Raw genomic sequence first — 165,864 nt, forward strand, 5'->3', positions numbered from 1 at the left:
TTTTTATTTTCTAACCTTAAACCACCTTCTTTAGAAGGTGGTGATCGTTCCTTTGGGCTATGCCCGAAGAACGCTCATGTTCAAGATGTCCTCGGTTGTAACCAGCAAATGAAGGAAATAAAGAACATGAGCAAATATGAATCCGCCTCACACGTATATTATAGGTGTCAGTACCACATAGTCTGGACGCCAAAATACCGCCTGAAAATCTTGAAAGGCAATTTGGGTAAGGAGCTTTACCGAAGTATCTATATCTACAGTAATATGAAGAACTGTAAGGTTGTAGAGCTGAATGTTCAAGTAGACCACGTGCATCTGGTCGTGAGATTGCCACCTAGCTTGAGTGTTTCGACATATATGGGTTTTGTAAAAGGACGAACCGCAATTCGCTTGTTCAACAAATTTCCGTATTTAAGAAAGAAGAAATTATGGGGTAACAAATTTTGGCAAAGAGGCTACTTCGTTGATTCAGTAGGGATGAATGAGGAAATTATACGTAGGTATGTCCGGCACCAAGATCGTGTTGGAAAGGAAGAAGAAGAGCGTCAGATGCGGTTGGGGTTAGAAAACTAACAGTGAGCCCCCTTTTAGGGGGCCTTTCAAAGCCACCTGCTATGCAGGTGGATTTTTACTTTTCATAGGGAGTATGCTGCTGTTATGCGATTTGCGTTTGTTGTTCTTCAACCTGCTCAGCGTTACTCATTGGGCTTTCTGCACCATGCATCCAACGAACCAGTGTGTTAGAGAACAAGAGTAGGATGACACCTGATACAGTTGCTGTCACAGCAATACCACTAAAGATAGCCATTGCACCTAGTTCACCAACGTGAGAACCCACGTAGCCAGCAACGTAGTTAGCAATCGCATTAGAGCCAAACCAAGCGCCCATCATCAGTGATGCTAGACGTAGTGGGGCTAGTTTTGTCACCATAGAAAGGCCAATTGGCGATAAGCAAAGTTCACCAAGAGTATGGAAGAAAAACGCGCCAACTAACCATAGCATTGATGTTTTCACTGTAGTATCGCCACCTTGCTCCATTACCGCGCCGACCATACATAAGAAGCCAAGTGCTAGGAAGAACATAGCCACTCCAAATTTCACTGGAGAGCTTGGCTCACGCTTGCCGAGCTTAACCCATAACATGGCTAAGATAGGCGCTAGGGTAATAATGAAAAACGGGTTCAAAGATTGGAACCAAGCCGCTGGAACTTCAAATCCACCAATCATGCGGTCGGTGTATTGCTGAGTGTAGATGTTCATCAGGCCGCCTGCTTGCTCGAAACCTGCCCAGAATACGATAGTGAACAAGCCCATCACTAGAATAACTTTGATACGGTCAAACTCTTCTTTAGTCAGCGGCTCTTTCTTAGATGATGCCTTGATTACTAGATCACGCTTAGCAGCTGGTTCGCGGCCAATGTCACCCAACCAAGATTGAGCTAGGGTCATTTGCATAACGAGGCTAATCAACATGCCCACACCAGCAGCAACAAAGCCCGCTTTCCAACCAAATGAGTTAGTCACAGAGCCAGACACAACGCCTGCGAATAGCGCACCAAGGTTGATACCCATGTAGAAAATGGTAAAGGCACCGTCACGGCGGTTGTCGCCCTTTTGGTAAAGATCGCCTACCATGGTTGAGATGTTTGGCTTAAATAGACCGTTACCCGAAATCAACAGAGCAAGACCAAGGTAGAAGGTATGTAATGAGCCAAGACCAAGAGCATCTGCTGGTAATGCGAGAGTGAACTGCCCTGCGGCCATCAGAACACCACCAATTAAGATTGAGCGACGTTGGCCTAGATAGTTATCGGCTAAGTAACCGCCAATTAGGGGGGTAATGTAGACAAGTCCAGTATAGATGCCGTATAGGTCAAGGGCATCTTTGGTCGACCAGCCCAAGCCGCCATTCATGGTTGCGTCTGTTAAATAAAGCACTAGGATGGCGCGCATCGCGTAGTAAGAGAATCGCTCCCAAAGTTCGGTACCGAACAGTAGGAATAGGCCACGTGGGTGGCCGAAAAATTGATGATGTTGGTTTGTCATAAGTTTTATTAATGTTAGATATTATCGTTTTTTATTGGCTCCTACATATACTCTTTGGGTGCTTATACTGCAATCGGTGATAATCATCTATATTGTGAGGTTTGATTTATAAGATTATGATTTTTATATAATTAATTGTTATATTGTTCATGTATTGTTCGTGCTACAAACTTAGTTTCCAAAATTGAGCTGATTTGCAAGAATGTTATTACCATTGGTGGGGTGAATTTATTATTGGTTGGTTGATAAAAAAGCACCACTTGGGTGCCTTTAGAATGGAAATTATTAGTAGTTAGTATGCGTCGTTGTGGACACTTTGTACTGCTCTACCTGATGGGTCTGCCATGTTCTTAAATGACTCATCCCATTCAATCGCTTTAGCTGATGAACATGCTACCGATGGACCACCAGGAACACACTCTGCAGCTGATGGTAGTGGGAACAACTCTTCAAAGATCTCACGGTATACGTAACCCTCTTTCGTTGTTGGAGTGTTGTATGGGAAGCGGAATGCCGCCGTTTCCATTTGCTGGTCAGTAATTTTAGCTTCAGCTACCTCTTTTAGAGTGTCAATCCAGCTGTAACCAACACCGTCAGAGAACTGTTCTTTCTGGCGCCATGCGATTGCTTCTGGCAGGTAGTGTTCGAAACACTCACGTAGGATATGTTTCTCCATCTTACCGTTACCACACATCTTGTCTTCTGGGTTTAGGCGCATCGCTACGTCTATAAACTCTTTATCGAGGAAAGGCACACGACCTTCAACACCCCATGCCGCAAGCGATTTGTTCGCGCGAGCACAGTCAAACATGTTTAGGGCAAGCAGTTTACGTACTGTTTCTTCGTGGAACTCTTTTGCGTTTGGCGCTTTGTGGAAGTATAAATAACCGCCAAAGATCTCGTCTGCTCCTTCGCCTGAAAGTACCATTTTGATTCCCATAGCTTTGATCTTACGACCCATTAGGAACATTGGGGTAGAGGCACGGATGGTTGTGACGTCATACGTTTCAATGTGGTAGATAACGTCACGAATCGCATCTAGACCTTCTTGAATGGTGTAAGTCATCTCGTGGTGAACCGTACCGATTTGGTCTGCGACTTCACGTGCAGCTTTAAGATCGGGAGCGCCTTCAAGACCAACCGCAAATGAGTGAAGTTGAGGCCACCATGCTTCTGACTTTTCATCATCTTCAATACGCATTGCAGCGAAGCGTTTAGCAACCGCAGAAGTAATCGATGAATCTAGACCGCCTGAAAGGAGCACACCATAAGGTACGTCAGTCATTAGCTGGCGCTTAACTGCAGCTTCTAGTGCTTCAGTCAGTTCTTTTTTGCTCGTGGAGTTACCTTGTACAGCAGCGTACTCATTCCAGTCACGGATGTAGTAACGCTGAGGCGCCGAATCGGTAGAGCTGAAGTAGCTGCCCGGTGCGAATTCGCTAACTGTTTTACATACAGGCACTAGCGCTTTCATTTCTGAAGCGACGTAGTAGTTACCGTGCTCATCATGTCCTTGGTAAAGTGGGATAATGCCGATATGGTCACGACCCACTAGGTACTGATCTTTCTCTTCATCGTAAAGAACAAATGCGAAGATGCCGTTAAGCTCTTCAAGCAGATCTGCGCCCATATCTTGGTATAGCGCTAAGATTACTTCACAGTCTGAGTCTGTTTGGAAGTCGTACTTATCTTCGTAGCGTGCACGGATCTCTTTGTGGTTGTAGATCTCGCCATTCACTGCAAGGATGTGTTTTTTGTCTGGGCTATAAAGAGGCTGAGCACCACTATTTAAACCAACAATCGCTAAACGCTCATGCGCAAGAATTGCTTTTTCTGAAGAATAAATTCCAGACCAGTCTGGACCGCGATGGCGCAGTTTTTTAGACATTTCTAGTGCAATTGGACGTAGCGTTTCTGCATCACTCTTGATGTCTAAAATACCAAAAATCGAACACATACAACTTCCCTTTAAATTCATATTAACTTTCTAACTTCAATTTGCCATTTTGATTAAAAAAATCAACCGTGTTTGATTAAAAAAATAATCATAACGACATAATGGTGAATGAAATCTAATTAAAGCGCACTTTTGGTATATAAAATCTAGGTTTTGTTGTTTATTTGAACAGATGATGAAAAAGCCGCTCGAAATGAGCGGCTTAGTGCTGGGCTATGGAAATTAGTTTACTCGGTTAAATTCGGGTTGTAGCTGATCACATACATGTCGCGCAAAACCACTACCAGCTTCACTATAGATGTTGAAAGCGGCATCGACACCACCGTCAATTAGAGCTTCAAGCTGGTCAGGGTATTCAGCAATCGCGGCAATTTGCCCTTTAAAGTTTCGACGCTGAAGCTGTTCCAGTGCAATTTGGTTACCTTGGTGGTGCGGCATTGCCAATAGAACCAGCTTTACATTGGCGGTATCTAAAATACGCTCCCAGAAATCTGGGTCGGTTGCATCGCCGGAAATGACATTTCGTCCGTGCGTTTTGTGCTGATGAGCGGCATCTTCACGAACTTCGATACCTAAGCTGATTTTACCGTAGCGATTTCTCAACTCATCATAAGCACCAGTGCCGATACGTCCCATGCCCAAGATCAGCACCTGAGCGTGGCCTGGGTTAATAAGTTGGTCGCGAGTATTGAGCTTTTCTGCTGCGTGCTCGCGTAGCCATCGGCCAGAACGTTGGTATAAAGCATGGCCATGGCGATTAATTGGTGCAGCGAGAACAAACGAAATAGACACTGCAATGGCAAGTGCGACGAGAATGTCGCCACTCATCCAACCCATTTTAAACGCTAATCCACCCACGATTAGACCAAACTCACTGAAGTTAAATAGGCTTAATGAGGCAAGTAGCGACGTACGCACACGAAACTTAAAGGTGTTGAGTACAAGGAAGTAGAGAATACCTTTCAGAGGTAATAGCAATAGGAACAAAATCGCTAAAGCAAAACCCGATAAGGTTGGGCTGGCTGAAAGGCCAATATTAAGAAAGAAGCAAACAAGGAACAGCTCTTTCAAATTGAATAACGACTTGGATAGCTCTGAGGCTTTCTTATGCGCGGCGAGTAGCATGCCGAGAATCAGAGCACCTAGATCTGGCTTCATACCGACAAGCTCAAATAGGCCTGCACCAGCGACTAGGGCAAAGAAAATACCGAGTAGCACCAGCATCTCACCGTGGCCAACCCAATCCAGCATTTTGAAAAAGAGCGGTCTTAGTAGCGGCAGAGCAAATAAGCCGATGGCATACCACTCTGGAATTTTACCCGTTGAGGCGGTTAAGAACACAACGGCAAAGATGTCCTGCATCACCAATATACCAATAGCAATGGTACCGTAAGTGGCGTTCATCTCACCTTTTTCCTGCAATGATTTCACCGCGAAAACGGTGCTAGAGAAAGAGAGCGCAAAGCCAAGCAGAAGGATTTGGTCAATAGACATCGCTGCTAATGAGCTGATGCCTAAGAACTTAAAACAGAATAGGGCGAGGCTGAAAATAGCCGTCGATAACAGGTTATGAATGGTGGCGCCAGCCCAGATCTCTTTAGATAGTAAGGTTTTAATGTCTAATTTCAGACCGATAGTGAACAGTAATAATGTCACACCAAGATCGGCTAAAGTCACGATGGTATCGTCACTCTGGTAGCCCATTGCATGTAAACCAAAACCGGCAAGCAAGAATCCGACTAACGGGGGAAGGTTGCATTTGAGTGCAATAAAACCAGCTAAAAAAGCCGCTGAAATTAAGATGAGTTCCATATGTGTATTATTTCGTCCTAAAAAAACGGGCTACATGTCGTAGCCCGCTATTCTAACTCAATTAGTTGCTTACAGGGGGAGAAGATTAATCTTCTAACAATTTTTGTAACAATACCCCGTTTAGCATTGCACGTTTAATCATCGCAAACGCACCAAGGGTAGGCTGTTTGTCGATTTTTGATGCAACAATTGGTAAATCACTGTGGAAAGTGGTTAAAGATTGATTTTCGACATTACGACGAATCGCAGGGAAGACAATATCTTTACATTGGGTAATGTCGCCAGCGATGATGACTTTTTGCGGGTTAAACAAGTTAATGGTAATTGCGATCGCTTTACCTAGCTTGTTGCCAACACGGACTAAGCTCTGTTTTGCAAGTTCATCGCCAAGATTAGCATGCTCACATACATCGGAAATGTTAATCGTATCAAGCGTAGCTAGGCTGGATTCATAGCCCTGCTTGATAAGTTTATTGACGCGTTCAACAATTGCAGGGTTTGCCGCCACTGTTTCTAGACAACCGAAGTTACCGCATTGGCACTGCTCGCCTAATGGGTCGATTTGAATGTGCCCGATTTCACCTACGTTGCGGTTAAAGCCTAAGAAAACTTGGCCATTAACGATAATACCCGCCCCCGTACCACGGTGGACACTGACTAAAATAGAGTCTTGACAGTCTTGGCTCGCGCCAAAGTAATGTTCAGCTAATGCCATACCACGGACATCGTTGCCCACGAAACACTGCACATGAAATGACTTATGGATGATTTCTGATAGTGCTAGGTTGTCGATCGGAATGTTTGGCATGTACTCAACCACACCAGATTCTGGGTTAACCAGACCTGGAAGGATCACACCGATAGCGATGAGCTGGTTGATAGAGCTTTGATGAGTCTGGATAAACTGCTTGAGCTGAGTGAGCAGGCCCTCAATCAATTCATCTTGAGTGGTGTAAAAGAACTCACAGTAGTCGGAAGTAAGTTCTTTTCCGCCTAGGTCATAAAGACTGAACTGAATGTAGTCTCTGCCTAGGCGAATTGCGACTGAGTGGAACGGCTCTACCTCTGTCGTCAGAGAAATTGCGCGGCGACCACCTGTAGATGCTTGCTGCGCGACCTCTTTAATTAGGCCGCGTTCTAAAAGTTGGCGGGTGATTTTTGTAACACTTGCGGGTGCCAGTTGACTGACGTCGGCAACTTGGATCCTAGAAATAGGGCCTTGCTGGTCGATGAGTCTGTAAACTGCTGCACTATTTAGTTGTTTTACTAAATCTACGTTACCTATTTGTCCGCCATTCATTCTTAATTTTGCTCGTATTGTCCGTTAACAACCGTCGCCTGAACATTGAAGTCACGATCAAATACAGTGAGGTTTGCAACCATGCCTTTCTTCACTCGGCCTAGCTGCTCTTCAACACCGATTGCTTTTGCTGGGTACAAAGTAGCCATGCGTAGTGCTTCGTCCAGAGCGATTCCGACGTGCTCAACAGTATTTTGAACTGCTTCGATCATTGTAAGTGCTGAGCCGCCGAGTGTGCCATTTTCATCAACACACTTACCATCACGGTAATATACTTTCTTACCAACAAAAATAAAGTAATCCATGTCAGCGCCTGCAGGAGCTGTGGCATCGGTCACTAATACTAATTTTTCGCCCTTAATTTTGTGAGCGATACGAATGTTTGCGTAGTCAACATGGAAACCGTCAGCAATGATGCCGGCGTATACGTCTGGCGTATCGTAGATCGCGCCGACAACACCTGGTTCACGACCAACCATAGGGGTCATTGCATTGAATAGATGAGTAGCGAAAGTAATGCCTGCATTAAAGCCGCGACGTGCTTCCGCGTAAGTTGCATTAGTATGACCAATAGACACAACGATACCAGCTTGCTTGAGGCGTTCAATGTGTGCAGCTTCGTTGTGCTCAGGTGCTAGTGTTACTTTTGCAATCACGTCAGCGTTTTCGCACATGAAGTCGATCATGCTGTCATCCGAAGGGCGGATGAAATCAACGCTGTGGATGCCTTTTTTCGCAACGTTAAGGTATGGACCTTCAAGGTGCAGACCTAACGATTGGTTTTGGTACTTCGTGTGGTAGTCACGTGCAGCAGCAACTGCTTGACGCATATCTTCATCAGATGAGGTGATCAGCGTTGGTAGGAAGCTTGTACAGCCCGATTTTAGGTTAGCTTCGTGCATTATCTGCATGGTTTCTGCTGTGATTTCATCGTTCAGCATTACGCCACCACAACCATTTAACTGTAAGTCGATGAAGCCTGGACTAAGGTTAGCGCCATTTAGATCACGAGTCTCAATGCCTTCAGGAAGCTGTGAAATTGGACACACAGCATCAATAAGGTTGTTGTTAATGATAACAGCATGTTCAACGAGGACGTCGCTGCCGGTAAATATTTTACAGTTAGTTAGCGCATACATGGTTAGCTAATCCTTATAGGTCAGATTCTTAATACTTTTTAGCCGATTAAATGAAGTAAGTTCAATGAAAAGTTTTACTTTATTTGTAGCCTTCAATTAGGTCGCAAAATATCGTTTAGCAAACGAAAAAAGAGTCGTCTAAAGTCGATGTTATCCTTCGTCATTACTGAGGTTGCAAGAGATTAAGGTCGATGCCTATACCTCACTTGATACTAGATATAGCAACACTCGAAGTCTATTTATATTGAATAAGAGTAACTCGATTTCACTCTAATGAATGCTATTTTTTTGGATTGTAAAATAAGTTTTATGATCTCGCTAGCAAAAACCTTGAATATTGCCATTTTCTGGTGATTAGGATCACAAATGATGAGGTTTTAATTTGCGGAGCAAAATTAATATCATAAACTGAGCAGGACTAAATTGAGCGGCTAAAAAAAGTAGCTCAACATTACAAAATCCTATAGGGGGAACTTAAGGTGAATATTCTTGGATATGCGCAAAAGTTAGGTAAAGCTCTTATGCTGCCTATCGCAACGCTTCCAGTTGCGGCGCTCTTACTACGTTTGGGTCAACCTGACCTTTTAGATATTGCATTTATGGCATCTGCTGGTAATGCGATCTTTAGCCAACTACCACTACTTTTTGGTCTAGGTATCGCGATTGGTCTATCTAAAGATGGTCAAGGTGCAGCCGGTCTAGCTGGTGTGGTTGCTTACTTTGTAATTACTGCTACAGCAGCAACGATCGATTCAAGCGTTAATATGTCATTCTTTGGTGGTATCATTGCTGGTATCATCGCAGGCCATTCTTACAACGCTTTCCATGCGACACGTCTTCCTGAGTGGTTAGCATTTTTCTCTGGCAAACGTTTAGTACCAATCATGGCTGGTCTTTTCTCGTTAGTGGCAGGTGCTGTTGCTGGGGTTGTATGGCCAACAATTCAAGGTGGTCTTGACGCTCTAGCACATGCTGTTTCTACTTCAGGTGCAGTTGGTCAGTTCGTTTACGGTACTCTTAACCGTGCACTTATCCCTGTGGGTCTACACCACGTATTAAACTCTTACTTCTGGTTCGGTATGGGAACATGTCAAGAGGTTCTAGTTACTGGTGCTCAATCAGCTGGTCAAGCTCTTCCTGCACTACAACAGTTGTGTGTCGATCCTGCTCTAGCTAAAACTCTTGTTGCAGGTCAATCTCACACATTTGAATTCGCTAATTCTGTTACTCCAGAAATCACTGCAACTGTTAAAGAAGTCACAGAGACAATTAAAACTGGTGACTTAAACCGTTACTTCGGTGGCGACAAGTCTGCTGGCGTATTCATGAACGGCTTCTTCCCAGTAATGATGTTCGGTCTACCAGGTGCTGCATTAGCAATGTACCTAGCCGCTCCAGTTGAAAAGCGTAGCCAAGTTGGTGGTGCACTATTCTCAGTAGCTTTCTGTTCATTCCTAACAGGTATTACTGAGCCACTAGAATTCATGTTCGTATTCCTAGCTCCTGCTCTATACGCAATGCACGCTGTATTCACCGGTCTATCTCTAGTTGTTGCGAATATGTTTGGTACGCTACACGGCTTTGGTTTCTCTGCTGGTCTAATCGACTTCGTACTGAACTGGGGTCTAGCAACTAAACCGTTTACTCTACTACTAATCGGTCTAGGCTTTGGTGCTCTATACTTCTTCACATTCTCATTCGCTATCCGCGCATTCAACCTGAAATCGCCAGGTCGTGAAGATGACGACGAACAGACTTCAGCGGCTCCTGCAGGCGATGCGAAAAAGGGTGACCTAGCGCGTCAATACCTAAAAGCTCTAGGTGGCCACGATAACCTAACGTCAATCGACGCTTGTATCACTCGTCTACGTCTTACTCTTAAAGACCGCTCTGTAGCTGACGAAGTAGTACTTAAGAAGCTTGGTGCGAAGGGTGTAGTTAAACTAGGTGAGAATAACCTTCAAGTTATCCTTGGTCCTCTAGCTGAAATCGTTGCTGGTGAAATGAAAGCAATCGGTGCTAATGAAGACCTTTCTGATGTAAAACTTCCTTAGTAACCACTGGTTAATAAGTAAGTGATAAAAGCCTCCTTCGGGAGGCTTTTTTGCGTTTGGCGCTTAAGGAGAGATGAACAATGCTAGCTTCTTAACCAGACAATGAAAAAAAAAGTGTTTTCAGTCGAGATATTGTTGTGTAATCCACCAGAATTGTGGATCATTAGACGTTATGTACTTGACGGCTATTGAAGTCGTCAAAGTAAAGAATTATCTGAACAATACTACAACAATTGAGGTGCTATAGATGAGTGAAGCTGAGGCTCGTCCATCGAATTTCATTCGCCAAATCATCGATAAAGATTTAGCGGATGGTACACACACAAGCGTGCATACTCGTTTCCCACCAGAGCCGAACGGTTATCTGCATATCGGTCACGCTAAGTCAATTTGCTTGAACTTCGGTATTGCTCAGGACTACCAGGGTCAGTGTAATCTACGTTTTGATGACACTAACCCAGAAAAAGAAGACGTTGAATACGTTGAGTCAATTAAGAATGATGTGAGTTGGTTGGGCTTTGAGTGGAGTGGTGATGTATGTTACTCATCAAACTACTTCGACAAGCTATACGGCTACGCAGTGGAATTAATTAACAAAGGCTTAGCGTACGTTGAAGAGCTAAGTCCTGAGCAGATCCGCGAGTACCGTGGCACACTTACTCAACCAGGTAAGCCAAGCCCATACCGTGATCGTACGCCAGAAGAAAACCTAGCGCTATTTGAAAAAATGCGTGACGGTGGCTTTGAAGAAGGCAAAGCATGTCTACGTGCGAAGATTGATCTAGCGTCTTCTTTCATCGTGCTACGCGATCCAGTTCTATACCGTGTTCGTTTTGCAGAGCATCACCAAACTGGTGATAAGTGGTGCATTTACCCAATGTACGATTTCACGCACTGTATTTCTGATGCGCTAGAGGGCATTACGCACTCTATCTGTACGCTTGAGTTCCAAGACAACCGTCGTCTATACGATTGGGTTCTAGACAACATCACGATTGATTGTCAGCCTCGTCAGTACGAGTTCAGCCGTCTAAACCTTGAATATACAGTAATGTCTAAGCGTAAGCTAAACCAACTAGTGACTGAGAAATTAGTTGATGGTTGGGATGACCCTCGTATGCCGACTATTTCAGGCCTACGTCGTCGTGGCTTTACCTCTGCGTCAATTCGTGAATTCTGTAAGCGTATTGGTGTAACTAAGCAAGACAACATGATTGAAATGAGCTCACTAGAGTCTTGTATTCGTGATGACTTGAATGAAAACGCACCACGTGCAATGGCGGTACTTGATCCAGTTAAGATCGTTATTGAAAACTTCGAAGAAGGTAAGGTTGAGTCACTAACAGTGGCAAACCACCCGAACAAACCAGAAATGGGTGAGCGTGAAGTTCCATTTACTCGTGAAGTGTGGATTGAGCGTGAAGACTTCCGTGAAGAAGCGAACAAGAAGTACAAGCGTCTTGTTCTAGGCAAAGAAGTTCGTCTACGTGGCGCTTACGTGATCAAAGCTGAACGCATTGAGAAAGATGCAGAAGGCAATATTACCACTATCTTCTGTAGCTACGATGCTGATACGCTAGGTAAGAACCCAGAAGATGGCCGTAAAGTAAAAGGTGTTATTCACTGGGTATCGGCGGACAAAGGCCTTCCAGCTGAAATTCGTCTATACGATCGTCTATTTACTGTGCCTAACCCGGCGGCAGCAGACAACTTTGCTGAGACAATTAACCCGGATTCACTAGTTAAGCTAAATGGTTTTGTTGAACCAAGCCTAGCGAGTGCAGAAGCAGAAGCTGGTTTCCAGTTCGAGCGTATGGGTTACTTCTGCGCGGATGCAAAAGAGTCTAAAGCGGATGCTTTGGTCTTTAACCGCACAGTAGGTTTGCGTGATACTTGGGCTAAAATCGAAGCTAAGTAAGCAACTGCTCTAAATAAAAATGCCAGTCAAACGACTGGCATTTTTGTATCTATACTCTGCAGATAAAAGAAAAGCGCTCATTGAGATTGAGCGCTTTTTAAGATTACTTCTTCGGCTTGTGAGCGTCAGGGTTATCTTTACAGCTTCCATCACCACACTTACCGTAGAGGTAAAGACTGTGGTTAGTTAGCGTCACATTGTATTTTTCAGCGATTTCTTTTTGACGCTCTTCAATGATGTCATCAGAAAACTCGATTACTTCACCACAATCTAAACAAACAAGGTGGTCGTGGTGGTGCTGAGTCGATAATTCAAACACTGACTTTCCACCTTCAAAGTGGTGGCGAGTCACGATACCTGCATCATCAAATTGGTTTAATACGCGATATACTGTCGCAAGGCCAATTTCTTCACCTAGGTCGATCAGTTTTTTGTACAGTTCTTCAGCACTGATATGTTGGCAGTCAGGTTGCTGTAATACTTCTAAAATCTTCAGTCTTGGAAGGGTAACTTTAAGACCAGCATCCTTTAGCGCTTGGTTATTGTCTGACATATACTTTCCTGTTGATGAGCTGCAGTAATTAACAGAATCCAATATTCCTATCATTATAGGGTACTACACAATAACAATAAACCACGAACTTCAAGGGGTTACTACTATTTTTTTATAAAGTGGTGTGATGTCACTGATATGTGACATCCGACCAGTTACAATTGATTAACAAATGAAAGGAGCTTGTACTTAAGGACTGAGAATGAATAAGTCATTAGCCAAAATATATAAGCCGAATGTGGTGAAGTTTGCACTCAATAGTTGGCCGCCTTTTTGGGGAGCCGGAATTAAAATACTATCGATCAGCGATGATTTCCGCGAGGTGAAGATGAGATTAAAGCTTCGCTGGTGGAATAAAAATGCCAATCGTACTCAGTATGGTGGCAGTATTTTTTCTCTCACCGATCCTGTCTATTCGTTGATGTTGATGGGGATTCTGGGTGAGCAATATTATGTGTGGGATAAAGAGGCGAGTATCAATTTTATCAAGCCTGGCCAGAGTGACCTTTTTGCTGACTTTTGTGTGAGTCAGGATCAACTGCAAGATATTCTCAACAAGACGGCTAACGGGGATAAGTGTTTTCCTGAATTTATCACCTACGTAAAGGATAAAAACGGCACTGTGGTGTCAGAAGTCCAGCGTAAACTCTATGTCCGCAAAAAGCCCAAATACCGAGAAGAGAGCGAAGAGCAGCTTGCTTAGCGGCAATAGGGTTAAAACCAGATACAAAAAAACCTCCCACTGGGAGGTTTTTAAATTGCCTTGGAAGAAGGTATTAGTCTTCTAGCTCAGCTAAGCACATCTCTTCGTGGATCTGCTTACACCAGTTGTTAACGCGCTCTTCAGTCAGTTCTGGTTGACGATCTTCATCAATACACAGACCAACAAATAGACTGTCGTCGCCTTCAACAAGACCTTTCGACGCTTCAAATTCGTAGCCGTCAGTTGAAGTGTGGCCAAGGATAGTGCCACCTTTCGCTTCAACGATGTCACGAACTGTGCCCATCGCATCACAGAAGTACTCTGCGTAATCTTCTTGGTCACCACAACCGAAGATAGCGACTAGCTTAGTTGAGAAATCGATCTGCTCAAGTTCTGGGAAGAAATCATCCCAGTCACATTGTGCTTCACCGTAGTACCACGTTGGGATACCTAGAAGCAGAAGATCGAAGTTGTCGATGTCTTCTTTGCTGCTTTTTGCGATGTCTTGAACGTGAACTAGTTGTTTACCTAGTTGCTTTTGAATCATCTTTGCAACAGCTTCAGTGTTACCTGTGTCGCTACCAAAGAAGATGCCTACACTTGCCATAGATTCGTTACCTTTACTATTTTCTGTTGTAGTGTCGACCAATTAGCCGAGACCACCACCTTCCCAGCTTAGCTGAATAATGCCTTTAGCAATAAAACCAGCACAGCCAAGGAATAGGACTAACCATACAATGCGACGACCGAAAGGGGGGACATTACCCGCTTTTAAGACATCTTTTATCGCCATACCAATTAAGAAAAAGATAGACGCAAAAAGTAGATCGAGACCAATTGACTCGAGCATGTTCATGTAGTCGTAAAGCATGGGTTCCCTTTATGCCAAATTACTTGCGCGGAACTATACCACTGTTAACAGATAAAGTTAACGGCCAGAGCGTAACAGATCTCTCATTCTGTTTTAGGCGATGAATTTACGAATCGCGCGTAGAACTTCAGCAGGCTTTTCTGCATGTAACCAGTGCCCAGTATTGGCGATAACATGGGCTTTGGCATTGTGGAACTGACTTTGAACGTCGGCTTGGTGTTCGGTGGTTAAATAGTCAGAATCGCCACCTTTTAGAAACAACGTTGGAGTGTCAATTGGGGCAATTGGCTCCCAGCCTAAAATATCCCAGTAGTTGTTCCAAAGGCTAGTGACGTTAAAGCGCCAAGCTAGGTGTTCGCCATTGTTAAACAATGATTTACCAAGAAACTGTCTTACTCCTTCAAGCTCAATATGTTCGGCAAGGATGTCGAGTGCTTGCTTTCTGTTTGCTGGTTGCTGCGCTTCGACCGCTTTCAGGCCATTAAACACATTGTCATGACGACTTTCGCGGTATTTTACTGGCGCCATATCAAGCACCAATAGCTTGGCAATATTGCCTCTATCTATGTCAGCGAGCTTCATTGCCACTTTACCACCCATTGAGTGACCAACGACAATGTAGTTAGACAGCGCCAAGTGCTTCACAACATCAAGCACATCTTGAGCCATTAGCGCGTAGTTGTGGGCTTCGGTGTGCAGAGATAAGCCATGGTTGCGCAGGTCGATGCTAACCACCTGATGATCTTGTCTTAGATCCCGTGCAAGTAGACCTAGGTTATCTAAGTTTCCAAACAATCCGTGGATCAGAACAATGGTGTGACCCTCACCTTCGACTTTGTAGTTGAGCAGATGTGACATTTTATTTTATTCGTTACAGGTAAACCGTAGAGTCTCTTTAAAGATCTCGCTATAATCCCCCAGAGTTTAAACATAGAGATTGTGAAAAGCGAATGAAAACAATTGAGGTTGATGAGGATCTATACCGTTACATCGCAAGTCAGACCCAGGACATCGGTGAAAGTGCTTCGGACATTTTGCGTCGTCTTTTAATGACAGATGCGAAAGATCCTGCTCCAGCAGCACAACAGCCGCAGGTTATGGCGCAACCAAAAGGTGTTGTGGTTAGTAAAGATGCAATTAAAGAAGAGTCTGTAGATAGTGTGAAAGAGATGCGCTCACTGCTCATTTCTGACGAATTTGCGGGCCTTAAGAAAGCGATCGATCGTTTTATGTTGGTTCTATCAACACTGCATCACATTAACCCGAGTGATTTCTCTGAAGCAACAAAAGTAAAAGGTCGCAAGCGCGTTTACTTTGCTGATAATGAGCAGACACTTCTGGCTAACGGTAATACGACTAAGCCAAAAGCTATTCCGGGTTCTCCATTTTGGGTGATTACCAATAACAACACTAGCCGAAAAAGGCAGATGGTTGACCAACTGATGACGCGAATGAATTTCCCATCAGATCTGATTGAGAAGGTCACTAACTCAATTTAAATAATTCTGATTAGAACCTCATAATGCGCGGCTTAGTTAACGTATTATGAGGTTTTTTATTTCTCATTATTTTAAGAAAGGATGTCAAAATGGCTATGCACCCACGAGCGGGACAAAAAGCTCAACAGCAAGATCTGCATAATATTCCAGCCCTCGTCGCGAACTACTTCCTCCTTCAGCCAGACCCAAAAAATCCAGAGCACAAAGTTGAATTCGGTACATCTGGTCACCGCGGTACGGCGGATAAATCAACATTTAATGAACACCATATTTTGGCTATCGCTCAAGCGGTCGCTGAAGTTCGTGCGCAGAAGGGGACAACAGGTCCACTTTTTGTTGGGAAAGATACCCATGCGTTGTCTGAGCCTGCATTCTCGACCGTTGTTGAAGTCCTCATTGCTAACGGTGTAGAAGTGATTGTTCAGCAAGACAATGGCTATACTCCGACTCCGGGTGTTTCTCACGCTATTTTGACGCATAACCTTAAGCACGATGACAAAGCCGATGGCATCGTTATCACGCCATCACACAACCCACCACAAGACGGCGGTATTAAATACAACCCGACACACGGTGGTCCTGCGGAAGGTGAACTCACTCAAGCAATTCAAGATCGTGCTAACGTTCTTATCGCTGAAGGTCTTCAGGGCGTAAGACGTATGCCTCTGGATCAGGCGAAAGCATCAGAGCTATTCAAGCAGATTGATCTTGTAAAGCCATACATTGATGACCTAGTAAATGTGATCGATATGGAAGCGATCCAAAAAGCCAACCTTAAACTGGGCGTGGATCCACTCGGAGGTAGCGGTATCGACTACTGGCGTCAAATTGGCCAAACGTACAATCTGAATCTTACGCTAGTGAGCGAAGCGATCGACCCATCATTCCAGTTTATGTCACTGGATAAAGATGGCGTGGTTCGTATGGACTGTTCATCTCCTTATGCGATGGCAGGTTTACTCGCACTAAAAGATGAGTATGACCTAGCGTTTGGTAATGACCCAGATTACGACCGTCATGGTATCGTGACGCCAAAAGGTCTGATGAACCCTAACCATTTCTTAGCAGTATGTATTGATTACTTATACCGTCACCGCGAAGGTTGGGGTAAAGACGTCGCTGTTGGTAAGACCTTGGTATCAAGTGCGCTAATTGACCGTGTTGTTGCAGACCTTGGTCGCGAACTGTGTGAAGTGCCAGTTGGTTTCAAATGGTTTGTTGATGGTCTTTATCAAGGTAAATTCGGCTTTGGTGGTGAAGAGTCTGCGGGCGCTTCATTGCTACGTAAAGACGGTACGCCGTGGTCTACAGATAAAGATGGTATCATTCTGTGTCTGCTAGCCGCTGAGATTACTGCAGTGACGGGTAAGAACCCGCAAGAGTACTACGAAGAGCTTGCGGCGAAACATGGTGCGTCTGAATACAACCGCATTCAAGCTGTGGCAAATGGCCCGCAAAAAGCCGTGCTATCTAAGCTTTCTGCTGAAATGGTAACGGCAGAGACGCTAGCAGGTGAGGCAATTACGGCTCGTCTAACTCATGCGCCGGGTAATGGCGCTGCGATTGGTGGTCTTAAAGTGACCACTGAAAATGGCTGGTTTGCGGCGCGTCCATCGGGCACTGAAGATATTTACAAAATCTACTGCGAGAGCTTTAAAGGTGCCGAGCACTTAAAGCAGATCGAAGCAGAAGCGCAAGAGATCGTAAATCAGGTATTTGCTAACGCAGGCCTGTAATTTAGGCTATTAACTGTTGTATTAAGGGCTGACAAATTGTCAGCCCTTTTTTATTGGAAGTTAGGTCATTCCATAGACCGAAGAATGAGGGAGTAGGGAATCTCATATAATTGCCGACATACTTAAAGAGATCTCCAACTCGTTCGTGCCTCACTCTCGAGGATGACGATAGTTGCAATGCAGGTAGCTCTTATCGTGTATTTATTAACTCGGCCAACTATCGGGCACAACAAACCAAAATTGGCCACCTTTGGTTTGCGCATGAACAAATCGTCCATTGGGTTTGTCGATTGGGCTATTGAATTCTTCCAAACCAATAGCCCACAGTGGCTTTTCGAGTTCATAGAGCGGCTCATTAATTTGTGCCCACTGACTCTGATAACACCAATAGCCAGTGATTTGGCTAGGGTTTATCGTAAACCCTAGGCACTCTTTTGGAATCCTCTCTGGTGAAAAAGGATTGATATAAAGACGCCCTTGGATTAACAGATGCTCGGTGAGATCAGAGTAGTGAGGGTACTGTTCAAGGAATTCCGGAGATGCACTCATTTTTAATTGATGAGAGAGCATTCTAGCGAGCTTTTTATCTAGCTGATCGTGGGCGTTCGGTCCATACCAAATGCCTTGATGTAATAGATAGAATTTAATCGCGACTTCCCAGTGTTCTTTCTGCTGTGACTCAAGGTTATCCAGAATGAGATCAATTGCGCCTAGGGTCTGGCCTGACGCTTTGTTGATTTGAATCTCTTCTTCGAGCAGCGAATACTTTTCACTATTACTAATGAGCTCTGTGCATAGGTGTTGGTAGATGAAGCCTAGTCGAGGATTCCCTTCATAATATTCTTGTTTTAAAGGAGTGATCGTCAGCGCTTTGACATCGACAAATGGCGGTGTCCGTTTAAATAGCGATGGCGTTTCATGGACCCAGTGATAAAAACGTTGTAAAGCGTTCATCCTTAAACCTATATCTGCTCAAACGTCACTATTGTAGCTAGGTGCTGGTAAGGTTGCTATGGTTCGAATACACTTTGCTGACAAAGATAAAGCGCAATGTTAGCAATTAGATGGAAGCTGTCATGAACAACTTACAATTAGAAAAAATCCTCAACGAAAAGCTCTCTCCGCAGCTAATTAAAGACTATGCACCTAACGGCTTGCAGGTTGAAGGTAAAGAGCAGATTAAAAAGGTCGTAACGGGCGTGACGGCTTCACAGGCATTAATTGATAAAGCGATAGAGCTCAATGCTGACGCACTTTTAGTTCATCATGGCTATTTTTGGAAAGGTGAACCTGAGCCGATTCGCGGCATGAAAGGTAAGCGTATCCGCACATTGATTAAGAACGATGTCAACTTATTGGGTTACCACCTTCCACTGGATATCCACCCTGAACTTGGCAACAACGCTGAACTGGCACGTTTGTTAGATATAGAAGTGGAAGGCGGCCTTGAAGGTCACCCACAATCTGTGGCGATGTTTGGTCGACTAAAAACGCCGATGACAGGTGCTGAATTCGCCAGCAAGATTAACCAAGTTCTTAAGCGTGAGCCTTTGCATATTGCGCCAGATAACGCTGATAAGATGATTGAAACGGTTGGTTGGTGTACTGGTGGCGGTCAAGACTATATCGAGCTCGCGGTGCAAAATGGCCTAGATGCTTTTGTATCTGGTGAGATCTCTGAGCGTACGACTTACTCGGCGCGTGAGCAAGGTATCCATTACTTTGCAGCAGGCCACCACGCGACTGAGCGTTACGGAATTAAAGCGTTAGGTGAATGGTTGGCAAAAGAACACGGTTTGGATGTCGAGTTTATCGATATTGATAATCCGGTTTAACACCGTTCTTGAGGATGGCAACTAATCTAGTAAAAAAGGGTTGATGTTCGCACATCAGCCCTTTAATTTTGCTAGTCAGCTATTATTCACGCTCATGTAGAGGTGAGAATTCACGCTGTACTTCACCAGTGTATAGCTGGCGAGGACGACCGATACGGTTTAGTGGATCGCTGTGCATTTCGTTCCAGTGTGCAATCCAACCGATAGTACGAGAGATTGCAAAGATAACGGTGAACATCGATACAGGAATACCGATCGCTTTCAGAATGATACCTGAGTAGAAGTCTACGTTCGGGTATAGCTTCTTCGATACAAAGTATTCGTCAGATAGAGCGATACGCTCAAGTTCCATTGCCACATCAAGCAGTGGATCTTTGATGTTAAGCTCTTTAAGAACTTCGTGACACGTTTCACGCATAACCGTAGCACGTGGGTCGTAGTTCTTGTAAACGCGGTGACCGAAGCCCATTAGGCGGAACGGATCATCTTTATCCTTCGCACGCGCAACGTACTCTGGAATGTTTTCTACACTGCCGATCTCTTCAAGCATCTTCAGACATGCTTCGTTCGCGCCGCCGTGAGCTGGACCCCATAGAGATGCGATACCTGCTGCGATACATGCGAACGGGTTTGCACCCGATGAACCAGATAGACGTACTGTAGACGTTGAAGCGTTTTGCTCGTGGTCTGCGTGTAGTGTGAAGATTTTATCCATTGCGCGAGCAACAACAGGGTTAACTTCGTACTCTTCACATGGGTTAGCGAACATCATGTGTAGGTAGTTCTCAGCGTAGCTTAGGTCATTACGTGGGTAAATGAACGGCTGACCGATTGAGTACTTGTAACACATAGCCGCAAGTGTTGGCATTTTCGACAGTAGTCGGTATGCCGCGATTTCGCGGTGTTCGTCGTTGTTAATATCTAATGAATCGTGGTAGAACGCAGCAAGTGCACCAACCACACCACACATGACCGCCATTGGGTGAGCGTCACGACGGAAGCCGTGGAAGAAGCTCGCAATTTGCTCATGTACCATAGTGTGACGAGTAACAGTTGTCTTGAATTGCTCGTATTGTTCACGTGTTGGGGCTTCACCATAAAGAAGGATGTAACATACTTCTAAGTAATCAGCATTATTTGCTAACTGATCAATTGGGTAACCGCGGTGCAAAAGAATCCCTTTGCCGCCGTCGATATAGGTGATTTGAGATTCACAAGATGCAGTGGCAAGAAAACCTGGGTCAAAAGTGAAAAATCCATTTGCTCCCAGTTTACGAACATCAATTACAGGTGTGCCTAGGGCACCTTCCATAATTGGCAGTTCGATAGGCGCTTGACCTTCAACATGAAGGGTAGCTTTCTTATCCGCCATAACAATCTCCTTTGTTTATTATTTTATCCGTCCAGGATGTTTGTGTGACATTTTTGTACGTGTCTTCGTTATCAAAGTCAATTTTTCTCCTCTGATGTGTGCACTTGTTAGGATTTTTTGAATGCAAAACGTTAAAAATCTGGGCTGTGTAGCAAAAATTGTTACATCAATTGTATTAGAATGTTGCCAGCCGTATAGTGGCGCTGTCAATTTTGGTGGAAACCTTATAAATTCAAGGCTTGAAACAAATGTGAGGTGAAGTTTTAAGTCTTGTTGTTAACAAAATTTTTACAAAATACTCGGTCGTTTGGTGGGGTCGATTGTTAAATAAGTGTTAACTTTTGCAGGTTTGCAACCAAAATTCGTTCATAACTATAAATGCTCAATGGAGCTGAGTGAGCAAGCCCGTGAAAGAAAGAAAGTCAAGACCTGTTAATTTAGATTTACAGACCATTCGCTTTCCGATCACTGCAATCGCATCTATTTTACACCGTGTTTCCGGTGTAATTACGTTTGTCGCGGTCGGGATCCTACTATGGTTACTATCCATTTCCTTATCCTCTCCTGTAGGTTACGCACAAGCAGTCGACATTGTTGATGGCTTCTTTGTGAAGTTTATCTTGTGGGGAATTCTAACGGCATTGGCCTACCACATTGCTGGTGGTATCCGTCACCTTCTGATGGACTTAGGTCATTTTGAAGAGCTGGAATCTGGTGCAATGAGCGCTAAGGTTGCATTCGCAGCGACAGCCGTCCTGTCACTACTAGCGGGGATCATGGTGTGGTAAAACATATTTCATCTTTTGGTCGTAATGGTGTACACGATTTCCTATTGATTCGTGCTACTGCGATCATCATGACACTTTATACTATCTATCTGGTTAGCTTCTGTGCTTTCACAGATATCTCTTACGTATCTTGGACTCAGTTCTTTGGTGGCACGTTCACTAAAGTGTTCACGATGCTAGCGTTGGTTTCGGTTCTAATCCATGCGTGGATTGGCTTGTGGCAGGTTCTTACTGACTACATCAAATGCGCTAAGCTTCGTGGCGGCCTACAGTTAGCGGTTATTGCTGTGCTGTTTGGTTACTTCTTCTCTGGTCTATTTATTCTGTGGGGTGCGTAAGTGTCTATTCCAGTTCGCGAATTTGATGCCGTAGTAATCGGCGCTGGTGGTGCAGGCATGCGTGCTGCGCTACAAATCTCTGAGCAAGGCCTATCATGTGCTTTGCTTTCAAAAGTATTTCCTACCCGTTCTCACACTGTATCAGCACAGGGTGGTATCACTGTTGCGTTAGGTAACGCGCACGAAGACCACTGGGAACAGCACATGTACGATACTGTTAAAGGTTCTGATTACATCGGTGACCAAGACGCTATCGAATACATGTGTAAAAATGGCCCTGAGTCAGTAATCGAACTAGAGAAAATGGGTTTACCTTTCTCACGTTTCGACAACGGTACTATCTACCAACGTCCATTTGGCGGTCAGTCAAAGAACTTTGGTGGTGAACAGGCGGCGCGTACGGCAGCGGCTGCAGACCGTACTGGTCACGCACTTCTGCACACGCTTTACCAACAAAACATCAAGCATAAAACAACTGTTTTCTCAGAGTGGTACGCACTTGATCTTGTGAAGAACGAAGATGGTGTTGTTCTAGGTTGTACTGCGCTTTGTATGGAAACAGGCGAAGTTTGTTACTTCAAATCAAAAGCAACCATCCTAGCTACGGGTGGTGCAGGTCGTATCTACGCATCGACAACCAATGCTCACATCAACACCGGTGATGGTGTTGGTATGGCACTACGTGCAGGCGTTCCAATGCAAGACATGGAAATGTGGCAGTTCCACCCAACGGGTATTGCTGGCGCAGGTGTTCTTGTAACAGAAGGCTGTCGTGGTGAAGGTGGTTACCTTCTTAACAAAGATGGCGAGCGCTTCATGGAGCGTTACGCACCTAACGCGAAAGACCTTGCTGGTCGTGACGTTGTTGCTCGTTCAATGATGATCGAAATTCGTGAAGGTCGTGGTTGCGATGGCCCTTGGGGTCCACATATTAAACTGAAACTGGACCACCTAGGTAAAGAGACTCTTGAGTCACGTCTACCTGGCGTTTGTGAACTGTCTCGTACGTTTGCTCACGTTGACCCAGTGAAAGAGCCAATTCCAGTAATCCCAACCTGTCACTACATGATGGGTGGTGTCCCAACTCAGGTTTCTGGTCAGGCAATCAAGCAAGACGAAAACGGCGCTGATGTTGAAGTTCAAGGCCTATTCGCTTGTGGTGAAATTGCATCTGTATCAGTACACGGCGCTAACCGTCTTGGTGGTAACTCACTATTAGACTTGGTGGTATTTGGCCGTGCAACAGGTCTGCATCTAGGTGAAACTTTAGCGAAGCAAGCTGACGCTACACCTGCAACTGAAGCGGATATTGAGCGTTCTCTAGAGCGTTACAACCGTTGGGAAAACAGCACTGAAGGTGAAGACCCAGCTCAGATTCGTAAAGACCTACAACAATGTATGCAAAACAACTTCTCGGTATTCCGTGAAGGTGATGCAATGGCTAAAGGTCTTGAAGAGCTTAAAGTTATCCGTGAGCGTCTGAAGAACGCACACCTTGCTGATAAATCAACAGAGTTCAACACCCAGCGTATTGAGTGTCTAGAACTAGAAAACTTGATGGAAACAGCATACGCAACAGCTGTAGCGGCAAACTACCGTACAGAAAGTCGTGGCGCACATGCTCGTTTTGACTTCCCTGACCGTGATGATGCGCAGTGGCTATGTCACTCAGTCTACAACCCAGAAACGGAAGCGATGGCGAAGCGTGATGTAAACATGGAACCAATTCACCGTGATGCGTTCCCACCGAAAGCACGTACGTACTAAGGAAAGGAGGACAATATTATGAAACTGAATTTCTCTTTGTACCGCTACAATCCGGATGTCGATCAAAAGCCTTACATGAAAGACTACACGCTTGAAGTGGAAGAAGGCTCCGACATGATGTTGCTTGATGCACTGATTTTGCTAAAAGAGCAAGATCCAAGCATCTCGTTCCGTCGCTCTTGCCGTGAAGGTGTATGTGGTTCAGATGGTCTGAACATGAATGGTAAAAATGGTCTAGCGTGTATCACGCCACTTTCTGCACTAAAAGCAGACAAGATTGTGATTCGTCCATTACCAGGTTTGCCTGTTGTTCGAGATCTTATTGTTGACATGACACAGTTCTACGATAACTATTCGAAAGTTAAGCCTTTCTTGATTGATGACGGCGCTCTGCCGCCATCACGTGAGAACCTGCAAACGCCAGATGAGCGTGCTCATCTTGATGGGCTGTACGAATGTATCATGTGTGCATGTTGTACAACTTCATGTCCATCTTTCTGGTGGAACCCAGATAAGTTTATTGGTCCTGCAGGTCTATTGGCCGCTTACCGTTGGTTAATTGATAGCCGAGATACGGCAACAGATGAACGTCTATCAAATCTTGATGATGCATTTAGCGTTTTCCGTTGCCATGGCATCATGAATTGTGTAAGTGTTTGTCCTAAGGGATTAAATCCGACGAAAGCGATTGGTCACATCAAGACGATGTTGGTTAACCGCTCTGTCTAATGAAACAAAAATTGCCGGCCTAATTTGGGTCGGCTCTTAATAGCTCGGCGTAAGACCGAAGCAAACGTGAAAACTACTGGTTAAGGGAAAATATGCACAACGGCGTGATGAAGGCGTGGCTCGAGTCTTCACACTTGGCTGGCGCCAATGCAACGTATGTAGAGGACCTCTACGAACTGTATCTAAGTGATCCCGATCTGGTAAGTGAGGAGTGGAAACGCGTATTTGAAGGCTTGCCTAAGCCGACAGAAGAAGTGGTAGAACAACCACATTCGCGTGTCCGTGACTACTTCCGACGACTCGCTCAAGAAACAAAGCATTATAGTGTCCAGGTTAGTGATCCAGATGTCGACGCTAAACAAGTTAAAGTACTCCAATTAATCAATGCTTACCGATTCCGTGGACACGAAGCGGCACAGCTTGACCCTCTTGGTTTATGGCAACGTCCACCTGTAGCGGAGCTAGAACCCGCATTCCACAATCTTACCGAAGATGACCTAGAAGAGACCTTCAACGTTGGTTCTTTTGCCATTGGCCAAGAGACGATGCAGTTGAAAGATATCTACTCCGCTCTTAAGAAAACGTACTGTGGTTCTATCGGTGCAGAATACATGCACATGACAGACACAGAACAAAAACGTTGGATCCAGCAACGTTTAGAGTCAGTCATTGGTCAACCTTCTTTCTCTAATGAAGAAAAGCATATGTTCCTAGACGAGCTGACAGCAGCTGAAGGTCTAGAACGTTACCTAGGTGCAAAATTCCCAGGTGCTAAGCGATTCTCACTAGAAGGTGGTGATGCACTGATCCCAATGACGAAAGAATTGATTCGTCATGCGGGTGCAAGTGGCATGCGTGAAGTGGTTATCGGGATGGCTCACCGTGGTCGTCTAAACATGTTGGTAAACGTGTTAGGTAAGAAACCACAAGACCTATTTGATGAATTTGCTGGTAAGCATGACGAGACGTGGGGCACGGGTGACGTTAAGTATCACCAAGGTTTCTCTGCAGATTTCGCAACGCCAGGTGGTGATGTCCACCTAGCGCTAGCATTTAACCCATCTCACCTTGAGATTGTAAACCCAGTAGTTATTGGTTCAGTACGTGCGCGTCAAGACCGCTTAGGCGATAAGACAGGCAGCACGGTTCTTCCTATTACTATTCACGGTGACTCTGCAATTGCAGGTCAAGGTGTGGTTGCTGAGACGTTTAACATGTCTCAGGCGCGTGGTTTCCAAGTTGGTGGTACGGTTCGAATTGTTGTGAATAACCAAGTTGGTTTCACTACCTCTAACCCTACCGATACGCGTTCAACTATGTACTGTACTGATATCGCTAAGATGGTACAGGCACCAATCTTCCACGTGAATGCGGATGACCCTGAAGCGGTTGCGTTCGTTACTCGTATCGCACTTGATTACCGTAATGAGTTTAAACGCGACGTAGTGATCGACTTGGTTTGTTACCGTCGTCATGGTCACAACGAAGCCGATGAGCCGAACGCAACTCAACCGTTGATGTATCAGAAAATCAAGAAGCACCCAACACCTCGTAAGCTGTACGCTGACGTGTTGATGGAGAAAGACGTGCTTGGTATTGATACTGCGACGCAAATGGTCAACGAATATCGTGATGCTCTAGACCACGGTGAAGTTGTCGTTAAAGAGTGGCGTCCAATGGCTCTACACTCAGTAGACTGGTCTCCATACCTAGGTCATGACTGGGATGTTGAGTGGGACAATAAATTTGATACTGAGCGCTTAGTTGAGCTTGGTCAGCGCCTATGTACTTACCCTGATAGCCACAAGCTACAAAGCCGAGTGAACAAGCTTTACAACGATCGTAAAGCGATGATCACTGGCGAGAAAGCGGTTGACTGGGGTATGGCAGAAACGTTGGCGTATGCCACGCTTGTTGATGATGGTAAGCGTATTCGTATCTCTGGTCAGGATTCTGGTCGTGGTACTTTCTTCCACCGTCACTCAGTTCTGCATAACCAGACCGACGCAAGCACGTATGTTCCTCTAGCAAATATCCATGATAAACAAGGCCCGTTCCAAGTCTTTGACTCGGTGCTTTCTGAAGAAGCGGTATTGGCCTTTGAATACGGATACGCAACTGCTGAGCCTAGCGGCTTGACCCTTTGGGAAGCGCAGTTTGGTGACTTTGCTAACGGTGCACAAGTTGTTATTGACCAATTCATCTCGTCAGGTGAACAGAAATGGGCTCGTCTATGTGGCCTAACGATGTTGCTACCTCACGGTTATGAAGGTCAAGGTCCTGAGCACTCTTCAGCTCGTCTAGAGCGTTACCTACAGCTTTGCGCTGAGCAAAACATGCAGGTTGTTGTGCCATCAACTCCGGCGCAGGTTTACCACATGATTCGCCGCCAAGTTGTTCGCCCAATGCGTCGACCTCTGATTGTTATGTCACCGAAATCGCTACTTCGTCATCCGTTATGTACTTCTACGTTAGAAGAACTGTCGGAAGGGACATTCCAACCAGCGATTCCAGAGATCGACAGCTTAGATGCAGCGAAGGTGAAACGTGTCGTCTTCTGTTCGGGTAAAGTTTACTTCGACTTGCTAGAGCAGCGTCGTAATAACGAACAAGATGACGTGGCTATTGTTCGTATTGAACAGCTATACCCATTCCCACAGGATGAAGTGAAAGCGGCAATCGAACAATACACTAACGTTGAAGACTTTGTTTGGTGTCAAGAAGAGCCTCAAAACCAAGGTGCTTGGTACTGTAGCCAACACAACTTCCGTGCTGCAATCCCAGCGGGTGCTGATCTTAAATATGCTGGCCGCCCAGCATCAGCATCACCAGCTGTCGGTTATATGTCAGTACACTTGAAACAACAAAAAGCGCTGGTTGAAGACGCGCTTAACGTGAATACAAAAACTTCGGATTAAGAACTAGAAGTTAAAGGAAGAAACAGATATGACAATTGAAATTCTGGTTCCAGATTTACCTGAATCTGTTGCAGACGCTACAGTAGCAACTTGGCACAAACAACCTGGTGACGCTGTTGAGCGTGACGAAGTACTGGTTGATATCGAAACTGACAAAGTCGTTTTAGAAGTACCAGCTCCAGAAGCGGGTGTTCTAGAAGCAATCATTGAAGAAGAAGGTGCGACGGTACTTTCTAAGCAGCTTATCGCTAAGCTTAAGCCAGGCGCAGTCGCGGGTGAGCCAACGACTGACACTACGGAAGCATCAGAAGCTTCACCTGATAAGCGTCATAAAGCTGCGCTAACAGAAGAGAGCAACGATGCACTAAGTCCGGCAGTTCGTCGTTTACTTGCAGAGCACGGTCTAGAGCCATCTCAAGTGAAAGGTACGGGCGTTGGCGGCCGTATTACTCGAGAAGACATCGATGCGCACCTAGCTAATGCGAAAGCAGCACCGAAAGCTGAGGCTCCAGCAGCAGCTGAAGCACCAGCAGCGGCTCGTAGCCAGAAGCGTGTACCAATGACTCGCCTACGTAAGACAGTTGCAAACCGTCTTCTTGAAGCGAAGAACAACACGGCAATGCTAACAACGTTTAACGAAGTGAACATGAAGCCAATCATGGATCTTCGTAAGCAGTACAAAGACCAGTTCGAAGAGCGTCACGGTATCCGTCTAGGCTTTATGTCTTTCTACGTGAAAGCGGTAACAGAAGCACTAAAACGCTACCCAGAAGTGAATGCATCGATTGACGGTGATGACATTGTTTACCACAACTACTTTGACATCAGCATGGCAGTATCTACGCCTCGTGGTCTAGTCACTCCAGTACTGAAAGACTGCGATACACTAGGTTTTGCTGATGTAGAAAAGGGCATCAAAGAGCTAGCAATCAAAGGCCGTGATGGCAAGCTAACTGTTGATGAACTAATGGGTGGTAATTTCACTATCACTAACGGTGGTGTATTCGGCTCACTGATGTCTACGCCAATCATCAACCCGCCACAATCTGCGATTCTTGGTATGCACAAGATCCAAGAACGTCCGATGGCTGTTGATGGCAAAGTAGAAATCCTGCCAATGATGTACCTAGCGCTATCTTACGACCACCGCCTAATCGATGGTCGTGAGTCAGTGGGCTTCCTAGTCACAATCAAAGAGTTGCTAGAAGATCCAGCACGTCTGCTATTAGACGTTTAATATCGCTAAAACGTCTAGTTGGCTGTGCTGGCTAGACGTTCGATAGTTTCAAAGGCTAGACTCGCTCAACTGTCTGGCCTTCATTTGAATCGCTAAGCTATTAAAAAATAGATCGCGATTGACTTGAGAAGACCCTACAGACGTGCGCAACCAAGCGCCGTTATGGAAATAATAATCCCCTAAGGGAAAATAAACGGAATATCAAAATGAATTTGCATGAATACCAAGCCAAACAGCTGTTTGCAGAATTCGGTTTGCCTGTACCGGAAGGCTTCGCTTGTGATACACCACAAGAAGCTTTTGAAGCTGCAGGTCGCATTACAACTGAGAAGAAAGTTGTAAAGTGTCAGGTTCACGCTGGTGGACGTGGTAAAGCGGGTGGCGTTGAGCTACACGACACGAAAGATGGCGTTAAAGAGTTTGCTCAAAAGTGGCTAGGTAAAAACCTAGTAACGTACCAAACAGATGCAAATGGTCAGCCTGTAACAAAAATCCTAGTTGAAGAAGCGTCAAACATCGCTAATGAACTTTACCTAGGTGCTGTTGTAGACCGCGCTAGTCGTAAAATTGTATTCATGGCTTCTACTGAAGGCGGCGTGGATATCGAAAAAATCGCAGAAGAAACTCCAGAGTTGATTCACAAAGCGGCAATCGATCCATTAGTTGGCCCTCAAGCTTATCAAGGTCGCGAGCTAGCGTTTAAGCTAGGCCTTGAAGGTGACCAAATCAAACAATTCGTTAAGATCTTCATGGGTCTTGGCGAGATGTTCGCTCAGTACGACTTAGCTCTACTAGAGATCAACCCTCTTGTTATTACTGGCGAAGGCAATCTGCTTTGTCTAGACGGTAAGATCAACATCGACTCAAACGCACTTTACCGTCAGCCTAAGCTTCGTGAAATGCACGATCCTTCACAGGAAGATGAGCGTGAAGCGCACGCAGCTCAGTGGGAACTGAACTACGTAGCACTAGACGGCAATGTTGGCTGTATGGTTAACGGTGCAGGCCTAGCAATGGGTACGATGGATATCGTTAACCTACATGGTGGCAAACCTGCCAACTTCCTAGATGTTGGTGGCGGCGCGACTAAAGAGCGTGTTGCTGAAGCATTCAAGATCATCCTTTCTGATGACAATGTAAAAGCAGTACTAGTAAACATCTTCGGTGGTATCGTTCGCTGTGACATGATCGCAGAAGGTATTATCGGTGCGGTTAAAGAAGTTGGCGTAACGGTTCCTGTAGTTGTTCGTCTTGAAGGTACTAACGCTGACCTAGGTCGCGAAGTTCTTGCTAATTCTGATGTTGATATCATTGCTGCTGAGTCGCTAACAGATGCTGCTCAGAAAGTTGTTGCTGCTGCGGAGGCTAAATAATGTCTGTACTAATTAACAAAGACACTAAAGTAATCTGTCAGGGCTTCACTGGTGGTCAAGGTACTTTTCACTCAGAGCAAGCTATCGCGTACGGTACGCAGATGGTTGGTGGTGTTTCTCCTGGTAAAGGTGGTCAAACTCACCTAGGTCAACCTGTATTCAACACAGTGCGTGAAGCAGTTGAAGCGACGGGCGCAACGGCGACTGTTATCTACGTACCAGCTCCGTTCTGTAAAGATGCAATCCTTGAAGCGATTGATGCAGGTATCGAGCTTATCGTGACTATCACGGAAGGCATCCCAACAACAGATATGATCGATGTAAAAGTAAAGCTAGAAGAAACTGGCGTTCGTATGATCGGTCCTAACTGTCCAGGTGTTATCACTCCTGATGAGTGTAAGATTGGCATCATGCCAGGTCACATTCATAAGAAAGGTAAAGTGGGCATCGTTTCACGCTCAGGTACACTAACGTACGAAGCGGTTAAGCAAACAACTGACGAAGGTTTTGGCCAATCTACTTGTGTAGGTATCGGTGGTGACCCAATCCCTGGTTCAAACTTTATCGATATTCTAAAGTTGTTCCAAGAGGACCCTGAAACAGAAGCAATCGTAATGATTGGTGAAATCGGTGGTACTGCGGAAGAAGAAGCAGCAGCGTTCATTAAAGAGAACGTCACTAAGCCAGTCGTTTCTTACATTGCAGGTGTTACTGCTCCTCCAGGTAAGCGTATGGGTCACGCAGGTGCAATCATCTCAGGTGGTAAAGGCACAGCGGAAGACAAGTTTGCGGCTCTAGAAGCGGCAGGCGTTAAGACTGTGAAGTCTCTAGCAGACATCGGTAAAGGTCTACGTGAAGTCACAGGTTGGTAATCTAACCACTTCAAATAAAAAAGGCTTGGCACATCGCCAAGCCTTTTTGTTTTCTACTCTTGAAATATTTGTCATTCCATAGAGCGACGAAGGACAGAGTAGGGAAACTCTATTTCTCTAACTTTTTCTCTATTTCAACCAATCTTGCCGTCAGATCCATCACTTGTTTTTCTAGCTGTTCAATTCGGTCGGCATCCGCGACTTCTTGTTTTGCTGCAACTTCAATTTTAGGCACTCGACTCGAGCTTTTCCAACTTTTCAAGGTTGTAATCAAAGCTGGCATAGGCACTGATGTACTCAAACGTGCTTTGACTAGTGCCACCGTTGGCTCTTTTCCTTCTGCGTGTAACTGTTCAAGGACATCTTTTAGCTCTTGGCTAACATCTTGAGTAAGCATAAAACCTCCATTGCGCTTATGTATTTCATCATACCCAGTCAGTTTGAAATTGGCGAATAGAAAATAGTGAAAGAGTCTGTGCGAGATCTCTCACACCTGTTGTGAGACAAATAGTGTTTTAAACACAAGATAAGTACCTGGATGTACTATAAAGTAATGATTTTTAGAATTAATTTGTTTTGTTTCAATGTTGTTGCGCATTTTTGATTTGCTACAGGTATTGTCTCTGGCGGCAATTCGGATAAATTAGAACTTGTCGGAAGGATACCGACATGGAACAGGAAAGACCAAGGATTGGGAATCTTCAGGAAGAAGATTGGTTGACTAGGATAGTTAATCAAGCACGGAGCGAAAGGACATTGTAGGGATGCCGCCACTGACAGGATGTGAGTGACATGGACGGCAATGGACACCTCTAGGAAGAGGCTAGGACAGGTATCAGGAAGATACACAGGACACCACTTAAGGATAGAGTGATGTGCGCTAACTAGGATATGTTAGCTATCAGGATGATGAGGACACCGCTAGGAAGGCGACGGTTGGATAATACTGAAGGATTCAGTAGCTATTAAGGAAGATGCATGGAGCACCTTTTGTAGCCAGATTGCTGCGAGTAAGACTTATAACCCCGATACTGATGTATCGGGGTTTTTCTTAGATCCCACCTTTACTAATGACTCTAATAACAATGTGCTAAAAACAACCTAGATCAATAAAGGTTGCTATCAGTTGGTATAAATTTTCGGCTTTGTTTTATAAGACAAGAACTGCTGCTTACAAGGATGTGTCATGACTATTGTGACTCGCCGATCGTTATTAGTACCTTATAACGACTCTTTACAATCTGAGTTTCTTATTCTCAACTGCTGTGCGATCAATCGTGCGCAGATGAATGGGGCGCACACGGTGTCGTCTGCTAAGAGACTGTTCGAACAGGTACTGACAGACCCAAATATTTATGCCAGAGCGGTACTAGATAGCAATACTCGTGAATATATCGGTCATGTGTTTGTTTGCGATCTAGACGGCGAACCTGAGTTGGGATATATCTTTGATAAAAATTACTGGGGAAGAGGGCTCGCGAGCGAAGTGCTGCAGGCCTTTTTTCCAAACGCATTGCGCGATTTAAACATCAGTAAAGTCATTGCGACAGCCAATGTAGGCCATGAGCCTTCAATTCGAATTCTAAATAAATTGGGTTTTATACTTAATGCTCATAAAGCCGATACATTCGGCCCCTATGATGAGTATCTATTTACATCCGATGTGGCGGTAGAGCCACCTTTGCTAGTCGGAAGCCTTGCATAATAATCTCACCTTGGTAGCAGTCGTCACCCAGTGATGAAAATTCAAATTGATAGATAGAATGCCAACGCCAGACACCGTCTGGCGTTTTTAGTTTGTGGCGTTTGAGCGCGACGCTCACTAATTGTAGGTCAAGCTCTTTGCACTTTCGCAATGCGATACTTTTAGCGGTTTCCGCCTGTCGTCTTTGCTGCCAAAACAGAAGACAGACAATGGCAAGGGCCAAAATGGCAAAGAGGTCATGAATCATAGCTACGCCTTAGTTGCTTGCTGCAGTCGAATGAGTGAATGTGCAAGCTCTTCAGAAGGGCTTGAATGCAGCAGAGGCAGTAGAACCATCCTAAGTTCAGGTAGCATAACAAGATCAGCAAATAGTTGATTAAACAGGGTTTGGTTGCCAGTTTGTGCTAAGCGTAATAGGAATTGCTCAGCGGTCTTAACATCACTCAGCCAATGCCAGCTGCGACCTGCAATACCGATTAGTACTTCTTGATGGCTTAAACGAGGGCTAGCCAGAATCGAATCAATAATAGGTTGAGCGATGGATGTCTTAGCACCCGAAAGCGCACGTGTTAGCGCAGAAAGCAGGAACAGGTCTGGTTGTTCGCTTTCAATCTGCAGCTTGGCCATTTCGGCAATTCGCTCAGCAAGTTTATCCGAAAGCTCGGTATGTTCTAGTGCCCCAAGCAACGCATAAAGTGGTTCATTTGGCAGGTGTTGCAGTGCTTTACGTACATTAACGCCATTTTGCTCCTGGCCAAGACGCGCACAAATATCAGTCACACCTTGTAGGCCAACCGTGTGCCATTTATCCCACTCTAATTCACCAGAAAAGTAGTGTTGAGCGTGCTCATAATATTGGCTACAAGGCAGATCGAGCGAGGCACGAACTTGGCTATGAAATACAGCCATTTTATCTTCAGCAGGCTTGAAGGTATAAGGGTTGTTAGACAGCTTCTCTTGTTGCTCTTCAGTCATATCTTGACTGATACGAGTGCCCATCGCTTCAATCACATACTTTAAGAAGTTACCAATGTCTGACTGCTTAAGTAAGCCGCGCTCATCGAGTTCAAACTTTAGAAACCAAATCCATGGCTGTTGCTCCTGGTTCCAATAAGCGATCGCAATATGGGCTTTACGTTGCATCGGGTAAGGGTATGGCAGCTGACCTTTCTCTGCATCAGCAAATGTTTTTGCGTCGATGGTTTTGATACGACGTCCAAGATCAAACACTTGATACTGGCAGTTACTGTCATTGAGCAATTGGGTAAGGGTATGAATCGTTTCCATTGGAGAATTGTCCTAACTTTCTTTCCTCTATAAATGGTACTCTTAGGCCAATTTTCAAGGTCCAATATAAAGTTTAATGACGAAAGAAAAACAATTAGTCGAGTTAGTCGACGCTTTAGAAGGTGAGATGAGAAAACTAGGGAAGTGGCAACAAGATTCTCCTAGTGTTGAAGCATTAAGCAGTCAGGAGCCTTTTGCTATCGATAGCCTCACTCCTTTAGAGTGGTTGCAATGGATATTTGTCGCGCGCATACGTCTATTATTGAAACAAAACCAGCCGTTACCAACGGGGTTTGCGATGGCTGCTTACTTTGAAGAGTGCTGGAAAGAAGAGCAGATGATGAACCCGCTGATCACTATTATCCAACAGATTGATAAGGTATGTAGCCATGCTTGAGATTGTTTTCCAAGATGAGTATTTCGTCGCCGTAAATAAGCCAGCGGGGATGCTGGTTCACCGCAGTTGGTTAGATAAGCACGAAACACAGTTTGTGATGCAAACTTTGCGTGACCAAATTGGTCAACATGTGTTTCCTCTTCACCGCCTTGACCGCCCGACATCGGGTGTGCTGATTTTTGCGCTGTCCAGTGAAGTGGCTTCGCAGGTGATGCCGATGTTCGCCAACCACGAGATGGAAAAAACCTATCACGCTATCGTACGTGGTTGGATTGAAGAGTCTGGCCGCCTTGATTACGCCTTGAAGGTTGAGTTGGATAAGATTGCCGATAAGCACGCCAGCCAAGAGAAAGAAGCACAAGAAGCCATTACTGACTATTGGCCGCTAGCGAAAGTGGAAGTGCCGCATTCTACGGGCAAGTTTCCAAGCACCCGTTACTGTTTGATGGAAATGAAGCCATTAACAGGGCGCAAGCATCAGCTCAGGCGTCATATGGCTCACCTAAGGCATCCTATTGTCGGAGATACGACTCATGGTGACGGTAAGCACAATAAACTGTATAGAGAGGTCTACGACTCGCACAGACTGCTTCTGCATGCATCGAGTTTAGAGTTTATTCATCCCTTTACGAAAGAGAGCTTAGTCATTAGTGCGAGCTTCGATGAAACTTGGCTAAAGCTGAGTGCGGAATTTGGCTGGCAACTTCCCAGTTAAACATGTACACCAAATACAAAAAAGCCCTCAACCGAGGGCTTTTGCTAACTTAAATCAGAGATTATTTACTTAGGTAATCGCGGATCGATTGCTCAATCCCTTTACCATCTAAACCAAGCTCTTGGTGCAGTTCATCTTGTGTACCTTGATGGATAAACTTATCTGGTAAACCAAGGTTAAGAACTGGTTTGAGAATCTTCTCTTTCATCATAAATTCGATCACACCAGCGCCCGCACCGCCCGCAATCGCGTTTTCTTCCAGTGTTACCAGAATGTCGTGCTCGGCAGCGAGTTGCTTGGTCAGTGCTTCATCAAGTGGCTTAACAAAGCGCATATCAGCAACCGTGGCATTTAAATTCTTTGCCGCTTCCAGTGCATTTCCAAGGAAAGTACCAAAGCTTAAAATAGCAACCTTTTCACCTTGACGAACAAGGCGGCCTTTGCCGATCTCAAGAGCGGTAAACTCTTGCTCAATCTCAGTGCCCATGCCAGTGCCACGTGGGTAACGAACGGCACTTGGACCTGTATGCTTATGGCCAGTGTAGAGCATTTGACGACATTCATTTTCGTCGCTCGGTGCCATGATCACCATATTTGGGATACAACGCATAAAGCTTAGGTCAAATGCACCTTGGTGAGTCTGGCCATCTGCGCCAACTAAACCTGCACGGTCAATAGCAAACATCACAGGCAAGTCCATGATTGCTACATCATGAATTAGCTGATCGTAACCACGCTGTAAGAAGGTCGAGTAGATAGCAACGATTGGATTGTCACCAGCAATCGCCATACCTGTCGCTAGCGTCACCGCGTGCTGCTCTGCAATCGCGACGTCGAAGTATTGGTCTGGGTACTCTTTAGAGAAACGAACCATACCTGAACCTTCACGCATTGCTGGCGTAATCGCCATTAGCTTAGGATCTTGCTCGGCCATATCACACAGGAAGTCACCGAAGATCTTCGAGAAACTTGGTTTTCCGCCACTGCTCTTAGGCAGAGAGGTATGGCTAGGATCGAACTTAGGTACACCGTGATAGCCGATAGGATCTTTTTCAGCTGGCTCGTAGCCTTTGCCTTTCTTAGTCATGATGTGCAGGAACTGTGGGCCTTTTAGCTCACGCATGTTCTTCAGTGTTTTAACTAGCTCATTCACATCATGGCCATCGACAGGGCCAATGTAGTTAAAGCCTAGCTCTTCAAATAGAGTGCCAGGGACAACCATGCCTTTTAGGTGTTCTTCAGTACGACGAACCAGTTCTTTGATTGGTGGAACGCCAGAGAGAACCTTTTTGCCGCCTTCACGAATTGAGGTATATAGGTTACCAGAGAGCACTTGCGCCAAATGGTTATTCAGTGCGCCAACGTTTTCTGAAATCGACATCTCGTTGTCATTAAGAATAACCAGCATGTCAGGGTGAACGTCGCCAGCATGGTTCATTGCTTCAAATGCCATACCTGCGGTAATCGCCCCGTCACCAATTACGCTAACAATTTTACGGTTTTTGTCTTCTTTACCCGCACTGATCGCCATACCTAATGCTGCACTGATCGACGTTGATGAGTGACCTACAGACAGTGTGTCGTATTCACTTTCTTCACGCCAAGGGAATGGGTGCAAGCCGTCTTTCTGGCGAATTGTCGACAGTTGATCGCGGCGGCCAGTTAAGATTTTATGTGGGTAAGCCTGATGGCCCACATCCCACACCAACTGGTCGAAAGGCGTGTTGTATACGTAATGAAGCGCGACGGTGAGTTCTACTGTACCTAAGCCAGAAGCTAAGTGGCCACTAGATTGGCTCACTGAATTTAATAAATAGGTACGTAATTCATCACATAGCGTCGGCAGCACTTCTTTAGGAAGGCTACGTAGCTCATCTGGCGTATCTGCTAGAGCAAGTGTTGGATATTTTGAAATATCAAGAGTCATATAAATGCGCGCTTATTGTGTTAGTTCTTGCGCTCGATGACATATCGGGCGAACTCTTCGAGTAACTCTGTATTGTATGGGATTGCTTCCAAAGCTTGAAGTGCTTCATTTAACAGAGTGTGAGCTTTGTTAATAGCTCCATCCAATCCAAGTAAGGCTGGATAAGTGCTTTTGTTTAATTCTTGATCAGAACCTTGAGGCTTACCCAAAGTCTCTGTATCACTAATAATATCTAAAATGTCGTCTTGAACCTGAAACGCTAGGCCAACTGCATCGGCGTATTTGTCGAGTTGGGGCATCACCTCAAGACCTTTTTCACCCGCAGCGAGTGCGCCTAAGCGGATGGCAGACTTCATCAATGCACCGGTTTTATTGCGGTGAATCTCTTCTAATTCTTCTAGCGACACTGAGCGGTTTTCAGCGGCAAGGTCCAATGCTTGTCCAAGACACATACCATTAGCGCCAGACGCGTCAGCCAAAATTTTTATCATCTTTATACGGTTAATTTCCGCATTTGGATTTAAATCACCGTCAGCTAAAATGGTGAACGCTAACGTTTGTAGCGCGTCACCAGTGAGGATCGCGGTAGCTTCATCAAATTTGATATGACAGGTTGTTTGACCACGACGAAGTTCATCGTCATCCATTGCAGGTAGGTCATCATGGATCAGTGAGTAGGCGTGAATACACTCAACCGCAGAAGCAGGAGTATCGAGGTCATTGTTATCACAGCCTAGCATTTGACCGGTAATGTAGACCAAAAATGGCCGTGCACGTTTGCCACCAAGTAACAGCCCATAGCGCATAGCTTCAATTAACGGCTGATTTTGGTGAGGCAGTGCTTGCAGCCAAAGATTTAGCTGATCATTATTGCGTTGTTGAAATGAGGTTAATGCCTCTTGCATAACAGACATATTTCTATCAATTACTCAGGCTGGCCGTCAAAGTCACTTAAAGGGGATGCGTCATCGTTTTGCAGCAAAATACTCACACGCTGCTCGGCATCGCTAAGCTTAGTTTGGCCTGCACGAGCAAGCGTAATGCCACGCTCAAATTTTTTAAGCGCATCTTCCAATGCTAAATCACCATTCTCAAGGTTTTCTACGATAACATCTAGCTCGTCGATCGTCGCCTCGAAGGTCATGTTTTCTGGTTTCTTGCTCGCCATAATGTTTCTACTTTGACAAAGATGCACGAAAGTTACCTTAGCCGATAATGATGGTCAAATTTAACCGAGTAAAATTGTTGAAAAACTGAGTTTTGGCAACAATAACTTCGTTCAATATTACTCAACGTACGGTTTTTCTTGTATCAACAAAGTAAGCGACTACATTTATGTGAATAGAGTAGCAATAAAAAACTAAAGATTTGAACACGTTGCCGATATACTTTGTTACAAGATCAAAGATTGCATGAGGAGTGCTTTGTGGATTTAGCAACGCTGGTGGGACTGTTAGGCGGCTTTGCTTTCGTTATCATGGCAATGATACTTGGCGGAAGCATTATGATGTTTATCGATGTCACGTCGATTTTGATCGTAGTGGGTGGCTCTACCTTTGTCGTTTTAATGAAGTTTACCATGGGCCAATTTTTTGGAGCGGCGAAGATTGCCGGAAAAGCTTTCATGTTCAAAGCGGATGAGCCAGAAGATCTGATCGCTAAAGTTGTTGAGATGGCAGACGCTGCTCGTAAAGGCGGTTTCCTAGCGCTAGAAGAGATGGAGATCACCAACGGCTTTATGCAAAAAGGTATCGATCTATTGGTTGATGGTCATGATGCTGACGTTGTTCGTGCTGCTTTGCAAAAAGACATTGTGCTTACCGATGAGCGCCATGAGTTTGGTGGCAGTGTATTTAGAGCCTTCGGTGACGTAGCGCCTGCGATGGGGATGATCGGAACATTGGTTGGTCTGGTTGCGATGCTTTCTAATATGGATGACCCTAAAGCGATCGGTCCTGCGATGGCGGTAGCACTCTTAACCACTCTGTACGGTGCGATCTTATCAAACATGGTGTTCTTCCCAATTGCCGATAAGCTGTCTTTACGCCGTGAGCAAGAGAAACTGAACCGCCGTCTAGTGATGGATGGTGTGTTAGCGATTCAAGATGGTCAGAACCCTCGTGTCATCGACAGTTACCTGAAGAATTACCTCAATGAAGGTAAGCGTTCTCTTGACGTAGATAACGAGTAAGGTCAAAGGTATGGAAGAAGAACAACCCAAATGTCCGCCGCCCGGCCTACCGTTGTGGATGGGGACCTTTGCCGACTTAATGTCACTGCTGATGTGTTTCTTCGTACTTTTGCTCTCGTTTTCCGAGATGGATGTACTCAAATTTAAACAAATCGCAGGCTCTATGAAATTTGCTTTTGGTGTGCAGAACCGATTGGAGGTCAAAGACATTCCAAAAGGAACCAGCATTATTGCCCAAGAGTTCCGCCCTGGGCGTCCAGAGCCGACTCCGATTGATGTTATCATGCAGCAAACCATCGATATCACTCAGCAAACTCTTGAGTTCCATGAAGGGGAGTCAGACAGGGCGGGGGGTACTCAGCGTGATCAAGGTAAGTTAACTGGTGGTCAATCTGCTGAGACTTCAACTCAGAATCACCAGAATACGGAGTCTGTTAGTGAGCAGCAACAATCCGCTCAAACGTCTGAAGAGTTAGAGACATTAGTAGAGAGCATTAAGAAGGCTCTAGAGCGAGAGATCGAACAAGGGGCAATTGAAGTAGAAAACCTTGGCCAGCAGATTGATATTCGTATCCGTGAGAAAGGCGCATTCCCTGAAGGCTCAGCTTTCTTACAGCCGAAGTTTAGGCCGTTAGTGAGGCAGATTGCTGACTTAGTCAAAGATATACCAGGTGTTATTCGCGTATCGGGTCATACAGACAACCAACGTATTGATTCTGAACTGTATCGTTCTAATTGGGATTTATCGGCGCAACGCGCTGTATCTGTAGCGCAAGAGATGGAAAAAGTGCGTGGCTTTAATCATCAACGATTGCGTGTCAGAGGTATGGCGGATACCGAACCACTTGGGCCGAATGATACTGAAGCACAGCGTTCGCGAAACCGCCGAGTTGAAATCAGTATCATGCAGGGTGAAGCGCTGTTAAGTGATGAAATACCGGTGAATCAGTAAAAGAAAAGAGACGAGCAAAAGGCTCGTCTTTTTTATGGCCATTCATTCAGGTATAATCTTGCGCCCTTAGAGGTCAACTCTTATTTTGAATGAGCGGTGAGTACGTCGTTACTCTGCTTATTCTGCGAATTTATTAAACTTGTTGTGAAGTGAATTATGAAATTTATCGTCAAGCCCCATCCAGAAATTTTTGTAAAAAGTGAGTCGGTGCGTAAGCGCTTCACAAAGATTCTTGAGTGCAATATTCGCAACATTATTAAGAGCCGTTCAGAGTCTGTTGCGGTATTTAACCGTCGTGACCATATCGAAGTAACGTCTGAGTCGGAACTCTACCATGCAGAAGTGATCGAGGTACTGACGCAAACCCCAGGTATCCACCACGTACTTGAAGTTCAGCAGTCAGACTTTACCGATCTGCACAACATCTTCGAGCAGGTGCTAGAGCTAAATCGTCCTAACCTTGAAGGTAAGACGTTTGTTGTTCGTGCTAAGCGCCGTGGTAAGCATGATTTTACCTCTATTGAACTTGAGCGTTACGTTGGTGGCGGTCTTAACCAAGCGATTGAAAGTGCGAGCGTTAAGCTAAAGAACCCTGATGTGACAGTCAAAGTTGAAGTTGCGAACGAGAAGCTGAACCAAGTCATCGCACGTTACAAAGGTCTCGGTGGCTTCCCACTTGGAACACAAGAAGATGTGCTGAGCCTGATTTCAGGTGGCTTCGATTCAGGTGTATCAAGTTACCTACACATTAAACGTGGCTCTAAAGTGCATTACTGTTTCTTTAACCTAGGTGGTCCAGCACACGAGATCGGTGTTAAGCAGGTTTCTCACTACCTATGGAATAAGTACGGCTCTTCGGCAAAAGTACGTTTCATCTCAGTTGATTTCGAGCCAGTAGTGGCAGAAATCCTAGAGAAAGTCGATGACGGTCAAATGGGGGTTATTCTTAAGCGTATGTTTATGCGTGCTGCAGGCATGGTCGCTGAGAAATTCAAGATTGAAGCACTTGTTACAGGTGAGGCTCTAGGTCAGGTATCTAGCCAAACGCTGACGAACCTTCGTCATATCGACAACGTAACAGATACGCTGATTCTTCGTCCGTTAATCAACTGGGACAAAGAAGATATCATCAACCTAGCGCGAGATATCGGCACTGAAGACTTTGCTAAGACCATGCCTGAGTACTGTGGCGTGATTTCTAAGAAGCCGACAGTGAAAGCGGTGAAAAGCAAGCTAGAAGCGGAAGAAGGCAAGTTCGACTTTGGTATTCTAGAGCAAGTGGTTCGTGATGCTCGCGTGATGGACATCCGCGATATTGCTAAAGAAACTGAACAAGCTGCACCTGAAGTTGAGCAAGTTCAAGCGGTTGAAGAACATGCCATCGTTGTTGATATCCGTAGTCCGGAAGAAGAAGACGATAACCCACTAGAGATTGAAGGTGTAGAAGTAAAACACATACCATTTTTCAAGCTAGGTACTCAGTTTGGTGACTTAGACCAGTCTAAAACTTATCTGTTGTACTGTGACCGCGGTGTCATGAGCCGCTTACAAGCTCTGTACTTACAAGAGCAAGGCTTCAACAACGTGAAGGTTTACCGTCCGTAGTTTTTGGCTAATACAGTTTGATAGAAAAGCGCAACCCTATTGTTAGGCTTGCGCTTTTTTGTTGATTGCACTTGGTCATTTTCTTGAGACATAAAAAAACACCGCCATATAGGCGGTGCTAAAAAATTTGACAGACAGGTCAAAATAAATACAGGAAGTATATGTTTCGTCTCACTGAGAAACAAAACTGGTAGAAACCTACCGAACTCGAAATACGAGTTTGCAAACACAACATCGCAACAAGAAGTCAATTGATTCAATAGGGAATCAAGCCGTTCTGACTCCGTGCTGCGATGTGAAATATAGAATTTCTCTGGTCGTCAGGCAACGGACATTTTATAATGTTTCAGATAAAAAAAACTAATCTATTTACGGAAGGCTATTATGTCCAGAAGATTGCCTCCTTTGAACTCTTTAAAAGTGTTTGAAGCTGCCGCCCGACATTTGAGTTTTACTCGTGCTGCAGAAGAGCTGTTTGTTACCCAAGCAGCCGTCAGTCACCAGATCAAAGCGCTAGAAGAATTCCTTGGCTTAAAATTATTTCGTCGTCGAAATCGCTCACTTCTGCTCACCGAAGAGGGGCAGAGTTATTTTCTCGATATCAAAGATATTTTCACCTCACTAGCAGAAGCGACTGATAAAGTCCTAGAGCGTAGTGAAAAAGGTGCGTTAACCATCAGCTTACCGCCAAGCTTTGCTATTCAATGGCTTGTTCCTCGCTTAGCGGATTTTAACCAACAAGAACCGGATATTGATGTTCGTATTAAAGCGGTTGATATGGAGGAAGGCTCCCTAACTGATGATGTGGATGTCGCCATTTATTACGGCCGTGGTAATTGGTCTGGTTTGCGTGCTGATAAGTTGTATCAAGAGTTCTTGATCCCGCTTTGTTCACCTTCATTACTTTTAGGTAATAAGCCATTAGAAACTCTAAGTGATTTAAAACAGCATACGTTACTGCATGATACCTCTCGTAAAGACTGGAAACAGTTTGCCAAGTTGAATGGCATCGAAGGGGTAAATGTTAATCACGGACCGATCTTCAGTCACTCGACTATGGTTCTGCAAGCGGCAGCGCATGGCCAAGGGGTTGCACTTGGAAATAACGTTCTGGCTCAACCTGAGCTCGAAGCGGGTCGACTTATCGCACCGTTTGATGAAGTGCTGCTTTCGAAGAATGCGTTTTACGTGGTGTGCCATGATAAACAGGCCGATATGGGGCGTATCGCGACATTCCGTGATTGGATGCTAGCCAAAGCGCAAAGTGAGCAAGAGGAGTTACTGGATGAGTCATTACCTGATTGATGGTGAACAGGGTAACCCTCTGTTTCTCTTTGCTCATGGCGCAGGTGCGGGTATGGACCATGCTTTTATGGAGTCCGTGGCGAAAGGGTTGGCGAAGAGAGGCATTCAAGTGGTGCGCTTTAATTTCCCCTATATGGTCAAACGAGCTGAAGATGGTAAGAAACGTCCACCGGATAGAGCGCCTAAGTTGCTTGAAGCCTATCAGGCTGTGATCGCAGAGTTTGCTGACAATGGACCGATTGTTATTGGCGGCAAATCAATGGGTGGACGTATGTCGAGCTTACTGACTGAAGAAGCGAATGTGGCGGGTGTTGCTTGTCTTGGTTTCCCGTTCCATCCTCCGGGTAAACCAGAAAAGTTCAAAGGCGAGCACTTAGCGACGTTGGCAAAGCCGACCCTTATCCTCCAAGGGGAGCGTGATACCTTCGGAAAGAAAGAAGAGTTTGATGTTTTTGAGCTCTCTTCATCAGTCCAGGTATGCTTCATTGCTGATGGTGATCATAGTTTTAAACCGCGTAAGAGCTCTGGACATACTGAGTTAGGCAATATTCAACTGGCAGTAAAACATCTGGCTGAGTTTATTTTTGAGGTGTACGGTGAAAAGTAAATATCTGCTTGCTGTCGGTGGGCTTCTAAGCGGAGTCGGGGTAGCCTTGGGTGCCTTTGCTGCGCATGGTTTAAAGAAGTCGCTATCACCTTACTTACTCGACGTATTTCAAACGGGCGTGCAGTACCAATTTATTCATGCAATGGCTATTTTGCTCTGTGCTGCCCTGCTAAAGTTAAAATTGCCTTCTAAGTCACAAAAATATTTCGCCCTAGCCGCAATTTGCTTTATCATCGGCATCTTTTGTTTTAGCGGCAGTCTTTACGCACTCGCATTAACGGGCATTAAATGGTTCGGACCGATTACCCCATTTGGTGGTATGACGTTTATGCTTGGCTGGGGCTTGTTCGTTTATGCAGCGCTACAGATTACAGAGGTGAAACAGTGAAACAATTAATGCTCTACTGCCGCAGTGGCTTTGAGAAAGAGTGTGCCGGTGAAATTCAAGATCGCGCGACTCAGCTAGAAGTGTTTGGTTTCCCTCGTGTGAAAAAGAACAGCGGTTACGTAATTTTTGAATGTTACCAAGATGGTGATGCGCAAAAGTTAGTGAAAGAGCTTGATTTCAAATCACTTATTTTCGCTCGTCAAATTTTCGCTGTAGCCGCTGAGATTCAAGAACTGCCTCGTGAAGACCGTATTTCGCCAATTCTTCATGATTTAAGCTTTGTAGAGACCATGCCTCGTTGTGGTGATATTCGCATCGAAACGCCGGATACGAACGAAGCCAAAGAGCTATTGAAGTTCTGCCGTAAGTTTACGGTTCCAATGCGCCAAGCATTGCGTGGTAAAGAAATCCTTTTCCCGAAAGACAGCCCGAAGAAACCAGTACTGCATATTTGCTTTGTTGGCCCGACTCACTGTTTCATCGGTTATTCGCTGCCAGACAACAACTCCCAGTTCTTTATGGGTATTCCACGTCTGAAATTCCCAGCAGATGCGCCAAGTCGTTCGACACTAAAACTTGAAGAAGCTTTCCATGTGTTTATTCCTCGCGATGAGTGGGATGAGCGTTTAGCTGCAGGTATGTGGGGCGTTGACTTAGGTGCTTGTCCTGGCGGTTGGACTTACCAGCTTGTTAAGCGTTCGATGTTCGTTCACTCGGTAGATAACGGCATGATGGCGGACAGCTTGATGGATACTGGCCAGGTGAAACACCACCAAGAAGATGGCTTTAAGTTTGAGCCAGCACGTAAGAACGTGACTTGGTTAGTGTGTGACATGATTGAGAAGCCATCACGTGTCGCACAGCTCATGGGTGAGTGGATCATCAGTGGTTGGGCAAAAGAAGCGATCTTTAACCTTAAGCTGCCAATGAAAGGCCGCTATGATGAGGTTCTTGAAGATATTGAAAACTTGAAGCTATTCCTGATTGAAAATAAGGTTAAGTTTAAGCTGCAAGCAAAACACCTATACCATGACCGTGAAGAGATCACGGTGCATGTTCAGTGTTTATCTAACATCTCACCGCACTAGAGCCTGTCAAACTGTAAGTATCACCAAAAACGCTCCTAAATGAGGAGCGTTTTTTGCTTTTCCAACTCTAACCAATAGGCTATGTAGAGCTAAGGGCAAGGTGATATATGAGTTGGGAATGGTATTAATTTGATACGCACACTAAGCCCCGATTAGTTCCCAGCGGATCTTTCATTGATGTCCATTTACTGTCCATATTGTCGTGGTTAAAATCTAGTTGCCAAATTACATAGCCGACCGGTTCGTCACTACTTAAAAAGTGGGTATGGGTTAGTTCGTTAAGTTTATCGTTCTGACGAAGATAATCCCAAAATTCTAGGTATTCGGCTTTGGTTGCTAGTTTAGAACCATAATCACTACATAGCTTGCGAATCTCCCAGCCGTTTGCACCAGATTTTAAAACTTCATTGTCGAGAACAGTAAACGTTTTACCATTGGTCGAATATTGTGGCGATGTGACAAAGTCTTGCGTAGTGATGGCAATCGTTGCCATATAGTCTTCACCTTTAGCACGAGCCATAATGTACAACGGGGCATCTAACTTTTTAGCAAACTTAAGTGTGACGCTGTTGTCGTTTGTGGAGTGAGTGGTTGTCACTTCTGCTGTTCGGTGGGATAAGAAATCAATGATAATTCCATCCGGTGGAGAGATTGTGTCTGGATACTCAAAATGCAGCGTCAGGGTATTATCTTGTCGCGTTTCTTTGGTTATTACCAGTGAAGGAATTTTCAACTCACTTATATTACGGCGTTCGCTATCACTAAAATGTGTATCTAAGTAGGATTCTGCTAATCCCCCCCATTCATCACCGTTGGCAGGAGAAAACGCCCAAGCCGATTGAGAACCATAGGTCCAGCCAGTGTTATGGGCAAAGCCATAAGCATGGGCGACTTCATGCCAAACGACATTATATAGGCCATTTCCGTAATCTTTATAATGCAGAGAGTCGTTTGGATCAAGGTACTCATGCCAATAAGAGGCCATTCCTCCTTGGTCAGAGAAAAGGTCGTCTAAGTTCGGTGTGTTACCACCGCCCATTCCTTCTGCAGCATAGTGGCTGTTCATCACTTTCATACGCAGTTGATGGTTTTTCATACTGTATTTTAGGTAACCAAGGTCTGCATAGCTAATGCCTTTATTTGTATACTGGCTGCAGACGTATTTATGACACTCATCCGCGTCACTAAAGTAACGGTTTAGCTGTGTGCGCAAGCTACGTCTGTTAAATGCATTATGCATATTACTTAGCACAACCTCATAGATCTCACGTTCATTTGAGTTTGGTGCAGAATAACAGGCTTTGTCAGCAGATTTAGGACAAACGACTTTATCAGGGTCTGTCATATCAACTTGGGGCGTAAACATACGTAGTTGGTTAACAACCTTAATGCCTGTGAGTGTTGCGGTATTAGAGGTGTATGTTGCTTGTTTGTAAGCCGGAAGCGTATCAGGAAGCTTGAATAATGCTATTTTTGTTGTTCCGCCTATTGTAGCGGTAAAGGAGTTAATTGTTTGTGGGGTTTTGTTGGTAATAGTGATGGAGTTATTATTGGACTCGGTCACTTCAATATCTCCAAACTTAAACTGATCGGGTTTTGTTATATCTGTTATCGGGGTATCGCGTTGTAGTTCTACGCTTTCCATAGGATCAGGTGAAATAGAAAAGCTTTGACTAAAGCTAGTTCCTTGATTAACTGGGGGAGTAGAGTGTTTCGAGTCACCGTTGCACCCTGCTAATATGATAGGGCATAGGCAAAGAAGAAGCGTTTTTGGTGAGAACATATTACCTCGGTGTTTTTATTGCAGATTAGCTCGGAGTATAACGTAAGTCTTGTAAATTGAACCCAAGCTCTATATCTGTTTTAAGCGCTGCGATCTGTTTGCATTTTCGCGCAGATTCTATGTGTTGGTCTAGCTTTATACGATATTTGGATGGTAGCTCTTTGCTAGCATAAGCTTGTTCAATATCGGTGAATTGAGTTAGGATCTCTTTGGCTGCTTTTGGCCCTATACCCGGTACGCCAGGCACTTGGCTTGAGCTAATTCCAGTTAATCCCCAGTAATCTGAAAGCTGACTTGGCTTAACACCAAACTCTTTCTCAATGAAGGGTTGATCTAACCAACGATGCTGGAAGTAATCTCGGATCTGCAGGGTAGGCGACAGCAACTGACAGTAGCCTTTGTCAGTCGAAATGATCGTGACCTTCTCATTATGGCTAGCCACTTTGATCGCCAGTGTTGCGACTAGATCGTCCGCCTCGTCGCCATCAGACAGCAACGAATCTATGCCCAGTTGCCACCACGCATCTTGGATCGCTTCCAAGCCATTCATTAATGGCTCTGGCATTGGTTTACGATTCTGTTTGTACTCAGGCCAGATTTCTGCACGCCAACCTCGCTCTTGCAGGTGGTGGTCAAACACTGCAATGATATGGGTCGGCTGAGACTCAGATAAGATTCGATTCAGAGTACGAGAGGTAGTCGTAATGGTTCTTGCTATATCGGTAGGATCTGGCTGTGCAGAGTGAACTCGGCGAATAAGATTTAACGCATCGATGATAACAAGATGAATAGACATACAAATCAAAAAAATAAGGGCATGAAGCCCTTATTGTATCGGATAGTGTTTAGATTACCAGTCAGTCACTGGCTGGTGGTCTTGATTTGGTAACAAGGTTCGTAAGCTGTGCCACCTGGTAGCTTCATGCGGTCTTGCTCAACAAAGTCTTTCAGTAGCTTGTCCATCTTCTTCATCAGATCAACGTCGCCATCGAGAATAAATGGACCATGGCGTTCGATTTCTCGAATTCCTTCCGCTTTAACGTTACCTGCAACAATGCCAGAGAATGCTTGGCGTAGTGCTGCCGCGAGGTTTTCAGGGCGTTGATTAAGGTGTAAATCTAAGCTCGCCATGTTGTCATGGGTTGGGTCAAATGGCAGTTGGAACTCAGGCTCAATTTTTAGTGACCAGTTGAAGCTGTATGCGTCACCAGTATCTTTACGGTGTTGGCGCACATCGCCCATACGTTGCTTCATGATTTGCGCGACTTTCGCAGGGTCATCAACCACAATCTGGTAGTGTTTCTGCGCCGCTTCACCTAAGGTATCGCCAATAAAGCGGTCGATAGAACGGAAGTATTGCTCACTCTCTTTTGGACCCGTTAGCACAATTGGTAAAGGTTGATCAGCATTATCTGGATGCATCATGATACCAAGGATGTAGAGTAGCTCCTCGGCAGTACCAGCGCCACCGGGGAAGATGACGATACCATGGCCCATACGAACAAACGCTTCGAGACGTTTTTCAATATCGGGCATGATGACTAGCTCATTGACGATAGGATTTGGCGGCTCTGCGGCAATGATTGATGGCTCGGTCAAGCCAAGATAGCGCTGCTCATAGTAACGCTGTTTAGCGTGGCCAATCGCTGCGCCTTTCATTGGGCCTTCCATTGCGCCTGGGCCACAACCCGTACAGATGTTCATTTCACGTAGGCCAAGCTCGTTACCCACTTCACGTGTGTATTGGTACTCGATAGCGTTGATGGAGTGACCACCCCAGCAGACCACAAGGTTAGGTTCGATGCCCGGAGTTAGCGCGCCAGCATTACGCAAAATACCAAACACTAGGTTGGTGATATGCGAAGCATTAGTGAGGTTTAGACGTTGGTTATCCGCTAGGTGCATGTTGACATAGACAATGTCGCGCAGCACAGAAAACAGGTGTTCTTGGATCCCTTTAATGATTTCACCATCAACAAATGCGTGTTCAGGAGCATTGCTTAGTTCAAGCTTGATCCCACGCTCACGGCGTACCACGTTGACGTCAAAAGATTTGTATTTATCCAACAGCTCTTTGGAGTTGTCGGTATGGCTACCTGAATTGAGCACCGCGAGCGTACAGTTGCGGTATAGCTGGTATAGATCACTAGCAGCGGTCTTCTTAAGGCGCTCAACTTCAAGTTGAGAGAGTAGGTCCATACTACCTGCTGGACTAATATGCGTGATCATAGTGACCTCCTTGACTAGCAACTCACAAGTCGTGAGTAAAAGCGTTGTTGTTATTATTGTCCTTATGCGTCGCTGTTATATCTGCGTTTTTGCGACGGGTTTCTTAAGCTTAGCAGGTTTTTGCTGATAGTGAAGCTAACTAACTGATATATAAAGGTGAGTCACAAAATGAAGTGGAGGGAACTAGATTTTTGGAGCGTGAATATTAATAGGCTTAGCGCCATACGAGTTGGTTTTTACCCAGAGATTTCGCTTCATTGAGGCATAAGTTGAGGCGCTCTAGGAGCTCTTCAGGGGTGTCTGAATCTTTAAATGCGGTACTGGCTGCCGAAAGCGTAATCATCAAATTGCGGTCACGGAACTTAAATGGCAGTTTCGAGACTTGGCTCTGAATGGTCTGAATTAAGCTAAATGCATCGCTATCTGTGACTTCTGGAAGTAACAGGATGAACTCTTCCCCAGAGAAACGTGCAACAGTATCCGTGTCTTGTAGCTCTTTTTTGATCGTGCGAGCAATGATTTTCAGTGCCTTGTCACCCGCGCTATAGCCAAAGCTATCATTGATTGCTTTAAAGCAATCAATATCAAGAATGACGACACGTAGCGTATGCTGCGCGCGAATCCAGCGGCGGTATTCGAGCTCAAGTCGATCGCCAAAAGCGGCGCGATTGTACACTTTGGTCAGTGGGTCGAGAAGCATACGCTGGGCTTGGTCTTCTAAACGGCGGCGGTAATCTTGGGTCACTTCAAACAGAGCTTCCAGTTGATTCTTGCCGTAATTCATTCTTTCTAAAAGCGCTTGTTCGCGTTGTTCTGCATGTTTCAAACGCTCGGTCAAAGAGTTGAGCTGATCAAGCAGCGGATTGACTTGTGTCTTTAATCCGGCCAAATCTTCTGCGTTGGTGACTTTTTCTTGAGTGACACTAATTAACTCACCCAGCTCTGTGCTCATCTCTTGGCGAGTATCAAAATAACTTTGAGATTGCTGAACGTTTTGTGCTGAGCTCTTTAGTGAAGAGGCAAGAGATGAGTTCACTTGCTCAAGGAATTGCTCTGACGTTTTACGCTCATAGCGCGTGCCTTCTATGACCAGCTTTAATGTCTGCAGGGTGAGTTCAAGTAGCGTATGACTATTGACTCCCGTCAGCAATTTAGCACGAATATCCGCCAGAAGATCGCCAGATTCACCTTCGAAATCAAGTTCCGTAATTAGGTGTTGTAGCTCTTCTGATAGACGTAGCTGCAGTTCACGATCGGCGCTGTTGGATACTTGGTTGATGCTGTAATCAGGATTAGAAGTGATGATCTTAACAGAACGTTCGTAAAGGCTTAGTAGTCGCATTGCTTGTTCTGATTTTGGGTGCGACAGTCCGTTGGAGTAGCTGAGTAAATCGCGCAGATCACGTTTAATCTTAGCGGGCAGGCCCGTTAAGCGTAGCAGCGTTTCTCCGCTGTTTTTGATCTGCGTATCTAGGTGTTCACTCTGGGTGTCCATAGCCAAGCCTTGTTGTTTTAGCAGACGTTCTAATACCGCAAGTTTCGGTATAAGAGTACTGACGTCCTGCTGTTGTTCGATAGCTTGAGTGAGTTCCATTAGACCCGCTTGAAGACGCGGATTCTCACTTTTATAGGCGTTACTTAGCGACGCAATGATGCGCTGAAGTACCTTCTGTTCTCTTTTAAATTTGAACGAAGTGTCCCTTTGTGTCAATCGAACTTGTTCCAATTGAGATTTCAGGTTGTGCAGCTGTGACTGAAGATCTTGTTCGAGAGCGCCCATGAAATATAAACTTAAAGATATAATCTACTTCTATTTATTAATCTGTAGATAATATCAAATAAATCACGGGCGTCACGACTTACTACGTTTGTTTGATGAGCTTTTATTCATCTTTTAATAGTTTTTTGATGCTGTCCTCATTCTTGAACGAAGAGTGTACTTTTATTAACCCTTGGTTTATCGAATGCTTGCAGGCCTTGCGAATATTACCTGTTGCTAAACTAGCCGCAGGCGCGTTATCGATCGCTCTTAGGTAGACCCACTGACTGCAGTGTTCCTTCATGCTTAGTGTACGCGCAGTACTGGTAGACATCAGTAGCACATCAATTAGTTCCTTATCATTAACGGCAGTATAAGCCCTAGGTAGGAACGGATAATCAGCCATACCAATACGAATGATGCGATTTAAAATACGCTCTGGTTCGAACTCCATTATCCACTGTTGAATTTTTTCAAACAGTTGTTCTGGGTCGGTATTACGTTCGCTATTTGGCTCGATATAAAGCAAGTTGGCGTCTGAAAAGTGGTAAATACGAGCAGGATGCTCAATGCGTTGTTGCAGGAATTCACCGAACGCACGCTCCAGTTTAAGACCGTCTTGGTAGCCGTGTTGCAGATACATATTACGTAGGAAAGGCACGTCAATCATTACAAAACGTAGTCGGTCATTAAGCGGCTCATGGATTAACTCACCCACATGCCACTTTTCAAATTTATGGCTACTCTCTTCCAAAGAAGCTGGCAACTTAGCATTGAGCATGCGTAGATTCTTCAGCCCAGAACGAGAGTGGGTATAAAGGTCTTCGTTTAGCGTATCAAGCTCGTCTTTTTGGACATTGATGACATGACCACGACGTAACAAGAACATGAACAGCAGTGCTGAGAGCACAAACAGAGTTAAGGTGATCTTCTTGAACTTAAGATATTCCGCGTGGGTTTGTTCAAGCTCTTCTTTTTGACCACTTAAGTGCAAGCTTTGCTCGACAAAGTCTTTTTGCTGGCGGAAGGCATCTTCACTTATCATATCCAGCTCTTGCTGTTCAATCGTGGCTAACGAGTTGTAGGACAGCAGGTATTCAAGCGCCATCTTATATTGACCACTTTGTTCATTGCCTAAGTAGAGCAATTGATAAGCGGCTTTTTGAGTACTAATGTCCTGCTCTTTCTGCGCAATCTCTAACGCTTTCTGTGCGTTTTCTAAGACTTTATCCGACTCACGCTTATGTCGAGCCAGCCCTGCCTCCAGTAAGTATGCATAGGCTTCTAAGCGAGGGATGCTAGCATATTCTAGTAGCTCTTCTGCTCGGTTTAGATATTGCTCGGCCAAAGTGTAGTTAACCAGTTGCAAATAAGTGGCAGCTAAAGAGATGCGGATTTCAATCACGCTCTCAATGTTGTTTTGCATGCGCTCATGATCCATTGCATTAAAATAATGAACCAGCGCGAGGTTATATTTGTTTTGGTGGTAATAGATATCGCCCATGCGCTTTAAGATAGGCGCAATCATAGGGGAGCTCTGGTAGTTGTCGTAAAAATCAGCCGCCTGAGAAAAGTGGTCATTGGCTTTATCCAGTACGCGGCGTTCGTAAAATAGTTGACCCAAAATACGGTTTACTTGAGCCAGTTGCAGGGCAGAGTCCGTTTCAATCGCTTTCCAGTAACTGATTAACAGTTCTGATAGAGCGCGGTTGTATTTTTTGTTCTGCAGTAAGTGCTTACCGACGGTGGCGTGGTACTCAATTAGAGTGCGGGTTGACTTGGAGTTATCAACGTAAGGCTTTGCTTCTAGGTACAGCTTGTTGGCCACATCGACTTCACCTTCCGCAGAGGCAATATCCGCTTTTAACATGGTCATCTTGTATCTAAGGCCACGGGCGACAAGCTGAGTATTATTAATTTTTGAGTAGCTCTGTTCGAGCTTTTCGATTTTCTTGCGCGCCGCAATCGCATCTTTATCGATGCTCCAAGTCAGACGAGTTTCAAGTAAGTCGATATCGATCTGCAGGTATGGCAGTTTATAGTTAGTGGCAATGTCTTTGGCTTCCGCTAAATGCCTTAACGCACTTTCTTGACTGCCAAGGTTAAACTCAGCGCGTGCGAGAATACGCAAGGCATCAATAGTGCCACCTGGGGTGCGTGTACGGCTATCGGTTTCATCGCGAGAGATAGCCGACGGGCTTTTTTCAGTTGTGTCAGAAAGCGTACGCTGAGCTAGGTAGTTTGCTGCTAGTTTTTTTGCTTGCTTTGGCACCACTTCAACTAAGGTGTTTGCCTCATTCAGCACTGTTGATGAGTAGATTGTACTGGTGGCTAATAATGGTGATGACACAATCAGCAATAGCATGCCTATAATTCGTTCCCAGCGTACATTTAACATCCTGAGTAAATCCCTATTGACGCGCCATGCGTTGGTTGTGGTTTGGTTGAGTGCGAACGTTAGAGCGGTATGGGTTAATGTCTAAACCACCGCGACGAGTATAGCGTGCATACACGGTTAACTCGCGTGGCTGACAAAATTCCATAATGTCAGTGAAGATGCGCTCAACACATTGCTCGTGGAACTCGTTATGTTCACGGAAAGAGACAAGATAGCGAAGTAATGCCTCTCGGTCGATCTGTTTACCTGTATAACTGATCTCAACGCTGCCCCAGTCAGGCTGGTTGGTGATCAGACAGTTGGATTTGAGTAAGTGACTGTGAACACTTTCTTCTACATTGTCACCTGTTGCTGCTCCTGTCAGTAACGCGCGGTCGAAATCATAGCTAGTGATCTCGATCTCTTGGTTATCAATGCACTCTCCATCCATAGTGACAATCACAGAATCTGTGTAATCGACCACAGAGCGAACCGTCACACTCACTTCTTCACCGGCGCAGTGAGACAAATCTTTGATCAGCGTTTTTTCAACGTCATCCCAAGTAGAGAAGCGTGTCTGATTAAAACTGTTGAGGTAGAGCTTGAATGACTTCGACTCGATAAGGTTTGCGCTGGTGGCGGGAATCGAGACTTCACCGACCGCTACTTGAGGCAAGCCGTTATCATTAAGCCATGACAACTCGTACAGCGTCCAAATATCGCAGCCTTGGAACGGTAGAGTATCGCCGAGATTAAGGTCATCACGGTTCAAACTACGCGGTACAGGTTGGAGTAGGCTAGGGTCATATTGGTTCGCGTATTCAGTCTTTTGACCCAAGGTTAGGCCAGCAAGCTCTTTTGCATCAGAATATTTGCTCATACTTTTGTTCATTTTCTATTAGAATGACGAGAATTTTACGCAATCCCGCTGTTAAAAGCGAATATTCATGTTGGAGAATCTAATGGCTGATAATGCCTTGCAAGCGTTGCTCTCATTCAGTGAAAAATACCGTCAGGCGCACCTTGATGCTTCGGGTCATTTACCAAAAAGCGAAGAGTTGGTCGACCTTGTGTCACCTTGTGTCGAAAGTAAAACTGAACAGGCGGTAGAGTGGCAAGCTTGTCAGCGTGATGAGCCAGCCGATTTTACCAATGTAGAAAACGGTATCGAGCTTACCCTGCATGAAGACATTAAAACTTTCTACGGATCTCAATACAGCGCCGATATGGAGGCAACGTGGCAGGACAATGAGTTAACGCTACTGCAAGTATGGAGCGACGAAGACTTTGTTCGCTTACAAGAAAATATTCTAGGTCATCTTGTTACTCAACGCCGCTTAAAGCTTAAACCAACAGTATTTATTGCTGCGACAGATGCAGAGTTAGACGTTATTTCTATCTGTAATATCACTGGTAACGTTATTTTAGAGCGTCTGGGTACCGACAAGCGTGATGTACTGGCTCAGGATGTTGCGGAATTCTTAGCCAACCTTGAAGCTGTGGTGTTGTAATCATGTACGTTGTAGAGCTTCAGTTTGAGTGTTTTGACAACACCACCGTGTCGGCCGTTGATAAAGCGATTAATGGTTTGATGGATGCGCTTCGATACAATGGTCAAGTGCTTGGCCGTGAATTTCCAATCGTGATGGGCGATGGTGAGTTTTTTGTTCGTGTGGTTTGCCCGGAGCAAGATAGCTTACATCCTAAATACCATTCTGATTTCGTTAAAGTGTGTCTCAATCGTTTATCGGAGGCGAGTCTATTAGCCCCCAAAATGCGTATGCTAGGCCGAGATCTTAACTCAGAGGAAGCCGCTGAAGATGAGTCGCCAAGTTGGCAAGTGCTGTACACAACGTATGTCCATACGTGTTCTCCTTTGCGTTGTGGTGAAACCTTACTGCCAATCCCACTTTACCGAAATGGCGCTACCTTAAACGGCGATCATAAGGCTGTCGTTAAATGGCAGACCGAGTGGCAGGCTTGTGATGAGATCCAAATGGCGGGAGGGTGTCGCGCGGAACATGCGGCACTGCATGAGATTTGTGATGCAGACAGTGTGTTGTTCAAGCGCGGTTGGGATTTACGCGGCCGTATTGAATACATCACGAAAATTCCGACGTTCTACTACCAGTATCGCGTTGGTGGCAAGAGCCTTGCGGATGAAAAGGCACGTAAATGTCCGAAGTGTGGTGGTGAGTGGTTGCTAGATGAGCCACTGCACGACATCTTCTACTTCAAATGCGATGACTGCCGAATTGTATCGAATATGTCGTGGGATCATATTAAGTAGTGATACCAGATTTGACGCAATAAAAAAGACGCTCTATGGAGCATCTTTTTTTGATTCTTCAGACTCGTCAATATGGTCATCTGAGTCACTTTTCTTTTTTTTTGCACTCTGGCCAAATTTCATGGTGGCGGTATATTTAAGTGCGGCAATATTACCGATCACAACGCTCAATACGATAACAATGATAACCCAAGGGTTGAAAAGTAAATCCATTTCGCTACCTATTGATGTATGTTGCTAATAAACTGATTGTAGATCGTTTCCAGTTGGCCTAACACTACTTGTTTACCCAAAATGGGAGCAGACGCGAGTTGCTCGGTAAGAAGAGTTGGTGTTAGCTGTTGCAAGCACTGCTTGGTCGTGGCTCTATGGCTAATATGCCAAGGCTCGGGAGCGACGCCGCCTTTATCATGTGCATAGGGGAAGAAGAAGCCATGTTGCTGAATATTTTCCCTTAGCCACAGATAGAAGCTTTGTTGGTGGCCTGTCAGGTATTCCCAAGGCTCTAGTTGAAGCTGGGTATCTTTTGGTAGACTGCCACGATCGAAAATATCGAAATCGGTTCCCCAATGATGACGACTGCCACCTGGCAGCGCCGACCAACGTAAAATCGCCATCACCTTCTGCTGCTCCGTTAAAGTGTCAGTATTCAGTGGTTGGCTGTCACTATCTAAAATGGCCGTTTTGCCTGCCATTTTATTATTCCAAATTGTCATCTGACGCTCGAAATTGCGAAAGCCGCTGGCGATATTGAGGTTGAATCCCGCCCGAGTTGCTGACTGTTTCAGTGCGAGTATATCTTGACTCACTTTAGCGTGAACCAAGAACGCTTTTTGTCCGACAACAGTTTCAACCAAGTGAGTTTGTGTCTGACCAGTCAGTTGTTCGGGCGTCATCATTAGGCTAATAAGTTTTCTAGTGTTTTCTGGTACATGTCGGTTAGCTTCTCTAAGTCATCAACCTTCACGCATTCGTTCACTTTGTGAATAGTGGCGTTAACAGGACCAAGCTCTACAACCTGACCACCCATGCGGGCAATGAAGCGGCCATCTGATGTTCCACCTGTTGTCAGCAATGCTGGTTTTGTTTGGTTTACCGCATCGACGGCATCGACGACAGCATCCAGCAGTGCGCCTGTGTCGGTAAGGAATGGGTCGCCGTTGAATGACCACTTCAAGTCGTAATCGAGATCATGCTTATCTAGCGTTTCAGTCACACGTGATACGATGGCATCGTTATTTAACTCAGTGCTAAAGCGCAGGTTGAATTGAACGTTGAATTCACCTGGAATCACGTTTGAGGCACCCGTTCCGGCGTGAACATTTGGGATCTGAAAACTGGTTGGTGGGAAGTATGCATTACCTTGGTCCCATTCCGTTGTCGCCAGTTCATGAATCGCCATCAGTGATTGGTGAACAGGGTTTTTCGCCAAATGCGGGTAGGCAACGTGGCCTTGAATCCCTTTCACGGTTAAATCACCGGTAATAGAGCCGCGGCGGCCGTTTTTAACTACATCGCCAACAATCTCAGTACTTGAAGGTTCACCTACAATACACATGTCGATGTTTTCACCACGCGCCATCAGCGCTTCTACAACGCGAACCGTACCATTGATGAAAGGGCCCTCTTCATCAGAGGTAATCAAGAAACCAATCGAACCTTTATGATTTGGGTTGGCGGCAATGAACTGCTCAACGGCAACAATCATACTGGCTAGCGAGCCTTTCATATCCGCCGCGCCGCGACCGTGTAAGAAGCCATCTTTAATAGTGGGCTCAAAAGGAGGGGTATCCCAAAGCTCAAGTTTACCGGCTGGCACAACATCCGTATGGCCAGCGAAAGCAAACAGGGGCGCTTCACTGCCACGGCGAGCCCAGAAGTTCGTCGTATCTTCAAAGACCATTACTTCAATTTCAAAACCAAGCGCCTTTAAACGCTCAATCATTACATCTTGGCAGCCTGCATCTTCTGGTGTGACTGATTGGCGGCTAATTAAATCTTTTGCGAGAGCCAGAGTTGGGCTGTCTGTCATCCTTGAAATCCTTTCAAAAAAATTATGAGAATATTGCTGTGTACTGGTCAGCTTTAAAACCTAAGTGGTAGCTATCACCAGTGACAAGAATAGGGCGCTTAATCATTGCAGGTTGCTCAACAAGAAGCTCAATCGCATTGGCTTCATTTAGCGAGTCTTTTTGCTCTTGGGTCAGCTGACGGTAGGTTGTGCCGCGCTTGTTGAGTACATTCTCCCAGCCTAGTTGCTGACAAAATGTTTCAACCATTGCTTTATCAACACCTTGTTTGCGGTAGTCGTGAAAGCTGTATTCGACACCTTCTGCTTCTAACCATTTCTTGGCCTTTTTTATCGTGTCGCAGTTAGGAATGCCATACATAGTGATTGTCATTGTAAAACCTTTAGAAGTACTTTTTTATTATTCAAGCATCCTATCAGGAAGTGAATAGAGAGACAAAAGTGTGATGGATATATTTCATTGGGCAAAAAAAATGTGTTTCAAGCAATGACGATCGTAGAGTTTTTGATCAAACTCAACACATGACAAAGCAAAACAGAAATAATGACTCTAGAAACTTATAGGAGGTATCAATGGAGTTGAGTCCTGTTTTTGCGAGGCGCTTGTATCTTGCATTATTGGTTGAAAACTTAGAGCGCCCAAATGTCCCGAAACTCATAGAGCAAACAGGCTGGCCACGTCGAACCATTCAAGACGTAATTAAAGCGCTACCTGGAATCGGCATTGAGCTGATGTTTGTACAAGACGGTCGACGTCATAATGATGGCTATTACCAACTATCCGATTGGGGACCATTTGATAGTCAATGGGTTACTGAGCGAGAATCAGATATAGCCGCAAGCTTAGGCTTTAAAGCCTGATAAATAAAAACCTAGTGTGTCGCACTAGGTTTTTTTGGTTTTGAGGTTAGCTAAGGGCAGGTATAGGCGTTGCCCATGACGGTAAATGAGGTGGCAAAATCTTGTGGGTTGGTCAGGTAAACCGTGTTGCCACCAAGCAGGCTAGCTTGATTCTTCATATCGTTTAACGCCCCACGTATGAGCACATCGTTAGGGAAAAAGAGATAGCTATACCAATGTCCCTCACTGCCAGTGACTTCACCGAGCCACTGGCAATCTTCGGCATTAAACTGAGAGTCTAACCTTAGATGCACTGGCTGCGCGCTTGGCTTTAAGGTGTTCATTGGCGTAGTGCAACCACTGATGAGTAGCAGTGCTGAAAAAAGTAGACTAGTTCTGGCTAACATAAACAATAAATCCTATCCAACTTATCGCTAATAGTGCCCAAGGAAGTAAGGCGTTTTTGTTGCCCGTTTCTTGTGCGTAAACTTCTTCCGTTACGATCTCTTGATTGGATTGTTGAGACTGTTGTTTCGATTTCTGGGCTTTCTTTTTCGCTTTATCTGCTTGTCGAGCGCGTTCTTTTTGCTGTTTTTTGTATTGGGCGATACCTTTTTCAATACCTTGAGCAACCAATTTCGTTTGCTCTTTGGTTTGTCCTGGCTTTTGAGTCGCTTTAGCTATTTTCATCGCTTCTGTTTGCGTTTCTTGTGAGGGAACGACTTTGTTTTTCATAGTGATAGGTCTTGCGAGATCAAAGATAGTTTTATCCTATCACGATATAATTCCAACATACTGTACAAAATCATGAGTCTTTGAATGAAACGTATTTTGCTCGCCAGTTTTTCCTTGTCTGTTCCTTGCTCTTTCGATTATACGGTGCATCAAAGGATAGCCTTCAATTCCTTTGCTCTTACCATTTACTGATAGAAAATTGCGTCAAATGGTATAGAGTAAAGCTAATTTCAAATCAGTAGTTACCGATCAGTGCGTTACGCAATAGAACAATATGATAAGCATGGCTTTTTAAAAGCCCCGAAGCTGCTTTGGTTTAGCTGGTTGTTTTTAGCTAAAGCTTGGATAGTCTTTGTCGTGGCTGGTGCAAGTCGAGAAAGTGGCAGTAAGATTCTTTCAATTGTCTACCCAGACAACACCATGCTCTATTTGGGTCTTGCGATGGGGGGCCCTAGCATCGCTCTGATGTGGCTTGTCAACCTGCGCAGTCCTGAACGTCATTGGGTGAATCGATTTGTTGCTTGGGGGCGAAGCATCACGCTTGTGACCGCTGCTTTGCAGTTGTCCCAGACCATGTATCATGTGTATTTGGTACACGGCGCATTCAGTTGGGCAAATGGGGCGGTAATGTTACTGCTGCTATGGTTAATTATTTATATCGCAAGAAGCCGCAGTGTGAGAGACAGTTTTCATAACCCTCCAATGCAGTGATCGAAGCAAGCGATGATCGCTATCAATACTTTGAAATCAAAACGAAATACACTGAGCAAAAAAATTAAGTGAGGAACTCATAATGTCATACCCTCAAAGCGCAATTCTTCCTGAAGCAGGACCATTTGCACAATACACTTTGTTGAAAGTGAACCAAGATGTTCAAGGCGTGTTAGCTCAGCTGCAAGCACTACCGGCACTGGTTGAAGAACTTAATGCTAAACAGCCTGGTGCAGAGCTGACATTGTCAATTGCATTTACTAAAGCCTTTTGGGGCAAGTTTGATGTCTCGGTTCCTAGTGAGTTGATTGACTTCCCGCAATTAGGTGAAGGTGAAACAATCGCACCTAGCTCAGATGTCGATGTTTTGATTCACTGCCACTCTAATCGTCATGATTTGCACTTCTACCTACTGCGTAAGTTTTTCGCTCAGGTTTCTGAGAATGTGTCAGTGGTTGATGAAACTTACGGTTACCGCTACCTAGATTCGCGTGATATGACCGATTTCGTTGACGGTACAGAGAACCCGAAAGATGCTCAACGTGAAGAAGTGGCGATTGTTCCACAAGGCGAGTTTGCTGGTGGTAGCTATGTGATGGTGCAGCGTTTTATTCACAATCTTCCATCATGGAATCGTTTGAATGTATCAGCACAAGAGAAAGTGATTGGCCGTACTAAGCCTGACTCTATCGAGTTAGATGACGTACCTGCTGCGTCACACGTTGGTCGTGTTGATATTAAAGAAGAAGGCAAAGGCCTTAAGATTGTTCGCCATAGCTTGCCATACGGCAGTGTATCAGGTGAGCATGGTCTGCTGTTCATTGCTTACTGTAATACACTACATAACTTCAAAGCGATGCTAGAGAGCATGTATGGCGTAACGGATGGTAAAACTGACCAACTGCTGCGCTTTACAACCGCTGTGACAGGGGCTTACTTCTTTGCTCCTTCGGCACCGATGCTACAGAGCTTAAACGTTAAGTAGTACCACACTGAATTTTAAAAAAAACCGAGGCCAAGTGCTTCGGTTTTTTTATGCAAATTCCCTTAAAGAATAGTCCAGTTGGCCGATACAAAGAGTAACTGAAAGAAGGAGATCGCTTAATCATGGCCATCACTGTTAATACCAATGTCTCTGCAATGACGGCGCAGCGTCACCTGACGAATGCGACGGACTTGCTCAACCAGTCGTTAGAAAGGTTGGCATCGGGCAATCGTATTAATAGTGCCAAAGATGATGCTGCGGGTTTGCAAATATCCAATCGCCTTGAATCTCAAATGCGCGGGCTTGATGTTGCAATGCGTAATGCCAACGATGGTATTTCAATCATGCAAACCGCAGAAGGGGCGATGAACGAAACCACCAACTTATTGCAGCGTATGCGAGATCTATCATTGCAATCTGCTAATGGCTCAAACAGTCGCGCTGAGCGAGATGCGTTACAAGAAGAAATGGGCGCTTTAAATGATGAATTGAATAGAATCGCAGAAACCACCTCTTTTGGTGGTCGAAAATTGCTCAATGGCTCATTTTCCTCTTCTTCTTTTCAGATTGGTGCAAGTTCTGGTGAAGCGGTACAAGTCTCATTAAAAAACATGCGCTCAGACAGTTTAGAGATGGGCGGGTTTAGCTATATTGCCGCAGGTAAAGCGGACAGTTCCTGGCAAGTTCCTCAGGGAGGCCAGAAGCTAATCATGCAATACACCAATGCTAAAGGTCAGCAAGAGAGCATCAATATAACCGCTAAATCAGGCGACGATATTGAAGAGTTAGCGACTTATATCAATGGTCAAACGGACAAAGTATCAGCCTCTGTTAATGAAGAAGGGCAACTGCAAATCTTTATGGCAGGTAAGGAAACTGCAGGAACGATTTCCTTTTCTGGTGGGTTGGCGAATAAGCTTAATATGAACCTGGCTGGTTATGAAGCGGTTGATAACATAGATATTTCTGATGTTGGGGGGGCACAAAGGGCTGTCTCCGTTCTCGATACCGCACTCAATTATGTTGATAGCCATCGAGCTGAACTTGGTGCAATGCAAAATCGCTTTAATCACGCCATCAACAATTTGAGCAATGTGAACGAAAACCTGTCAGCGTCCAATAGCCGAATTAAAGATACCGATTTCGCGAAAGAAACCACCCAAATGGTTAAGCAGCAAATTCTGCAGCAAGTGAGTACATCTATCTTGGCGCAAGCTAAGCAACAACCAAATCTAGCGATAACGCTGCTCGGTTAATTTAAGGCAAGAGAGCATTATCGACAGCCGAAGCGAAAGCTTTAGCGAAAAAATGACTTTATTAACGTTTAATCACGCTTTTCTCATCAATAGAACTTTTTTCGAAAAAAACTTAAAAAAAACCTCAAGGTTTTGGAAATAGCGCCGTTAATAAATGTAACTTTTGAGAGAACTACTTTGGTTTTCCGAGACGTCGGAAACCGGAAACATCGGAAAATCAAACGGAGAAATCACCATGGCAGTGAATGTAAATACAAACGTAGCAGCAATGACAGCTCAGCGTTACCTAAATAGCGCGAACAACGCTCAACAAACTTCAATGGAGCGTTTGTCATCTGGTTCTAAGATCAACAGTGCTAAAGACGATGCAGCGGGTCTACAAATCTCTAACCGCTTAAACGTACAAAGCCGTGGTCTAGACGTGGCTGTGCGTAACGCGAACGACGGTATCTCTATCGCGCAGACTGCTGAAGGTGCGATGAATGAGACAACAAACATCCTGCAACGTATGCGTGACCTATCGCTACAGTCTGCTAACGGTTCAAACTCTAAATCTGAGCGTGTTGCTATCCAAGAAGAAGTAACAGCACTTAACGACGAGCTAAACCGTATCGCTGAAACAACATCTTTCGGTGGTAACAAGCTACTTAACGGTACGTTCGGTACTAAATCAATGCAGATCGGTGCGGACAACGGTGAAGCAGTAATGCTTTCACTAAACAACATGCGCTCTGATGACTCTAAAATGGGTGGTCAAAGCTACCAAGCTGCGACAGCTAAAGATTCAAACTGGACTGTAGCTGCGGGTGCAAACGACCTAACACTTAACCTAACTGACACTGACGGTGTTGCTCAAACTATCACTATCAACGCGAAAGAAGGCGACGATATTGAAGAACTAGCGACATACATCAACGGTCAAACTGACATGGTTAAAGCGTCTGTAAACGAAGATGGTCAACTACAAGTATTCGCAGGTGCGGATAAAGTAGACGGCGCTGTATCATTCTCTGGTGGTCTTGCTGGTGAGCTTTCAATGGGTGCAGCGAAAAACGTAACAGTAGATACGATTGATGTAACTTCTGTAGGTGGCGCGCAAGAATCTGTTGGTATCATCGATGCTGCACTTAAGAACGTAGATAGCCACCGTGCTGAACTGGGTGCTTTCCAGAACCGCTTCAACCACGCTATCAACAACTTAGATAACATCAACGAAAACGTGAATGCATCTAAGAGCCGTATCAAAGACACTGACTTCGCGAAAGAAACAACGGCACTAACTAAGTCGCAAATTCTTTCTCAAGCTTCGAGCTCTATCCTTGCTCAAGCGAAGCAGGCACCAAACTCGGCACTAAGCCTACTAGGCTAATCAAACCTAGACATGAAAAATCCAGCTTCGGCTGGATTTTTTTTTGCCTGAGATAAACTAATGATCTCCATCACATTTCATATGCTCAACGATAAAAAAAGAAAATTAATTGAATTTTTTTCTAAAGGTATTTTATTGCTCGCCGTTAAAGGACTGAGAGAAATGAGATGTGCCAAAGTGAGGTGAGAGACGCTGCGGCACATCGCCCTAATGCCGAAGGAGATCAAATATGGCAATTAATGTAAACACGAACGTGTCTGCAATGACCGCACAGCGTTACCTAAATGGTGCCGCTGACGGGATGCAGAAATCGATGGAGCGCTTATCTTCAGGTTATAAAATCAACAGTGCACGAGATGATGCTGCTGGTTTGCAAATTTCCAACCGCTTAAACTCACAAAGCCGTGGCTTAGACATGGCTGTAAAAAATGCCAATGATGGTATCTCAATTGCTCAAACCGCTGAAGGTGCGATGAATGAGACCACCAACATACTTCAACGTATGCGTGATTTGGCACTTCAATCTTCAAACGGCTCTAACTCTCGTGGCGAGCGTATCGCGATTCAAGAAGAAGTAACGGCGCTTAACGACGAGCTAAACCGTATCGCAGAAACTACCTCTTTTGGTGGTAATAAACTGCTAAACGGCACATTTGGCGACAAGTCTTTCCAAATCGGAGCAAGTTCTGGTGAAGCTGTACAGCTAGGCATCGGCAACATGCGTTCTGATACTATGGGTATGGGTGGTAAAGCATACATTGCAACCGCTGGTAAAGACGCTGATTGGACTGTTGCAGCAGGAGCGACCGACCTTACACTGGGCTATACTGATGTACATGGTGAAGCGAAAAACATCACCATAAATGCTAAAGTTGGCGACGATGTCGAGCAGCTTGCAACGTACATTAATGGTCAAAGTGAAGATGTGAAAGCATCTGTTGGTGAAGAAGGTAAATTACAGCTTTTTGCAGCATCTAATAAAGTTGCTACAGACGTCACTATTGGTGGTGGACTAGGTGGTGAAATTGGTTTCGGTGCTGCAGAAGATCGTACTGTTGCTGATGTAGATGTAACGACAGTTGCAGGCTCTCAGCTAGCGGTATCAGTGATCGACGGCGCATTGAAAACTGTAGATAGCCAACGTGCTGAACTGGGTGCATTCCAAAACCGTTTTGGTCACGCGATCACCAACTTAGACAACATCAACGAGAATGTGAATGCATCTCGTAGTCGAATTGTTGATACTGACTACGCGAAGGAAACCACTGCGATGACGAAATCTCAGATCCTTCAACAAGCGAGTACCTCTATTCTGGCACAGGCGAAGCAGTCTCCGTCGGCAGCTCTTAGCTTACTTGGTTAACCGATGGGTTCGATAGGAGCTTATTGGCACAACATTATGTTGTGACCTGCTAAGGTGGAAGGGAGATCGTTATGGAAATACCATCCTACACATCGAACGTCCAGCCTTATGGCTCAGAAAGTGGCACTAAAATTGCTTCCAAGTATGATGGTGTACAGCAAGTTTCCTCGCGAAAGGAGCAAGTTTCTACCGCGGAGATAAGTGAAAAAGCGACTCAAAATGTTGAAAGGGCTATCGAAGCTTCAAAAGAGCGAGAAAAGCTGAATCGAGCAGAACGAGAACGCATTGTGGAAGAGATGAATGATTTCATTTCCTCTATCAATAAAGGCTTATCTTTTCGCGTGGATGAAGAATCCGGTAGAGATGTTGTAACGATATACGAAGCGGATACTGGTGATATTATTCGTCAGATTCCAGATGAGGAAATGTTGGAAATCTTACGTCGACTGAGAGAGCAGACGGCCCGTTATTCATCAGGGCTTTTCAACCAGGCGGTGTAACCATACTTGAGGTGAGTGAATGAGTTTTGGCCCAATAGGCATGAATTCTGGCATGGATATCAATTCTATGGTCAGCAAAATTGTAGATGCGGAGCGCGTACCTAAGCAGCAACGCATCAACAATGAGCAGACCAAGATTGATTCTAGTATCAGTGCCTATGGTCGACTCAGAGAGTCGCTGGATACGATGAAAAACTTGATGGCGAGCTTTCGTCAGGAGAAAGCTTTCGCCGCAAGAACAGTGGAATCGACTGATGACACTGTTGTATCCGCAACAGCAACCACTGAAGCTATCGCTGGTCGCTATGCGATTGATGTGTTGCAGCTTGCCCAAAGCCACAAAATTGCATCTGATGTACTTCCTGAAGATGCGAAATTTGGTCCGGGTAAGCTGCAGGTTTCATTGGGGGACAAAAAGTTCTCCATTGACGTGCAGCAAAATTCCAAATTGATTGATATCGTCCGTGGTATCAATGGCAGTAAATCCAATCCCGGTGTTCGAGCCGCTGTAATCAATGATACGGCAGGGCCTCGTTTAATCGTTGCTTCCAATAAATCTGGTCAAGACAACGACATTTCGATGACGGTTGACGCTCAACCAGGTGATACTCTTAAACAACTCGAATACAAAACACTAGAACAACGTGTAAAAGATCTGGAGCGCGCGCGTGCGGCAGCTCAAGAATTGCTTTCCCCGCTCAATCCCGCTGAACAATTGATTGCCGACAAAATTGCGCAAAGAAACATCGAAGCGGCAAAAATTGTAGACCAAGAAATTGCCGATGCCTCTAAACAAGCGGCAATAAGTGCCGATCCAAATGCAGCGAAAGAAGCAACTCCGGGCAATGAAATGTCCAGTGGTGCCACATCGGCAGCTGCTCAAGCGGGCATTGAAGCGAATAAATACCTAAAACCTGAAGAACGTATTCCAGGCTGGACACCAACAGCGTCCGGTACCTTATTAGATTCATACTGGGAACCTGAGCCACAACTCGATGCGAAAGCCAAAGAAAAAATGGGCGATGTTCCGGGCTGGTCAAACAGTGCTTCAGGTACGCTTACCGATTCTTATGTCACACCCAAAGAGGCACAAGCCAAACTGGATTTTGAAAAAGCACGTATTGAACAAGGTTTTGTGGATCAAAGAGCGTCCTTGAAACTACGTGTTGCATCCGGTGAGTTAACGCCTGAACAGGCTAAAGAGCTAGAACGAGCAAACCTACCGAAAGAAGAGCGCGAGTACCTTGAGCGTATTGATAAAGCTCAAGCTGATTTAAATGCCGCGCAGCAATCTTTTGATACCTACCGCGGCATGACAGAAGTGCAATCCGCGCAGGATGCTAAAGTGATGCTCGATGGTGTTGCCCAGTTATCCAGTGATAACAACATTATCGAAGATGCGATCGATGGCGTAGATTTAACGCTAAAAGGGCGCACTGAGAAAGGTAAGCCTGCGTCTGAAATTGATATTGAATATGACCGACAGGGTGTGCGTGAAGACATCGAACAGTTTGTCGCAGCCTACAATCAGTTTTATCAAGTATCAAAAGAGCTTGGCGGTGTTGATCCAACAACCGGTATGGCAGGTCCCTTATCAGGGGACAGTATAGTGCGCAGTGCGGATTCAAGGCTAAAGGCGGTGTTTTCATCTCGAGTGGAACCTGCACCTGACGATCTTAAAACCTTGACCGAATTCGGTATTACGACCACTCGTCAGGGTAATCTTGAGATCAACTATGAGATGCTCGATCGTCAGCTCAATAATAACTTTAATAAATTGGAAGATTTCTTTGGTGGTAACCAAGGTTTTGCGAAAAAGGTTGAAGATGCGATTCAAGGCTTAACTGGGGTTACTGGCTCCATACGCAGTCGTGAGCGCAGCTTAGTTGAGCGCAATTATCGTATGCAGGATGATCAAGCGGCACTGGATCGCCGTATGGAAAATTTAGAGAAGCGCACCCACGCCAAGTTTTCGGCGATGCAAGATGCAACGAGTAAAATGCAGTCTCAGTTAGCAGGTATGATGAATGCCCTTGGATAGTGACTTTGATGCAAATATTGCGCTATTGAGAGATCTGGATCACAAAATCCATGAAACTCTTGCAGTTGTAGAAATCAATGCTGAAGAAATCGTTCAGCTAGTCGATACAAGGGAACAGATTTTGCAAAAGTTACTGGAAGCGATACAAGCTCGTCCAGAACTCAAGCACAAACAGCAGTGGCAAGAAGCGGTTAAGACCACTCAAACTGTTGTAGAATTGATGCAGAGCAAGACCGACGAATTGGCATTGGCGTTAAAGAAATATCGTCATGGCAAGCGTTCTGTTCAGCAGTATCAAAAGTTTTTATAGATTAAGAGGGTTATCATGCGTGGTTCATTACAGGCTTACAAGAAGGTATCAGTTGATAGCCAACTAAGTGCAGCCTCCCCACATAAGATCGTCCAGATGTTGATGGCAGGTGCTATTGAGCGATTAATTCAGGGGAAAGCGGCAATGCAGGCTGGCAATATCCCGATGAAGGGTGAGCGCCTTGGTAAAGCGTTAGACATTATCATCAGTCTACGCAGCTGTCTTTCAATGGATGATGGCGGTGATATTGCTCAAAATCTAGACCAGTTATATGAGTTCATGATTACTCAGATCACTGAAGCAAATCACCAAAACAATCCGCAGCCAATCGACGATGTTATCGACATTATTCGCGAAATTAAGTCAGCTTGGGATCAAATTCCAAACGAATACCATAATCTGACCGCTAATGATGTAGGTATATAAAATTATCAACAAGCGTTTAACTGATTGTACTAAATGTAAGCTTTTTCTGAAAAATAACAGAAAGCTGATTTTGGCTTAACATCACATCAGTTAATTGCTTGGTTGCCTTTATTTTTTTTAAAATAGAATAGAAAGCCACATATAGCCTAGTGGCTTTTTTTGTTGCTGAAATTTATATATTGTCTAGCGGTTTAACTGAACTATAGTTATTCGTAACGTTAGCAACTTTATCCAGCCACACCGTTTTAAAAAGAAAAGGCAAACAATCTCACCTATGCAGGGTTTAGCAAAGCTACTTGTGATTGAAGACGACGCTCAAGCGCGTATCAATCTTAGTAATATTTTAGAATTTGTTGGGGAACAATGTGAGGCGATCAGCTCTGATCAACTTGATGATCTCGATTGGTCACAAGTTTGGGCTGGCTGTATTTTGGGTTCTCTGAGCAGCGATAGGCTGCCGACCAAGCTGAGTGAAAAGTTATCCCAAGCCAATCATATCCCGCTTCTTATTGCCGGAAAGCAATCATATCCAGTAGAAGAACTGACAAACTATGTTGGTGAACTGGAGTACCCGTTAAATTACCCTCAGCTTAGTGAAGCACTGCGCCACTGCAAAGATTTCCTTGGGCGTAAAGGGGTAAACGTTCCTTCTTCTTCTCGTAAAAACACCTTGTTCCGTAGTTTGGTTGGCCAAAGTATGGGCATTAAAGAGGTGCGCCACCTAATTGAACAGGTTTCAGGTACCGAAGCGAACGTATTAATTTTGGGGGAGTCTGGCACGGGTAAAGAAGTGGTTGCTCGTAATATCCACTACCATTCAGCCCGTCGCAATGGTCCATTTGTACCTATCAACTGTGGCGCTATTCCGCCAGACTTGTTAGAAAGCGAACTGTTCGGTCACGAAAAAGGCGCGTTTACCGGTGCGATTACTGCCCGTAAAGGTCGATTTGAACTGGCTGAAGGCGGCACACTATTTCTTGATGAAATTGGTGATATGCCAATGCCGATGCAAGTTAAGCTGCTACGTGTTCTTCAAGAGCGATGCTTTGAACGTGTCGGTGGTAATGCGACGATTCGAGTTAATGTTCGCGTCATTGCGGCGACTCACCGTAATCTAGAAAGCATGATTGGTGATGAATCATTCCGTGAAGACTTGTACTACCGTCTGAATGTGTTCCCAATCGAGATGCCAGCTCTCCGTGATCGCATTGAAGATATTCCATTATTGCTGCAAGAGTTAATGACTCGCATGGAGGCGGAAGGCGCTCAACCAATCTGCTTTACGCCTCGCTCTATTAACTCGTTAACCGAGCACGATTGGCCTGGTAACGTGCGCGAGTTAGCGAACTTGGTAGAACGCATGATCATTTTGTATCCAAACAGCTTGGTTGATGTGAATCATCTTCCGACTAAGTACCGATACAGTGATATTCCTGAGTTTCAGCCAGAGTACAACAATGTTGAGTCGGTTGAAGAACAGGAGCGTGATGCACTACAAAATATATTTTCTGAAGATTTCAATCTTGAATCGATTGACTTGTTCCAAGAGCACGACAATGCACCACAAAGCTTACCGCCGGAAGGCGTTAACTTGAAAGAGATGCTGGCTGAGCTGGAAGTGAATATGATCAATCAGGCACTGGAAGCGCAAGGTGGTGTGGTAGCAAGAGCGGCAGACATGCTAGGTATGCGTCGTACCACCTTGGTTGAGAAAATGAGAAAGTACAACTTACAGCGCTAAATTGATTGAATTGCTGACTGTCAAATTTTCGACTTGATGCTAAGTCATTGAAAATATTAAAAAATAGCCTGGCTTGCTTATTGCATGTCAGGCTATTGTAGTTTTTAAGGTAGAAAATACGTCATGCATTCAACATCACAGGCTGATAACCCAATGCCGCTAGGTACTTTAGAACAACAAGTCGAACGTTATCAGCAAGTGCTCGATGTTATGCCAGCTGGTGTCATTCTGCTTGATACGCAAGGCGTGGTTCAAGAAGCCAACCCAGAAGCACAGCGCTTATTGGAAATCCCGTTAGTGGGCGAAAAGTGGTTTGAAGTGATTCAACAAGCCTTTTCGCCTCGTGAAGATGATGGTCACGAAATTTCATTGAGAAATGGCCGTAAAGTCCGTTTAGCGATTTCAGCGTCAACCACGGGTCAGTTGATTTTGATAACTGATTTGACGGAAACGCGTTTGCTTCAGTCACGAATCAGTGACTTACAGCGCCTTTCTTCATTAGGCAGAATGGTTGCATCGCTCGCGCACCAGGTTCGAACGCCTCTGTCGAGCGCTATGTTGTATGCATCGAATTTAGCAGCGCCTAATCTACCGCCGGCGACCAAAGATCGCTTCCAAAGTAAGCTGATGGACCGTCTGCATGATTTGGAGAAGCAAGTGAACGACATGCTGTTGTTCGCCAAAGGTGGTGATAACAAAGTCGTTAAGCCGTTCACTATCTCTGACTTAGTGGCTGAGTATTCACCGATGGTCGAAACCGGCCTTAAGAACAATAACATCGACTACTTTATCGAAGTCGAACAAGAGCAGACAAAGCTGCTTGGTAACGCCAATGCAATCGCTTCAGCGTTAAGCAATTTAGTAATGAATGCAATCCAAATAGCTGGCAAGGAATCACAAGTAGATGTGTTCTTTAGACCAGTAAATGGTGAGCTCAAAATTTCGGTTCAAGACAGTGGTCCTGGTGTGCCGAAAGAGCTGAAAAACAAGATTATGGAACCTTTCTTCACAACACGCTCTCAAGGGACAGGGCTTGGCTTGGCCGTAGTGCAAATGGTCTGCCGAGCGCATGACGGAAGATTGGAACTTATTTCAGAAGAGGGTGATGGCGCATGCTTTACCATGTGTATTCCACTGGAACGCGTCCCTCATACTGACCAAGAAGCTATGACTGGAGAATGATGATGGCTCAAAGTAAGGTATTAATCGTAGAAGATGATGAAGGTCTACGCGAGGCATTGGTTGATACTCTCGCTCTAGCTGGCTATGAATGGCTTGAAGCGGACAGCGCGGAAGATGCCTTGGTCAAACTGAAATCAAATAACGTTGATATTGTGGTTTCTGACGTGCAGATGGCTGGAATGGGCGGTCTTGCGTTGCTAAGAAACATCAAACAGCATTGGCCAAACCTTCCTGTGCTGCTAATGACAGCCTATGCCAATATCGAAGACGCCGTGTCTGCGATGAAAGATGGTGCCATTGATTATATGGCTAAGCCGTTTGCTCCAGAAGTGTTATTGAACATGGTAAGTCGTTACGCCCCAGTTAAGTCAGACGACAATGGCGATGCGGTGGTAGCAGATGAGAAAAGTATTAAGCTTCTTGCTCTGGCGGATAAGGTAGCCAAAACCGATGCCAGCGTGATGGTGCTTGGGCCAAGTGGTTCAGGTAAAGAGGTGATGTCTCGTTATATCCACAATGCCTCTAATCGCAAAAATGGCCCATTTGTGGCGATTAACTGTGCGGCAATTCCTGACAATATGCTCGAAGCGACCCTATTCGGTTATGAAAAAGGGGCGTTTACTGGTGCTGTTCAAGCGTGTCCAGGTAAGTTTGAGCAAGCGCAAGGCGGCACTATTTTGCTGGATGAAATCAGCGAAATGGACCTCAGCCTTCAAGCTAAATTACTGCGTGTGTTGCAAGAGCGCGAAGTGGAGCGTTTGGGCAGCCGTAAGAGCATCAAACTTGATGTGCGTGTTCTGGCGACAAGTAACCGAGATCTCAAGCAATACGTTAAAGAAGGTAACTTCCGCGAAGATTTATATTACCGCCTGAATGTATTCCCAATTACATGGCCAGCGCTGTGTGAGCGTCAAGGAGATATCGCGCCACTGGCTAAGCACTTGGTTGAACGACATTGTCAAAAACTCGGTATGCCAGTTCCAAACGTATCACAACAAGCGATTGCAAAACTGCTCGCTTATCCTTGGCCGGGAAATGTGCGTGAGTTGGATAACGTTGTACAACGCGCGCTGATCTTGAGTGAAAATGGCAACATTGGCTCAGAACACATTTTGCTCGAAGGTTTGGATTGGCAAGATGCGTCAAGCTTACAAGTCGCTGTCGAAAGTGGTGATGTGATTGTGCCTGATGTTAAGCCTGTCGCGGATATGAGCAAAAATCTAACTTCGGGGACTGGGCTAGGTGGTGAGTTACGTGACCAAGAATATGCCATCATTCTTGAAACTCTCGAAGAGTGTAATGGGCGCAGAAAGGAAATGGCTGAAAAATTAGGCATTAGTCCACGAACTTTGCGCTACAAGTTAGCAAAAATGCGCGATGCTGGGATTGATATTCCTAACTAACGTGTTATTTTTCCACTCTCTTAATGACGTGGCATGAGGATTGCAGCGTCATTAATCTAGCACTTATTTAAGTCAAAGAGTTGACTACTGAGGTTTTGATGAGAATTGACGGATTTCAAAGCGAAATGCAAGCCATGATGTTTGAAGCGGGTGGGACTAAACCTGCTGCAACAGGTCAAACGGTTGGTGCTGATTTTGGTCAGTTACTCAATAACGCGATTAATAACGTTAACACCCTGTCTAAAGCATCAAGCAACATGCAAATGCGCTTTGACCGTGGTGACGCTGACGTTTCTCTTTCCGACGTGATGATCGCTAGAAACAAATCTAGTGTCGCTTTTGAAGCAACAATTCAAGTACGTAATAAGCTCGTTGAGTCGTACAAAGAATTGATGAACATGCCAGTTTAAGTTTAGGTAAAGTCTGTGGCAGAACAAAATCAATCAACGGATCTGACAGTTTCTGATAGTGGTCCAGATAGCACTATGCTATCGACTACTGATTTAGATACAGATGTACAAAACCCAGATTTGGATGAAAAAAGCAGTTCAAAATTCGACATGGCTGTCGGAGATCTCGATCTGTTACGCCAAGTCGTACTCGTCCTCTCTATTTCGATCTGTGTTGCCCTCATTGTCATGTTGTTCTTCTGGGTCAAAGAGCCTGAAATGCGTCCGCTTGGCGTGTATGAAACAGAAGAACTTATCCCTATCCTTGATTACTTAGATCAGCAAAAACTGGATTATAAGCTCGAAGGTAATACCATTTTGGTGCCAGCGAGTGATTTCAATACCCTTAAGCTCGATATGGTTCGTGCTGGGCTAAACAACGAAAAGCAGGCTGGTGATGACATTCTGCTGCAAGATATGGGCTTTGGTGTTTCTCAACGCTTAGAGCAAGAGCGTCTTAAACTGAGCCGTGAACGTCAGCTATCTAAAGCCATCGAAGAGATGAAGCAAGTGCGTAAAGCGCGTGTTCTTCTAGCACTACCGAAACAAAGCGTGTTTGTTCGTCATAACCAAGAGGCCTCTGCTTCGGTTTTCTTAACGCTTAAAACCGGTACCAACTTAAAGCAAGCAGAAGTCGATTCAGTGGTCGATATGGTGTCGAGTGCGGTGCCAGGGATGAAACCTAACCGTATTACCGTCACCGACCAACATGGCCGTCTACTAAGCTCAGGCACACAAGATGCGGCTTCATCAGCTCGTCGCAAAGAATATGAACTTGAACGCAAGCAAGAAGAAGCATTGCGTGAAAAGATTGACTCAGTACTGATCCCAATACTAGGTTTTGGTAACTATACTGCTCAAGTGGATATTCAACTCGACTTTAGTGCGGTTGAGCAGACACGTAAGAGCTTCGACCCGAATACTCCGTCGACGCGAAGTGAGTACACTCTTGAAGATTATAATAACGGCAGTGTGGTTGCTGGCGTTCCAGGGGCACTAAGTAACCAGCCTCCAGCAGATGCGTCAATTCCACAAGATGTCGCCCAAATGAAAGATGGTTCGCTCCTTGGACAAGGCTCAGTACACAAAGAAGCAACGCGTAACTTCGAGTTAGATACCACCATCAGTCATGAGCGTCGTCAAACTGGTGTTGTTAACCGTCAGACTGTCGCCGTCGCCGTAAAGAATCGCGCCATCGTAAACCCTGATACCGGTGAGACGACCTACCAGCCACTTTCAGATACTGAGCTAAACTCTATTAAGCAGCTATTGATGGGTACTATTGGTTTTAGTGAAGCGCGTGGCGACTTACTGAACGTTCTAAGTATGCAGTTTGCGGTTCCTGAAACCGAAGTGATTGCTGATGTGCCTATTTGGGAGCATCCAAACTTCAATGATTGGATCCGTTGGTTTGCGAGTGCACTAGTGATTATTGTTGTCGTGCTAGTTCTAGTTCGACCTGCAATGAAAAAACTACTCAACCCTGCTTCTGACGAAGATGATGACCAACTATATGGCCCAGATGGCCTACCAATTGGGGCGAATGGTGAAACCAGCCTAATTGGCGGCGATTTGGATGGTGGTGAGTTATTTGAGTTTGGATCAAGTATTGACTTACCTAATTTACATAAAGATGAAGATGTGCTGAAAGCGGTACGAGCTCTTGTAGCGAACGAACCAGAGCTAGCGGCACAAGTTGTTAAGAATTGGATGCAGGATGCCTAACGAAATAGTTCCACAGGAAGAGGGCGGTGAGGTAGCAGAAAACACCGTGGATATAGCAAGTATTCCGGGCGAAGAGCGCGCGGCGATCCTTCTACTCAGTCTTAATGAGGAAGACGCAGCGGGCATAATTCGCCATCTAGAACCAAAACAAGTTCAACGAGTTGGTAGTGCCATGGCGCGTGCTGCTGACTTAAGCCAAGACAAAGTCGGTGCGGTTCACCGCGCTTTCTTGGAAGACATTCAGAAATACACCAATATTGGTATGGGCAGCGAAGACTTTATGCGTAACGCTCTGGTTGCTGCACTTGGAGAAGATAAAGCCAACAACCTTGTTGACCAAATTCTACTGGGTACAGGCTCGAAAGGCCTAGACTCGTTGAAGTGGATGGACCCTCGTCAGGTGGCGAGCATCATCATTAACGAACACCCTCAGATTCAGACCATCGTTCTTTCCTATTTGGAACCGGATCAATCTGCAGAAATTCTATCTCAGTTTGCAGAACGTGACCGTCTCGACTTGATGATGCGAATCGCTAACCTTGAAGAAGTTCAACCATCTGCACTCGCAGAGCTGAATGAGATCATGGAGAAACAGTTTGCTGGCCAAGCGGGTGCACAAGCAGCCAAGATTGGCGGCCTGAAGGCAGCGGCAGAGATCATGAACTATATGGACAACAACGTCGAGGGCGTGTTGATGGAGCAAATCCGCGACCAAGACGAAGATATGGCGACGCAAATCCAAGATCTTATGTTCGTGTTCGAGAACCTTATCGAGGTCGACGACCAAGGTATTCAGAAATTGCTGCGCGACGTTCCTCAAGATGCACTACAGCGTGCACTTAAAGGTGCGGATGATTCTCTACGTGAGAAGATCTTCAAGAACATGTCTAAACGTGCTGCTGAGATGATGCGAGACGATCTGGAAGCGATGCCTCCAATCAAAGTATCTGATGTGGAAGCGGCACAGAAAGAAGTTCTGGCAGTTGCACGACGTATGGCTGACTCCGGTGAGTTAATGTTAGGCGGCGGTGCGGACGAATTCTTATAACCGTAATAAAGTGAGATAAAGGTATCTATGTCTGGGGAACGAAAGCGTGGTTTTTTACGTTTAGATAGTGACGAAATGGTTGAAAAACCAGAGCGCTGGGGCATGCCTGATTATACAGCACAGACCCATAAAAAAGCGCGCGATACTGCGATGAACTATGACCCTAGCTGGATGCCAATTGCTGAGCCTGCCAAAGAAGAAGCGCCAACCGAACTCACTGAAGAAGAGATCCAACTGATTAAGCAGCAGGCTTATCAGGAAGGTTTACACCAAGGCCAAGAAGCGGGTTTTAAGCAAGGCTACGAAAAAGGCAAAGAGCAAGGACTTGAAGAAGGTCATCAAGAAGGCGTCGAGTCTGGCAAAATTGAAGGCGTAGCGGCTGGGCAAGAGTTTATTCAGCAGCAAGTGCAAACCTTTATCGGCCTTGCTAACCAATTCGCACAGCCTCTTGAGTTGATGAATGCTCAAGTGGAAAAACAGCTGGTGGATATGGTGCTTGCATTGGTCAAAGAAGTGGTTCACGTTGAAGTGCAAACCAACCCTCAAGTTATCTTAGACACGATCAAACAATCGGTAGAATCACTGCCTATTTCAGGTCACGCTATTACTCTAAAGCTGCATCCAGATGATGTTGAAATCATTCGCTCGTCATACGGGCAAGAAGAGTTAGAGTTCAGAAACTGGACCCTACACTCAGAGCCAGCACTTAACCGCGGAGACGTACAAATTGAAGCGGGTGAGTCAAGCGTGAACTACCGTATGGAAGAGCGCATTCGTAGCGTTATTCAAAGCTTCTGTGGAGTGAATCGCCACCAAGGTGGTGACTGATGCTCGCGTTAGCTGACCGTCTCTCTCAATACCAATCTCAAGGGCTGACTTGTCGACCAGTTGCATCTGGCAAACTGGTGCGGGTGGTTGGCCTTACTCTCGAAGCGACTGGCTGTAGAGCGCCAATTGGTAGCTTGTGCAAAGTGGAAACAATGCAAGGCGAAATGGAAGCAGAAGTAGTCGGTTTCTCGGGAGAAAGCCTATTCCTTATGCCGAGTGAACAAATCACAGGCATCCTACCCGGTGCTAAAGTGACGCCCATGACGGGTGAAGTAGGGCTGCCTGTCGGAATGGAGCTGCTTGGCCGAGTGATTGATGGCGTCGGTAACCCGCTTGATGGCCTCGGCCCTATCTATACCGAAAAACGCGCATCTTTTAACGCCGACCCCATTAACCCGCTAGCGAGAAAGCCAATCTCGGAACCACTTGATGTGGGCATTAAAGCGATCAACGGCTTACTGACTGTTGGTAAAGGTCAGCGTATCGGCCTATTTGCTGGCTCTGGTGTTGGTAAATCGGTCACGCTGGGTATGATGACCCGAGGCACGACGGCGCAAGTGGTCGTAGTCGGTCTGATTGGTGAGCGTGGTCGAGAAGTAAAAGAGTTTATCGAAGAGATCTTAGGTGTTGATGGACGTCAGCGTTCTGTTGTTGTTGCCGCTCCTGCCGATTCTTCACCGCTAATGCGATTAAAAGGCTGTCAAACCGCTCTGACCATTGCTGAGTACTTCCGTGATCAAGGGTTAGACGTACTATTGCTGATGGATTCGCTTACCCGCTTTGCTCAAGCTCAGCGTGAAATAGCTCTATCGGTGGGTGAACCACCAGCAACTAAAGGTTACCCACCATCAGTATTTGCTAAGTTGCCTGCTTTGGTTGAACGAGCAGGTAACGGTAGCCCTGACCAAGGCTCGATTACCGCTTTTTTCACAGTGCTAACTGAAGGTGACGATCTACAAGATCCGATTGCGGATGCGTCACGTGCGATTCTTGATGGCCATGTGGTGCTTTCTCGTGAAATGGCCGACGCTGGTCATTACCCTGCGATTGATGTTGAGAAGTCAGTCAGTCGTGTGATGCCGCAGATCACCACCGAAGAACATGTGTTGATGTCGAAGGCGGTTCGCCAAGTGCTGTCGATTTGCCGTAAGAACCAAGATCTGGTGTCGATTGGTGCCTATAAACCGGGAACTGATCCTGCGATTGATGGGGCGTTCACCATCAAACCGAAACTTGATGCTTACTTGCAGCAGACGATGAAAGAAACGGTGCCGTATGACATGTGTGTCAATATGTTAAGCCGCTTATTGCACGGGGAGTAATCGCTAATGGAAAACGCATTAGAGTTTTTGTTAGAACAGGTTAAGGAACGTGAAAACCAAGCTGTGATGGCGCTGAATCAAGCTCGCGTTGAACTTGACGGTTATTACCAACAGCTAGAACAGATAGAAAAGTATCGCTTAGATTACTGTCAGCAGCTTGTTGACCGTGGTCAGCAGGGGTTAAGTGCGAGTCAGTACTCTCACCTTAATCGTTTCTTAACGACGTTAGATGAAACGCTAGCAAAACAGAAACAAGCAGAAGCCCATTTTAAGAGTCAAGTAGAAGGCTGTGAGCAAAATTGGCTGGAAAGTCGCAAGCAGCGTCGTTCATATGAATGGCTGATTGGAAAAAAACAGACAGAGAAACAGCGACTAGAGCAGCAGCGAGAACAAAAACAAATGGATGAGTTCTCGACACTTCAATTCTCACGACGTCTATCGAATTAACCCTGACTGCTATTCTTAACCCGCATCTTAACTTGGCTCACTTTTTGCAGTGCAATAATTAGTTTGTATGCAATCAATATCGGCATTTTTGCTCTTGAGGGTATCCCCTTAAGCGACAGTGAGTGAGTCATTCTATGAATATCAATCTATCATCGGTATCAGAAAGCCCAAAAGTGGGCAAAAGTGTTGCCTCTGGAGAAGAGGGCGCATCAGAAGCATCTGAATCAGGCGGCTTCTTTTCCAAACTTGCTGCTTTGATAAAAGGTGAAGGAAAAGCTGAAGGCGATACAGAAAGCGTAAAGTCTGTACAAAATGAAGGTGATAGCGAAGTTTTAGCTGATGTTGAAGTCAGTGAAACGAAAGTCGCCAAGACAGAATCACAAAGTACTGATGAGTTACTCGCCACTGATGATGATTCGACGCAGCAAGCTTCAATCAAAAGTGAAGATGATTCTATGGTGACGGCTGCGACGCAGAAAACAGCCGAGCAAGAGTCGAAAGCAGTACCTGCCGAATCTGCCAGTAAGATCGTCTCTGAAAATGATGAAGTATTGCAGCGACTAAACGAGTCAAACAATGCCTTAAAGTCAAAAGACGGCAAAGAGTTGCCTCAAGAAAATCAACAAGTGACAGTTGAAAGCGCAGCAGATAAAAGCGCGAAGCCAGCCGCTAAAGTGGTTGCAACGGAAGGTGTTGATGTCAAAGATATGAAGGCAACCGAAAAAGCGCAACTAGACAGTGGGCATCAGCCTGTTACGGCTGAAAAAATAGAGAACGTCACTCAAACAGTGGTCAATACTGATGGTGAAGAAGTTGCAGTACCTGCTGCTGTTGCTCCTTTTATTCAGCAGCAAGCGCCAAAGGCTGATGAGCTTAAAGACTCAGAGTCTCAAACATCACTGCCTAGTTCAGTCGCGGCAGCTGTCGAGGTGAACCAAGCGAATACTGAGCAGTCAGTTAAGAATGTTGACGCGGACATGCTAAAGCTTGATAGTGCCGCCGTTAATCAGGCGACACTTGAAGATGTTGCTGAGCCAGTGGTCGCTGCTGGGGTGACGGCGGCGGTTGTGGCAAGTGCAACTCAAACAACAAAGGCGCCAGTGCAAACCAAAGCGAACCTTGATGACTCGGCTAAGCTTAATCAAACTCAAATCTCATCGATTACTACCGTCGATGGTGAAGCGGATCCAACGCTGGCATCAGCGGCCCCAGTTGCCGCGGCAGCCGCGATTCCTTGGACGACATCCTCTGACGCACCAGTGAGCGATGAAGTCGCACTGAAGCATCATGATGTTGTTCCTAAAGCTCAACAAGCCGCTGTGGCTCAGTCAGTGCAGCAAGCGCTGACTCAGCAGCAGGCACAAGCAGCTCACGCGGCCTTGCAATCACAATCGGTACAGCAGACTGCAGCAGCAATGCCTGCTGACTTAGCCGCGATGCAAATGCAGCAGTTAGCGGCGGCGCCAAACGTTGCCATTAACCAAGACCAAGCGTTGCTTAAAGCGGCAATGGGGGCCAAAGCCGCAGGTACTATTGGCCAATTGGCGAAAAATGGTGAAGGTAAGCAAGCTAGTCAAGAAAGCGGTTTCGCTCAGCAGCTATCTCAGGCTGCAGGTGCACAAAGTACGCAACCCTTAGGTCAAGCTCGAGCGGAACAAATTGCAGCGCAAGCGCCGCTGCAGCTTAGTCGTGAGATGGCAAGTGAACAGGTTGCCGAGCGCGTTCAAATGATGATGTCGAAGAACCTTAAAAACATCGATATCCGTTTGGATCCACCAGAGTTAGGTCGAATGCATATTCGCATGAATATGAATGGCGATGCGGCAACGGTCCACTTTACCGTCGCAAATCCGCAAGCTCGTGACGTAATTGAGCAGTCGATGCCAAGATTACGCGAAATGTTGGCTCAGCAAGGTGTACAATTGAATGATAGTTCTGTTCAGCAGCAAGCAGGACAGCAACAAAGAGGTTACGCAAATGCCGGACAGGGACAAAATGGTCAAGGTAACAGCAATCAGGGTGTTTTTGGTGAAGAAAACCTTGAAGCAGACATCAATCTTGATTTGAATGTCGCTGCAAAGCGTGATGGAATTAGCTATTACGCTTAAACTGTAAAAAACAAATAAATAGAGAACGTTAAGTTATGGCTGTCGAAGAAATCGAACCAGAAGCGCCGAAAGGGAAGAGCAAGTTACTGATCATCATTATTGCCGTTGTTGTCTTGTTAGTTGGCGGTGGTGGTGCAGCCTTTTTCTTGATGGGCTCTGACGACGCTGCTGAAACACAACAAGCAGCGCAGCAAGAAGTGATAACTCCGGCCGATCCGGTAGCCTATGTTAATATCGCTCAACCGTTTTTGTTTAATGTCACTGGCGATAAGAAAGATCGCTTGGTGCAGATCAAAGTACAGCTCATGGTTCGTGGTACGGAAAATGAAAACCTTGCCCGTTACCATTCTCCATTGATTGAAAGTTCGCTGCTTAGTACGTTCGCTTCAGCGACGGTTGATCAGCTAAGAACTGTCAATGGGCGCGTTGAATTACGTGATAAAGCGACCGATGACATTAAAGCGAGTTTAAATCGCGCAGTAGGTCAGCCTGTCATTGAACGTGTGCTGTTTACCGATTTTGTAATGCAATAGGTGTCAAGTGACCGATTTATTAAGCCAAGATGAAATCGATGCACTCTTACATGGTGTCGACGATGTCGATGAGGTGGAAGAGGACGTAACTCCCAGCGATGCTAGCGCCGTCGAGTTTGATTTTTCATCACAAGATCGAATTGTCCGTGGTCGAATGCCGACCTTGGAGCTTATTAACGAGCGCTTTGCCCGCCATATGCGGATCAGCTTGTTTAATATGCTGCGTAAAACAGCAGAGGTATCGATCAACGGCGTACAAATGATGAAGTTTGGTGAATACCAAAATACTTTGTACGTTCCAACCAGTTTGAACATGGTGCGTTTTCGTCCGCTGAAAGGTACCGCGTTGATCACGATGGAAGCACGATTGGTCTTCATTTTGGTAGAGAACTTCTTTGGTGGTGATGGCCGATTCCATGCACGTATCGAAGGGCGTGAATTTACCCCAACGGAGCGTCGAATTGTTCAGTTGCTACTGAAGATCGTATTTGAAGATTATAAAGAAGCTTGGTCTCCGGTGATGGGAGTTGAGTTTGAGTACTTAGACTCTGAAGTTAACCCAAGTATGGCCAACATTGTCAGCCCTACTGAGGTGATTGTTGTCAGTTCGTTCCATATAGAAGTGGATGGTGGTGGCGGTGACTTCCACGTTGTTATGCCATATTCAATGGTTGAACCGATTCGAGAACTGCTCGATGCTGGTGTTCAGTCAGATAAGATGGAAACGGATGTTCGTTGGAGTACGGCACTTCGTGAAGAGATCATGGATGTGCCAGTGAACTTCCGCGTACAGTTGCTAGAGCAAGATATCTCGCTACGCGACTTAATGGAGTTGCAAACGGGTGACATTATCCCAATCAACATGCCAGAGCATGCCACCATGTTTGTTGAAGAACTGCCAACATTTAGAACCAAAATGGGTCGTTCCGGCGAGATGCTCGCGGTACAAGTTTCAGAAAAAATTAAACGCCCTGATGTGGTGAAAACTGATATTGCTTTCCTCGGTAAGGATGTTATTTCCGAGCTCGAAGAAGACGATAGCGAAATTGAAGATTAAAGAGAATAACAGGTAACAGGTATGGAACCGAGTGACGACCAAAAGCTGGCGGACGAATGGGCTGCCGCATTAGGTGAAGATCCAAGTGCACCAAGTATTGATGTCGATGAAGTGATGAATGCTCAGCTTGATGAGTTAGAAGATACCTCGTCTCCAATTTCGGAAGATGAGCGCCGTAAGCTTGATACAATTTTAGATATTCCGGTCACGATTTCGATGGAAGTTGGCCGCTCGCAAATCAGCATTCGTAACCTACTGCAACTAAACCAAGGTTCCGTCGTTGAGCTAGAGCGTTTGGCCGGCGAATCTCTCGATGTCTTGGTTAACGGTACCTTGATTGCGCACGGAGAAGTGGTTGTTGTCAACGATAAGTTTGGTATTCGTCTCACTGATGTAATTAGTCAAACAGAGCGTATTAAAAAGCTTCGATAAAGTAAGGTACAGTATGACGCTTAAAGTTAAGGAGTACTTACTTTTTCCTTTAGCTCTGATATCACCATCCGTAATGGCTGCTGCTCCTGGCAGTCAATTAGACTGGGCGACCACTTTTGGGTCGCTCTTGTTCGTTATTGCCTTTATCTTATTTTTGGCTTGGCTACTTAAGAGAATGCGTGTGCCTGCAATGGTTAATCAGAAGGGGTTAAGCATTGTAAGACAGATAGCATTGGGCAACCGTGAGCGAATTATGATTGTACAGGCCGGAGAAGAACAATTTTTGGTTGGAGTGACCGCTCAATCCATCCAACTGATCTCAAAACTGGATAAACCTTTATCTCAGGAGGAGATGGCTGCAAGTCCGTTTGCCAATCAATTGACTCAGCTATTAAAAAAGAATGATAAAAACCAATAAGATAGTGTCACTTTGTCTGACGCTTTTTATCCTGATGTTCTCAGCGACCTCTGTTGCACAAGAAGAGCTCGCGACGCCAGTACCTGACAATTCAGCACCGGGTAGCTCGGTTACTGTGTCGGCAATGGAGAGTGAACAAGGCGCAACTAAAACTATTTCTACCAGCAGTTTAGTTGGCGGTGGTGGTGGAGGCGTTCCTGCTTTTACCATGACGACCAACCCTGATGGCAGTGAAGATTATTCAATAAACCTGCAAATCTTGGCGTTAATGACCATGCTCGGCTTCTTGCCTGCAATGGTTATCTTGATGACGTCATTTACCCGTATTGTAGTAGTGATGTCGATCCTTCGGCAGGCAATGGGTCTACAACAAACGCCTTCTAATCAGGTGATTATTGGTATCGCAATCTTCTTGACCTTCTTCATCATGTCTCCGGTGTTAAACAAGATTAATGATGATGCGATTCAGCCATACATTAATGAGCAGATCTCTGCGCGCCAAGCGTTTGACCTCGCGCAGATTCCAATGAAAGACTTTATGCTCAAGCAAACGCGAGTCAAAGATTTAGAAACCTTCGTTAATATTTCAGGCTCGACCGCAACGGCGCCTGAAGACGTATCAATGGCTGTGCTTATTCCTGCTTTCATCACTTCAGAACTCAAAACAGCCTTCCAGATTGGCTTTATGCTGTTCTTGCCTTTCTTAGTTATCGACTTGGTGGTGGCATCGGTATTGATGGCAATGGGTATGATGATGCTTTCACCAATGATCGTATCGCTACCGTTTAAACTGATGTTGTTTGTGCTAGTGGATGGTTGGAATCTCATACTGTCGACATTGGCCGGCAGCTTCGCCTTGTGACGGGAGAGAATCTATGACTCCTGAGATGTTTGTGGAGCTGTTTCGAGATGCACTGTGGATGGTACTCATCATGGTGTGTGCGATCATTATCCCAAGCTTACTTATCGGTTTAGTGGTTGCTATCTTCCAAGCGGCGACCTCTATCAACGAACAAACGCTGAGTTTCTTGCCACGTTTAATCGTGACACTACTTGCTCTGATGCTTTTCGCTCACTGGATGACGCAAATCTTGATGGAGTTTTTCTTTAGCATGATTGAGCGTCTGCCTCAGGTCCTTTACTAGGTTTCGTTATGGAATACCCGGCAACGCTGATACTGGACTGGATAGCCAACTATTTTTGGCCCTACACCCGTATTGCGGCAATGCTCATGGTGATGTCGGTAACAGGGGCGCGATTTGTCTCTACTCGTATTCGACTTTATTTGGGCTTGGCGATTACCTTTGCTGTGATGCCTGCGATTCCAGCGGTTCCTGATTCGATTGAACTGCTCTCTTTTGCCGGCTTTATGACTTTACTTGAGCAAATCATCATCGGCGTCGCGATGGGCACTGTAACTCAATTTATGATCCAAACCTTTGTTATCTTGGGTCAAATTCTTGGTATGCAGTCAAGCTTAGGTTTTGCCTCTATGGTTGACCCGGCGAATGGGCAGAATACGCCATTGCTTGGTCAGCTATTTATGTTCCTTTCAACGCTGTTCTTTTTGACCACCGATGGTCATTTGAAAATGATCATGCTGGTGGTTATGAGTTTTAAATCGCTGCCAATTGGCACAGGTTCGCTCACGACGGTTGATTTTAGAGAATTGGCTTCGTGGCTCGGCATCATGTTTAAAGTCGCGCTGAGTATGTCGTTATCAGGCATTATCGCACTACTAACCATCAACCTTTCCTTTGGTGTTATGACCCGTGCTGCGCCGCAGCTAAACATTTTCTCACTGGGTTTCGCTTTTGCCTTGATGGTTGGTCTATTGATCTGTTGGTACCTTGTCGCCGGTTTATACAATCACTATGAACTATTCTGGATACAGGGCGAGCAGCAGATTTGCCAATTTATTAGGCTAGATTGTTAGGAGGCTGAATGGCAGAGTCAGACGGTCAAGAACGTACAGAAGACGCCACGCCCAGACGCTTGCAACAGGCCCGAGAAAAGGGGCAGGTTGCAAGGTCAAAAGAGTTAGCGTCGGTTTCTGTATTGGTGGTAGGCTCAATCGCACTGATGTGGTTCGGTGATAGTCTTGCACGCGCGTTATTTACCGTTATGGAGCGGCTATTCACTCTGTCTCGTGAAGAGATCTTCGATCACGTTAAGCTATTCGATATTGTCGTCGGATCCGTAGGAAGCTTGATTCTTCCTCTCTTGCTGATTTTGGTCACACTGTTTGTTGCTGCCGTCGTCGGTGCCGCAGGGGTTGGTGGTGTTAGCTTCTCGGTAGAAGCGGCGATGCCGAAAGCTTCAAAGATGAACCCTCTTAGCGGTTTAAAACGTATGGTCGGGATGCAGAGCTGGGTAGAGCTAATCAAATCCATTTTGAAAGTGGCTTTGGTCTCTGGCATGGCCTTTTATCTGATCAGTGCTGCGCGAGAAGACTTGTTTCAGCTCAGTATGGATGTCTACCCACAGAACATTTTCCATGCGCTTGATATTCTGCTCAACTTCATTCTGTTGATCAGCTGTACGCTGTTGATCGTGGCTGCGATTGATATCCCTTTCCAAATCTGGCAACACGCTGACCAATTGAAAATGACCAAACAAGAGGTCAAAGACGAATACAAAGAAACAGAAGGCAAGCCGGAAGTGAAAGGTCGTATTCGTATGCTTCAGCGTGAAGCAGCCCAGCGTCGAATGATGGCAGAAGTGCCACAAGCTGACGTTATTGTTACCAACCCAGAGCACTTTTCTGTCGCGCTACGCTATAAGCAAGATACTGATAAAGCGCCGATCGTAGTGGCCAAAGGTACTGACCATATGGCGCTGAAAATTAGGGAAGTGGCTCGCGAGCACGATATTTACGTCATCCCCGCGCCACCTTTGGCTCGCGCTTTGTATCACTCAACCGAGCTTGAGCAAGAGATCCCTGACGGTCTGTTTACTGCCGTGGCACAAATTCTTGCTTACGTATTCCAGCTTAAGCAATACCGTAAGAAAGGCGGTCAGCGCCCGAACTTGAAGACGTCTGAGTTGCCAATTCCGCCTGAGTTAAGGAAGTAGAAATACTTTTGCCACTGCATAGAGTAGCGAAGGAGCGAGTAGGAATCTTTAAAGGTTTTTGACTGGCTGTGAGAGATCCCCAACTTATTCGTACCTCACTCTTGAGGATGACGATGCTTTGATAGCTGTCATTCCATAGAACGACGAAGGAGTGAGTAGGGAATCTCTTGAAGATGATTAGCTTACTTTTCTGGAATTGAGAGCAACACTAACAGGGCACCATCACCACCAAACTCAAGTGGCGCTTGGTGAAAAGCCATCACATCGGGGTGCTGAGCCAACCACAACGGCGCTTTTTGCTTAAGGATATGCTTACCAATCCCGTGCTGAACGCAGGCACAAGAAATTTCATTCTTAATACAGTAAGCGATCATCGAGCCTAACTCTCGTTTGGCCTCTTGCTGGGTCATACCGTGCATATCTAAGAATACATCCGGAACATAGACGCCACGACGCAGACGCTTCACTTCGTAAGTAGAGACATCATCTCGTGCATAGCGAGTAGGACCTTCCTCATTGAGAAGAGGCACAAACTCATCAGAGAAATAAAACTCCGTATCGCTTGCTTCACGGGCAGTACGGGTAATTTCTTTTTGCTTACTGTTTTTTTTTGGTTGCTGGACTATGGTATCCTGTGACAACTTTTTTACGCCTTGTACTGCATCCCTAAAAAGGGCGAAGTCATCATCCATATCGGTGTCTTTTTTGCTCATGGGACTAAATTTAATATTGTATAAATGCAATTAGCAGTATTGTAGCGCTTTTCGGAGGCAATTTTGGATAAGATTTTTGTAGAAGAAGCAGTATCAGAACTTCACTCGCTTCAAGATATGATTCGTTGGACGGTAAGTCGTTTCAATGCCGCGAACCTTTTTTATGGTCACGGCACTGATAACGCTTGGGATGAAGCGGTTCAGCTAATCCTGCCGACGCTATACCTACCAATCGATGTGCCTCCACATGTATTGAACTCACGTTTAACTACGAGTGAACGTATGCGTATCGTAGAGCGCGTTGTAAAGCGTATTAACGAGCGCACGCCAACGGCATACCTAACGAACAAAGCATGGTTCTGTGGCCTTGAGTTCTTTGTTGATGAACGTGTTCTTGTGCCTCGTTCGCCAATTGGTGAATTGATTCAAGCGGAATTCCAACCTTGGTTAGTGGAAGAACCAACACGTATCATGGACCTTTGTACTGGTAGTGGCTGTATTGCGATTGCTTGTGCACACGCTTTCCCAGAAGCAGAAGTCGACGCCATTGATATTTCAACTGATGCGCTGCAAGTCGCTGAGCAAAATGTTCAAGACCACGGTATGGAACAACAAGTTTTCCCTATCCGTTCTGATCTATTCCGTGATCTGCCAAAAGAAAAGTACAACATCATCGTTTCCAATCCACCGTACGTGGACGAGGAAGATATGAACAGCTTACCTGATGAGTTCACCCATGAACCTGAACTAGGTTTAGCTGCAGGTACAGATGGCCTTAAGCTGGTTCGTCGTATTCTGGCAAATGCACCAGATTACTTGACTGACAGCGGTATTCTTATCTGTGAAGTGGGCAACTCTATGGTTCATATGATGGAGCAATACCCGCACATTCCATTCACTTGGATTGAGTTCGAGAACGGTGGTCACGGCGTATTTATGCTGACTCGTGAGCAAATGCTGGAACACGCCGCAGAGTTTTCTATTTATAAAGACTAAGCTCTAATACGTAATTCTGTTTTCGAGCGCCAAGCCTTGATTTAGCGATAAATCGGCTTGGCGTTTTTTATGCGGGTCAAAAAGCAAAATAGTTGGTGATTAGGGGTTTACATCAAACCGCAATAAGGCGACTATGAATTTACGAACAATTAAAGTGTAAAGCGCAATGTACACATGAAATGGTGTGCTTAAGCGATAAAAGTTTGAGGAAGTAATGGCAGGAAACAGTATCGGACAACATTTCCGAGTGACGACATTCGGGGAAAGTCATGGTATCGCACTAGGATGTATTATCGACGGATGTCCTCCGGGTCTTGAAATCACAGAAGCGGATATTCAAATTGATCTGGATCGCCGTCGCCCAGGCACCTCTCGTTATACCACCGCTCGCCGTGAACCAGATGAAGTAAAAATTCTTTCTGGTGTGTTTGAAGGTAAAACCACAGGTACTTCAATCGGCCTATTGATCGAAAACACCGATCAGCGTTCAAAAGATTATTCTGAAATCAAAGATAAATTCCGTCCGGGTCATGCCGATTACACTTATCACCAGAAATATGGTGTGCGTGATTATCGCGGCGGCGGTCGTTCTTCAGCGCGTGAAACGGCAATGCGTGTTGCGGCAGGCTCTGTGGCTAAGAAATACCTTAAGCAAGAGTTTGGTGTTGAGATTCGTGCCTACTTATCTCAAATGGGTGATGTTGCGATTGATAAAGTGGATTGGGATGAGATCGAAAACAACCCGTTCTTCTGTCCTGATGTCGATAAAGTCGATGCATTCGACCAGCTAATTCGTGATCTTAAGAAGCAAGGCGATTCGATTGGTGCGAAGCTACAAGTTGTTGCTACCAATGTCCCTGTTGGTTTAGGTGAGCCTGTATTTGATCGTCTTGATGCTGATATTGCCCACGCGTTGATGAGCATCAATGCGGTGAAAGGTGTTGAGATTGGTGATGGCTTTGATGTCGTTAGCCAGAAAGGCAGCCAACACCGTGATGAGTTGACTCCTGATGGCTTTGCGACCAACCATGCTGGTGGCATCTTAGGTGGTATTTCTACAGGTCAAGATATCGTCGCGAATATCGCACTGAAGCCAACATCGAGCATTACGGTTCCGGGTGAGACCATCACCAAACAAGGTGAGCCAACTCAGTTAATTACTAAAGGTCGTCATGATCCATGTGTGGGTATTCGAGCAGTGCCAATTGCAGAAGCGATGTTAGCGATTGTTGTGCTTGACCACTTATTGCGTCATCGTGGCCAAAATCACGGCGTGACAACAGAAACCCCGCAGATTTAATGCAAATGTGATTCAAAAACGGCTTCCAAATAGGAAGCCGTTTTTATTGGCCTGCTGCATTCGGCTCAGTGTAAAGAGCCTTCGCTTTCTAAGTGGAATGAAGGTAGACGCCACTTAAATTGCACTGCGGCCAAACGGAGTAAGTAGCCAACAATTAAAGTAGAAATCGTTGCGGTTACATCATTCACGCCAAGCTCTACCAGCCCTAAGTATAGGCCAGAGGCAACCAATGCTACAGAAGCATAAAGCTCTTCATGCAGAACTAGCGGAGTTTGGCGACAAATTAGGTCACGCAGTAGACCACCAAATACACCTGTAACTAACGCTGATACCATACAGATCAGCGCATGGTGACCCATACCCATGGCGACTTTGGTACCAATGATGCTGAATACGATCAGGCCTAGGGCATCAAGTCGAATGAATAGGCCTTTAAGCTTAATCACCCACTTTGCGAGACCAGTAGTCAGTACACCAGCAATACAAGTAATGGCTAGAAACTCAGGGTTCTTCACCCAACCCAATGGGTAGTGACCAAGTAAAATATCTCGGACAGTACCACCACCAATTGCAGTTGCACTCGCTACCAACATCACACCAAACCAATCCATTTTTCTTCGGCCTGCACTTAAGGCTCCGGTCATTGCTTCCGCTGTAATACCAATAATATACAAAACACTTAGCAGCATAGTGAGTTCTCGAAAAGGGCCGTGAAACGGCTGATTGATGTTATAAATTTAAGGCGTGAGTGTAGTGGGAAATGTGATCTGTGACGAATGAGATTTTATGAAGACGAAAACGTTTTTCACATAACTTAATCTAATAGCAATGTTTTTTGTGTGGATTTGCAATTTAGCCGAAAAATGCGAGAATGCGGCAGCGAAGAATATCAACAACCCATTTAAGCCATGAGCCACGAATACCAAGACTTAATCAAGATCTTCAATGATACGTTTTTTGACCAATTCAACACCAGATTAGAGTTAGGTGGGGATGAGCCAATTTATTTACCGGCTGACGATTCGATTCCATACCATCGGATTATTTTTGCTCGTGGTTTTTACGCATCTGGTATGCATGAAATTGCCCACTGGTGTGTGGCTGGGCCTGAGCGAAGACTACTAGAAGATTTTGGCTATTGGTATGAACCAGATGGTCGCACCGAGCAAGTTCAAGCTGAGTTCGAAAAAGTAGAGATTCGTCCGCAGGCCTATGAGTGGATCCTAGCGAAGAGTGCGGGTTTTCCATTTACGGTTAGTTGCGACAATCTAAATGGAGACTTTGAGCCTGACAGGCTCCAGTTTATGGCTAAGGTTCATCAAGAAGTCGGCAAGATTTTTGAGCAAGGGATCCCTGAGCGAGTACGCATGTTATCGGATGCACTCAGAGCCTTCTATCAAGTCCCTGAACTGACGTTTGAACAGTTCGAAGTGAAGTAAAAACAAGCTGTGAGAGACAGCTTGTTTTCGTTTTGGCTACTGAATCAACCAAGTGGTTTGCTTCTCGTTATTATGGTTGAGTGTATAGACTAAGGGAATAGCATCAGGCTCCATTATTGAAATAACTGCAATGAGGGATTCGCAATGGTTTGGTATTTTCAGCTCATATTGCCCATATCCGGAATTGAGTGAGGACTTGAGCATACATTTCTCGTAGTCAATGTTCTCAATGCCATCACCAGCATTGTCACAAATCGAGATATAGACCTGTGATGCCGCTAAATGTGGCAGAGTGACATCCACATCGACTTCATAAATTGAAGTAAGGTCATTGTCATGTTCGATGATTAAGTCCGTTATATTCAATGTTTGTTCTGAGGGTGTGCTTACCGAGTCTGAACCCGATGGGGTAGAGGCGTTACTACCTCCGCCACTATTCCCGCCTCCACCGTCATCACCACCCCCGCCACCACATGCGACCAATAGTAAAGAAGAGATAAGCGTAATGGGCAGTTGTTTGTTTAAATTCCACATGGTGTTATCTCCTAGTCGATGTAAATGATTGCGTTATTACCTGATACATACCAGATCGGTTGGCTCTGACCTGTCGCATCTTGGGAGAAAGCAGCGAAGTTTTCGTAAGCATCAAGAATGTTTTCCTGCTCTTTAGGGTGTTTCCAAGTGGTAGGGATCTCTATACCCCAAGGCAGTCCGTTTGCGTTGTGAAAGTGAGTACTACCGGATGATGCATCGACACCATAGTTTTTATAGCGGCTGTCAAATTTAATGGTCGGTGCTTGGTTTTTTAAATGTATCTCTAAGCTTCGACCTGGGTAGCCGCCACTAACCTCATAACCGATATCGCCATAGTAATGTCCAGGTGCAGCGAAGATAAATGGGTCATACGGAAAATCAGGCATATTTGAAGTATCGACGGCATTTTGCAAAGAAAAGGTGAGTGACCAGATAGGTCGGTAGCTTGTGCCGCAGTTATCTTGAGTGCGGAACATGGTACAACCTTCAGCTTCACCAGGCTCTGTGATATCCCAAAGATCTTCATGAACGATAAAGACAGCATCCGTCGTATCGGTCTCTAATATGGTGCCTGAGAATGCTTGACCGTTGATAGAAAGTTCGACTGAGTCTGATTTGATATCTTCTTTGACTATGTTAGGTAACCGAATCGCAAATCCAGAGCGGTTATCACCACCAAGTGCAGCAATTTTGCCTTCAATCTTCATTCGAATAACTTGATTATTCAGCTGGTATTCGGTGAATTTTACGTTCATGAGAACATCATTCATGTCATAGTCGCCGACCAACGGATATTGGTCTTCGTACGCAAACGTCGTGTAACCGCCACCGCTTGGATATACCTCTGTGGTGACACCACTTTCAGTGATCTCGACAGGGTAATCTTCGACCTCCCCAGCGGGTACACCACCACTAGGTCCAATACCTGCCGTATTTGAAATTCTAAATCTTGCCCAGCTATCTCCGGCTACCGCCCATGTAGGCACGGTGAAAAAAACATCTCTGGTTTCATCTGTGACAGACAAATCGCGGATGATGATTTCGCTTGCTTCGAACTCCCCATCTCGATCAAAGTCAATCCATGCATTGAGCACAGAATCTGATGATGTCCCAGTTGAGGTGGCGATAATTTTACTGGTTTGCCCAACTTGAATAGGTACTGGGAACTGGATGCCGTCGTCGTCGTCCACGCCATCTGAGACGTCATCACTGTCTGGATAAACGCTGCCGTCTGTTTCACCATCAACGAGGGAGCCTAACTTGAGGTCAGAGAGCCCATGACGAGCACCAGAAGAAGCAAACAGGGTTTTATAGCTATCAGGGGCATCACCAAACTCGGTGTATTCGCTTGGTTCGACAGGCGCAAGTGCGCATCGAGCACCATCATTTGAATTACTTGAAGGTCCATAAGCAAAGAAATCGGCACTTGACTGCATACCATTGATGTTCACTTTGTAGACATAGCCATCTCTGTTGTTACTGGCATAGAAGTTACCATCCACATCAAAATAGACGGCGCCAAAGGTGAGGCGGTAGCCAAGTGCGTCAGTATCGAGTAGTCGATTTAGGCGAGAACTCGTACCTGAAGAAACGTCAATCTCCCATAAATAACCGGTCGAGTCGATCGAGTAGGCTAAGCTGTTGTCAGGGTGAAAAGCGAGGTCATAAATCGCAGGATTACCAAATTGACTTGCGGGAGAAGAAAGCTCCATCACTAACGTATCGAGGTCTATTCGATATAAGCCATAGTTTGGGCGATACCCATACCAAGCATTTTCGTTGAGTGAAACATCCCCGACATAGATAGACGTTGGTGCTCCGTCAGGCATGTCGATAGATAGCAGCGTTTTGGTAAAAGTGGAATCGATACGAGACAGCGATTGTGCACCATAGTCCCAACCATAGATGAAATCATCATGTTTGCTGTAGCCAACAGCATTGAGCTTAGCAGTCCCCAAGTTAGAGCTTAAAGTTACGTAGCTGCCGACATCAATATTCACGCCGTATGAAACGGGAGCTCCTGATGGATTTTGAATCAGAAATGCTTGCGTTGGGCAGCTAGAAAAAGGTGTTTCAGCGAATACAGAATAGCTACACAATGACGTCATAATTAGGCAAACCGTGGGTGTTCTGAGTGGGTGAAATTTCATTTATATTCCTCGCTCGACTGAGTCCATATATGAGCGATTGCACACTGCGTGCCATGCTGTCAGCCCTTGTATGACGGAGGGTTTGCGTTGAGATTGTCAATGTGAGAAGCTTGGCGCTCTTTTTGAGAATCAAACTGAATTAGGCGATAAAGCAAAATGATTATTGAATTTGAAGAGCAGCTGCTAGAACTAATAGATGCACGTATTGAAACGGCATCTGATGACGAACTGTTTGCTGGTGGCTATCTACGTGGTCATATCTCTTTATCTGCAGCTGCGTGTGAAGAAGAAGGGATCAATGATGTTGAAGCGTTGAAAGAGCGCATTCAAGCCAGCCTTGACGCGGCACGTTCAGAGTTGACTCCCGCTGATCGCACCATAGTGCATGACCTTTGGCTAGAGTTGGTTAACGCGGCCTAAGCCAAGTTTAATCGCCAACGTATCATTAAGGGGTTGTTCGAAAATTTCGAACAACCCCTTAAGTTTTTTATAGTTGTTGGTTTTTGGGGTCAACGATATTCTTCTCAGTACATACTGGGGAACAAGTTAGGAAGAAGAATATGAAAGTTATCGCGTTTGGAGCATCGAATAGCTCAACTTCTATCAACAAAACATTGGCTTCTTATACCGCTAACCTAGTTGAAGGCGCAGAGGTCAAAGTCTTAGACCTAAATGACTATCAAGTACCAATGTTTAGCGAAGACACTGAAAAAGAAATCGGCCAAGCAGAAGGTGCAAAAGCGTTCTTAGCTGAACTTGCACAGGCAGATGCTATCATTGTTTCGTTTGCTGAGCACAATGGTTCTTACACAGCGGCGTATAAAAACCTGTTTGATTGGTCAACGCGTATTGAGCGTAACGTATTCCAAGAAAAGCCAGTGGTTTATCTAGCAACGTCACCGGGCCCAGGCGGGGCACAAACGGTGTTATCTGCAGCAACAGGTTCGGCGCCATACTTTGGTGCAAAATTGAAGGCTTCGCTTTCAGTACCAAGCTTTTACGATAATTTCGATTTGGAAGCGGGCACTTTCCGCAACGCTGAAATTGAACAACAAGTGAAACAGGCTGTGGGTGAGATAAGCGTTACTGCTAAAATCACATAAGCAAGCATAGATTTTAAAACGCCTTCATCATTGATGAAAGCGTTTTTATTTTGTGGAGACTTAAAGCTCAGTGATAGCTTTGCCCTTACGCAGTTTTCTCACCCACATCCGGCTTGGGTGAAGTTGCTCTAACACATCGATAGGTAGTGGTAGTGGGTCGCCACAAATCTGCGAAGCGAGCACTTCTGCAAGCAGTGGGGCTGAGCTTAATCCTCTTGACCCTAATCCGAGCATACAGAACAGGTTTGGTTGTGTTGGCACTTTTGCCACTTCGCCTTTCTGTTTTTTGTGTAACTCAGCGTAGATCAGTTTGGTTTGTTCAAGTTCTCCAACATTACCGATAAATGGCAGGTGATCACGACTAACGCAACGAATACCTTGGCGAGACTGCTCGCTACTCGTATCAACTTGCTTAGTCCAAACTTGATTAGGTACACACTTACGTAGCTTATCGCCGTTCTCTTGCTGAGCTACCGGATCAAACTCGTAGTCCAAGTGAGTGCGATCATAGCTTGCGCCAATACAGTGGTGACCATTATTAGGATTAACTGGTGTCATATAGCCGTCGTAGCAGAGTACGGTCTTAAGTTTTTGCAAATCATCAGTGGTTGGAATATGACTGACCTGACCTTTCACTTGCCCTAGAGGCACATTTGCTGTTTGATCAAGTTCAGAAAATTGATGGCCGTTGGCCACGATGACAGTGTCGTGGACAAAATGTAGTTCCCCTGATGAAAGCGTCCAATGCTGCTTTTCTTCGCACCAAGTCATGCGTTCAATCTTAGTATTGAAGTGGGCTGTTAGCTTTGAGTCGCTTTGTAGGTTTTCAATCAAACCTTGGGTCAATTGCGCAGGGCATAACCAGCCACCAAGTGGGTAATGGACGCTTGGCATATCAATAGGTAAGCCAATTCTCTCGCTGGTTTGAGTTGCATTCAGGCGATGAATCAACTGTGAGTCGAAGTCACCGCTCAACATTTTCTCTAACTTAGTTTCCGCATCCTCATTCCACATTAGTTGTGTGACGCCGCACCAATCATGATCGAACTGAACGGCTTCGGCTGCTTGTTCGACAAATTGGCGTGCAAATAAGAACGCTGGTGCGAAGACACGTGATACGCCTTCATGGCTCCCGTTTAATAGCGGATATACCGCGCCTTGTCGGTTGCCAGATGCTCCCTGAGCTGGCACATCATCTTGGCAATAAAGAGTGACCTTTTTGCCGCGTCGAGTCAGTGTTTTGGCCAATGTGGCACTGGCAACGCCACCACCAATAATGGCAATAGCCTCGCTTGAACCGCTGGCGCTGCGGTGGAACCAAGGCTTAAAGTTCGAGGCAGCTTGTTTCTCTGCTAAATGGCCAGCAATCATGTCTCGCTTGGTACCAAAGCCTTTCACTTTCTTCATCTCAAAGCCTGCTTCTATAAGACCTCGACGAACAAACCCCGCAGCGGTGAACGTTGCACATGTACACTCTTGTTTGGCTAAGGTTGCCATGCCATTGAATAGTTCTTGGTTCCACATCTCAGGGTTTTTGCTTGGCGCAAACCCATCTAGAAACCACGCATCCACCAAACCTTGTTCCGGGACCGGAACTTTTGGCATACAATCTTTAATATCACCAAACCACAGGTCGAGTGTAATCGCTCCATTTTCAAGTACGATACGGTGACATTCAGGTACCGCAATTGGGTAGTGGGCTTGTAACTTTTTAGCGTATTCAGCCAGCTCAGGCCAAGAGTCATGCGCTTTAATTAAATCTTGTTGGCTAAGCGGATACTTTTCAAAGCTGATGAAATGCAGTTCTTGAACTGCAGCATCTGGGTTTTGCTGCCTAAAGTTGTCAAACCACTGCCAGACAGCAAGAAAGTTGAGTCCGGTACCAAAGCCTGTTTCCGCAATAACAAAGCGTCTTTGGTCATACGTTTGCCATCTTTCAGGAAGATGATTCTGGTGAAGAAACACGTAGCGAGTTTCTTCAAGGCCGTTGACGTTTGAAAAGTAGACGTCGTCAAACTGGTCTGAAACTGGGGTACCAGCCTCGTTCCAGCCTAGTTGAGCGTTGGTAATTGTGGTCATAGTGTCGGAAATATGTGAATAGAAACGATAATATTGTGGTAATTGTACGGTTTTAAAGGAAAGCTGACCACTTTTCCCCGCTATCTTAGTTATTATCTAGCGGATTTTTGAATTATAGGAATGTCATAATGAAACGAGTCGTAATCACCGGTATGGGTATTGTTTCAAGTATCGGTAACAACGTCGAAGAAGTTTTAGCGTCTCTAAAAGAAGGTAAATCTGGTATTACTGCGTCTGAGCAGTTTAAAGAACACGGTCTTCGTTCACAGGTTTGGGGTGATCTAAAGATTAACCCAGCAGAGCATATTGACCGTAAACAGATGCGCTTTATGGGTGATGCGGCTGCGTATGCATACCTATCAATGCAGCAAGCAATCGAAGACGCTGGCTTAACTGATGAGCAAGTGTCTAACGACCGTACAGGTATCGTTGCAGGTTCTGGTGGTGCTTCTGCATTTAACCAAACTGTTGCGACTGATACCATGCGTGCGAAAGGTGTTAAACGTGTAGGTCCTTACATGGTTCCACGTACGATGTCTTCAACAGTATCTGCATGTCTAGCAACACCATTTAAAATCCGCGGTGTGAACTACTCAATGAGTTCAGCTTGTGCAACATCTGCACACTGTATCGGTCACGCAATGGAACTTATCCAACTTGGTAAACAAGACATCGTTTTCGCCGGTGGTGGTGAAGAGCTAGATTGGTCTCAGACTATGATGTTTGACGCAATGGGTGCACTTTCTACTAAGTACAACGAGACTCCAGAGCAAGCATCACGCACTTACGATGCAGACCGTGACGGTTTTGTTATCTCTGGTGGCGGCGGCATGCTAGTTATCGAAGAACTAGAGCACGCTCTAGCACGTGGCGCAAAAATCTACGGTGAAATCGTAGGTTACGGCGCGACTTCAGATGGTTACGACATGGTTGCTCCATCTGGTGAAGGCGCAGTACGTTGTATGAAGATGGCAATGCAAGACGTTGATAGCATCGACTACGTAAACACACACGGTACATCTACTCCTGTAGGCGACGTGAAAGAGCTTGGTGCTATCCAAGAGCTATTTGGCGACAACAGCCCTGCAATTTCTGCAACTAAAGCGATGACAGGTCACGCTCTAGGTGCAGCTGGTGTTCATGAAGCAATTTACTCTACACTAATGCTAGATAATGGCTTTATTGCGCCAAGCATTAACGTAGCAAACTTAGACGAAGCGGCTGCAGGCCTAGACATCGTGACTGAAAAGCGTGATGCAGAGCTAACGACCGTTATGTCGAACAGTTTTGGTTTTGGTGGCACAAACGCTACGCTAGTTATCAAGAAGTACCAAGGCTAACTGAATTTGCAGTGCATGCCTTTGGCTCGCATTTGCAATCCAGTTTCCAGAGCTGATTAACCTATAGCGATAAAGGTTAATCTGACAGACGCAGACTTAAACCCATGGAGAGCGGGTTAAGATCCTTTTGTTCTGGACTATTGCCCGGCTATTAAGTCGGGCATTTTTCTATCTGCTATTTGGCAAGCATTAATACCTCGACAGTGACGAGCCTTTTCTGCACAATCAACTCAATTGCAATTCAAATATACAAAGACATGAAAATCCTAATCGATGAAAATATGCCTTACGCTGAGCAGCTTTTTAGCCAGCTAGGTGAGGTAGTACTAAAATCCGGACGTACTCTGACAGCAGACGATCTGGTTGGCGTTGATGCGCTGATGATTCGTTCAGTGACGAAAGTAAATGCTCAGCTAATCGAAAAGGCTAACAAGCTTAAATTTGTCGGAACGGCTACAGCAGGAATGGATCATGTCGACCAAGCATTGTTGAAAGAAAAAGGCATCTTTTTCACTGCCGCACCGGGCTGTAACAAAGTAGGTGTTGCTGAGTATGCGTTTAGCGTCATGATGGTTCTAGCGCAGCAGCATGGCTTCTCTGTCTTTGATAAGACAGTCGGAATTATTGGTGCTGGCCAAGTGGGCAGCTACTTGCAGCAATGTCTGGCAGGTGTTGGTATTAAGGTGTTAATCAATGACCCCATCAAGCAACAAGAAGGCGACACTCGCACTTTCACTGAGCTTGAAACACTGCTTGAACAAGCTGACATTATTACTCTCCATACGCCAATTACTCGTGATGGTGATTACCCAACACATCACTTAATTAATGAATCGGTACTTAATAACCTACGCGGTGACCAGATTCTAATTAATGCAGCACGTGGCCCAGTTGTCGACAATAATGCTCTTAAAGTGCGTTTACAGAAGAATGATGGCTTTATTGCGGCGTTAGATGTGTTTGAATTTGAGCCAGAGGTTGATATGGAGCTTCTGCCTCTGCTAGCATTCGCAACCCCTCATGTGGCTGGATACGGCTTAGAGGGCAAAGCTCGCGGCACAACAATGATTTTTAACAGCTACTGCGAGTTTTTAGATAACGAATTACGTGCGCACGCTAGTGACTTGCTGCCAACCGCGCCAGTGCCTCAATTAGTACTGGATCGCGAGTGGGATGAAGCAACGCTGCACAACATCACGCAGCTAGTCTATGATGTGCGTAAAGATGACGCTTTGTTCCGCCGAGAGATCAGTAAGCCGGGTTCTTTTGACCTGATGCGTAAAAATTACTGGGATCGCCGTGAGTACAGTGCTGTCTCATTAGTCGGTGATGAACAAAGCAATCTATCACCACTAGAAAAATTAGGTTTTCAGGTTGAGGTAAGTCAATGAGCCAACAATACAATGTTGCTGTTTTAGGTGCTACTGGTGCAGTAGGCGAAACAATTCTTGAAGTTCTACAAGAGCGCAAATTCCCAGTTGGAGAGCTTTACCTACTTGCGAGCGAACGCAGTGAAGGTAAGACATACCGTTTTAATGGCAAAACGGTACGCGTGCAGAATGTTGAAGAGTTTGATTGGTCTCAAGTTCATATTGCTCTGTTTTCTGCTGGTGGCGAATTATCAGCGAAGTGGGCACCAATCGCAGCAGATGAAGGCGTTATCGTGATTGATAACACCTCACAGTTCCGTTATGAGTACGATATCCCTCTGGTTGTACCTGAAGTTAACCCAGAAGCAATTGCTGAGTTCCGTAACCGCAACATCATTGCTAACCCTAACTGTTCAACCATCCAAATGTTGGTTGCACTGAAGCCGATCCACGATGCGGTAGGTATTGAGCGTATCAACGTTTCAACTTATCAATCAGTGTCTGGCGCAGGTAAAGCGGGTATTGATGAGCTAGCAGGCCAAACGGCGAAGCTACTTAATGGTATGCCGGCAGAGACAGAACAGTTCTCGCAACAAATTGCATTTAACTGTATTCCGCAAATCGACCAATTCATGGAAAACGGTTACACCCGTGAAGAGATGAAAATGGTGTGGGAAACGCAGAAAATCTTCAACGATCCAGCTATTACAGTGAACCCTACTTGTGTGCGAGTACCTGTCTTCTACGGTCATGCAGAAGCGGTTCACCTAGAAACATGTGCGCCAATCGATGCTCAAGAAGTGATTAACTTACTTGAGAACACAGAAGGTGTTGAAGTGTTCCACGGTGACGACTTCCCAACTCAAGTTCGTGATGCAGGTGGTAAAGACCACGTAATGGTTGGTCGTATCCGCAATGATATTAGTCATCATAGCGGTGTGAACCTATGGGTAGTTGCGGATAACGTACGTAAAGGTGCGGCAACCAATGCGGTGCAAATCGCAGAAGTGCTGATTCGCGATTACTACTAACCTCCGTGTTATTTGACTCTTAAAGCCTCGCCATAGTGTGAGGCTTTTTTAATCGAAATGAGAAAATTAGTGTGAGATTACTGCGATTATGGCGCTAGACACACATTTTTTGCCTCTACGCCTATAGTTTTGATGGGTTTATCCGATATATTTAACAGATCATTGTCTTTAATTTAATTGAGCACATAGCTGAGCCTTATATGCGTCGACTTTTACAGCGTCTACTTCTGCCGTTAGCAGTGGTTGCCGTGACTCAAACTTCTATCGTTAATGCAGAGAGCATTCGTCTTAAAGGGCCGAATGGAGAGATTCAATCGTCTCCCCAATTTTCAGAGCCACTCTCTCGCAATACGCGCGTGACAGATGAACCTTCGCGATTCTACGGTCCGACGACCAGTCAAGAAACACTTTGGGGCATTGCAACTCAGTTGCGACCTTCAAATAGTGTCACCGTCCAGCAAACGCTTTACGCCATTTTCCAACTCAATCCTCAAGCGTTTGAAAATCAGAATATTCACGAGTTGATGCCGCAAAGTACAATTCGTATCCCATCTTTAGATCAAATCAGAAGCGTTAGTACGCAAGAAGCTGTCCGTGTGATGGCTGCGCACCAAGCTCGTTTGGGCAAAGCGCCTGCAACATCAACTGTTCCCGTAGCTACTAAGCCAGCGGTGACTCCAGTCCAACCGACTACTCAGCCTGAGGCAACAGAGCCAAAAGTCGAAGAATCACCAACGAGTGATCTGCAACTAATCGCTAAAAACGAAAAACAGCAACAGGTTAAAAGTTTAGAAAATCAGTTAGACGTTTCTGAAACCGAACTGGTGGCGCTTGAAGAGAAAAACCACAAGCTTCGTTTAATGCTGGCTAACGTTCAATCAGAAGTCGATGTATTAAAAGATGAACTGAGCGACGAAAGCCGCATCCGTGACGAAGTGGAAAAATTGCTTGAAGAAGAGCGTCGACGTTTAGCGGAAGAGCAAGAAATGGCGCCATCGGCACTTGAGCGGCTTTTCTCTAATACTTGGCTCGTTGCAGCTTTGGCTATCATTCCTGGTCTATTGATTTGCCTTATCATCATGATGCTTTTAGGACGCCGCTCTAAACAGGAAGAGCAGCCTGCAGTAACGCCAGTTGAACAGCAAACACCTCCACCAGTTGCGCCAATAGCTCCAGACACGCTCAATGAAGATATTGACGATGACTTGTTGCTCGATGATGACCTGTTTGGTGAGTCCGACGACAGTGAAACGCTATTTGGTGACAACGCTGAGTTGACGGAAGAAGAATCAGATGATGTCTTTGCGGATCTTGATGATGGTGATCTAGATTTCAATCTTGAAGGTGAAGATGGTGATGATCCATTTGCAGGCATTGGTGACGACGGTGATCTTGATGAGTCACTTGCCGACGCTGACCTTAGCTCGAATGGTATTAGCGTCAATGGTGACGACAAAGCGCTTGGTCTTGAAGAGATGGAGCGCGCTCTAGATGAGGTTGTGATTGATGCTGATGACGACGAAGAAGGATTTGACCTTTCAGATGAAGGCGAATTGTCACAAGACGATTTTGATTCACTTTTAGCTGGAGATGAAGAGACCGAAGAGTTAGGTACTGATGAATTAGACCAAGCGCTACTCGACGACTTGTTTAACGATGCTCAAGATGACGCATCTGATGATGGTTTGGATATCGATAGTCTGTTAGATGAAGATAGCTTTGATTTAAGTGATGAGTCTGAGGATTCGACATCAGATTTAGGTATTGCGTCTGATAGTGAAATCGATGACATCTTCGCTCAAATGGATGCACAGGCAGATTTAGAATCTTTAGAAGCCAACTCGATTGATGAAACAGCGCTGCTTGATGAGATGCTTGAGGATGATAGCGTTGATATCTCGTCCGATAGCACCGACCTGCTCGATGAACTTGTTGCAGAAGAAAGTTTGGATAACCTTTCACCAACAGAAGAGAGCAGTGATGACCCGTTTGATGAACTGATTACTGCGGATGAAGAGTTAGATCACGAAAGTACGGATCTGCTTGATGAATTTGTCACAGACACTGACGATAGTAGTGAGTTTGACCTAGAAGCAGAACTGGATGACTTGATTGGTGCCGAGCAACCGGAACCTATCGAATTAGACGCTGATTCAGGTTTATTGGATGACGTTATTGAGTCTCAGCTAGAAAACGCGGAAACAGAAGATCTTGGTGACGACAGTACCGATCTGTTTGAAGAACTGCTTGATATCGAGAAGCAGAGCTCGGAACAAACTGAATTGGGAATGCCGCAAGCGGATCCTGTCTCTGAAGAGGCATTAGACCTTGCTGAGGGTGATAAAGATTTTTCGAGCGAAGACTTTATTGACGACATGCTAAATGCAGCGCCGGAAGCCGATCCTTTACTTGAAGAAATTAATCTAGATGAAGGCGATGATGTTGAGTTGGGGCAAGCTGCTAGCCTTGACATCGATAGCCTAGAAGAAAGCATTGCAGAGCCAGAGCCAGAGCCAGAGCCAGAGCCAGAGCCAGAGCCAGAAGACGATGATGATTGGTTAACGTCAGCGATTGATGAAGTTGAAAGTCTTAATCTTGAAGAGGATTTTGCAGCAGAAACTGAGCAACCAAGTGTTGAAGAACAGTTTGATGTTACTCAAGAGGCGATACCTTCTGATGAAACAGCATCTGATATCGCGGATGAAATTGAAGATGATTGGTTAGACTCCATCGTTGACGAAGTCGAAAATCAGACCAGTCAAGAATCATCAAGTTTCACTGAACAAAAGCCAACAACCGAGTTAGACGAAGCGATCTCTGAGTCTGGTGCAGAGCAAGTGGAAATTGTTGAAGAAGATGTGCTTGCACAGCAAGAGCACAGCCAAGCACCATCTAGTGAAGCTCCTGAAGCTCCTGAAGCTCCTGAAGCTCCTGAAGCTCCTGAAGCTCCTGAAGCTCCTGAAGCTCGCGAGCCAATGGAAGAGCAAAAACCTCAACCGCCAATACCTGAGGCTATTCCAAATGAATTTGGTATACCTCAAGATGATGACTGGCTAGTTGATGAGCCGGAAGTTGAAGTAGAAGACGCTATCGCAGCGTCTGAACTGGAGATGCCAGAGCCTCAAGCACAGGAGCCATCACTAGAAATCGATGACCTTGAGCTGCCAGAGTACAGTGAAGAAGAGGCATTAGCAGACGCGATTGCTGCTCCTGAATTGGAGATGCCAGAGCCTCAAGCACAGGAGCCATCACTAGAAATCGATGACCTTGAACTGCCAGAGTACAGCGAAAAAGAGGCACTAGCAGACGCGATTGCTGCTCCTGAACTGGAGATGCCAGAGCCTCAAGCACAAGAGCCATCAGTAGAGATTGATGACCTTGAACTGCCAGAGTACAGCGAAGAAGAGGCACTAGCAGACGCGATTGCTGCTCCTGAACTGGAGATGCCAGAGCCTCAAGCACAGGAGCCATCACTAGAAATCGATGACCTTGAACTGCCAGAATACAGCGAAGAAGAGGCACTAGCAGACGCGATTGCTGCTCCTGAATTGGAGATGCCAGAGCCTCAAGCACAAGAGCCATCAGTAGAGATTGATGACCTTGAACTGCCAGAGTACAGCGAAGAAGAGGCACTAGCAGACGCGATTGCTGCTCCTGAACTGGAGATGCCAGAGCCTCAAGCACAGGAGCCATCACTAGAAATCGATGACCTTGAACTGCCAGAGTACAGCGAAGAAGAGGCACTAGCAGACGCGATTGCTGCTCCTGAACTGGAGATGCCAGAGCCTCAAGCACAGGAGCCATCACTAGAAATCGATGACCTTGAACTGCCAGAGTACAGCGAAGAAGAGGCACTAGCAGACGCGATTGCTGCTCCTGAACTGGAGATGCCAGAGCCTCAAGCACAGGAGCCATCACTAGAAATCGATGACCTTGAACTGCCAGAGTACAGCGAAGAAGAGGCACTAGCAGACGCGATTGCTGCTCCTGAACTGGAGATGCCAGAGCCTCAAGCACAGGAGCCATCACTAGAAATCGATGACCTTGAACTGCCAGAATACAGCGAAGAAGAGGCACTAGCAGACGCGATTGCTGCTCCTGAATTGGAGATGCCAGAGCCTCAAGCACAAGAGCCATCACTAGAAATCGATGACCTTGAACTGCCAGAGTACAACGAAGAAGATGCACTGTTAGATTTAGAGCCTCTTGCGGAAGATCTAAGCGAAGAGAGTGATGATTTTGAACTCGATCCTGTAGAACTGCCTGAGCTGGGTGAGATTCCTGCAGAGAACATTCAAGATGAGTCAGACGATTTTAAGATGCAGCGCCAAGAGTTTAACGAATCAACATTTGATGAGTTACTGTCTGAAGATGACACTCAGCCTGCAAGCTTTTCGTTTGATACGCCAATCGATGAGACAACCTCAGATAGTGCTGGCATGGATATCGACGCCATGCTGGAAATTGGTGAAGACTGGAATGGCTTCAGCTTGTCAGAAGATCAACAAGCACAAATCTCTGATGATATTCCTGACGATGAGCAAGACGTCTGGTCGCAAGACAACCAGCCAGAACAAGCTCAAATCTTGGATGAAAATTGGGAAGACCAACCTAACCTGGATGAGTTTAATCCTCAGGAGAACAAGTACCGCACCATCGACGAGTTGATGGCGGAGGTGGAGTCTGAAGAAGTTCAAGAAATTGATGAAGAGCTTAAGTTGGATGTCGGTCTGAATGATTTCCCTGATGTAATTGGTGATATCGGTACGGGAGACGACGTTGACGCTAACTCAGAAGCTGCTGGTAAGCTTGATTTGGCAAAAATATACCTTGAGATGAATGACGCTCAAGGTGCGAGAAAGCTACTTGAAGAGGCAATTGTGGATGGCAGCGATGAAATTCGCCGTGAAGCGAAGAACCTTATCGACGCCATCAACAAATCCTAATTAAATCGAATAAAAGGGGGCAGTTTAGCCCCCTTACTTTTTGGTATATACTTCCCGCCCCAATTTAGGAACCAGTGAGAATATCTGATGAGAATTGCTTTAGGTATCGAATACAATGGTACTCAATACTATGGCTGGCAACGCCAACGAGAAGTTAAGAGCGTTCAAGAAAAATTAGAACGAGCATTGAGTGTTGTCGCGAATCAGCCGATCGAAGTTCAATGTGCTGGTCGAACAGATGCAGGTGTGCATGGCACTGGTCAAGTTGTCCATTTTGATACGACAGCAACGCGTAAAATGGTTGCATGGACAATGGGTGCTAACGCGAACTTACCTGATGATATTGCTGTCCGTTGGGCGAAGGAAGTACCACAAGAGTTTCATGCACGTTTTTCCGCAACCGCACGTCGTTACCGATACATTATCTTCAACAGCGCGCTACGTCCGGGGATCTTGTCTTCTGGTGTCAGTCACTATCATGGTGAACTTGACGAGAAAAAGATGCACCAAGCGGCTCAATACCTATTAGGTGAGAATGACTTCACGTCTTTTAGAGCAACCCACTGTCAGTCTCGCAGTCCATGGCGTAATATGATGCACATCAATGTGACGCGCCATAACCAATATGTCGTGATTGATATTAAGGCTAATGCCTTTGTTCACCATATGGTGCGTAACATTACTGGCAGTTTAATTTGTGTTGGCCGTGGCGAACAAAAACCGGAGTGGATTGCTGAGCTTCTAGCGGTAAAAGATCGCAAGCTCGCAGGAGCTACGGCAAAGGCTGAAGGCTTGTATTTGGTTGATGTTGATTACCCGGCGGAATTCGAATTGCCAAGAGTGCCGATTGGGCCATTATTTTTGCCAGACAACTTGAACTAAACCGTGGTAAATTGTCGAAATAATCAGAGCTTTAGTGCGTGAGAATTTACTTCAAGAAATAGGTACAACCAGTTTTTTGTCTACACTTGGCATTTAATATGCTTTAATCCTTACGCGTAAATTCAGAATTTGTATCCTTCGCGATCGCGAAGGAGTAGAGAGAAAAGGTCTTCCATGAGTTGGCTTGAAAAGATTTTAGAAAAAAGCAACATCGTTAGTTCACGTAAAGCGTCTATCCCTGAAGGGGTTTGGACTAAATGTACTTCATGTGAGCAAGTGCTTTACCACGCTGAACTAGAGCGTAACCTAGAAGTATGTCCGAAATGTGACCATCACATGCGTATGAAGGCGCGTCGTCGTCTTGAGACATTCCTAGATGAAAATAATCGTGTTGAAATCGCGGACGAGCTTGAGCCACAAGATAAGCTGAAGTTCAAAGATTCTAAGAAATACAAAGATCGTATCTCTGCAGCTCAAAAGAGCAGCGGTGAGAAAGATGCCCTTGTTGTAATGAAAGGTGAACTATTAGGTCAGCCTATCGTTGCTTGTGCATTCGACTTCTCATTTATGGGTGGTTCAATGGGTTCTGTTGTTGGTGCGCGTTTTGTTCGTGCAGCAGAAGCTGCAATGGAAGCGAACTGTGGTCTTGTATGTTTCTCAGCAAGTGGTGGTGCGCGCATGCAAGAGGCATTGATGTCTCTAATGCAAATGGCGAAAACCAGTGCAGCACTAGAGCGTATGTCTGCAAAAGGCCTACCATTTATCTCGGTAATGACTGACCCTACAATGGGTGGTGTATCTGCAAGTCTAGCGATGCTAGGTGACATCAATATCGGTGAGCCTAAAGCGCTAATCGGTTTCGCAGGTCGTCGTGTTATCGAACAAACGGTACGTGAAGATCTACCAGAAGGCTTCCAACGCAGTGAGTTCTTATTAGATCACGGCGCGATTGATATGATCGTTGATCGCCGCGAAATGCGTCAGCGAATCGGTAGCCTAATGGCGAAGATGAACAATAAACCATCACCATTGGTTGTTTCAGTCGACGATTCGCCAAATGAAGCTGCTTATTCTGTACCAGAAGCGAGCGAAAAAGGGTAAAGTAACTTACTAACAGGCACCACAATTCATTGGTTAAAGTTAGATGAGTCAAACCCAAATTCCCCAAGCCACATCACCACTAGCGATGTGGCTTGATTATTTAACAAACATCCATACTTCTGCGATCGATCTCGGTTTAGATCGTGTTCAAGCTGTTGCTCAATCAGCAAATCTTACCAAACCTGCTCCTACAGTGATTACTGTCGCTGGTACAAACGGCAAAGGCTCGACTTGTGCATTAATGGAAGCGATCTTGCTTGATGCTGGCTATTCAGTCGGTGTGTATAGCTCTCCCCATTTGATCCGCTACAACGAACGCGTTCGTATTAATGGCCAAGATCTAGCTGATGAGAAGCACGCTGAAGCTTTCGACTATATTGAGAAGCAACGCGGTGAGATTAGCCTCAGCTTTTTTGAGTACGGCACGTTAGCGGCGCTACGTTTGTTCCAAACAGAGAAGGTCGACGTTGTTCTACTTGAAGTCGGTTTAGGTGGTCGATTAGACGCGACCAATGTTGTCGATCATGACGTTTCTGTCATTACCAGCTTGGCCATCGACCATGTTGATTGGCTAGGGGATGACATTAATGTCATTGGCTTCGAGAAAGCTGGCATCTATCGCAGTGGCAGACCAGCTATCTGCGGGCAGCCAAAAGCGCCTGCAACAGTTGCTGCGCATGCTGATGATATTGGTGCTGAGCTATATCAAGTCGGAATTCAATATAATTATGAACTTGTCGACGATAATACTTGGCGGTGGGTTCATGGCTGCTATGAGTTAGATAATCTTCCAGTACCTAGCTTACCTTTGCAAAATGCTGCTACAGCGTTAATGGCTATAGGAACATCGAATCTTGATATCTCAGATGTCAATATCGTCAAAGGCTTGCAGAATGCTAAGCTACCAGGTCGTATGCAGATTATAAGTACAGAACCTACGATTTTGCTTGATGTTGCTCATAACCCTCACTCTGCGCAATATCTTGTTGAACGTGTGGCGAAGCAATACCCAAACAAGGTGATTCACACTGTGGTTGCCATGTTGCACGATAAAGATATCCAATCGACGCTTGAAGCATTAGCACCTGTTGCATCAAATTGGTACCCAGCATCACTTTCTGGCCCAAGGGCAGCGAAAGCAGCAGAGCTTTGTCAGTTTCTTCCTAAAGTGACGGAGCAATTCTCTACGCCAGTAGAGGCTTTTGAAGCTGCAATGACAAACGCGAAGGCAGAAGATGTCATTCTTGTTGTAGGCTCCTTCCATACCGTAGGGGAAGTGCTGGAGCATTGGCAAAAGAAAGGAGTTTAAATGGCAAGTAAGTTTCAAAATCGTCTCGTTGGCACCATTATTTTGGTGGCAATCGGTGTGATTGTTTTGCCCGATGTTTTGGATGGGCAGAAAACCCATTACAAAGAAGAGATTGCGAGCATTCCGTTAAAGCCTGAGCTTGATAGTGAATTAGAAAGCTTTGAGGTACTAGATCCAGTAGATGATTCAAGCAGTTTGCCGGATAGCCCGGTAGAAGTCGTTGATATAAATGATGAGTCAATGGCTGAAGATAAACCGTTACCTGTGGTGGTTAAAGAAGTACCAGAGCGTAATGAGTATCAAGATACGGCTTGGATTGTTCAGTTGATGGCACTTAAAAATGCCGACAATGCGAAAAATCTCGTCAAGGATTTACAGAAGCGTGGATATCAAGCGCATACCAAACCTGAGAACGGCTTCACACGAGTAATAATTGGCCCTGATGTGTCTAAGAGTAAATTGGAACGTCAAATTGTTGAATTGGAAAAAATTACTGGTTCAAAAGGTCAATTGATTAAATTTAAACCATTAAATCCATAAGAAAACGTTTGCGTCAGCGTTTTTTCTGTTAAAATGCGCGCCAACTTAAGATGTAAGTAGAAAATGAATACATTAGATATCGTCATTTTAGGTGTGATCGGGCTATCCGCTTTGATCAGTTTAGTTCGCGGTTTCGCGAAGGAAGCCTTGTCATTAGTTATTTGGTTTGGCGCTTTTTTCATCGCCAGTCAGTATTACGCTAAGTTAGCGGTGTACTTCACCAATATCGAAGATGAGATGTTTCGTAACGGAGCTGCTATAGCAGCCTTGTTTGTTGCGACACTAATTGTTGGTGCCATCATAAATTATGTCATTGCTCAATTAGTCGAGAAAACAGGTTTGTCAGGAACAGATAGAGTACTCGGCGTCGTATTCGGCGGCTTACGTGGTGTTCTTATCGTTTCTGCCGCGCTATTTTTTATGGATGCGTTTACATCGTTTCCAGACTCACAGTGGTGGAAAGGTTCACAATTGGTGCCGGAGTTTAGCCGCGTCATTGCACCTTTCTTTGAACACTTACAAGCAACATCTAGTTTCTTATCTGGCGCGCTATAACGCGCCAGTCATTGTCGAAAATCGAGGGTTAAGACATGTGTGGTATTGTTGGAATCGTGGGCACTACGCCTGTAAACCAGTCTATCTATGATGCGTTGACGGTATTGCAGCACCGTGGCCAAGATGCCGCGGGTATTTGTACCATAGAAAGCAATCGTTTTCGTCTGCGTAAGGCGAACGGTTTAGTGAAAGATGTGTTCGAAGCAAAACACATGCAACGCCTACAAGGTGTAGTGGGTATCGGCCACGTTCGTTACCCAACCGCGGGCAGTTCAAGTGCTTCTGAAGCGCAGCCTTTCTATGTGAACTCTCCATTTGGTATCACACTGGCACACAACGGTAACCTAACTAACGCTGCAGAAGTGCGCGAAAAGTTATTTGAGAAAGATCGCCGTCACTTAAACACGACATCTGACTCAGAAGTACTACTAAACGTACTGGCTCACGAAATTGATACCGTTAAAGGTAACGTGACCGCGGATGATGTGTTCCGCGCAGTGACCAATGTACACCGTGCAATCAAAGGTGCTTACGCAGTAACAGCGATGATTATCGGTCATGGTATGGTTGCGTTCCGCGATCCTAATGGCATTCGCCCTCTATGCCTAGGCAAGCGTGAAGTTAATGGCGTTACGGAGTACATGGTGGCATCTGAATCCGTGGCATTGGATGCAGTTGGCTTCGACTTTGTCCGCGATGTTGCACCTGGTGAGGCAATCTATGCGACATTCGATGGTCAGCTTCATACTAAACAATGTGCAGACAATCCAACATTAAACCCATGTATTTTTGAATTCGTTTACTTTGCTCGACCTGACTCTTTCATCGATAAGGTGTCGGTATACAGTGCGCGCGTAGAAATGGGTAAGAAACTGGGTGACCGCATTCGCGACGAATTTAGCTTCCTAGATATCGACGTTGTTATCCCTATCCCAGAAACCTCTTGCGATATCGCTCTGCAGATAGCTCAAGCCATCGACAAGCCTTACCGTCAAGGTTTCGTTAAGAACCGCTATGTTGGCCGTACTTTTATTATGCCGGGTCAGCAGCAGCGTAAGAAATCAGTTCGTCGTAAGCTAAACGCGATTCGCTCTGAGTTTAAAGATAAGAACGTACTCCTAGTTGATGACTCTATTGTTCGCGGCACCACTTCTGAACAGATCATTGAGATGGCTCGTGACTCTGGTGCGAAGAAGGTCTTTATGGTTTCAGCTGCACCTGAGATTCGTTTCCCGAACGTTTATGGTATCGACATGCCTAGCGCAACAGAGCTGATTGCACACGGCCGTGATAACGATGCTATCTGTAAGCAAATCGGTGCGGATGAGCTTATCTTCCAAACGCTAGAAGATTTGGTTGATGCAGTAGGTTTAGGTAACACGGATATCACTAAGTTCGAAACATCGGTATTCAACGGCGAATATGTTACCGGTGATATCGACCAAAAATACCTAGACTTCCTCGAGTCTCTGCGTAGTGATGATGCCAAGGTTCAGCGTGAGATTCAGCAAGAGCTGGCTAACTTAGAGCTTCATAATGAAGGTGCTTAAGCCCTTATTGCGATAAATACGAAAAAGCCGATGCAACTGCGTCGGCTTTTTCGATCTAGGAAGCGTTATAAGCCGTGTGGCGTTAACTCTTCACACGGTATAACTGACTGAGCATAAACATCGCCGTTGCGCTAATCACCACTGAAGGGCCCGCAGGTGTGTCATAGTGCCATGACATCGAAAGGCCTAATAGTACAGCGACAGCGCCAATCAGAGAGGCGAATAGTGCCATTTGCTCTGGAGCTTTAGCAAAGCGTCGCGCCGTTGCCGCAGGAATGATCAGTAGTGAGGTCATAATCAGAGCGCCCACAAACTTCATACCAATTGCGATAACTAAACCGACCATCAACATCAATACTAAGCGCATCAAATCAACATTGTGTCCTTCGACGGCAGCTAAGTCTTCATTGACGGTTGTCGATAGCAGTGAGCGCCAGAACAAGCTCAATACAGCGGCAACGACAATAACGCCAAGATAGATATAGACCAGATCTTCTGGCGTAACGGCCAGTAGATCACCAAATAGATAGCTCATTAGGTCAATGCGAACATTGTCTAAAAAGCTGACCGCGACCAAACCTAAAGATAACGCACTGTGGGCAAGAATACCGAGCAAGGTGTCCGTGGCGACGACTTGCTGTTTTTGTAATGTCACCAGAAGAATGGCTAATGCTAAACAACAAACAGTCAGGGCGAGATAGAGATTGATATCAAGCAGTAAGCCGAGCGCCAAGCCCATTAGGGAAGCATGTGCGAGTGTATCGCCAAAATAGGCCATACGTCGCCAGACAACAAAAGAGCCCAAAGGACCTGCAATTGCGGCAATACCAAGACCTGCAAGAATAGAAGGTAGCAGAAACTCAATCATGATGATGCCCGTGAGAGTGATGAGAACATTGTGATCCTTCGCCTGAGACTGGTTGGCCTGCTAAGTCGTGATGGTGGTGGTCATGTTGGTGATGATAAAAGGCCAACGACTGCTGATGCGTATGGCCAAACAGTGCAATATAGCTTGGGTGCTGAGCAATATCAGCGGGCGCACCTGAGCAGCAAATATGATGATGTAGACAAATAACATCGTCTGTTTTTGCCATCACCAGATGTAAGTCATGCGAGACCATAAATACCGCGCAGTTAAAGCGGTGACGAATGGTATCAATAAGGTCATAAAGATCAATTTGCCCTTGAACGTCAACACCTTGTGCTGGCTCATCGAGTACCAGTAGATCAGGGCGCTGTAATAGTGCGCGGGCGATAAGGACACGTTGGTTTTCACCGCCAGACAAAGAGTGCATATTGCTTGCAAGCAGGTGCTCAGCCCCAACGAGTTTTAACGAATCATGAAGCTCTTGTTGGCTATATTTTCCAGCAAGGCGCAGAAAACGCTCGACGTTAAGTGGGAGAGAGTCATTCAGCTTGAGCTTTTGCGGTACATAACCGACCTTTAGCCCTTTCGCTTTAGTGACTTTACCACTGTAGCGTCGTTGCAGGCCTAATAGCACTTTTACCAAGGTTGATTTACCAGCTCCATTAGGGCCAATCAGCGTAGTGATTTTTCCACGTTGGAGAGATAGGTTGACTCTATCTAGTACTTTTCGTTCATCAAATTGAACGCAGATGTCATTTAACTCGACTAGTGCCGACATGAATGGAACTCATTTGCAATTGCTTAATGTTATAATGTAACATTTGTTGGTCCGTTAAACCAGAGAGTAATTTTGTTCGCTATGAAACGTTTTATTTCCGCATGTGCCCTCATGCTTGTTAGCTCTTCATTTGCTCATGCAGCAACTATTTTAACCAGTATCAAACCGATCCAGTTGATTACTCTTGAACTCACTAAAGGTGTATCTGAGCCAGAAGTGTTAGTCTCTTCAAACGCTTCTCCACATGACTATGCGTTAAAGCCTTCAGATGTAAAACGTCTGCGTACTGCGGATCTAGTGATTTGGTTCGGTAGTGATCTAGAACCGTTTCTCACGAAAATGTTGGAAAACCAACAAAACGTGTTAACACTAAGCGAAACTCAAGGTTTAGAACTGCGTGAATATGGCGGTGGTCATCACGATCATGATGGTCATGATCATGGCAGCCATGACCCACATTTCTGGCTTGGTTATGAGCCGACATTACAAATTGCACAAGCGATCACTGAACGTCTTGCTGAAGTTGACGCTGAGAATAAGGCTCAGTACCAAGCTAATTTCGCTGCATTTGAGGCGCAGCTTACTGAGCAGCAAGAGCAGATTAAAGCGCAACTTGCCCTTGTCGCAGATGCTGGCTATTACGTTTTTCACGACGCCTACGGGTATTTTGAGCAAGATTTCCCACTGAATCATTTGGGTTACTTCACGGTGAGCCCTGACAGAAAACCGGGCGCAAAGACTTTGATTGCGATTCGTAAAGCATTGAAGAATCAAAATGCACAGTGTGTGTTCTCAGAGCCTCAGTTTACGCCAGCCGTGGTTGAATCGGTAACACGTGGCAGCCAAGCAAAGACTGGCGTTTTGGATCCTATTGGTGCAAAAATTGAAGTTGTTGCCGGTGGATATTTCCAATTTAAGCAAAATCTGGCTGATAGCTTTAGCCAATGTCTAAGTCAATAATCATACTCAGCCAAAGGTAAACCTACCTTTGGCTTACTCTTGTCTTGTGAAGTCCTTTAAAAAGTCACCATTAATTGATAACCCTCACTTGTTAATCTGCGTAATTACTAGATAATTATTATCACAAAATAATACCGGGCGGTTTCTAAGCCCAATTGCCGATATCGGTATATTTTTATTCGCTGCTAGGACAAGTTTTTGATTAGAACAATATGGATGTTGTTCATGTTACTGATACCAGTGCATGGTTTTGCGTCCAACTCATCACTTATGGTCTTCTATCCCTTGCCGACTCAGGCTGAGGGAAAAGTCTTTGCAGCTAAACAACTCTTTCTCGCAGATGGTGGGGGCATATGGCTCCAAGATGTGCGCAATCAAGTACTCTTTTTTGATGGTCAAAACATCACCCCTGAAGTTGGTTCGGCTTTAGAGTTCGATGCGGAACAGGTTGCGTTTCTCGATAATGCATTCTGGACGTTTTTCCAAAATGAAATATACAGAACTGTTCCCAATCAAGAAAAAGAGCTGATCTTTAGCCTTACACCGGGTAGTGAGATACTACGTATAGGGGCCTCAAAGCGATTTATTTGGGTATCGGATGAGCGCAATTTCTACACCTACAACGTGGATACAGGTGAGTTTCAAACCTTTTCACTGATGGAGTTGTATCAGTATAACCAGTCTTCAAAGATCTTGATTAATGATGCGCAGTTTATCTATTCCCGCTGGGTATTGGCGACCAATGCTGGCGTGTATCTTTCGCGACAAGGGCGATTTGAACATGTGGCTCGCTCAGGTAAGCACTATGTCGAGAAACTCTACTTTTCTGAAAAAAGAAGAGAGCTGATCATCGGTTCATTAAGTGGTGCGTTGATCTTAGATATTACCGCGCCAAACAAACCGATAAAAAGTATCGCTGGCAGCCATGTATTAAGTATTACTGAAACCAGTCAGGAGTATTGGATAGGTACGGAGAAAGGTCTATTTGTCTATTCATTTTTAACTGGCGAAACTAAACGTTTTGATCAGGGTTTCTTAGCTGGTAATGCGTTGTCTGGTGAAAAAATCTATTCGTTGCTTAATGATGGTGCTGGTGGGGTTTGGGTTGCGACCGACCGAGGTGTTCGATATTTTTCGTTGTTTTCTCAAAAGTTTGAGCGTTTTCCTAGTGCTCAACTCACCCTCAATAACCGTAAAGAGTCATTAAAAAAGCTCACACCCACAGCCAACCACGATGGCTATTGGGCATTGTCCAATAGTGGCTTATATCGGATAAATTTGTTTAACATTGATAACCGAATGCTGATATATCAAGGGAAGGTACATGACTTTGAAGAAAGCAACGGTGTACTTTGGTTAGCCACCGATCAAGGTATTGTCTGTATTAATAGCGACAGTGGTGAAGTTATTGATGACTCACTACCACGTTTTTTGAAAGACAATAGCGTTAGCTTTGTCGAGCTTAGCAATAAGAATGTGGTTTGGGGAGCGAGTCAGAAACAAGTTTGGAGTTATGACCTATCGAGCGGTAAGTTAACTCAATATGGTTCTGAGTGGATGATAGACAAATATCTTCCTGCACAATTAACTCATATGCATGTGACGAATCAGGGCTATTTATCACTCGGTACTGAGCATGGCGTTTACTTACTCAAAGACGGTCAAGTACATTTTGTTGGCGAAAGTGTTCCTTATGGAGAAGTGATTGATATCATCCAACCTGCCGACAATGAACTGTGGATAGCAAGTCGTTATGGCTTGTATCAGCTCGATTTGTATCTTGAGCAAGTTGAACCCATCATGATGGTTGATGGCCATATTACCCCTAAGTGCCTGCTGCAAAACCAAGATGGGATATGGGTGACCTCTTCGACAGGCTTATCTCGCTATAGCCCGGAAGGTAAGTTGATTCACCACTATGGTGAACCATTTGGCCTTATCAATAATGAGTTTTCACCAGGGCTGTGTAGTTACAGTAACGATAGCCAGCGTACGCTATTGTTTGGTGCTGATTCTAGCTTAGTGAAAGTGAATACGCATGAACTGGTCGTCAGTCGATTACCTGATGTTCAGGTGATATTTAGTCAGATTAAGCGTGACCAAGCGCTCTATTCGTTGGGCAATTCCTTAAAAGAGCGCCCAAGCTTAGGTTATCAAGAGTCGATAACATTTCAATTTGGTGTACTGCCAAGAACTAATAACCTCAATTTGGAATACCGACTCAACGAAGGGGAGGAGTGGCAGGCGTTAGATGGTACGACGCTAACGATTGAGCATCTCATGCCGGGCAGTTATACATTGGATGTACGAGCGCTGCGTAATGGGGTACTTCAAGGCCAAAGTAACAGTTACCAATTCTACGTGACGGAGCCGTGGTTCATGGCTAACTCGGCAATAGTGGCTTACATTGTGGTATTAATAGTTATCATCGTGACGTCCGTTTACTGGCGATCAAGAATTATGTCTGCTGCGAACCGTGAGCTAAAAGCACAAATTGCCCTAAAAACCAATCAGCTGCGTCATCAAAGTCGAATTCTTTTAACTAATAACCAGCAGCTTCGCAAGCAACTCCAAGTTAGGAGGCTGATATTTACTCAGTCAGTAAATGCACTGAAAGACAAATTAGCCACTTATGAAGAAAACGGTGAAACGAACAGTGTATTGAAACAGCTATCGAGAGAGCTAGACCTACTTGCGTCGACTCGTTCTACCAATGGACAAGCTCTTCCTGTTCACAATCTGACTCTGATCATTCAATCGGCGTTAAGTGGTTGGGCTGAGGAGTTCTCAAAAGCAGGTGTCCATGTAGAGCTCGAAGCTGAAAGTGATCTCTATGTAAGTCTGACGCACTTTAACTTAGATGAACTATTTAACCTGTTGTTTGATGGCATTGTGAAACGTTGTTACCGAAATCAAACGGTGGTTATTCATTTATCTCGTAGGAATGATCTAATTGCGTTCGCCATGCTCGATCAGGGTGAAGAGTTAGAAAGTGATTCAATACTGACTTCGACGCTGCAAAGTCTCCGATCATTGGTAGAGCAAAGCGGTGGTGAAATGACTTCTCATATTTCAGATGAGAGGAACTTGATTGAAATCGTGTGGCAAGCGAGTGATATCTTTGATGAAGACTCAATTGTTGCCGCACCTTCGAATAAAGAAAGTGCAGTATTTGAAGATAACGATCCTTGGCTAGAAAAAGTGACTACGTTAGTTGAAGATAATTACACCAATGCTGAATTTGGTACCTCAGCTGCCGCTAAGATGCTATTTGTTTCAGAGCGTAGCTTACAGCGTAGAGTCAAATCGGCGACCGAGAAAACCTTTACCGAGTATCTGACAGAAGTTCGTCTAGACAATGCATGTCGTCGTCTATTGGCCGGAGAGAAGGTATCAGAAGTTGCATTTGAATGTGGTTTTAATGACCCTTCTTACTTCAGTCAGCGCTTTAAACACCGTTTTGGTATGCCTCCAACTCAATTCGTTGAGCAGAAAGAGAGACATTAAATGACTTTCCAATTCCTTTTCAATATGCGCATCTACAAGGCCTAAGTGAGAGTGCATAAGCACTTTCCCTAGCCACATTACGTCGATCGTCTTGCCGTCTTAGCCTTGTTCAGTAAACGAATTTACTGATTTTAAAATAAGAGATACTGAAAAAAGCAGGGTTATTCTTGAGCGCTGAGAGTAGCTGAGAGTGCTGAGGCAGGGATAACAAGAAAAAAAATATCGTGGTATAGCCGGGGGACTATACCACGGGTGCCAATGACACCTTCGCTTGCTGCCGGAGTGACGCTTGCTGCGTCACCTCTGGAATTCAATCTTGTTGTCGCTAGGGTGTTCCCTGTCGACGTGAATAACTATAACGGCGGTGACTTATTTTACTTATAAAATTAACGCCAGATTAGCATAACAAAAGCGACATAATTATAAGTCATTGTATTTTAATGATTTATTTTAATCCTTAGCTCGGTTGACAGATTCTGTCATCCGATTTATGTCGTCGTCGTCATTGCTTTTAACGTATTTAACGAGGGCTTTTTTTACGTTTTTCACTATCGAATTATTGAAAACATTGATTTCAGACAAGATCTGCAATATGTATCAGAGCTAGTATTGCGATTGTTAATAGAAATCCTTCTCATTTAAGTATCTTGGCCTATCTTATGAAACTATCACAACTACAACAAGGGCAAAAAGCAACCATTACGAGCTTTACTGAACTTTCCAATGACGTTAGAAAAAAACTAATGGTTATGGGGTTATTACCTCAGACTTCTGTAAAACTTATCCGCAAAGCACCGATGGGCGACCCTCTGCAAGTAGAAGTGCGTGGCGTATCTTTAGCTGTTCGTGTCAACATTGCTGATGCAATTCAAGTAGAGGTCAACTAATGGAATACAAGATTCTTACCGTTGGTAACCCAAATAGTGGCAAAACAACCCTTTTTAATGGCTTAACTGGTGCTAAGCAGCAGGTAGGTAACTGGGCCGGAGTTACCGTTGAGAAAAAAACAGGTAAATACACACATTCTAGCGACGACTTTTTACTGACTGATTTACCGGGTATTTATGCTTTAGACAGCGGTAATGATGGCAACAGTATTGATGAATCAATCGCATCTCGAGCTGTTTTAACGCACCCAGCAGATCTGATTATTAACGTTGTTGATGCAACGTGTTTAGAACGCAGTCTATATATGACGCTGCAACTGCGTGAACTAGGCCGCCCTATGGTGGTGGTTCTAAATAAGATGGATGCACTCAAGCGAGAACGACAAACCATCGATCTCAAAGCACTAGAGAAGGTGCTAGGCTGTCCGGTATTTGCGATTTCAGCTAACAACAAAGCACAAGTCCATGCCTTTAAAGACCGTTTGCACAAAGCATTGATTCAAGGTGTTGCTTTAAACGAAATGCGCTTGAATTATGGTGACGAGTTTGAGCAAGCGATCAGCCAGCTTGAGCCTATTTTTACTCGACAAGCTGAAGTTGCTGAGCGTGCTTTGGCAATTCGTGCATTAGAAAATGATCTATTGGTATTAAACGCCTTAGCACAGCCTGAGCGTGCAACGGTACGAAATCAGCAGCTAGCGATTGAGCTAGATATTGACTTGTTAGTAGCCGATGTGAAGTACACCTTTTTACACGAACAATGCAAGAAGGTCCGCCGCACTGAAGGTAAGCTAAGCCACAGCTTTACTGAGAAGGTAGACAGCGTCATTCTCAATAAGTGGGTTGGTGTGCCGTTCTTCTTTGTCGTGATGTACCTAATGTTTATGTTCTCGATAAATATTGGTAGCGCGTTTATCGACTTTTTCGACATTGGTGTTGGTGCACTGCTCGTTGATGGTGGACATTACTTATTGGATGATCACTTACCAGTATGGCTGGTTACTCTGCTTGCTGACGGTGTCGGCGGCGGTATCCAAACGGTCGCGACCTTTATCCCTGTTATCGCGTGTCTGTACCTATTCCTAGCGGTACTAGAAAGCTCGGGCTATATGTCTCGTGCAGCGTTTGTACTTGATAAAGTGATGCAGAAAATTGGCTTACCGGGTAAAGCATTTGTGCCACTGGTTTTAGGCTTTGGTTGTAACGTACCTTCGATCATGGCAACGCGTACGCTAGACCAAGAACGTGAACGTAAACTGGCTGCATCAATGGCCCCATTTATGTCTTGTGGTGCGCGTTTGCCTGTTTATGCATTGTTTGCTGCAGCATTCTTTCCTCAAAGCGGACAAAACGTGGTGTTTGCCCTATACCTTTTAGGTATTGTTGCAGCCGTTTTCACCGGACTGGTTTTGAAAAGGACTTTATACCCAGGCTCTAGTGACAGCCTAGTGATGGAAATGCCAGATTACGAATTACCGACTATGCGTAATGTGGTAATCAAGACATGGCAAAAACTAAAGCGCTTTGTTTTGGGTGCAGGTAAAACGATTGTCGTAGTAGTGACCATTCTTAGCTTCCTAAATTCAGTCGGCACTGACGGCTCGTTTGGTAACGAAGATAGTGAAAACTCAGTGCTGTCAAAAGCCTCTCAAGTGGTGACACCAATCTTTGCACCGATCGGTATTCAAGAAGATAACTGGCCTGCAACTGTAGGTATCATTACAGGTATCTTTGCTAAAGAAGCGGTCGTTGGTACGTTAAACAGTCTTTATGCTCCGAGTGAAGGCGATGCTGGTGAGTTCGATCTAATCGCTAGTCTTGAAGAAGCGGTGATGTCTATTCCGAACAACCTTGCTGACCTAAGCTACTCTGACCCATTAGGCATTGAAGTAGGAGATTTAACAGATAGCCAAGCCGTTGCTGATGAGCAAGAAGTTGATGCTTCGATCTTCGGCAACCTGAAAGGTTATTTTGCATCGAGCAATGCGGCTTTTGCATACCTGATTTTCATCTTGCTCTACACGCCTTGTGTTGCGGCTATGGGCGCCTATGTTCGTGAGTTCGGTCAGAAGTATGCTCGCTTTATTGCGGTTTGGACCATGGGTCTAGCATACGGAGGTGCAACTCTGTATTACCAGGTGTCTCATTTTGCTGACCACCCAGCGTCTAGCGCAGCTTGGATTGGCGGCATCATCGCTGTCAGTGTTATGACGTATCGACTGCTAAAAGCAGTAGGTAATAAACAGAGCAAAGAATTAGAGGCGCAACTAGCATGATTCTTAGTGAGCTAAAACGGCATATTGATGCTCAAGGCAGCGTATCAAGAAAAGAGCTCGCAAAGCAGTTTCACCTTAGTGAAGATGGCGTCGATGCCATGTTATCGGTGTGGATTAAAAAAGGAATGGTGTCGCGATTAGTCGACACCAATCAAGCCAAACATGTTACTCGTGTCCGTTATGCTAAGGTTGAGAGCAACTCGCTGGCCATGACAGTCACCATGTAGTGAAAACGTTTAAAGCCGCTCTTAACATGAGCGGTTTTTTATTTTTCAGACGAAGTTTCGGATGTTTTTGGAATTAAGCGCGGGTAAAAAGCTTACTCAGTGACAGTACGTTACCAATGCGAGTGAGTAGCGCAGCTTGCTCTTGTTCTGGGCGGAACTCACCTTGGGTATTGCCCCATAAAGGCCCAGGCCAAGCCACATCATCTTGGAAGCGAGCGATATGGTGAATATGAAGCTGTGGAACCATATTACCCAGAGCGCCAAGGTTAAGCTTGTCTGGCTGGAAGGTCGCTTCTAGTGCTTGGCTTACAGCTTGAGATTCTAACAAGAATTGTTGTTGTTCTTGCATCGGCAAATGATGTAGCTCTTTTAGATTAGCGCGCTTAGGGACTAAGATAACCCAAGGTACGGCATTGTCTTTATGCAGCAGTGCTACGCATAGCGGGAAGTGACCGATGATGGTGGTATCTTTTGCCAATTGAGGGTGCAGTTCAAAACTCATTATCGTTTTCCATTTTACGTTGAATGAACTCAGTATACGCCAGATAAAACAAAAGGTTGACGCTTTCACGCCAACCTTTCTGATTATCTTAAAGCTTGATGCTTAATTACATGCGCTCAAGCGTTTCGATACCTAGCAGAGATAGACCTTGCTTAATCGTCTTCGCTGTCAGTGCTGCAAGTTTCAGGCGGCTCTGCTTCACTGATTCATCTTCAGTGTTAAGAATAGGGCACGCTTCGTAGAAGCTTGAGAACTGACCTGCTAGTTCGAATAGGTAGCTACACATGATGTGTGGTTGACCTTCACGAGCAACAGATTGTACTGCTTCTTCAAACTGTAGAAGTTTAGCGATTAGCGCTTTTTCTTTATCTTCAGTCACTTTGATTTCGCCTGCTAGGTTATCCATAGAGATACCCGCTTTAGCGAAGATAGAAGATACACGAGTGTAAGCGTACTGCATGTAAGGCGCTGTGTTGCCTTCAAACGCAAGCATGTTGTCCCAGTCAAACACGTAGTCTGTAGTACGGTGCTTAGACAGGTCTGCGTACTTAACCGCTGCCATTGCAACAGTGTTAGCGATCTTAACTTTCTCTTCTGAATCAAGATCTGCGTTCTTAGATTCGATCAGCTTGATTGCGCGCTCTTCTGCTTCATCTAGTAGATCAGCAAGACGAACCGTACCACCTGCACGAGTCTTGAATGGACGACCATCTTTACCTAGCATCATGCCGAATGCGTGGTGCTCTAGTGATACTTCTTCTGGCACATAACCCGCTTTACGAACGATTGTCCAAGCTTGCATTAGGTGTTGATGTTGACGTGAGTCGATGAAGTAAAGTACGCGGTCAGCGCCTAGTGTTTCGTAACGGTACTTAGCACAAGCGATATCCGTAGTGGTGTACAGGAAGCCACCATCACGTTTTTGGATGATTACACCCATCGCTTCGCCATCTTTGTTTTTGTACTCTTCTAGGAATACAACCTGAGCGCCGTCATCTTCTTGTGCTAAACCTTGCTGTTTAAGGTCAGCAACGATGCCCGGTAGCATGTCGTTGTACATGCTCTCACCCATAACGTCATCACGAGTAAGAGAAACGTTTAGGCGGTCGTAGTTACGTTGGTTTTGAACCATAGTAACGTCAACAAGCTTCTTCCACATCTCTGCACAGTACTCGTCGCCGCTTTGTAGTTTCACTACGTAGTTGCGTGCGCGAACTGCGAATTCTTCGTCTTCGTCGTATAGCTTTTTAGATTCACGGTAGAAAGCTTCAAGGTCAGACAGTTCCATTGAAACTTCGCCAGACTCTTTTTGTACGCGCTCTAGGTTAGCGATAAGCATGCCGAACTGAGTACCCCAGTCACCGATGTGGTTAGCACGAATCACTTTATGACCTAGGAACTCAAGAGTACGGACAACCGCATCACCGATGATGGTTGAACGTAGGTGGCCTACGTGCATTTCTTTAGCAACGTTTGGTGCTGAGTAGTCAGCAACGATTGTCTTTTGCTCTTCAGCTGCAACGCCTAAGCGCGCATCTGCTAGAGCTATATCAGCCTGCTTCGCTAGGAACTCCTCGCTAAGGAAAATGTTGATAAAACCAGGGCCTGCGATTTCAGTTTTGCTTGCGATACCGTCAAGATCCAGAACATCCAATACTTTCTGTGCAAATTCGCGTGGGTTAGTACCTAATTTTTTTGCTACGCCCATTACACCGTTTGCTTGGTAATCACCAAACTGAGGTTTTGCAGATTGACGAACGGCTGCAGGGCTGCCTGCAGGTGCGCCAGCGGCTTCAAGAGCCTGAGATACTTTGTCGTTAATAAGTGCTTGGATATTCACACGCGCTTCCTTCAATTCTGGGAATTGGTTAGCTATGCATTCCGAGTTAATCAGGGGCTAAAAGCCTTTATCCTGAATAATATCCACCAAGTGGAATGAATGCATATCTCGATCTAGTTCATAAATTTGGCGCACATAATACCAACTTTATTGCTCCGCTTATAGGGAGTGAACTGGGAAATTTTCTACTTTTCCTGACGATCTTGTTAGTATTGGGGAAAAATCAACGCATTGGGTACGAAAAAATGTCACAACCGCTGTTCAACGCTGAATTAATGCCAGCTCAGATGAAAGCAAACCTTGATGAATTTATGCATAAAATTCAAGATTTAAGCGATACTTTGCATATTAATCTTAAGCCATTTCAGGCTGATCATATCGCTTTGCGTATCAATGATGCTGAACTGGCGAAATTAGCGCATCAAGAGTGGCAAAAAGAAGGACAGGTCATTTCGAACGCCCAGATTAACGGTCGTCCAATCATCGTTATCCTTTTTGAGCAAGCTTTGAATAGTCACGGCTGGGATATTGAGTGCTTGGAGCTGCCTTACCCAGCACCTGGAAAAATCTACCCAGAGCAGAACTGGGAGCATGTCGAGTTTGTTGTGCCATCTGACGCGCAATCGGCAGAAGAGTACTTAGCTGATCTCAAACAGCAATTTCCAACCTTGGCACAAAATTGGGACGCTATGCTTGAGAAAGGGGTCAAAGTAAAACTGTCGAGTCCAAAAGGGGAAGGGGAGCGACTCAATAACCCGACTGTTGCCTTCAAACATAAAGGGGTGTGCATTAAGCTTCACCCCCATCCATTAAAAGCAATTGTAGAATCAGAGCAATCAGCCTAGCTCAACATCCTTAGGTCTGAGCTGGAACTCTTCGATTGAGCCAATCTCCTGACCTAAGCTAAGAGCTTCCGACTCATGGTGTGCATTACCCTGAGTGTGCATGATGAGTCGGTTTGCGGTTCTCGGTTTTAGCTCGTTGACAACGAATCGAATCATATCGGTTCGAGTTAATGTCTTAAGTTCCTCAAGTACCACTTCTTTTTGATTAAATTCGAGATCTTTATTGCCTATCGCAACCCAAAGCCGTTGAGCGCGGCCACGTAAGGTGGTGTCCGGTGTGGCGATTTGATTCCATAGCCCGCGTTTACTGCTATGCCACTGATATTCATTAAGCTCAAGCAGCACCATATAGAAAGCATTAAGAAATTCATCGATAGACTGAATTAACTCAATGGGTGCTGCATTCGGCGATTGAACGTATAGAGCAATGCCCGGATGGCGATTGAGAGGTAAGTTACCTGTGCCGACCATATAACCGAGCTGCTGCTTGGTGCGGATTTCATGGAAGAAAGTCGCTGACATCAAATGATTAGCCAGTGAGTAAAGAGCGATACTCCTTGGGTTGGTATCGTCACACTGGTAGTAAAGAACGGTTGCAGAGTCCTCTTGATCGCAAAATACTTCATGCTGGAATGAGCCATTTTTGCCTAGCATGACCAGTGGCCGTAGCGCTTCTTCATACTGCTGATCTTGAACCCTTAATGCATCTTTAAGCGTATTTCCTAATGCCAGTGCATCAGACTGGGTCCAATCGCCATAGACAAACATCTCAACATGCAGCTCTGCCAAAATAGCATCGACAAAGGCTTCTAATTCAGAGACTTCAATTTCTTGCAGCGCTTCTAACAGTACTGAGTAGGGTGGGTTATTGGGTTGCAATATACCAGTAAGCGCATTAAATAGCTGAGAAATAGGGCGATCTTGCGCTGAGTTGCGCCAATTTCTTAACAGTTGTTGCTTGATGGTTTCAAAGCGTTGCTGACTAAAGTCGCGCTTAGCAAATCGGCTTAAGATGAGTTTCATCAGCTCAGGTTGCTTTTGACTAAAGCCTGAAACGGTTAAGGTTACGCCACCTTGATGCGCGTACATGTTATACCCCATGCCTGCAATTTCAGCTTGGTATGTTTCAGCTGCTAGGCTGTCGAGGAACATTTCCACACACAGGCGAGTTTTAACGATGTTACGCGGGTTAGCCACGGCATGAGGGCTATCAATCGCGACGTAAACGACCCCTTTCGGTACTCGAAACTCTTCATCTTGTAAGTGCCACAGCTTAAATCCAGGTAGATCTTCCAGCACTTGCGGGTTCAACTGAGGAGACTCTAGCTCTTTAGGATCAAGATCATAGCAGATAAATGGGTTCTTTTCAGGTAACTCGAATGACAAGGAACTCGGCTCAAGGAAATATTCTTTTTGCTCTTGAGTAAACTTGGTGACTGAATATGGCGTGAAGTACCACTTAGCCTTTTCAGTGTACTCGTAACCATGGGCAATCAGCGTTGTGCGCAGGTTATCGGGTACCAAGTAATTCATTAGCGACTTGAGCTGAGACTCATCATAATGATTCATCATAAAATCACCGTAGATGGTGTCTTCCGCTTGGTAGTGCTGCATATTGACCACAAGGTGGCTGACTAAATCGAGTGGGCGAGTCGGTTCTTGGAAGCGAAATGCCGATTCCAGTACCGCTTGTTTTTCACGGTAACGCCACTCATCAAACCCTTCACGTTTGATTAAGTTAAGGTAGCTAAATACCGCTTGGGTAATATCGTCTATGTGCTCTAAGCCTGTCGGAGTCAGAGCGCAGCTTACGGTAAATTCGCGATAGTTACTGGCGCTTGTGCCACCGCCAGCAGACAAAGAAGTGATCCACCCTTTATCTTTCAGTGTGATCATTAAGCTGCCATCCCCTTCATAGCCAAGTAAATGGGCGAAGTATGAAAGTGGTTTAGACTGATAAAACTCATCCATTCCCGGCATCGGAAATGCGAGGATCAGCTTACGGATTTCTTTGACAGGTTCCACATTGACCAAGACGCTGGTTGAGTGCTCATCGCAATAGGCAACATCAATCGACTTACTGGCAAGCTGATGGTTTGGTATCGCTGAAAATTTCTCGTGGCACCAAGTTTCAAGTTCATCGAGTGTTTGAGGACCCGCGATAGCAAGGGTCATTAAATCCGCTGAGTATTGCTGATAATGAAAATCGACAATTTCATCACGGATGCTTTTTCCGTCGCGGTCGCCAAGCGTCTCAAGGTTACCGACAGAAAACTTACTGAAAGGGTGGGCTGGATTAATCAGTTCCTTGTGGACTTGGTATAGACGTCGCGAGTCATCATTCAGCTTGAGCTTGTATTCAGACTCTACGGCTTGGCGTTCTTTATCTAGCGCTTCAGAGTTAAAAAGTGGTGCGGTAAAAAATTGACTGAAACGGTCTAGGCCGGATTCGAATGCGTTAGGTGAGACATCAAAAAAGAAGCAGGTGTGCTCTGTACCTGTCCAAGCGTTATTGCTGCCGCCATGCTGACTGATATAGCTTTGAAATTCGCCAACTTTAGGGTATTTTTCCGTACCCAAAAATAGCATGTGCTCAAGATAATGAGCTAAACCTTCACGATCGGCTGGATCGTCAAAATGGCCGACATTGACTGCTAATGCTGCCGCTGATTTTTGTGCTGTATCGTCGTGGATCAGCAATACCCTAACACCGTTGGAGAGCGTCAAGTAACGGTATTGGTTAGTATCATTTGGGCTAATGTGCACGGTGCCATCTCCAGTCAGTTTGAGAACGCCTTATAGATAATAGAGTAATTATGACTCGGATATGGCTGACTGCAAACTATCTATTTGAGAAATATGAGCAAAATGGATTTGTAGCCTGACTCGATGAGCTGCCAAGAGTGTTAAGAAAGTCAGAGTCTTTCGGAGTAAAGTTGATATAATTATTTATAGCTCAATGGATTTGATGCCTCGTGATGCAATCAGATCAAGCACTCAAAAATTACAAGAACAACAACCCGCAATGAAATCACGGCGGGGTAGTATATTAGGAAGAAGCCATGAAAATTTTTATTATGCGTCACGGAGAAGCAGAGCATTATGCCGCAAGTGACGCAGAGCGAGAGCTAACTCAGCATGGCCGAAAAGCCTCGTTAGCGGTCGCACGAGCATGTGCCGGTAAAGGTTTTTCGCAGTTCGATAAAGTGTTAGTAAGCCCTTACATTCGTGCACAGCAAACTTGGCAAGAGATCTCATCGCAATTCTCATCTGAGCAAGTAGAAATCTGTGATGATATTACTCCGTATGGTGACTCAGAACACGTAGCTGACTACGTATCGGCGCTGGTCGATACTTACAAATACCAAAGTGTTTTGATTGTGTCGCATCTACCTTTAGTTGGTTATTTAACTTCAGAGTTTGTGACTGACATGGTGCCGCCAATGTTCCCAACATCTGGGCTGATTTGTATCGAATACTCATTAGAGAAATTATCGGGTGAAGTAGTATTTAACATTCACCCATAATCGCACCGAAAGCTCGCTTTTGTCTTAGCTAGTCTAGGATTGAGAGCGGGTGTTCACTTCCCAAGTCTAATCACGCTGTTCATATAGCGCGCCAACACCACTAGCCATAAAATTGACATACTTGATGGACTAGATATTGCATAGTTACGCCAAGTTGTTCTTTTTTCCGACATTTACTGTAGCTACTCGACTATGAAGTTTTCTTTGCCGTTCGCGGACAAACTGCCTCCAATTCCTCAGCGCGCGATGCCTGCCATCGGTGCGCCAGTCATGGTTTTGGCTACGCTGGCCATGGTTATATTGCCAATTCCAGCATTCCTACTCGACCTTTTCTTTACCTTCAATATTGCTTTAGCCATGGTTGTGCTACTGGTGACTGTGTATACCCGTAGGCCACTAGACTTCGCGGCTTTCCCAACGGTTCTACTGATCGCGACGTTATTGCGATTGGCCTTGAACGTGGCCTCGACTCGTGTCGTTCTGCTTTATGGTCACGAAGGTTCAGGGGCGGCTGGTAGCGTTATTGAAGCGTTTGGTAATGTCGTTATCGGCGGTAACTACGCCGTCGGTTTAGTGGTCTTTCTTATCTTGATGATCATTAACTTCATGGTTGTTACCAAAGGTGCGGGGCGTATTTCTGAGGTAAGTGCTCGCTTTACGCTAGATGCGTTACCAGGTAAACAGATGGCAATTGATGCGGACTTAAACGCCGGTCTAATCGATCAAGATCAAGCCAGAACGCGTCGACAAGAAGTGACCAAAGAAGCGGACTTCTATGGTTCGATGGATGGTGCGTCGAAGTTCGTTAAGGGTGATGCCATCGCCGGTATTCTGATCCTATTTATCAACATCATTGGTGGTCTATCCATTGGTATGGCGCAATATGGATTAGGGTTTAGCGAAGCGCTGCAGATTTATACTCTATTAACCATTGGTGACGGCTTAGTTGCTCAGATCCCATCGCTACTCTTATCGATTGGCGCTGCGATCATGGTTACGCGTCAAAACACTGATGAAGACATGGGTAAAGAAGTTGTCTTCCAGATGTTTGACAACCCGAAAGCCTTGATGATTACCGCATCGATCCTGTTTGTCATGGGTATCGTACCGGGTATGCCGCACTTTGCTTTTCTATTGCTGGCCTTCATTGCGGGTGGCGGTGCGTACTACATCTATCGCAAGCAGAAAAAAGAGGCTGAACAGCCGAACTTACCTGCGACCACGGAACCTGAATCAACCACGCCGAAAGAGCTCTCTTGGGATGACGTTCAGCCGGTTGATATTGTTGGCCTAGAAGTTGGCTACCGCTTGATTCCACTCGTCGATCAAGCGCAAGGTGGTGAGCTACTTGAACGGGTCAAAGGGGTACGTAAAAAGCTGTCACAGGACTTTGGTTTTCTTATTCCAGCGGTCCACATTAGAGATAACTTGGAACTGACGCCAAACAGCTATCGTATTACCTTAATGGGCGTTGCGGTTGGTGAAGCTGAAATCAGACCGGATATGGAGCTGGCGATCAACCCAGGCCAAGTCTATGGAATGATTGAGGGCGAACCGACTATCGACCCGGCTTTTGGTCTTGAAGCGGTATGGATACGTGAAGAACAGCGTGAACATGCTCAAGCACTAGGCTACACCGTTGTAGACTCATCCACGGTATTGGCAACTCACCTCAGCCAGTTGTTGACTAATAACGCTTCGCAACTGATTGGCCATGAAGAAGTTCAAAATCTACTTGAGATGCTCGGCCGCAGTACGCCTAAGTTGGTGGAAAGCTTTGTACCTGATCAATTGCAGTTGGGTGTGGTGGTTAAAGTTCTACAGAACCTGCTTAACGAGGCGGTCCCTATCCGTGATATTCGTACAATTGTTCAAACCTTGTCCGAGTACTCTAGTAAGAGTCAAGAACCTGACATATTAACCGCAGCTGTACGTATCGCGCTCAAACGTTTAATTGTTCAGGAAATCAATGGTATAGAGCCAGAATTGCCAGTGATTACGCTTATTCCTGAGCTGGAACAAATATTGCATCAGACAATGCAAGCTTCTGGAGGAGAATCCGCGGGAATCGAGCCTGGATTAGCAGAGCGTTTACAAACATCTTTAAGCCAAGCGACACAAGAGCAGGAGCTAAAAGGTGAACCGGCAGTGTTATTGACGTCGGGTGTACTACGCTCAACTTTAGCGAAGTTTGTAAAGAATACGATTCCTTCACTACGCGTTCTCTCTTACCAAGAAATCCCGGACGAGAAACAGATTCGTATTGTTCAAGCGGTTGGGAACTAGCTTTAATACGTTGATATACGGTACCTAATTTGAAGATTAAACGATTTTTTGCCAAAGACATGCGCACAGCCCTTCTCCAAGTCAAAGGAGAACTTGGTGATGACGCGGTTATCATGTCTAACAAGAAAGTGGCAGGAGGAGTCGAGATCGTCGCTGCAGTAGATGGCGAAGGCTCGAGTGGTGCGGCGAACAATTATAGTTCTAGCCCACGGCACAATAATCCTCGACCAACACAGGCGAAGCCACAGGCACCTTCACCAAGTCGAGCACTCGCAGAAGATAAAGTCAGTCTTCAGTCGCAGTCTGGTGCTGACCACTCTATGACCAAACGCTTTGCCAACATGTTTAAACAATATGGCGGTGGTGATAGCAGTGATAACAAAGAAGAAACCAGTGCCGATACTCTCGCTGCTTTGTTGAATCGACAATCTGCTACCCGCCAAGATGGGCGCGAAGCCGTTCAACTTAAAGAAGACTCTCCACTGGCACGCCTGATAGCGGAAGATCGTCGATTAGAGAGACCCACAGCGAAACTTGATCCGACGCGTTATGAACGTTCTCGTCCAAATGAAGCCGCTGTTGCGAGTGAAGATCTCGAAGAAATGAAAGAAGAGATGACGTCGATTCGTCGCCTCTTAGAACACCAAGTTTCGGGGTTAATGTGGCAAGAAGTTGAGCGCAGAGAGCCACTTCGAGCGATGTTAATTAAGCGCTTAGAACGCATGGGTGTTTCGTCGGATTTAGCCGATCAGTTAGCTTGTTATATTCCGGAAGATACGGCGCCGACCAAAGCGTGGAAAGCGTTACTAGGTTTGGTTGCAGACCAAGTTCCGGTCTCACAGAAAGACATTTTGAAGCGTGGCGGTGTTGTTGCGCTTCTTGGGCCTACTGGTGTAGGTAAAACAACGACAATCGCCAAGTTGGCTGCTCGCGCGGCAATGGAGTACGGCTCGGATAATGTTGCGCTCGTTTCAACCGACACATATCGTATCGGAGCACATGAGCAATTAGCGATTTATGGACGCATTATGGGCTGTCCAGTAAAAGTCGCTAAAGATTCCAATGAGTTAGCCGATGTAATATATCAGTTACGTAATCGTCGCCTAATTCTTGTTGATACAGCTGGTATGGGACAGCGCGACGTTAGACTGTCTGAACAGCTAGATACTTTGATGCAGGAAACCGGTGAAGTGATTCACAGCTATTTGGTTCTTCCGGCTACTGCGCAGCGCAAAGTATTGCAAGAGACCATTGAGCACTTTAAACGCATCCCGCTGTCTGGGTGCATTATGACAAAGCTTGATGAGTCTTTGAGTTTGGGAGAGTTCCTTAGCGTGGTAGTTCAAAATGCGCTACCCGTGACGTATATAGCGAACGGACAACGAGTCCCGGAAGATATTGTGATAGCGCAACCAAAATACATGGTCGCTAAGGCAAACGAATTACTTGAGAAGTCGACCGATGACGAACCTCACTACTGGAATAGTGAATCGGAAAGTTTCTAGGCGGCGGACGATTATGACAAAGAATATGATACAAGACCAAGCAAGCGGATTACGCCGCTTAACACAGCCTTCACTTACTAAGGTCATTACTGTGACGGGTGGTAAAGGTGGTGTTGGTAAATCTAATGTGACGTTAGGTATGGCTATCTCGATGGCGAGACAAGGCAAGAAAGTCATGGTACTTGATGCCGATTTAGGTCTCGCAAACGTTGATGTCATGCTAGGTATCCGACCTAAGCGCAATTTAGGCCATGTACTTGCGGGCGAATGTGATCTGAAAGACGCGATTGTTGAGGGGCCTTACGGCATTAAAATTATCCCTGCAACATCGGGTGCGCAGGCTATGACTGAGTTGTCACATGCTCAACATATCGGTTTAATTCGTGCTTTCGGAAGCTTAGAAGACGAAATGGATGTGTTGCTAATCGATACGGCTGCTGGTATATCTGATATGGTAGTGAGCTTTTCTCGTGCGGCTCAAGATGTGGTTATTGTCGTCTGTGATGAGCCAACATCGATCACTGATGCATATGCTCTAATTAAGTTACTGAGCAAAGAACATAAGGTTCAGCGATTCAAAATCGTTGCAAATATGGTCAGAAGCTACCGAGAAGGCCGAGAATTGTTCGCAAAGTTGACCTTGGTCACAGAGCGATTCTTGAATGTGGGCCTAGAGCTCGTAGCATGTATTCCTTTGGATGATAAAGTAAGACAAGCAGTTAAAAAACAAAAGATTGTGGTTGATGCGTTTCCAAGAGCTCCAGCTGCATTAGCCATCGGTTCTTTGGCGAGTAAAGCACTTACTTGGCCAATTCCTAAGACTCCGAGTGGACATCTTGAGTTTTTTGTAGAACGCTTACTTAATAGACCTGAGATGCTAGAGGAACCATTTGGTGAATAAGGCCTTGACCTATGACCAGTATGCTAACCAGAACAGTCAGCGAGCATTTTTAGAAAAATACTCGGTGCTGGTGAAGCGCATTGCTCACCATCTGCTTGGGCGGCTACCTCCGAGCGTGCAGGTAGAAGATCTTATTCAGGCGGGAATGATTGGCCTGCTCGAAGCTCAAAAGAACTATGATGGTACTAAAGGAGCGAGCTTCGAAACTTACGCAGGGATTCGCATTCGAGGTGCAATGCTTGACGATATTCGTCGAGGAGACTGGGTTCCACGCTCAGTTCATAAACATAATCGTGAAGTTAGCCAAGTTATTGCCATACTTGAAGGTGAATTGAATCGAGATCCAACTGATGCAGAAGTTGCACAACGGATGGGAATCAGCCTAGAGCAGTATCATGTGATCCTGACGGATATTAACTGTTCTCGTTTGGTGGGAATAGAAGACTTGGGGATATCGGAAGACTCTATATCACCTGAGGATAGTGAAGACGATAACTTACCTTTTAAGGGAGTCGCTGATGAATATTTCCGTAAAGCATTGGTTGACTCAATAAAATCTCTTCCAGAGCGTGAAGCTCTAGTACTTTCGCTTTATTATGATGAAGAGTTAAACTTAAAAGAAATCGGTGAAGTAATTGGTGTTAGCGAGTCACGCGTTAGCCAAATATTAAGCCAATCTATGCAGCGTCTACGCACAAAGTTAAGTGCTTGGACAAATAATGAGTAAAAATCACTGATCTCAAATTCAGTGGAGGCAATTTTGAATAAAAACATGAAGATCCTTATTGTTGATGATTTCTCAACAATGCGCCGTATCGTTAAGAACCTACTTCGTGATTTGGGTTTCAACAATACCCAAGAAGCGGACGACGGCTTAACGGCGTTACCAATGCTCAAGAAGGGTGAGTTCGACTTTGTCGTGACAGATTGGAACATGCCTGGCATGCAAGGTATCGATTTGCTTAAGCATATTCGTGCCGACGGTGAGCTTAAGCACCTTCCAGTATTGATGATCACTGCAGAAGCAAAACGTGAGCAAATCATCGAAGCAGCACAAGCAGGTGTTAATGGCTACATCGTTAAGCCATTTACCGCTGCAACATTAAAAGAAAAACTAGACAAAATTTTTGAGCGTTTATAGTCAAGGTATTGACTAGAGGCGTGAAAGGCCAAAATTCAGAATGATTTCATTAGAACAGGCAAAGCAACTTGTCGAGTTGTTAGAAGAAGGTCAACAACAGGAAGCAGATATCCTTGTTAGAGACATATACGAAAACACCTCGAATCCAATGCTACAAGAAATAGGGGAGTTGACTCGTGACTTACATGAGTCAATCAAACATTTTAGCTTGGATGAGCGAATGAGTCAGATCGCCAATGACGAAATCCCTGACGCCAGGGATCGCCTCCAGTACGTCATTGATAAGACTGAAGTTGCTGCGAATAAAACCATGGATGCGGTCGATCGCTGTATGCCTATCGCTGACAATCTCCATGAGGGCCTGCTTCAGGTGCGCCCTCAATGGAACGAGCTAATGCATGGCCGTATTGAGCTTGCTGAATTCAAAGCACTTTGCCACCGTATTGATAGCCTGCTTAGCGAGGTTGAAGGGGATAGCACTGAGTTACGCGGTCAATTGACTGAAATTCTCATGGCCCAAGACTTCCAAGATTTAACAGGTCAAATCATTCGACGTGTTATCACCTTAGTGGATGAGGTTGAAGGTAGATTGGTTGAAATACTGACTGCCTTTAGTTCTGGACAGCTAGAAGAAAGCAAGAATAACAAGAGCAAAGCATCGACGGACCCGGAAGGTCCAATCCTTAACGCTCAAGATAGGGAAGATGCCGTTTCATCACAAGACGAAGTCGACGACTTACTCTCGAGTCTTGGGTTTTAGAGGTAAATATGAGCTACGATTTAGACGAAGATATTCTTCAGGACTTTTTGGTAGAAGCGGGAGAGATCTTAGAGCTACTCTCTGAGCAGTTAGTAGAGCTTGAAAATAACCCTGAAGATAAAGATCTATTAAACGCCATTTTCCGTGGTTTCCACACAGTGAAAGGTGGTGCGGGTTTCCTAGCCCTAACCGAGCTTGTGGATACTTGTCACGGTGCAGAGAACGTGTTCGATATCTTACGTAATGGTCAGCGACAAGTAAGCGCGAGCCTGATGGATACGATGCTTAAAGCACTTGATACGGTTAATGAACAATTCCAAGCAGTTCAAGATCGTGAAGAATTGCCTAAAGCTGAGCAATCATTGTTAGATGAACTTCATCGTCTAAGCAGTCCTGAATCAGCTGATGAAGCCGTTGCTGCCGAGCCAGTCGTTGAAGAACCTGTAATCCCAGAGCCTGTTGTTGAAGCTCCCACAGCGCCTCAAGCAGAGATCGCTGCCGGTTCAATTGATGAAATTACTCAAGACGAATTTGAAAAGCTACTTGATGAGTTACACGGTTCAGGTACTGCACCAGGTAAACAGACTAGTGCTCCAGTGCCACCACCGGCACCTGCTGCTGACGCAGATATGGGTAGTGACATTACCGACGACGAATTTGAAAAGTTGTTAGACGAATTGCACGGTGTTGGTAAAGCGCCAGGTGAGGGTGAGTCAGCAGCCGCTGAACCTGCCGCTCCTGCGTCTCCACCAGCAGCTCCGGTCGCTCCTGTAGGTGCGGGTGATAGTGATCTAATGACGGACGAAGAGTTCGAAAAACTCCTTGATGATTTGCATGGTTCTGGCAAGGGTCCAAGTATTGAAGAACTTGACGCGGCAACGAAACCTGCCGCTGCAAACGCTGAACCTGTTGCTCCAGCAACGCCACCGCCAGCTCCTAAGCCGACTCCAGCGCCTCAACCTGCTGCTAAATCGGAAGCTGCGCCACCGCCTCCAGCGAAGAAAGAAGCGGCAACGCCAGCTAAAAAGCCTCAAGCAGAAGCAACCGTACGTGTTGACACATCAACGCTCGATACCATTATGAATATGGTTGGTGAGCTGGTACTCGTGCGTAACCGTCTTCTTAGCTTAGGTCTAAATAGCAACGACGAGGAAATGTCAAAAGCGGTGTCGAACTTAGACGTTGTGACTGCGGACCTTCAAGGCGCAGTAATGAAAACGCGCATGCAGCCGATCAAAAAAGTATTCGGCCGCTTCCCTCGCGTTGTACGTGACTTAGCTCGTAGCCTTAATAAAGACATCACGCTGGAAATGCGTGGTGAAGAGACAGACCTTGATAAGAACCTCGTAGAAGCACTAGCGGATCCATTGATTCACTTGGTTCGTAACTCAGTTGACCACGGTATTGAAATGCCAGAGGCTCGTGTAGCGTCAGGTAAATCTCGTACTGGTAAGGTTATCTTGTCTGCGTCTCAAGAAGGCGACCATATTGAGCTTGCTATCGTTGATGACGGTGGTGGTATGGACCCAGATAAACTTCGTGGTATCGCGGTTAAACGCGGCATCATGGATGAAGATGCCGCCTCTCGACTGACCGACAAAGAGTGCTTCAATCTAATCTTTATGCCGGGCTTCTCAAGTAAAGAGCAGATCTCTGATATCTCAGGTCGTGGTGTAGGTATGGACGTGGTTAAAACGGCCATCAATACTCTTAATGGCTCGATAGATATCGATTCAGAAATGGGCAAAGGCACCAAGATCACCATTAAGGTACCATTGACACTAGCAATTCTACCAACCTTAATGGTTGGCGTTGCAAATCACCCATTTGCTCTGCCACTTGCAAGTGTTAACGAAATCTTCCATTTAGATTTAAGTCGCACCAACGTGGTTGATGGTCAATTAACGATCATTGTTCGTGATAAGTCTATTCCACTCTTTTACCTACAGAACTGGCTTGCACCGCAAGCAGGTCAAGTTGAGTTACGTAAAGGCCATGGTCATGTTGTGATCGTACAAATCGGTAGCCAGCGCGTTGGCTTCGTTGTTGATACCTTGATTGGTCAAGAAGAAGTGGTTATCAAACCTTTAGATAACTTGTTGCAAGGTACGCCAGGAATGGCGGGCGCGACGATCACGAGTGATGGTCATATTGCCCTTATCTTAGATGTGCCTGATTTGCTTAAGCAGTATGCAGCTGCTTCGCGAATCTAACTTTCAGCATTCAAAGGACATATATGGCAATCAAAGTATTAGTCGTTGATGATTCGAGTTTCTTCCGACGTCGAGTGAGTGAAATTATTAATTCTGACGCTCGACTTGAAGTAATTGATATTGCTACTAACGGAAAAGAGGCTGTCGAAAAAGCCATTTCGATTAAGCCTGACGTGATTACGATGGATATTGAAATGCCAGTCATGGACGGTATCACTGCCGTCCGTGAGATCATGTCAAAGAGCCCTGTGCCGATTCTAATGTTTTCCTCTTTAACTCACGATGGGGCGAAGGCAACATTAGATGCATTAGAAGCGGGCGCGCTCGATTTTCTACCTAAAAAGTTTGAAGATATTGCACGCAATCGTGATGAAGCTGTGTCATTGCTTCAGCAGCGTGTAATCCAGATCGCATCTAAGCGCGCATCAATGCGTGCATCAATGCGCCGTGCTACGCCTATTAGACCAACGCCAGCTGCGTCTTCTACTGCAAAGGCGTCGCCAACGGCACCTGTACGTTCTTCGCTGCGTCCAGCAACTGCTCCAGTGGCTAAACCAAGTGTGGCGACGCGATTTAAAGCGAGTGGTAAAAAGTATCAGTTAACCGCAATTGGCACGTCTACTGGCGGTCCGGTTGCTCTACAGAAAATCTTAACCAAACTACCAGCTAACTATCCTCATCCAATTGTGTTGATTCAACACATGCCAGCGACTTTTACCGCTGCATTTGCGAGCCGCTTGAACTCCCTATGTAAGATTCAGGTTAAAGAAGCAGAAAATGGAGATGTGTTAAAACCGGGTGTCGCATATTTGGCGCCAGGTGGTAAACAAATGATGCTAGAAGGGCGACCTGGTTCTGCCAAGCTTCGTATCATCGACGGTGGTGAACGCATGAACTATAAGCCGTGTGTCGACGTGACATTCGGTAGTGCGGCTAAGATCTATTCTGATCAAGTACTTTCCATGGTACTGACAGGTATGGGGGCAGATGGCCGTGAAGGTTCTCGTATGCTTAAGGGTGTTGGTTCGACAGTTTGGGCTCAAGACGAAGAAAGCTGCGTTGTTTATGGCATGCCTCAGGCAGTCGCAAAAGCAGGCCTTTCTACGGAAGATTTACCATTGGATAGAATTGCCGAGCGAATGTTAGTCGAAGTCGGTCTAGCATAGAGGTTCTCATGATTGTATGGAGTATAGCGAACCAAAAAGGGGGAGTGGGCAAAACGACCACGACCATTACTCTTGCTGGTTTGTTAAGTAAACAAGGAAAGCGTGTCTTATTAGTGGATACTGATCCGCACGCCTCTTTAACGACGTACCTTGGTTACGACTCTGATAGTGTCCCTTCAAGCTTATTTGATTTGTTTCAACTAAAGGAATATACCGAGCAAACGGTGATGCCTTTAGTGATGCGTTCCGATATTGAAGGGATTGATCTAATTCCAGCGCATATGTCACTGGCGACACTGGACCGAGTTATGGGTAATCGAAGTGGAATGGGATTAATCCTTAAGCGAGCGTTGAATGCGATTCGCAGCCACTACGATTATGTACTGATTGATTGTCCGCCAATTCTTGGTGTAATGATGGTGAATGCTTTGGCTGCCAGTGATCGAATCTTGATTCCTGTTCAGACTGAGTTCTTAGCGATGAAAGGTCTGGAGCGTATGGTTCGTACGCTGGCTATCATGCAGAAGTCGCGCAATAAGTCCTTTAATGTGACGATTGTTCCGACCATGTATGACAAACGGACGCGGGCTTCGCTGCAAACATTGCAGCAATTAAAGAAAGATTACCCAAGTCAGGTTTGGTCATCTGCTGTTCCTATCGATACCAAATTTAGAGATGCGAGCTTAAAGCATTTGCCCGTGTCTCATTTTGCATCGGGCAGCCGCGGTGTCTTTGCGTACAAACAACTATTGATTTACCTAGAGAGGTTAGCCATCAATGACTAGCCAATCGATGCTTTCAAGTGAACAAGCTTTAGACGATTACTTCACGGCTCTCCTTGAAGAGTCTGAAGAGCAGAGCCAAAATGAACTTGTAGAGTGTGATGTTGAGTCTATAGTCGTGCCAGAGCCAGAGCCAGAGCCAGAGCCAGAGCCAGAGCCAGAGCCAGAGCCAGAGCCAGAAGAACTGTCACTTGAACCAATGGTCCAGTCAGTTGAAGAGAAGAGTTACTACCATGCTCCGGCAGTGGACGTTGAAGTACCTAATCTCGAAGACGTAGAACGCCTACTCAAGCAGCTTGAGTCAACTAACCCAGTTGCTGAGCTAGAGCTTGAAGAGGTGATGGAACAAAACACCGTTGATATTGCTCAGGCAGAAGTTATTAAGACTAAACCTGAGGTTATTACCGAAGAGATTCAAGACTGGACGGTTGAAGAGCCTGTCATCGAAGTTGAGACAGAAATCGAACCCGAGATTATTGCTCCGGAAATCGAACTGCCTCAAGCTGATGTTACCGTTGATACAGAAACAGAAGTAGAGACCGAGTTACAAACCGCACAAGGTTCAGCTGACTTGGGAGAATGGTACTCGACAGAGCGTAATATCGATTTTCAGGTCCTTTACTTTGATGTCAACGGCGTTACGTTTGCCGTGCCATTGGATGAACTGGGTGGCATTCACCGCATTAGCGAAATGAATCACCTAATTGGTCGCCCTGACTGGTACTTAGGCTTACAGACCAGTCGCGAAGCTCAGCTTGATGTTGTCGATACAGCAAAGTGGGTAATGGCTGAGAAGTTAAAAGACGAAGAGTACAAAGACAGCTATCAGTATATTGTCATGTTAGGTGAGAGTATGTGGGGGCTGGCTTCTACTGAGTTAAAAGGTACAGAATCATTGAATCCAGACATGGTACGCTGGCGTGGTACAGCAGGGAAACGCCCTTGGCTTGCCGGAATGGTCACAGAAAAAATGTGTGCTTTGATTCACGTCGAAGCATTGATAGCTATGCTTAATGCAGGACTTGATGTAAAAGCATTAGATAATTAGAACATTTATGCCTATTTGGGCTTAGAGAGGATAAGGTATGTCTCAAACTAATGAAGTCGAAGTAAGAAAAGAGCAGTCAAATGACGAAGTGCTTCAGTGGGTGACGTTCCAGTTAGAAGAAGAAACTTACGGCATCAATGTAATGCAGGTACGTGAAGTACTTCGTTACACTGAGATTGCTCCAGTACCGGGCGCGCCAGACTACGTGCTAGGTATCATTAACCTACGTGGTAACGTTGTTACTGTTATTGATACTCGCTCTCGTTTTGGCCTGATGGAGGGTGAAATCACAGATAACACTCGTATTATCGTGATTGAGTCTGAGCACCAAGTGATCGGTATTCTGGTTGATAGCGTAGCGGAAGTGGTTTACCTACGTTCTTCTGAAATCGATACAACACCAAGTGTTGGTACAGATGAAAGTGCGAAATTCATCCAAGGTGTTAGCAACCGTGACGGTAAGCTATTGATCCTAGTTGACTTGAATAAGCTACTGACTGATGAAGAATGGGATGAGATGGCTCACCTATAATGGAATTGAGTAGTTCGATGTTGAGTGCTCCAGTAATTGCTGGGGCAATATTGTTTGTCGTATTGATCATTGTTTTTGCATTGTTACGCCTAAAACAAGGACAAACACGTTCTGCTGAGTATCAACGTCAGCAAACGCGCCATTTGGATAAAGAACTACAAAAAGCCAATAAACAACTTTTAGAAGTTCGTTCCGTTGTGGTCGGGTTAGGACAAAAAGTCAGTGAACAGCAAGATATTATCCAGCACTTAAATGAACGTATTACGGAATTAGAGCAAGCAGACAGTGATGGTCGCTTATACTCTAGAGCCAGTAAAATGGTCCAGTTAGGCGCAGATATTAATGAGTTGATCGAAGAGTGCGAGCTGCCAAAAGCAGAAGCCGAACTGATGATGTCATTGCAGAAAAAAATCGCCGGACAAGAAAAAGTCCCTCCTCTTGAAAGCAGTCCCGATCGGCAAAAAGCCGCTGCCCGCAAGCGAACAATGAGAAGATAGAATACATAAAAGTGCCACACGGCACTTTTTTTATGTGTCTATGTAACCATTTAGTGGTAGTTGTTTAAGTTTGTGTTTGAATATTAACAGATTCTTACGTAGTTTCGTGATTCGTATAGGTCTATTCCTATTTAGACAAGACGAGGCTGTGGTAAGATACAGCTTCGAAATTTACCTAGTGATCCCAAATGTTAGAAGTATCTCAACTTACAGCAATTCGAGATGAAAGAATTCTATTTGAATCCCTGTCTTTTACGATTGATTCTGGCGAATTAGTTCAGGTCGAAGGTAGAAATGGTACCGGCAAAACAACCTTGCTTCGTATCATTACTGGGCTAGGAGACCGCGATAACGGGGAAATCTTTTGGAGTGGTGAGAATATCGAGTCCAACCGTGACCAATTCCACCAAGACCTTTTATTCTTAGGACACCAAACGGGTGTTAAGCGAGAGCTCACTGCTTACGAGAATTTGCGTTTCTATCTAAGTATCCATTCTCGTCAATCCTTTGACCAAAATACGATTTACGACGCGTTGACCAAAGTGGGGTTAGCTGGTCGTGAAGACGTTCCTGTTGGCCAACTGTCAGCGGGTCAGCAAAGACGTGTCGCCTTAGCTAGATTATGGTTGAGCGATCATAAATTATGGATCCTTGATGAACCGTTAACGGCAATCGATAAACAAGGGGTTAAGGTTCTTGAATCTCTCTTTTTGAAGCATGCTGAAAGTGGTGGCATTGTCATGTTAACGACGCACCAAGATATGTTCGCTGATAATCCAATACTAAGAAAAATAAAACTAGGTGATTAATCATGCTTGGCATCATGAATAGTATTATAAGACGCGAATTGCTTATCGCTTTTCGCCGTCAAGCAGACATCTTTAACCCATTGTGGTTTTTTATCATTGTTATTACGTTGTTTCCGCTCAGTATTGGGCCAGAGCCAAATCTACTAGCGAGAATTGCTGCGGGTATTGTATGGGTGGCGGCATTACTGTCAGCCCTGTTATCACTAGAACGTTTATTTAGAGATGACTTTCAAGACGGTGCTTTGGAACAAATGATGTTAATGCCTGTCCCATTGCCGATAGTGGTTATCTCAAAGGTTATTGCCCACTGGTTACTAACTGGGTTGCCGCTGATTTTAATCAGCCCACTGTTATCAATCCTGCTGTCGTTGGACTTTAATACTTGGTTGGCGGTGGTCTGTACCCTATTAGTTGGTACACCTACATTGAGCTTTATCGGCGCGATTGGTGTTGCATTAACAGTTGGATTGCAAAAAGGTGGTGTGTTGCTGAGTTTGTTAGTCCTACCTTTGTATATTCCTATTTTGATTTTTGCGACATCAGCGATTGATGCCGCATCACTAGGAATGGCGTATAACGGTCAATTGGCGATTCTTGGCGCAATGTTCATGGGAGCAATAACGCTAACGCCTTTTGCAATTAGTGCGGCACTAAGAGTAAGTGTCAATTAGTTGTTTTTGAACAAGCACGATTTTCCCTTTATATAAATTAAAAAACTAATAATTGTCTAACGAAAAATTAGACGAACCTGAAGTAAGAGTGAGAACAACGATGTGGAAATGGCTCCATCCCTATGCCAAGCCTGAATCTGCTTACCAATTATGCGGTAAGCTCTTGCCGTGGTTCTCCGTACTAGCGCTGTTATGTTTATCTATCGGCACTGTATGGGGTTTAGCTTTTGCTCCTGCTGACTATCAGCAAGGTGATAGCTTTAGAATCATTTATATTCACGTACCGTCAGCCATTTGGTCGATGGGTGTCTACATGTCGATGGCAATCGCTGCCTTTATCGGTATCGTCTGGCAGATTCGCTTATCTGATATGGCAGCCTCTGCAATGGCGCCCATCGGTGCGGTGTACACCTTCATTGCCTTATTAACCGGTGCCATTTGGGGTAAACCAATGTGGGGTACTTGGTGGGTATGGGATGCACGTTTAACTTCTGAATTAATCCTTCTATTCCTCTACCTCGGTGTAATTGCGCTTTACCATGCGTTCGATGACCAAAAAACAGCGGCCAAAGCAGCGGGTATTCTTGCGATTGTTGGCGTTGTGAATCTACCGATCATTCACTTCTCTGTAGAGTGGTGGAATACCCTGCATCAGGGTGCGACGATTACAAAATTTGAACAGCCTTCGATCTCGAACGATATGCTGTGGCCACTGCTTCTAAATATTGTTGGTTTTGCTTTCTTCTTTGGTTCGGTAACGATGATCCGCTTACGTAATGAGATCATCAACAAAGAGAGCCATCGCCCTTGGGTGATGAAGTTAGCTGCTGATAAATCTCAGAGAGGGTAATTAACGATGCATTTTGAATCTTTGAGTGATTTCTTTGCAATGGGTGGCTATGCAGGTTACGTATGGGCGGCTTTTGGTATTACTTTTGGCGTGATGCTTGTTTTGCTTATCACTAGCGTTCGACGTAGTCGCACACTTCTTAATGAAGTGCAGGCGAAAGTGGATAGACAAGCACGTATTGATGCAGCGAAAAATTTGGAGAACACATTATGAACCCAAGACGTAAAAAGAGGCTCGGCATTGTTCTTGCGATCTTTATCGGGATCAGCGCAACCATCGGCTTGATGCTGTACGCCCTAAATCAGAATATGGATTTGTTCTATACACCAACGGAATTGGTTAATGGCAAACCGGATGGTACGAAACCCCACGTAGGTCAGCGCCTGCGTATTGGGGGTATGGTCGTTGAAGGTTCTGTTAAACGTGACGTTGAGTCTCTACGTGTTTCATTTGACCTTCATGATGTCGGACCTAAAGTAACGATCGTTTATGATGGTATTCTTCCGGATCTCTTCCGTGAAGGCCAGGGTATTGTTGCTCAAGGCGTACTGTTAGATGAAACAACGGTTGAGGCATTCGAAGTGCTTGCGAAGCACGACGAAGAGTACATGCCACCAGAAGTTGCTGAAGCGATGAAGAAAACGCACGAACCGCTTCAATACACTGAACAACAAAAACAAGGAAGCGATCAATGATTGCTGAAATCGGTCACTTTGCACTGATCATCTCACTGGCGCTTGCGGTACTGCTCAGTATCTTGCCACTGGTTGGTGCATCGAAAAACAATACTCTCTTAATGAACAGCGCCAGACCTTTGTCTTGGGGGATGTTCCTTCTACTACTACTGTCGTTTTGTATTCTGCTTTGGGCATTTTATACCAACGATTTCACCCTCAACTATGTCGCAAGTAACTCGAACAGTCAGTTACCTTGGTACTATCGTTTAACAGCGGTTTGGGGTGCGCACGAAGGTTCGCTATTGCTTTGGGTATTAATCCAAGCAGCGTGGACGGTTGCCGTAGCGATGTTTAGTCGTGGTATGCCGCAAGAATCTGTTGCACGTGTACTCGCAGTCATGGGTATGATCACGGTGGGCTTCCTACTGTTTATCATTTTAACGTCTAACCCATTCTTGCGTACGCTGCCTTACTTCCCGGTTGACGGTCGTGACCTTAACCCACTGCTGCAAGATCCAGGCTTAATCATCCACCCACCTATGCTTTACATGGGTTACGTTGGTTTCTCTGTTGCTTTCTCTTTTGCTATCGCGTCATTGATGACAGGTCGCCTTGATACCGCATGGGCTCGATGGTCTCGTCCTTGGACTACTGCGGCATGGCTATTCCTAACGCTAGGTATCGCTCTAGGTTCATGGTGGGCTTACTACGAACTTGGCTGGGGTGGTTGGTGGTTCTGGGATCCAGTAGAAAACGCATCATTCATGCCTTGGCTTGCCGGTACGGCGCTAATGCACTCACTCGCCGTAACAGAAAAGCGAGGTACGTTTAAAGCGTGGACGGTATTACTGGCAATCTCTGCATTCTCATTGAGTCTACTTGGTACCTTCCTAGTACGTTCAGGCATCTTGGTTTCGGTGCATGCGTTCGCATCGGATCCGTCGCGCGGTATGTTCATCTTAGGCTTCCTCGTATTTGTTATCGGTGGTTCACTGCTTCTGTTCGCTGTAAAAGGTGCCTCAGTACGTGTTCGCGGTAACTTCGATCTGGTCTCTCGTGAAAACGCGCTATTATCTAACAACGTTCTACTGATTGCTGCACTGGTTGTGGTTCTTGTTGGTACATTGCTACCGCTAGTACACAAACAAATTGGCCTAGGATCAGTCTCGATTGGTGCTCCATTCTTCGATATGTTGTTTGCTTGGTTGATGATTCCGTTCTCATTCCTGTTGGGTATCGGTCCTCTGATTCGTTGGAAGCGCGATGATCTATCAAGCTTGAAAAAACCAATGCTGATTTCTGGTGTTGCATCGCTAGTTCTTGCATTTGTGTTCACTACACTGTTGTCAGATTTTTTCTTAACCATGGCTTACATCGGCTGGGTAATGGCACTGTGGATTATCTTCATGCATGGCTTTGAGCTATACCAACGCGCAACTCACCGTCATCCATTTATGGAAGGTGTAAAAAAATTGCAACGTAGCCACTGGGCGATGATGCTCGGTCATATTGGCTTAGCGGTCAGCGTTATCGGTATTGCTATGGTGCAAAACTACAGCATTGAACGCGACGTTCGTTTGGCGCCAGGTGAGCACTTCCAGATTCAAGGCTATGATTTCTACTTTGAAGGCCTGCGTGATAAAGATGGTCCGAATTACGATGGTTACATTGCTGACTTTAAGATCACGAATGATGGTAAATACGTAAACACGCTACATGCTGAAAAACGTTTCTACACCACAGCTCGTTCTATGATGACAGAAGCAGCGATAGATCGCGGTATTACTCGTGATCTATACATCGCAATGGGTGAGCGTCTAGATGACAATAAGTCATGGGCTGTACGTATTTACTACAAACCATTTGTACGTTGGATATGGGCTGGTTCGCTATTAATGGCTCTAGGTGGTGCAATCGCGATTAGTGATAAACGTTACCGCTTTAGAAAGAGCGCCAAGAAGCAGGAGGCATAATGAATAAGAAATTATTATTTATTCCCTTAGTGGCATTTTTAGGCTTGGTGGCAGTATTTGCCACCCAGCTAGTGAGAAACCAACATGGTGATGATCCAACTAAGCTTGAATCTGTTCTGGTTGGTAAAGAAGTTCCTGAGTTCCATTTAGAAGACCTAGCAGAGCCAGGCAAGCTTTATGATCAAGCGATCTTTAAAGGCGAACCATTGCTACTCAATGTTTGGGCTACTTGGTGTCCGACTTGTTATGCTGAGCACCAATACTTAAATGAACTGGCTTCACAAGGCGTTAAGATCATAGGTATGAACTACAAAGACAATCGCGAGAAAGCGGTGGATTGGCTGAACGATTTAGGTAATCCGTATCTAATCAGCTTGTTTGATGGCAGTGGTATGCTTGGCCTAGATCTCGGTGTATATGGTGCACCAGAAACGTTTTTGATTGATGCCAATGGCGTAATTCGCTATCGCCACGTAGGTGATGTTAATCCGAACAATTGGAATGAAAAACTCAAACCTATTTATCAACAACTCATTGCGGAGGCTAAGCAATGATGAAATGGGGTCTAGTGCTTGCTGCTTGTTTGACTTTCTCGATAGCCTCATATGCCAAGATTGAGGTTTATCAATTTGATAATGTGGAGCAAGAAAGTCAGTTTAAGGATCTGAGCCATACACTTCGCTGTCCGAAATGTCAGAATAACTCCATTGCTGACTCGAACGCTGAGCTAGCGGTCGACTTGCGTCATAAAGTGTATGAAATGACGAAAGAAGGTAAGTCTGAGCAAGAAATCGTCGACTACATGATTGCTCGCTACGGTAACTTCGTGACATATAACCCACCGTTTACTATCGCAACTTCAATTCTTTGGCTTGGTCCAATCGCGGTGGTATTACTTGGTTTCGGTTTGATCATTGTTCGCAGTCGTAAACCAAAGGCAACGACAGATAAAGATGATCGAGAGTGGGATTCTGACAAAGAGGCGCGCCTTAAAGCCCTTCTTGATGAAGAAAAGAATGATGGAGACAAGCAGTAATGACACTATTTTGGATAGCCTCAGTCATTCTTATCGCAATTAGTATTTTGCTCATTGCATTACCGTTTATTAAGAAGAAATCGAACAACGATGAGCAACTGCGCGACGAACTCAACAAGGCGTTCTATAAAGATCGTCTATCTGAGCTTGAAGAGGAAGCCGATGAAGGTCTAGTTGAAAACCAGCAAGACTTGATCGACGACCTAAAGCAATCGCTGCTTGACGATATTCCTACGGATGAGAACAAGCAGGATGAGAGTAATACCTCAGCGCTTGCTATAATCATTCCATCGGCCTTGCTGGTTATTGGTCTTTCTTACGGCCTTTACTTCAAATTTGGCGCATCGGATGACGTTCAACAGTGGCAAGAAGTAAGTAATAACCTGCCTGCGCTGTCGAAAAAACTGATGTCTCCAGAAGGTGCGGAATTGAGTGAAGACGAAATGAGCGACCTGTCATTGGCACTTCGTACACGTCTACATTACCAACCTGATGATTCAACAGGCTGGTTGCTGCTAGGCCGTATCGCTCTTGCTAACCGCACTATCGATACTGCAATTGGTGCGATGAAAAAAGCCTACGACATCGAGTCAGATAACCCAGATATTATGTTAGGTTATGCTCAAGCGTTAATGCTGTCGCAAGACGATGTTGAGCAAGATAAAGCCCGTCGCCTACTAGGTAAGCTCGTTCAAAACGACTACGTTGATCTGCGCGTCTTTTCACTGCTCGCATTTGATGCTTACGAACGTAAAGATTACCCAGCAGCGGTTCGTTATTGGAGCATTATGCAGCAGATGATTGGCCCTAAAGATTCTCGTTATGAAATGCTGTCTCGCAGCATTGAAAACGCTCAGAAGCAGATGGGACAACAAGTGGGTACTGGTCAATCTGTATCGGTAACCATTAATGTTGGCGATCAAGTGAGTGCAGACCCAAGTGCTTCACTGATTGTATCGGTACATACTGCTGATGGCTCACCAATGCCAGTTGCGGCAGCACGCTACCCACTAGGCACGTTCCCAAGAACGGTTGTGCTGGATGATGGCAATAGTATGCTACAAGATCGCAAGCTTTCTTCACTTGAGTCATTGATGGTTCGTGTTCGCATTGATAGCGATGGTAACGTTGCGACTAAAGATGGGGACTGGTTTGGTGAGAGCGAAGCCGTTAAAATGGGCGAACCAGTTGAAATTACGATTAATAATCAGTATTAATAGTGACTGTTTATATATCGACGAAGGCTGGTGGAAACACTGGCCTTTTTTATGGAAATTATAATAATGACAAAGATAAAGCCGCAGTTAGGGATGTTGCTGTGCTCTGCTCTTCTAGTGACTGGGTGTGCGTCAGCGCCCAGTGAAGAGCCATTGGTAGGGGAGCCGCAAGTCTATGACCCTTTTGAGAGTTTTAACCGCTCGATGTGGACAATTAACTACGATTATTTAGACCCATATTTAGTTAACCCTGTTTCTTCGGCGTATGTGGACTATGTCCCTGTGCCGATTCGTAGTGGTATTGCCAATTTTCTCGGTAACCTCGATGAACCATCGAGCATGATAAACAACTTAGTGATGGGTAACGGCGGTAAAGCGCTTGACCACTTTAATCGTTTTTGGATTAACACCACTCTCGGCTTAGGTGGTTTGATCGATGTGGCTTCTGAAGCAGGCATCGCAGATCACAATGAAAAGGCGTTTAGCGACGCGATAGGTCATTATGGGGTGGGGAATGGACCGTATGTGATGATTCCGGCTTATGGTCCTTGGACAGTAAGAGAAACCGCAGACATCATTGATGGTATGTATGTTCCGCTCTCTTTTCTTAATTTCTGGGCAGGTTTAGGTAAATGGGCGTTTGAAGGACTAGAAAAGCGTGCAGAGTTAGCGAAACAAGAATCGCGGCTCGATAGCTCACCAGACCCTTATGCGTTAGTTCGTGATGTTTATATTCAGCATCAAAACTTTAAGGCAGAGATTGAAACTAAAGATTACAACGCAGAAGAAGAAGCGTATCTAGATGAATATCTAGAAGACTTTTAAGCGCTTATTGCGACAGATAAAAGGCTTGGTGTGAACCAAGCCTTTTGTGTTTTTAGCACTGCTAAATAGGTCTTAGAACGTGTAGTTCGCTTGTAGACCGATTAGCCAAACGTTGCCAGATACTTCACCATTAAATGCACCACCAATTGCGGCAGCCGTTTTGTCAGATTCGTCACGCGGCTCTTGGATGTTGGCTTTTTTCGCAAAGATATAAGTAAAACCTGCATCAAATGTTAGTGCAGGCGTTGCTTGATAGGTAGCACCATAGCTTAACCAAGTGCGGTCTGTTTCAGGAATAGTAGCCGTACGGTTTTTGTCTGATACAGCAGACGTGTCGTAAGCGATACCAGAGCGAAGAGTTAACTTGGAATCTAGCTGATACGTCGTACCGATAGCGAAACGGTAGTTATCTTCCCAGTTTTCAGTTTTAATAAGGTCAGAGGTACCGTCATTGAAGTCTGTATGCAGTTCTTTGAATGAGCTCCAGTCTGTCCAGTTAATACTTGCATGAATTGATACTTTGTCGTTCAGTTGGTGGAAGCTTGCAAGCTCTGCTGTTGCGGGAAGAGCGACTGGCAATTTACCTGGCTTGTGGTTGCCGTAAGTTAGACCTTCTGCATGACCTTCGAAGTCCATCATTACTTCAGATTTGTAAGCAAAGCCCACGCGGTTGTTGTCATTGATTTGCCACGCAGAACCGACTTGCCAACCCCAAGAGGTATCATCACCTTCCATATATTTTAGAGTTGTTCCTTGAGGAAGTGAGATTGGGCCTTTTTGACCTACACCGATTACGTTAACCGCTGGAGCTGTTGCACCAAAGCTACCTTCACCAATAACGTAACGCACACCGCCACCAAAGCTTACAGCTTGATTCAATTGGTAAGCTAAATTTAAATTCGCTTCTTTAGTGATGATGCTTGCTTCATTACCAAAATGAGCAGCAGCGAAATCAGAACCTAGATCTGTTTCCATACCGTAGTTAGTACCAAATGCCAAACCAATAGCAAACGCTTCAGAGTAGCGATGTGAAACGTATAGGTTTGGAATCACAGCGTCATTTGCAAAGTCTTTTGCAGATGCTGCGGTACTTGAATTGAGTGCTTGATGTTCAACTTGACCATTAATATCAACGTTTGGATTTACGTAGATCGCACCAATAGAAATTTGAGTACCGTCTAGGTAAGTCAGCATGGCTGGGTTGCGCCATTGTGCACCTGCGTTGTCAGCCATGGCTGCTTCACCAGCGTATGCACGGCCTAGGCCTGTTGCAGAGTATTCTGCCAATTGGAAACCCGCTGCGTTTACTGTTGCTGACGTAGTCACTAGTCCACATGCTACTGCTAGTGAAAGGAGAGTCTTATTTGTTTTCATTGTAATGTTCGCTGAGATTGAGAGTTATCAGTCGGGGGATAATAAGTTTAGAGCCATTACTTTAAAAATAAAAAACAGTGTATTCGGTGTCTTTAGAGCTAAATTTTCAATATTACCTATATTTTAGTGATAAATGCGGCTTGTTAACGATGTGTTTCTCGGTTTGAGCGAACACTTGTAGTGCATAGAAACGTTTTATGTATACAGCTGTACGCTTAAACGGGAAGCGACGTATGGTGGAAGTGGAGTGGAATGAGAGACTTAAGGGCAATAAAAAGGGCCAGTAACAACTGACCCTTGGAACCAAAGTGTAAGCTTAGCTTAGAAGCTGCGGCTGTACTGAAGACCGACTAGGATTGCATCTGCATGAGTTGTACCACTTACAGCAGTATGTTGGTACGCTGGGGCAGGGCTCGGTTGACCTGTAGGCAAAGTTAATGACTCATTTACGTCAGTATCGTCACCCAATAGGTAAGTGAAACCAAAGTCGATGTTTGATGCTGTATCAATGTGGTAAGTAAAGCCAGCAGAGAACCATTGACGATCTGAATCAGGTACAGAGATAGATGTTAGGCTGTCTTGAGCACTTGTGTCATACATGTAACCTGTACGAAGTGTCCAGTCGTTATTTAGATAGTATGTACCACCGATTGCGTAACGCCAGCCATCTTGCCACTTGTAATCTTTCTGGTATGTCGAACTTACTGCACCTAATTGTGATTGTGATGCATTTAGGTTTTCGAAGTCAATGTGATCCATTGAGCTCCAGCCAATCCACTGAACAGAGTAGTGAACGGCAAAGTTAGTATCTTCAATCTTATGGAAACCTGAGAACTCGGCCATATCTGGTAGTGGCAGGGTTACTTTTTGTCCCGCATCGTCATCTGCGGTGAACTCTGGGCTGTAGCGGTAAGAGAGACCGAAACGGTTATTTTCATCCAGTTCGTAAACAGAACCTAGGTTAAAGCCAACTGCCCAGCCATCAGCCTTATCGACATTTAGAAGGTAAGCTGCACTGTTTGTGCTTGGTACTGCTCGTTTGAATGTGCCTTGACCGTAGATAAGATCAAGACCAGCACCAAAGCTTAACTGCTCATTAACGCGGTATGAACCCGCAAGACCTAGGTTAAAGCTTTTAACGTCAGTTAAACCACCGAATTCTGATGCAACGTAGTTATCATCAAACTCAGTTTTAGTACCAAAGTTTGAGTAGGCGTTAACACCCCAAGCAAACTTGTCGTTTACAGGTACGATTAAGTGGATATTTGGTGCAACTGACGTGTCCCCTGCATCGTCAACATTTGCTGATTGGGTAGTTGGAGCTGCAACAGGGGTACCGTTTGCATCTAAAAAAGTCTTGCTGTAGGTAGCATCTTTCACTTCAATTTTAGAAGTAATGCTTTCAAAACCGAGAGAAAGCTCCATCTTGTCGAAAAGAGCCATAGCAGCTGGGTTACGAGACATAACCGATGCGTTATCGGCGATAACGGCGTCACCAGCGAATGCTCGGCCAAGGCCCGTTGCTGATTGTGCGTTAAGCTGGAAGCCGGCAGAGAGAGCTGGCTGCGAAGCGATAGTTGCGGTTGCGATAGTCACTGCTAATAGTGATTTTTTAAACAGACGCGTGTTGTTCATTTTTGCTTTTTCCTTTTCTCTTCGCCTCTTCTGGGCGATATTATTTGAGCAAAAGCTCAGTGGTGGCTGATACTAGACTCAAGTATAAGATATAGAAATCCGACCATTGCCAATTTGGGTGATAAAATTATGGAAATGACGTGTATCTGGCAGGATTGTGCTGGAAAAAGCATCTTTTTAGAGTTAACACTCTACTTTTGAACTAAAAAAATGGCTTAGACGAGATATCTAAGCCATGAGCTGCGTCACACTATGTTGCGATTTTGTTAATCTAAAGGTTTGATGATATTTGCCAGATTTTTAGCGATTTTCGCTACATTTTCTCCTTCTTCACCCACAAGGATTAGGCTAGTGCCGTCCATTGGTTTAACAATACCTGTCATACCGTCTTCGTTAAAGTCGATAGCTTTCTCACTTGGAATGCCAGTAAAGAACAAGGTGACTTTGCCTTTTTCTCCTTGGAAAACCATGTGCATGGCGTTTGATTGACCAAAACCACAATGATTTAGGTAGTAAACATGGTAAGGAAACCCTTGAGAAAACTCATGTTCAAACGGCACCATCTTAGCGTTGATTTGCGAAGACTTAACTTGCTCATCAAGCTTTTCAACAAAAGGTTTCTCATCTACCACATGCTTGATGGCAGTGCTTGCTAGGCTAGCTTGAGCTGACGAAACAACAAGGTTACCCCAATTTAGCTGTCCGATAAGTAACCCTGCGACAAATGCCACTGATGCCGCCATTGCCATGGCTCGGCGAGCGAAGGTTGGTTTGATGACGTTGTTTTCAACAGAGGAGGTCTGGTTAAACAAAATGCGGTCCGCGAGATCATCAGGTACATCGACAGCCATCGCTTGAGCGATTTGCTTGTCGAGATCTAAAATCTCTTCGGCAAACTGACTGTTCTTGTCACTGCTTTTAATCTCTGCAGTGATTTCGCTGTCGCGCTGTTTAGGGTCGGACATTATGCGTCGACGAAACTCTAATTCATCCATTTTGCTGCCCTCTCTGTGAACTATCTGAATCTAACATCTCTTTGAGTTGGTTCCTTGCTCTAAATAACCGTGTCATCACGGTGTTCTTATTTAAATCAAGGATCTCTCCGATCTCTTCACCACTGAAGCCCCCCACGACTTGTAAAAACAACGGCTCGCGATACTCTACTTCGAGCTTCATTATTTGCGTTTGAACCCATTCGGTTTGATGGTGCGGATCGTCCGATACTTTAGCATCATTGCCATGATCGTCGATATCCACCAGATCAAACTGTTTGCGTTCAAAGCGGCGCGCATTCTCACGTCTTAATATGGTGATAAGCCATGACTTCGCTGCTTTTTCGTCTTGGAGGCTATCAAGCGACTTCCATGCTCGTAGGCATGTCTCCTGAACTAAATCCTCAGAAATAGTTGGATCCTTACACAACCAATATGCGTAACGGTACAAGTCTCGATGATAGGCCCTTACAAGCGCTTCATATTTTCTTTGTCTGTCCATATCCGAGTTGACCGGGTCTTTGGACTTTTTCTTTCCGAAAAATTGAATAATTGACACATGAGCCTCCCTCGTTGCTCTGTGATTTCTTATTGTTCTGGCGTTATCCGATAGTTAAGTTATTGAGTATCGGTCATTCTGATTGTTGTTATTGATATGCGTATAGACTCATTTTTTATCGGGAAAAGTATGAGTCGGTCGCGAATCTATATAGCTGGTGTGATTATAAGCCGCTAAGCAAGCAACAAATCCACCTAAAATTGATCTATTTCAAAATTTATCTCACTCTAGCGGTTATAGTAACACCTGTCATCTAGTCGGTATTTACACTGACAAGTTGAGCAAGATGACACTTCCTTTTGAAGGCTGACTTTACTTTCTCCTAATCAGGAAACTGATTATTTCAATTGGCGTTACGTTAATTGCTTTATACATTCCAACCACACAGTTATGTGTGGTTTTTTTTTGCCTGTTATTCCATCAAACATTACTAACAGTAAAAGTTACACCAAGTTGACGTGATATGAACTCCTAGCAGTATCATAGGGTTACTGATCCTTTCGTTGAAGGAATCTGGTGTAAGTCACGTTTATTCAAACGAGCGTTTGATTGAATTAACATTCTCGTTACAATGATTCTGGTCAGACCTCTATTAATTAAGGAGCAACAATGGGCAAGCAGGAAGTGAAAACTCGCTCAGGAGAACGTGTGGCAATTGTCGCAGGTTTACGCACGCCTTTTGCACGTCAAAGTACCGAATTTAGCCAAGTACCAGCCGTGGATTTAGGCAAAATGGTAGTGAGCGATATGCTTGCTCGTACCGAAATCGATCCCAAATTGATTGAACAAGTGGTATTTGGTCAGGTAGTACAAATGCCAGAAGCGCCAAATATCGCACGTGAGATTGTGTTAGGTACAGGCATGAACATCCATACGGATGCGTATAGTGTGACGCGCGCTTGTGCGACCAGTTTTCAGTCAGCGGTGAACGTTGCTGAAAGTATTATGTCGGGAACCATTGATATCGGTATTGCGGGTGGTGCGGATTCTTCTTCTGTACTGCCTATTGGTGTTTCAAAAAAACTCGCCGCAAACCTACTTGCGCTGAGTAAAACCAAAACACTAAGCCAAAAACTAAAAATTCTTAAGACACTGTCACTTAAAGACTTGATGCCAGTGCCGCCTGCTGTAGCTGAGTATTCAACGGGCCTATCAATGGGCCAAACCGCAGAGCAGATGGCAAAATCGCACGGGATTAATCGCCAAGCGCAAGATGAATTGGCTCACCGTTCACATACTCTAGCTGCGCAAGCTTGGAACGACGGTAAAATTGAGGGAGAGGTGATGACCGCTTTTCCTGAACCGTATAAGAAGTGGATTTCAAAAGATAATAATATTCGCGAAGATTCTACAATTGAAGGCTATGCAAAACTACGCCCAGCATTCGACCGACAATACGGCAGTGTGACTGCGGCAAACAGTACCCCATTAACTGATGGTGCGGCTGCAATCATGTTGATGCGTGAAGGTAAAGCAAAAGAACTCGGGCTCGATATCATGGGTTACATACGCTCATACGCATTCTCTGCTATTGGTGTCGAAAGCGATATGTTGATGGGGCCATCTTATGCTACTCCGATGGCGCTAGATCGCGCAGGTATCACGCTAGCGGATTTAACTTTGATTGATATGCATGAAGCGTTTGCGGCTCAAGCTCTTTCTAATGTGAAAGCGTTTGGTAGTGATAAGTTTGCCCAAGAAAAACTGGGTCGAGCAAGGGCTATTGGTGAGATCGATATGGATAAGTTTAATGTTCTCGGTGGTTCTATTGCTTATGGTCACCCATTCGCAGCCACTGGCGCGCGTATGATCACGCAAACATTAAGAGAGCTACAACGCCGAGGTGGTGGTCTTGCACTTAATACAGCGTGTGCAGCAGGTGGTTTAGGTGCGGCAATGGTACTGGAGGTAGAGTAATGAGCGAGCAAACTGCATTTAACTTATCTATTGATGAACAAGATATCGCTTGGCTATCTATTGATGTGCCTGGCGAGAAGATGAACACGTTACAGGCAGCGTTTGCTGTAGAAATGGAGGCGATCTTCACTCAATTGGCAGCTAAACAGTCAACAATTAAAGGTTTGATTGTTCATTCTCTTAAGCCTGATAACTTTATCGCAGGTGCTGATGTTCGCATGCTAGATGCATGTACTAGTGCCAAAGAAGCACAAGCCTTGGCTGAAAAAGGTCAGCAGATGTTTCAGCAACTGTCTGATCTGCCTTACCCAGTGGTTGCGGCTATTCATGGTCCGTGTCTTGGTGGTGGTTTAGAGCTAGCGCTTGCGTGTGATTACCGTGTATGTACAGATTCAGATAAAACGCGCTTGGGTCTGCCTGAAGTGCAGCTTGGTTTACTGCCGGGCTCTGGTGGTACGCAGCGTTTACCACGTTTGATTGGTCTACTGCCATCGCTTGACCTTATCCTTACAGGTAAGCAGCTTCGCGCTAAGAAAGCGAAAAAATTGGGTGTTGCTGACGCAGTGGTTCCTGAAACCATTTTGCTCGAAGTCGCAAAGAGCTTTGTCGAGAAGAATACGGGTAAGAAAAAGAGTAAACGCAAAGCCTCAACCAAAGAGAAGCTTATCTCGAACACGGGTTTAGGCCGTAAAGTCATTTTCGAACAAGCAGCGAAAAAGACCAATGAAAAGACACGTGGTAATTACCCCGCTGCAGATGCGATTCTTGAAGTAATTCGATTTGGTCTTGAAAAAGGTTTTAAGCAAGGCCAACAGAAAGAAGCTGAGCGATTTGGCGAACTGGTGATGACATCAGAATCGAAAGCGCTTCGCTCAATTTTCTTTGCAACGACAGAGATGAAGAAAGAGCACGGTAGTGATGCCGAGCCAAAAGCGATTGCCAATGCCGCTGTGTTAGGTGGTGGTTTGATGGGCGCAGGCATTAGTCATGTGAGCGTGGCGAAAGCTAAAGTTCCTACACGCATTAAAGATGTATCGAATGATGGTGTATTGAACGCGCTGAAATACAACTATAAGTTGTTCGAAAAGCAGCAAAAACGCCGTATTATCTCAAAACCTCAGCTGCAAAGTAAGATGCTGCAGTTATCGGGTGGGGTCGATTTCACACGCTTTAACCATACTGACATTGTCATTGAAGCGGTATTTGAAGATTTAGACCTTAAACAGAAGATGGTTGCTGATGTCGAAGAGAACGCTAAAGATAGCACCATTTTTGCAACTAACACTTCATCACTTCCAATCCATCAGATCGCAGAGAAAGCGCTGCGCCCTGAAAATGTTGTCGGTCTACACTACTTTAGCCCAGTAGAAAAAATGCCGTTGGTTGAGGTTATTCCTCATGAAACGACATCAGATGAAACAATTTCTACTGTGGTTGAGTTTGCTCGTAAGCAAGGCAAAACGCCGATTGTTGTTAAAGATTGTGCAGGCTTTTATGTAAACCGCATTCTTGCGCCGTACATGAATGAAGCTGCGCAAGTACTGTTGTCTGGTGAGCCAATTGAGCAATTAGATAAAGCTCTGCTTAATTTTGGTTTCCCTGTTGGTCCAATCACTCTACTCGATGAAGTGGGCGTTGATATTGGCGCGAAGATCATGCCGATCTTGGTTGCAGAATTAGGTGGTCGTTTCCAAGGGCCGGATGTGTTCGACAAGCTGCTTAATGATGGCCGAAAAGGGCGTAAGAGTGGTAAAGGTTTCTACACTTACAAAGGTAAGAAGAAAGAAGTTGATAAATCCGTTTACAAGCTTCTTGGCCTAAACCCAGAGTCAAAATTGGCTGAGAAAGATATCGCGATGCGCTGTGTGCTGCCAATGCTGAATGAGGCTGTACGCTGTCTAGACGAAGGTATCATTCGCAGTCCTAGAGACGGTGATATCGGCGCGATATTCGGTATTGGCTTCCCTCCATTCTTAGGTGGTCCTTTCCGCTATATGGAGCAAATTGCTATCAAGCAGCTGGTAGAGATCATGAACGAGCATGCGAAAAAGTACGGCGATCGATTTGCCCCATGCGATGGTTTACTGACTAGAGCAGGGATTGACGCGAAATTCTATCCATAGCGATAGTGACACGCAAAGGCGAACCAAGAGGTTCGCCTTTTTAGTTTGTGAGAGTTATTATCAAGAAGAAAAACAGAAAATTAAAAAGGAAGTCAAATGGATGCTCTAGATTTGTTGCTCAATCGTCGCTCAATCGCAAAGTTGTCAGAGCCCGCTCCAGAAGGTAAAACTCTAGAAAATATTATCCGCGCAGGCCTGCGCGCTCCAGATCATGCAGGTCTTACTCCGTGGCGCTTTGTTATCGCCCAAGGCGAAGGGTTAAGTAAATTATCGGGTATCTTAGTGAAAGCGGCTGAAGCGGAACAAAGCGAGCAATCGGTCGTAGATAAGGTTAAGAACGCACCTTTTAGAGCGCCGATGGTGATCACGGTAATCGCAAAAGTGACCGAACACGAAAAAGTACCAGCCATTGAGCAGCACTTATCTGCAGGGTGCGCAGTACAGGCGATGCAGATGGCTGCGGTTGCTCAAGGTTTTCAAGGATTTTGGCGTTCAGGAAAATGGATGTTCCATCCTGAAGTACACCAAGCATTTGGTTTAGAGGGAGAGGATGAGATTGTCGGTTTCTTATACCTGGGTACGCCAAGCTGCACGCCAATGAAAGTTCCAGAGCGTGACTTAACCAAATTTGTTGAGTATTTATAGCGTATGAAAAAAGGCTCGGTCAGTAACCGAGCTCTTTTTTTAGTGAATGTTGTAGGCGATGACAAAGTCGATGAATAATCTAACTTTTTCAGGCAAGTGATCTTTGTGGTTATACAGCATGTAAATGTCGCGTGGGTTAGCGCTCCAATTCTCTAATACTCGAACTAAGCTACCGTCATCAATATACTCTTTGATCATGACATCTGGCATCAAGGTAATTCCGAGACCATCAGAACAGGCACTTCTCACCACATTTAGTGTGTCAGCTTGGAAACGGCCTTTGTCATTATTGATCACAATTTCGCCGCTGTGATTAGACAACTGCCATTTCAGTAGCGGTGCCCCTTTTAGCAGCGAATGCTGATGCAATTCTTCAGCATGCTGAGGAGCAGGACATTTCTTTAGATATTCTGGGCTAGCAACAAGAATGTCAGCTACGGCACTGATTTTACGCGCAATAAGGCTAGAGTCACGTTGAGGACCGACGCGGAAGATTACGTCCCACTCAGTGGGATCCAACTGATCTGCTTGGTTGCTTGTGGTGAGCTCTATATTGATATCGGGATACTTGATCATGAAGCCACTGAACATTGGCATCATCATACGCTTGGTTAGATTCGACGGGGCAATGATGCGGATTTTTCCCGCCGCTCCACGGCACTCGTCAGTGATCTCTTCAGCCGCAGAAGTAAGACGGTTTAATAGCGGGGAACATTCGTTAAAAAAGCGTTCACCTGCCTCTGTAAGAGAAAGTTTACGGGCATGGCGATTTAGAAGACGGAGGTTTAATGACTCCTCTAATGCCTGAATGCGTCGCGTAATTGTCGCAACAGGGATCATCGTTTTACGGGAAGTTGCTGTATAGCTCCCATTTTCAACAACAAGCCTAAATAGGTTTAGATCATCTAGTTTCATTATGTCAGACACACTTTTACGGATTCGGTTAATTTATATGTATATCAAATGTTAGAGCTTGAGTCACATCAACAAGTTTATAAAAAGTTGATATTCCATACATATAGTATGCAACAAGGCCTCAAAGTGGAAGATTTGTATAAATCACAGTTCAAGACTACTTTTTAAAGAGTGTGTGAAACAATCGACAAGAATAACAATAAAAAGACAGTTGTACTCTTAGTTATGTGAGGCGTAGGTATTATGCATAAGACAATAGAAGTTGGAACCAACGCGGCTATGCCTGTCGCTGCGGCTGAAAAACTGATTATGCTGGTGGACGATGACCCTATATTTCGTCGTATTACTTCAGGTTTTTTGGAATCTCAAGGCTATAAAGTCGTTGAAGCTGAAGATGGTCTCGATGGCTTACAGAAGCTCCGTCATCATGAGCCGGACCTTGTTCTCTGTGATCTCTCCATGCCGATATTAGACGGCATTGAATTCGTTGAAGAAGTGAGCTTGGAATACCCGTCAATGCCCCTGATTGTCGTCTCGGCTACCGAAGACATTTCCGACGTAGCTAAGGCGTTGCGTTTTGGTATTAAAGACTTTCTGCCTAAACCGATCGGCAATCATGAACACCTTGCCTGTGCGATTGAAAATACCCTTGATGATTCAGATAACCATTTAAGTGACCAACGTGATTTCTCAAGCCAATGGTTCCGAGTCGATAGCGGTGATGTTCCAGAAGAGCAAGAACTGCATTGGCACCTTGAATATTTAGATGACAACCCAAGTGCAGCGAAAGATTTATTGCATGCCTTACTCCCAGAGAAAGACACCTCTCAAGGAGATTGGAAGTGCGGCTATCGTCTATTACAGTCAACTGATGTCATGCCACTTGTAGTGGATTATGCTTGGCTAATGAACGGTCAATTTGCGTTCTACATTGTGGACTCGAATAGCGAAGGGCAGCACGGCGCAGCGACAACTTTACTCGTACGAGCACTCTTCCATGACTACTTACGTAACCTTAAGTGCTTCAATGCTGATTTAAAAGATCTCGCTACTTTGCTAGAGAAAGGGATCAAGTGTTCCGATTGCAGTACGCCAGTGAGAGCATTACTTGGCATTGCCGAGCTTTCTGAAGGGACGCTGTCGATACTTCCGGCAGGTTTAGACGCCCAGTGGGCCAATGGTTATTTGTCACAGCACATTACGGCGGGCGAAATGCTAGGCGAGAATTGCCTTAAAAACTTTATCACTACTGATTTAAAGATTCAGTCAGCGTGTCAATTAACGTTAAGCTGCCTTGGTTCAAGTAGCTTAAGTTTAGATATCTACCGTGGGGCCAGCGCCTAACTCAAAATGATAACTTTTTAATAACCCTTTTTTTGCTCGGTGTTTGTGATTGGCCGAATAGGGTATAGTCCGCCATAAACAAAAAAAGCCCAACACATTAACATCTGGTTAATGATTGATTGGGCATATCGTCACCTTCATTATTTAGAGAAGCAAGCTCATGGCAGACAACGATTTTAAAGAACCTTATAATATCTTCTACTTTCTAGGATTTATTGCTGTATTACTGATCCCAACTCTTCCAGCAACACTGACTTGGATTCGAGTATTGAACGGGTACACAGGGTTTTAATCGCGGCTTACGGAGCATGCCATCATTATTCGCAGAGTTTTTCTATACGTTGTTGGCGTGCTCAGCCTGATTCTGGGCATCATCGGTATTTTCCTTCCTCTTCTTCCTACTACGCCTTTTATTCTCTTATCAAGCGCTTGTTTTATGCGCAGCAGCCCTCGTTTTCATCGTTGGTTACATAATCACAAAACGTTCGGGCCAATTTTAGATAACTGGCATCAAAATCGCGCAGTTACAGCTAAAGTGAAAAAGCGTGGCGCTATCTGGATTGTATTCAGTTTTACGCTATCAATTGGGGTCGTGCCACATTTTTGGTTAAAGATCATGCTAGTGGTAATGTTAGTGGTATTACTGAGCTGGTTTATTCGTTTACCTGTGACTGAGTACCTTGCCGATAGCAAAGAAAATCACTAAGATTGCTGGGAAGTGTGCCCACTTTTTTGGTGGGCGTTTGTTTTTTAGGCACTGTTTTAAGCACAACGATCCGTGATGACTGTTTCGGGCATATCTATAGGATAGATTGTGCTAAAAACTATGCTGAATCTAGACCCAGAACTGGTGTCTAGCAATGATATAGCCAATCTAAGTACAGAATTATGACAACTGAAACAATCGCGCAGATCAAATCAAGCATCAAAACCATTCCAGACTACCCAAAACCAGGCATTCTATTTCGTGATGTGACGAGCCTAATGGAAGACGCAAAGGCTTACCAAGCTACTATCCAGCTACTTGTTGATAAGTACAAAAATATGGGCTTTACCAAAGTTGTAGGTACTGAAGCTCGTGGTTTCCTATTTGGTGCTCCACTGGCTCTTGAGCTAGGTCTTGGTTTTGTGCCAGTTCGTAAACCAGGTAAGTTACCTCGTGAAACCGTTGCTCAGTCATACGAGCTTGAATATGGTATGGATACACTTGAAATTCATACTGATGCGATTACTGAAGGCGACAAAGTGCTAATGGTTGATGACCTATTAGCAACAGGTGGCACAATCGAAGCGACGACTAAGCTAATTCGTCAGCTTGGTGGTGTTGTAGAACATGCTGCGTTTGTGATTAACCTTCCTGAAATTGGTGGTGATAAGCGTCTTGAAGGTTTAGGCCTAGACGTATACAGCATTTGTGAGTTTGAAGGTCACTAATCGGGTAGATTATTAATGGGTATAGTTTCATGAGTTATCTTGCCTTAGCGCGAAAGTGGCGACCGACCAAGTTTAATGAAGTCGTTGGTCAAGCCCACGTTTTAACAGCACTTGAAAATGCTTTAGCCCATAACCGTCTTCACCACGCGTACCTGTTTAGTGGCACACGCGGGGTCGGTAAAACGTCTATCGGGCGTTTGTTTGCTAAAGGATTGAATTGTGAAGCAGGAATCACCGCTAACCCATGTGGTACGTGTGATACTTGTAAAGAGATAGACGAAGGTCGTTTTGTTGATTTATTAGAAATCGATGCGGCTTCTCGCACCAAGGTTGAAGATACTCGTGAACTGTTGGATAACGTTCAGTACAAGCCTGCACGTGGTCGGTTTAAGGTTTACCTTATCGATGAAGTCCACATGCTCTCGCGTCATAGTTTCAATGCGTTGCTGAAGACGCTTGAAGAGCCACCTGAGTATGTGAAGTTCCTACTTGCGACAACCGATCCGCAAAAACTGCCGGTGACGATTTTATCTCGTTGTCTTCAGTTCCATTTGAAACCAATCAGTGTTGATACTATTCATGAACAGCTCGATCATATTCTAAAAGAAGAGCAAGTCAGCACTGAAGCGCGCGCCTTGGGTATGATTTCTCATGCGGCTGATGGCAGTATGCGTGACGCATTGAGTCTAACGGATCAAGCTATTGCACTTGGCAATGGTCAAGTTCTGACGGATAGCGTAACGCATATGCTTGGCACGTTAGATACTGACCAAGCATTGCATCTACTCGAGGCTATCAGTTCGAAGCAAGCTCAGACCGCTATGGAGTGCATCTCTGCAATGGCTCAAAATGGCGTTGAGTGGGATGGGTTACTTCAACAGTTATCGACTCAATTGCATCGCCTAGCGATGTACCAAGCTCTGCCTGCAACACTAGACCAAGCGCAGCCTGACGCTGAAAAAATTGAATTATTAAGTCGTGCTTTGAGCCCGCAAGATGTTCAGTTGTACTATCAGATTGCGTTGAAAGGCCGAGAAGATCTTCCTTTGGCACCGTCTGAACGTATTGGTCTAGAGATGGTTATTCTGCGAATGATGGCATTTAGACCTGCGTCTAAACCACTGGCGAACGTGATTTCAACGGATGCAGAACCACAGGCTGCGAGTACACCAGTCACTGTGCCCGTAACTTCACATCCTATACCGAAGTCTCAGCCGTCTCAGGTTGCCCCTGTGCGTCAAGCGCCGCAGCCTCCGGCATCTCAGAATATGGCACCTGAGGACCCTGTACCGCCAACGCAAGGTTATGACGCGCCACCAGTGGATTATATGCCAGAGCCTCCGCCGCACTACGATGAACCTCAGTATATGCCACCACTAGAGCAATATGGTTCAGTGCAGGAAGCGCCCCAGTCTCAACCGATGAATCGTCCGCAATCTGATGCGCGTTCATCGTCACCAGTGAGTGGTTTGAGACATCAATTGCGCTCTCAGCGTAAAGGTATTAGCCCAGCTTCGGGAAATTCGCCAAAAAAGGCTGATGCGACATCTGCTAAATCAGAGTCTGTTCTTGACCGTGTTGCGAAGAAACACGCTGGATCAGGGCAGGTGTCGCCATTATTAAGCCATAACCCCAATGTGGCACCTGAACCTGCTAAGAATGAACCTTATCAGTGGAAGCCAATTCTTCCACAGGCAAAAAAAGAGACATTAGAACTAACGCCAACGCTACTCAAAAAGGCGTTAGAGCATGAAAAAACACCGGAAATGGTGCAAAAGCTAGTCGATGAGAGTTTGAACCAAAGTGAATGGGCCAAACTTATCAGTCAGCTCAACACGGCCAAGCTGACTGAGCAATTAGCGCTGAATTCTTGGTATGAGAAAAGTGGCTCTACCATCGCTTTAACACTACGATCAACACAGGCGCACTTAAATACCGATAAGGCTCAAAGTGAATTGCTTGGTGAACTGAACCGAGTATTAGGTGAAGATTGTCAATTAAGCGTTGAAGTCGGTGATAGCGGAGAAACCCCGCTTGAGCTGAGAGACAAACTCTATCAAGGCCGATTGCAACAGGCATTTACCAGCTTAGAAAATGATCCGCATGTGCAGTTTATTGAGAAGCGATTTGCGGCAGAGCTAGACTCTGAGAGTGTAAGGCCAATTTAATTTGAGGGGTTGAAACTATTTGGCTTCAACCCAATCTAATAACGAAATAAGCTAAATAACCAGAGAGATAAACATGTTTGGTAAAGGCGGTATGGGCAATCTAATGAAGCAAGCCCAGCAAATGCAAGATCGCATGCAAAAGCTTCAAGAAGAAATCGCTAATATGGAAGTAACAGGTGAGTCTGGTGCTGGCCTAGTGAAAGTAACGATTACTGGTAGTCACAGTGTTCGTCGTGTTGAAATTGACGAGAGTCTAATGGAAGACGACAAAGAAATGCTAGAAGATTTGATCGCTGCTGCTTTCAACGATGCGGCGCGTCGTGTTGAGGAAACTCAAAAAGAAAAAATGGCAGGTGTAACTGGCGGTATGCAACTACCACCAGGCATGAAAATGCCATTCTAATCGAGTAAAGATTAATGCGCACCAGTCATATGCTGGAGCAATTGATGGAGGCCTTACGTTGTCTACCTGGGGTTGGCCCCAAGTCGGCGCAGCGTATGGCCTTTCATTTGTTACAGCGAGATAGAAAAGGCGGATTGCAGTTAGCGGATGCGCTCAGTCAGTCAATGACCGAAATTGGTCACTGTAGTGAATGCCGAACTTTTACTGAAGAAGAAGTTTGTCATATCTGTACCAATCCAAAACGACAAGAAAATGGCCAAATGTGTGTTGTAGAGAGCCCGGCAGATATCGCTGCGGTAGAGGCAACTGGTCAGTTTTCTGGGCGTTATTTTGTGTTGATGGGGCACTTATCGCCATTAGATGGAATTGGTCCTAGTGATATTGGCCTAGACGTGCTTGATTACCGTCTTCGTCGTGGTGACGTCACTGAAGTGATTCTGGCAACCAATCCTACCGTTGAGGGTGAAGCGACTGCTCATTACATCGCAGAACTTTGTCGCGAACATCAGGTCTCTGCAAGCCGAATTGCTCACGGTGTCCCTGTTGGTGGAGAGCTAGAGTTAGTTGATGGTACAACATTGTCACACTCATTGCTCGGCAGGCAAAAATTGTCCTAGTAAAAAAACCGCAGTAACTGCGGTTTTTTTTTACCCGAAAAACGAGACTGGCAAATACTTACCTGCTTAAATTAGGTGATATTTTCAAGTTCGGTAATGTTGTCCAAAGCTTGCTGAGTCGTTGTTCCGCATATGACCGGACACGCTTTAAATTGATGGCATACTTTAGGTCTTTCTGCTTTTCCAAACAGCTTACACAGACTCTCATTATTGAGTTGAATACAGCGCACACCCGCAGGTTTGCCGTTTGGCATTCCTGGAATAGGAGATGAAATACTTGGAGCAACACAGCAAGCCCCACACCCTAATCGACAATCCATTCCATTAACCTCATGAAAATTTAGCGGCCGATACTATCACAGACTGATACGCTATTACATATATTAGTAATATATGTTTTAATAGTAACGTTCCCAAAATATTAATAATAAACCAATTGTTAATTCAAAAATAACCAAATTTTATTTTATAAAAGTGTCACTAATACCTGCTTATAAATGGTATTTAACGTTAATAATAACTTAATTATTAATTCTAAATACTATGAAATTGATATGTTTATTATTTAACTTTTTGTTGAGTGAAGATCTGAAATATATTACCCATAATGGGTAACTTCTTGCTTACCGGGCAATAAATAAGTTAAAGTCTCTCGCCTAAATTTACGTATGATCTACTTTCCGCGTGAGTGAATATTTGGTTTGATATTTGCTTAATAGTTGTATCAGGATGAAATGTCTAGGAGACAAAAATGGGCAAAGCAGCTCTTGTTGGACATATAGGTACTGGGCATGACGGGTTTCCGCCTACACCAATTATATCTGGTTCAGGAACAGTAAAAGCAGATGGTATTTCGGTTGCCCGTTTAGGGGACCCTTTAGAGCGGCTTTGTTGCGTAATTCGGACAGAAAAACAAACCGCCCGAAATTGTGCAATTCTTAAACAACAAACTGAGTTTCAGGCATACCAAGCCCTGTAAGCTTGTTCAGCGCTTTAATCATGGCGTAGGTTTCGCCAACCTGAGCATTGTAGTTTCGCAGGCTTAACCTCCCACCTAGCAACTGCTTCACTCGATACATGGCTGTTTCTGATAGTGAACGTTTGTGATAACCATACCGCTTTTTCCACTTCTTGTTGGAGCCGTAGAGCTTTTGGCAACCCACTGCTAAATTGCGAGGATGTCCTTGTTCCCAGAAGGCTGCCCCTTCTCTTGGTGGGATAAGCGGAATAGCTCGCTTAATCCGTATGGCATCATGGCAGTTCCTTGTGTCGTAAGCACCATCTCCAGATATCTCGATGATTTGTCGACGTGTTTGCTTGAGCAAATTAGGAAGGACTTCTGAATCAGTGACATTAGATAAACTCAGTTCTGCTGCTACTATCTCGTGAGTACTGGTGTCGACTGCTAAATGCAGCTTTCTCCAGACTCTACGCTTCCCGTCAGTACCGTGCTTCTTGACCTTCCATTCACCTTCGCCATAAACCTTGAGACCAGTGGCATCAATGGCCAGATGCTGTATCGCACCTCTGGTTTTAGTTTTAAATGAAACCTCAACCTGCTGGGCTCGACGGCTTATACAGGTGTAATGCGGACAAACAAGCGGTATGTTAGCCAGCTTAAATACTGAGTCTAGAAAACCTTGCAGCGCTCTCAATGGCATAGAGAAAACGCGTTTTACCATCAGTGCGGTAGTAATGGCTAGGTCGCTGAATCGACGAGGCCTGCCGCGCTTACTCTGTTTGCTTTGCTTCCACTCGCGTATGGCTTCCTCATCAATCCAGAAAGTGAGTGAACCACGGTTGATTAGGGCTTTGTTGTACTGTTTCCAGTTAGTTGTTTTGTAACGAGGTTTCGGCATAAGGCTACGATGATTAACTGATGTAGCCGATCAGATCGTAACTTCCTGATTTAGTTCCATCGAATTACGCAACAAAGCC

General features: G+C 45.2%; 156 protein-coding genes and 1 pseudogene. 111 read left to right on the plus strand and 46 right to left on the minus strand.

Annotated features, from left to right (window positions below; genetic code table 11):
- The first annotated feature begins 126 nt into the window (after positions 1-126).
- Positions 127-573 carry an IS200/IS605 family transposase gene (gene tnpA, locus ACU01J_RS12370; RefSeq protein WP_481083863.1) on the plus strand — a complete coding sequence of 149 codons (447 nt, stop codon included), beginning with the start codon at positions 127-129 and terminating at the stop codon, positions 571-573.
- Between the two features lie 82 nt (positions 574-655).
- Here tnpA and ACU01J_RS12375 read toward each other — a convergent pair whose 3' ends face one another.
- The 5 genes from ACU01J_RS12375 to nagA form a co-directional block, all read right to left on the minus strand.
- Positions 656-2,047: a peptide MFS transporter gene (locus ACU01J_RS12375; protein ID WP_481085976.1), complete on the minus strand. Its 1,392-nt coding sequence runs from the start codon at positions 2,045-2,047 to the stop codon at positions 656-658.
- Between the two features lie 292 nt (positions 2,048-2,339).
- A complete protein-coding gene (gene asnB, locus ACU01J_RS12380; RefSeq protein WP_481085977.1) occupies positions 2,340-4,004 on the minus strand; it encodes an asparagine synthase B in 1,665 nt (554 codons plus the stop codon).
- Positions 4,005-4,226: 222 nt separating this feature from the next.
- Positions 4,227-5,816, minus strand: coding sequence for a cation:proton antiporter domain-containing protein (locus ACU01J_RS12385; protein WP_481085978.1), 1,590 nt, complete (start codon positions 5,814-5,816; stop codon positions 4,227-4,229).
- A gap of 85 nt (positions 5,817-5,901) precedes the next feature.
- On the minus strand, positions 5,902-7,116 hold the full coding sequence (nagC, locus tag ACU01J_RS12390; RefSeq protein ID WP_481085979.1) for a DNA-binding transcriptional regulator NagC: 1,215 nt from the start codon (positions 7,114-7,116) through the stop codon (positions 5,902-5,904).
- Positions 7,117-7,118: 2 nt separating this feature from the next.
- Positions 7,119-8,255: an N-acetylglucosamine-6-phosphate deacetylase gene (nagA, locus tag ACU01J_RS12395; protein ID WP_481085980.1), complete on the minus strand. Its 1,137-nt coding sequence runs from the start codon at positions 8,253-8,255 to the stop codon at positions 7,119-7,121.
- Between the two features lie 479 nt (positions 8,256-8,734).
- On the opposite strand from nagA, the gene nagE reads away from it, so the two are divergent.
- Together nagE and glnS are read left to right on the plus strand one after the other, a co-directional pair.
- The gene (nagE, locus tag ACU01J_RS12400) at positions 8,735-10,309 is read left to right on the plus strand and encodes an N-acetylglucosamine-specific PTS transporter subunit IIBC (RefSeq protein ID WP_481085981.1); all 1,575 of its coding nucleotides are present in this window, start codon (positions 8,735-8,737) and stop codon (positions 10,307-10,309) included.
- A 247-nt stretch (positions 10,310-10,556) separates the two neighbouring features.
- Complete coding sequence (glnS, locus tag ACU01J_RS12405) at positions 10,557-12,227, plus strand: glutamine--tRNA ligase (RefSeq protein WP_481085982.1); 1,671 nt, start codon at positions 10,557-10,559, stop codon at positions 12,225-12,227.
- A gap of 103 nt (positions 12,228-12,330) precedes the next feature.
- Here glnS and fcrX read toward each other — a convergent pair whose 3' ends face one another.
- Positions 12,331-12,780: a ferric iron uptake transcriptional regulator FcrX gene (gene fcrX / locus ACU01J_RS12410; protein WP_408688094.1), complete on the minus strand. Its 450-nt coding sequence runs from the start codon at positions 12,778-12,780 to the stop codon at positions 12,331-12,333.
- Between the two features lie 202 nt (positions 12,781-12,982).
- Here fcrX and ACU01J_RS12415 point away from each other — a divergent pair, with 202 nt between their 5' ends.
- Positions 12,983-13,483 carry a DUF4442 domain-containing protein gene (locus ACU01J_RS12415; RefSeq protein WP_481085983.1) on the plus strand — a complete coding sequence of 167 codons (501 nt, stop codon included), beginning with the start codon at positions 12,983-12,985 and terminating at the stop codon, positions 13,481-13,483.
- Between the two features lie 73 nt (positions 13,484-13,556).
- On the opposite strand, the gene fldA is transcribed toward ACU01J_RS12415, so the two are convergent.
- The 3 genes from fldA to ACU01J_RS12430 all read right to left on the minus strand — a co-directional run bounded on the left by fldA (position 13,557) and on the right by ACU01J_RS12430 (position 15,212).
- Positions 13,557-14,090, minus strand: a complete 534-nt coding sequence (fldA, locus tag ACU01J_RS12420) for a flavodoxin FldA (RefSeq protein ID WP_004413179.1) — start codon at positions 14,088-14,090, stop codon at positions 13,557-13,559.
- Positions 14,091-14,132: 42 nt separating this feature from the next.
- Entirely contained in the window at positions 14,133-14,354 is a 222-nt protein-coding gene (locus tag ACU01J_RS12425; protein WP_053440537.1) for a DUF2788 domain-containing protein, read from the minus strand.
- A 93-nt stretch (positions 14,355-14,447) separates the two neighbouring features.
- Entirely contained in the window at positions 14,448-15,212 is a 765-nt protein-coding gene (locus tag ACU01J_RS12430; protein ID WP_481085984.1) for an alpha/beta fold hydrolase, read from the minus strand.
- A gap of 92 nt (positions 15,213-15,304) precedes the next feature.
- On the opposite strand from ACU01J_RS12430, the gene seqA reads away from it, so the two are divergent.
- Both seqA and pgm read left to right on the plus strand, forming a co-directional pair.
- Positions 15,305-15,853, plus strand: coding sequence for a replication initiation negative regulator SeqA (gene seqA, locus ACU01J_RS12435; protein WP_481085985.1), 549 nt, complete (start codon positions 15,305-15,307; stop codon positions 15,851-15,853).
- Positions 15,854-15,942: 89 nt separating this feature from the next.
- Positions 15,943-17,589 (plus strand): phosphoglucomutase (alpha-D-glucose-1,6-bisphosphate-dependent), encoded by a 1,647-nt coding sequence (pgm, locus tag ACU01J_RS12440; protein WP_481085986.1) that lies wholly within the window; start codon positions 15,943-15,945, stop codon positions 17,587-17,589.
- 204 nt (positions 17,590-17,793) lie between these two features.
- Here pgm and ACU01J_RS12445 read toward each other — a convergent pair whose 3' ends face one another.
- Entirely contained in the window at positions 17,794-18,543 is a 750-nt protein-coding gene (locus ACU01J_RS12445) for a DUF1853 family protein (RefSeq protein WP_481085987.1), read from the minus strand.
- Between the two features lie 122 nt (positions 18,544-18,665).
- On the opposite strand from ACU01J_RS12445, the gene ACU01J_RS12450 reads away from it, so the two are divergent.
- A complete protein-coding gene (locus ACU01J_RS12450) occupies positions 18,666-19,424 on the plus strand; it encodes a Nif3-like dinuclear metal center hexameric protein (protein ID WP_481085988.1) in 759 nt (252 codons plus the stop codon).
- Between the two features lie 82 nt (positions 19,425-19,506).
- Here ACU01J_RS12450 and ACU01J_RS12455 read toward each other — a convergent pair whose 3' ends face one another.
- Positions 19,507-20,796: a citrate synthase gene (locus tag ACU01J_RS12455; protein WP_134835250.1), complete on the minus strand. Its 1,290-nt coding sequence runs from the start codon at positions 20,794-20,796 to the stop codon at positions 19,507-19,509.
- Between the two features lie 395 nt (positions 20,797-21,191).
- Here ACU01J_RS12455 and sdhC point away from each other — a divergent pair, with 395 nt between their 5' ends.
- The 8 genes from sdhC to sucD all read left to right on the plus strand — a co-directional run bounded on the left by sdhC (position 21,192) and on the right by sucD (position 30,818).
- On the plus strand, positions 21,192-21,584 hold the full coding sequence (gene sdhC, locus ACU01J_RS12460; RefSeq protein ID WP_008078592.1) for a succinate dehydrogenase cytochrome b556 subunit: 393 nt from the start codon (positions 21,192-21,194) through the stop codon (positions 21,582-21,584).
- Positions 21,578-21,922 carry a succinate dehydrogenase, hydrophobic membrane anchor protein gene (gene sdhD, locus ACU01J_RS12465; RefSeq protein ID WP_004413188.1) on the plus strand — a complete coding sequence of 115 codons (345 nt, stop codon included), beginning with the start codon at positions 21,578-21,580 and terminating at the stop codon, positions 21,920-21,922. The genes sdhC and sdhD overlap by 7 nt, the downstream gene beginning before the upstream one ends.
- The gene (sdhA, locus tag ACU01J_RS12470) at positions 21,923-23,689 is read left to right on the plus strand and encodes a succinate dehydrogenase flavoprotein subunit (RefSeq protein WP_481085989.1); all 1,767 of its coding nucleotides are present in this window, start codon (positions 21,923-21,925) and stop codon (positions 23,687-23,689) included.
- 18 nt (positions 23,690-23,707) lie between these two features.
- On the plus strand, positions 23,708-24,418 hold the full coding sequence (locus ACU01J_RS12475) for a succinate dehydrogenase iron-sulfur subunit (RefSeq protein WP_053440530.1): 711 nt from the start codon (positions 23,708-23,710) through the stop codon (positions 24,416-24,418).
- A 92-nt stretch (positions 24,419-24,510) separates the two neighbouring features.
- Entirely contained in the window at positions 24,511-27,336 is a 2,826-nt protein-coding gene (sucA, locus tag ACU01J_RS12480; protein WP_481085990.1) for a 2-oxoglutarate dehydrogenase E1 component, read from the plus strand.
- 28 nt (positions 27,337-27,364) lie between these two features.
- Entirely contained in the window at positions 27,365-28,573 is a 1,209-nt protein-coding gene (gene odhB, locus ACU01J_RS12485) for a 2-oxoglutarate dehydrogenase complex dihydrolipoyllysine-residue succinyltransferase (RefSeq protein ID WP_481085991.1), read from the plus strand.
- A 206-nt stretch (positions 28,574-28,779) separates the two neighbouring features.
- Positions 28,780-29,946: an ADP-forming succinate--CoA ligase subunit beta gene (sucC, locus tag ACU01J_RS12490; protein ID WP_053440527.1), complete on the plus strand. Its 1,167-nt coding sequence runs from the start codon at positions 28,780-28,782 to the stop codon at positions 29,944-29,946.
- Complete coding sequence (gene sucD, locus ACU01J_RS12495) at positions 29,946-30,818, plus strand: succinate--CoA ligase subunit alpha (protein ID WP_053440526.1); 873 nt, start codon at positions 29,946-29,948, stop codon at positions 30,816-30,818. The genes sucC and sucD overlap by 1 nt, the downstream gene beginning before the upstream one ends.
- A gap of 109 nt (positions 30,819-30,927) precedes the next feature.
- On the opposite strand, the gene ACU01J_RS12500 is transcribed toward sucD, so the two are convergent.
- Positions 30,928-31,215, minus strand: a complete 288-nt coding sequence (locus ACU01J_RS12500; RefSeq protein WP_481085992.1) for a hypothetical protein — start codon at positions 31,213-31,215, stop codon at positions 30,928-30,930.
- Between the two features lie 789 nt (positions 31,216-32,004).
- On the opposite strand from ACU01J_RS12500, the gene ACU01J_RS12505 reads away from it, so the two are divergent.
- Positions 32,005-32,523 (plus strand): GNAT family N-acetyltransferase, encoded by a 519-nt coding sequence (locus tag ACU01J_RS12505; protein WP_481085993.1) that lies wholly within the window; start codon positions 32,005-32,007, stop codon positions 32,521-32,523.
- Here ACU01J_RS12505 and ACU01J_RS12510 read toward each other — a convergent pair.
- Together ACU01J_RS12510 and ACU01J_RS12515 are read right to left on the minus strand one after the other, a co-directional pair.
- On the minus strand, positions 32,471-32,770 hold the full coding sequence (locus ACU01J_RS12510; RefSeq protein WP_481085994.1) for a DUF3301 domain-containing protein: 300 nt from the start codon (positions 32,768-32,770) through the stop codon (positions 32,471-32,473). The genes ACU01J_RS12505 and ACU01J_RS12510 overlap by 53 nt on opposite strands.
- A 2-nt stretch (positions 32,771-32,772) precedes the next feature.
- Positions 32,773-33,810: a DUF3549 family protein gene (locus ACU01J_RS12515; RefSeq protein ID WP_481085995.1), complete on the minus strand. Its 1,038-nt coding sequence runs from the start codon at positions 33,808-33,810 to the stop codon at positions 32,773-32,775.
- A 76-nt stretch (positions 33,811-33,886) separates the two neighbouring features.
- Between ACU01J_RS12515 and ACU01J_RS12520 the strand changes: the two genes are divergently transcribed.
- Positions 33,887-34,207: a YqcC family protein gene (locus ACU01J_RS12520; protein WP_481085996.1), complete on the plus strand. Its 321-nt coding sequence runs from the start codon at positions 33,887-33,889 to the stop codon at positions 34,205-34,207.
- On the plus strand, positions 34,200-34,922 hold the full coding sequence (gene truC, locus ACU01J_RS12525; protein ID WP_481085997.1) for a tRNA pseudouridine(65) synthase TruC: 723 nt from the start codon (positions 34,200-34,202) through the stop codon (positions 34,920-34,922). Before ACU01J_RS12520 ends, truC begins: the two co-directional genes overlap by 8 nt.
- 61 nt (positions 34,923-34,983) lie before the next feature.
- Here truC and dxs read toward each other — a convergent pair whose 3' ends face one another.
- The 3 genes from dxs to xseB are packed head-to-tail and all read right to left on the minus strand — an operon-like array spanning position 34,984 to position 38,017.
- On the minus strand, positions 34,984-36,849 hold the full coding sequence (dxs, locus tag ACU01J_RS12530; protein WP_481085998.1) for a 1-deoxy-D-xylulose-5-phosphate synthase: 1,866 nt from the start codon (positions 36,847-36,849) through the stop codon (positions 34,984-34,986).
- A gap of 20 nt (positions 36,850-36,869) precedes the next feature.
- Complete coding sequence (ispA, locus tag ACU01J_RS12535; protein ID WP_481086103.1) at positions 36,870-37,754, minus strand: (2E,6E)-farnesyl diphosphate synthase; 885 nt, start codon at positions 37,752-37,754, stop codon at positions 36,870-36,872.
- Between the two features lie 20 nt (positions 37,755-37,774).
- Positions 37,775-38,017, minus strand: a complete 243-nt coding sequence (xseB, locus tag ACU01J_RS12540; RefSeq protein WP_481085999.1) for an exodeoxyribonuclease VII small subunit — start codon at positions 38,015-38,017, stop codon at positions 37,775-37,777.
- A gap of 258 nt (positions 38,018-38,275) precedes the next feature.
- Here xseB and pomA point away from each other — a divergent pair, with 258 nt between their 5' ends.
- From pomA to rlmM, 7 genes are all read left to right on the plus strand, one after another.
- Positions 38,276-39,040 carry a flagellar motor protein PomA gene (pomA, locus tag ACU01J_RS12545; RefSeq protein WP_481086000.1) on the plus strand — a complete coding sequence of 255 codons (765 nt, stop codon included), beginning with the start codon at positions 38,276-38,278 and terminating at the stop codon, positions 39,038-39,040.
- Between the two features lie 10 nt (positions 39,041-39,050).
- Positions 39,051-39,992, plus strand: a complete 942-nt coding sequence (locus tag ACU01J_RS12550) for a flagellar motor protein MotB (RefSeq protein WP_481086001.1) — start codon at positions 39,051-39,053, stop codon at positions 39,990-39,992.
- A gap of 156 nt (positions 39,993-40,148) precedes the next feature.
- Positions 40,149-41,597, plus strand: a complete 1,449-nt coding sequence (gene thiI, locus ACU01J_RS12555; protein WP_481086002.1) for a tRNA uracil 4-sulfurtransferase ThiI — start codon at positions 40,149-40,151, stop codon at positions 41,595-41,597.
- Between the two features lie 384 nt (positions 41,598-41,981).
- The gene (locus ACU01J_RS12560) at positions 41,982-42,902 is read left to right on the plus strand and encodes a transcriptional regulator GcvA (RefSeq protein WP_481086003.1); all 921 of its coding nucleotides are present in this window, start codon (positions 41,982-41,984) and stop codon (positions 42,900-42,902) included.
- Positions 42,883-43,509, plus strand: a complete 627-nt coding sequence (locus ACU01J_RS12565; RefSeq protein ID WP_481086004.1) for an alpha/beta family hydrolase — start codon at positions 42,883-42,885, stop codon at positions 43,507-43,509. Before ACU01J_RS12560 ends, ACU01J_RS12565 begins: the two co-directional genes overlap by 20 nt.
- Positions 43,499-43,897, plus strand: a complete 399-nt coding sequence (locus ACU01J_RS12570) for a DUF423 domain-containing protein (protein ID WP_481086005.1) — start codon at positions 43,499-43,501, stop codon at positions 43,895-43,897. Before ACU01J_RS12565 ends, ACU01J_RS12570 begins: the two co-directional genes overlap by 11 nt.
- The gene (gene rlmM, locus ACU01J_RS12575) at positions 43,894-44,985 is read left to right on the plus strand and encodes a 23S rRNA (cytidine(2498)-2'-O)-methyltransferase RlmM (protein ID WP_481086006.1); all 1,092 of its coding nucleotides are present in this window, start codon (positions 43,894-43,896) and stop codon (positions 44,983-44,985) included. Before ACU01J_RS12570 ends, rlmM begins: the two co-directional genes overlap by 4 nt.
- 124 nt (positions 44,986-45,109) lie before the next feature.
- Here the strand turns inward: rlmM and ACU01J_RS12580 are convergent, their stop codons facing one another.
- The 6 genes from ACU01J_RS12580 to queF form a co-directional block, all read right to left on the minus strand.
- Positions 45,110-46,630: a hypothetical protein gene (locus tag ACU01J_RS12580; RefSeq protein ID WP_481086007.1), complete on the minus strand. Its 1,521-nt coding sequence runs from the start codon at positions 46,628-46,630 to the stop codon at positions 45,110-45,112.
- A gap of 163 nt (positions 46,631-46,793) precedes the next feature.
- Positions 46,794-47,564 (minus strand): flap endonuclease Xni, encoded by a 771-nt coding sequence (gene xni / locus ACU01J_RS12585; RefSeq protein ID WP_481086008.1) that lies wholly within the window; start codon positions 47,562-47,564, stop codon positions 46,794-46,796.
- A 65-nt stretch (positions 47,565-47,629) separates the two neighbouring features.
- Positions 47,630-48,997, minus strand: a complete 1,368-nt coding sequence (gene ppnN, locus ACU01J_RS12590; protein WP_481086009.1) for a nucleotide 5'-monophosphate nucleosidase PpnN — start codon at positions 48,995-48,997, stop codon at positions 47,630-47,632.
- Positions 48,998-49,211: 214 nt separating this feature from the next.
- Positions 49,212-50,777 (minus strand): GGDEF domain-containing protein, encoded by a 1,566-nt coding sequence (locus tag ACU01J_RS12595; RefSeq protein WP_481086010.1) that lies wholly within the window; start codon positions 50,775-50,777, stop codon positions 49,212-49,214.
- 103 nt (positions 50,778-50,880) lie between these two features.
- Positions 50,881-53,154, minus strand: coding sequence for a tetratricopeptide repeat protein (locus ACU01J_RS12600; protein ID WP_481086011.1), 2,274 nt, complete (start codon positions 53,152-53,154; stop codon positions 50,881-50,883).
- Between the two features lie 13 nt (positions 53,155-53,167).
- Positions 53,168-54,013, minus strand: a complete 846-nt coding sequence (gene queF, locus ACU01J_RS12605) for an NADPH-dependent 7-cyano-7-deazaguanine reductase QueF (RefSeq protein WP_481086012.1) — start codon at positions 54,011-54,013, stop codon at positions 53,168-53,170.
- A gap of 82 nt (positions 54,014-54,095) precedes the next feature.
- On the opposite strand from queF, the gene syd reads away from it, so the two are divergent.
- A complete protein-coding gene (gene syd / locus ACU01J_RS12610) occupies positions 54,096-54,644 on the plus strand; it encodes a SecY-interacting protein (protein ID WP_481086013.1) in 549 nt (182 codons plus the stop codon).
- Between the two features lie 2 nt (positions 54,645-54,646).
- Entirely contained in the window at positions 54,647-55,423 is a 777-nt protein-coding gene (locus tag ACU01J_RS12615; RefSeq protein ID WP_481086014.1) for a Zn-ribbon-containing protein, read from the plus strand.
- A gap of 33 nt (positions 55,424-55,456) precedes the next feature.
- On the opposite strand, the gene ACU01J_RS12620 is transcribed toward ACU01J_RS12615, so the two are convergent.
- From ACU01J_RS12620 to ACU01J_RS12635, 4 genes are read right to left on the minus strand one after another with little or no spacing between them, the layout of a single operon-like run.
- Positions 55,457-55,636 carry a DUF2897 family protein gene (locus ACU01J_RS12620; RefSeq protein WP_481086015.1) on the minus strand — a complete coding sequence of 60 codons (180 nt, stop codon included), beginning with the start codon at positions 55,634-55,636 and terminating at the stop codon, positions 55,457-55,459.
- A gap of 8 nt (positions 55,637-55,644) precedes the next feature.
- Complete coding sequence (locus ACU01J_RS12625; protein ID WP_481086016.1) at positions 55,645-56,322, minus strand: M15 family metallopeptidase; 678 nt, start codon at positions 56,320-56,322, stop codon at positions 55,645-55,647.
- On the minus strand, positions 56,322-57,455 hold the full coding sequence (gene dapE, locus ACU01J_RS12630) for a succinyl-diaminopimelate desuccinylase (protein WP_481086017.1): 1,134 nt from the start codon (positions 57,453-57,455) through the stop codon (positions 56,322-56,324). Before dapE ends, ACU01J_RS12625 begins: the two co-directional genes overlap by 1 nt.
- A gap of 22 nt (positions 57,456-57,477) precedes the next feature.
- Positions 57,478-57,825 (minus strand): ArsC family reductase, encoded by a 348-nt coding sequence (locus ACU01J_RS12635; protein ID WP_481086018.1) that lies wholly within the window; start codon positions 57,823-57,825, stop codon positions 57,478-57,480.
- Between the two features lie 200 nt (positions 57,826-58,025).
- Here ACU01J_RS12635 and ACU01J_RS12640 point away from each other — a divergent pair, with 200 nt between their 5' ends.
- A complete protein-coding gene (locus ACU01J_RS12640) occupies positions 58,026-58,313 on the plus strand; it encodes a winged helix-turn-helix domain-containing protein (RefSeq protein WP_004413228.1) in 288 nt (95 codons plus the stop codon).
- 50 nt (positions 58,314-58,363) lie between these two features.
- Here ACU01J_RS12640 and ACU01J_RS12645 read toward each other — a convergent pair whose 3' ends face one another.
- Both ACU01J_RS12645 and ACU01J_RS12650 read right to left on the minus strand, forming a co-directional pair.
- Complete coding sequence (locus ACU01J_RS12645; protein WP_481086019.1) at positions 58,364-58,699, minus strand: DUF4156 domain-containing protein; 336 nt, start codon at positions 58,697-58,699, stop codon at positions 58,364-58,366.
- Complete coding sequence (locus ACU01J_RS12650) at positions 58,683-59,027, minus strand: DUF2956 domain-containing protein (protein ID WP_481086020.1); 345 nt, start codon at positions 59,025-59,027, stop codon at positions 58,683-58,685. The genes ACU01J_RS12645 and ACU01J_RS12650 overlap by 17 nt, the downstream gene beginning before the upstream one ends.
- A gap of 252 nt (positions 59,028-59,279) precedes the next feature.
- On the opposite strand from ACU01J_RS12650, the gene ACU01J_RS12655 reads away from it, so the two are divergent.
- The 27 genes from ACU01J_RS12655 (at position 59,280) to flhB (ending at position 85,756) form a co-directional block, all read left to right on the plus strand.
- Positions 59,280-59,738 (plus strand): DUF2919 domain-containing protein, encoded by a 459-nt coding sequence (locus ACU01J_RS12655; RefSeq protein WP_481086021.1) that lies wholly within the window; start codon positions 59,280-59,282, stop codon positions 59,736-59,738.
- 82 nt (positions 59,739-59,820) lie between these two features.
- Positions 59,821-60,723: a Dyp-type peroxidase gene (locus ACU01J_RS12660; RefSeq protein ID WP_481086022.1), complete on the plus strand. Its 903-nt coding sequence runs from the start codon at positions 59,821-59,823 to the stop codon at positions 60,721-60,723.
- A gap of 122 nt (positions 60,724-60,845) precedes the next feature.
- Entirely contained in the window at positions 60,846-61,979 is a 1,134-nt protein-coding gene (locus tag ACU01J_RS12665) for a flagellin (protein WP_481086023.1), read from the plus strand.
- Positions 61,980-62,214: 235 nt separating this feature from the next.
- A complete protein-coding gene (locus tag ACU01J_RS12670) occupies positions 62,215-63,348 on the plus strand; it encodes a flagellin (protein ID WP_481086024.1) in 1,134 nt (377 codons plus the stop codon).
- Between the two features lie 229 nt (positions 63,349-63,577).
- Complete coding sequence (locus ACU01J_RS12675) at positions 63,578-64,711, plus strand: flagellin (RefSeq protein WP_481086025.1); 1,134 nt, start codon at positions 63,578-63,580, stop codon at positions 64,709-64,711.
- 71 nt (positions 64,712-64,782) lie between these two features.
- Positions 64,783-65,211, plus strand: a complete 429-nt coding sequence (flaG, locus tag ACU01J_RS12680; RefSeq protein ID WP_481086026.1) for a flagellar protein FlaG — start codon at positions 64,783-64,785, stop codon at positions 65,209-65,211.
- A 19-nt stretch (positions 65,212-65,230) separates the two neighbouring features.
- A complete protein-coding gene (gene fliD, locus ACU01J_RS12685) occupies positions 65,231-67,252 on the plus strand; it encodes a flagellar filament capping protein FliD (protein ID WP_481086027.1) in 2,022 nt (673 codons plus the stop codon).
- Positions 67,239-67,562: a flagellar protein FliT gene (fliT, locus tag ACU01J_RS12690; protein WP_481086028.1), complete on the plus strand. Its 324-nt coding sequence runs from the start codon at positions 67,239-67,241 to the stop codon at positions 67,560-67,562. Before fliD ends, fliT begins: the two co-directional genes overlap by 14 nt.
- Before the next feature lie 15 nt (positions 67,563-67,577).
- Positions 67,578-67,988 carry a flagellar export chaperone FliS gene (fliS, locus tag ACU01J_RS12695; RefSeq protein ID WP_004413247.1) on the plus strand — a complete coding sequence of 137 codons (411 nt, stop codon included), beginning with the start codon at positions 67,578-67,580 and terminating at the stop codon, positions 67,986-67,988.
- Positions 67,989-68,262: 274 nt separating this feature from the next.
- A complete protein-coding gene (locus tag ACU01J_RS12700; RefSeq protein WP_481086029.1) occupies positions 68,263-69,729 on the plus strand; it encodes a sigma-54 dependent transcriptional regulator in 1,467 nt (488 codons plus the stop codon).
- Positions 69,730-69,852: 123 nt separating this feature from the next.
- Complete coding sequence (locus tag ACU01J_RS12705) at positions 69,853-70,911, plus strand: sensor histidine kinase (RefSeq protein ID WP_481086030.1); 1,059 nt, start codon at positions 69,853-69,855, stop codon at positions 70,909-70,911.
- A gap of 2 nt (positions 70,912-70,913) precedes the next feature.
- Positions 70,914-72,314, plus strand: a complete 1,401-nt coding sequence (locus ACU01J_RS12710; RefSeq protein ID WP_481086031.1) for a sigma-54-dependent transcriptional regulator — start codon at positions 70,914-70,916, stop codon at positions 72,312-72,314.
- A 98-nt stretch (positions 72,315-72,412) separates the two neighbouring features.
- Positions 72,413-72,724: a flagellar hook-basal body complex protein FliE gene (gene fliE / locus ACU01J_RS12715; RefSeq protein WP_481086032.1), complete on the plus strand. Its 312-nt coding sequence runs from the start codon at positions 72,413-72,415 to the stop codon at positions 72,722-72,724.
- 15 nt (positions 72,725-72,739) lie between these two features.
- Positions 72,740-74,488 carry a flagellar basal-body MS-ring/collar protein FliF gene (fliF, locus tag ACU01J_RS12720; protein ID WP_481086033.1) on the plus strand — a complete coding sequence of 583 codons (1,749 nt, stop codon included), beginning with the start codon at positions 72,740-72,742 and terminating at the stop codon, positions 74,486-74,488.
- Positions 74,481-75,536 (plus strand): flagellar motor switch protein FliG, encoded by a 1,056-nt coding sequence (gene fliG, locus ACU01J_RS12725; RefSeq protein WP_004413253.1) that lies wholly within the window; start codon positions 74,481-74,483, stop codon positions 75,534-75,536. Before fliF ends, fliG begins: the two co-directional genes overlap by 8 nt.
- 27 nt (positions 75,537-75,563) lie before the next feature.
- Positions 75,564-76,364, plus strand: a complete 801-nt coding sequence (gene fliH, locus ACU01J_RS12730) for a flagellar assembly protein FliH (protein ID WP_481086034.1) — start codon at positions 75,564-75,566, stop codon at positions 76,362-76,364.
- Complete coding sequence (gene fliI / locus ACU01J_RS12735; protein WP_481086035.1) at positions 76,364-77,686, plus strand: flagellar protein export ATPase FliI; 1,323 nt, start codon at positions 76,364-76,366, stop codon at positions 77,684-77,686. Before fliH ends, fliI begins: the two co-directional genes overlap by 1 nt.
- 6 nt (positions 77,687-77,692) lie before the next feature.
- Entirely contained in the window at positions 77,693-78,133 is a 441-nt protein-coding gene (gene fliJ, locus ACU01J_RS12740; RefSeq protein ID WP_481086036.1) for a flagellar export protein FliJ, read from the plus strand.
- A 134-nt stretch (positions 78,134-78,267) separates the two neighbouring features.
- Entirely contained in the window at positions 78,268-80,241 is a 1,974-nt protein-coding gene (locus tag ACU01J_RS12745) for a flagellar hook-length control protein FliK (protein WP_481086037.1), read from the plus strand.
- 35 nt (positions 80,242-80,276) lie between these two features.
- Positions 80,277-80,774 carry a flagellar basal body-associated protein FliL gene (gene fliL / locus ACU01J_RS12750; protein WP_481086038.1) on the plus strand — a complete coding sequence of 166 codons (498 nt, stop codon included), beginning with the start codon at positions 80,277-80,279 and terminating at the stop codon, positions 80,772-80,774.
- Positions 80,775-80,781: 7 nt separating this feature from the next.
- Entirely contained in the window at positions 80,782-81,831 is a 1,050-nt protein-coding gene (gene fliM, locus ACU01J_RS12755; protein WP_481086039.1) for a flagellar motor switch protein FliM, read from the plus strand.
- Positions 81,832-81,852: 21 nt separating this feature from the next.
- A complete protein-coding gene (fliN, locus tag ACU01J_RS12760) occupies positions 81,853-82,263 on the plus strand; it encodes a flagellar motor switch protein FliN (protein WP_004413260.1) in 411 nt (136 codons plus the stop codon).
- Between the two features lie 13 nt (positions 82,264-82,276).
- Entirely contained in the window at positions 82,277-82,681 is a 405-nt protein-coding gene (gene fliO / locus ACU01J_RS12765; RefSeq protein ID WP_481086040.1) for a flagellar biosynthetic protein FliO, read from the plus strand.
- A complete protein-coding gene (gene fliP, locus ACU01J_RS12770; protein WP_481086041.1) occupies positions 82,665-83,543 on the plus strand; it encodes a flagellar type III secretion system pore protein FliP in 879 nt (292 codons plus the stop codon). Before fliO ends, fliP begins: the two co-directional genes overlap by 17 nt.
- A gap of 13 nt (positions 83,544-83,556) precedes the next feature.
- Positions 83,557-83,826 (plus strand): flagellar biosynthesis protein FliQ, encoded by a 270-nt coding sequence (gene fliQ / locus ACU01J_RS12775; protein WP_004413263.1) that lies wholly within the window; start codon positions 83,557-83,559, stop codon positions 83,824-83,826.
- Positions 83,827-83,834: 8 nt separating this feature from the next.
- Positions 83,835-84,617, plus strand: a complete 783-nt coding sequence (gene fliR / locus ACU01J_RS12780; protein WP_481086042.1) for a flagellar biosynthetic protein FliR — start codon at positions 83,835-83,837, stop codon at positions 84,615-84,617.
- An 8-nt stretch (positions 84,618-84,625) separates the two neighbouring features.
- Positions 84,626-85,756, plus strand: coding sequence for a flagellar biosynthesis protein FlhB (gene flhB / locus ACU01J_RS12785; protein ID WP_481086043.1), 1,131 nt, complete (start codon positions 84,626-84,628; stop codon positions 85,754-85,756).
- Positions 85,757-85,938: 182 nt separating this feature from the next.
- Here the strand turns inward: flhB and smrB are convergent, their stop codons facing one another.
- Positions 85,939-86,469, minus strand: a complete 531-nt coding sequence (gene smrB, locus ACU01J_RS12790) for an endonuclease SmrB (protein ID WP_053440462.1) — start codon at positions 86,467-86,469, stop codon at positions 85,939-85,941.
- A gap of 63 nt (positions 86,470-86,532) precedes the next feature.
- On the opposite strand from smrB, the gene prmB reads away from it, so the two are divergent.
- Together prmB and aroC are read left to right on the plus strand one after the other, a co-directional pair.
- Positions 86,533-87,465 (plus strand): 50S ribosomal protein L3 N(5)-glutamine methyltransferase, encoded by a 933-nt coding sequence (prmB, locus tag ACU01J_RS12795; RefSeq protein WP_481086044.1) that lies wholly within the window; start codon positions 86,533-86,535, stop codon positions 87,463-87,465.
- Positions 87,466-87,679: 214 nt separating this feature from the next.
- Positions 87,680-88,765: a chorismate synthase gene (gene aroC, locus ACU01J_RS12800; protein ID WP_481086045.1), complete on the plus strand. Its 1,086-nt coding sequence runs from the start codon at positions 87,680-87,682 to the stop codon at positions 88,763-88,765.
- Positions 88,766-88,830: 65 nt separating this feature from the next.
- On the opposite strand, the gene ACU01J_RS12805 is transcribed toward aroC, so the two are convergent.
- The gene (locus tag ACU01J_RS12805; RefSeq protein ID WP_481086046.1) at positions 88,831-89,454 is read right to left on the minus strand and encodes a trimeric intracellular cation channel family protein; all 624 of its coding nucleotides are present in this window, start codon (positions 89,452-89,454) and stop codon (positions 88,831-88,833) included.
- 219 nt (positions 89,455-89,673) lie between these two features.
- Here ACU01J_RS12805 and ACU01J_RS12810 point away from each other — a divergent pair, with 219 nt between their 5' ends.
- Positions 89,674-90,204 carry an elongation factor P hydroxylase gene (locus ACU01J_RS12810; RefSeq protein WP_481086047.1) on the plus strand — a complete coding sequence of 177 codons (531 nt, stop codon included), beginning with the start codon at positions 89,674-89,676 and terminating at the stop codon, positions 90,202-90,204.
- Positions 90,205-90,240: 36 nt separating this feature from the next.
- Here ACU01J_RS12810 and ACU01J_RS12815 read toward each other — a convergent pair whose 3' ends face one another.
- Together ACU01J_RS12815 and ACU01J_RS12820 are read right to left on the minus strand one after the other, a co-directional pair.
- Complete coding sequence (locus ACU01J_RS12815; protein ID WP_481086048.1) at positions 90,241-90,738, minus strand: hypothetical protein; 498 nt, start codon at positions 90,736-90,738, stop codon at positions 90,241-90,243.
- A gap of 11 nt (positions 90,739-90,749) precedes the next feature.
- Complete coding sequence (locus tag ACU01J_RS12820) at positions 90,750-92,846, minus strand: LruC domain-containing protein (RefSeq protein WP_481086104.1); 2,097 nt, start codon at positions 92,844-92,846, stop codon at positions 90,750-90,752.
- A 198-nt stretch (positions 92,847-93,044) separates the two neighbouring features.
- Between ACU01J_RS12820 and ACU01J_RS12825 the strand changes: the two genes are divergently transcribed.
- Together ACU01J_RS12825 and ACU01J_RS12830 are read left to right on the plus strand one after the other, a co-directional pair.
- Entirely contained in the window at positions 93,045-93,308 is a 264-nt protein-coding gene (locus ACU01J_RS12825; RefSeq protein ID WP_481086049.1) for a YfcL family protein, read from the plus strand.
- Positions 93,309-93,448: 140 nt separating this feature from the next.
- Positions 93,449-93,991: an NADPH-dependent FMN reductase gene (locus ACU01J_RS12830; protein ID WP_481086050.1), complete on the plus strand. Its 543-nt coding sequence runs from the start codon at positions 93,449-93,451 to the stop codon at positions 93,989-93,991.
- A gap of 60 nt (positions 93,992-94,051) precedes the next feature.
- Here ACU01J_RS12830 and mnmC read toward each other — a convergent pair whose 3' ends face one another.
- Positions 94,052-96,070, minus strand: a complete 2,019-nt coding sequence (mnmC, locus tag ACU01J_RS12835; RefSeq protein WP_481086051.1) for a bifunctional tRNA (5-methylaminomethyl-2-thiouridine)(34)-methyltransferase MnmC2/FAD-dependent 5-carboxymethylaminomethyl-2-thiouridine(34) oxidoreductase MnmC1 — start codon at positions 96,068-96,070, stop codon at positions 94,052-94,054.
- Positions 96,071-96,198: 128 nt separating this feature from the next.
- Between mnmC and fabB the strand changes: the two genes are divergently transcribed.
- The 10 genes from fabB (at position 96,199) to purF (ending at position 110,694) form a co-directional block, all read left to right on the plus strand.
- Positions 96,199-97,410, plus strand: coding sequence for a beta-ketoacyl-ACP synthase I (fabB, locus tag ACU01J_RS12840; protein ID WP_481086052.1), 1,212 nt, complete (start codon positions 96,199-96,201; stop codon positions 97,408-97,410).
- 257 nt (positions 97,411-97,667) lie between these two features.
- On the plus strand, positions 97,668-98,801 hold the full coding sequence (locus ACU01J_RS12845; RefSeq protein WP_481086053.1) for a 4-phosphoerythronate dehydrogenase: 1,134 nt from the start codon (positions 97,668-97,670) through the stop codon (positions 98,799-98,801).
- Complete coding sequence (locus ACU01J_RS12850) at positions 98,798-99,811, plus strand: aspartate-semialdehyde dehydrogenase (protein WP_481086054.1); 1,014 nt, start codon at positions 98,798-98,800, stop codon at positions 99,809-99,811. The genes ACU01J_RS12845 and ACU01J_RS12850 overlap by 4 nt, the downstream gene beginning before the upstream one ends.
- Positions 99,812-100,011: 200 nt before the next feature.
- On the plus strand, positions 100,012-104,757 hold the full coding sequence (locus ACU01J_RS12855; RefSeq protein ID WP_481086055.1) for a FimV/HubP family polar landmark protein: 4,746 nt from the start codon (positions 100,012-100,014) through the stop codon (positions 104,755-104,757).
- A gap of 87 nt (positions 104,758-104,844) precedes the next feature.
- Entirely contained in the window at positions 104,845-105,639 is a 795-nt protein-coding gene (gene truA / locus ACU01J_RS12860; RefSeq protein WP_481086056.1) for a tRNA pseudouridine(38-40) synthase TruA, read from the plus strand.
- Between the two features lie 174 nt (positions 105,640-105,813).
- Positions 105,814-106,740, plus strand: coding sequence for an acetyl-CoA carboxylase, carboxyltransferase subunit beta (gene accD, locus ACU01J_RS12865; protein ID WP_004413284.1), 927 nt, complete (start codon positions 105,814-105,816; stop codon positions 106,738-106,740).
- A gap of 43 nt (positions 106,741-106,783) precedes the next feature.
- Positions 106,784-108,049 (plus strand): bifunctional tetrahydrofolate synthase/dihydrofolate synthase, encoded by a 1,266-nt coding sequence (gene folC, locus ACU01J_RS12870; protein WP_481086057.1) that lies wholly within the window; start codon positions 106,784-106,786, stop codon positions 108,047-108,049.
- Complete coding sequence (locus ACU01J_RS12875; protein ID WP_481086058.1) at positions 108,050-108,589, plus strand: SPOR domain-containing protein; 540 nt, start codon at positions 108,050-108,052, stop codon at positions 108,587-108,589.
- A 63-nt stretch (positions 108,590-108,652) separates the two neighbouring features.
- Positions 108,653-109,144, plus strand: a complete 492-nt coding sequence (locus ACU01J_RS12880; RefSeq protein ID WP_481086059.1) for a CvpA family protein — start codon at positions 108,653-108,655, stop codon at positions 109,142-109,144.
- 35 nt (positions 109,145-109,179) lie between these two features.
- Entirely contained in the window at positions 109,180-110,694 is a 1,515-nt protein-coding gene (gene purF / locus ACU01J_RS12885; RefSeq protein WP_481086060.1) for an amidophosphoribosyltransferase, read from the plus strand.
- A gap of 82 nt (positions 110,695-110,776) precedes the next feature.
- Here the strand turns inward: purF and znuB are convergent, their stop codons facing one another.
- Together znuB and znuC are read right to left on the minus strand one after the other, a co-directional pair.
- Complete coding sequence (gene znuB / locus ACU01J_RS12890) at positions 110,777-111,562, minus strand: zinc ABC transporter permease subunit ZnuB (protein WP_481086061.1); 786 nt, start codon at positions 111,560-111,562, stop codon at positions 110,777-110,779.
- On the minus strand, positions 111,555-112,340 hold the full coding sequence (znuC, locus tag ACU01J_RS12895) for a zinc ABC transporter ATP-binding protein ZnuC (protein WP_481086062.1): 786 nt from the start codon (positions 112,338-112,340) through the stop codon (positions 111,555-111,557). The genes znuB and znuC overlap by 8 nt, the downstream gene beginning before the upstream one ends.
- An 81-nt stretch (positions 112,341-112,421) precedes the next feature.
- Here znuC and znuA point away from each other — a divergent pair, with 81 nt between their 5' ends.
- The 6 genes from znuA (at position 112,422) to ACU01J_RS12925 (ending at position 120,197) form a co-directional block, all read left to right on the plus strand.
- On the plus strand, positions 112,422-113,300 hold the full coding sequence (gene znuA, locus ACU01J_RS12900) for a zinc ABC transporter substrate-binding protein ZnuA (RefSeq protein WP_481086063.1): 879 nt from the start codon (positions 112,422-112,424) through the stop codon (positions 113,298-113,300).
- A gap of 225 nt (positions 113,301-113,525) precedes the next feature.
- Positions 113,526-116,807 (plus strand): helix-turn-helix domain-containing protein, encoded by a 3,282-nt coding sequence (locus ACU01J_RS12905; RefSeq protein ID WP_481086064.1) that lies wholly within the window; start codon positions 113,526-113,528, stop codon positions 116,805-116,807.
- Positions 116,808-117,065: 258 nt separating this feature from the next.
- Positions 117,066-117,191: a hypothetical protein gene (locus tag ACU01J_RS12910; protein WP_481086065.1), complete on the plus strand. Its 126-nt coding sequence runs from the start codon at positions 117,066-117,068 to the stop codon at positions 117,189-117,191.
- A 275-nt stretch (positions 117,192-117,466) separates the two neighbouring features.
- Positions 117,467-117,694: a FeoA family protein gene (locus ACU01J_RS12915; protein ID WP_481086066.1), complete on the plus strand. Its 228-nt coding sequence runs from the start codon at positions 117,467-117,469 to the stop codon at positions 117,692-117,694.
- On the plus strand, positions 117,694-119,970 hold the full coding sequence (feoB, locus tag ACU01J_RS12920) for a Fe(2+) transporter permease subunit FeoB (RefSeq protein ID WP_481086067.1): 2,277 nt from the start codon (positions 117,694-117,696) through the stop codon (positions 119,968-119,970). The genes ACU01J_RS12915 and feoB overlap by 1 nt, the downstream gene beginning before the upstream one ends.
- Positions 119,967-120,197: a FeoC-like transcriptional regulator gene (locus tag ACU01J_RS12925; RefSeq protein ID WP_481086068.1), complete on the plus strand. Its 231-nt coding sequence runs from the start codon at positions 119,967-119,969 to the stop codon at positions 120,195-120,197. Before feoB ends, ACU01J_RS12925 begins: the two co-directional genes overlap by 4 nt.
- Positions 120,198-120,270: 73 nt before the next feature.
- On the opposite strand, the gene ACU01J_RS12930 is transcribed toward ACU01J_RS12925, so the two are convergent.
- Both ACU01J_RS12930 and argS read right to left on the minus strand, forming a co-directional pair.
- A complete protein-coding gene (locus ACU01J_RS12930; RefSeq protein WP_481086069.1) occupies positions 120,271-120,699 on the minus strand; it encodes an HIT family protein in 429 nt (142 codons plus the stop codon).
- A 106-nt stretch (positions 120,700-120,805) separates the two neighbouring features.
- Complete coding sequence (gene argS / locus ACU01J_RS12935) at positions 120,806-122,539, minus strand: arginine--tRNA ligase (protein WP_481086070.1); 1,734 nt, start codon at positions 122,537-122,539, stop codon at positions 120,806-120,808.
- A gap of 245 nt (positions 122,540-122,784) precedes the next feature.
- Between argS and ACU01J_RS12940 the strand changes: the two genes are divergently transcribed.
- Positions 122,785-123,384, plus strand: coding sequence for a VOC family protein (locus tag ACU01J_RS12940; RefSeq protein ID WP_481086071.1), 600 nt, complete (start codon positions 122,785-122,787; stop codon positions 123,382-123,384).
- Here the strand turns inward: ACU01J_RS12940 and ACU01J_RS12945 are convergent.
- The gene (locus tag ACU01J_RS12945; RefSeq protein ID WP_481086072.1) at positions 123,376-126,150 is read right to left on the minus strand and encodes an insulinase family protein; all 2,775 of its coding nucleotides are present in this window, start codon (positions 126,148-126,150) and stop codon (positions 123,376-123,378) included. The two genes, ACU01J_RS12940 and ACU01J_RS12945, sit on opposite strands and share 9 nt — an antisense overlap.
- 296 nt (positions 126,151-126,446) lie before the next feature.
- Between ACU01J_RS12945 and sixA the strand changes: the two genes are divergently transcribed.
- From sixA to ACU01J_RS13060, 23 genes are all read left to right on the plus strand, one after another.
- Entirely contained in the window at positions 126,447-126,911 is a 465-nt protein-coding gene (gene sixA, locus ACU01J_RS12950; protein ID WP_481086073.1) for a phosphohistidine phosphatase SixA, read from the plus strand.
- Positions 126,912-127,103: 192 nt separating this feature from the next.
- A complete protein-coding gene (gene flhA, locus ACU01J_RS12955) occupies positions 127,104-129,197 on the plus strand; it encodes a flagellar biosynthesis protein FlhA (RefSeq protein WP_481086074.1) in 2,094 nt (697 codons plus the stop codon).
- Between the two features lie 29 nt (positions 129,198-129,226).
- Positions 129,227-130,702 carry a flagellar biosynthesis GTPase FlhF gene (flhF, locus tag ACU01J_RS12960; protein WP_481086075.1) on the plus strand — a complete coding sequence of 492 codons (1,476 nt, stop codon included), beginning with the start codon at positions 129,227-129,229 and terminating at the stop codon, positions 130,700-130,702.
- Positions 130,703-130,715: 13 nt separating this feature from the next.
- Positions 130,716-131,603: a MinD/ParA family protein gene (locus ACU01J_RS12965; protein ID WP_481086076.1), complete on the plus strand. Its 888-nt coding sequence runs from the start codon at positions 130,716-130,718 to the stop codon at positions 131,601-131,603.
- Positions 131,596-132,330 carry an RNA polymerase sigma factor FliA gene (locus ACU01J_RS12970; protein WP_053438411.1) on the plus strand — a complete coding sequence of 245 codons (735 nt, stop codon included), beginning with the start codon at positions 131,596-131,598 and terminating at the stop codon, positions 132,328-132,330. The genes ACU01J_RS12965 and ACU01J_RS12970 overlap by 8 nt, the downstream gene beginning before the upstream one ends.
- 45 nt (positions 132,331-132,375) lie before the next feature.
- Positions 132,376-132,744 carry a chemotaxis response regulator CheY gene (gene cheY / locus ACU01J_RS12975; protein ID WP_481086105.1) on the plus strand — a complete coding sequence of 123 codons (369 nt, stop codon included), beginning with the start codon at positions 132,376-132,378 and terminating at the stop codon, positions 132,742-132,744.
- A 40-nt stretch (positions 132,745-132,784) separates the two neighbouring features.
- Positions 132,785-133,504, plus strand: coding sequence for a protein phosphatase CheZ (locus tag ACU01J_RS12980; RefSeq protein WP_481086077.1), 720 nt, complete (start codon positions 132,785-132,787; stop codon positions 133,502-133,504).
- 8 nt (positions 133,505-133,512) lie between these two features.
- Positions 133,513-135,717, plus strand: coding sequence for a chemotaxis protein CheA (locus ACU01J_RS12985; RefSeq protein ID WP_481086078.1), 2,205 nt, complete (start codon positions 133,513-133,515; stop codon positions 135,715-135,717).
- A gap of 23 nt (positions 135,718-135,740) precedes the next feature.
- Complete coding sequence (locus ACU01J_RS12990; RefSeq protein WP_481086079.1) at positions 135,741-136,883, plus strand: protein-glutamate methylesterase/protein-glutamine glutaminase; 1,143 nt, start codon at positions 135,741-135,743, stop codon at positions 136,881-136,883.
- An 8-nt stretch (positions 136,884-136,891) separates the two neighbouring features.
- Entirely contained in the window at positions 136,892-137,668 is a 777-nt protein-coding gene (locus tag ACU01J_RS12995; protein ID WP_473967044.1) for a ParA family protein, read from the plus strand.
- Positions 137,661-138,713 carry a chemotaxis protein CheW gene (locus ACU01J_RS13000; RefSeq protein ID WP_481086080.1) on the plus strand — a complete coding sequence of 351 codons (1,053 nt, stop codon included), beginning with the start codon at positions 137,661-137,663 and terminating at the stop codon, positions 138,711-138,713. Before ACU01J_RS12995 ends, ACU01J_RS13000 begins: the two co-directional genes overlap by 8 nt.
- 37 nt (positions 138,714-138,750) lie before the next feature.
- Entirely contained in the window at positions 138,751-139,245 is a 495-nt protein-coding gene (locus ACU01J_RS13005; protein ID WP_004413313.1) for a chemotaxis protein CheW, read from the plus strand.
- Positions 139,246-139,262: 17 nt separating this feature from the next.
- Positions 139,263-139,742, plus strand: coding sequence for a DUF2802 domain-containing protein (locus tag ACU01J_RS13010; RefSeq protein WP_481086081.1), 480 nt, complete (start codon positions 139,263-139,265; stop codon positions 139,740-139,742).
- A gap of 188 nt (positions 139,743-139,930) precedes the next feature.
- Positions 139,931-140,551: a cytochrome c biogenesis heme-transporting ATPase CcmA gene (gene ccmA, locus ACU01J_RS13015; protein WP_481086082.1), complete on the plus strand. Its 621-nt coding sequence runs from the start codon at positions 139,931-139,933 to the stop codon at positions 140,549-140,551.
- 2 nt (positions 140,552-140,553) lie between these two features.
- Positions 140,554-141,222, plus strand: coding sequence for a heme exporter protein CcmB (gene ccmB, locus ACU01J_RS13020; protein WP_481086083.1), 669 nt, complete (start codon positions 140,554-140,556; stop codon positions 141,220-141,222).
- Positions 141,223-141,322: 100 nt separating this feature from the next.
- Complete coding sequence (locus ACU01J_RS13025) at positions 141,323-142,072, plus strand: heme ABC transporter permease (RefSeq protein WP_481086084.1); 750 nt, start codon at positions 141,323-141,325, stop codon at positions 142,070-142,072.
- A 6-nt stretch (positions 142,073-142,078) separates the two neighbouring features.
- On the plus strand, positions 142,079-142,285 hold the full coding sequence (gene ccmD / locus ACU01J_RS13030; RefSeq protein ID WP_481086085.1) for a heme exporter protein CcmD: 207 nt from the start codon (positions 142,079-142,081) through the stop codon (positions 142,283-142,285).
- Positions 142,282-142,767, plus strand: coding sequence for a cytochrome c maturation protein CcmE (gene ccmE, locus ACU01J_RS13035; protein ID WP_004413320.1), 486 nt, complete (start codon positions 142,282-142,284; stop codon positions 142,765-142,767). The genes ccmD and ccmE overlap by 4 nt, the downstream gene beginning before the upstream one ends.
- A complete protein-coding gene (locus ACU01J_RS13040) occupies positions 142,764-144,722 on the plus strand; it encodes a heme lyase CcmF/NrfE family subunit (protein ID WP_481086086.1) in 1,959 nt (652 codons plus the stop codon). Before ccmE ends, ACU01J_RS13040 begins: the two co-directional genes overlap by 4 nt.
- Positions 144,722-145,276, plus strand: a complete 555-nt coding sequence (locus tag ACU01J_RS13045; RefSeq protein WP_481086087.1) for a DsbE family thiol:disulfide interchange protein — start codon at positions 144,722-144,724, stop codon at positions 145,274-145,276. Before ACU01J_RS13040 ends, ACU01J_RS13045 begins: the two co-directional genes overlap by 1 nt.
- Positions 145,273-145,758 (plus strand): cytochrome c-type biogenesis protein, encoded by a 486-nt coding sequence (locus ACU01J_RS13050; protein ID WP_481086088.1) that lies wholly within the window; start codon positions 145,273-145,275, stop codon positions 145,756-145,758. The genes ACU01J_RS13045 and ACU01J_RS13050 overlap by 4 nt, the downstream gene beginning before the upstream one ends.
- Complete coding sequence (gene ccmI / locus ACU01J_RS13055; RefSeq protein WP_481086089.1) at positions 145,758-146,975, plus strand: c-type cytochrome biogenesis protein CcmI; 1,218 nt, start codon at positions 145,758-145,760, stop codon at positions 146,973-146,975. The genes ACU01J_RS13050 and ccmI overlap by 1 nt, the downstream gene beginning before the upstream one ends.
- Before the next feature lie 66 nt (positions 146,976-147,041).
- Positions 147,042-147,800, plus strand: a complete 759-nt coding sequence (locus ACU01J_RS13060) for an MlaA family lipoprotein (protein WP_481086090.1) — start codon at positions 147,042-147,044, stop codon at positions 147,798-147,800.
- A 72-nt stretch (positions 147,801-147,872) separates the two neighbouring features.
- On the opposite strand, the gene ACU01J_RS13065 is transcribed toward ACU01J_RS13060, so the two are convergent.
- The 4 genes from ACU01J_RS13065 to ACU01J_RS13080 all read right to left on the minus strand — a co-directional run bounded on the left by ACU01J_RS13065 (position 147,873) and on the right by ACU01J_RS13080 (position 152,303).
- Positions 147,873-149,174, minus strand: a complete 1,302-nt coding sequence (locus ACU01J_RS13065; protein WP_481086091.1) for an outer membrane protein transport protein — start codon at positions 149,172-149,174, stop codon at positions 147,873-147,875.
- A 321-nt stretch (positions 149,175-149,495) separates the two neighbouring features.
- Entirely contained in the window at positions 149,496-150,809 is a 1,314-nt protein-coding gene (locus tag ACU01J_RS13070; protein WP_481086092.1) for an outer membrane protein transport protein, read from the minus strand.
- 266 nt (positions 150,810-151,075) lie between these two features.
- The gene (locus ACU01J_RS13075; protein ID WP_481086093.1) at positions 151,076-151,804 is read right to left on the minus strand and encodes a DUF3379 domain-containing protein; all 729 of its coding nucleotides are present in this window, start codon (positions 151,802-151,804) and stop codon (positions 151,076-151,078) included.
- Positions 151,797-152,303: a sigma-70 family RNA polymerase sigma factor gene (locus ACU01J_RS13080; protein WP_481086106.1), complete on the minus strand. Its 507-nt coding sequence runs from the start codon at positions 152,301-152,303 to the stop codon at positions 151,797-151,799. Before ACU01J_RS13080 ends, ACU01J_RS13075 begins: the two co-directional genes overlap by 8 nt.
- Before the next feature lie 666 nt (positions 152,304-152,969).
- Here ACU01J_RS13080 and fadI point away from each other — a divergent pair.
- The 3 genes from fadI to ACU01J_RS13095 all read left to right on the plus strand — a co-directional run bounded on the left by fadI (position 152,970) and on the right by ACU01J_RS13095 (position 157,045).
- On the plus strand, positions 152,970-154,277 hold the full coding sequence (gene fadI / locus ACU01J_RS13085) for an acetyl-CoA C-acyltransferase FadI (RefSeq protein ID WP_481086094.1): 1,308 nt from the start codon (positions 152,970-152,972) through the stop codon (positions 154,275-154,277).
- A complete protein-coding gene (gene fadJ / locus ACU01J_RS13090; protein ID WP_481086095.1) occupies positions 154,277-156,400 on the plus strand; it encodes a fatty acid oxidation complex subunit alpha FadJ in 2,124 nt (707 codons plus the stop codon). The genes fadI and fadJ overlap by 1 nt, the downstream gene beginning before the upstream one ends.
- A gap of 96 nt (positions 156,401-156,496) precedes the next feature.
- Complete coding sequence (locus ACU01J_RS13095) at positions 156,497-157,045, plus strand: NAD(P)H nitroreductase (protein ID WP_481086096.1); 549 nt, start codon at positions 156,497-156,499, stop codon at positions 157,043-157,045.
- 39 nt (positions 157,046-157,084) lie between these two features.
- Here the strand turns inward: ACU01J_RS13095 and ACU01J_RS13100 are convergent, their stop codons facing one another.
- The gene (locus tag ACU01J_RS13100; RefSeq protein WP_481086097.1) at positions 157,085-157,960 is read right to left on the minus strand and encodes a LysR family transcriptional regulator; all 876 of its coding nucleotides are present in this window, start codon (positions 157,958-157,960) and stop codon (positions 157,085-157,087) included.
- A 243-nt stretch (positions 157,961-158,203) separates the two neighbouring features.
- Between ACU01J_RS13100 and ACU01J_RS13105 the strand changes: the two genes are divergently transcribed.
- From ACU01J_RS13105 to recR, 7 genes are all read left to right on the plus strand, one after another.
- Positions 158,204-159,304, plus strand: a complete 1,101-nt coding sequence (locus ACU01J_RS13105; RefSeq protein ID WP_481086098.1) for a response regulator — start codon at positions 158,204-158,206, stop codon at positions 159,302-159,304.
- 160 nt (positions 159,305-159,464) lie between these two features.
- Positions 159,465-159,596: a hypothetical protein gene (locus ACU01J_RS13110; protein ID WP_481086099.1), complete on the plus strand. Its 132-nt coding sequence runs from the start codon at positions 159,465-159,467 to the stop codon at positions 159,594-159,596.
- Positions 159,597-159,623: 27 nt separating this feature from the next.
- Positions 159,624-160,010, plus strand: coding sequence for a YbaN family protein (locus ACU01J_RS13115; RefSeq protein WP_481086107.1), 387 nt, complete (start codon positions 159,624-159,626; stop codon positions 160,008-160,010).
- A gap of 182 nt (positions 160,011-160,192) precedes the next feature.
- Positions 160,193-160,738, plus strand: coding sequence for an adenine phosphoribosyltransferase (apt, locus tag ACU01J_RS13120; protein ID WP_481086100.1), 546 nt, complete (start codon positions 160,193-160,195; stop codon positions 160,736-160,738).
- A gap of 29 nt (positions 160,739-160,767) precedes the next feature.
- Positions 160,768-162,906 (plus strand): DNA polymerase III subunit gamma/tau, encoded by a 2,139-nt coding sequence (gene dnaX, locus ACU01J_RS13125; RefSeq protein WP_481086101.1) that lies wholly within the window; start codon positions 160,768-160,770, stop codon positions 162,904-162,906.
- A 73-nt stretch (positions 162,907-162,979) separates the two neighbouring features.
- Positions 162,980-163,309: a YbaB/EbfC family nucleoid-associated protein gene (locus tag ACU01J_RS13130; RefSeq protein WP_004413339.1), complete on the plus strand. Its 330-nt coding sequence runs from the start codon at positions 162,980-162,982 to the stop codon at positions 163,307-163,309.
- Positions 163,310-163,323: 14 nt separating this feature from the next.
- The gene (gene recR, locus ACU01J_RS13135; RefSeq protein ID WP_053438436.1) at positions 163,324-163,926 is read left to right on the plus strand and encodes a recombination mediator RecR; all 603 of its coding nucleotides are present in this window, start codon (positions 163,324-163,326) and stop codon (positions 163,924-163,926) included.
- A gap of 71 nt (positions 163,927-163,997) precedes the next feature.
- On the opposite strand, the gene ACU01J_RS13140 is transcribed toward recR, so the two are convergent.
- Positions 163,998-164,246, minus strand: a complete 249-nt coding sequence (locus ACU01J_RS13140) for a YkgJ family cysteine cluster protein (protein ID WP_481086102.1) — start codon at positions 164,244-164,246, stop codon at positions 163,998-164,000.
- Between the two features lie 431 nt (positions 164,247-164,677).
- On the opposite strand from ACU01J_RS13140, the pseudogene ACU01J_RS13145 reads away from it, so the two are divergent.
- Positions 164,678-164,806, plus strand: a pseudogene (locus tag ACU01J_RS13145) (type VI secretion system PAAR protein); the annotation flags it as partial.
- Between the two features lie 58 nt (positions 164,807-164,864).
- On the opposite strand, the gene ACU01J_RS13150 reads toward ACU01J_RS13145, so the two are convergent.
- The gene (locus tag ACU01J_RS13150; protein WP_481085133.1) at positions 164,865-165,785 is read right to left on the minus strand and encodes an IS5 family transposase; all 921 of its coding nucleotides are present in this window, start codon (positions 165,783-165,785) and stop codon (positions 164,865-164,867) included.
- Positions 165,786-165,864: the final 79 nt, after the last annotated feature.

It is taken from the genome of Vibrio sp. 2433-A1 (assembly GCF_056726085.1).

Coding starts and splice junctions, on each gene's coding strand:
- tnpA (WP_481083863.1), top strand. CDS start 127: ATGAGCAAATATGAATCCGCCTCACACGTATATTATAGGTGTCAGTAC.
- ACU01J_RS12375 (WP_481085976.1), bottom strand. CDS start 2,047: ATGACAAACCAACATCATCAATTTTTCGGCCACCCACGTGGCCTATTC.
- asnB (WP_481085977.1), bottom strand. CDS start 4,004: ATGTGTTCGATTTTTGGTATTTTAGACATCAAGAGTGATGCAGAAACG.
- ACU01J_RS12385 (WP_481085978.1), bottom strand. CDS start 5,816: ATGGAACTCATCTTAATTTCAGCGGCTTTTTTAGCTGGTTTTATTGCA.
- nagC (WP_481085979.1), bottom strand. CDS start 7,116: ATGAATGGCGGACAAATAGGTAACGTAGATTTAGTAAAACAACTAAAT.
- nagA (WP_481085980.1), bottom strand. CDS start 8,255: ATGTATGCGCTAACTAACTGTAAAATATTTACCGGCAGCGACGTCCTC.
- glnS (WP_481085982.1), top strand. CDS start 10,557: ATGAGTGAAGCTGAGGCTCGTCCATCGAATTTCATTCGCCAAATCATC.
- fcrX (WP_408688094.1), bottom strand. CDS start 12,780: ATGTCAGACAATAACCAAGCGCTAAAGGATGCTGGTCTTAAAGTTACC.
- ACU01J_RS12415 (WP_481085983.1), top strand. CDS start 12,983: ATGAATAAGTCATTAGCCAAAATATATAAGCCGAATGTGGTGAAGTTT.
- fldA (WP_004413179.1), bottom strand. CDS start 14,090: ATGGCAAGTGTAGGCATCTTCTTTGGTAGCGACACAGGTAACACTGAA.
- ACU01J_RS12425 (WP_053440537.1), bottom strand. CDS start 14,354: ATGCTTTACGACTACATGAACATGCTCGAGTCAATTGGTCTCGATCTA.
- ACU01J_RS12430 (WP_481085984.1), bottom strand. CDS start 15,212: ATGTCACATCTGCTCAACTACAAAGTCGAAGGTGAGGGTCACACCATT.
- seqA (WP_481085985.1), top strand. CDS start 15,305: ATGAAAACAATTGAGGTTGATGAGGATCTATACCGTTACATCGCAAGT.
- pgm (WP_481085986.1), top strand. CDS start 15,943: ATGGCTATGCACCCACGAGCGGGACAAAAAGCTCAACAGCAAGATCTG.
- ACU01J_RS12445 (WP_481085987.1), bottom strand. CDS start 18,543: ATGAACGCTTTACAACGTTTTTATCACTGGGTCCATGAAACGCCATCG.
- ACU01J_RS12450 (WP_481085988.1), top strand. CDS start 18,666: ATGAACAACTTACAATTAGAAAAAATCCTCAACGAAAAGCTCTCTCCG.
- ACU01J_RS12455 (WP_134835250.1), bottom strand. CDS start 20,796: ATGGCGGATAAGAAAGCTACCCTTCATGTTGAAGGTCAAGCGCCTATC.
- ACU01J_RS12475 (WP_053440530.1), top strand. CDS start 23,708: ATGAAACTGAATTTCTCTTTGTACCGCTACAATCCGGATGTCGATCAA.
- sucA (WP_481085990.1), top strand. CDS start 24,511: ATGCACAACGGCGTGATGAAGGCGTGGCTCGAGTCTTCACACTTGGCT.
- odhB (WP_481085991.1), top strand. CDS start 27,365: ATGACAATTGAAATTCTGGTTCCAGATTTACCTGAATCTGTTGCAGAC.
- sucC (WP_053440527.1), top strand. CDS start 28,780: ATGAATTTGCATGAATACCAAGCCAAACAGCTGTTTGCAGAATTCGGT.
- sucD (WP_053440526.1), top strand. CDS start 29,946: ATGTCTGTACTAATTAACAAAGACACTAAAGTAATCTGTCAGGGCTTC.
- ACU01J_RS12500 (WP_481085992.1), bottom strand. CDS start 31,215: ATGCTTACTCAAGATGTTAGCCAAGAGCTAAAAGATGTCCTTGAACAG.
- ACU01J_RS12505 (WP_481085993.1), top strand. CDS start 32,005: ATGACTATTGTGACTCGCCGATCGTTATTAGTACCTTATAACGACTCT.
- ACU01J_RS12510 (WP_481085994.1), bottom strand. CDS start 32,770: ATGATTCATGACCTCTTTGCCATTTTGGCCCTTGCCATTGTCTGTCTT.
- ACU01J_RS12515 (WP_481085995.1), bottom strand. CDS start 33,810: ATGGAAACGATTCATACCCTTACCCAATTGCTCAATGACAGTAACTGC.
- ACU01J_RS12520 (WP_481085996.1), top strand. CDS start 33,887: ATGACGAAAGAAAAACAATTAGTCGAGTTAGTCGACGCTTTAGAAGGT.
- truC (WP_481085997.1), top strand. CDS start 34,200: ATGCTTGAGATTGTTTTCCAAGATGAGTATTTCGTCGCCGTAAATAAG.
- dxs (WP_481085998.1), bottom strand. CDS start 36,849: ATGACTCTTGATATTTCAAAATATCCAACACTTGCTCTAGCAGATACG.
- ispA (WP_481086103.1), bottom strand. CDS start 37,754: ATGCAAGAGGCATTAACCTCATTTCAACAACGCAATAATGATCAGCTA.
- xseB (WP_481085999.1), bottom strand. CDS start 38,017: ATGGCGAGCAAGAAACCAGAAAACATGACCTTCGAGGCGACGATCGAC.
- ACU01J_RS12550 (WP_481086001.1), top strand. CDS start 39,051: ATGGAAGAAGAACAACCCAAATGTCCGCCGCCCGGCCTACCGTTGTGG.
- thiI (WP_481086002.1), top strand. CDS start 40,149: ATGAAATTTATCGTCAAGCCCCATCCAGAAATTTTTGTAAAAAGTGAG.
- ACU01J_RS12560 (WP_481086003.1), top strand. CDS start 41,982: ATGTCCAGAAGATTGCCTCCTTTGAACTCTTTAAAAGTGTTTGAAGCT.
- ACU01J_RS12565 (WP_481086004.1), top strand. CDS start 42,883: ATGAGTCATTACCTGATTGATGGTGAACAGGGTAACCCTCTGTTTCTC.
- ACU01J_RS12580 (WP_481086007.1), bottom strand. CDS start 46,630: ATGGAAAGCGTAGAACTACAACGCGATACCCCGATAACAGATATAACA.
- xni (WP_481086008.1), bottom strand. CDS start 47,564: ATGTCTATTCATCTTGTTATCATCGATGCGTTAAATCTTATTCGCCGA.
- ppnN (WP_481086009.1), bottom strand. CDS start 48,997: ATGATCACGCATATTAGTCCAGCAGGTAGTATGGACCTACTCTCTCAA.
- ACU01J_RS12595 (WP_481086010.1), bottom strand. CDS start 50,777: ATGGGCGCTCTCGAACAAGATCTTCAGTCACAGCTGCACAACCTGAAA.
- ACU01J_RS12600 (WP_481086011.1), bottom strand. CDS start 53,154: ATGTTAAATGTACGCTGGGAACGAATTATAGGCATGCTATTGCTGATT.
- queF (WP_481086012.1), bottom strand. CDS start 54,013: ATGAGCAAATATTCTGATGCAAAAGAGCTTGCTGGCCTAACCTTGGGT.
- syd (WP_481086013.1), top strand. CDS start 54,096: ATGGCTGATAATGCCTTGCAAGCGTTGCTCTCATTCAGTGAAAAATAC.
- ACU01J_RS12615 (WP_481086014.1), top strand. CDS start 54,647: ATGTACGTTGTAGAGCTTCAGTTTGAGTGTTTTGACAACACCACCGTG.
- ACU01J_RS12620 (WP_481086015.1), bottom strand. CDS start 55,636: ATGGATTTACTTTTCAACCCTTGGGTTATCATTGTTATCGTATTGAGC.
- ACU01J_RS12625 (WP_481086016.1), bottom strand. CDS start 56,322: ATGATGACGCCCGAACAACTGACTGGTCAGACACAAACTCACTTGGTT.
- dapE (WP_481086017.1), bottom strand. CDS start 57,455: ATGACAGACAGCCCAACTCTGGCTCTCGCAAAAGATTTAATTAGCCGC.
- ACU01J_RS12635 (WP_481086018.1), bottom strand. CDS start 57,825: ATGACAATCACTATGTATGGCATTCCTAACTGCGACACGATAAAAAAG.
- ACU01J_RS12640 (WP_004413228.1), top strand. CDS start 58,026: ATGGAGTTGAGTCCTGTTTTTGCGAGGCGCTTGTATCTTGCATTATTG.
- ACU01J_RS12645 (WP_481086019.1), bottom strand. CDS start 58,699: ATGTTAGCCAGAACTAGTCTACTTTTTTCAGCACTGCTACTCATCAGT.
- ACU01J_RS12650 (WP_481086020.1), bottom strand. CDS start 59,027: ATGAAAAACAAAGTCGTTCCCTCACAAGAAACGCAAACAGAAGCGATG.
- ACU01J_RS12660 (WP_481086022.1), top strand. CDS start 59,821: ATGTCATACCCTCAAAGCGCAATTCTTCCTGAAGCAGGACCATTTGCA.
- ACU01J_RS12665 (WP_481086023.1), top strand. CDS start 60,846: ATGGCCATCACTGTTAATACCAATGTCTCTGCAATGACGGCGCAGCGT.
- ACU01J_RS12670 (WP_481086024.1), top strand. CDS start 62,215: ATGGCAGTGAATGTAAATACAAACGTAGCAGCAATGACAGCTCAGCGT.
- ACU01J_RS12675 (WP_481086025.1), top strand. CDS start 63,578: ATGGCAATTAATGTAAACACGAACGTGTCTGCAATGACCGCACAGCGT.
- flaG (WP_481086026.1), top strand. CDS start 64,783: ATGGAAATACCATCCTACACATCGAACGTCCAGCCTTATGGCTCAGAA.
- fliD (WP_481086027.1), top strand. CDS start 65,231: ATGAGTTTTGGCCCAATAGGCATGAATTCTGGCATGGATATCAATTCT.
- fliT (WP_481086028.1), top strand. CDS start 67,239: ATGCCCTTGGATAGTGACTTTGATGCAAATATTGCGCTATTGAGAGAT.
- fliS (WP_004413247.1), top strand. CDS start 67,578: ATGCGTGGTTCATTACAGGCTTACAAGAAGGTATCAGTTGATAGCCAA.
- ACU01J_RS12700 (WP_481086029.1), top strand. CDS start 68,263: ATGCAGGGTTTAGCAAAGCTACTTGTGATTGAAGACGACGCTCAAGCG.
- ACU01J_RS12705 (WP_481086030.1), top strand. CDS start 69,853: ATGCATTCAACATCACAGGCTGATAACCCAATGCCGCTAGGTACTTTA.
- ACU01J_RS12710 (WP_481086031.1), top strand. CDS start 70,914: ATGGCTCAAAGTAAGGTATTAATCGTAGAAGATGATGAAGGTCTACGC.
- fliE (WP_481086032.1), top strand. CDS start 72,413: ATGAGAATTGACGGATTTCAAAGCGAAATGCAAGCCATGATGTTTGAA.
- fliG (WP_004413253.1), top strand. CDS start 74,481: ATGCCTAACGAAATAGTTCCACAGGAAGAGGGCGGTGAGGTAGCAGAA.
- fliH (WP_481086034.1), top strand. CDS start 75,564: ATGTCTGGGGAACGAAAGCGTGGTTTTTTACGTTTAGATAGTGACGAA.
- fliI (WP_481086035.1), top strand. CDS start 76,364: ATGCTCGCGTTAGCTGACCGTCTCTCTCAATACCAATCTCAAGGGCTG.
- fliJ (WP_481086036.1), top strand. CDS start 77,693: ATGGAAAACGCATTAGAGTTTTTGTTAGAACAGGTTAAGGAACGTGAA.
- ACU01J_RS12745 (WP_481086037.1), top strand. CDS start 78,268: ATGAATATCAATCTATCATCGGTATCAGAAAGCCCAAAAGTGGGCAAA.
- fliL (WP_481086038.1), top strand. CDS start 80,277: ATGGCTGTCGAAGAAATCGAACCAGAAGCGCCGAAAGGGAAGAGCAAG.
- fliN (WP_004413260.1), top strand. CDS start 81,853: ATGGAACCGAGTGACGACCAAAAGCTGGCGGACGAATGGGCTGCCGCA.
- fliO (WP_481086040.1), top strand. CDS start 82,277: ATGACGCTTAAAGTTAAGGAGTACTTACTTTTTCCTTTAGCTCTGATA.
- fliP (WP_481086041.1), top strand. CDS start 82,665: ATGATAAAAACCAATAAGATAGTGTCACTTTGTCTGACGCTTTTTATC.
- fliQ (WP_004413263.1), top strand. CDS start 83,557: ATGACTCCTGAGATGTTTGTGGAGCTGTTTCGAGATGCACTGTGGATG.
- fliR (WP_481086042.1), top strand. CDS start 83,835: ATGGAATACCCGGCAACGCTGATACTGGACTGGATAGCCAACTATTTT.
- flhB (WP_481086043.1), top strand. CDS start 84,626: ATGGCAGAGTCAGACGGTCAAGAACGTACAGAAGACGCCACGCCCAGA.
- smrB (WP_053440462.1), bottom strand. CDS start 86,469: ATGAGCAAAAAAGACACCGATATGGATGATGACTTCGCCCTTTTTAGG.
- aroC (WP_481086045.1), top strand. CDS start 87,680: ATGGCAGGAAACAGTATCGGACAACATTTCCGAGTGACGACATTCGGG.
- ACU01J_RS12805 (WP_481086046.1), bottom strand. CDS start 89,454: ATGCTGCTAAGTGTTTTGTATATTATTGGTATTACAGCGGAAGCAATG.
- ACU01J_RS12810 (WP_481086047.1), top strand. CDS start 89,674: ATGAGCCACGAATACCAAGACTTAATCAAGATCTTCAATGATACGTTT.
- ACU01J_RS12815 (WP_481086048.1), bottom strand. CDS start 90,738: ATGTGGAATTTAAACAAACAACTGCCCATTACGCTTATCTCTTCTTTA.
- ACU01J_RS12820 (WP_481086104.1), bottom strand. CDS start 92,846: ATGACGTCATTGTGTAGCTATTCTGTATTCGCTGAAACACCTTTTTCT.
- ACU01J_RS12825 (WP_481086049.1), top strand. CDS start 93,045: ATGATTATTGAATTTGAAGAGCAGCTGCTAGAACTAATAGATGCACGT.
- ACU01J_RS12830 (WP_481086050.1), top strand. CDS start 93,449: ATGAAAGTTATCGCGTTTGGAGCATCGAATAGCTCAACTTCTATCAAC.
- mnmC (WP_481086051.1), bottom strand. CDS start 96,070: ATGACCACAATTACCAACGCTCAACTAGGCTGGAACGAGGCTGGTACC.
- fabB (WP_481086052.1), top strand. CDS start 96,199: ATGAAACGAGTCGTAATCACCGGTATGGGTATTGTTTCAAGTATCGGT.
- ACU01J_RS12845 (WP_481086053.1), top strand. CDS start 97,668: ATGAAAATCCTAATCGATGAAAATATGCCTTACGCTGAGCAGCTTTTT.
- ACU01J_RS12850 (WP_481086054.1), top strand. CDS start 98,798: ATGAGCCAACAATACAATGTTGCTGTTTTAGGTGCTACTGGTGCAGTA.
- ACU01J_RS12855 (WP_481086055.1), top strand. CDS start 100,012: ATGCGTCGACTTTTACAGCGTCTACTTCTGCCGTTAGCAGTGGTTGCC.
- truA (WP_481086056.1), top strand. CDS start 104,845: ATGAGAATTGCTTTAGGTATCGAATACAATGGTACTCAATACTATGGC.
- accD (WP_004413284.1), top strand. CDS start 105,814: ATGAGTTGGCTTGAAAAGATTTTAGAAAAAAGCAACATCGTTAGTTCA.
- folC (WP_481086057.1), top strand. CDS start 106,784: ATGAGTCAAACCCAAATTCCCCAAGCCACATCACCACTAGCGATGTGG.
- ACU01J_RS12875 (WP_481086058.1), top strand. CDS start 108,050: ATGGCAAGTAAGTTTCAAAATCGTCTCGTTGGCACCATTATTTTGGTG.
- ACU01J_RS12880 (WP_481086059.1), top strand. CDS start 108,653: ATGAATACATTAGATATCGTCATTTTAGGTGTGATCGGGCTATCCGCT.
- purF (WP_481086060.1), top strand. CDS start 109,180: ATGTGTGGTATTGTTGGAATCGTGGGCACTACGCCTGTAAACCAGTCT.
- znuB (WP_481086061.1), bottom strand. CDS start 111,562: ATGATTGAGTTTCTGCTACCTTCTATTCTTGCAGGTCTTGGTATTGCC.
- znuC (WP_481086062.1), bottom strand. CDS start 112,340: ATGTCGGCACTAGTCGAGTTAAATGACATCTGCGTTCAATTTGATGAA.
- znuA (WP_481086063.1), top strand. CDS start 112,422: ATGAAACGTTTTATTTCCGCATGTGCCCTCATGCTTGTTAGCTCTTCA.
- ACU01J_RS12905 (WP_481086064.1), top strand. CDS start 113,526: ATGTTACTGATACCAGTGCATGGTTTTGCGTCCAACTCATCACTTATG.
- ACU01J_RS12910 (WP_481086065.1), top strand. CDS start 117,066: ATGACACCTTCGCTTGCTGCCGGAGTGACGCTTGCTGCGTCACCTCTG.
- ACU01J_RS12915 (WP_481086066.1), top strand. CDS start 117,467: ATGAAACTATCACAACTACAACAAGGGCAAAAAGCAACCATTACGAGC.
- feoB (WP_481086067.1), top strand. CDS start 117,694: ATGGAATACAAGATTCTTACCGTTGGTAACCCAAATAGTGGCAAAACA.
- ACU01J_RS12925 (WP_481086068.1), top strand. CDS start 119,967: ATGATTCTTAGTGAGCTAAAACGGCATATTGATGCTCAAGGCAGCGTA.
- ACU01J_RS12930 (WP_481086069.1), bottom strand. CDS start 120,699: ATGAGTTTTGAACTGCACCCTCAATTGGCAAAAGATACCACCATCATC.
- ACU01J_RS12940 (WP_481086071.1), top strand. CDS start 122,785: ATGTCACAACCGCTGTTCAACGCTGAATTAATGCCAGCTCAGATGAAA.
- sixA (WP_481086073.1), top strand. CDS start 126,447: ATGAAAATTTTTATTATGCGTCACGGAGAAGCAGAGCATTATGCCGCA.
- flhA (WP_481086074.1), top strand. CDS start 127,104: ATGAAGTTTTCTTTGCCGTTCGCGGACAAACTGCCTCCAATTCCTCAG.
- ACU01J_RS12965 (WP_481086076.1), top strand. CDS start 130,716: ATGACAAAGAATATGATACAAGACCAAGCAAGCGGATTACGCCGCTTA.
- cheY (WP_481086105.1), top strand. CDS start 132,376: ATGAAGATCCTTATTGTTGATGATTTCTCAACAATGCGCCGTATCGTT.
- ACU01J_RS12980 (WP_481086077.1), top strand. CDS start 132,785: ATGATTTCATTAGAACAGGCAAAGCAACTTGTCGAGTTGTTAGAAGAA.
- ACU01J_RS12985 (WP_481086078.1), top strand. CDS start 133,513: ATGAGCTACGATTTAGACGAAGATATTCTTCAGGACTTTTTGGTAGAA.
- ACU01J_RS12990 (WP_481086079.1), top strand. CDS start 135,741: ATGGCAATCAAAGTATTAGTCGTTGATGATTCGAGTTTCTTCCGACGT.
- ACU01J_RS12995 (WP_473967044.1), top strand. CDS start 136,892: ATGATTGTATGGAGTATAGCGAACCAAAAAGGGGGAGTGGGCAAAACG.
- ACU01J_RS13000 (WP_481086080.1), top strand. CDS start 137,661: ATGACTAGCCAATCGATGCTTTCAAGTGAACAAGCTTTAGACGATTAC.
- ACU01J_RS13005 (WP_004413313.1), top strand. CDS start 138,751: ATGTCTCAAACTAATGAAGTCGAAGTAAGAAAAGAGCAGTCAAATGAC.
- ACU01J_RS13010 (WP_481086081.1), top strand. CDS start 139,263: ATGTTGAGTGCTCCAGTAATTGCTGGGGCAATATTGTTTGTCGTATTG.
- ccmA (WP_481086082.1), top strand. CDS start 139,931: ATGTTAGAAGTATCTCAACTTACAGCAATTCGAGATGAAAGAATTCTA.
- ccmB (WP_481086083.1), top strand. CDS start 140,554: ATGCTTGGCATCATGAATAGTATTATAAGACGCGAATTGCTTATCGCT.
- ACU01J_RS13025 (WP_481086084.1), top strand. CDS start 141,323: ATGTGGAAATGGCTCCATCCCTATGCCAAGCCTGAATCTGCTTACCAA.
- ccmD (WP_481086085.1), top strand. CDS start 142,079: ATGCATTTTGAATCTTTGAGTGATTTCTTTGCAATGGGTGGCTATGCA.
- ccmE (WP_004413320.1), top strand. CDS start 142,282: ATGAACCCAAGACGTAAAAAGAGGCTCGGCATTGTTCTTGCGATCTTT.
- ACU01J_RS13040 (WP_481086086.1), top strand. CDS start 142,764: ATGATTGCTGAAATCGGTCACTTTGCACTGATCATCTCACTGGCGCTT.
- ACU01J_RS13045 (WP_481086087.1), top strand. CDS start 144,722: ATGAATAAGAAATTATTATTTATTCCCTTAGTGGCATTTTTAGGCTTG.
- ACU01J_RS13050 (WP_481086088.1), top strand. CDS start 145,273: ATGATGAAATGGGGTCTAGTGCTTGCTGCTTGTTTGACTTTCTCGATA.
- ccmI (WP_481086089.1), top strand. CDS start 145,758: ATGACACTATTTTGGATAGCCTCAGTCATTCTTATCGCAATTAGTATT.
- ACU01J_RS13060 (WP_481086090.1), top strand. CDS start 147,042: ATGACAAAGATAAAGCCGCAGTTAGGGATGTTGCTGTGCTCTGCTCTT.
- ACU01J_RS13065 (WP_481086091.1), bottom strand. CDS start 149,174: ATGAAAACAAATAAGACTCTCCTTTCACTAGCAGTAGCATGTGGACTA.
- ACU01J_RS13070 (WP_481086092.1), bottom strand. CDS start 150,809: ATGAACAACACGCGTCTGTTTAAAAAATCACTATTAGCAGTGACTATC.
- ACU01J_RS13075 (WP_481086093.1), bottom strand. CDS start 151,804: ATGGATGAATTAGAGTTTCGTCGACGCATAATGTCCGACCCTAAACAG.
- ACU01J_RS13080 (WP_481086106.1), bottom strand. CDS start 152,303: ATGGACAGACAAAGAAAATATGAAGCGCTTGTAAGGGCCTATCATCGA.
- fadI (WP_481086094.1), top strand. CDS start 152,970: ATGGGCAAGCAGGAAGTGAAAACTCGCTCAGGAGAACGTGTGGCAATT.
- fadJ (WP_481086095.1), top strand. CDS start 154,277: ATGAGCGAGCAAACTGCATTTAACTTATCTATTGATGAACAAGATATC.
- ACU01J_RS13095 (WP_481086096.1), top strand. CDS start 156,497: ATGGATGCTCTAGATTTGTTGCTCAATCGTCGCTCAATCGCAAAGTTG.
- ACU01J_RS13100 (WP_481086097.1), bottom strand. CDS start 157,960: ATGAAACTAGATGATCTAAACCTATTTAGGCTTGTTGTTGAAAATGGG.
- ACU01J_RS13105 (WP_481086098.1), top strand. CDS start 158,204: ATGCATAAGACAATAGAAGTTGGAACCAACGCGGCTATGCCTGTCGCT.
- ACU01J_RS13110 (WP_481086099.1), top strand. CDS start 159,465: ATGGCAGACAACGATTTTAAAGAACCTTATAATATCTTCTACTTTCTA.
- apt (WP_481086100.1), top strand. CDS start 160,193: ATGACAACTGAAACAATCGCGCAGATCAAATCAAGCATCAAAACCATT.
- dnaX (WP_481086101.1), top strand. CDS start 160,768: ATGAGTTATCTTGCCTTAGCGCGAAAGTGGCGACCGACCAAGTTTAAT.
- ACU01J_RS13130 (WP_004413339.1), top strand. CDS start 162,980: ATGTTTGGTAAAGGCGGTATGGGCAATCTAATGAAGCAAGCCCAGCAA.
- recR (WP_053438436.1), top strand. CDS start 163,324: ATGCGCACCAGTCATATGCTGGAGCAATTGATGGAGGCCTTACGTTGT.
- ACU01J_RS13140 (WP_481086102.1), bottom strand. CDS start 164,246: ATGGATTGTCGATTAGGGTGTGGGGCTTGCTGTGTTGCTCCAAGTATT.
- ACU01J_RS13150 (WP_481085133.1), bottom strand. CDS start 165,785: ATGCCGAAACCTCGTTACAAAACAACTAACTGGAAACAGTACAACAAA.